Below are 230,686 nucleotides of genomic sequence, written 5' to 3'. Positions count from 1 at the left end.
GTAGGGGCCGAGCGCGATGTGCCAGGTGCCCTCGCGCACCGGGCCGGGGAGGTAGCCGGGGGTCGCGTCGTCGGCGCGCACGAAGAACTCCGTGCGGGCGCCGCCCGACCAGCCCCTGAAGCCCCGGCCGCCCAGCTCGGTGCCGTGCTGGTCGAAGAGGCCGATGTCGAGCGCGTTGCCCGGGGTGCCGGCCGGGACCGAGGGTCTGTCGTAGGTGTAGGAGACCTTGAACTCGCGTACTCCGGCGGGGACTTCCACCGGCACGTACACGTAGTCGGGGGAGCCGGGCGGCAGGGTGCCGCGTACCGTCCGGGTCTCCTGGCGCCCGCCGTCCGCCGCTGCGAAGCTCACGGGTCCCAACGTAAGGGCAGCGGCGGCACCCGTCACGAACAACGCGCGCCTGCCGAGCCCCCGGGCCTGATCGTGCGTGTCGTCACACATGGCGCCCATTCTCCGGTCCACTGGTGAACTGCGTTGGAAAACAAGGGGGTTGGCAGCAGTCCCGGCTCGGTACGGATGGGACATGCGCCTCTCCGTCACGATCTTCCTCACCGACGAGACCGTCACCCCGGTCCGACTCGCCCGCGAACTCGAACAGCGCGGGTTCGCCGGCCTCTACCTCCCCGAGCACACCCACATCCCCGTGGAGCGCACCACCCCCAACCCCTCCGGCGGCGAGCTGCCGCGCGCCTACGGCCGTACCCTCGACCCCTTCGTCGCGCTCGCCCAGGCCGCCGCCGTCACCGAGCGGCTCGGCCTCGGCACCGGGGTCACGCTTCTCGCCCAGCACGATCCGATCGCGCTGGCCAAGCGGATCGCCACCCTGGACCACCTCTGCGGCGGCCGCTTCACCCTCGGCCTCGGCTACGGCTGGAACGTGGAGGAGGCGGCGGACCACGGCGTCGAGTGGCGCACCCGCAGGGAGCTGGTCCGCGACCGGCTGGCGCTGATGCGGGCGCTGTGGGAGCGGGAGCCGACGGCGTACCGGGGGACGTACGGGAGCGTGCGCGCCAGCTTCGCCCACCCCAAGCCGGCCCAGCCGCCGCGCGGACCGGTCACCGGCCCGCGCACCCTGCTCGGCGGGGTGCCCTCGGCCACGGTGTTCGCGCAGCTCGCCGAGTACGCCGACGGCTGGCTGCCCATCGGCGGCCGGGGCCTGGCCGAGGCCCTGCCGCGGCTGCGCGCCGTCTGGGCCGACGCGGGCCGCGACCCGGCCGCCCTCCAGGTCGTGCCGTACGCCGTCCTGCCGACCGCGGGCAAACTGGAGCGGTTCGCCTCACTGGGCGTCCGCGAGGTGGTGGCGCAACTGCCGTCGGCGGGGGAGCGGGAGGTGCTGCGGACGCTGGACGAGCACGCGAGCTTCCTGTAGCCCCGGCCACCGGTGATCACCGCGAACGTATCGTGGAGATATGACGACTTCCGCGACCTCCGGAACCGGCCCCACCGAGAACTCCATGCGTCGCGCCCTCAAACGCGCCCGGGACGGCGTCGCCCTCGACGTCGCCGAGGCGGCGGTGCTGCTCCAGGCGCGCGGCGAGGCGCTGACCGACCTCGCCGCGTCCGCCGCCCGGGTGCGCGACGCGGGGCTCGAACAAGCGGGCCGGCCCGGTGTCATCACGTACTCGAAGAGCGTCTTCATCCCCCTCACCCGGCTGTGCCGGGACAAGTGCCACTACTGCACCTTCGTCACCGTCCCCGGCAAGCTGCGCCGCGCCGGGCACGGCATGTTCATGTCCCCGGACGAGGTGCTGGACATCGCCCGCAAGGGCGCGGCCCTCGGCTGCAAGGAAGCCCTGATCACCCTCGGCGACAAGCCGGAGGACCGCTGGCCGGAGGCGCGCGAGTGGCTGGACGCGCACGGCTACGACGACACCATCGCCTACGTCCGCGCCATCTCCATCCGCATCCTGGAGGAGACCGGACTGCTGCCCCACCTCAATCCGGGCGTCATGAGCTGGACCGACTTCCAGCGGCTGAAGCCGGTCGCGCCGAGCATGGGCATGATGCTGGAGACCACCGCGACCCGCCTGTGGTCCGAGCCCGGCGGCCCGCACCACGGCTCCCCCGACAAGGAACCGGCCGTACGGCTGCGGGTCCTGGAGGACGCGGGCCGCTCGTCGGTGCCCTTCACCTCCGGGCTGCTGATCGGCATCGGGGAGACGTACGAGGAGCGCGCGGAGTCGCTCTTCGCGCTGCGCAAGGTCTCCCGCGCCTACCACGGCATCCAGGAACTGATCATCCAGAACTTCCGCGCCAAGCCGGACACGGCGATGCGCGGCATGCCGGACGCCGAACTGGACGAGCTGGTCGCCACGGTGGCCGTCGCCCGGCACATCATGGGCCCCGCTGCCTGTCTCCAGGCCCCGCCGAACCTGGTCGACTCCGAGTACGAGCGGCTGATCGGCGCCGGCATCGACGACTGGGGCGGGGTCTCCCCGCTGACCATCGACCACGTCAACCCCGAGCGCCCCTGGCCGCAGATCGAGGAGCTGGCCGAGCGCTCCCGGGCGGCCGGCTTCGAACTGCGCGAACGCCTCTGCGTCTACCCGGAGTTCGTCCGGCGCGGCGAGCCCTGGCTGGACCCGCGGCTGCGCCCGCACGTCGCCGCGCTGGCCGACCCGGAGACCGGGCTCGCCCTCCCCGACGCGCTGCCCGCGGGGCTGCCGTGGCAGGAGCCGGAGGACACCTTCACGCCCACGGGCCGTACCGATCTGCACCGCACCATCGACACCGAGGGCCGGACGGCCGACCGCCGCGAGGACTACGACGAGGTGTACGGCGACTGGGAGGCGCTGCGCGAGGCGGCGGCCCCCGGCATGGCGCCGGAGCGCATCGACACCGACGTGCGGCAGGCGCTGCGCACGGCCGCCGACGACCCGACCCGGCTGACCGACGCCGAGGCGCTGGCGCTGCTGCACGCGGACGGGCGGGCGCTGGACGCGCTGTGCCGGATCGCCGACGACGTGCGCAGGTCGGCGGTCGGCGACGACGTGACGTACATCGTCACCCGCAACATCAACTTCACCAACGTCTGCTACACCGGCTGCCGCTTCTGCGCCTTCGCGCAGCGCCGCACCGACGCCGACGCCTACACCCTCTCCCTGGAGCAGGTGGCCGACCGCGCCCAGCAGGCGTGGGACGTCGGCGCGGTCGAGGTGTGCATGCAGGGCGGCATCCACCCCGACCTGCCCGGTACGGCGTACTTCGACATCGCGAAGGCGGTCAAGGAGCGCGTCCCCGGCATGCATGTGCACGCCTTCTCCCCGATGGAGGTCGTGAACGGCGCCACCCGCACCGGCATGTCCGTCCGGGAGTGGCTGACGGCGGCCAAGGAGGCGGGTCTGGACACCATCCCCGGCACCGCCGCCGAGATCCTGGACGACGAGGTCCGCTGGGTCCTCACCAAGGGCAAGCTGCCGACGGCCACCTGGATCGAGGTCGTGAAGACCGCCCACGAACTGGGCATCCGTTCCTCCTCCACGATGATGTACGGCCATGTCGACCAGCCCCGGCACTGGCTCGGCCACCTGCGCACCCTGGCCGGCATCCAGCGGGAGACCGGCGGCTTCACCGAGTTCGTCACCCTGCCCTTCATCCACACCAACGCGCCCGTCTACCTGGCCGGCATCGCCCGCCCCGGCCCGACCACCCGCGACAACCGGGCGGTCACGGCCATGGCTCGCCTGCTGCTGCACCCCTGGATCCCCAACATCCAGACAAGCTGGGTGAAACTGGGCACCGAGGGGGCGGCGGAGATGCTCCGCTCCGGCGCCAACGACCTGGGCGGCACCCTGATGGAGGAGACGATCTCGCGGATGGCGGGCTCGTCGTACGGCTCGTACAAGTCGGTCCGTGACCTGGTGGCCGTGGCCGAGGCGGCCGGCCGCCCGGCGAAGCCCCGCGACACGCTCTACGGCGAGGTGCCCGAGGAGCGCCGACGCGCGGCGGCGGCCTCCGACGGCCACCTCCCGGAGCTGCTGCCGGTGCTCGACTGAGCTGCCGGTACTCGGCCGGGGGCGGACTGAGTACGATGATCCGACCCCCGGTCCGAGTGGGGGACCCATAGCGGAGGAGATGCGTACCCGTGGCTGCCCGACTGCCCTCCTGGGCCTGGGTCACCGGTCTGACGGTGGGGGCGACCGTGGCCGTCGTCGCGCTCGCCGTACAGGCGGACCACGGGCCGCACCCCACGGCCGCGACCGTCAAGCCGAGCACCACGGCGTCGGCGAGCACCCACGGCTCGGCCAAGCCGAAGCCTCCGGCGGGCCCGCCCGCGCTGCCGGACGAGTCGGGGCAGGGCCGCCGGATCGTGTACTCGCTCACGGAGAAGCGGGTGTGGCTGGTCGACGCGACCGGCAGGGCGGGCCGCAGCTTCGCGGTGTGGCCGGGCACGGTGAACCCCGAGCCCGGCCGCTACTCGATCACACTGCGCACCCAGTCCATCAAGGGCTCGGACGGCGTCCAGATCGAGCACGTCATGTACTTCACCAAGGTGGAGGGCGTGAACATAGCCTTCTCCAACGCCCTGGACGGCGCCTCGCCGCCCCCGGCCAACGGCCAGAAGCTGGGCGGCATCCGCATGCACAAGGAGGACGGCGCCGCCCTGTGGGCCTTCGGGGATCAGGGCACGAGCGTGACGGTCGTCAAGTAGCCGGTCAGGCGGCGGACTCCTTCCCGCCCGGCAGATGGTTGACGATCAACGCCACCCCGCTGAGCAGGAAGACGCGGGTGGCGGAATCCTCCCCGTTCCACGCCTTCGCCTGCCACATCGCGAACCACTCGCCGCCGATCGCGATGAACCCGGCGCCGAAGAGCAGCAGCAGCATCAGCAGCCCGTACGTCGAGATGCGCCGCGCGAACGCGTCGTCGCGCCGCGCCGCCCACAGGTACGTCCCCCAGATCAGGACCAGCGCGGCCACCGTCTCCCACGCGATGATCAGGACGTACGCGGTGTCCTGGAGCGCGCTGCTGGTGATCGCGCGCCACATCAGATCGTGGTCCTTGAACGTCGAATCCATCGCCAGCACATGCCGCACGAACTGCTGGTTCGTCCCGAAGTCCGTGATGTTGCCGAACGCGACGAGGGTGATGTAGAGCGCGAGTATCCCGGTGAGTACACCGGCCGCCAGTCTGAGGCCGGAGTGCCGGGTGTTGTCAGTGGTGATCATGGCTGGATTCTCCCCGACGAACTCGACGCTCTCCTATACGCATTGAGCCAGAATGGAGCCGGGTGACCCGCCGCCGCCCGACGGTTGACCCCTGACCACGCCCTCGGCAAACTACCCGGCATGTCCAGCCCCCACCGTCTCGTCGAGGACGGTGTCCGCCGCTGGGGCCGCCTGCCAAAGCGGCCCGTCGTCGCCGACCCGCTCGCCGCGTACACGGGTCTCACCCGCCGCCTGAAGCGCCTGCGGCTCAAGGAATGGGTCGGCTTCACGCTGCTGCATCCCGACTGGTACTCCTCCCTGATCGTCCAGGACGCGCACTACCTCGCCGGCTCCGAGATCTACGCCTACGACCGGGCGGGCGGAGTGCTCCACCAGCACGCGGCCAACGCGCCGGGCGGCAGCCCGACGCTGCCCGCCGAACTCCTGGACGGCGTCTGCCGTTTCGAACGGGACGGCTACCGGATCGTCTACGCCTTCCACGCGCCGTCCGCGCGGCACCGGATCGAGGTGGACATCGCAGCGACACCGAAGGCCCCTGCCATCCGCGGCGAACTGGAACTCGACGCCGGGGCGGCCACGGCACCGCTCTCGGTGAGCTCCCGGCTGCCGGGCGGCAGCATGTACACGTACAAGGCCGCGTTCCCCGCCCGCGGCGTCCTGCGCGTCGGGGACGCGCAGATCGTCTTCGACCCGGCCCGCGACCTGGCGGTACTCGACGAGCACCGCTCACTGCTGCCGTACCGGACCCGATGGCTCTGGGGCACCTTCGCGACCCCCACCGACGCCGGCCCGGTCGGGGCCAACTTCGCGGCCCGGCCGGAACTGCCCGGTGAGCCCGAGGAGTCCGCCCTGTGGACACCGGGCCGGTGCGAACCCCTCGGCGACGTGTCCTTCCGGCCCGACTCCACCGACTCGTCGGCCGCCTGGCACATCACCTCCCGGGACGGCCGCCTCGACGTCGTCTTCCAGCCGGAGGGCCGCAAGTCGGTGAAACACGACCTCGGCCTCTTCGCCATCGACTACTACCAGCTCTTCGGCCGTTACCGCGGCGTACTGCGCGGCACGGACGGCGACTTCGAGATCAAGGACGTGCACGGGGTCTGCGAGAGCATGAGGGCGCGTCTGTAGTGGCCGTCGCCGTACCGCTCACCTTCGCCCGTGGCCGACGGCCCCCACGCTTCCGGCTTCCCCCGTCACCACCGGCCGCACCCTCGTCAGCAGCAGGTCGAGGAAGTGGTCCGGGTGGCGGAAGGAGGCGAAGTGGGAGGCATCGGGGATGAGGGCGAAGTCCTTGACCGGGGCGGTGAGGGCGTCGTGGAAGCGGCGGGCCGGGGCCGGTGGGGTGAGGACGTCGTCGGCGCCCTGGAAGAGGAAGACGGGGAGGTCGAACGCGGTGCCCTCGGCGTATTCGTCCAACGGCATGGCCTGCGGGCCGAGTTGTTCGGAGAAGGTCATGCCCTTCAGGTAGGCGCGCAGGTCGCGCAGGGTGTGGAGGGGGGAGAACCAGAGGGAGCGGACGACGACCGTCTTCATGGTGTCGTAGGTCAGCGGGTCGGTCGTGACCACGGTCTTCGCGTAGCGGGACCACTCCTCGGGGGACCAGGTGGTGCGGTCCGGGCCGAGCGCGGTGAGCCGGGACAGCGGCTTGCGCCTGCCCGACCGGCGCAGGCGGGTGAGCAGGGCGTCGTAGGCGGAACTGTCCCGGCCGCCCGCGATGATGTTCTGGTCCGTGCCGACGTACGCCGAGTAGCGCTCGGGGTGGTCCCGGGCCAGGCGGAGGCCGGTGACGGTGCCGAAGCTGTTGGCGAGCAGCAGCACCTTCGGCACGCCGAGGCGGGCGCGGATGTGGTCGGTGAGTTCGAGGGCGTCCGCGTAGAGGCGGGACAGGGTCAACTCGCCCTGGCCTGACGGGCCGTGGGCCGAGAAGGTCTTGCCGGCGCCGCGCATGTCCCAGCGGACGATCGTGAAGTGGCGTTCCCAGGCGCGGGTGCGCGGGATGTGGATCAGGTTGGAGGCGCCGGGGCCGCCGTGGATCTCCAGGATCACCGGGTTGGACCGGTCCTCGCCGCGGACCGAGACCCACTGGTCGATGCCGCCGATGGGGACGAACGAGGATTCGTCGATGCCGTGCGGGGTGGTGATGCGCAGGGTCTTGGCGAGGGCGCGGCGCCTGAGGGCGCGATAGGTCAGCAGCACAGTGTTCCCCCTAAACTGTTTATGCCATCAGCTGTTGCGGTGGGTTTACGGTATATACAGTTGGCGGGCGGGGTCAACCGCCTTGGCGGGCAAGGGATGCGGAGGGTTTCGTGGTCGTACGGAGCAAGGAGCAGCCGGACGGGGAGCGCGACCCCCGGGTGACGCTCGCGCTGCTGTGGGGCGAGCAGGAGCAGCCCACCCGCGGGCCGAAGCCGAAGCTGAACCCGCGGCGCATCGCCGCCGCCGCGGCCGAACTGGCCGATCGCGAGGGGCTGGACGCCGTCTCCATGAACAGGGTCGCCGCCGGGTTCGGCGTCTCCGCCATGGCCCTGTACCGGTACGTCCCCGGCAAGACCGAACTGGTCGAGCTGATGGTGGAGTCGGTGCTGGGGGAGGGGCCCGATCTGTCGGGGGTCCGGGAGGGGGACTGGCGGGCCGGCGTCCGGGAGTGGACCCGCCAGTGCGCGCGCGTCTACGACGCCCATCCCTGGCTGCTCGCCGCCACCGCGATGCGCCGCCGGCTCCTCGGCCCCGGCCAGCTGGGCTGGCTGGACGCGGCACTCGCCGTACTGGAGCCGACCGGGCTTGACGGCATCCGGCGGCACCACACCTTCCTGCTGCTGATCGGGCTCGTCCGCAATGTCGCGCAGCAGCGCGGCGACTACGAGGCGGAGCAGGACGCCGAGTGGGACCGCCTCTCCGTCGGCCTCCTCGCCCGCCACGCCGACCGGTTCCCGGCCCTCACCAAGGTGATCGCCGAGGGTGCGTTCCAGCCGGACGGCATCGATCCGCTCGAATTCGGGCTCGATCGGATTCTGGACGGGGTGGAAGCGGTCATCGACGGGCGTGAATGACCCGTGAGGGTCGCTTTGAGTCGCTGAGCGGGCCGTACCCGGTCGATTAGAGTGCCACCGTCGTACGGGCGGGCGGTGCCGGAGGAGGGTCTGGGTGGCGACGACGACCGGTGCCGTCTGGGGCCGCGCCGAGCAGCAGGACTTCCGCAGCCGGGTGCGCGGCACCCTGCTGGGCGCCGCGGTGGGCGACGCGCTGGGCGGTCCCGTCGACACGCTCACGCTGGAGGAGATCCGCGCCGCGCACGGCCCTGAGGGCCTGCTCGACCTCACCGTGGGGCACGGCCGGCGCGGTACGGTCACCCACCACACCCAGCTGACCCTGTTCACCGTGGACGGCCTGATCCGGGCCCAGGTGCGCCGCGACACCGGCGCCTGGCACCCGCCGACCGATCTGCACCGCGCGTATCTGCGCTGGGCCGCCACCCAGCGGGACTGGGGCCCCGACGAGCGTCGCGAGGAGGACGGCTGGCTGGCGCGCGAGGAGTGGCTGTACGCCCGCCGCGGGCCGACCCGGCCGCTGCTCATCGGCTTCGGCGACGACCGGATGGGCACGCTGGAGCGGCCCAAGAACCCCGGTGCGCAGGGGCCGGAGGCCGTGGCCCGCTCGGCGCCCTTCGGGCTGCTGGTCGGCTGGGAGCCCCAACTCGTCGTCCAGCTCGCCGTGGAGTGCGCGGCGCAGACCCACGGCCACCCCGTCGCCTGTCTGTCCGCGGGCGCGTACGCCGTGATCGTGCACGGCCTCGCCCGCGGCGAGAGCCTGGACGGCGCCGTCCAGCAGGCCCTCGCCCTGCTCGCCGTCCGCCCCGGCCACCAGCCGGTCTCCGACGCCCTCCAGCACGCGCTCGGCACGGTGCGGCAGGGGATGCCGAACCCGGCGCGGGTGGAGGAGCTGACGGGCGAGGGCACCGCGGACGGGCTGCTCGCGGCCGCCGTCTACTGCGCCCTGGTCGGCGAGGACGTACGGCACGGCCTGTGCCTCGCGGTCAACCAGAGCGGCCCCTCCGCCGCGGCCGGCGCCCTCACCGGCGGCCTCCTCGGCGCCCTGCACGGCGAGACCGCCCTCCCCCCGGCCTGGCTCGCCGAGCTGGAGGGCCGCCCCACGCTCCTCGAACTCGCCGACGACTTCGCCATGGAGATGACCCAGGGACCCGCCCTGCACGGGCCCGCCGGGTCGTCGCCGGGGTGGCTCGCGCGGTACCCGCGATAGCCCCGGCGGCCCGCGTCACTTCAGGGCATCGGGGCACGGCGTGCCGCGTGGCAGCTGGTACGGGGCCGCCAGGTGGTACGTGCCCGGGTGCGGGGCGATCAGCATGGTCCACTTGTCGCCGTTGGCGTCCTCGGGGGTCTCCATCAGACAGCCGTTGACGTTGCGGTACTTCTTCTCCGCGCCCGGCGCCGAGGGGACCGCCTGCGGGGCCTTCAGGCTCTTGCCGTGGGCGTCGACCACGCTGAGCCAGGGCGAGTAGGGGATCCGGATCAGGATCCGCCCGGCCTCGCGCACCTCCAGCGTCATCTCGCCCTGCTCGGCCCGGTCCACCACCGCGTTCGGCTCGGCCAGCGGCGTCGGGTCGGTCACCCGGAACAGCTGCCAGTTGGCGTCGCCCCAGATCTGCGTCAGATACGGCATCCCGCGCCGCAGCAGCTCCCGCTCGCGCTCGCCGCCGTCGCCGTCCGGGTTGTCCCGGGGCAGCACCACGAAGTGCACGGCCCACCGCTGGAGCCACTCGTGGTAGTTCGCCGAGTTGAGGGTGTCGTCGTAGAAGAGCGGGTTGCGCTCCATGTCGGCCTGCCGGTTCCAGCCGCGCGCCAGGTTGACGTACGGCGCGAGCGCGGAGGCCTCGCGGTGCGAGCGCGCCGGGACCACCTCGACGCGGCCCCGCTCGGCGCCGACCTTCTGGAGTTGGTTGACCAGCGGGGCCAGCTCGTGGGCCCAGGACGCGGCCGGGGTCGTGTGGATCATGTCGTCCACCGACTTGTAGCCGATCCAGCCGACGAAGCCGAGGAAGGCCACCACGGTCGCGTACCACTTGCGCGACCTCGGCACCGTGAACGGCAGCGCCGCGATCAGCGTCGCACCCGCGAACAGCATCGGCAGCCGCGAGATGTTCGAGCCGATCTGCGAGCTGACCACCCACACCGCCACGACCGAGACGCTGTAGACGGCCGCCGTCAGCCGGACGGTGATCCACTTCCGCGGCACCAGGAACAGGCACAGCAGGCCGTACAGCAGCGGCAGGCTCACCGAGCCGATGGTCATCGGCTGGGTGCCGGAGAAGGGGAAGAGGAAGTACGACGCGGCCACCACCGCCGCGGGAGCGAGCCCCAGCGCCCACGCGCCAGGCCGCCGCTTCTGGAGGAACAGCGCGACCGCGACCAGGCCGACGAACAGGCCGGAGACCGGCGAGGCCATGGTGGACAGGCCGGCCAGCGGGGCGGCCACCGCGGCCTTCGCCCAGCGTTTGTGCCGCCACCGGTACGGCCAGCAGAACACGGCCGCCACCGCGCCGAGCGCGAACATCGTGCCGAGCCCGAACGTCACCCGGCCCGACATCGCGTTGCACAGCAGCGCGAAGACCCCGGCGAGCGAGGCCCACAGCGGGTTCCGCACCGCCCGGCTGCGGATCAGGATCAGCGTCAGCAGGCCCGCCGACACCGTCCCGGAGATCATCATCGTCGTACGGACGCCGAGGACGGCCATCAGGTACGGCGAGACCACGCTGTACGACACCGGGTGCATGCCCCCGTACCAGGCGAGGTTGTACGCCGAGTCCGGGTGCCGGCCGACGAACTCCGCCCAGGCGTCCTGCGCCGCGAGATCGCCGCCGCTGTTCGCGAACGTGAAGAACCAGACGATGTGCAGGACGCCCGCGAGCGCGGTGACCCACAGGACCGGGTGGCGCAGCATACGGGCGCGCAGGGGGTCCAGGGGTGCGAGGAGGCGCGCGAGGGCGCTCCCCGGCCGGGTGGCGCCGTTCGAGGGCGCTCCGGCGCCGCCGTCCGCGCCCGTACCGCCGTCCTTGCCCGTGCCGGGGCCCGTGCCGCCGTCCGCTCCGGCACGGGCGTCCGCTCCGGTGCGGTCCCGCGCCCGGTCACGTCTGTGCGCGCCGGTGTCCGCGTCAGGCGTGGACAGGCGTATTCGTGGGCCGGATCCCGGGCCCGGTTCGGCGTCGTCGGCGCGTGTCGGCTCCGCAGTGGCCACCTGAAGGCACTCCCCGTGTCCCGTCTTCTGTTCTCGGCCGTTTCCTTCGGTGTCCCCGGCCGCTTCTCGTCCAGTTCGCGGCCCTGTCCCGGGAACCGGCGACCTGCCCCGATTCGTGACGCTAGCACGCACCCCGCCACGGGGCTCCCGGGTGGGGCGCCGTGACGGGGTGCGTGGGCGGGTTGTGGGGTGGTGCGGTGGCGTGCTCAGCTCAGACGGGTGAGCTTCGCGCCGAAGCCCGGCTCGGTCAGGTCCCGGGCGAGGGCCACCGGGACCTTCACCCCGGCCGTCGTGCCGTCGCCCACGGTGAGCGTGCCGACCTCGGTGCCGGCCTTCGCCGTGTGCGGGACGGTGCCGGAGCTGAAGGACAGGTTGACCTTCAGGCCGGACCAGCCGACCGCGGTGACGTCCCGGGTGACCACGATCGGGGTGTGGCCGCCGAGCCGGTCGTCCACGTAGCCGACCACGTCGCCCTTCTTCAGGATCTGCGCCGAGGTCAGCGCGTGCTCGGCGCCCAGCAGCGCCGTCTTGCTGACCTCGTTGACCGTGTCCAGGATCGAGGGCTTGTGCTGGCCGAGGATCGCGCCGACGACGGTGACCGTCTGCCCGCCGACCTTCTTGCGGGCGGCGAACAGCAGGTTGCCGCCGGCCGCGGTGGTGGTGCCGGTCTTGATGCCGATCGCGCCGACCCAGTAGGGCAGCGAGTTGTAGTTCGGCCAGTTGTGACCGGTCGGGTCGGTCCAGCTGGCGGCGCTGGTGATGGCGACCAGGGCCGGCTGCTTGACCACCGCGCGGCCGAGCCGCACCTGGTCGTGGGCGGTGGAGACGGTGGTCTCCTTCAGGCCCGAGGGGTCGGTGTACGTCGTACCGGTCATCCCCAGCTCCTTGGCGGTGGCGTTCATCTTCTTCACGAACGCCGCCTCCGAGCCCGCGTCCCAGCGGGCCAGCAGCCGGGCGATGTTGTTGGCGGAGGGGATCATGACGGCCGACAGGGCCTGCTTCTCGGTGAGGGAGTCACCGGCCTTGACGGTGTTGAGGGTGGACTCGCCGCTCTTGTTGTAGCCGCCCTCCTTCTCCGCCGTCGGGTCCACCTTGATCTTCGGGCCCTCCTGGCCCGGCTTGAGCGGGTGGTCGCGCAGGATGATGTACGCGGTCATGGTCTTGGCGACCGAGCCGATGGCGACGGGCGTCTGCTTGCCGAAGTCGCCCATGGTGCCGAGGCCGTCCACGTCCATCCAGCCCTGGCCCTCGTTCGGCCACGGCAGGTTCACCCGGCCGCCGTCGAAGGTGTAGCTGTCCTTCCCGGTGAGCGCGAGGGTCGGGGACGGGAGCGGGCGCAGGGTCTGTACGACCGCGAAGATGATCACCAGCAGCAGCACCAGCGGGGTCCAGATCTTGACCCTCCGCAGGAGGGTGCGGACCGGGGTCTCCGGAGGCGGCGGCGTGTTGGTCAGCTCGGCGAGGAGGTCCAGCGGCGGCTTCGGGGGCAGCGGCTGCTGGGTGGTGCGCTCGGGGCCGACCTGGGGGACGGCGGTGGTCTTCTCGTCGGCGGGCTTCGCCTTCGCCTTGACGTCGTCCCTCAGCGCGACGAACTTGCTGGTGCGCTCGGCGTCGGTCTCGGCGGGCCGGTCCTTGCCGCCGACCTTGAGCATGGTGGTGGGCTGGTCGACCTGGCCCGGCTTCGGCTTGACGGCCTTGAAGGCGGTGGTCGGCTGGTCGACGCCCGCGGCGGGGGCGGGCGCGGCCTTGGCGGCGGCCTCGGCCTGCTTCGCGCCCGCACCGCCCGCGGCCGGCTTCTGCGGCTCCTTGCCGCCGTCGTCGTCGCCGTCACCGTCGGAGTCGGCGTCGTCCTCGGCCTCGGCGGGGCTCGCCTCGGCGCCCGCGTCCGCGTCGTCGTCCTGGGCGCCGCTCTTGGCGCCGCTCTTGGTGTCGGCGGCGGTGTCCGCGTCCGCGCCGGCCTTCGCGGCGTCGTTCTTCGCGTCGGCGTCGGCGTCGGCGTCGGTGCTCGCCTTCACGTCCGCGTCGTCGTCCTCGGCAGTGCCCGCCGCGTCCGCCTCTGCCGCCTTCCCGTCGCCGTGCTCGGCCTCCTGGCCACCGACGGGCTTCGCGTCCTTCGCGTCCTTCGCGTCCTTCGGGTCCTTCGCGTCCTTCGAGTCCGTCGCGTCCTTGGACTCCGCCTCGGCCCCGGCCTCGGCCTCCGCGCCGGACTCGTCGCCCGCGTCCTCCTCCGACGCGGCGTCAGCGTCCTTCGCGGCCCCGGCACTCGGAGCCGTCGCGCCCTTCTGGCCGGCGTCCGCCTCCGCGTCGTCGTCCTCGGCCCCGGCGCCCGCCTGCGCCGCACCCTCGGCTTCCTGGGGCCCGTCGGTGTCCTTCCCGGACCCCTTCCCGTCCTCCGCGGCCTCGTCCGCGTCCTTGGCGGCAGCCTCGTCCGCGTCCTTCCCGGACGCTTCCGCCTCGTCCGCGCCCTGCGCGCCCGCGCCCGCGTCCTCCCCGGCCCCGTCCGCGTCCCGGACCCACGAGGAGACCGCGCGGTTCAGCGCGGTGTCCTCTTCGAGCGGCTCGGCGGCGCGGACCGAGAGGATCTTCGTCGCGGTGTCCGCGCTGCCGTTCGAGGAATCCTTTTCTCGGGCTTCTCCGGCTTCCCGGGCGACCGCGAGGCGCGGATCACGCGCCTCGGGAACCGAACCCGCGCTCCCCGACGTCGCTCCTGCCGACGACTGACGCTGCTTCGACCTGTCGGGGGACTCGCCCGCCACCGATGCCTCCTCCATGCGCCGCACGCCTACGCGCGCGCCCTGTCCGAACCATGTACCAGTGTCCTGTGTGAGGGCTTGGCCCCTGTGGTAGACGAGAACGACATACCTACCGGTTCCCTCACGAACCGGTCACGCACCCTCGACAGACCAATGTGAGAGGGGTCACCCTGTCATTCATCCACGCGGGGAGGCATGGATGGGCAGGAGCCGCAGAACACTTCCGGAGGAGCTTCTGCTGCTGGCACTGGACCCGGCCACGGGTACCACTGCGCAGCCGCAGTCGCTCGACCTCGGTCTGGCCGGTGCACAGCTAGTGGAGCTGGCGCTGGCCGGACGGATAGCCCCAGACGGGGATCGTATCGCCGTGGTGGTGCCACGGCCGACAGGAGATCCAACTCTGGACTGCGCGTTGGAGTTGCTGCGAAGGCGCGGCGCTCCGGTACGCGCCGTCCACTGGATCGGCGGGCCCCGGCTGGGGCTGCGCCAGACGTACCTCTCGCACCTGGAGCGGTGCGGCATGGTCGCCGCCGTGCCCGGCCAGATGTGCGGGGTGCTGCCGACGACGCGGTACCAGGCGACCGACACCGCCATCAGCCGGGAGATCCGTGCCCGGCTGGACTCCGCGATCCGCACCGGCGTACCGCCGGACCCGCGGACCGCGGCGCTCGCCGCCCTGGCGCACGCCGTCGGGCTGGGCAAGCACCTGTACCCGGGGAACGAGGGCCGATCGTCCCGCTCCCGGCTGCGGGACCTGATCCGGCACGACCCGATGGGCGGGCTCGTCGCGCACGCCGTGATGGACGTGCAGAACGGCGCGGCCGCGCCGCCGCGCCGCGGCCCGGTCGCACCGGGCCGGCCGGCCGCGCCCGGTGCCCGCTCCGCGCCCGAACCCGCGCACGGGGTGCCGATGCAGCCGCGCCACGGTTCCATGGCGCGCGCCGTGGCGCACTGAGGCCGTAACGCCCGCGCCCACGAACCCGGTTCGGGAGCCGCCCGGCCGGGCGGGGTGGCGGGACCCCTGTGGTCCCGTCCCCCGCCCGGCCGCGATCCCGTCCCCGGCGCACCTCGCGAACTGACGCCCGAACCGACGCGTACACGTGCCGCATATCCAGCATTTCCCAGCGATGGCAAGCGCGTTGGTGGCAATCTGCTCAGCAGCAGATACGGAAAGTGTCAGTACAGGCAGCAGCCGGAGGTGCACGTCCTGTGGCGTCCAATGTCAATCCCACCGTCAGGCGGCGCCGGCTGGGCCAGGAGCTGCGCAGACTGCGCGAGCAGAAGGGCATGACGGCCGAGGAGGTCGCCGAGCGCCTGCTCGTGTCGCAGTCGAAGATCAGCCGCCTGGAGAACGGCCGCCGCAGCATCAGCCAGCGCGACGTGCGCGATCTGTGCGGGGTCTACGAGGTCGAGGACCAGCGGATCGTCGACTCGCTGATGGAGATGGCCCGGGACTCCCGGCAGCAGGGCTGGTGGCACACCTTCGGGGACATCCCGTACAGCGTCTACATCGGCCTGGAGACCGACGCCGAGTCGCTGCGGGTCTACGAACCCCAGATCGTGACCGGCCTGTTGCAGACCCCGGCCTACGCCGAGGCGCTGGTGCGCGGCGCGCTGCCGGAGACGTCGAGCGCGGAGATCGAGAAGCGCGTCCGGGTGCGCATGCGCCGCCAGGACCGGATCAAGGACCCCGCCAACCCGCTGCGCCTGTGGGTGGTGCTGGACGAGGCGGCGCTGCACCGGGTCGTCGGCAGCAGGCTGGTGATGCGCGAACAGCTGGAGCGGCTGCTGGAACTGGCGGACCTGCCCCATGTCACCGTGCAGGTGCTGCCGTTCGAGGTGGGCGCCCACCCGGGACTCAACGGCCAGTACGCGATCTTGGAGTTCACCGACACGGCCGACTCCAGCGGGGTCTACCTGGAGGGCGTCACCAGCGACCTCTATCTGGAGAAGGCGCAGGACGTGCAGAAGTACGCGGTGATGTACGAGCACCTGCGGGCGCAGTCCCTCAACGTGGAGGCGTCCCGGCAGCTCATCGACAGGATGGCGAAGGAGTACGCGCAGTAGCCCCCGCCACGGAGGGCGCGTGATCCTACACGGTGAGTGCGCCTGTGTGGAAGGAAGCACTGGAATATGCCATCCGGTCGAGTGAACGGCCCCTCCCGTCCCGGGAGTTGCCCGGTAGCGTCGATCACGCCAATCGGTCATCGCGGTTGGCGCGAACCGCACTACGCAACTCGCACACAGGAGTGGACATGGCATTGATTCAGGGCGCTTCCGAGACGTGGATGAAGTCCTCCTACTCCGCGGGCAACGGCGCCTGCGTGGAGGTCAAGTCGCCCGCCACGGCCGAGCTCGCCGTCCGCGACTCCAAGGTCACCGAGGGCCCGGTCCTGGCCTTCCCCGCCGACGCGTGGAACGCCTTCGTGGCCTCGGTGAAGGCGTAAGGGGCTCGCCCCTGACCCTCGCTGCCGAGCACGACAACCGCACATGCACCACCCAAGAGCCCTCTCGACCAGTCGCCGTCCTTGCCGAGAGGGCTCGCTCGTGCTCCGGCTCAGCGGGCCCGCACCGGGAACGCCACGTCACACACCGGGTCCTCGGGTCCCGCCGCCGCCCAGTCCGCGAAGTAGACCTCGCGGCAGGAGCCGGCCGTCTCCAGGCCCTCCCGGGCCAGCCACTCCTCGACCGCCTCGAACGCGGCGAGGATCTGCGGATGCGCCACCTGCGCCTTGGTGATCCGGGTGTACGCCAGCCGGGCCGCCGGCTCCACCCGCACCCGGGTCTCCCGGGCCCGGCCCCGCCGCTCCACCCAGGCCCGCGCCGCCGCCTCGTCGGCCACCGGCACACAGGTCTCGGCGGGCCCGTCGCTCTCCATCGACACCTCGGCGTGGTAGACGACGAACGGCGCCCCGGCGACACCCCCGCACTCCCGGGCGGCCGCCTCCAGCCGGCCCAGCGAGGCGCCGATCCAGGCCGGCAGCTCGTCCGCCAGCGTGTGCCGCGTCTCGGTGATCACCACCTGCGCCGGCACGTCCACCGTCTCGATCACGAACTTCCCGTACATCTCGGAGCTCCTCCCCGACAGTCGTCCACGGAGGTACTCGACGAGGGTCCGCTGCCCGGCCACCCGGGACTCCACGTCCGCCCAGTAGGCGGCCAGCAGCCCGGCCGCCTCGGCGCCCTCGGCCCCGACCACCTCGGCGATCCGGGCCAGCGGCATGTCCAGCTGCCGCAACAGGGCTACCAGCCGCGCGCGTTCGACCTGGTCGGCGCGGTAGTAGCGGTAGCCGCTCGCCTCGTCGACGTACGCCGGGGCGAGCAGACCGAGCCGGTCGTACAGCCGCAGGGCCTTCGCGGACAGCCGGGCCCGCGCGGCGAACGCACCGATGGTGAGCGGTTCCTCGTGCACCGTGTCATCCTCCGTCGCCGGGCGGGTTCCTTCCCGCCCGGCGACAGGGACGCTCCGCCCTGCCCCAGGGGCAAGGTCAAGGGGCGGTCAGCCGAGCTGCGCCTCGATCGCGGCGACGACCTCCGCCGACTCCGGCTCGGTCTGCGGCGAGAACCGGGCGACGACCTCGCCGTCCCGGCCGATCAGGAACTTCTCGAAGTTCCAGCGGATGTCGCCGCTGTGGCCCTCGGCGTCCGCGAAGCCGACGAGGCGCTGGTACAGCGGGTGCCGGCCCTCGCCGTTCACCTCCACCTTCTCGGTGAGCGGGAAGGTCACGCCGTACGTCGCCGAACAGAACTCGGCGATCTCCTCGGCCGTGCCGGGCTCCTGCCCGAGGAACTGGTTGCACGGCACGCCGAGCACGGTGAAGCCGCGTTCGGCGTACCGCTCCTGGAGCTTCTCCAGGCCGGTGTACTGCGGGGTCAGGCCGCACTTGGAGGCCACGTTCACGATCAGCACGGCCTTGCCCGCGTACTGCGGCAGGTTCGCGGCGCCGCCGGTGAGGGCGCCGATCTCGACATCGAGCACGGTGTGGTCAGCAGTCGTCATGGGCGTGATGGTATGCGCCCCGCGCCCGAAGCGGCGGCGTCCACCAGCACGTCCCCCGCCGCCGTACGGCCGTACAGCACCGCCCGCCCGGCCCGCCGCCGCGTCACCAGCCCCGCCTCGCGCAGCACCTTCAGATGGCGGCCCACCGAGCCCAGCCCCTGCCCGGTCAACGCCGTCAGCTGGGTGGTGGTCAGCGGGGAGTCGAGGAGCACCAGGACGCCCGCGCGGGCCGGCCCGAGGAGCGCGCCGAGGCCCGCCGGGACGGCCCGGTCGCCGGTGCCGGCGAGCACCCCGGCGCAGGGGTAGATCACCGCGTACCGCTCGCCGTCGTCCCAGGACACCCAGCCGTGCCGCTGCGGGGTCACCGGGACGAAGACCATCTCGGCGCCGGATATCTCGCGGGGCGGGTATTCGTGCGGATTGATCTGGAACCGGTTCTGCCCGAGCCACCGGGTGCGGCCCGGCCGCAGCGAGTCCAGCACGCTCGCCCAGCCGGCCCGGCCGGCCTGCGCCGTCCGCGCCAGCACGTCCGCCTCCAGCACCCGCCGCTGCCGCGCCCAGCACGGCCGTACGGTCTCCTCCCACACCCACTCCAGCAGGGCGGCCGCCCGCTCGGGCAGGTCGTCGCGGTCCAGCGCGGCGGGCAGCGGCCCGGCGAGGGCGGTCCGCAGATGCGCCCGGGCCAGCTCCGGCGCGACCGAACGCACCCGGGCCACCTCGCGCGCGAACTCCTCGCCCGCGCGCGGCGTCGGCGTCAGGAAGTCCGCGATCCACTCCCGGCCCAGCCCCGCCCGCACCAGCCGGCCCGTCACCGGCTCGGCCGCCAGCAGGGCGCGGTAGCCGGGCAGGTGCTCGCGCAGCCACTCCCGCTCCCCGGGATGAGCCGCGTCGCCCGCGTGCAGCAGCTTCAGCCGCGCGAACGTCTCCGCGAGCGGCGAGATGACGAACCTGCTGCGCGCGAGCGTGTCCGCGTTGAGTTGCCACCAGCCCACGGTCCCCCCCGGTGCCTGTCGTCGGCCTTTCGCGCTGCCGCGAAACACTAACCGGCCCGCGCCCGCCCGCCCGAGACTCCCGGTATGCCCAGCTACAGATCCCTGTTCCGCACCCCGGAGTTCACCCCGCTCTTCCTCGGTACGGCCGCGCAGACTGCCGCCCAGACCGTCGGCGGGCTCGCCCTCGGCACCCTCGTCTACCGGGCCACCGGCTCCCCGCTGCTGTCGGCGGTGAGCATGTTCGGCCCCTCGCTCGCCCAAGTCCTCGGCGCCACCGTCCTGTTGTCCGGCGCCGACCGGCTGCCGCCGCGTACGGCCCTGTCGGCGATCGCGCTCGTCTTCGCGGCCGGCACGGCGCTCCAGGCGCTGCCGGGACTGCCGGTCGGCGCGGTCTTCGCGCTGCTGCTGGTGCTGGGCCTGGTGGCCTCGCTGGGCGGCGGGGTCCGCTGGGGACTGCTCAACGAGATCCTCACCAAGGACGGCTATCTGCCCGGGCGTTCGCTGTTCAACATGATGGGCGGCCTGACGCAGATCGCCGGGTTCGCCACCGGCGGCGCGCTGCTGGCCGCGCTTTCGCCCCGCGTGTGCCTCCTCCTGTCGGCGGCCCTGTACCTGGCGGCGGCGGCCGTCCAGCGCCTCGGCCTCTCCGCCCGCCCGCCCCGCACCGCGGGCCGCCCGTCCGCCGCGGCCACCTGGCGCGCCAACACCGAGCTGTGGTCGTCCCGTTCGCGCCGCCTCACCTATCTGGGCCTGTGGATTCCCAACGGCCTGGTGGTCGGCTGCGAGTCCCTGTACGTGTCGTACGCCCCGCACGCCGCCGGGACCCTGTTCGCCTGCGGGGCGTTCGGGATGTTCGCCGGGGACGTGACGGTGGGCCGGCTGCTGCCGCCCCGGGTGCGGCGCGGGCTCGCCACGCCGCTGCTGCTCGTCCTCGCGGTGCCGTACCTGGCGTTCGGCGCGCACCCCTCGCCGCCGGTCGCGGCGGTGTGCGTGACCATCGCCTCCGTCGGCTTCGGCGCGAGCCTCGTGCAGCAGGAGCTGCTGATGGAGCTGACCCCGGGCGAACTCGCCGGGCAGGCACTCGGGCTGCACTCCTCCGGGATGCTGACCATGCAGGGCGTGAGCGCGGCCCTGGCCGGCGCGGTGGCGCAGCTGACCTCGCCCGCCACCGGGATGGCGGTGATGGCGGCGGGCTCGGTGTGCGTGACACTGGCGCTGGCCGCGGCGGGCCGCCGTACCCGCCTGGACGCGCCTATGCGGGCGGCGGCAGCGACTGCTCGGCCCAGATGACCTTGCCGGTGGGCGTGTAGCGGGTGCCCCAGCGGTGGGTCATCTGGGCGATGATGTACAGCCCCCGGCCCCCCTCGTCGTCGCTCGCCGCGTGCCGCAGGTTCGGGGTGGTGTGCCCGGTGTCGGAGACCTCGCAGGTCAGGGTGCGGTCGCGGATCAGGCGCACCTGGATGGGGCCGCCGACGTAACGGATGGCGTTGGTGACGAGTTCGCTGACGATGAGCTCGGTGGTGAACGCCAGCTCGGCCAGGCCCCAGTCGTCCAGCTGCTTGCTCACACTGCCGCGCAGCGCGGCCACCGCGGCGGGATCGGCGGCCGGCTCCCACTGGGCGAGCCGGGTGCGGTCGAGCAGCCGGGTACGGGCCAGGAGCAGCGTCGCGTCCTCGTCCACCGCCCCCGGCAGCAGGGCGCCCACCGCCCGCTCGCACAACTGGTCCAGCGGCACCCGCCGGTCGGCGAGGACGTCGGCGAGCCGCCGTACCCCCGCGTCCTGCCGGTCGGCCGCCTGGAGCAGGCCGCCGGTGTACAGGGCCAGCAGGGTGCCCGGGGCGAGCCGCAGCTCGGTGGTCCGGTACGGCAGGCCGCCGACGCCGAGCGGCGGCCCCGGCGGCACGTCGAGGCCCCGGGCCACCCCCGTGTCCCCGTCCACGGCCACCGGCGGCGGACCGCCCGCCCGCGCCATGCTGCACCAGCCGGAGACGGGGTCGTACACCGCGTACAGGCAGGTCACCATGGACTCGTCGGCGGGCGGCGGGGTGCGGCCCGGGACGTGCCCCGGCGCGGGGGCGCGTTCGCGTGCGCTCTGCTCGGCGAGGTCGTCCAGCCGGGTGAGGACCTCGTCCGGGGACAGGTCGAGCCGGGCGAGGACCCGCAGGCCGGTGCGCAGCCGGCCCATGGTGGCGGCGGCGGGCAGCCCGTGCCCGAGCACGTCCCCGACGACCAGCCCCACCCGGGCGCCGGACAGCGGGATCACGTCGTACCAGTCGCCGCCCACCCCCGAGCCGTTGTCGGCGGGCAGATAGCGGCTCGCCGTGTCGCAGCCCGTCTGCGGCAGCAGCCTGCCCGGCAGCAGGCTGCGCTGGAGCTTGAGGGCTGCGCTGTGGCCCCGGGTGACCACCGGCAGCAGCAGGAAGCCGACCAGCAGCGCGCCGAGCCCGAGGACGGTCACCCCGCCGGTCGGCCCGATCAGCGGCAGGTCGACGGTGCCGGCGCCGTATCCCGGCCGGGCGTACACGCCGAAGGCGGCGTACAGGAACAGCGCGGCCATGATCAGCCCGCCGAGCCCCGGCATCAGGCCCTTGCAGATCAGGTCCCGGGGGCTGCGGGTGAGGACCTTGCGGTGGTGCCAGAGGCAGGCGAACCCGGTCAGCCCGTACTGGAACGCGATCGCGAGGCCCACCGAGTCGACCGTGTCGGCGAGCACGTGGTGACTGAACGACGTCAGCAGCACCAGCAGCGCGACGGAGGCGGCGCCCATGCCGAGCGTGGCCCAGGTGGGGGTGAGGAACCGGCGGTGCACCCGCGCGAACCGGGCCGGCACCGCCTTGTGCACCGCCATCGAGAAAACGGTCCTGGCCATCGGCAGGATGGTGGTCTGTGCGGAGGCCAGCGCCGAGGTCAGCACCATCAAAATCAGCAGCCGGGCCAGCAGCAGCCCCGCGTCGTGACTGCCGAAGACGGCCTCGCCGAGCCCCGAGAGCACATCGTCCGAACGGTCCGCGTTGCCGAGCCCGATGCCGGTGGAACCGACGCCCGCGAACGCCTGCGCCGAGGTGGCGACCAGCCCGTACAGGACCAGCAGCAGCATGGGGGACAGGACCGCGGCGCGCCCGGGGACGCGGGTGCTGTCCACGGTCTCCTCGTTGACCGACACGGCGGTGTCCCAGCCCCAGTAGATGAAGACGCCCGCGAGCAGCCCCGAGGTCAGGGCGCGGGCGGAGGACACCTCGAAGGGGTTGAACCAGGAGGCGGAGACATGGATCGCGGTCGGCGGCGGATCACCGTACACCCGCACCAGTGCGGCGACGGCGAACAGCAGCAGCACGGCGACCTCCAGGCACAGCAGCCAGCGCTGTACGACGGCGGAGACGTGGATGCCGACGTAGCAGATCCCGGTGAGCACACCGATCCACACGATCCCGGCGACGGTGACCCACAGCCGGCTCGCGCCGAGTTCCCGCAGGCCCACCAGCCGGTATCCGTAGGCACCGGCGACCGTGGCCAGGTTCGCCATGACGATGATGTTGGCGACGATCAGCCCCCACCCGCCCATCCACCCGGTGCGCGGCCCGAAGGCCCTGGTCGCCCAGGTGAAGGTGGTGCCGCAGTCCGCGTTGCCGGCGTTCAGCTCCCGGAAGGCGTACGCGATCAGCAGCATCGGCACGAACGCCAGCATGGTCACGACCGGCGCCTGCGGCCCGACCCTCGCCACGATGATCCCCAGCGTGGCCGCGAGGCTGTACGCCGGTCCGGCCGACGCCAGCGCCATGGCGACCGAGGAGAACATCCCCAGGGAGTTTCCGCGCAGCCCCTTCCGTCCGGCCTCGGACCCCGGAGCGGGCCGGCTCCCGGACACGGCACCGCTCCCGAAAAGCCTCACATTCGATTCCAACGCGGGGCCGACGGCGGTGCAAATACACAGGGGCGGCGCCGTCCCCGTCCGGTCCCCCGCCCTCCCCGCCCCGGTCGCGGGAGCGGACCACGTGGGGCAGCATGAACCTGCCGATAGTGAGGCGATCACGGATCAACCGGACATCGACGGGTTGGCGGAAGGGAACGGATGCCATGGGTAGCGGCGTGCCGAGGGGCGGACGACGGCTGCGGTACCGGGGCGCGAGCGCTGCCGCGGCGGTACTGGCCACCGCGGGCACCCTGACGCTGGCGGCCTGTGGCGGCGGCAACAACCAGGGCGGCGGCGCGACCTTCACCCCCCGCCCCACGGCCCCCGCCACCGAGTCCTTCACGGGCACCCCGCCCTCCCCGCTGTCCTCGGCCGCCTCCTCCGCCATCGCCTCGGCCCGCGCGTCGGCCTCGGCCGCGGCCGCCTCCGCGTCGGCACGGGCCGACGAGTTCGAGGCCTCGGTCGCCGCCCGCACCGAACAGGCGAACCAGAAGGCACACCAGCGGCTCGCGAAGGTACAGGGCCGGGGCAACGCCGCCTCCGACGTCTCCCTCAGCGGCATCCCCCGCTCCCAGGTCGGCGACCTCCAGGCCGCCCACGTCAACATCCACAACTCCTCGGACCACACCGCGAACTTCGCCGTCCAGATCGACTTCCGCGACGCGCAGGGCAAGGTCGTGGAGACCCGCTACGTCGGCGCGGAGAACGTCCGCGCCGGCCAGACGGTCCACCCCTACGCCATCAGCCACCAGCCCCCGGAGCCACGGCTGACGGCGGTGGTGGCGAAGGCGGAGCGGTACTGAGGGTCACTGGTCGCGGTCGTAGACCGCGTCCCCGGCCAAGGGGAGCCCGAGTTCGCGGAAGCGGTGGGCGACCTCGGGCAGGGGGCGTTCGTTGAGGACGGCGGTCTGGAAGACGCGGTACAGGTCGACCGACGTCTCGTCGTCCAGCCACCGGTACCCCTCTTCGTTGTCCCTGAGGATCCGCAGGTCCTCGTACTCGATCTGGGCGAGCGGGTCCGTGCCGTCCGCCACCCGCAGGCCGAGTGCCTCGAACCGGGACGTCACCTGCGCGGGGCGACGACGCAACTGGTCGGCCGCTTCGAGCACATGGCTCAGCGGCACCGGTTCGGCGTCGTCCAGCCAGGGCGCCACCCGGTCGACGTCGCGACTGAGGATGGCCGAATCGTCCACTCCGACGGCCTCGGGCACCACCGTGCCCGCGGCGAGTTGCAGACCGAACCGGGCGAGCCGGGCCACCACTTCCCGGGGGCGTCGCTTGACCCGCTCGGCCGCCGCCAGCACGTGCCCCAGCGCCACCGGCCCGGTGCCGTCGAGCCACGGCGGGTCCCGGTCGAACCTGACGCTGAGGATCAAGAGATCGTCGGACTCGATGTCGTCGGGCAGCGTGATGCCCTCCGGAAGGCGCAGCCCGAGTTCTCCGAGCCTGGCCAGGACCTCCGCCGGAGGACGCCTCGTCCGCTCGGACACCGCCAGCACATGCCCCGGTGGAACCGGCTCGGCGAGGTTCACCCATTCCCTCGCCCGGGTGGAACCGTCGATGTCGAGCAGGTCGAGATCTCCGGGGTCCACGATCTCGGGCACCACGGCACCCTCGTGCAGACGCAGGCCGAGCCGCACCAGCCTGGCCGCCACCTCCCGCGTGGTCCACCCCAGGGCGTGGGTGTGGGCGGCCAGGAGCACGTGCGCCAGGGGTACCGACGTGCTGCCGTCCCACCACCTGGGGGCGTTCGGGTGGCCGCCGCGACGCAGGACGACCAGGTCTTCCGGCTCCACGGACTCGGGCGGCACGACCCCGTCCTGAAGGCGCAGCCCGAGTTCCGCGAGCCTGGCCACCACGTCCGCGGGCCGGCGCCCCCATGTCTGTGCCACGGACAGCACGCGTCCCAGGGGCACCTGGTCGCCCGGACCCAGCCACGGCGGCTTTCCCGGGGTATGCGCGTCGTCGAGGAGCTGGGAGTCACCGGCTTCGGCGGTCTCGGGCAGCACGCCTCCGTCGGCGAGCCGCAGCCCGAGTTCCGTGAGCCTGGCCGCGACCTGGGCGGGGCGGCGCTTGGTCCGCTCGGCCACCGCCACCACATGCCCGAGGGGAACCGGGTCGGCCCCCAGCCACGGCGGCTCCCCATCGACATCGCGGCTGAGGATGAGCAGATCGGATGTCAGGACTTCGTCGGGCAGCACGACACCGGAGGGCAGCCGGAGGCCAAGTTCCACGAGCCTGTCCGCCGCCTCGCGCGGACGGCATCCCACGACGCGCGCGAACTCCAGCACATGCCCGAGGGGCACGGGTGTTCCGGAATCGAGCCACTCCGCCGAGTAGCGCACACTTGCGAAGCGTGCCCCGCCGTCCGAGGCGTCCGAGAGCCTCAGCAGACCGGTGTCCGTGGGCCTCGCGCGCACCACCGGCTCCGGGGCCGTGGGCGTCACCCCGGGAAACGCCCCCGCCGCGGCCCAGGCCCCGACCCGCCACTCGACGACGGAACGCGGCACATTCGCGACGGCGCGTTCCGTCCAGATGGCGCCGGACATGATCTTCGGGTCCGGCGGGAAGCACCCCACCGCGGTGATGTCCAGCTCCTGCCCGCCTATCTCCCACGGGGCGTACCGGCACGCCACCGCGGCCTGTGCGATCGCGTCCGCAAGCGCGGGATGGTGGCCGACCAGCTCCGACAACCAGTCGTGACCGAAGACCGTGCCCCCCGGCCGCAGCAGCGCCGGGATCTCCTCCGTCAGGCGTCGCATGACATACGCCGTGTCGTCGCTCAGCGCGCGTCTGCGGTCGACGGTCAGCTTCGGCGTCTGCTTCCCGGTGAGGTTGACCACGGCTCCGAACAGCGGAACACCGATCCACACCCCGTCCGCGAGGACACCGCCATGTGTGTTCGTCCACCACACGTCCGGACGGCTCGCGGCGTCCACCACGGCGTCCCGGGAGCGCGACGCGTCGCCGTCGTGCGGATCGTCGCCGCCCAGCGGCGCCACCGGCGACAGCACGTCCGGCTCCCACTCGTACCGGGTCTCCGCGTCCTCGGCGACCACCGAGTACTCGGAGATCCACAGCAGCCGCCGCAGCAGATCGGTGCACGACGGCGCCGTGGCGGAGGGGCGGAGGTACAGACGTACGGTCGTCTGCGCCTCGTGCCCCCGTCCCAGGTCCCGGATGCGGAAGAGGGACCCCGGTCCGGCGATGTCCACCTGGAGGCGCCGGCCGGGGTGACCCTCGCAGTCCATGCGGCAGGTGGTCACCGAGATGTCGTCGGCGATCATGAAGTAGCTGAGCACGCCGATGCCGAACCGGCTGTTGGGGTGGATCTCGATGCCCGCCTTGCGCCACTCGGCCTGTTCGTCGAGGTACTCGGGGAGGTCGGCGAAGCTCATGCCGGCATGCGAGAAGACCTCCCGCAGCTCGCGTTCCCCCATCCCGATGCCGTTGTCCGTGCACTCGATGTACGCGCGCCCGCTGCCGTCGACACCCTGTCTGAACGTGATGCGCCCCGACCAGTCGGGCAGCTCGGGGTGGCGCCGCCGCAGATACGCGGTGCGGGCCTGCCGGTAGCGGCAGGCGTCCAGGGCGTTCTGGTACAGCTCCCGGACCGCCAGCGCCGGATCGCCGTACAACTGCTCGCCCATGAGCAGTTCCTGGATGCGGTCGTCGGCGAGCCGGAAGCGCAGATCGGTCGACTCGTACGCGGGCTTTCCCGCGGCGTCGACGGCCGGCCGCACCTGGTCGGCGGTGGCGTGCGCGGGCAGGTCCTGGAGCGGCTCCAGCTGGGGTTCGCCGCCGGCCTGGATGTCGACCGCGCCGAGCAGCGCGTCCAGGGCGGCGGCCTGCTGGCGCAGGGCCAGGCCGATCGCCGGATGGTGGCAGTCCGCGTTGAGCACCCGGGTGCGGCCGTGCTGGTGCCAGCGCGCCGACCTGAGGGTCCGGTGGAGTTCCTCCATGTCCACCGAGTAGCTGATGCCCAGGTGTTCCACGACGACGTCCGGCAGCAGGATCGGGTCGATCGCCAGATGGTGCGCCACCGTCAGCAGGACGACCAGCAACTGCTCCCGGACCTGCTGTTCCACCTCGGCGCCGCCGGCCAGCTGACGCCTGGGCCGGATGGTGGTGGAGTCGAAGGAGGTGCGCAGCGAGCGCAGCAGCATCGGCAGGGTGCCCAGCTCGAACAGCTCGGCGATCAGCGCGCGGTCGTCGTCGGCCGGGACGTCCTCCAGCAGGTTCTCGACCGGGCCGATCAGGCTGTTCAGCAGCTCGTCCTCGAATCCGCCGGGCTTGCGGGTCAGCCAGCGGCGGAACAGCCACCAGGCGATGCCGGCCGCATGGTCGTCCCCGCCGGGCGGCCGGGCCGCGAGGACGGCGCGACGCGTCAGCCGCTGCCGGTTGTGGAGGAACTGCTCGTAGCTCGCGCGGGCCGCGCTCGGATGGGTGACATGGCCGAGGTTCGTCGGTCCGACCTCCAGCGCCCGCACCGCGGCGCGGTTCGCGCAGGCCACGTAGAGATAGGGCACGGTGACCAGCAGAACGGCCTCGGCCGGGGACAGGGCCAGTTTCTCCGGATTGATGACCTTCGTCAGCAGCCAGCCCACCCCACCGGCCATCCGCTCGGCGAAGCCGGCCGGCCGCCAGGGGTCCTCGGCCAGCAGGGCCTCGTCCCGGTCCGACTGCCGGGCGATCCTGGCGACGAGTGCCATGGCGGCCGCGTGCATGGCCTCGGCCCCGTCGGCGTCGCCGACCTGGTGCCACGCGGGATGCTTGCGGGCCGCCTTCACCCAGCCGTGCTCGCCCGCGGCCCCGTGGGCGGTGCGGTCGGGGCGGACGAAGACCACGAAGTCGTCGGTCTCCGTCTCGGTGCGCACCCTGATCTGCTGGCGGAACAGCCCGTGCTCGGCCGTCAGTGTGTCCGTCGCGCTCTGCAACCGGTCCCTGAGCTCGCGCAGCGTGCTCGGGCCCGCCTCCTCCGCCACCACGGTGCTGAGGGCCCGGGAGAAGACGCTGAAGGTGCTGTTGCCCGCACGGGTGTAGTGGGCGCGCTCCCCCGGCGAGCAGGCGTACACATGGCAGTAGTGGCGCTCGCCGACCCGTCTGACCCGCATGTTGGACCAGCCGACGGTGTTGCCGACCGACATCGCGCCCTGGTCGACCCCCTCGCGGCAGGCGTCGACGAACACGATCACGTCACCCGCGTGGCTGCGTTCGACGTAGTGGCTGAAGTCGAGCGAGAGGCACTTGCCGCGGAAGTCGTGGGACGCCAGCCGCGCTCCCTTGGGGACGAGGTAGTCCTTGCCGCCGTGGTGGATTCCGTGACCGCTGAGGTAGAGCAGAAGCGTCTGGCCCTCGGCGGCGCTCTGGAAGAACGCCTCGACGGCGTCGTCGATGCTCTCCCGGTCGGTCTCGTCGACGTCGTGTACGTGTACCTGGTACCCGACGGGGCCCAGCGCCTCCGCCAGTTCCGCCATGTCGTCCTTGACGAAGGGCAGATCGGTGATGCCGGGGTCGCGGTAGGCCGGCACCCCGATCAGCAAGGCACGGTACGAGCCGTTCATCGCGCTCTCCGGAGGGTCAGGAGCCGAAGGTCAGCGTGATCGCGCCCTTGGCGCCGACCTGCGCCGAGGTTCCCACGACGGCGATGCCCCCGGTCGCGGTGATCTCGAAGGAGACCTGTGCCTGCTGGAGCCGCATGCCGTTCTCGGGCACGGTGAGGTTGGCGAGCACCTCTTGCAGGGCGTCCACCGTGCGCTGGAGGTTCTCGCGCAGGACCGTGGTGGGGATCCGCCGGACCGAGGTGTCCTCGCCCCGGTTGCCGAAGATGCCCATGTCACCCGAGCCGGGGGCGGGTTGGGTGCCGTCGAGCGACACCAGTACGTCGAGCCCCTCCATACCGGCGTTCCGCTCGGCACCGACGACCTCGGCCGACTCGAACATGGCTCCCCCTGTGTCTCGAGCATGGAAATCGCAACATCATAGAGCAGCGGCCCGCCACGCAGCGCCGGTACTGACGGGTACTCAACTCCGGGAGCTTGGGGCTGACTTCATATGGCTTCCGATGGGCCGCGAGGGGTGGGTGCCTTCCGTGACGCTCGGACGGTGACCACCTTCACCGGGGCTCGACCGTCCCCTCCGCTCACTCGGCCGCCGCATATTATGCGGTGTTGTGCCAAGCCTTGCCCATTTTGATCCGCCTTTAGTGCATTCTGTGCGCCGTGAGAGGAGCACATATGACAAGGCAAACCGGGCGGATCCCCCGGCGCGGGCGCGGTGCCCTGGCCCTGAGCGTGGCGGCCCCGGTCCTGCTCGCCGCCCTCACCACCCTCGCGACGGCCGAGACCGCCTCCGCCGCCGCACCGGCCGCCTCCGCCGCCACACCGGCCGCACCGGCCGCCGCGGCCGGCAAGCCCGGCGGCGGCCACGGAACCGGCGGCTACAGGCCCGGGGGTCACGGAGGCAGCGGCAACGGCGGCTACGGCAACGGCTACGGCCACGGTGGCGGAACGGGGGGCGGAACCGGGGGCGGTGGCACGCCCGGTCCCCCCGGCCCGCCCGGCCCCGCAGGGCCGGCAGGCCCGGCGGGACCGGCAGGCCCGGCCGGACCCACGGGCCCCCAGGGCGAGCAGGGCCTTCCCGGCCCCGCCGGCCCGCAGGGCGAGCAGGGCCTGCCGGGCCCCGCCGGCCCGCAGGGCGAGCAGGGTTTTCCCGGTCCTCAAGGTGAGCGGGGCGAGCAGGGTGTCCCCGGCCCTCAGGGCGAGCGGGGCGAGCAGGGCGACCCGGGCCCGCAGGGTGAACCCGGTCCTCCCGGACCACAGGGCGAGCCCGGCCCTCCCGGACCGGGCTCACTGCCCTACTACGAGGTCTTCGAGAACTTCGCCACCGTCCCCGCGGGGGCGGACAACTACGCGGTCCAGGTGCCGACGTGCCCCTGGCCGGAAGGCATGGCCGCCATCGGCGGAGCCGCCCGCGACCCGAACTCGGGCGTCCACGAGACCGGCACCAACCTCTTCCCCTGGTACCAGCGGCCGTCCGAGGTGCTGTTCAGCAACCCCGGCACCACCGACGCCGAGGTGCGCGTCTGGGTCAGCTGCCAGTTCCCCCGCTTCTGACGGACTCCGGCGCGCCCGCCCCCACAGGGCGGGCGCGCCGTCCGTACGCCCGGCCTCTCAGATCCGCCCGCCGGTCAGACGGGTGATCGGGCCGTGCGTGCGGCGCCCCGCACGGTGACCCGCCAGGTACGACGTGGCACCCAGCGCGGACAGGCCCGCACCCACCCCGGCGGCGAGCAGCTTGCGCTGGGCGATCACCGTCCATGCCGTCCGGGCGAGGGTCACGGCCTGCCCCGAGGCGGCGACGACGGCCTGGCGGCCGGCCTGGACCCGCTCGGCCGTGCCCCGTACCACCGCGCTGCCCGCCTCGGCCGTGCGCTCGCCCGCGCCACGAGCCGCCGACGCCACGTCACCGGACTTCTCGGCCGCCTTGTCCGCCGCCTGCGACGCGGGGGCGGTCACCTTGGCCGTGGCCTGCCGGGCCTTGGCGGACGTACTCCCGTTGTTTGCGGAATCTCGATTCGTGCCGCTCTTCGCTTGGCTCATGGACTTCGCGTTGCCGCTCGCGCGGGCGGCAAACACGCTCCGCGAGGAAGGTGCGCGTGTCCGTGTTCGGCACTGCCCCCGGTCCGCTGCGCCGCGCGGCCCGGTGCCGGACGATGGACTGGTGCCATGCGGTCGGGCCGACATGGTGAGGAGGCGCGGTATGGCGAAACCGGTCGTCGTGGGGGTCGATGGTTCACCGTCCAGCCTGGAGGCGGTCGAGACGGCGGCGCACGAGGCGGCGCTGAGCGGGGTCGGGCTGCGGCTGGTGCATGCCTTCGGGTGGTCGTCGATCCATCCCCCGCACGGTGGGCCGACCTGGAACCGGGCCGAGGCGGGGGTGCGCGAGCTGGTGGACGGCACGCTGGTCGAGGCCGAACTACGGGCGCACCGGATCGCGCCGGACACCGACATCCACCGAGAGGTCACCGTCGGCGAACCGGTGGTGGTGCTGGAGATCGAGTCCCGTACCGCCTCGCTCGTCGTGGTGGGCAGCCGCGGGCTGGGCGGGTTCGGCGGCCTGCTCCTCGGCTCCACCGCCGTACATCTGGCCGCCTACGGCCGTTGCCCGGTGCTGGTGGTGCGGGGCAGACCGGACCCGGCCGGTCCGGTGTTGCTGGCGGTGGACGGCTCGCCGGCGGGCGAACGCGCCGTCGAGTTCGCCTTCGCCGAGGCGTCGGTGCGCGGCGCGGACCTGCTGGCCCTGCACGTGTGGAACGCCTGGAGCGAGCGGGTGCCCGAGGGGCCGGACGACCAGCTGCGGATCGTGGTCGACGTCGACCGGCTCCGCGAGGAGGAGCAGCGGCTGCTGGACGAGACCCTGTCCCCGTGGCGCACGCGCTACCCCCGGGTCGCGGTGGAACAGCGCCTGGTGCGGTCCCGGATCCGCCCGGCGCTGATCGAGGCGAGCCGCGACGCGCAGCTGGTCGTGGCCGGCGCGCGCGGCCGCGGCGGCTTCGGCGGCCTGCTGCTCGGCTCGGTCAGCCAGGCCCTGCTCCAGCACGCGCACTGCCCGGTCGCCGTGGTCCGCGGCCGCGAGTGACGACCGCCGCCTGCCCGCCGGGCGACACTCCGCGAAGTTGTCCACACCCCTGTGGACAACGGGCCCGAGCGGCACCGTCTGCTGCCCGCTGCCCGCCGTTTGTACTTTCGGCCGGTTGTGGCCGCTCATCGATCGGCACCCCGCGCGTGAGCCGCCGTAGAGCGAGCCCGGGGCTGCGCAAGGGCCGCGGCACCCGGCAGGATCGATGACATGGACTACCGACGTGCCGTTGCGGCCGATGCCCCGGCCATGGCCGAACTCTTCGCGGCCCATCACCATGACGCCCTCACGGAGCGAGAGCGGGAGACGCAGGGCTTTGTACAGGGGGGCCTCGATGCCGACGCGCTGCGCTCGATGGCCGAGGACGGCAGCCTGCTCGTCGCGGACGACGGCGGACGCCTGGCCGGCCTGCTCGGGCTGGCCTCCCCGGAGAACCTGCCCAGCCCGCCCCCGCCGATCCGGGCACTGCTGGCCGCGCAGGACTCGCTGGAATGGCAGGGGCGCCCGCTCCGCTCCACCCCCTTCCTGCTCTACGGCCCCGTGGTGGTCGCCACCGACTACCGCGGGCAGGGAGTGGCCCGGGGACTGTTCGACACGGCACTCCAGGCAGCCTCGGGGCGAGCCGATGTGATGGTCGCCTTCATCGAACTGGCCAACCGGACATCGTGGAAGGTCCACGTGGACGGCTTCGGAATGACCCCGCTGGGAGAGTTCACCATCGCCGACCGCGCCTACGGCGTCGTCGGCGCATCCACCCGCCCGACGACACCGGATGCGCGGCGTTAGGCGGTCGGCTACCGGTCGCCCTCGCGCTCCTCGTCCTGCGGGAATGCTGCCAACCACGCCGGCCGGGCCCTCTTGTGATGCGGGTATGCGTCGCCCCCACTTCGACGGCACCTATCGCCTCTGCGCCCTGTAGCGCTTCATGAGGGCAGTGATCCGGGCTTGGTCCGCATGGCCGTTGAGTTCAGTCACGAGGTCGTCAGGACACAACTCGTAGAGATCACCCCACCATCGACGTCCTCGGTTGTCCCAGATCCGATATCCACCTGGCACACCCCGGGCCACGTAGCGTCTCCTGCTCACAGTCCCCCTGATCCCGGCCCGCTCGTGCCGTGCTTCAGTGACTCGTTCCGACTGCGTGACCATACGGGGACTGCGGCCAACCGGCGAGGGAGTATGCAGCTGTCGCCCTGCACACTTGTCAACTGTGTTGGTGCAGCGTTGGGATGATGCCGGGGCCCCTATGCTTTCGGGCAGGGGAACGGCGGTGCGCTGGGTCGAGGTGCCAGGCAGCATGGCGGGGGTGGCCGATCTGCTGTGGGATGAGGTGCGCTGCTGAGACCTCAGTCCGGCAGACAGGAACGGAATAGGTGGAGCAGTTCCACTGCGGCAGGGCTCTCTGCGTCGAAGGTCTGACCTCGTTGTTCGACAGGAAGACCCGGCCCCCAGATACGGGCACCGTGACAGCGGAAGCAGAAGGCGATCTCGAAGAGCTGATCGGTGGAGCTGTGCGCCCGGATCCCCCAGCCCGGGAGGAAGCAGCGGTACAGCTCACTTCCAGGTAGGTCGGCGATCAGGGACAGGACTTGCTGGGCTTGGTCTCCCTCCCAGATCGCGGCAGTGTCGCCGGCCAGGTCCTCCGAACCGAGATGTCTGACGGGGTCGGTGATGCGTACGACCTCGATGAGCTCGGTCTTTCCATGGGCGAGCGGCAACAGCATGCCCCCACACTCTCCGATCGTGTCTTCGCTGACCAGGGATGGCAGTAGCGAGTACGGCGATGGCGGCCCGTTGTCAGTGCCTGCGCCTATGGTCTCAAGTGCGCGGTCGGCTTCCGGGGGTTCCAGCTCTGAAGGGAATGGCAGCATCCCCGATCTGTCCGGGGGCGGCCCGGAGATTCGTCCGGGACCTATCCGACGGTCGGGCTTTGTCGATGGCCAGGAGGCAACCTGCCAGCGCCGGCCGCGCACAACCTCTTTCGCATGGGCATGGGCAGGCGCGCGCTTCCCAAGTCTGTTGGTGCCCCACTGGGCCACGTGCAGGGCGTCACCTGTGTTCTGGCTGGCTGGTCACTGACGCGGGGATGGCTTGAGGGTCTCGGCTGAAGGGCCGGGGACGCGGCGAACAAGACGGAAGTCGAGACGGCGGCGCTTCCTCGGCTTCACGGCCTGAGCCGGTTCTGTTGAGGGTCGAAGCAGACAAGCCCCATGGAGTCCGCAAGGGTCGCCGCATAGGCGGATGCCTCCTCGGCTCTGCTCCACTGCATCGGGAAGTAGACGAACGGGCCGCTGGCCTCTCCGATCAAGGGTCCAGTCGACCAAGGGGAGGTCTCGTCCACGTCCTCAGTCAAGTCGCACCACCGCTCCAGGAGCGCAGCGACGTAGGCCGCTATGCGTTCAGTTGGCGGGTGCTCTACCTCCGTGTTGACGTAGCGGTCACAGAGGACCCTGAAAGTCCGCCTGGCGTCCTTGTCGTCAACCGGGTGGTCGCCCTCCCACACGGCCAAGTCATAGCTCATAGCCGGAGGTTCTCACGCGGCAGTGAGAGGCAACGCGTGCCGGTCAGCTTCGGTCTGGTGCGCCTGTGGTGCGGCGGACTTCAGCGCTGGACCTCAGGTGCGGCTCGATGACGTCAGCCCAGACGCGGTCACCCCATGGGTTGCCCTCCACACCCAGGCGAGCCGCGACGACATCGTCGAGGAAGTGCGCTTGCGCGATGCTGACCGTCTCGTGGAGCGCAGAGCAGCGATGGCCCATGGGCGGCCCTGGCCGCAGCCGATGCTTCTCTACGCGACCACTTCATGGCGCTTGGATGGCGTGATGACAACGACGTGCCGTTCGCCCTGGCGGTCCCTGATCGTGAGTCTTGCTGATGTGCGGACATCGACGACCCATGCAGCTTAGGCCGTCTGTGACCGACCCCATTGTTGTCGGAGGTAGATGCCAAAGGCTCCGGACCAAGGTCGGTCCGGGGCCTTTGCGCTGGTGCCCCCGGCAGGATTCGAACCTGCGACACCCGCTTTAGGAGAGCGGTGCTCTATCCCCTGAGCTACGAAGGCGGGGCTTGATTGAAACCTTGCTCGGAATGTGGTGAGACCACACCTGACCAGGTCTGTCTGTCAAGCCCTGGGCGTCCTGGGGGCGACCGCTGCGGCGTGGCAGGCTGGGCCTGGTGTCATGCCGCAGCGCCCGCCGGGGCGCTCGATCCACAGGGTACCGGATCGAGGCTCGGGCGGGTGCTGGTGTGGGCGGGTTGGTGGTCGGGTGGTCAGGCGGTGGGGCTCAGCAAGGGTGACACTTCGTCGTGGAGGGCGCGGCTGGTTGAGTTCTGGGCGAGGACGAAGCCGAGGGTGAGTAGCTTCTGCGCCTCGACGCCGTAGGAGATCAGGCGCCCGTTCCACAGTGAGGCGTCGAGTTGCGAGTGACCCGACTCGGCGTCGCTGCGGTAGGGGTAGACGAGTTGGTGAGTGCGGGTGAACTCGGGGATCAGGTGCTCGGCGCGGTGGAATCCGCGTTCCTCGTCGCTTTCGCCGGGCGGGCGTTCACCGGCACGGCTGGTGGTGCCGACGGCGAGGCGGCGGATATGGGACCCACGGCGGCAGGGGATTTCCAGGACGTGGTACCAGCGGTAGGTGCGGGTGCCTCGTCTTTCCAGTCTTCTGATTGGCACCGGGACCAGTTCCGTCGTACCGTCGGCGAAGGACACCTTTTCCGCGATACGGCCGTTAGCGGCCCACAATTCATGAATGCAGCGTCCCGGCCGGAGCGTCTCGTAGAATTGCGGTTCGTTTCCTTTGTGCTGTTTGTTGATTACGAGGCCGCCGCGCCGGGCGATGGCGTCTCGGTGGGTGCCCTGGAAGGCGCCGTCGTAGAGGACGCCCATACATCCGGGGGCTCTGCCCATAATGTCGAGGATGCCGTCGACGGCGATGGCGGCTTCCCCACCTGGGTGCTGATGGGGCACGTAGCGGGAGTCAAGGAAGACTTGGGAGAGATAGTTTTCGTCTTTCCGTGCGGAGAAGAATACGTATTTGGGGCCGTATGCTTCGTTTCCACCTCCCTCTCGCTGTGGGGTGGATGCGGGGTCGATGCGGTGGTAGCGGATTTCTCCGGTTCTCATGTCAATGCTGCGGTGGGCCCGGGCGAGGGTTGGGGATTTGAGGACCGTTCCGTCGGCGGCTATGAGCTGGTGGCGCCCTGGGTTGCTCCAAGAGCGAGTTTCGTCTTTTGGGAAAATTCCCTGCTCAAGTGCCTGGTCCAGTGCGAGTATGCGGTACAGGTCCCACAGGTCGTCCGCGTGGTCCCGCAGGCGGCGCTGAGCGTGCAGCCACTGGGAGCGGGTCGGTCCGGTCTCGGGGAGGAGCAGGGCGGCTTCGGCGCCGAGTTCACTGCGTACTCCTTCCCGGAAGATCTTCCATATCTCAGGGTCTTCTAGGTGTGCGGCGGTGCGGCGCGCGGAGGCGAGGACGCTGCGAGCGGCGAGGAAGAACAGGAACGCAACATCGGGGTAGGCGCGGCGCCGGCCGACCCTGCCGGGTGGCGGGAGAGCTTCGGCAAGGTCATACAGGTCGGGGTTGTGGGCGCAGTCGGTGAGGCGCTCGTGGACCGTGCGGCGGTCTCGTTCGGTGAAAGCACGCTTGCGCGGTGTGCGCTGGGCCGGCGGGAGGGCGTCCTGGAAGATGTCATCAGGCATGCTCGGGTCCCGCTTCCGGCCCACGGGTCGTCCAGTCGAGGCCGATCAGATCGGCGGCGCGGTCGAGGGAGCGGAGCCCGAGCCGCCGGGCAACGTCCTCGATGTTCCGGGTCTCGGCGTAGAGGCGCATCGCCGCGTACACGGTCAGTGAGGCCGGCTTGACGTGCGGGTCGGCATTCAGGCCGATTCGGCGGAGGAGATCGGCCAGGGCGACGCAGGCCCTTGCCTGCAACTGTTCGTCCGGTGCCGGAGCCGAGGAGACGGCGAGCCGGGCGTCTGGTGCTGCTTCGGCGCGCAACTGCTGCCGGGTGACGAAGGCGGACCTGGCCTTCAGGACGCGCAGGGCCCAGGGATCGAGAGGGCACCAGCGGGGGTCAGTTCGCGTGGAGCCGTGCATCCAGACAACGGCAGCCTGTTCGTCGAGGTCGCGGACGCGGATGTGACCAATCTCCCCTGTGTGTCCGCCGGACAGCGCCAAGGCGGCTGCGGCTGCGTGCCGGCTGGGCCTAGTAACGTACTCCGCGGCCTGGCGCAGAGCGATGGCCTCGTCCTCCTCCAGGGGGCGGACTCGGGTGCGGGTGCGTTCGGGGAGGCAGATGCCGCGGGTGGGGTCAGCCTTGCTGAGGCCGAGGTCGTACAGGGTGCGGTAGAAGGAGCGCAGCACGGCGCGGCGTTGGTGGAGGGTGGCGTTGGCGCAATCGCCGATCCGGCCGTGACGGGTGCGGCCCTGGGCGTAGACGAAGTCCTCTGCGATGTCGGCTGTCGCCTCGGCGAGGAGGGTTACGCCGCGGTTTTGGCTGTAGCGCACGTATCGCTCCAGCAGTTGCTGGAAGGCTCGATGGGTCTGGGGAGACATCTGTCCCTGGGAAGTCATCTCGTTCCAATGGGTGACGGCCTGCGCGACGGCATGCTCCAACGTCGTGTCCGCAGCGGGGCATGCGGGCGTGCGGGTGTCGTCGGGCAGGGCTCGGTCAGGTAGTGGCGCGCGCGGCACTGGCATGGCGAACCTCCCCAAGATGGTGCAAGTTCACACCACTGTGGAAAGGTGAAGACGTCCGTGCAAGCGCTGGCGCGCAAAGAGGTGACGCCGGCGGCCAGCCGCCGGCGCGAAAACTCCGTGGTCAGGCCCGCTGGCGGGACAGGACGTCGTAGATCGTGGCGAGTGATCGCATGACGGCGCCGTAGTCCTCCGCGTTCAACTGTTCCAACTGTTTCATGCTCAACGGCAGCACCAGGCCGAGCTGTGGACCGGGTTCGGTGGCGGCGCTGGGCTCTGGCGGTTCGGGGTCGCTCGGACGTGAGTGGCGGGTGTCCCTGTCCACAGTGTTGGACAGGCGCAGAGTTCCATCGTCGGCCCGCTCCATGTAGCGGGCGAGTTCCAGCCAGTCCACCAAGTGGACCCATGGGGTCAGCCGGGACGTGGGGTAGGGCCGCATCGCCTTGGCGACATCCTCGGTGCTGAGCGAGGTCTCCGCGGGGACGGAGGCGACCAGCAACTGATACACCCAGGAGTCGCGCCAGACTTCCCCGAACAGGGTGCGTGTCGCTTCCCTGTCGGTGGGCCATGTCCGGCCGACGCGGGCCCCGGCAACGGTCGGGGTCCAACCGGCCGGGCCGGAGGTCAGCAGTCCGGTGTCAGTCAGGAAACGCAGGGACGCAGTGACATCGCGGTTGAGGCCAGTCTCGCGGACGAGGTCGCGGATCTTGGCGGCGGACCGCCCTGTCGCGCAGGTGGTGACGGCGGCGGCGAGGAGATCCATCTGCCGGTCGGCGGAGATGGTGACGGGTGGCATGCGGTAGGAGACCGTCTTGCCACCCGTGCTGGACGCCGTGTCGGCCGTGGCGTAGTGGGAGGTGCCCCGGTGGCGGGAGCGTCCGGCCGTGCCGGACGAGGAGGCTTTCATTTCGTGGGTCCTTGGTCCGTTCGTCGCCGAAGAGATCGGCGGTTTCCGGAAGGGCTCACGCTGAACGGACCGCATGGCCTAAGCTGGCCACCGGTGCGTGAGTCCTTATTTGCAGGGATGCGCCAACGGCCGCCGTGGGCTCGACACTTGCGGCGGCCGATCTGCTTGCGTGAGTCCTTATCCGTCCCTGGTGGCCTCCGTTCCCGCAGCAGCGAGCCAGTACCGGGACTGGCTGTCGCGAACCACGGTGCCTTCCTTGTGCAGCTTGGTCAGCCGGGCGCGGATGCTGGAGGCGGAACTCGTCACGCCCATCGCCTCCGCCTTGCGCGTGATCTCCAGCGGGAGCAGACCTCCCCGTCCGCACAGAACGTGGAGGATGCACTCCTCGATCGTCAGGCTGCTCTGGTCCGATGCGGACGCAGCCGTACGGGCTTTCTCCTCGTCGTTGCGTGTCCCGTCGGCCTCACTGGCGTAAGCCTGCATGGCGCGCAGAGTCGCGGTGTTCTCCGCCAGACGCATCTCGAGCGTCGCGATCCGCGCGGCAATCTCCTCGCGTTCACGACGAGCGGCTTCGATCTCGCGCTTCAGCTCTTCCGTGCTGCTGCTCAGGTCGGAGAGGAAGCTACGGGTAGACGCGCTGATGTCGTGCACTGCGCGTCTCCCCCATGTCGCATACCGGTTGGCGCGGTTCTCATGATCCGCGGCGACAGCATAGACAACAACAACTCACGTTGTCTCCAACATGGTTGAAGCGCCTGAGGTCATGAGGTGCGCAGTTACCCACTGTGGTGCCCGTAGGTAGCGACTCACCTGGGGGAATGGGGAAGGCAGCCCGCCCAGAGGAGCGCCTGCCGTGGACTGGGGAGCGCAGCGCTCAACGCCCCAAGCGGGCTTCCCACCGACCGTGCGCTCTGCTGAGTGAGTTCATTGCCGCCGGCATCTCCATGCTCCAGCCGGTTGCACTGGGCCCGTCCGGAGCTCAGCGCAACCCGCGACGGAGCGCGATGGCTAAAGTCGCCCATGACTACAGGCACTGGTCATCTCACCCGGGAGGACCAGGCTTCGTGGAAGCCCCTTGCATGCTGGGCTGGGCTGCTGCCACGCCACCCTGCTCAGGACCGAATGATCAGTGACTTCTGCAAGTTGCCGTGGGCCGACGCTGTCACAGAGGAGGAACTGTAGGAGGAAGCGGCCCGGCGGTTCCTCCTTGAGATGGCCTCCGGGGCTGCGTCACAGGGGAGCTTCGGGATCTGCTTCGTCCGGTCCCCTCGGCCGGAGGCGCGCTCGGGCAGCTTCTATACCGTCGTGGAGCCTGTGGCTCGCCGGGCGGAGGCGGGGCAAGCTGTGGAGTGCGGCCAACGCCTCTGGGAGGTTGCCGGTTCGCCCGCCGTGCTCTCGTCCTTGGCTCCCTCCGTCTCCTCCGCAGGGAGCGACTCCAGGGCTTGGATCGGATCCGTCTCTATAAGATCTCCCACTCGACCCGGGCACCGGCCCGAGGGCCCGGGACCGGCCGGACGGCGTCCAGCACCGCGCGGCTCAGCGGTCGCCCAGCGAACCATCGTGAAACTGCGAATTTCCCTCACGGAGACGTTCCGCACCACACTCACGGAGGAAGCAGCCGGTCGACCCGGTGCCTGCCTTGCTCTTCCATCAGTCATCATGCTCGCATGGGTACCATCCAGTCAGCAGCAGAGATCGAGTCTCTGCTGGAACCCCTCACGGGGCAGAAGATCGCCGCACTCCAGGTGCTCGGCATCAACTCGCTGAAGACGCTTTCGCCACCTCCAGAGGCGCTAGCGGGGGAGGTGGTGACCGCGGCAGATGTCGTCGATCGCATCCTTCGCGTCGACACGACGAGCCATGTCATCTCGTTCGATCTGCAGCGCACCGGTCGGGTGATCCTTCTTGAGTCCGCCGAGCCCTATCGGTTCGCCGCCGGGGCCAATCGCCCTACCGTCCGTCTTCTGATGGTGGATGGGACGGGCCTGGACTTGATCGAACCAGCCAAGACCAAGCGGATCACGGTGACGATCACGACCAGGCCCGCCTGACCCCTGCCGCACCAAAAATGATCTACTTCCCAGGGCCGCGTCGATGCAGCTACTCTCGACGCAGAGATACGGGCAAGTCATGGGAGTGGCGATGGGCCAGCAGACGCACCGGAAGGATGACCTCCTGGTCTCCTCCAACTTCATCCGAGCGATCCGGGAGTCGGGCTACGTCAGCCTCTCGACCGCTCTCGCAGAACTCATCGACAACTCCCTCCAGGCGGCAGCAACCGAGGTCGCGATCACGGTCGTGCGGACCAAAGCAGACGATGATCCGGAGATCTCTGTCGAGGACAACGGTCACGGGATGTCGCGTTCCGAGATTGAGGCGTGCCTCCGCTTCGGTGGTTCGTCACGCTTCGACGAGCGGAAATCGTTCGGTCGCTTCGGCATGGGACTGCCTGCCGCATCGCTTAGCCAGGCTCGACGGATCGAGGTGATCTCTTGGCAGAACGGCCGGAGCGCGCACCAGGTCTCTTTGGACGTTGATGCTGTCGCTGCCGGGGCCCCAGTTGACCTTCGTGCGCGCCGCCAACCTGGCAGTACTGCAGGCTCGGGGTGCCGGGTGGTCTGGCGAAACTGCGACCGCATCGAGTATCGCCGCCTCGCCTGGCTGGAGCGGGCCCTGCGTCGTGACCTCGGACGCCTGTACCGACGCTTTCTGAGCAGCGGCGAACTTGTCTTGACCATCAACGGGAAGCAAGTCGACTCAGTCGATCCCATGCTCCTTACAACCAGGATCGAGGGCCGTAGTGCACGGCTGGCTTTCGAGTCAATCCGCTATGAACTTGCCACCTCATCGGGCAAGACCGCCTTCGTCACGGTCCGGTTCGCGATGCTTCCGGTTCAGCAATGGCATCACCTGGACAATGTGACCAAACGGCGCATGGGCATCGTCGGCGGAGCCGGCGTATCCATCCTGCGTGCCGGCCGTGAGATCGCGAGTGGCTGGCATCTCATGGGGGCGAAGCGCAAGGAAAATTACGATGACTGGTGGCGATGTGAGATCGACTTCGATCCCATCCTTGATGAGCACTTCGGGATCACGGTGAACAAACAGGGCATTCGGCCGTCTCGGGAACTTCAAGAGGCTCTTGGGCCCGAGCTGGAGTCGATCGCTCGGCTGCTGAACTCGCGCGTACGCCAAGCCTTTGAGGAGGTCAAGTTCCTAGCGGCAACAGAAACATCGTGCCGTATAGCGGAGGCCGTGGACGCCGACCTGCCCGTTATCCGGTCGACCGGAAGGAGCTCGGGCGCTCTGAGCTATCGAATCGGGTCCGAGCAACTGCCGATCGAGACGATGTTCACGTCGGTCCTGAAGCGGCGCACGCTCGACGTCACACTGAACGTTGATCATCCAGCCTTCGCAGCGTTGTACCGACCCCTGCAGGCACTGAGCGACGAGGCGGGTAGAGATCTACGCACTGCACTTGAACTGTTCCTCCTATCCTTTGCCCGCACCACGACCCTCCTAGTCCGCGATGGTCACGACTGCGACGACCTCCTGCGAGTATGGAGCAAAACCTACGGACGGATGCTTCAGAAGTCATGAAAGAAGAGGCCAAGCCGGTTACCCTCAGCCTCCCCGCCGACGCTTCCCGCCAGGAGAAGCAGGCATTCGCTCGTCTCTGCACCCTGCTAGCGAGCACTCCCCCCGGTTGCACGGATGTGAACACTCACGCTCACTGGATTCAGGCAGCCAAGATCAGGAACCTGTATGAGCAGCCGCTGCTTGCGGCAGCTGCTCATACCGCCATCGATCTGGTAGATCAGGGCTGGACGATCCAGACTGGTAAGTCCGGGCATGTCTTCACGCCCCCGTTGGCGAGTGGTGACCGACAGGCGGAGAAAGCCCGGGTCCGCCGCCAAGAGCATCTGCGTCGGGACGAGCAACTCAGGCAGAGCAGCGTTCGGCGCTTCGTCGAGAGTATGGAGCGCACTCATCAGTACGGCGGTCGACTGGTCTCTATCTTCGACCTAATGCGCGACGGCCGGGAGCTGGCGGACGCACTAGAGACTGCCGGTGCATCCACAGACGTCATCAGACCGTACGTTCAGATTGTCGACAGCTCGACCTGCGAGCTGACGGGGTTCAAACTGCATGACATATGGCGTTACTTCCGTCACACCTGGTCTAACGCCTACGCAACCGTGCCCGGCCGCTCGATGCCAATCTTGATCCGGGACGCGGCCACTGCATTCCACACCGTCATTGGGCTGGCGGCGATCTCCAGTCCGGTTGTCCAGATCGCCGAGCGCGACCGCTGGATGGGCTGGGAAACTGATCAGTTTCTTGAACAAGTGCGAGCTGAGCCCACTGCTGACATCGCCCATTGGCTGGCCCGACGGATCAAGATTCAGCAGGAGGAGATCTACGTTGATGATCTGCTCCGCGACGGGATCCTTCAACCGACCGACCTGACGGCGCCTACCTCGGAAGTGATCGCCCGACTGCGGGCTGACGCTGAACGGCACCGCCAGCGCCACCACCAGGCGAGCACAATCCGCGAGGTCCGCAACATTGAACGTGATGCGTGGGTAGATCGGGCCACGACAGATCTGTTTCGCAGTAAGCGTTCAGCGGCGCTCGCCGAGACTCTGGAGATAGTCACCCTCTTGGGAGCCTATCTCTCTCCACCCACGGCCGAAGGACTTACCAAAGCTTTCTCGGACTCCAAGGCGCGGGCACAGATGCGTCGCGTGGTACGCCGCGCACGCGGAGAGCGGGTCGGTACCGTCATCGCCGACCTCACCGTCTGCGGCGCCGTGGCACCTTATAACGCGCTGGTGGCAGGCAAGCTCGTGGGGGCTCTGGCCGTCTCACCGAGGGTGCTGACTGCTTACCGCGAGAAGTACGCACGCCCCAGTGAGATCGCCTCTGCGATGGCCGGCCGGCCAATCCTGCGCGAGCCTCGCCTTTCTTTCATCGGAACGACGTCGCTCTATGGAACTGGTTCAAGCCAGTACAACCGGTTGTTCTGGCCGGCTGAAGTGATGGGAGGAAAGAGCAGCGCCCGGATGGGATTCCACGAACTTGGACGGTCACGCTCCTTTGGAACCTCTCACTTCTCCGGTGAGACCGTCGAAGCCCTTGTTCGACTCTCGGCCCTACGCGGATCGCTCGTACGAGTCAACAATCTGTTCGGTGAAGGAGTCAGCCCCCGTCTACGGAAGGTGAGGCTAGGTATCGCCGCACTTGGGTGGCCCGCCAACGAACTGCTCAGGCATGGCCGCGAACGCATCCTCTACGGCGTTCCGTTGGTCGAAAACCTGCGGGACTACTCACTCGGCATCGTTGAGGAGCCGGAGTACCTACTCAATCCCGATCTGCCTGAAGCAGACGACAGGGTCGCCAACTGGTGGCTTGAACGCTGGTGTCGGCAGAGGGCCGCACGCCAGGATGTCCTTGAGTCCATGCGTTCCCATCGGCTGGTCCGCCCAGTCCGGCATGGTGCACGGGTACCGTTGTCTACTGGAGACGGGATGCCGCCGATCGACCAAGGAATGCTGCCCATGTTCACGTAGCCGGGAGATGTCCCTTCGTCGAGTGCGGGGCATGAGGGGCGGCACAGGCGTCATAAATGTCAGCTTAGGGCGGCTGCGATCGCGTCCAAAGCCCGACAACTGCTCGCCTCGATGTCGTCCCAGCGCATACCCGGCAGGCGAATGGGCGCCACTGCTTCATCCGCTGTAGGGTGCCGACGAAGTGCCGCTCCTTAGAGCTAGTAACACGATCATGGTCGGGCTTGAGGCGTCTCCAGCAGATGAGGCCGCAGGCCAGGGAGACGAGGGCGTCGTGCAGTTCGAGGCGTCGTTCCCAGCAGACGGCCAGGCGCTTGAAGTGGTGCAGGAGCGAGAAGGTCTGCTCGACGACGTAGCGGAGCTTTCCCAGGCCGTGGATGTTCGGGGCGCCCTTGCGGGAGATCACCGGCAGGATCCGGCGCCTGCGAGTTCACGGCGGTTGGAGTTGCTGTCGTAGCCCTTGTCGCCGAGCACGGCGTCCGGCCGGCGCCGCGGGCGGCCGGGCTTGCCGGCCACCGGCGGGATGCCGTCGACCAGGGCCAGCGTCTGTGTGACGTCGTTGACGTTGGCCGCGGTGGTGATGACCTTGAACGGGGTGCCTCTGCCGTCGCAGATCAGACGGTGCTTACTGCCCCTCTTCCCGCGGTCGACCGGTGACGGGCCGGTTGCTTCGCCCCCTTTTTCGCGCGGATGTGGGAGGCATCCACGCAGGCCCGGGACCAGTCCAGCTCGTCGGCTGCGTGCAGCTCGGCGAGCAGGAGACGGTGCAACTGGTCGAAGACGCCGGCCTCATGCCACCGGCCCAGTCGGCGCCAGCAGGTCTGGCCGGAGCCGAACCCCAGCTCCAATGGCAGCAGTTGCCAGCTGACGTCGTTGTAGAGCACGTACAGGATGCCCTGCAGGCACAGCCGGTCGTCCACCGGCTTCGGGCCGGGCGCCTTCTGCGGCCAGGGCGGCAGCAGCGGCTCGATCAGCGCCCACAAGTCGTTTTCCACGATCCACGGCCGGTTCCCCACACCTCACGAACAGCAGAATCGTCGTGCTGGTCACGGTCGGCCAGCACACATCCACAAGATCGTGTTACGAGCTCTTAGGAACTGCCCGAGTCGGAATTTTCTGAACCTGTAAAGTGGCGTAGGAAGCTCGAGTCGACCTCGATACGGCCGCTTAGGCGCCAAGTGCGGCGCTCGTAGGACAGGTCGCCCGTCACCGTAAAGGGAAGTTGGCGTTCATAGGCCATGATCGCCCAGCTGTGATCCGCTCCTGTCAGTGGAACATGAACTCGCAAAGTCCTTCGTTTTACCTCCGCCACGATAATGGCTGTTCCTGCCTCTTCGCCATTGGGCGTCGAGCCTTCCCGTATAAGCGACTTAACGAGACCGACTAGCCTTTCTCGCCGGACGGGATCTTCCCTTCGTATGAGTTGCTCCCGAACACGTGGAAGCTCAACAATCGTTTGTCGGTCTAGCGTAATCGTTGCTAGGCCAACGTCTGGCCTGCGCTCAGCCGCTGCCCACTCGAAAGACAAGTCCAGTGAGCGAAGGCGCTGTGACTGGGACATCTCTTCGAGCGACTCCACTAGCCCCGCACTAAGCCCTAGGCTGCTTGGAGATGAGAAAACCTCTTCGTCCCAGGACTGTGTCAGACGTTTTGTGGTCTCAAGGCCTCTGGCCAATGTCTCCATGACTTGACGTGGAAAAGGCATAGCAGGTTGTTCGTGGCCATGGGCTGGCTGCGGATTAGCCTCGCCTAGACGGGATACTACAGTGAAGACAAAACTTCCACGCTTCGTGTGCCCCAGTCTTGCATCCTCTTCCAGGAACTCGTTGACCGCTGTCGGCCTCCGTCCCTTGTTTGGATGATTGGGATCGGCTGCAGTAGTCGCTGCTGACTTCATCAACTTGAGGACCGCTTGTAGCGTCTTTTCGGCCTGCTGGAAAGGGATTGTCCCGTCGATCATTTCTTGATCGAGACGGACAAAGAACAAGTCCGCTCGTGTGGCGATGATGTGTTCCAGTAGTTGCCCGGCATCCCAGTCGTGAATATGCCCGAGTGACTCCAACGCGTCCGCGAAGCGTGGTGTGAAATCTGCGTAATCTGTGGCTAGCGGGACCATGACACGGGGCGCGGTGGCCAATGAGCCTGACCGGTAGCGCCAAACCTCGCGAACCTGCGGCTGCTTCTGTTCCAGCTCCCAGTCGTGATAAGCCAGGAACTGAGAGACCGCAGGAGGAGTCAGCGCGGATGCAATTTCACGGTAGCTGTCAAACACCGCTCGGCTCACCTCAGGCCCCTCTCTGCATCGCCGATTGACTTCATGATGCCCAGAAGCTGCTCACCCGTGAAAAGGTTCCGGCGTGGTAGATGTACCGTGTGGTAATCATTGATCGGGCCGTCGTATCTAAGGTTATCCGCAGACTCCCAGAACATGCGGCTACGCGTATACAAGCCGTATTCATTTATGTGAAGCCAGGGTTCCGGCTCGCGTGGAATAAGGAGGACACCAAGGTAGGCGGGGATATACCGCTTCGCGCGAGTTAGTTTTCGAAACGGTTTTGCCTTCATTTTCCATGTCATGCTGTCATCTTTAAGCAAGCTCTCTTGGTAGGTGCACTTCAATTGAAGCTCGAACTGCGGCCCATAGAAACCGCGGTACTCCGTCGAAGAAACAATAGTGATGTCAACGCCCTCAAAATCGGTCTCGTGAGTTTTTATAGAGCATCCAGCCGCATAAGCAATCATCCGCGTGAACGACACGCTGAAGTGCTCCTGTAGTGCCGTGATGGGTATCTGACCCTCCGCAAGGTCTTGTTCGCCCATCTCCTCACCAGTGCCACCTTCGGCCATTCTGCCCCTTTGGTATCTTTCATCGATTGCCCTAGCGATTCACAAAGGAAGGGGTAACGCTCAGGGTAGAAGGTTCTTACTTGTGGTGCTTCCGTCTATCTTTGTGTAGAGTGACGCTAGGCTTCTTCGTTATTTCAGCACGGGCGGCGGCCCGCATAGCAATATGCGGGCCGCCGCCCGGTGGGCTATATACCCTTGCCGTGCGAGCAGGAGAGGCAATGGAGGCTAATCCGGTCAACCCCAAGCCTCAATGTCGTCACTTGCGTCCTGTTCTGGCTCATGTCAGAGTCTTCAGAACGGTTTGGGTCGCGAATGGCAAGTTCTGGGAAATCACCAAATCGTCAACCAGATGGACCGAAACTTTGCTCTTCCCGGAACTTGCCTGGACATGCTGCAACCGGTCGTTCGGTGCTACACCCGGAGTCAGAGGGCTGTGAACACCGATGATCCATTGACGGTCACTCTCCCTAGCCAAGATGGGCGCAGTGACCGGCCCGACACCTTCGACGTCGGTTTTGACGTTTCGCTTGAACGTGATACCGAGCTCTCGGCTATCGAGATCCTCGAAGAGCTTGTCGGTCGACCGCGCGAGTCGTGCTTCGTCAAGGGCAGGTGGCGTGTCGTCGATCAGATAGCGCAGGAGACTGGCCCCGACGTGGCGGTCAAGGAGGTTGTGTTCGAACCGATTGCGGAAGCTGCGCAGACAGCGGTAGCAGGACTCATGGCAGTTCGCTGGGCAGTCTTCGAGAAGCTTCAGCGTTTGCCTAAAGATCTCCATACCGTGGTCGTTGACCCGGCGGGTGAAGCCGGCACCGCCAGCGAGGGTGTCGTACATGTAGATGTCGGCTTCCCGACCTTCGCCGCCAAGAGGTGTTAGCGCAGGACGGTATTCCGCTTGCAACTCCGTGGCCTCGATTCCTAGCTTCCTTGTCGCAGCAATCGTCAGGGCCTCAGCAATTGTGCGCAGCGCGATGTGTGTCGATAGGTAGTCCGGCTTGAGGGTGATGGGCGAGTCCACCTTGAAACGGACTAGGAGTACGTCGGAGATGAAGTCGGTACCGAGCACCAGTCCACGGGTCGAGCGATGGCCGGGACAGTTCGGTTCTTTTTCATCGGGGTAAGGCTTCTTGTGCGTCCCGCTCACCACGCCTGTGGCCGAGGCTGTCGGCTCAATGAGCCCGCAGAGCGTGCAGTAGGTGTACCCCTCGCTGCGGGGACCGGTGTTCGTCACCAGCAGTGTCTCGCGACGATACGTCTGCTCAAGCCGGTTCGTGACGCGCTGCCAGGCGCTCTCCTCGGTCGGCCCGGATGCCATGAGCTTGGCTCGCGTGGCGTAACTGCGAGCCGGCGCCTTGTCGGCACTGGTGCCGGGATCTTTCCTGGCCGGGTGCGCGAACCCCGGCGGGCGCATCCAGTTCTTAGCCTTGCCGAACTTGCCTTCGGCACGACAGGCCGGACAGTTGCGCTCATCCCCAGGCGCGGCCTCGCTGTACGAATAGTAGTTGGCGTAATGGCACACCTGGCACTCGAAGTAGAGCAGCTTGTCCCGCCAAGCTTGGTGACGCGTTTCTTGGACTGGCGCATAGATGGCCTCGGAGGTCCATTCTTTGTTATCGATCCACACCACCTTGCCGGGTGCGTACTGGCTGAGCGCTACCGCAAGACCCTGACTGGGCGCATAATGGAACTCAGGCTTGAAACGCGTCGACCGATCGATGTCAAAGACGTAGAACGATACGACGTCCGTCGGGAACGCGTAACGCGGCAGCACTCCTTTGTATAGAAGTCGATCGAGCAGGTTCTTCTGGGTCCGCCTGGCATTTGGCTCCTCCGGATCCTCGGCTGGGTCCTCCATATCGTCCTCAGCAGATTCCGATGACGCGTCACTATCGGAGGCCGTCACAGGGTGCCCGCTGGCATCGAGATCAAGGGCCTTGTCGATCTCGTCGAGAGTCCTTGTGACGAAGTCTTCCAGGACGGAGTGGTGACCGTTCTGGCCGAGCTGGTCGGGGAGCCATGCCGCAATGTCTTGCCGAAGAGAGTCTTCATGAGACTTCAACCACTCTTCTAGGTCGGACCTGTTCAGCGGTGAATTTGTTCCGGTGAAGTCCGTGATCTGTCCCAGTACCTCGAAAAGCTGTGGCTGCTCGTCGGGGTCGATGTCAGGAAGACGGTCCTGGTGGTAGCGCTGCAGCAGGTACGCGATAACGTGACGTCGTGTGATCTCCTCGTTGTCCATCGTCAGTACTGGGTCATCGACCGCACCGCGGATCATCAGTTCCGGCTGACGGAAGTAATGATCGTCGTGGGTGTCAGCGCTTCCAAAGGCCAGCACAGTGGCGACTGCATTGCCCCGCCGACCGGCCCGACCTGCGCGTTGCTGATAGTTCGCGCGCGAAGGTGGCATGTTACGTAGAGCGACACCGGACAGATTTCCGATGTCGATGCCCACTTCCATAGTGGTCGTGCAAGACAGAACATCGATGGCAGCGGGTTTCTTGCGATCTCCGGATCCGGGCAGACCGAGGTCGACGTCTTGGAACAGCAGCTCATGTTCTTCTGCTTTGGAGAACACGGCGTCTGACTGTGCCGCGGCATTGAGCTGCGCCGTATGCTCAGCGGCGATGATGCTCATCGGAGACTCGGGACTGTCCCGTAGAGCTCGTGTGGCGCTGGCGCGGTAGTACCCTTTACGGGCTTGAAACACCGGGTCCGTGTCGGGGTCTAGCGTACGTACTTGGTCGTCTCGGCAGTTGACGCACCGGGAAGAACCGGGGAACGGTCGCTGGGTGAAACGACAGCGTTCACAATATCCCCAAACCCTTCCGAGATCCAAGTAGACCTTCGAGGCTGACAGTCGATATTTCCCAGCCACTGCCTCGCAGAACTCCTGAAGCAGTGTAGGCAGCCATGTGTCATTGAACTGCTTCTTCGCTGCCTTGGAGTGGAGCCATTGGTCAATCGATTGGAATTTACCCGTGTGCGGATGGACGCCACCTTCCGTCTTCCACCAGTCTCCATCGGTCATCGACGGGAACCAGATGCCGGGGGCCGTCCATTGCATGAGCCACATGCGCATCAGCGCTAGCTTGGATTCCTCGCTGGTCGCCACGCTGTTGATGCCGGGGAGCGTTGCGAGCAAATCAGCAGTCCTGGCTCGGGGCTCCCGTAGGGATGCGAGGCCGAGGGATGCGAGGCCGAGGTATTTGTCCGTGAGCGTCGCGTACATCGTCCGCATCAGCGCATGCGGTGGCGGATCGGTAATGCTGAACAACTGCATGAGCTCGCCGGGGTTGCCCTTGAGTGCGCCCTTCTCGATGGCTGCTTCGACCCTGTCCAGGACGTGAAGTGACTCAGAAGGGCGCAGTTCGGGGCGAAGCCGGACCGACAATTGGCGGGCGCCAACCATGACTGCCAGATATAGATGGTTCAAGGACAGCATGGGCTCGAGCATCGTCTTTTCCAGCTCTTGCCACCCGTGCAGGATTAGGGGCCGCATGGCGTCGCGCATCGAGTAACTCTGCAGGTTCGGAGCGAGCCGGGCGGCGACCTGTCGGGAGTCAGAAAAAGCGAGTACCTTACGCCCACGCAATGGCGCGAACTCGGTGTTCGGCTGCGCGCCTGGTGGTTGCACTTCGAGTTGACGGGTCACCAAGGCTTGAAAGGGTTGGTCACCCTTCGTTTGATGATCTTGTACTGACGAGCGCCCGTAGCCTGCGCGCCGACCGCAGACACCGCAAGGCTTGAACTGCCCGTCCGCCTCGGCCTCGTCGCCGTCATCTTCGCCGGCGATTGGTTCCCCGCTCCGGAGTCCGGGCAGAAACACGCTACGCACGCGACGATCGAGTACCTTCTCTGGGTTGAGTCTGCCGGTGACCAGGTCGAGGTCGGCGAGTTCGACGCTCTTCTCGTAGGGCTCTTCGAGTAGCAGGTCAAGGGGCTGCAGTTCCGGGATGAGGCCGGAAGCAGACTGGAAGGCTCCTCCCGGCTCGTTCCACAAGTGCGAGGGGTTGACGAGGTCGTCGGTATAGGCCCGCGCGTAGGAGGAGCCACAATGTCGGCACGTGTACAGCTCAAAAACCCTGGCTCCGCAGTCACAGGTTGCTCTGGGCTGAGCGTAGAGTCGGCCCACCGGACCTGGCTCTGGGTACACCTCTCGGTCGACCTCCGGGCAGTCAGGGTCGAGACATGCCCACAGCCCGGGGAGACCGCGGAAAAACGCATGCACGCGGCACGGCAGCAGCCCTGCACCGTCCACCGACCGTCGTGCAGCGCTACCGAGTGCAACGAGAGCAGAAACGGCTCTGTCAGCGAGAACTTGGTCCACGTTTGGGAAGATGAGTGTGCCCAGGTCGCTGACGGGCTGTGCCTGCTTCATTGTCTCGTTGACGAGAAGATTCATTGGACCGAAGGCGTCGAGCGCCTCGTATAGCAACTCGCCAACCGTGGCGCCCGGCCTCAGGTCGACCGCACGGTAGTCCAGCAGGTCTTGTACAGCAGCGATGCGGGCCTCGTTCCCTTCACCCTCATAGAATTCGTGCATTGGTACGGCAGCTAGGACCTGTGAATCCTGCAGGCTTCCTGTGCTGGCGCCTGCCCGAAGGGCAAGCTTGCCTTCGATGCTCTTGAAGTCGGCCTCGGACTTGCCGCTCAACTGTGCTGCGAACTGACGCGCATACCGGGGGCTCGTGAAGCTGGCACTTGTGCAGATCACCTGCAGCTGCTCTGCGGGGATACCGAGCCTCGCGCGTAGACGACGGAGCAGGAGTGCCACCTCGGCGCCGGCGGCGCCCCGGTACATGTGAGCTTCATCGATGATCAGAAGAAACTTCTCGTCGGGGTTGTTCGCCAACCAGTCCCGTGTCGCATCGAATACGGGCCGCTCAAGCGGACGCATGAGCATGTACTCGAGCATCGAGTAGTTGGTGATCAGGACGTCTGGAGGCTCTTCCAGCACTTCATGGCGTGTCAGAAGCTCCGGGTCTTCGGGACGGGTAACGGCACGGATAAACTCGCCAGCACTGTTCTTCCACCGGGAACCGCTCTTGCCGTACCACGCCTTCAGATTCGGCTTAGCTGGCCACTTGCCTCGTGCCTCCAGCTCCTTGATGAGAGCATCTGCCTCCCCACGCTGTGGCGATGAGGAGTCGTTCGCCAGGTCGATCAGGTTGACGTAGAAGTCCTCGATGGACCGAAGGCGCGTCTGGTCCTTCTTGGCCTTGCGCACGCCTGGGTACAACGTTCGGCTGGTGTAGCGGGCGAAGCGTGCCGGGCGGCCGGCCCACTCGCTAAACCTGGCAGTGACGCGTGGGTCGCTCAGTAGGAGGCGAAGACGGCCCAACTGGTCGTTCACTAGCGCGTTCATTGGGTAGAGGATTAGTGCCCTCACAGCCGGAACCTTGAAGGACTCAGGCTTGTGTGCGGCCTCTGCCGCGAGTTTGGCCAGCATCGGCAGGAGGAACGACTCAGTCTTGCCCGAACCTGTACCGGTCGTGACGGCCAGACTCAGGCCATCGCGAGCGGTCGACTCTAGTGCCTCAGCCTGGTGGGTATAGGGCGGGTCGTACAGCAGGCTCTTCGAGCCGGCCGCATGTGCCGACAGGCTGCTGAGCATCTCTCGCACGGCTTCGTCGAGGTCCAGATCACCGAAGCCGCGGTCCGTCTGGTAGCGAGGGGTGCTCTCGATGAAGGGGGCTTGGAACAGCACGCCTTCCTGCTCGAGCAGTTCGCGACGCTGGTCGAGCACGGTGGGATGCCCGATGTGATAGGTCGCCTCGATGTAGTCCCGAAGGGCTGTCTGGATCTTGCTGATCGTCTCCGCGATCGTTGGCGCTTCCACTGTTACGCCACCCCTCCCTCTTCTCTGACGTGCATCCATAGCATGTCAGTGAAGAACGCCCGCACTGGGCCGATCGCCGACATCGGTACGCGGTAAGAGACGAGTGCTCCTCTTGCCTGCGGGACAGGGATACCCACAAGCTCGAGGTAGCGCTGCGCCCACCCGGGCACGGGGCTGAACAGGTCCAGACATCGGTCGCCGGACGTCCCCGGAGCCGGTCTTATGTACATGACTTGCGGTGTGCCCGCCAAGGCATCGATGGCTGCCTGTGTGCGCCACGCCTCGTCGCAGCCTGCCGCATCGAGGTCATCAACTGGAAGATCCACCAGTGCGCGAGGGACTCCATGCTCCACGCGCACAAAACACCACAAGTCAGCACCGTAAGCCTGAGATCGGCGGGCAACGAAATCTCCCGAGTCACTGCTCGCGAGCTGTCGCCAGCGACCTCGGTAGTAGAGGACGGAAGCCGCCGTATCGATGATCTTGAGACCGTCGATCTCTCCAGACTCACCGGCACCGTCCAAGCGATGACGCATCACAGTAACGACCGCGGCTGCCTGATCCATTCTAGGTCGCTTGAGCCAGTGATCAAGAGGTATCTCATGCAGGCCGGCGGCGCGCAAACGCCCCGGGGCGAGCTGAGCGTCGAGCTTGAGAGACCTGGTGTGGCCCTCATACTGGATTCCTGCGCCCAGCGACTCGTTTACGAGTGGTGCGCCGTTGGGCCGCACACCGAGCAAGAGGTACCGCCCGAGCGCCTTCTCCACGAATGAAGGCGGAGCCAGGTAAATCTGACGCCCCTTACGATCACCTCGGTGAGGAAGTTCGATCAGGTCACCAATCGATACCAAAAGGTCCAGCTGTGCTGCCACTTGGGGACGCGTGACCAAACTTGATTCGTCCAGTGGACTGAGAGCCTCAATTACTGAATCTACAAGGCGGCGCGGAGTCGACGGACACAGGAAAGAGGCTGCACGGCGGAGCAAAGCGGAGAGCGCCTCGGCAGAGAACGCATCAGTTGTCGTCTCATCCAACCAGAGTGCACGGATTGTTCGATGTGCTGCCTCCTGCTTACTGAGCGCCGTTACTTTCATCGGATTCCTCCGGCAATCGAACGCTCTGATACCTCTCGAAGATCCTCAGTACCCATTACCGCGAATCGAGCCGCACGAATAAGGACGGGTGATATCAGCACACATCTCAGCATTTTATCTCGCTCGTTCTCGTCCCAACTCTCCAGAGACCCCGGTGTGCTCGCAAGAAGCAGTAGGAATTCCGCTGCAACACGCGGGTCGCCGATACCAGTGTCTGACGCGATGGGACTGATCGCCTCGCTCAGACCCTCCCGCAATGCAGGCAGCGAATCCGCCCACTGCCAGAGATGGTCAGCGATGTAGCGGGCTACAGCACGTTGTGCCTGAGCCTCGCCGACGAGCTTCTGCATTTCATCCAACATGTCTGGCCTTCTATGCGCACTAAGGCGACCATGTCTGCGCTCCAAATGAGACCATCTGTTCCCGGCCGTGAGGGACACGAGGGCCGCTGTAATCGCATCGAGCACCAGCTGCCGCTGGCGGTAGGAGAAGGGATCGGCTGACAGATCAGCATCCTGCCATTGGTGGTGCCCACGGATTAGTTCGAGCACGTCGGACATGGGAGTGCCTGTGCAGCAGATTTTTGGCCGGTCGTTCGGCCTCTGACGCAGCCAATTTGGGTCAGGAGGCAGGATGATGGCTGCGGTCGCGTGGCCGGAAGTGGCTCGAAGCATGCCACCACTCGCTGGGACGGTAATCGGCCGTCGGGCATCTTGCTGCTCACCGAGCAGAGGATTCTCCACAGAGAAGAGGAGCACCTGAGTGCAGTCGCCGTCTGTACGGTCTATTAGGCGTGCGGTGTACCCACCGTTGCGCTGCTTAGTGAGAATCCAACGGAGCGGATGAAATCCACGTTCACATCTGAGAGACGCGAAGCCGACTCCGTTGCGGGAAACCGATATCTCGCATGACTCGGCTACATTGTAAACACTCTGTAGCTTTCCCTTGCGGAACTCCTGGGCTGCCAACCTCGTCCATGCGTTGTCGAGAAAGGGAAGAGAGATTGGATGACGCTGGCGAACCAGCTCCTTGTCGGATTCGTCGCGCAGCACAATACTCAGATCAGCCCTCGTCCCCACAGGACCGTCTACCGACAGGCTTGCCCGGCCCTCCCAAATCTCGGTTAGCTTCGGGCGGGCTGGAGTGGCGAACAGCCGGATGCCTGCCCCCTCAGTGTTTTCCTCCAAGCTTGGGTGAGGATCGCGAATAGTGACGATAAGTGAACCGCTCACAAAGGGTCTGCCTGCATTCCTGGTTAGGAGTGCAACATGTACTTCGTGCGTGCCCACAGGAAGGTTCTCTAGAGCGAATACTAGTTCTTGGCTACCTGCAGGCCATTCGAGCAGTGAAGGCAGTCCGCCGTCTATCCTTACTGAACATTTCTCTGTCGCTTGAGTAGACTTCACCATGAGGAGTGCTGGTTCCCCGGCCATCCACTCGGCAACTCCTTCCCCATCCCAGGAAGCCGGAGTAAGACCCACAGGGTGGATGGACACGTTCGACACCACTGACAGGCCCACTGCTGTGAGCTGAGTGACCTCCGCTTCGCTAAGGGTGTGGGGCACCTTTAAATCGAAAGCATTCACTCCATCAGCAAGAATGAATGTTTCAGATACCCAAGGTAGATCCAGGGGGGGAAGGCCGGCGCGGCCGACCAGGCAATAGTCATGACCTGGCCGGACAACTCCACCTTTGATTTCGATAGCCAGACCTCCGGGTTGCTTCCGGAAGAGCCACCAGGGTCCCCTGGTGATGATGCAGCGCTCGGCTATCAGCTCATTGACTTGTGTGGATCCCTGCTCCAATTGAATGATGGGCGTGCCCGGCCGAGGCCACGCGGTTAGCTGTACTCTGCCCGGGTACAGCAGTTTCCCGCGGGGAAGTGGTTGGTGACGTCCCTCGATTTTTGGGCGCCGTGTCCGAAGTTCCTCGCCGACCTGTATATTTTCTGCTTGAAGAATCGTGAGGTCGGGTAGGCTCAAATAGGGGCACCATCCGTTGGCTTCTTGACGCAAGAGGAGTTTCGGATTGGAGACAGTCGGTAGAGGCTGTCCTCGCTGCGCAGGCCCCGAGCTCGTACTCGTCGGAAGAAATCCGCTAGAGCGGACTGTGTGCGCCGAGCGCCTAGCCTGGTACAGCCAGTTTCGTGAATCATGCTCTTCTGTTAGGTCGTCAAGTAGACGAATGAGTGCCGATTGCGCCAGGTACGGAGATTCCTCGCCGTCGCCTGATAGTAGAGCTGCGGAAATATGGCCGAGCAGAATTTGATTCGAGCAGAATTTTTGAAAGCGATCACTGTACCCGCCCGTGCGTGATGCCAGGCTGGCCCCCAGAACGCGTGGGTCATCAAGCATGGCCGGTGTAAGTATTGCGCGCGCCTCGTATAGAAGCTGTGCCATCTGGCGTTGTAGGTCAGCTGGCATGATAGCATGTGTGATTGGCCATGCGATGATGCTGAAGTTCTTAGCAAAAGCCCCCTTGGGTTCAATCCCACCGTACTCGGCCGCAAACCGTTTATACCACTGCTTAATATATTTACGGTTATTGTCTATTTTCCACTGCGGGCCACGTTCCCAGCCCGGTGTCTTCTGGGAGAACAGGGGCCAGTACTCGTCTCCGGTATAGAGATACCCGATCTCAGCAGCGTGCACTACGAACGGCAACCACCAAGTACGGTGTCGAATGTCGAATCCTTCTACGACAGCCCCGCACACCGCACTCGAAAGCAACTCAAGGTCATCCTGGTTGAGTTCGTGTTCCAGGGCGAAGACGGGCGCTGCTGGCTGTAGTGCCTGGCGATGTGTGTGCAGTGTCCGAAAGTGCTCATCGAGATACTCATGTAGGTACTTGAGAACCTCCGTCGGTCCGGCAGGCGCCGTTCTTGCCACGCTCGGTCTCCCTCCCCTGGGCCCCGCCTTGCACTAGACACAGTTTGGGACAAGTCGATGGCAGCGCGGACATGGTTGGGCGAGAACGACCATGCCCGCCGGCTCTCGGCAGCGGGCGCCCGGAAGTCGTCGAGCTCTGTCGCTTCCATCGAAAGGCCACGCGGAGTTTGGGATCGGCGTGGCCGATCACCGCGGTACGCACCCGTCGCTTGACGACGGCCACGCAACCTCCAGCCGTACTGGATCGGTGTCCGCCGTTGATCGGCGCCCTGTCACACTGTCGGGTACCTCGGGCCCTAACCAGTTCTGAGCGGCTGCTCAGAACCTGTGATCTCTTTCCGTCCAAGCGGCTGGCCCGGGCCACAAGCTCTTGCCCAGCGCCACTTCCAGGCGCGCCAGGGTCCCCAGGTCTGGCAGGACCATCCCCCGGAGCAGTCGGCTGATCGTGGCGTGGGAGACGCCTGCCTTGTCGCCGAGCGTCCGCAGGCCGATCTCGGAGGCCGCCATGGCCGTCGCCAGGTTACGTGCGAAGGCCTGGCCATAGTGCGCGCTGACGGGGGCGCTCTCGACGAGCCGGGCGTACGGCCACTCGCCGGAGGCGATGTACGTCGCCGGCAGTTGGTCGTTGTTGCTCCGGGGCATGCCGAAATGATCCCACGTCGCCATGGGGCCCGTCCCTCCGTGCCGGTTGAGTCGACACACGCCTCGTGTTGGTGCAAGTACACACCAGTTTAGATCATGGGGGGGGCTGTGACGTCGGCATTCTTGTTGCCGCTTTATGGAGACGGTTGCTGGCCGTTGGCGAGAGGCTCTGTGCGTTTGGCCAGGGTTCGTTGGAGGTCCGCAGCGAGGCCGACAGCGGTGGTCGCCTGGCCAGTCCGGATGATCAGCATCCCCGTGCGCCCTGACGGGTCTGGCTCGACGAGGTAGCCGAGCTCTGTGAGGATGCCGAGGGTGGCCGCATGCGGATCATGTCGAGCTGCTCGTGAGTTCCGGCTGCCCTACCCATGGGCAGGACTGTGAGTCGTTCATTCCGTGAGGGTGATGACGCCATCGGGGATCCACCCCTCCAGATAGCCCCGCAGAAATGGGCCGAGCTCGTGCGGGTGCACATGCAGGTCACCCTCGATCTCGGTCAGGGGGTGCCAGGCATACACGGCATCTGGTGACGTGCTCGCGCAAGGACGAAGGGTGAGGTTTCTCATTTGGCCCCGACGAACGGCGAAAATGTGCCTGGTGGCGACCTGCGTCGGTGCGGTCACAGGGGGTGTGTACTTGCCGACCACGGGAACCGTAGCCAAGTACCAGTGACTGAACAGGGGGTCCTGGATTCGAATGAGGGAGAAACCGGTCGGTTGGAGGCGGACCACTGTCGCCCTCAATGGCTTCCACGCCCTCTCACCGGGCGAGCGTCTGAGCAAGACACGCTCCCGCTCGTCAACGACGGCAACTTCTTGTGAGCAGTGGCTGTGTCGGCGGGTTGCGATACGTCTCATGCCTTGAGAGTCCGGCAATGGCCACCTCGACGCCCCTGATGAGCGCCGGAGTGGATGAAAGCGAGAGGCGTGAAACGGAAGACTCAACCGTCGCGCCGATTCGCGCCCAAGAGGTGTGAGGGTGAGGAGAGCTGACAGGCCGTGACCTGCGGCGATACTGACAGCGTTCCCAGTTCACTCGAAGCGCGTTTTGAGGGCGGAGGGGCCGCCCTCTCTGACCTGCGCTCTGAGAGTTTCGATCAAGCCCCACGAAGGCGGGGATGTGTGGGCGAAGGCTTTGAAATCCACCAATATCGGACGGATCTCTATCCTTCGGGGTCCCCGGCATCCTCAGGTGCCCCACTCAAGTGGTGCACCGCGGACAGTCTAGCGGGTGCGGCAGCAGATCGAGACGTCATGCCCTGCTGTTGTGTGGCCCCGTCCACGCGGCCCGAGCCCCTGAACCGGCCGACGGAGCGTGTCGTGCGGTGACGTGCACCGAACGGCCTGGACGCTACCGTGTCAGGTAGATGACGCGGAGGGTTGCGGCGATCTTGGACCGGGAGTATTCGATCTAGATGTGCAGGGCGTCGTCGGTTGCGTACTCGATCTTCCGGACGGGTATCTGCGTGTATAGATTTTCCCTTTCGCTGTGATTAGGCGCTCGTAAGATCGCGTGGATGTCATGGGTGCATCCGATGGCTTCATAGCGATACTTCCAGGGACCCGCTCTGGTCAGCTGAGATCGGCGCATGCCGCGCCAGCTCGTCGACGGTGCGACGCTGACCGTGGCCGCGCCGCTCGTGCGCGGGCGTTGCAGCCGCCTGATTGGCGAGCGCTCCGTCCGCTGACAATGACTCGCCGTCCGGGTGAGCAAAGCCCATGAGCCGGCTCAGCGCGGATATGGACAGAGGGCCACCTTCCAAAGGTGAAGGCAGGCTGACGTCGATTCACCCAGGGCGAGGCGCTGTCAACCTCGGCCAGGGGTGAGTGCAGGCGTCTTCGAGCAACGACGAGGTCAACCGCCCCCCCCGCGTCGGGACTACACGCTCGACACCTGAAGCGGACTACACCTGGAGGACCACGAGGGCAATTCCCGTTCGATGTGCTCACGAGTCATGCCCGAGTAGTCAGGTGGAATGTCACTGATCCCGTCCACTTCGAGAACATAGAATTCTGCCTGCGTACCCGCAAGATTGAGTTGTGCGTCGGGGAAGAGATCGAACCTCTCGCGAAATGAATCGGCAGCCCGATCGGGCAGGCTGGATACTACTGTCAGGGCCATGAGGGGTACCTGTGCAGTCGAAGACCTCCATTCGAAAGATCTCAGTCCTCGCACGACAAGTAGTGCCGCGTTTCCGACGTCGAATTGCAACGAGGTGCGTAGTTCGAAGAGAAGTGCAGCCGTCGAGGTCAGCTGACACACTCGGGAGTCGAGCAGTTGGGCTTCTTGCAGGGTGTCGATCTCCCTCAAGGGGTCAGGATCGGCCACCTCGATGGAATTCGGGAGTTCGTGCCTCGCTGTAACGAGACTGTTCACTGAAATCATGGAATCGGGATATGGTTGTAGGGGTCGGCTTTGCTGACTGTCTGACCGGTTAGGGGGTTAACTGACTGCCCTGCCTTGTTCATGTAGACCACGTATCCGTTGGGGTACTGATACTTTCCTGTTGTTACCGGATCCATTACCCGAACTTGCGTAACCCGGGGATCGATCCCCTTGGTGCCAGCGGGAATATCGTAAGCCCAGCCCTTCCCTGTCGCGACTGGCGTACCAGCCGCCCCCTTAGGGAGAGGCAGTGTTTCCCCAGCAGGGCCCGTCACTGATGCTATGCCGCAGGGTGTCAGCCCGAGCGGGTCTGATATCGACAGAGGCGATGTCACATACGCGTGATGGTTGGGAGCGGGTTCTAGGCCCAGGGGGTCGGGACTGATGTATCGGGCGGTCTCGGGGTCGTAATAACGGAAGTGGTTGTAGTTCAGGCCGGTTTCTGCATCGGCGTACTGTCCAGGGAAGCGGAGCGGGCACTCCACGGCTGTCCAGTCCTCTGGCCCTACGGGGAACTCGGTTCCCCATAGCGTAGTGCGGCGCTGCCATGTCACTTCGCCATCAGTGGTGACCAGTTCGGTAGGAGTACCTACGAAATCGGTGAGGACCGCGTGGAAGCTTGTGGTGCGATCCGCGTTCGTCTCCTCGGCGAGCTGAACCAGGAAGGACATCTCCGGAGTGCGCGTGCGATACCAGTGATCGGTCTGGGCGAGAGGTCGGTGAGTACCTGGCGCATAGGCCCAGGTGGTGGCCCGCCCATCCGCCCCGGTCTGCTCTGCGAGACGGGTGTCGTCCCAGCTGAAATAAGTTACTGAAGTTGCGCGACCGTCGGTGGCCTCGCGGCGCTTGGAGATACGGCGCCCGAGTGGGTCGTAGGTGTAGTGCCAGCGCTCCTCGTCTGGAGTGACTACTGCGGTGAGGCGGTCTTCAGCGTTCCAGGTATAAGACCAGGTGCGAGTCTGGCCGTTGAGTAGTTTGCGTGTCTTGCGGACCAGGCGCCCCTGGGGATCGTATTCGTATGTGGTGCGACCCGCAGTGCGCAGGAGCGTGCCTGTGAAGGAGCGCTCGCCAGCTTCTGGGCGGCCTGGACCCGTGGCGTACGTGAGGTTGCCCGTGTTGTCGTATGCGTAAGCCTCTGACCAGCCGAGTGCACGGACTGCGGTGGTCCGGCCGACGGCATCAAGGTCGAAGCGACGGGTCCCAGAGGTGAGTTCGCGGATCTCGGTGATGTAGCCGTCAGGGCGATAGGCGTAGCTGCGGTGCTGGAGAAGAACTTCCGCGTGCCGGGCCGAGGGCGGGGAGCTCAGGGCCTGGGTGGTGAGGCGGTCGTTGACATCCCATGTCTGGTTGAGGACCACGCCGTCACCGATGCGGCGCTGGGTCTCGCGTCCTGTAGCGTCATAAGTGAAGGACAGCGAACCATGTTCCGACTCGAATCCGGTGAGGTGGCCCGCTGGGTCGTACGTCCAGTCGGAGGCGAGGCCGGTGGGCGTGACGCGGTGGGTGCGTTGTCCTAGGTGTGCTGTCCCGGGACGTTGGTGACACGCGTGCTGGGTGCTTGAACAGGTGAGGGCCTTCTGGGTTCGGTGTGGATTGCGACATCTACCGCCGACCGCCAGGAGGCCCTCGTGTCCCACCGTAACGCCCCGCTGACGCCGACTGGGAGGCTGCGTCTGGCCCGGTGTGTCGTGGACGACGGCTGGCCGCTGCGCCGGGCCGCGGAACGCTTCCAGGTCAGCCACACCACAGCCGCACGCTGGGCCAGCCGCTACCGGCAGCTGGGCGAGGCGGGCATGCACGACCGCTCCAGCCGCCCGCACCATCAACCCCGCCGCACCCCGGCTGCCGTCGAGGCACAGGTTCTGCGGCTGCGGCGCGAGCACCGGATCGGCCCGCTGCGACTCGCCGCCCGCACCGGCATCGCCGCATCCACCGTCCACCGCATCCTCGTCCGCCACGGCCTGCCTGCCCTGGCCGCCTGCGACCGGGCCACCGGCGAACCCGTCCGCCGCTACGAACGCGCCCGGCCCGGCGAACTCATCCACATCGACGTCAAGAAGCTCGGCCGCATCCCAGAAGGCGGCGGGCACCGCACCCAGGGCCGTGCCGAAGGCCGACGCAACCGCACCGGAGTCGGCTACGCCTACCTGCACACCGCCCTGGACGACCACACCCGCCTCGCCTACACCGAAGACCTGCCCGACGAGACCGCCACCACCTGCGCCGGCTTCCTACGACGAGCAACTGCCTGGTTCGCCCGGCAAGGCGTCATCGTCGAGCGGGTCCTGACCGACAACGCCTGGGCCTACACCAAGAACACCTGGCGCCAGACTTGCCGCGACCTGGGCATCAGCCCCCGCTGGACCAGGCCCTGGCGGCCCCAGACCAATGGCAAGGTCGAACGCTTCCACCGCACCCTGCTCGACGAATGGGCCTACATCCGGCCCTACACCTCAGACACCGAACGACAAGCGGCGTTCCCCGACTGGCTGGACTGGTACAACTACCACCGACCCCACACCGGCATCGGCGGCCACCCACCAGCCAGCCGCGTCACCAACCTGTCCGAACAGCACACCTAGGGCGTCGTAGGCGTAGACCATGGTGCGGCCATTGACTCTGTCGGACAGCAAGCGGCCCAATGCGTCGTAAACCAGTACGACTTCGGCGTCCGCGTTGACGGCACGGCTCAGATGGCCTCTGGGGTTGTAGGCGTACGTGGTGATGTCACCGGTCTCGGTGCGCTGTTCAATGACTCGCCCCAGGGCGTCCCGGGTGTAGAAGAGGGCCTCGTTCGCGCCGTTGGTACGGGTGGTGAGGCGGCCTGCTGCATCGTGAGCGTAGGTGATGCTGCGGCCGTTGAAATCGGTCTCTGCGGTCAGGCGGCCCGCTGCATCGTAGGTGTAGATCCAGCTTTGTCCCAGGGGATTGGTGACGGTTGTGAGCCGTAGTTCGGTGTCGTAGACGAATTCGTAGTGGGCGCCGTCGGGATCGGTGCGGCTAGCGGGGACGTCGAACGGGCCTGGAGTGTGTTGAGTGGTGTTTCCCGCAGGGTCGGTGTGGGTGAGGAGGTTGCCCTCGCCATCCCAGGTCCACTCCTCCCGAGCGCCGTCGGGGAGTCCACGCCAGGCGGGTTTGCCCTCGATGGTCCAGCCCATCCGCGTCACATGGCCGAGCGGGTCGGTGACTGTGGTGATGCGCCCGAAGTTGTCCCGATGAAATGTGGTGGTGTGTCCGAGTTCGTCGGTAACCGCTATAGGGAGCCCGGCGGAGTTGCAGGCGGTGGTCCGGGTATTGCCCAACGCGTTCGTGATCGCCGTAGGACGGCCCGCATCGTCGTACGCGTACCGTGTCTCGGCACCGAGCGGGTCGACGGTCGCCAACCGGTTGCCCCGCTCGTCGTAGGTGTGCCGCCAGACTGCCCCGCCCGGCTCGACCACCTTGGTCGGGAGGCCGAGCGCGTTGTACTCCGCCTGGGCCGCTGTGCCGTCGGGGAGAACGAGGCCGGTGAGGTTGCCGGCGTCGTCGTAGGTGTACCGCGTGGTGTGGCCCAGCGGATCGGTCACCGCGACCGGGTGGGCGCCGTACTCGTCCCACTCCGTGCGGGTGACGTGCCCGAGCGGGTCCGTCTCTTCCACCACCAGGCCCTCGGTGTTGTACCGGTGGACTGAGACGTGCCCCTGAGAGTCCGTGTACGTCGTCGTGCGTGCGGTGTCGTCGTAGGTCAGGGCGCCGGACAGGATGCCGTCGATGCCCTCGGTGCGGGTGACCCGGCCGCGGTCGTCGTAGACGTAACCGAACCAGGTTCCGTTGCGGTCGGTCCAGCGGGTGACGCGTCCCTCGGTGTCGTAGGTGAAGCGCAGGGGTTCGCCGCTGGAGTTGATGACCTCGGTGAGGTTGCCGGTGGTGTCGTAGCCGTAGCGCATGACGACCGTGCCCTCGTCGGTCGTGGTGCCCGGGCGGTAGCGGGAAGGGGGCTCGTCCAGGAGGCGCAGGGCGGTGATGCGGGGGCCCTGGGTGTCGACGGCGACGTAGTAGCCGCCGGAGTGGCGGATGCCGAACGGGATGCCCTCGTCGTCGCGTTCGACGTCGATGCGGTTGCCGTTGCGGTCGCTCCAGGAGTCCAGTGCCAGGTGGAAGACGCCGAAGGATGGTGAGGGGACGGGGGCTGCGAAGGTGCGGGTCACTCCCGTCGACGGGTCGGTGACGGTCATCGCGCCGTCCGGTTTGCCGTCCCACTCCAGCGGCCAGCGCGGGCCCTTCACCGGCATGGTCGGCACGCCCGGCTCCGGTACCGGGTAGACCAGGCGCATGCCGTCGGCCGCGGCGAAGACGACGCCCTCGCCGTCGATCTGGAGGCACTCGTCCAGGGTGGAGATCCAGGTCGGGCCGAAGCAGACGCCGCCCCGGTAGGAGGACAGGTGGGTGCGGGTGAACTCCAGCGGCAGGGTGCCCGGCAGGGCGAGGTCCGTCTGGGTCATCAGCATGGCGCCGGTCGCCACGTCGATCGGCTCGCCCACGCAAGGGGTGCGTTCGGCGTTGCGGGCCGCAGGGCCCAGGTCGACCAGGTCCGGGCGCAGCGACGGCGGGCGCAGCAGCAGGGGGGTGGTGTCGGTGAGGCCGCCCTCCATGCTCGCCTTGAGCAGGCCGCCGCCCGCTCCGAGCGCGCCGCCGAAGATCATGCCGTCCTTGGCGGCCTGGTTGACCTCGTCCAGGCTGAAGCCGTGCTGCAGCCCCGTGGCCATCTGCAGCGGCTGAGCGACAGCGAGGTCCACCGTGACCGATTCGACCCCGCCGAACGCGACGCCGACGAAGGCGCCTGCGACGATGTCGGCCACCACGGCGGAGACCCCGACACCCACCGTGGCGCCGAACTCGATGACCGCGTCCGCCGCCGCTGCCGCCGTGCCCGAGGCGATGCCCGCGGTCATGATGGCCAAAGCCACACCACCCGCGATCACGGCCGCGTCGATGGCGATCCGCGTCCAGAGCTTGTTGATCGCGTCGTCGATGGCGTCGGCGAACTTGTCCAGCGCACCCGCCATATCCCGCGAGGACTTGGCGAGATCGCTCAGCCAGCCGCCGCTCTCGCCGGTGGCGTAGCGGCCCCAGAACTTACGGAACGCCTCGATCGACTCACCCGTGTTGTTGTGGATGATGCCGGACGCGCTGCGGTGCACCGGGGAACGGACGTCGTCCACGGAGTCGGCGAACGCACGCCAGGCTTTCGCGGCGTCCCGAAGCTTGCCCGAGTCGGCCTCCGGCCACCACAAGCCCAGGTCGAGAAGGATGTGGCGGGCCTTGTCCTCAATGCTCACCGGCACCGTCACTCGGCTTGTCGGTCTTCACTTCCGTGAACATGCCGGCGATGAGTTCGTCGTTGTCCACGTGGCCGTCCGCCATGTCGGTCATGGCCTCGTGAATGCTCGTCAGGCCGAGCACCAGGATGCCCGCCGCGCCCTCGATCTTCTTCTGGTGCGGCTTGTAGACGCCACCGAACTGGTTTCCCTGCTTGTCGTGGCCCCAGGGCTCGCCCAGGCCGTCCAGGGTCTGAATGAGCGTGGTCAGGGCCTTGCTCAGGTCAATGGCGCCCTGCTGGAAGGCAGGTGCCGCCGCCTTGATGTCGGCGGTCTTGATGTCCAGTACCTTGCCGGGGACCTTGCCATCGCCCATGGATACCCCTGCCTCGTTCGCAGCTGCGGCTTCCGACACTAGGGCGGCAAGTTCAAGTGAGACCCATGTCGGGGTAATGCAGAAGTAACACCCTTCTGTCAGGCGTGACTTCAGGCCAAGGCACTGTTCGCGGCAGGCGACTGCTTGTCGAGCGTGTCGGCGCCGGCCGCCCTGTCGCGCATGTTGCGGCCGAGATGGGCATCTCCCGCGCAACCGCCCACAAGTGGCTTTGTCGCTGGCGGACGGAGGGCGAGGCCGGCCTGCACGACCGTTCCAGCCGCCCCCTGACGACACCGCACCGCACTGCGCCGACGGTGGAGGCGCAGGTGTGCCAGCAGCGGCGGATACGCAAACTCGGACCGGCCCGCCTCGGCCCGATCCTGGGCCTGCCCGCCTCGACCACCCACCGCATCCTGGTCCGTCACGGCCTGAACCGGCCGGCCCACCTGGACCGGCCCACCGGCCAGGTCATCCGCCGCTACGAACGCGACCGGCCCGGCGAGCTGGTCCACGTGGAGGTCAAAAAGCTCGGCCGCATCCCCGATGGCGGCGGCCACAAGGTCCTGGGCCGCCAGGCCGGCCGGGCCCGACGCAGCAACGTGGGCTTCGACTATGTCCACTCCGCTGTCGACGACCATTCCCGCCTGGCCTACAGCGAGATCCACCCGGACGTGCTGGCGCTCGCCAGGTGAGGAGATGAGCGGGGCGACTACGACCCAAAACCCCGGCAGCAGCGGCAACGTTGACTCGGGCTAGACCGCGACGCGGGCCGATGCGCGGTTGGCCAGTACGAGGCGCACGGCCTGTTCGTGGATGACCAGAGCGCGGCGGCAGAACGTATCTAACAACTGGTGGACAACAGTACGTTGGGCTTGACGTCCGAAACGAGGGGCTGGGGCCGCGCCGAGCGGGACGCGGCTGCAGCGTTTGGAGGCGTCACATGGCATCAGGCCTGAGCTGCGACGACCGAAGTTTCCAGAGATCCCGTGAGGGCGGGGAACGCCACCGGGGTGGCGGTCCATGACAGGGTAGCGGATCGGCGTGGGGTGCGGGTCGGCTGTCAGGCCGCGGTGGGCAGGGCGGGGGACGCCAGCAGGGTTCGGTAGCGGGCGGCCTCGGCCGCCACGTCGGCGTCGGTGAGGGTGCGGGTGCCGTGGACCACGAAGGGCGGGGGGAAGTCCATGCCGCACAGGTTGGCCGTCGCCTCCAGTGGGCGCAGCAGTTCCCGGATGGTGAAGCGGTTGTAGCCCTCGGGGCCGTACGAGGAGGCGGGGCCGCCCGTCGTCGTCACCACCTGAAGGGTGCGGCCCCGCAGCGCGGTGCCCTCGCTGCCGTAGGCGAAGCCGTGTTCCAGGACGTCGTCCAGCCAGCGCTTGAGCAGCGGCGGGACCGAGTACCAGTAGAACGGGAACTGGAGGACGATCCGCCGGTGCGCGGTGAGCAGCCGCTGTTCGGCCGGTACGTCGATGACGCCGTCGGGATGGGCGCGGTACAGGTCGTGCACCCGGACGCCGGGTACGTCCCGCGCCGCCCGTGCCAGGGCCGCGCCGACGCGTGAGGGCTGCTCGCCCTCGCCGGCGCCGTCCCGGTCCGGGTGTGCCCACACCACCAGCGTGCCGAACCCGTTCATGACTGTCTCCTCCGTACGGCCGGGGCGGCGTGCGACCGTGGTCCGCGCGGACCCGGCCACGACGGCCGCCGTCGTGTCCTCGGCGGCCGCCGGCGGCACCCGGCGCGCCGGCGGCCGCCACCAGTGTCGGTACGGCGGGTCCCGTACCAGGAGTCGTTCGGGCCGGTTGCGGCCTACCTGGCCAACTGGGGCAAGTCGTGACGGCCGGGGCGGCGTGTGGTTCGGATGGGTCTCCGCGGTGCTGTGCGGGGGCCTCTCGCGTGGGTGAGCGGATGACTTTGCGGTAGGGATCGTCGGGGCGGAGGGGGAGTGCGGTCGTGGGGACGGACCGGGAGGATTCGGGGCGGTGCTTCGTGCGGGGTCCCTGCCGGCGCCCCCGGGGAGGACGATCCGCGCCGTCTCCCCTTCCCGCGCCACCGCCCTGCGTCGATCCCGGCCGCCGCGAGCGGCGCGGCCGGGATCGGTGACGGGGCCGGGGTCCCCGGAGCCCGGGGAGCGTGCCGCCGTGGCCCCGGCCCGCCGGTCTAGCCCGCCGCCTCGTCCAGCGCCTTCGTCAGCAGGGCCGGTTCCGGGACGCCGTGGAAGCCGTCCAGGCGTTCGCCCGCGACGGAGATCACCGGGACGCTGGTGATGGCCTCCCGGTCGCGGGCGTGGTCCAGGGCGTCGAGGTGGCGGCGGGTGTAGCGCGGGGAGAGGACGGCGTCGCGGAAGCGGCCGGGGTCCAGGCCGGCGTCGGCGGCCAGGCGGGTCAGTTCGACCGGGTCGGAGATGTCCCGCCACTGGTAGTAGTACGCGGTGAACAGCCGGTCGTTGTAGGCCTGTCCCGCCCCGCAGTCCAGCGCGTACTGGTAGCCGACGAAGGCCAGGCGCGCCCGGCGCAGCGGGTTCTGCGGCGCTCCGGCGAGCGGCACCTCGTAGCGGGCGGCGAGCGGTGTGACCAGCCGGTTCCAGGCGCCCGGCGGGTACTCCCCGGCCTCCTCGACGCAGTGCGGGTTGGTCTCGAACGGATGCCAGACGCAGGTGACGTCGCGCCCGGCCACGGCCTCGGCCAGCAGTTTCCGCGCGATCAGGCTGAACGGGCAGATGTAGTCGAACCACACGTGCACGGTGACGCTCACGGCACACCTCCCTGGGGGCCGGGCAGTCCGTCTGCCGGGCCGCGACGGTACGCGCCCCGTCGTGGGACCGGTGTTCCGCGCGCGGGGCCGCGCACCCGCACGTGAGCATGCGGTCTGTCCTCCTCGCCGTCCCAGTCGAACGGGCATTCCCGTGCCCAGAGTCGGGAGATAGCAGAGTCTCGCGGAGCCGCGGTGCGCACTTTTAATTCGTTCTTGAGGGTATTATTTTTTGGATGTCTTCGCTCCTGCGATGACGCACCACAGAGCAACCGGCGTCCAGCAAGCTGACCTGGAGGGGACGTGCTTGACGAGCACCTGCACCACACCGTGTCAGTGCCACCGTCGTCCGTGTGGACGGCTCGGCTCCCGGGTGCGCCGCACGGGCCGGGCCGCCCGCTCACGGTCGCGGACTTCACCGAGGAGGTCTTCGCTCATCTGCCACGGGCCGACCAGCGCCGCTGGGCCGAGGTCTACCTCGCCGGCCTGCTCACCACCCGGGGCAAGAAATCCATCCGCAACCTCGCCCTGACCGTGCCCCGGTCGGCGACGGCGGCCCAGTCGCTCCAGCAGTTCATCAACTCCAGCCCCTGGCCGTGGGATCCGGCGCGGCGCGCGATCGCCGCCCAGGTGGTGGCCCGGATGCCGGTGGCGGCCTGGGCGACCGGTATCGCGGTGATCCCCAAGCGCGGCGAGCACTCGGTGGGCGTCCACCGCCGGTTCGTGCCGGAGGCCGGCCGGACCGTCAACTGCCAGCTGGGGATCGGGCTGTTCCTGTCCTCGGGCGACATGAGCGTGCCGGTCGACTGGCGGCTGCTGCTGGACGACCGCTGGTGCGGCGACGAGCGGTTGCGTTCCCGGGCCCGGCTGCCGCTGTCCGCGGCGGCCGAGCCGGTGAGCCGGCATGTGCTCGGCATGGTCGACGCGCTCGCCGGGACCGGTCTCACACCGCCCGCGCCGGTCGTCGCCGACCTGCGCTGCACCCCGGAGGCGGGCCCCCTGGTGGCCGGACTCGCCGCGCGCGGCCTGGACTTCGTGGTCGAGCTGCACCCGAGCCAGGCCGTGCTCCCCGCCGCGCCCGCCGCGGCGCGCGGCACCGAACAGCCCCGGCCACTGCCCGTCGGCGAGTACGCCGGGCGGGGCGAGCGCGCCCGGCCGCCGCGGGTGATCTCGGCGGGCCGGACGGACGGCCCGGTGCGCCACCTCGTGGTCCATTCCGGGCTGGTGCGGCTGCCCGTGCCGCCCGAGCCGGGGCGCACCGCGCCGCAGCCGGTGTACCGCCTGCTGACCCAGTGGTCGGCCGCCGAGCGCCGGCCGATCCGCTTCTGGCTGACCGCGCCGACGGACAGACGCGCCGACGAGATCCTCTCCCTGGTACGGCACTCGGTGCGCACGCAGGCCTCGTTGAAGTCCCTGGAGCGGGACTTCGGGCTGCTGGACTTCGAGGGCCGGTCCTTCCCGGGCTGGCACCACCACATGACGATGGTCACCGCGGCGTACGCCCTGCACCGCCTCGGCGGGGTGCCCGCGGACATCGTCGAGCCCGCGGACATCGTGGAGCCCGCGGCGGCCGACGGCCGCAGGCTGGCGTGACGGTTCGTGGGGCCGATGGACCGGTGGGTGCGGCGGGCCGGCGGGGGGTCAGTCGCGTGCGGCCGGAGCCAGGACGGGCAGTGCCTGGATGATCTCCTCCGTCCGCTCCACGATGTCCGACCAGCCGTGCTGTACGCCGGAGATGTGCTGCGCACCGAAGAGCGCGGAGCGCAGCACACGGGCCAGCGCCTCGGGGTCGGCCTCCGGCGGCAGCGCGCCGTTGGTGCGGCACTCCGTCAGCAGTTCGGCCAGCACCTGGGTGAAACCGACGTAGGGCGTGGGCAGTTCGGACTCGATCGCCCACTGCTGGATCTGCAGTCGGCTGCCGGCCTGGGTGAGCGGGTCCTCGTGGAAGGAGCGGGCGGTGTGCCGCAGCAGTTCCACGACCTTGCGCGCCGGGGTCGCGTCGGTGTCGAGCACCGGGCGCACGGACGCGAGGAGCGCGGTGTAGAACTGCTCGGCCACGGAGACCGCGACGGCCTCCTTGTTGGCGAAGTGGAAGTAGACGGCGCCCTTGGTCACGCCGGCCTGTTCGGCGATGTCCAGGATCGTCACGGACGGGTAGTCCCGCTGCGCGAAGACCTCGGCCGCCGCCTTCAGGATCGTGTTCCGGGTGCGAACGGCCCGGTCCTGCTTGAGGCGGGGCTCCTGGCGGCGGGTGCCGGTCCTGCGGGTGGCGGGAAGCGGGGGTGCCTGGTCCTTCGTCATGTGCGTCCTTCGTCCTCGGGGCGCTCTCCGAGAGTCCTCTCACCCCCTCCTGCCTGGGGAGACGGCGACTCCGGGAAACGACTGCTTGCTAAATACCTTCTCAACGGTATATTTTCTTCAGCGAAGTTGATCTGTGCCTTCGGGCTTCTCGGAGTCAACCTTCTTCTTCCAGGGGGACCATGATGCGCCAGCGTACGTCCGCGACAGCAAGTCCCTTGACGGCCACCTCGGCCTTTTCCGCAGGGGCCGTCGCGTCCACGCAGGCACTCCACTACGCACAGGCTATCCCACGCACCCTCGTCCACCGCGCCTCCGTCGCCGAAGTCTTCCTCACCGACGCGGCCGCGGACGGGCCCGACCGTCTCCTGGTCGCCGCCCAGTGGCCCCGGGACCACGCGCTGTACCACCCCGACGCGGACGGCACCAGCGATCCGCTGCTGTTCGCCGAGTCCATCCGCCAGACCCTGCTGTACGTGGGGCACGGCCGGCTCGGCATACCGCTCGGCCACCGTTTCGTCGGCCAGAACACCGGCTTCGAGATCTGGGACCGGGAGCCGCTGCGGGTCAAGGGCGCGCCCGTCCCGGTGGTCCTGGAGACCACCTGGGACTACGACGGCAGCCGGGCACCCAAGCGGTACGACGTACGGCTGGAGATGGCGCTGTCGGTGGACGGCGTGCGGTGCGGGCGCGGCCACATCGAGGCCTGTGTGGTGGACGAACGGCGGTACCAGCTGCTGCGCCGCCGGGTGGAGCGGCCCGCGGCCGGGCCGTCCGGGCAGCCGGAGGCGGCGCGGCTGATGCCGCACCGCGTGGGCCGGCTGCGCGCCAAGGACTGCGTGCTCGCGCCCGGGGGCGGCCCCGGTGAATGGTGGCTGAGACTCGATCTGAACCACGCGATCCTGTTCGACCACCCCACCGATCACATCCCGCAGGCCGTGATGCTGGAGGGCTTCCGCCAGCTCGGGCACCTCTACGTCCACGAGCGCGGGCGGGGCGCCCCGGACGACACGCTCTACGGCCTCGTCGGCGCGCGGGTGGACTGCCTGGCCTTCGGTGAGCTGGACATGCCGACCCGGCTGTCCGTGACGCGGGCCGAGTCCGCGAACGACGGCACCCGCGAACTCGTCGTCAGCGCCGTCCAGGGTGAACGGCGCATCGCCGAGGCGGTGTTGAACTGGGCCCCGGCGCGGGTGGCCGCGCGCGCCGCCGAGCCGGTGCTGCAACTCGTCTGAACCGCTCCCGGCCCGGTGCCGCCCGGCGCGGCACCGGGCCGGGCGGGCGCGCCCTGACAGGCGTTCGGAGGCGGCTCCTTGAGGGAGTTCGGCCGGGGTCGCGGAGGGGTTCGGCCGGCGCGCCCCGAGGGGCTCGGCTGCCGCCGGCCAGACCGGTCGCGACGGGCCGCGCGGGGTCGCGCGGGGTCGCGCCGGCCGCGGTGTGCGGTCCTCTCCGGAGCCGGGCCTCGCCGACCTTCCCGGCCCGCGCCCTCCTGGCCGGTCGGGCGCCGGCCCGCTTCCGGGTGCCGTCTCGTCTCCGGATACCGGCCCGCCCCGGGGTGCCACGCCAACCCCCGTGCCCTACGCCGCCGTTCGCGTGGGCGGCAGGGCGCGGACGAGGATGTCCCACAGGACGCCGAGCCGGGTCGGCAGGTCCCCGCCGTCGCGGGCGTAGTCCGTGCAGTGGGCGCCGAACAGCACCACCACGACGAGATCGGCCACCGGCTCCGGCGGCAGGGCGGGGTCCACCTGACCGGCCTGCTGGGCGCTGAGCACCAGTTCCAGGGCGCGCTCGTGCACACCGTCCATCAGCCGGGGCGGCTTGGCGGCGCCCTGGGCGGTCTCGGTCACCAGGCGCAGGGCCGCCCTCATGCGCACGTCACGGCGGATGCGCACGGCCAGCGCCAGCAGCAGGGACCGCAGCCGGTCCAGCGGCGGGCCGCACTCCGCGCAGGCGCCGCCGAGCAAGTGGTCGGTGGCCGCCTCCAGATGGTCCACGAGCGCCGTCGCGAGCGCCCGCTTCGAGGGGAAGTGGCCGTAGAGGGCTCCCTTGGTCATTCCGGTGCGCTCGGCGATGCGCTGGAGATTGGCTTCCGCGTACCCGTGTTGTGCGAACTCCTGCGCGGCGGCGTTCAGGACCTGTTCATAGGTACGCAGGGCACGTGGCTGCTTCGCCATGCGTGACTCCGTAAGTCGTCAGGCGGCCCGGGGGCCGGAGTCGAAGGGTGCGGGAGCCCCAAAAAACATACCGTCTTGTTGGAATTAAACAAGGGAGGTGCCCGCTCCCGCCGCGACTTGGGCAGTTCCCCGCGGCCGACCGGGCCCTACGCCCCCTCGGGAGCCCGCTCGGCCTTCTCCAGCAGCGCCACGATGTCGTCGTAGCCGTACCGGCGGGCCATGCCGAGCGGAGTCAGCCCGTCCCAGCCGGCCAGGTCGGTGCGCACGCCCGCCTCCAGGAGCACGCGGACCGTCTCGGTGTGGCCGTGCCACACGGCGTCGTGCAGCGCGGTGTAGCCGTTGTAGGGGCCCTGGGCGTCCAGCTCCACCCGGCCGTCCTCGACCAGTTCCCGCATCACCTCGGGGCGGCCCATGTACGCCGCCTTGTGCGCGGGCGTCGCCTTCATCAGGTGGTCGACCACCGTCGGGTCGGCGCCGTGCGCGAGCAGCGCCGCCACCACCGCGAGGTGCCCCTCGCGGGAGGCGTCGAGCAGCGCGGTGTGGCCGTCGGGCGCCTTCACGTCGGCGTCGGCGCCCGCGGCGAGCGCCGCGCGGACCCCGGCCGCGTCCCCGGACAGCGCCGCCAGCCGCAGCGCGGCCCCGGCCGCCCGCGCGCGGCGGGCCCGGGCCGCCTCGATCAGGCGGACGTACACCGACTGGTCCTCCTCGCACACCAGCGGGCCCAGCTCGTCCGCCCGGTACCCGGCGTGCGCCCGCACATCGGGGTTCGCGCCCCGGGCCAGCAGCAGCTCCACGACCGGCGGATGCTTGTACCAGACCGCGTCGATCAACGGCGTGTGCCCGGTGGTCGGCGCCTGCGCGTCCACGAACGCCCCGTGGTCCAGCAGCAGCCGCACGACGTCGACGCAGCCGCCCTGCGCCGCCTTGTGCAGCGGGGAGGTTCCCATTCGGACGTCCGGCAGCAGCGGGTCCGCGCCCGCGGTCAGCAGCAGCTCGGTCAGCTGGGTCCGGCCCAGCGCCGCCGCCCGGCTCAGGGCGGGGTAGCCCAGCGGGTCCCGGGCGTTCGGATCCGCGCCGGCGTACAGCGCGTCCGCGGCGCCGGGCAGGTCGCCCTCCCGCACCGCCCGGTGCAGCGCCTGCTCGGCGGCACCGGGGTGTTCGGACTCCGGGTGCAGCGTCCGCTTGTTCGACATGAGCCCTCCGCGTCGGTGTCGTGTTCGGTCGGGGCGTACGCCCGATCACCTCACCACGGGGCGCCCGAACCGGCCCCCGCACGCCCCAACCCCGGGGTCACTGACGGGACTTGGACCAGTCGCATCGGATTGCCCGGGCCGGCTTGGTGAACCGTGCCCCGCGGGCGTTTTCTCGGTTGCGGACGTCACGTGGCCGGGCACGGACGCCGCCCCCCCAGCACCGCGACAGACCCACCCCTCAGCACCACCCCTCCACCTCGACCGCCGGACACCAGTCCGCCTCACCCGAAGGGGTTCCCATGCTCGAGAAGGCCGGCACCGAGCGACCACCCGCGGCAGCGGGTCAGTCCCGGCTGCCCTCGCTCACCGGCGCCCGCTTTCTGGCGGCCCTCGGCGTCTTCGCCTACCACCTCTCACGTGAGGGTGTCTTCGCCGATCCCGGCGTCGACAAGGCCCTGCGGTACTGGGCGTCGGCCGCCGGAGCCGTCGGCGTCTCCTTCTTCTTCGTGCTCAGCGGCTTCGTGCTGACCTGGTCGGCCCGGCCCGGCCAGCGCGCGCGCACCTTCTGGCGCCGCCGCGTCGCCAAGATCTACCCCAACCACCTGGCCACCTTCGTCCTGGTCGCCGTCGTCACCTGGAGCACCGGCGTCGTCGTCAGCGCCTACCAGGCGCCCCCCGCGCTCACCGACCCCTCCTCCTGGCTGCCCAACCTGCTCCTGCTGCAGAGCTGGTCGCCGGACGCGCGCATCTTCATGACCGGCAACCCGGTCAGCTGGTCGCTCTCCTGCGAGCTGCTGTTCTACCTGTCCTTCCCGCTGCTGCACCGCGCCCTGCTGCGCCTGGACAGCCGCCGGCTGTGGGCGGTCGTGGGCGTCTGCACCGCCGTCGTCCTGCTGCTGCCGGCGCTGGCCGGGCTGCTGCCCGAGCGGCCGCAGCTGCCGTTCGCGCCCATCGGCGAGGCGCGGTACTGGTTCGTCTACGCCTTCCCCCTCACGCGCTCAGTGGAGTTCCTGCTCGGCATGGCCGCGGCCCGGCTCGTCATGGCCGGCCGCTGGGTGCGCGTCCCGGCGAGCGCCGCGCTGCCGCTGCTCGCCGCCGGGTACGTGCTCGCGCTGCACCTGCCCGTGCTGTACGCGCAGGCCGCCGCCACCGTCATCCCGCTGACGCTGCTGATCGGCGCGCTCGCCCGCCGCGACGCCGACGGGCGCGGCAGCGCGCTGTCCGGGCGGACCTTCGTCTGGCTGGGCGAGGTCTCCTTCGCGTTCTACATGGTGCACCGCCTGGTGCTCATCTACGGACACCACCTGCTCGGGTACGGGCGCGGCTGGGCGCTGCCGCAGGCGCTCGCCCTCACCGCCGCCGCGTTCGCACTCGCCCTGCTGGGCTCCTGGCTGCTGTACCGGGCCGTGGAGATCCCGGCGATGCGCAAGTTCGGCCGGTCCCCGGCCACCGCACCGGCCGTGCCGCGGCCCCGGGCCGAGGTGCGGCCCCGTGTTCCAGAGAGGAATCCATGAGTACGACCGACTCCACCCAACGGTCCGTGCCCGCCGCCGGTGAGTCCGGCGGCGGGCAACTGCCCGATCCCAAGCGGTGGCTGGCCCTCGGGATGCTGCTGCTCGCCACGTTCATGGGCATGCTCGACGTGTTCATCGTGAACGTGGCGGCGCCGTCCATCCAGTCCTCGCTCGGCGCCTCCTTCAGCCAGATCCAGTTCGTCGTCGCCGGGTACGTCCTGGCGTACGCGGTGGGTCTGGTCACCGGCGGGCGCATCGGCGACGCCCTGGGACGCCGCCGGGTGTTCCTCATCGGGCTCATCGCCTTCGGCGCCACCTCGCTCCTGTGCGCGGTGGCGCCCAGTGCTGCCGCGCTCATCGCGTTCCGCGTCGTCCAGGGCCTGGCCGCGGCGCTGATGCTGCCGCAGGTGCTCGCCATCCTCCAGGTGGTCTTCCCGGCCGAGGAACGCGCCAAGGCGCTCGGCCTGTACGGCGCCACGATCGGCCTCGGCTCCATCGCGGGCCAGATCGTCGGCGGTGCGCTGATCAAGCTGGACCTGGCCGGCTGGGACTGGCGCTCCGTGTTCCTGGTGAACGTGCCGGTCACCGTGATCGCCGCGCTCGGCGCCGCCGCCTCGGTGCGCGAGGTGCGCGGCAGCAGCCGGGCCCGCATCGACTACCTCGGCGTCCTGCTGCTCGCCGCCGCCCTGCTGCTGTTGCTGTGGCCGCTGGTCGTCGGCGCCGACAACGGCTGGCCGGCCTGGGGCTGGGGCGCGCTGGCCGGGGCCGTGGTGTGCTTCGCGCTGTTCATGCTGTGGGAGCGGCGCATCGCCCGGGTCTCGGACGCCGGGCACGCGCTGCTGCCGCCGCGGCTGTTCGGGCACCCCGGCTTCGCCAAGGGCCTGCCGACGGCGCTGGTGTTCTACAGCGGCAACGCCGGCCTGTTCCTGATCCTGTCCTACTTCCTCCAGGACGGTCTGAAGCTGTCCCCGCTGGCCTCCGGTGTGGTGTTCCTGCCGCTGGGCGCGGCCTTCGCGCTGGCCTCGTTGCAGGGCAAGAAGCTGGTGGCGCGCTGGGGCAGCGCGGTGCTCGTGCTGGCCGCCGTGGTGATGGCCGCGGGCCTGGTGCTGGTCCGGCTGCCCGTGGGCTCCGGCTCGGCCGCCCACCAGGCGGCACTGGTCACTCCGGGGCTGCTGCTGTGCGGTCTGGGGCAGGGCCTGATCGCGCCCTCGCTGATCGGCCTCGTGCTCGGCGGGGTGGCCCAGGAGGACGCCGGCGCGGCCTCCGGCGGACTGCTCACCGCCACGCAGATCGCCAACGCCCTCGGCTACACCGTCGTCGGCGGCATCTTCAACGCCCTGCGCAGCGACGGCACCTACGGCTCCGCGTTCCAGGACACCCTGTGGCTGCTGTGCGCCCTCGCACTGGTCTCCGGGGCGCTGCTGTGGTGGCTGCGGCCCCGGCAGCAGGCCGCGGCGAACTGAGCGGGCGGGGCGGTCGGCGAGAATTCCCGGAGCTTTTCCGGGAATTCTTTGCCGACTGCCCCAAGTCTCCTCGGGGAAACGGAGAATGATGGCGCGGCCCGCGCGTCCGGAGTTTTATGGAGTTCGTCAGCCCGCCTTTATGGAAAGGGGATCCGGATGCACGTCGCCGCCGTTCCGGAGAACATTCTGGAAACCATCAAGGAGTTCGGCCCGCCGGACATCGCCATCGCCGAGGAGGACCAGACCTGGGTCCCCTTCGACGAGCGGGCGTCCTGGAAGCCGCTCCGGTTCGACCTGAGCACCGGCATGTGGGTGGTCATCACCCGGGTCAAGGGCGCCGGCGTCATCAGCCGCCACCAGCACACCGGCCCGGTGTCCGCGTACACCTTGCAGGGCTCCTGGTACTACCCGGAGCACGACTGGGTGGCGCGGCCCGGCACCTTCGTCTTCGAGCCGCCGGGCGACGTCCACACGCTCACCACGGACGACCCGGAGGGAATGACGACGCTCTTCATCATGAACGGCGTCATGCGCTTCCTCGACGACAAGGACCAGCTGATCGACCAGCACGACTGCTACTACTACCTCGACCAGTACGTGCGCTACTGCCGGTCGCAGGGCTTCGAACCGGATTCCCGGCTCTTCCACTGAAATCCCGGAAAGAAACTCACCGGACACATCCCGAGGAGAATTCAGATGACCGTGGCACAGGAGAAGACCGAACTCACCGCGCAGGACGTGATCGACGTCGCCACCGAGTGGTTCCGCGCCCTCGACCGGCACGACACGCTGGAGGAGGTCACGCCCTTCCTGGCCTCGCAGGGGCTGCGCATGGTCTTCCCGGAGATCACCGTGCGCAACCTGGACGACTTCCGCACCTGGTACGACAACGTCCTCAACCTGTTCTTCGACGAGACCCACGAGCTGACCCGCACGGAGGTGCGGCGGATCTCGGCGACCGAGGCCGAGATCTCGCTGACCGTCAACTGGCAGACGAAGACCTGGAACCCGCCGGCCGCGCACAGCGTGTGGAAGGGCTTCGACGCCGACCAGACCTGGACCGTGGTGCTGGAGAACGGCCGGCCCAAGATCCGGGAGTACAGCGTCGACAAGATCACCCCCATGCCGGGGTCGCCCGGCCTGTGATCCACCACAGCGGCCGGACCACCCGCCGGTGCGGAGCCCACCAGGGCCCCGCACCGGCTCTTGGCATGCGCCGGCGCCCCGCGTGCCGGCACCCAACGGAAAGGAGCACCACCGCGTGCGCATCGGACTGACCGTCTCCCGCTTCACCTGGCCCGGCGGGCCGGAGAAGCTCGCGGAGACCTTCTCGGACATCGCCCGGGACGCCGACGAGGGCGGCATCGCCGGGCTGTGGGTCATGGACCACTTCTTCCAGATCGGCCTCAACGGCCCGCCCGAGCTGGAGATGCCGGAGGCCTACTCGCTGCTGGCCTACGCCGCCGCGGTCACCCGGCGGATCACCCTCGGCACCCTCGTCACGGGCGTCACGCACCGCCGTCCGGCCGTGCTGGTGAAGACGGTCACCACCCTCGACGTGCTCTCCGGGGGCCGCGCCTGGCTCGGCGTGGGCGCCGGCTGGTTCGAGGAGGAGGCCCGCGGCCTCGGCCTGCCCTTCCCGGCGCTGAGGGAGCGGTTCGCCGAGCTGGAGGACACACTGCGGATCGCCCACCACATGTGGTCCGGCGACACCGGCCCCTACCGCAGCGAGCGCCACCACCTGGAGCGGCCCCTCAACTCGCCCGCCCCGCTGAGCCGTCCGCATCCGCGGATCCTGGTCGGCGGGGGAGGGGAGCGGCGCACGCTGCCGCTGGTGGCCCGGTACGCCGACGCCTGCAACCTGCCCGACGGGCCGGACCTGCCGGACAAGCTGCGGCTGCTGCGCGAGCTGTGCGAGAAGGAGGGCCGGGACTTCGGCTCGCTCACCAAGTCGGTGCTCAGCCGGCTGCCGGTGTCGGGCGAGGACGGTTCGGTGGAGCGCGCGGTCCGCCGCTGCGCCGACCTGGCCGCGCAGGGCGCCGAGTACGTCGTCACCTCGCTGCCGGACGTGCAGGACCCGGCGGCGCGCGCACGCCTCGCCGAGGTGGCCGCGCGGGTCGCGGACCTGTAGCGGCGGCGCGGACGCACGACGAAGGGGAGACCGGGACGGTTCCGGTCTCCCCTGTCGTCCGCGGCGGACGGGGATCAGGCGGCCACGGGCTCGGCGTCGCCGACGTCCACCAGGCCGCGGGCCACGTCCTGCTGCGCCCGGGCGTACGCCGCGTGCGTGCCGACGTCCTCCCAGTAGCCCTCCGCGACATGGCCGTACACCGGGAGGCCCTCGGCGAGCAGCCGCGGGAAGACGTCCCGGGCCCAGTCGGCCGGCCCGGTCCCGCTCACGTACCGCAGGACCTCCGGCTGCATCACGTAGATGCCGGTGCTCGCGGTGCGGGAGAACGCCTCGCCCGGCCCCGGCTTCTCCAGGAACCGCTCGACGCGCCCGTCCGGGCCGAGCGTGGCGATGCCGAACTGGCTCGGGTCGGCCACCTCGGTCAGGCACACCGTGACCAGCGCCCGCCGCTCGTGGTGCCGCCGCACCAGCTCGGTCAGGTCGACGTCGGTCAGGGCGTCCCCGGAGATCACCAGGAACGGCTCCCCGCCCAGCAGCCCCTCGGCGGCCTTGACGCTGCCCGCGGTGCCCAGTGGCCGGTCCTCGTGGACGTAGGACAGCGACATCCCGAGCCGGGTGCCGTCGCCGTACTCCCGCTCGATCAGCTCGGCCAGGTAGTGGACGGTGACCACGGTCTCCTCGATGCCGTGCCGGCGCAGCAGGCGCAGCACGTGCTCCATGATCGGGCGCCCGCCCACCGGCAGCAGCGGCTTCGGCAGGTGCTCGGTCAGCGGGCGCAGCCGGGAGCCCTGGCCGCCCGCCATCAGCACGGCCCTCATGCGGCGGCCCGCTCGTCGAAGTCGGGCAGTTCCTCCGTGACCGTGACGGCCCGGTCGAAGCCGCCCGCCCGCAGCACGCGCAGCACGTCCTCGCTCGCCCCGTCCAGCACGATCTCCGCGCCGCGCGCCATCCGCTGCTGCGCGAACGCCAGGCAGCGCACCCCGCCCGGGGACAGCGAGGTCAGCTCCCGCATCCGCAGCACCAGCACGCTCACCGGCCGCTGGAGCGCCTGGTCGATCAGCCGGCGCAGGGACGGCACGTGCCGGTCGGCGAGGTCACCGCTCAGGTGCACGGTGACGGTGGAGCCGCTGTAGCCGAGATAGGCGTCGAACGCCATGTCAGTACCTTTCCGTGAGATCGGTCGATGAGGAGAGGGGCCGGGCCGCGAGTACGGCGACCGCGTGCGCGGCCAGCGGCAGCCGGTCCCCGACGGGGCCGGGAGCGGGGGCGAGCTCCCGCCCCGGAGGCAGCCCGGTGTCGGCGAACAGGTGCCACCGGGTGCCCTCGGGGGCGTCCGGCAGCTCCGCCTTGCCGTCCTGGGCACGGCAGTTGACGGCGACCAGGACGTGGTCGCCGGGCGCGTGGGCGAGGTGGACGACCACTCCGTCGCGGGTGGTGCCGAAGCGGCGGCGCGGATGGTCCGGCCGGGTCAGCGCCGGGTGCGCGCGGCGGAAGGCCAGCGCCGCCCGGACGAGGCCGGTCAGGCCGGTGTGCCGCGCGGCGGCCGCCCAGTCGAGCCAGCTGACCTCGTTGTCCTGGCAGTAGGCGTTGTTGTTGCCGCGCTGGGTGCGTCCGCACTCGTCGCCCGCGAGCAGCATGGGCACCCCCTGCGCGGTGAGGAGCAGCAGCAGCGCCCCGCGCACCAGTCGGTCCCGCAGCGCGCGCACGGCCGGGTCGTCGGTGGGGCCCTCGTGCCCGGCGTTGAACGCGGAGTCGTCGGGCGGGCCGTCGGTGTTGCCCTGCCCGTTGGCCTCGTTGTGCCGCCGCTCGTAGGCCGTCCAGTCGGCCAGCGGCAGGCCGTCGTGGCAGGCGACGAGGTTGACGCTCGCGGCCGTGCCGTACCCGGCGTACAGGTCGGGCGAGCCGGCCAGCCGTTCCGCCAGGTCGCCGACGGCCTCGGGGCGTCCGGCCAGGGCGCGCCGCACCGTGTGCTGGAAGCGGGTGTTCCACTCCATCCAGCGGCCCCAGCGCGGGAAGCGGCCCAGCAGGTCCAGCCCGGCCGCGTCGAACGGCTCGGCGATCAGCTTCCGGTCGGCCAGCACCGGGTCGGCGGCGATCGCCTCCAGCAGCGGCGGCACGTCCAGCGGGGCGCCGCCCGGGCCGCGCGCCAGGATCGGGGCCATGTCGAAGCGGAAGCCGTCCACGCGGTACTCGCTCGCCCAGTGCCGCAGGCTGTCCAGGATCATCCGGCGGGTGCGCGGATGGTTGGCGTTGACCGTGTTGCCGGTCCCGGTCAGGTTGGCGTAGGCGCCGTCGGCGGCGCGCACGTACGCGGCGTCCTCGTCCAGGCCGCGCCAGCCCAGCACGGGCCCCTGCCGGCCGCCCTCGCCGGTGTGGTTGTAGACCACGTCGAGGATCACCTCGATGCCCGCCCGGTGCAGCTCCCGCACCAGCGTCTTCAGCTCCCGCGCCGGGCCGTCCCCGTACCGGTCGGCGGCGTAGGCGGCCTTCGGCGCGAAGAACGACACCGGGTGGTAGCCCCAGTAGTTCGGCAGCGGCCGGCCCGTGGCGGGGTCGCTGAACGGGTTGTCGGTGTCGTCGAACTCGAACACCGGCATCAGCTCGACGCAGTTGACGCCCAGCTCCCGCAGGTAGGGGATCTTCTCGGCCAGGCCGGCGTACGTGCCCGGGTGCGCGACCCCCGACGAGGGGTGCCGGGTGAAGCCGCGCACGTGCAGCTCGTAGACGACCAGTTCCTCGCGCGGGATGCGCGGCCGGGTCACGCCCTGCCAGTCGAAGCCGTCGTCCGCGGCGATCCGGCACCGGTACGCCGGGCGCCGCCCCCATGTCTCGCCGCCGGCCAGGGAGACCGCGTACGGGTCGAGCAGCAGCGGCCCCTTCGCCCAGCCCTCGGGCAGCCCGCCGGCCGCGGACTCCGAGCGGTAGGCGTAGTGCACGGCGGCCGGGTCGAGACCGGCGACGGTCATGGTGAACACGTGCCCGCACCGGAACGCCTCCGGGAAGGGCACCTCGGCCAGCGGCGTGCCCGTGCCCGCGTCCAGCAGCACCAGCCACATGCGGTCGGCGTCCGCGCCGTACACGGTGAAGGTGACCCCGCGGCCGGTGACCCGTGCGCCGAAGCGCAGCGGATCACCGGGCAGCACCGACAGGCGCAGCGCGGCCGGGTGCACGCCCGCCGCCGTCACGCCCGCCGCCGTCACGTCCGCGCCGGTCCGGCCCGTGTCCGGCACGTCCGTCCCGGTCACGTGCGCTCCACGGGCGTCAGCCGGGCCTTCACCCGGAGCCGGTGCTCGCTCCTCGGCAGCCGGACGGTCATCGCCTCCGCGTCGAAGTCGGCGTGGGGCGCGCCGTCCACGGTGACGTGGTCCAGGACGACCCGGCCGGGCGGCAGGATGTCCGGAGCCACCCGCAGCAGTCCGCCGTCGAAGTCGGCGTCCGGGCGCGGCGCGAACCACAGGTCCAGCGGCTCGCGGTGGATCAGCAGCCGCAGGTAGACCTCGGCGAGGTAGCACAGCTCGGCCTTGTGGTACATGGCCATCGCGTGGCTGCCCTTGAGCCGCTCGTTGCCGACCGCGAAGGGCAGTCCCTGCGCCAGCACCGTGAAGTGCACCCCGCCCTCGTCGTGGTCGAGGAAGAAGGCGTTGTAGAAGGCGGAGGCCTCCCGGGCGTGCCGCAGGAACTCCTCGTCGCCGGTGTGCCCCGCCAGGATCAGGTAGGCGAGGATCGCCTGCTCCTGCTGCCACCAGGTCTTGCGGTCGTGCCAGACGAAGGCGTGCCGGCCGTTCTCCGCCTCCCGCTGGAGCACGTCGTACCAGCCGCCGCGCTGTCCGTCGCGGCCCACCGCGGGCATGCTCCGGGCGAGCTGGTCGGCCAGCTGCCGGTACTCCCGCTTGGGCAGGGTGCCCGCCATCCGGGTCAGGTTCCAGGCGATCTTCAGGTTGTGCCCGACGACCGCCCGGTTCTGCTGCCAGCCCCAGGTGTGGTCGGGTGTCCAGTCCGCGTGGAAGCGCTCGTTGACGAAGGGGCTGCCGCCGGGCGTGCGGTCCGGCATGTACGTGACGATCATGTCGAAGGTGTGCTCCAGCATCCGCCGGAAGCGCTCGTCGCCGGTCGCCAGGTAGAGGTTGATCAGATAGGCGGGGGCGTGGTCGCCGACCGAGTTCCAGTTCTTGCGCGAGTGGTTGGGGCCGAGGGCGTCGTCGTGCGGGCTCAGCGACACCGGGTCGATGTGCGAGTAGTAGCCGCCCAGCCGCCGGTCCCGGAAGAACCGTTCGAACAGGGCGACGGTGTCCTCCATGTCCCGGCGGATCACCGGGTTGCCGGTGAGCCGGTACGTCTGGGCGAGCCCGACCAGCGCGTAGATCTGCTCGTAGGCGGGGATGGCCCGGTAGTCGTCGCCGAACTCCGAGGCGAACAGCTTGCGTTCGCGGGTCCCGGAGACGTCGACGCCGTGGTACCAGTACACGAGGTTCTCCGCCTCGTCGCGGAAGAGCATGTGGTCGTGCAGGTACTGCGAACCGCGCTCGGCGACCTCCAGGAAGTCCTCGTCGCCGGTGAGCGCGTAGGCGCTCGCCATGCCGTAGACGAGGCGGGAGATGGTGTCGGTCTCCTGGGTGTGCTGCTCGGTCTTGTGGCCGCTGGCGCGGATCTCGGTGCGGTAGTCGGCGAAGTCGACGGGCCCGTCACCGAACTGGGACCGGCGGTAGAACCGGGCGAGCCGGCGCAGCTGCTCGGTCCACCAGCCGGCCTCCTCGTAGGGGTGTCCGGCGGGGGTCTCGGCGGTGAAGACGAGCTTGTCCGCCTGGAAGTACAGGCCGTCCGGGTCGGGGTAGACGGGACCGTAGGAGAAGACGAACGCGCCGGGCACCAGCAGCTCGTCGATGCGGCCGGTGACGTCGTGGTACGGCTCCTGCAGATTGCGCAGCAGCTGCGCGGACGTGGTGTCGGTGAGGTGGACGGCGACCTCGCGGTCGTCGAGGGTCTTGACGGTGAACCGACGTCCGCCCTGGCGCCCGGTGACATAGCCGGCGGTGGTGTCGGAGAAGGAGAAGGGCACTTCGGCGGGCATGGCGGCCTCCTGGGTCTGCTGCGGGGTCCGGTGCCGGCCTCAGGCGGCGATGACGTCGCTGGGCAGGGACAGCCGTTCGATCACGGTCCGGGCCAGCAGGTGGCAGTGGTCGACCGTGCGGGTGCTGATCAGGTCGCGGTCGACGGCGACGTCCTGGTTGACGTAGATCCCGCCCATGTTGCGGACGTCCGCGACGATGTTGTTGTGGCAGGTGACCGGACGGCCCCGGATCAACTCCGGTGCAGCCGACAGCAGTTGCAGCCCGTGGCAGGAGAACGCCTTCACCAGTGACGGCAGCCGGAAGGCGCGGCGCATCAGCTCCAGCGCGGGCGGTACGGCGTCGACGTCCTCGCTGTAGCGCAGCCGGTCGGCGACCCCGCCCGAGGGCACGATCAGCGCGGCGAAGTGCAGCAGTTCGTGGTAGTCAAGCTCCTCCAGGTCGCCGTCGACGGTCAGCGGCGCCTGGTACTCGTGGCCGGCGAAGGTGAGCGAGGGCTGCCCCCACAGCCGGGTGAGCAGGCTCACCTCGGCGCCCTCCTCCGCGAAGCGCCGCTGGTAGTAGGCGAGTTCGTCCTCGACGTAGTCGGCCTCCAGCAGGATGCCGATGCGCTTGCCGGAGAGCCTTCCGGTCTTGAGGGGTATGACGGTTCCCATGCGATGTCCCGGTTCTTCTCGAAAGGGCTGGAGAGCTACTCGGTGATCAGGTCCACCAGGAACGGCCCGTCGTGGGTGAGCAGGCGGCGCACCGCGCACTCGACCTGCTCGGGCCGCTCCACCCGCATGCCCTCGACACCGAGGGAGCGGGCCAGGTCGGCGAAGCGGATGTCGGGGTGGGACAGGTCGAACGCCGCCGGATGGGCGTGCGGTTCGAGGCCCTGCTCGCGCCAGTACTGCTCGATGTTCAGGTCGAGGAGCCGGTAGCGGCGGTTGTTGCAGATCACGAAGCCCGCGCCGATGCGGTGGCGGGCCGCCGTCCACAGCGCCTGGATGGTGTACATGCTGCCGCCGTCGCCGGTGAAGCCGATCACCTTCAGGTCCGGGCGGGCCAGCTTCATGCCCAGCGCGCCGGGGATGCCGACGCCGAGCGAGCCGCCGCGGGTCTGGAGGAACCGGCCGGGCACCCGGGGCGGCAGGTGCCGCGCCAGCGGACCCGAGGCGGTCAGCGCCTCGTCGAAGTAGGCGAGGTGCTCCGGCGCCTGCCGCGCCAGTTCGCGGGCGAAGTGCTCCATCGGCGTGTCCGGCGCCGCGGCCGGGGCCGGCCGGGGCGGGACCGCCGCCGGCACCGCGCCGCGGGCGCGCAGCTCGGCGGCGAGCGCCGCCAGCGTGGGCTTCGGGTCGGCCGCCAGGCCCAGGTCGACGGGATGGTTCTTGGCGATCTCGTAGGAGTCCAGGTCGACGTGCACGATCCGGGCGTCCTTGCGGAAGGGGTTGTCCAGCCGAGGGAACACCTCGGGGAACACGTACGTGCCCACGATCAGCACGCTGTCGGCGTCCCGCACGACGGCCGCGCTGTCCTCGCCGAACATGTGGCCCAGCTGGCCCGCGTACAGCGGGTGCGTGGTGTCCATGTTCACCTCGGAGTGGTTCACCCCCCACACCGGGGCGCCCAGCAGCTCGGCCACGTCGGTCAGTTCGCGCTGCGCTCCGGACGCGGCGACGCCGTCGCCCATCAGGATCAGCGGGTGCTCGCCCTCCCGCAGCAGCTGTGCGGCCCGCGCGACCTCGGACGGTTCGGCCGCGGTGCGGGTGGAGGGCACCACCGTGGGCACCGCGTCCTCGGTGGTGATCTGGTCCAGCACATCGGCCGGCAGCACCACCAGGACCGGTCCGCGCGGCGGGGTCATGGCGATCTTCACGGCCCGGCGCAGCACCCGGAGCACCGAGCCGGGGTCCACCACGCGGGTGGCGTACTTGGTGACCGGCTCCGCCATCGCGACGAGGTCGGCGGCCATCTGCGCGTCCATCGCGTCGTAGCGCACGCCGGCCTCGCCCACCAGCGTGACCAGCGGGGAGCCGCCCCTCTTGGCCTGGTAGAGCAGGCCGATGCCGTTGCCGAGGCCCACCCCGCTGTGCAGCTGGACCACGGCCGGGCGCTGCGCGGCGCGGGCGTAGCCGTCGGCCATGGCGACCGCGACGCCCTCGTGCAGGGTGAGTACGTACTCGGTGGCACTGGAGTCCGTGAGGTCGAGGAAACCCTGTTCGACCGTGCCGGGGTTGCCGAACATGTGGGTGATGCCGTCGGCCGCGAGCTGCTCGAACAGGGCGGCCTTGCCTGGCCTTGCGGGCATGAGGAGGCTCCTCTGCAAGGGGAGGGAGAGGGATCTTCGTGCAGGGGGGTGGGACTTCGCGTCCGGGGACGGGAGCACCGCGGGACCCGTCCCCGGACGCGGATGTGGCCGGGCGCGGACGCCGGGGCGCTACCAGCCGTAGCGGCGCAGGTCCTCCTCCAGGACCTTGACCAGGAGTTCGCCGGAGAGCGAGGAGTCCGGGGTGGACCGGGCGGTGATGAACGGGAAGTCCACGATCACCGAGGTCTCCTTGCCCACGTTGCCGTGGAAGGCGCCGTCCGGGCCGGTGGCGTCGCGCAGGATGTACTCCAGCGGGTACGGCGGCGGGCCCATGTTGAACTCGACGCCGAGGAAGCCGGTGCCGTCCTTGTAGTCGTACTCCTTGGGGTGGCCGGTGACGTGCTTGCCCCACAGCAGGCTGCGGCGGGACTCCCAGTCGCGGGCGAAGGCCAGGGTCGCCACGCCGTAGCACTCGGCCAGCACCGGCTTGTCGGCGGCGACGAAGGCGAGCACCACCTCGTGCAGCCGCTCGTTGTTGGCCAGGTCCACGATGGGACCACTGCCGCCGACGATGACCAGGGCGTCGAAGTCCGAGACCAGCTCGTCGGTGGCGGAGGCCAGCCGGCGGTGGTACTCCTCCAGCTCCCGCAGGTGGTTGAGGGCGCTGTCGTAGGGCCGCTCCGGGATCAGGTCGGCCAGGCTCAGCGGGTTGTCGAGCCGGTCGGAGTCGTCCACGGCACGCGCCTTGCGGGCCATGTCCCGGGTGGTGACCGAGCGGCCGAGCGGCGGGTCGACGTACTCGGAGTCCAGGCTCGGCGGCAGCGCGTGTGCCCGCTTTCCGGTGGGCGTCATGAACGTGGTGCGGTAACCGCGGGCGTCGAAGGCCTCCAGCGGGCCGACGAGTTCCTCGCCCCAGTACCCGTATTCGGAGAGCACCACGAGGATGCGTTTGGACACGGAATTCTCCTTCGGAAAAGGTTGCCGTGCGTCTGACGTGGTGTGACATCGATCAGTGAAGCCGTACGCCGAGTGGCCCGGCAACGCTCCCGGACCGGTGCCGGGCAACTGTGCGGACTTGCCTCAGTAGACGAGCCGCCCGCCCTGGTGGGGGCCGGTCCGCGACTCGTCCAACTTTCCTCTGCGGCGGGCGGTGCCGAGGAAATCCTTGTCGGCCGAATTACCGCCGGGCAACGCTTCATTCCGCAGTTGCCGACGCACATCTGGAGGAAGCGTTGGACGGTCGAATAGCAATCGAGGACGTACGGCCGGCGGTCGGCCGCGGGGCGTTCCCCGCCAAGGCCGTGACGGGCGAACCGGTGTCGGTGCGGGCCACGGTGTGGCACGAGGGGCACGGGGCCCTCGGGGCGGAGGTGGTGCTGCGCGGCCCTTCGGGACCGCCGCGCACGGTGCCGCTGCGTCTCGCGGACCCGGGACTGGACCTGTGGACGGCGACGGTGGCGGCCGATGCGCCGGGCCCCTGGACCTTCCAGGTCGTGGCGTGGCGCGATCCGTGGGCCACCTGGACCGCGGGGCTGCGCGCCAAGCTGGACGCGGGCCTGACCGACCTGGACAACGAACTGGAGGAGGGCGCCCGGCTGCTGGACCGCGCCGCGGGCCCGGCGGGCGACGGCGCCGAGCGGCCCGGGGAGCCGGCCGGCCCGGCCCGGCTGCTGCGCTCGGCCGCCGCCGCGCTGCGTTCCGCCGGACGCCCGCCCGCCGCGCGCGCCGAGGCCGCGCTGTCCGGCTCCGTGCAGGCGGCGATGGCCGGGGCCGCGCCGCGCGAACTGGTCACGCACGGGCCCGTGCAGCGGCTGCGGGTGGACCGGCCACGTGCGCGCTACGGCAGTTGGTACGAGTTCTTCCCGCGCTCCACCGGCGGCCGGCGCGCCGACGGCACCCCCGTGCACGGCACCCTGCGCACCGCCGTCCGGGAACTGCCCAGGATCGCCGCCATGGGGTTCGACGTGGTCTATCTGCCGCCCGTGCACCCCATCGGCACCGTCCACCGCAAGGGCCGCGACAACGCGCTGACCGCCGCGCCCGGGGACGTCGGCTCACCGTGGGCGGTCGGCTCCGCCGACGGCGGCCACGACGCGGTCCACCCGGACCTCGGCACGGTCGAGGACTTCGTCCACTTCGTCGCCCGGGCCCGCGCGCACGGCCTGGAGGTCGCGCTCGACCTGGCGCTCCAGTGCGCGCCCGACCACCCCTGGGTGACCGAGCACCCGGAGTGGTTCAGCCACCGCCCGGACGGTTCGATCGCCTATGCCGAGAACCCGCCGAAGAAGTACCAAGACATCTATCCCCTCGACTTCGACAACGCCCCGGAATCCCTCTACGCCGAAATCCTGCGCATCGTAAGGCTGTGGATCGACCGCGGTGTGCGCATCTTCCGCGTCGACAATCCGCACACGAAACCGGTGGCGTTCTGGAGCCGTCTCATCGACGAGATCGGCCGGGAATTCCCCGATGTCTTCTTCCTCGCCGAGGCATTCACCCGGCCGGCCGTTCTCAAGGGTCTGGCCCGCCGCGGATTCGCCCAGTCGTACACCTACTTCACCTGGCGCGAGACAAAGCAGGAACTCACCGAATACCTTGAGGAACTGGTCGCCGACAGCGACTTCCTGCGCCCCAACTTCTTCGTGAACACCCCGGACATCCTGCCCGTGCACCTGCAGACCGGGGAGCCCGGCGCGTTCGCCGTGCGGGCCGCGCTCGCCGCGACGCTGTCACCGTCCTGGGGCGTGTACGCGGGGTACGAGCTGTACGAGGGCGAGCCGCTGCGCGCCACCGGGGACTGCGAGGAGTACGCCCGCTCGGAGAAGTACGAGCTGCGTCCCCGCGACTGGGCCGCAGCCCGGGCCGCCGGCCGCTCCCTGGAGCCGTGGCTCACCCTCCTCAACTCCGTGCGCCGCGCCCATCCCGCGCTCCAGCAGTTGCGCACCCTGCGCTTCCACGCCACGGACAACGACGCCCTCATCGCCTACTCCAAGACCGACCCGGCCACCGGCGACACCGTGCTGTGCGTGGTCGGCCTGACACCGGACGCCCCCGAGAAGGGGACGGTGACCCTCGGCGCCGAGGGCCCGCGGCTCCCCGACGGACCGGTCACCGACGCCGTCACGGGCGAACGCCTCATCCTCACCCCGCGGTTCTCCGTCACCACCGATCCCCTCTCGACCCCCGCCCGCATCCTCACCTGGAGCCAGAAGTGACCATCGACCACACCCCCGACTGGTTCAAGCGGGCCGTCTTCTACGAGGTGCTCGTCCGCTCCTTCCACGACAGCGACGGCGACGGCGTCGGCGACATCCGGGGCCTGCGGGCCAAGCTGGACTACCTCCAGTGGCTCGGCGTGGACTGCCTGTGGCTGCCGCCCTTCTTCAAGTCGCCGCTGAAGGACGGCGGTTACGACGTCTCCGGCTACCGCGAGGTGCTGCCGGAGTTCGGCACCGTCGAGGACTTCCGGGAACTCCTCCAGGAGGCGCACGCCCGCGGCATCCGCGTCATCATCGACATGGTCATGAACCACACCAGCGACCAGCACCCGTGGTTCCAGGAGTCGCGCAGGGACCCCGAAGGGCCCTACGGGGACTACTACATGTGGGCCGACGACGACAAGGGCTACCCGGACGCCCGGATCATCTTCGTCGACACCGAGACGTCCAACTGGGCGTACGACCCGGTGCGCGGCCAGTACTACTTCCACCGCTTCTTCTCCCACCAGCCGGACCTCAACTACGAGAACCCGCGGGTGCAGGAGGAGATGCTCGGCCACCTGCGCCACTGGCTCGACCTCGGCGTCGACGGGTTCCGGCTGGACGCGGTGCCGTACCTGTACGCGCAGGAGGGCACCAACTGCGAGAACCTGCCCGCCACCCACGCCTTCCTCAAGCGGGCCCGGCACCTCGTGGACACCGAGTACCCCGGCCGGGTGCTGCTGGCGGAGGCCAACCAGTGGCCGGAGGACGTCGTCGACTACTTCGGCGACTACGAGCGCGGCGGCGACGAGTGCCACATGGCCTTCCACTTCCCGCTGATGCCGCGCCTGTTCATGGCGGTGCGGCAGGGCTCGCGCTACCCGGTCTCGGAGATCCTCGCTTCCACGCCCAAGATCCCCTCCGGCTGCCAGTGGGGCATCTTCCTGCGCAACCACGACGAGCTGACCCTGGAGATGGTCACCGACGAGGAACGCGACTACATGTACGCGGAGTACGCCAAGGACCCGCGGATGCGCGCCAACATCGGCATCCGGCGCCGGCTCGCCCCGCTGCTCGACAACGACCGCAAGCAGATGGAGCTGTTCACCGCGCTGCTGCTGTCCCTGCCGGGCTCGCCGATCCTCTACTACGGCGACGAGATCGGCATGGGCGACAACATCTGGCTCGGCGACCGCGACAGCGTGCGCACCCCGATGCAGTGGACCCCGGACCGCAACGCCGGGTTCTCCACGGCCGACCCGGGCCGGCTGACCCTGCCCGCGGTCATGGACCCGGTGTACGGCTACCAGACCATCAACGTCGAGAGCCAGCTGGAGGCCCCCTCCTCGCTGCTGCACTGGACCCGGGAGATGCTCGCCGGCCGCCGTCGGCACGCCGCCTTCGGGCTCGGCGAGTTCGCCGAGATCGAGGCCGACAACCCGGCCGTCTTCGCGTTCGTCCGCCACTACACGGCCCCCGACGGCACCCGCTCCCAGGTGCTGTGCGTGAACAACCTCTCCCGCCACCCGCAGCCCGTCGAACTCGACCTGCGCGGCTACGCGGGCATCACCCCCGTCGAGGTGCGCGGCGGCGCCCGCTACCCCGTCATCGGGTCCGCGCCCTACCGGCTGAGCATCGGCGGGCACGGCTTCTACTGGTTCTGCATCTGCCCCGACGAGGACCGGAGGCCGGTGTGAGCGACGCCGCCCTCGCGGACGCACCCCCGATCGACACCGCGCGCCTGGAACGGGCGCTCACCGCCTGGCTGCCCGGCCAGCGCTGGTACGCCGGCAAGGACCGGCCGCTGCGCACGGCCCGCGTCGCGGAGGTCGGCGCGGTCACCTCGCACGGGATGATCCTGCTGGTGGAGGCGGAGTACGCCGACGGCGGACCCGGACAGCTCTACCAGGTGCCCATCGCCGTCCACCCGGCGCCGCGGCCGCCGGACGGCGGGCACGTCATCGCCGTACAGGACGACGAGAGCGTCATCGAGGGCATGAGCGACAAAACGCTCGTACGGGAGCTGCTGCACCTGGTGGCCGGGGAGCGCGAGCATCCCCGGCTCGCCTTCCGCAGCGAGCCGCACTGCGCCGCGTGGCCGCCGCCCGGCCGGGTGGCCGGCTGCCGGCCGCTCGGCGTGGAGCAGAGCAACACCTCGGTGGTCGCCGACGAGCGCTACGTGCTGAAGGTCTTCCGCCAGCTGCACACCGGCACCAACCCCGAGCTGGAGCTGACCCGCGCCCTGCGGGCCGCCGGCAACCCGCACACCGCACCGCTGTACGGCGCGGTCGAGACCGAACTGTCCGACGGCCCGGTCACGCTCGCCGTGGTCCAGGGCTTCCTGCCCGGCGCCGCCGACGGCTGGACGCGCGCCCTGGCCGCCGTGCGCGAGGGCCGGGACTTCGCGGAGCAGGCGTACGCCATGGGCGGCGCGGTGGCCGCGGTGCACCGGGACCTGGCCGCGCGGCTCGGCTCCCGCCCGATGGACGAGGAGCACCGCACGGAGCTGGGCGAGGCCTTCCGCACCCGGCTGGAGCAGGCCCTTGCGCACGTGCCCGAACTGGCGCCGTACGCCGAGGACCTGCGCGCGGCCTACGCGGACCTCGCGGACCTGCCGCCCGGGCCCACCGTCCAGCGGGTCCACGGCGATCTGCACCTCGGGCAGCTGCTGTGCACCGGCACCCGCTGGACGGTGATCGACTTCGAGGGCGAGCCGTCCTGTGCGATGTCCCTGCGGGCCGAACGCCACTCGCCGCTGCGCGACGTGGCCGGCATGCTGCGCTCCTTCGACTACGCGGCCGCCCACGGCGCCGCCCCCGGCTGGGCGCGGGCGAGCCGCGGCGCCTTCTGCCGGGGCTACGCCGACACCTCGGGCACCGACCCGCACGCCCAGGAGGCGCTGCTGCGCGCCTACACCCTGGACAAGGCGGTCTACGAGACGGCCTACGAACGCCGCAACCGCCCCGACTGGATGCACATCCCGCTCGCGGCGATCGCCCGGCTGACGGGACGGGACCCGGCCGCGCGGCCCGGGGGTCCCGCCTCCTAGGCGGCGGTCAGGCGGGCGCGCAGCGCCGGGTCGTCGCCCACCTGCACCGGGTGGCCCACCTCCGTCAGCATCGGCAGGTCCGAGACGTGGTCGCCGTAGGCGTAGCAGTGGGCCGGGCGGACCTCCGGGTACTCGGCCAGCAGCGCGCGGACGGCCCCGCGCTTGGCCTCGCCGATCATGGGCCCGCCGAGGAGCGCGCCGGTGTAGACGCCCCGGTGCACCCGGGGCGTACTGCACAGCACCCGGCGGGCGCCCACCCGCTCGGCCAGCGGGGCGAGCACGGCCGGGAAGGAGCCGGAGACCAGCACCACGTCCGCGCCGCGCCGCACGTGGTCGCGCAGGGCGGCCAGCGTCGGCTCGACGTAGAAGCCGGGGCCGGCCGCCCGGGCGGCGAACCACCGCGCCGCCCGGGCGTGCACCGCCGCGGCCGGTTCGCCCCGCCAGGCCCGGTAGAAGCGGTGGTTGGCCTCGGCCCGGGAGGCGCCCCGGGCCAGGAGGCGGGCCAGGTCGGCACGGACCCGCGCGGCCTTCAGGGCGCCCCGGCGGCCGTAGCGGTCCGGGAAGTAGTCGTCCAGGAAGTCGAGCATGCTCTTGGCGTTGATGAGCGTCTCGTCCACGTCGCTGAAGACCAGATAGGCCGGTCGCGCGTCGCTCATCCCACCGTCACCGCCGCATAGGCCTGCGCGGCGGCACCAGTGCGCAGGGCGCCGTGCGCGGCGACCGTGTGCACGTCCCGCCAGCAGCGCTGGAGGGGGTCGGTGCCGCCCCGGGTCGCGCCGCCCCCGGCCCGCAGCAGCCGGTCGACGGCGGTGACCAGCGTCTCCACCCCGTAGGCGGCGTCCCGGCGGTTGCGGGCGACGGCCGCCGCGTCGGTGGGACCCGCGTCCGCCCGGCCGATGGCCCGGCGCCACAGCAACGCGACGGAGTCGATCTCCGTGGCGGAGCGGGCGAGCGCGTCGGCCGCTCCGCCGTCGGCCGGGGAGGCCGCGGGCATCCGCTCGGTGAAGGCGGCGAGGGCGTGCCGGGCGGCGCCGAGGGCCGGCGCCGCGAACAGCAGCGGGCCCGGCAGGTGGGCCGGGACGGTGTGGCAGCGGGGGCCCGGATCCGGCGAGCCGGCGAGCAGCGCGGCGAACGGCGCCGTGCGGTGCTCGGGTACCAGGACCTCCCGCACGCTGACGGCGTGGCTGCCGGTGGCCCTGAGCCCGGTGCCGTCCCAGGTGTCGTGCACGGTGACGGCCGTACGGGGCACGGCGAAGGCCCGTACGGCGCCGGGCTGTTCACCGGCCGGGGCGGCCAGCAGCAGCCAGTCGGACCACTCGGCGCCGCTCGCCATCGACCAGCGGCCGGTCAGCCGCCAGCCGCCCGGAGCGCGCTCGGCGCGGCCCGCCGGGGGCAGGATCGCCGCCGCGATCCTGGTGCCGGGGGAGCGGGCCCAGATCTCGGCCCGGCCCTCTTCGGGCAGGCGGGCCGCGTAGCGGGCGTGGACCGCCCACAGGGTGCCGCACCAGGCAGCGGAGGGGCAGCCCTCGGCGACGGCGACGGCCGCGTCGAACAGTTCGGTGAAGGTGCCGTGGGCGCCGTCCGGGCGGCCGGGGGAGAAGTGCCGGGCGAAGCCGGCCACGTCCAGCGCGGCGAGCGTCGCGTCGCTCAACCCGCCTTGTTCGTCGGCCTGTCGGGCGTACCGGGCGGACACCGCGGCGGCGTGGGCGACCTCGGCGGGGCGGAGCGTGGCGTGCTGCCGGGTCGTGGTCGGGGTTCGGTCAGCCAGGGCGAGAGCGTGCACGTACCGACTCCTTGGACCGTGGGAGAGACGTGGAGCGGCGCGGACGGGCACCGCCCGCCGAAATATACCTACGCACATGAATTTTTTGAGATGCGTTTTCGGTCATGGTTTCGGCGCCGGTCCACGGATAAAATACCGTCAAGAAGGTCTTCTTATCTCTCGCGGGTTGCGCCCGCACAGGAAGCGAGGCAGCGATGGGCACGGACGACACGGTGGCCGGTTCCCGGCGGACCGCGGCTGCCGCCGTGCGGGGCCGCCCCCGCCAGGAGCGGGCGCTGCGCACCCGGGAGCTGGTGCTCCAGGCCGCCGCGCGGGCCTTCGCCGACGGCGGGTTCCCCGATGTGACCGTGCTGGACATCGCCGAGTACGCCGGGATGACCAAGGGCGCGGTCTACTTCCACTACTCCGGCAAGGAGGAGCTGGCCGCGGCCGTCTCGCAGGGCTTCTACGCCAAGCTGCGGGAGCTGGCCGAGGCGACCGAGTCCCTCGGTCTGCCGCCGCGCGAACGGGTCGTGGAGTTCCTGATGCGCACCGCGGTCGCCTTCCGGGACGACGTGGTCATCCAGGCGGGCGCCCGGCTCCAGATCGAGCACTCGCAGATCGGCTCCGCGCTGCCGGTGCCCTATCACGAGTACACCGACATCCTGGCCCGCTGGCTGCTGGAGGACGCCCGGGACGGCCGCCCGCCGCAGGCGCTCGCCCGCGTGCTCGTCTCCGCGGTCTTCGGCGCCCAGCACATCTCGTGGATCCTCGACGGACGGGCCGACATCGTGGAGCGGATCGAGGAGATCGTGGCCGCCACGCTCGCCGTCTGACCTCCCGCCGGGCGGCGGACGGGGTCAGGTGCGGGTGACCCGGACCCGGTAGTCGCCGTCGTCGTCCACGCCCGTCACCCGCACCTCGATCCCGTGGCGCGGGTCCTTGAAGGTCTCGCCGGGGGTGAAGGGGGCGTCGGAGAGTTCGGCCTGGACGTTGGGGCTGCGGGTGCAGCCGCCGGTCTCGCGGTGCGAGTCGTAGACGGTGACCGGGCCGCGGCCGGTGTCGACCGTGGCGTCCACCTTGTAGACGAGGACGCCGGGACAGCAGACCACCTCGTCGTTGCCGCCCTGGGCGCGCACCTCCAGGGCGTAGGCGGTGTGGCCGTCGACCGGGATGATCACCAGCTTGCCGCCGCCCGCCCGGTGGAGCGGGGTCAGGGAGTACTCGACGCTGCCCGGCCGGGCGGCGCAGCCCACCTGGGTGCCGTCCAGCCAGCCCAGCTTCCACTTGTCCCAGCCGAGCATGTCGTTGTTGGCGCCCCAGTCCTCGCTCATGATGCTCCAGTGCCCCACCGAGCCCCCGCCGTCCTGGGTGTACAGGTCGGGCAGGCCGAAGGTGTGGCCGTTCTCGTGCGGCAGCACCCGGAAGCCGGTGCGCGGGAAGGAGCCGGAGCCGTCGTCCTGGCGGGAGTAGATGAAGGAGGCGTTGGAGACCGGCACCCCGTCGGCCACCGGAGCGTCCCCGTTCCCCGCGAAGGTCACCGACAGCACCGTGTCCAGCGCGGGCGGGCCGGCGTTCGGGGTGATCAGCACGTTGAGCAGGTCGTACGAGCGGAAGTCGACCTTGGGATCGGCCGCGGCGACGATGTCCTGCACCAGCTGCCGGTAGCCCGGCTCGAAGGGCGCGCCGCGCTCTATGCCGTACGAGGCGAACGGCTTCGGCATCCGCAGCCAGCCGGTGACCGGCGTCTCGGCCCGGTAGTCCAGGCGGCCGTAGGAGGAGGTGCGGAACCAGTCCTCGGTGCGCGGGAAGAACTCGTGGAAGCGGTCCATCGCGCTGCCCGGCCCGGGGGCGTCGGAGAAGTCGACCATCAGGGTCAGGGCGTGCACGGTGCCCGTGGAGCGGGCGTAGCCGTGCCGGGTGGGCACGCCCTCGGACATCTGCACGTCCGGGCCGCCGTGGATCATGCAGGGCGAGAAGGCGGAGGAGCGGGCCAGGCCGATCGGCCCGGCGGCGGAGGGCGCCGTGAGGCGGGCGGTCCCGGCCGAGGTGCTGATCGCGAGGGTCAGCGCGGTCACCGCGGCGAGGGCGGCCGTCCGGCGCGAGCGTATGCGGCGCGTGCCTATGCCGGCCGGGTCCGGGTCGGGTATGCGGCGGGACGACTGCGGCTGCATGCATGGACCCCTTCGCTCCACGGCAGCCCCCGGACTCCGGCTGCGCCCTTGCGATCACCCTGTGTCGGTGACCCGGCGGGCGCGCGCTGGGCGAGACCGATCGTGCGAAGGGCGGGACCGATCGTGGGAAGCGGGGTACACGACGGGGTGAATCACGGGGCCACAAGAGCGTGTTCCAGGTCACACGCTTTCTTTCCGGGGCCGGAAATAAGTGGGGACCCTCTCCCCGTTTGGAAGTGTGTCCGCCCGAAACGGGGAGCGCGTCCCCGGATCGGCCGGCCCGAAGAACTTCGACATCCGAGGAGTACGCCGTGACGACCGCGACCCGTTCCGCGCCGCGCAAGGTGACCCGGCCCCGCGCCGACGCCCTGCGCAACCGCGAGCGGATCGTCACCGCCGCCCGGGAGATGTTCGTCGAGCACGGCCCCGATGTGCCGCTGGACGAGATCGCCCGCCGGGCCGGCGTCGGCAACGCCACGCTGTACCGCAACTTCCCCGACCGCGACGCCCTCGTCCGCGAGGTCGTCTGCTCCGTGATGGACCGCACGGCCGAGGCGGCCGAGTGCGCCCTGGCGGAGACCGGGGACGCCTTCACCGCGCTGGAGCACTTCGTGCACACCGCCGCCGACGAGCGGATCAGTGCCCTGTGTCCGATGGTCTCCAGCACCTTCGACCGTCACCACCCCGACCTGGAGGCCTCCCGCGAGCGTGTCGAAAGCCTCGTGGAGGAGGTCATGGGCCGAGCGGTGGCGGCCGGCCAACTCCGGTCCGACGTGGGCGCCTTCGATCTGCTGGTCGCCGTCGCCCAGCTGAGCCGGCCCCCGGCCGGCACGGACTGCCTGCGCGGCGACCGGTTCGTCCACCGGCACCTCCAGATCTTCCTCGACGGCCTGCGGGCCCCCGCTCGCTCGGCCCTGCCGGGCCATGCCGTCACCGTCGAGGAGCTGCGTCAGTCCTGCCCGACCGCGTAGCTCCGCGCGATCCGACGTTCGTTCACTGTCCCGACACCTTCCGTTCTCTGTCGATTTCTCGTCATTTTTCCGTCACGACGTCCTGAAGTCCGTCGTCTCGAAGTCCCGAAGTGGGTACCCCCATGTCCGAAGCCGTCAAGGCTCCCGGCCTCATCGCGCGCAGCGGTGACGCCAACCGCTGGAAGGCGCTCGTCTTCATCGCGCTCGCCCAGCTGATGGTCGTCCTCGACTCCACCATCGTGAACATCGCCCTGCCGTCGGCCCAGAAGGACCTCGGCATATCCGACGGCAACCGGCAGTGGGTCGTCACGGCCTACGCGCTCGCCTTCGGCGGTCTGCTGCTCTTCGGCGGCCGGATCGCCGACAAGTGGGGCCGCCGGCGAGCCTTCCTCACCGGTCTGGTCGGTTTCGCCCTCGCCTCCGCGCTCGGCGGTCTGGCCACCTCCGGCCCGATGATGTTCGGCGCCCGTGCCCTCCAGGGCGTCTTCGGCGCGCTGCTGGCCCCGGCCGCGCTGTCCCTGCTGGCCGTGATGTTCACGGACGCCCGGGAGCGTGCCAAGGCGTTCGGCATCTACGGCGCCATCGCGGGCGGCGGCGGTGCCGTCGGCCTGATCCTCGGCGGTTTCCTCACCGAGTACCTGGACTGGCGCTGGACGTTCTTCGTCAACGTGCCGTTCGCCATCGTCGCCGCGCTCGGCGCCACCCTCGTCATCCGGGAGCCGGAGGGCGGCCGCAACCGCTCCCCGCTCGACATCCCCGGCGTGGTCCTGTCCACCCTCGGCCTGGTCGCGCTGGTCTACGGCTTCACGCGCGCCGAGTCCGACGGCTGGGGCGACGCCGTGACCGTGTCCATGTTCGTCGCGTCCGTGGTGCTGCTGCTGGCGTTCGTGCTGGTCGAGTCGCGGGTCAAGGCCCCGCTGCTGCCGCTGCGCGTGGTCCGCGACCGCAACCGCGGCGGCATCTACCTCTCCCTCGGCCTCGCCATCATCGGCATGTTCGGCCTGTTCCTCTTCCTGACCTACTACCTGCAGATCGTGAAGGGCTACACGCCGGTCAAGACGGGCTTCGCGTTCCTGCCGATGGTGGCCGGCATGATCACCGGCTCCACCCAGATCGGCACCCGGCTGATGACCCGGGTCCGGGCCCGGCTGCTGATGGGCCCCGGCTTCCTGGTGGCCGGCCTCGGCATGCTGCTGCTGACCCAGCTGGAGATCGGCTCCTCGTACGTCACCCTGCTGCTGCCCGCGATGGTGCTGCTCGGCCTCGGCATGGGCACGGCCTTCATGCCGGCCATGTCCCTGGCCACCCAGGGCGTCGAGCCCCGGGACGCCGGTGTCGCCTCCGCGATGGTCAACACCTCGCAGCAGGTGGGCGGCGCGATCGGCACCGCCCTGCTGAACACGATCGCCGCGTCCGCGAAGACGTCGTACTTCAAGGACCACATCGGCGGCGCCGTCACCAAGCCGCAGCAGCAGCTGGTCGGGCTGCAGAGCATGGTGCACGGCTACACCTCGGCGATCGCCTTCGCCGTCGGCATCCTCGGGATCGCCGCGCTGATCGCCTTCACCTTCGTCAACGCCGGCCGTCCGGGCTCCACCACGGTGGCCTCCGGCACGGGCGCCGAGGACGAGGTGCCGGTGCCGGTGGTGGCCCACTGAACACGGCGGTGAGCCAGCGCTCCTCGCAGAGCTAGCGCAGCCAGGGCAGGTCCGCGCCCGCCTCGTCCGGCTGCAGGCCCTCGGCGACGATCTCCATGATCTCGCCGAGGGCCTTCTGCTGTTCCGGGCTGAGCCGGTCGAACAGGGCCTGGCGCACGGCGGTGACATGGCCCGGCGCGGTACGGCCGAGCACCGCGGCGCCCTCCTCGGTGAGCACCGCCAGCTGGCCGCGCTTGTCGGAGGGGCAGTTCTCCCGCCGTACCCAGCCGCTCTTCTCCAGCCGGGCGACGGCGTGCGACAGCCGGGAGCGGGTGATCTTCGCCTTCATCGCCAGCTCCGTCATCCGCAGCCGGCGCCGCGGCGCCTCGGCGAGGGTGACGAGGAGGCCGTAGTAGACGTGCGGCATGCCCGCGTCACGCTGCAACTGCCGGTCGAGGTGGTCCTCCAGCAGGGTGGTGGCGTGCAGATACGCGCGCCAGACGCGCTGTTCCTCGGCGGTGAGCCAGCGGTGTGCCGTGTCGGCGGAGTCCGGTGCCGTATTCATGCACCCACTTTACGAAGGGTCTTTTTTGAAACTTGAATCAGTGGGGCGTACGGTGGTAACTAGAACTTGAGAGTTAAAGTATTCAGGAAGTGTCCGGCCCATCGCAGCGATGGTCCGCCGGAACGACCGGGAGCCGCCGTCATGTCCGTCGCCACCCCCGCCGCAGGCCGGGAGCGCATGCCCGCCCTGTACCTCAGCCACGGCGCGCCGCCGCTCGCCGACGACCCGGTGTGGCCCGGCCAGCTCGCCGACTGGGCCGCGGCGCTGCCCCGCCCGAAGGCGATCCTCGTCGTCTCCGCCCACTGGGAGGAGGCGCCGCTCGCCCTCGGCGCCGTCGAGACCGTCCCGCTCGTGTACGACTTCTGGGGCTTCCCCGAGCACTACTACCAGGTCCGGTACGCCGCCCCCGGCGCACCCGCGCTCGCCGAGTCCGTGCGCAAGCTGCTGCGCGCCCCCGGCACCCCCGTCCAGGACGTCCCGGACCGGGGCCTGGACCACGGCGCCTACGTCCCCCTGGTCGAGATGTACCCGGACGCCGACATCCCCGTGCTCCAGGTGTCCATGCCCACCCTCGACCCGGTGCGGCTGATGGAGACCGGCCGCAGGCTCGCCCCGCTGCGCGACGAGGGCGTGCTGATCGTCGGCTCCGGCTTCTTCACCCACAACCTCGCCGCCCTGCGCCACACCGGCCCGGGCGTTCCCGCCTGGTCCGCCGAGTTCGACGACTGGGGCCGGCGCGCCCTCGCGGACCGCGACTGGGACGCCCTCCTCGACTTCTCCGTCAAGGCCCCGGCCGGCCGCTACGCGCACCCCCGCACCGAACACTTCGCCCCGCTCTTCGTCACCATGGGCGCGGCGGACGCCGGCGGCGGGCTGGACGCCCACAGGTCGGTGATCGACGGCTTCTGGATGGGCCTGGCCAAGCGGTCGGTGCAGTTCGGATAGGCCCGGACCGGCCCCGGCGGCCGCTCTGGCGGGCCCGGCTACAGCTCCTTCTCGAACCAGGCCACGTCCCAGTAGCGGCCGAACTTGCGGCCCACCTCGCGGAAGGTGCCGACGGGCCGGAAGCCGAAGCGCGCGTGCAGCCGCACGGAGGCTTCGTTCGGCTGGGTGATCCCGGCGTAGGCGCGGTGCAGGTCCTGGCCGGACAGGGCCGTGAAGAGGGCGTCGTAGAGCAGGGTGCCGATGCCGCGCCGGCCCGCGTCCGGGGCGACGTACACCGAGGTCTCCACGGAGGTCGCGTAGGCGGGCCGCGCGCGGTGCGGGCCGGAGGTGGCGTACCCGAGGACCCGCGGGGCACTGGTGTCCGGTGCGGCCTCCGTGGCAACCATCAGGCGGTGCGGGCCGTCTTCCGGGTGGGAGAGCAGCCAGGGGCGGCGCTCCCCCGGAGTGAGGGCCACGGTGTCGAACGTGACGGGGGTCGTGCGGACGTAGTGGTTGTAGATCTCCGTGAGGGCGCCGAGGTCCCCCTCGCCCCCCGGCCTGACCTGCACCTCTGTGGACACGGACGTCCCCTCCCCTCGCGCGCGGCGGAACAGGGTACTGCATGATCAGAAAAATCGGTGGGCGGGTTGGGAATTCTGTCCGGATTCCAGTCGTTGTTTCCATCGGATGCAGGGCACTCAGGGGAGAGTCCAGGACAGGTCCCCGAGTGCCGAGCGTTCAGCAGGACCACCCGCCAGCCCACCATCGCAAGGGAGCACGCATGGCAACCCGTGCCGTCGCCCGTCGTCAGTCCGCCTCCGGCGAGACGGCCGACTCGGCAAGCAGGCTTCGCGCTCATGGCGGCGAGATCGCGGACCGCGACCTGGTCGGCATGTACCTCGACGAGATCGCGCGTACGCCGCTGCTCGACGCCGCAAAGGAGGTCGAGCTGTCCCAGACCATCGAGGCGGGTGTGTTCGCGCGGCAGGTCCTCGACGGGTTCGAGGAGACGGCCGCGGACGCCACCCGCGAGGAGCTCCAGGCCCTGGTCGACGCGGGTGAGCGGGCCAAGGACGTCTTCATCCGCTCCAACCTCCGCCTGGTCGTGGCCGTCGCCCGGCGCTACCCGCGCAGCGGTCTGCCCCTGCTCGACCTGATCCAGGAGGGCAACGCCGGCCTGGTGCGCGCCGTGGAGAAGTTCGACTACCGCAAGGGCTTCAAGTTCTCCACGTACGCCACCTGGTGGATCCGCCAGGCGATCACCCGCTCCATAGCCGACCAGTCGCGCACCATCCGGCTCCCCGTCCACCTGGTGGAGGAGCTGGGCCGCATCCGCCGGGTGCAGCGCGAGTTCAACCGGGAGCACGGCCGCGACCCGGAGCCCGCGGAGATCGCCGCGGAGCTGGGCTCGACGCCCGAGCGCGTCACCGACGTCCTCGACTGGGCCCGCGACCCGGTCTCCCTGAACATGTCGGTGGACGACGAGGGCGAGACCCAGTTCGGCGACCTGCTGGAGGACACCTCGGCGGTCAGCCCCGAGCAGTCCGTCCTCACCCTGCTGCGCAGCGAGGAACTGGACGACCTGATCGGCCGGCTGGACCAGCGCACCGCGTCCATCATCAAGATGCGGTACGGCATCGAGGACGGCCGCGAGCGCACCCTGACCGAGGTCGGCAAGGAGCACGGCCTGACCCGCGAGCGCATCCGCCAGATCGAGAAGCACGCCCTGCTCGAACTGAAGAAGCTGGCCCGCGACACCGGCTTCGACGCGGCGGCGTGACCCGTCCGGGCGCCTGAGCCCACGGCAGCACCGCGCGCCGGTCCGCGCCGTGGGGCGGGGCAGCGTACGCCCGGTGGCGAAAGACGGCGCAAACACGGCGCCCGGCCGCCGCTTCAACTCCCGGGCCCGAGGGAACAACCCTTCCGGGCCCGGAAGCGGGCCTCTCGAACGGCCGCACTCCCCACAGAGCACCTTTCGCACGGACGCACCGCCCGAACCGCACCCCACGCACCACCCGGCCGGCCCCCACGCGAGCCACGTCCCGACGCACATCCCCCCCCCGGCGTTGGGACTTCCCAGAGCCGGGCTCCGGCGCCCACACCCCCCCCGGGCGCCGGAGCCCGGCTCCTTTTGCGCGCGGTGCGCGTTCGCGCCGCTGCCGTGCGGGGTGACGGTGCCCCCGGGAACCGGGCGACCGGCTCGTAACGGCGTTTCCGCGCCATGGGGCGGGAGACGGCTGCCGTGTCCGCCCCCCCGCCCGGGGGCTTCCGCTGCGGGAGCGGGCCGGTCCGTGTGACGCTGGGGGAGCGGCCCGGCGCGAGGGACGCGAGAGTGCGCGAGGCGGCGCAGTGGGGAGCGCCGGAACGGCCGGGGGCACGGCAGGCGGCGGCCCACCCCGTACCTGAACCCCGGGGTGAACCGCCGGATGGCAGATTCTGCCACACCGACATAGCCTGCCGAGATGAGCACCACCCCCCGTCCCACCCCCGGCTCCACCCCGCCGTACCCCTCCCTCACCGAGCGCCGCAAGGCCGAGACCCGGATGGAGATCGCGCGGGCGGCGGCCGCCCTCTTCGTCCGCCAGGGCCTGCGGGCCACCCGCGCCGAGGACATCGCCCGCCAGGCGGGCATCGCACCGCGCACGTTCTACCGCTACTTCGCCACCAAGGAGGAGGCGGTCGCGCCCCTGTACGCCGCCGGTGCCCAGCGCTGGGCGGAGGCGGTGCGCACCGCCCCGGCCCGCCTCTCCGTCCCGCAGGCCCTGGAGCACGCGGTCGAGCACACCCTCCTGCCCGGCGTGGGCGTCTCCGCGGCCTCCTGGGAGTGGGTGCGCACCCTGATCCGGCTGACCGACACCAGCCCCGCCCTGCGCAGGGTCTGGGCCGAGGTGGGCCAGACCTCGGAGGACGCGCTGGCGGAGATCCTGGCACGACGGCTGTCCTCTCCCACGTGGGCCGAGCCGATGCGGGAGGCGGCTGCCGACGGGGAAGCGGGAACCGGCGGGGAAGCGGCGACCGGTGAGGAGGCGGCGACCGGTGAGGAGGCGGCTGCGGGTGAGGGGGAGGCCGTCGGCGAGGAGTCCGTGCCGGCCGAAGCGCCCGTCCCGGTGATCACCCCCGATCTGCGCTTCGCCGCCGCGGTGGCCGGCAGCGCCGTCCGCGTGGCCGTGAAGTCCTGGGCCGCCACCGCGTCCCCGCCCGCCGGCCCGGACGGCCCCGCCGCCCTGGCACTGCGCAACCTCAGGGCCCTGGACGCCTTCGCCTGGAACGGGGAACGCTAGGGCCTGCCTTCCGGCCCGTGCCGGGGCGGTCGGGGGCTTCCCTCCCGGACGTCCGCGCCGGGGCCGTGCGGCCCGGCCGGGCCGTCCTGTGGGGCCCCGCCGCCCGCCCGGCTCAGTCGGCCCCCCAACTCCCTCACCGCCGCCGTCAGTTCCTCCGGGGCCCGCACCGTGAACTCGTACCCGGTCAGCGCCAGCCGGACCGCCAGCCACTCGGCCGGGCCACTGGCGTCGCCCCGCAGGACACAGCCGCCCCCGCCGTCGTCCACGGGTGTCCCCAGCCACGCCCGGACCCGCTCGGCGACCTCCTCGGCCGGTGCGGCGAACCGCACCTCGAACGCATAGGTCTCCGGGCCCCCTTGGATGGACCGCCGCAGGTACTCGGCGGCGCCACCGGCCGGGAACTCCCGTGCCGCGAAGCGGACTCCGGTGGCGAACGGCTCGCTCAGCCGGTCCACCCGGAACGTGCGCCAGCCGGCGCGGTCGAGGTCGTAGGCGACCAGGTACCAGCGGCGCCCCGCCGACATCAGCCGGTACGGCTCGGTCAGCCGGCGGGATTCGCCGCCGTCCTTGTCGCGGTAGGCGAACCGCAGCCGCTCCCGGCCCGCCACCGCCCCGGCCAGCGCGGTCAGCGTCTGTGGCGCGATGCTCGTGCCGTCCTCGCCGGGCAGCGGGGTGATCGCCGCCTGGAGCGTGGCGACCCGCCGGCGCAGCCGGGCCGGCAGCACCTGCTCCAGCTTGGCGAGGGCCCGTACCGACGCCTCTTCCACCCCGGACACGGCGTGCGCCGCGCCGGCCCGCAGCCCCACCGCGATGGCGACGGCCTCCTCGTCGTCCAGCAGCAGCGGCGGCATCGCCTTTCCCGCGACCAGCCGGTACCCGCCGTCCGCGCCCTTGGACGCCTCCACCGGGTAGCCCAGCTCCCGCAGTCGGTCGATGTCGCGCCGCACGGTACGACGGGACACCCCGAGCCGCTCCGCCAGCTCACCGCCGGGCCACTCGCGGGGCGTCTGGAGGAGGGAGAGCAGCTGCAACAGCCGTGCCGGGGTGGCGGTCGTCATGCGTACGAGGATGCCGCACCGCCGGGCCGCCGTCCGGCCCGCGTGCGCTTCGTCCCGCTCGTCCCCTTTGGTGCGGTGCTGTGTTGTTCACGGCACCTGCGAGATACATCACGGTCCGGGGCCGTAGGGCCGTGTGTGGTGTGTACTGGAAGGCATGCCCGAGCATCTCTCGACGATCCAGCTGGCAGCCGCGGCCATCCTCACCGTCGCCGGTGTGGTCTGGGCGATCGGCGTCCTGCGTCTGCTGCGCCGGTATCGGTCACAGGCGATGCGCGAACTCGCGGCCCCCCGCCTGCCGTTCCTCCCGGCCCAGCCGGGGACCGGCCCCCTGCGGGAGTCGGTGGAGCTGACCCCGGCCGAACAGGACGCCTTCGCCGGACTGATACGGCAGCTCGGCCACCGCTGACCCGCCCGGCCTTCCGGACCGGCCCGCAGCACCCGCCTGCCGCCCGGCCCGGCCGCCGCGCTAGCCCTGTCGGGCCGCGCGCCGTTCCATCGCGGAGCGGGCCGCCTCCTCCGACGTGTACACCTCGCACATGTGGCGCCCGTCCGGCGTCGCCGTGTGCTCGACCTCCCACAGGGAGGCCTCGCTGCCGTCCGGCAGCAGGAACGCGTGCTCGTAGAGCACGTAGCTCACCCCCGCCCGGCCCACCCGGCCCGGGCGGCCGAACGCCTGGGTGATCTCATGGGCCGTCGCCGTGGCCAGCAGGGCCGCCGTGCGGGCGTCGGGGCGGTCCGGGTTCTCCGCGCGGCGCAGCAGCCGGCGGACGTGGTCGGCGCAGTCGCCGGAGACGAACACGTGCCGGGGCGTGGGGACCGCCCACAGCCGGATCGGCGCGGGCAGCTCCAGCTCGGGGGCGTCCGGCGCCAGCCCGAGGCGCGCGGTGGCCGCCCCCAGCTCCTCCTCGTCCGCGTACACCTCGTGCTCCGGGGCGCCGCCCGGGGTGGTGTTGTGCGCCAGCTCCCACAGCGTGACGGCCGAACCGTCGGCGAGCAGCCAGGTGTGCCGGTACGTCTCCCGGTGCAGCCCGGCGCTGTGGTGCGCCGAGTGCAGCGAACTGTCGTGGGCCAGCGCGCAGTCGAGCCGCCGGATCACCTCGTCGGGCAGCTCGAAGGAGTTCAGGGCACGGCCGAGGAGCCGCGCGAGGTGCTCCTCGGGAGACTCGGGCGACTCGGCTGGTTCGTACGCTGCCGTCTCGTACGGAACGCTCAAGGCATCTCCCGGCGTTGCTGCATGTCACCTTGTGGGTGCATACCGTAGCCCCTCGGTCGGACATCGTGTCCCGGGATTGAGGAAAACGAACACCGGGAAAACGCGCGGGCCGCGCGAGAAGTTCCCGCGCGGCCCCACGTGAGGTCAAAAGCCGCCGCTCAGGCGGCACTTCCGGCGGTCCAGGCGCTCCAGGACATGTTCCAGCCGTTGAGGCCGTTGTCCGGGGAGACCGTGGAGTCGGGGGAGTTCTTCACGATGACGACGTCGCCGACGAGCGAGTTGTCGAAGAACCACTTCGCGGGGGTGTCGCCCTGCGCGCCCTGCACGTCCGCGAGGCCGACGCAGCCGTGGCTGGTGCCCTGGCGGCCGAAGGGCGGGTTGCCGCGGTTGTACCAGTAGTTGCCGTGGATGAAGGTGCCCGAGGTGGTCAGCCGCATCGCGTGCGGCACGTCCGGGATGTCGTACTCCCCGCCGAAGCCGACCGTCGAGCCGTTCATCCGGGTCTGGGTGAACTTCTCGGAGATCACCATCTGCCCGTTGTACGTGGTGTGCTGCGGGCTGCCCGCGGAGATCGGCACCGTCTTGAGCGTCTGGCCGTCCCGCACCACGGTCATCGTCTCGGTGTTGACGTCGACCGTGGAGACCTGGGAGCGCCCGACGGTGAAGGAGACGGTCTTCTTCTGCACGCCGTAGACGCCCTGGGCGCCCTGCACGCCGTCCAGGTCGATGTTCATCGTGACCTTGGAGCCGGCCTTCCAGTACTCCTGCGGCCGGAAGTCCAGACGGCGGTCGCCGAACCAGTGCCCGACCACCTGCTGGCCGCTGCTGGAGTTGACCGTGATGTGCGACTGCACGGCCTTCTTGTCGGTGATCGACTTGTCGAAGGTGAACGACACCGGCATGCCCACGCCGACCGTGGAGCCGTTGTCCGGCGTGTAGGTGCCGATGAAGCTGTTGGCGGAACTCACCGTGGTGAAGATGGCGTTGGCCGCCGCCGGGCGCCCGTCGGCGTCCTTGGCGGCCGCGGCTATCTGGTACTTCGTGCCGCGCTCCAGCTGCTGCTTCGGCTTCCAGCTGTGGCCGTCGGTGGATATCGCCCCCGGCACGGTCTGCCCGGACCCGGCCACGGTCATCTTCACGTCCGTCAGCCTGCCGTCGCTGACCTTCACGCCGGTCGCGTTGATGGACGCGTCCGTGGCGCCGTCCTTCGCCGAGATCGCTATCTTCGCCGTCGAGGTCTTGGGGGAGTCCTTGCCGCCGCTGTTGGAGGCGTTGGCGTTGCCGCCGCAGGCGGTCAGGGTGAGGGCGCCGACCATCAGGGCGGCACAGGCCCCCACTGCGCGCCGCGCTGTAATGTCCGGCGTTGTCACGGGCTGCTCCAGGTTCGTGTGATGTGAGTGATCCGTTCCAGCGTCAATAAAGAGCGCGCAAACCCTCGCTGAGGTTCCCGGCAACGCCCCGGAACAGCATGACGTGACGAAACCGCGACAATCCCCGTCCTCACCAGGTCTCTACGGGTGCCCGTACAACTCCCCGTACGACGGCCACGTCCCGCCGGGTCCGTCCACCGACTCGGCCGCGCGCACGGCCCGTACGATCGCCCGGGTCACCAGGTCCGCGCCCGCGGCGAGCAGTTCGTTGAGGGCCCGCGGGTGCGTGTCCAGCGGACGGGCGCCGGTGGCCAGGGCGAAGACGGTGTCGCCGTCGTGCAGCAGATGGACCGGGCGCACGGCGCGGGCGATGCCGTCGTGGGCGGTGCCCGCCAGCTTCTGGGCCTGGGCCTTGGACAGGTCCGCGTCGGTCGCGACCACCGCGAGCGTCGTGTTCAGCGGCGGCGGCGCGCTGCCGGCCCCCGCCTCCGCCAGCCGCCGCCGCGCCGCCTCGTGCACGCGCTGCTCCGGGTAGGCGACCCGGCCCTCGTACAACTCCCCGTACAGCACCCCCGTCCTCGGATCCAGCACCGAGCCCGCGGCGTTGGCGACCACCAGCGCGGCCACCGTGATCCCCGAGCCGAGCACCGTGCTCGCGGTGCCCACCCCGCCCTTGAGCGGGCCGGCCGCCGCGCCGGTGCCGGCCCCCACGCAGCCCTGCGGCACCGGGGCGCCCGGCGCGGTCGCGGCCGCCGCCTCCACCGCGGCCCGTCCCGTCGCGGCGTCCGGCCGGGCGCGGAAGTCGCCGCCGCGCCCCAGGTCGAAGACGCACGCGGCGGGCACCACCGGCACGACGTGCGCCGGGTCCGTCCCCACCGGCACGCCCCGCCCGCGCTCCTCCAGCCAGGCCATCACCCCGGACGCCGCGTCGAGCCCGTAGGCGCTGCCCCCGGTGAGCACGATCGCGTCGATCCGCTGGACCATGTTGCGCGGATCGAGGGCGTCGGTCTCCTTGGTGCCGGGCCCGCCCCCGCGTACGTCCACGGCGGCGACGGCGCCGCCCTCCGGGGCCAGTACGACCGTGGTCCCGGTGAGCCGGCCGTTCCCGGTGCGGGTGGCGTGCCCCACCCGCACCCCGGCGACGTCGGTCAGTGCGTCGACTGTCATGCCGGCCAGTCTGGCCCACTCCCGGCCGCCGCCGAAGGGGTCAGCCGGCCGGTGTCGTGGCGGTCGCCGCGCGTTGCCCGCGCACCGTGCGCGCCGTCAGCGTCACCCCGGCCGCCACCGCCGCCGCGCAGACCAGGCCCGCCGCGAGCACCGCCCGGTCGCCGAGGAAGGTGCAGCAGAGCACCAGCAGGGCCGCGACCGGCAGCACCAGTTGCTGGGCGATGCCCACCTTGAAGTGCCGGGCGTGCAGCGCCCAGACGGCCAGCAGGTACAGCGCCGTGGGCAGGGTCACCGCCGCCGAGGCGGCCGTCGCGGAGAGGTGCGAGGAGCCGACGGCCTGCTCCACGGACACCTCCAGGCCCGCGCCGATCGCCGCCGCCGACGCGAAGATCAGGTAGTGGCCGTAGCCCCACAGGAACGCCCGCTTGCTGGAGCGCAGATGGCCGTGGATGGGCACCACGAAGTAGATCCACCAGGCGGAGAAGACGATCAGGAGCCCGCCGCCCGCGATCGGCACCAGCTCGCCCAGCGCGGAGTGCCTGTCCACGGCCGACTTCACCGCGACCGTGGCCGCGGAGATCGTCTCGCCGAGCACGATGATCGTGAACAGGCCGTACCGCTCGGCGATGTGGTGCGGATGCCAGGACGTCTCGTGGTGGCGCTCGGCGAACAGCGGCACGCACATCTCCAGGATCGCCATCACCAGGAACACCCAGGGGCGGGCCGGCTGCGGCAGCACGACCAGACCGAGCCAGCCGACCTGGCACAGCAGCACGCCGCCCGCGTACCGCAGCGTGGCCTGGCGCTCGGTGCCCCCGGCCGTGCGCGCCGCTCTCAGCCACTGGGTGGCCATCGCCACCCGCATGATCGCGTAGCCGAGCCATACCGCCAGGAACTCGTGCCGCTGGAAGCCCTGGGAGACACCGGCGGCCAGCACCAGGACGCCGGCGATCTGCACCAGCGTGACGACCCGGTAGGGCACGTCGTCGTTGTCGTACGCCGAGGCGAACCAGGAGAAGTTCATCCAGGCCCACCAGATGGCGAAGAACAGCATGGCGTAGTCGAGGACCCCGGTGCCCGGGTGCCCGTTGCCGATGGCGTGCACCAACTGCACGCCCGCTTGTGCGATCGCCACGACGAAGCACAGGTCGAAGAAGAGCTCCAGCGGGGAGGAGACCCGGTGGGCCTCCTCACGCCCGCGCGCGGTGAGCCGTTTCACGGGGGCGGAGGGGTGCGGGGCGCCGGGGGAGGCGGGGGCCGGGGTGGAACTGGACGTCATGGCTCCCAGCAGATCAGAAAACCGGGCCACCGGCTGGTGAAGGGCCGCACAAGCGGCCGGAGGGCCTTTGGGACGCAGGTCGTACCCTGGACGCATGAGCGACGCCCCCGCATCCGAGCCGCGCGACCCGAAGCCCGCGCTGGTCTTCGACGACCCGCTGGACCAGCAGTCCTCGGACGACACCGACCGCGGCTGGGGCGAGCGGCCGGACGGCGACAGCGCGTCCGACCTCAAGCGCTTCCTCGACGAGAAGCCGCCGCACCACATCTGAGCCGGCGGCGGACACCGGTCTAACGTTTGTCGTCGTGCCCCGCCGCGCGCTGGGCCAGCAGCGCGTCGCGGATCTCCTTGAGGACCTCCAGCTCGGTCACCTCGACGATCTCCTTCGTGCCCTCCCGCGCCGCCTTGCGGTCCGCCTGGCGGGCCAGGTACTTCGACATCGGCAGGACCATCAGGAAGTACACGACGGTCGCGGTGATCAGGAAGGACAGCGCCGCGCCGAGGACGGAGCCCCACATCAGCTGGATGCCGTGCGTCCCGTGGCACGAGCTGCTCAGGCACGTGCTGTAGTTGTCCAGGTTCTGCGTGCCGATCGCACCGACCAGCGGGTTGATGATCCCCTTCACCAGCGCGTTCACGATGTTCGTGAAGGCGGCGCCGATGACCACCGCCACGGCCAGGTCGATGACGTTGCCGCGCATCAAGAAGGCCTTGAAGCCCTGCAAGACGCTCGGTTCCTTCTTCGCGCTCACCTCTGGGACGCTCCTCGTGTACACAAGTTGTGGAACAAAACGCTCCGCAACCTACGGCACGGTGCCGCCATCGTGTCCAATCCTGTCCCTCGAACGAGCGACTTGACGGCGAGTCGTCAAGCAGCGGACCGCCCGGGTTCAGCACAGCGTCACCGCCAGTCGCGCCGTGGCGCCCGCACCGACGAGCGCCGTCGCCGTGGCGCGCGGCACCGCCAGCACGATCAGCGCGCCGCCCTCGGCCACGCCGTCCGGCGGCCGCGGCACCCTCGTCACCCGCGCTCCGCGCGCGAGCACCCGGGCACCGCTCCCGGCCGCCGCGTCCTGCGCGGCCACGACGTCCACCCGGTCACCGGGGCGCAGCAGCCGGACCGTGTCCGCGTCCGCGATCCGCACGGGTGCCGCCACCAGTTCCGCCGGGTGCTGCCGGTGCGGCGCGGCCGCCGGGTGTCCGCGCGCGTATCCGGTGTGCGGCGCCGCGGCGGGGCGGCCCGCCGGAGCGCGCGGCCCCGCCGCCACCAGGGCCGCCGCGGTCACCGCGAGGCCGGCCGCCACCGCCCGCCCCCGGTGCCGTACCAGCCGCTGCACCCGGTACCTCCCGCCGCGCACCCGCACCGGGGCGAACGGCGGCACCTCGCAGGTCGCGGGCGCGTCCGTGCCCAGGGGCCGCGGCAGCCGCGGAAAAGGCGACGGCCCGGCGGACGGGGGCGGAGGAGGTGGGGGCGGTGGCGGCGAAGGCAGAGGGGACGAGGACGGGGAAGGCCAGGACGGGGAAGGCCAGGGCGGCAGGGGCGTGGGCAGGGAGGAGGACGGCTGGGCGGACAGGGGCGTGGGCATCGGGATCACCGCCTGCGACGAGGAATTCGGCTTGCGCTGCCACGATGACGCCTCGCGCCGAATCCCGCCGGAGCCTGTGGACCGCGGGCCGCCTGTGGACAACTCGCCCACCCGAACGAGCCGTTCCGCTCCCGCGGCGGGGAGCCCCCGCCCGCGCACCGGTCACGGCACGCCACCGACGTCCCCGGTCCGCTCTGGCCCTGCGCGCACGCCCCCAGCCCGCTACGGCACCCCGCTCCCGCTACGGCACCCCGCTCCCGCTACGGCAGCTCGAAGCCCGGGTCCATCCCCCCGAGCGCGTGCGTGCACAGGCAGTCCCGCGCCCCGTTCTCCGGCAGCGCGGCCACCGCGTCGAAGAGCACCCCGCGCAGCCGCTCCACATTGGCCGCGAACACCCGCAGCACCTCCTCGTGGGAGACGCCCTCGCCGGTCTCGGCGCCCGCGTCGAGGTCGGTGACCAGGGTCAGGGAGGTGTAGCACAGCTCCAGTTCGCGGGCGAGGGCCGCCTCGGGGTGGCCGGTCATGCCCACGACCGACCAGCCCTGCGCCTGGTGCCACAGCGACTCGGCGCGCGTGGAGAAGCGCGGTCCCTCGACCACGACCAGCGTGCCGCCGTCCACCGGCTCCCAGTCCCGGCCCCGGGCGGCCTTGAGCGCGACGGCCCGCCCGGTGGGGCAGTAGGGGTCGGCCAGGGAGACGTGCACGACGTTCGGCACCGTGCCGTCGGGCAGCGGCAGTCCGTCGAAGTAGGACTGCGCCCGGGACTTGGTGCGGTCGACGAACTGGTCCGGCACCAGCAGCGTGCCCGGCCCGTACTCGGGGCGCAGGCCGCCCACCGCGGAGGGGCCGAGCACCTGGCGCACGCCGAGGGAGCGCAACGCCCACAGGTTGGCGCGGTAGTTGATGCGGTGCGGCGGCAGGTGGTGGCCGCGGCCGTGCCGGGGCAGGAAGGCGACCCGCCGGCCGGCGATCTCGCCGATGAAGAGGGAGTCGCTGGGCGGCCCGTAGGGGGTGTCCACCCGGACCTCGGTCACGTCCTCGAGGAACGAGTAGAAGCCCGAGCCGCCGATTACGCCGATCTCTGCGTTCGCCATGGCCAAGACATTAGCTGGCCGCGCGCCCGCGCAGCAGGGGGTTCCGCGACGGCTTCCGCGCCCCGGCCGGGGGACGCCGAGGACCCCGCCGTCGTGCGACAGCGGGGCCGGCGTCGAGCGGAAGGCCTCAGGCGGCGGAGGTGCCGGTCGAGCTGGACGCCGACGACGCCGAGGGCGACTTCGAGTCGGACGACGAGGAGCCGGACGTCGACGACGAGCCGGACGACTTCGCCGCCGGGCTGCTGCTCGACGTGGAGCCGCGGGAATCGTTGCGGTAGAAGCCGGAGCCCTTGAAGACGATGCCGACCGCGGAGAACACCTTCTTCAGGCGGCCACCACAGTTGGGGCACTCGGTCAGGGCGTCGTCGGTGAACTTCTGCACCGCCTCGAGGCCCTCGCCGCACTCGGTGCACTGGTACTGGTAGGTCGGCACTGTCTTCCTCCTGGCACTCTCACTCAATGAGTGCTAACGACGCTCCATAGTGACGCATTCCCGGGGATCAGTCCACCGTCACCGGCGTGCGGTGACCGACGCCACGCGCCACCTCCTGGCTCTCCCGGCGTCCGGCGAGCCGTGAGCGCAGCGTGAGCAGGGTCACCAGGGCGAGCACCGTGCCGCCCATCGGCACCAGGAATCCCGAGCCGTCCCACAGCCGGTCCTCCAGCTGTCCGGCCACCGTGACCGCGGCCGCCTGGCCCAGCGCCACCGCGCCGGTCAGCCAGGTGAAGGCCTCCGTGCGCGCGCCCGCCGGCACCAGCTTGTCGACCAGCGTGTAGCCGGTGATCAGCGACGGCGCGATGCACATGCCGACCAGCAGGCCGAGCGCGCCGAGCAGCGGCACGGAGTGCGCCGTCCACAGCGCGGAGGCGGCCACCGCGAGCGCCGTGTAGCCGACGACCAGGCGGCGCTGGGGGGCCGCCTTCCAGGCGATGGCGCCGCAGACGATGCCGGACAGCATGTTGCCGGCGGCGAACACGCCGTACAGGACGCCGTTCAGACCGGGTTCGCCGATCGACTGGGTGAAGGCGGCCAGCGACACCTGCATGCCGCCGAAGACCGAGCCGATGCCGAGGAAGGTCACGACCAGCACGCGCACCCCGGGCACGCGCAGCGCGGAGCCGTGGTCCTCGCGGGTGTGCCCGTCCCGCGCGGTCCCCCGCGGCTGGGTGCTCTTCTGCGCGGCGAACAGCAGACCGCCGACGAGGGTCAGGCCGGCCTCGGTGAGCAGGCCGGCCGCCGGGTCGACGGCGGTGCACAGCGCGGTCGCCAGCAGGGGCCCGAAGACGAAGGTCAGCTCGTCGGTGACGGACTCGAACGCGGCGGCGGTGGCCATCAGGGGCGTGCCCTGGAGCTTCACGCCCCAGCGCGCCCGGACCATGGGGCCGACCTGCGGCACCGAGGCGCCGGTCGGCACGGCCGCCAGGAAGAGCGCCCACAGAGGGGCGTGCGCCAGCGCGAGCGCGGTCAGGGACAGGCCGGACAGCGCGTGCACCAGGACGCCGGGGAGCAGCACGGCGCGCTGGCCGTAACGGTCGGCCAGGCGCCCGCTGTAGGGCGCGAACAGCGCCATGGAGACGCCGGTGACGGCCGCGGCGGCGCCCGCGGCGCCGTACGAGCCGGTGGTGTGCTGCACCAGCAGCACGATGGAGAGGGTGAGCATCGCGAACGGCTGCCGCGCCGCGAAACCGGGGAGCAGGAAGGTCCACGCGCCGCGGGTGCGCAGCAGTGGTCCGTATCCCGGGCGGGAGGACGCCGTCGAGGTCTTCGCCGATTCGTCGGTGACCGTGGATACCACGGCCCGTGCCTTTCCGCCGCCTGGTAGCGCGCGGGCCCCGTGCGGGTCCGGTCGCCGAGAGCTGTCCTCTTGCGCGGACTGCGGTAGATACCGGCGCCCACGCACAGGTGGGGGGCGTCCCGGCCGCCATACGGTCGCGCCAGCTCTGCGTCAGGCAGAGTTGGTTCGATCAGGGTGCGCCCCTCATCGTACAGGCGTCACCGTTTTCCGGTCCCCGAGCCGCCGGCCTCCGCCCCGTCCGTGCCCAGCCAGCTCGCCAGCTTGCCGCCGTGGGCGACCGCGCGCAGCCGTCGCTCCGCCGCGTCGCGCACCGGGTCGGTGGCGACCACCAGGAGTTCGTCGCCGCGCCGCAGCACCGTGCTGGGCAGCGGAACGAACGATTTTCCCTCCCGGACGACGAGGGTGACCGCGGAACCCGACGGCAGCCGCAGCTCGGCGATCTCCACGCCGTGCATCCGCGACTCCTCCGGGATGGTCACGGACAGCAGGTGCCCGCGCAGCCGCTCCAGGGGCGCCGACTCGATGCCGAGGTCGGCGGCCTCGCCCTTCTCGCCGAGCCGCAGCTTGCGTGCCAGCCAGGGCAGGGTCGGTCCCTGCACCAGGGTGTAGACGACGACCAGGACGAAGACGATGTTGAAGATGCTCCGGCTGCCCTCGACGCCGTTCACCATGGGGATCGTCGCCAGGATGATGGGCACGGCGCCGCGCAGCCCGGCCCAGGACATCAGGGTCTGCTCCTGCCAGGGCACCCGGAACGGCGTCAGGCTGAGCACCACGCTGAGCGGGCGGGCCACCATGGTCAGCACCAGCCCGATCACCAGGGCGGGCACGACGTCGTCGCCCAGTTCGTGCGGGGTGACCAGCAGGCCGAGCAGGACGAACATGCCGATCTGGGCGATCCAGCCGAGTCCCTCGGCGAAGCCGCGGGTGGCCGGCCAGTGCGGGAGCTTGGCGTTGCCCAGCACCATCGAGGCCAGGTAGACCGCGAGGAAGCCGCTGCCGTGCCCCAGGGCGCCGGCCGCGTACGCCGAGATGGCGATGGCCATGACGGCGATCGGGTAGAGACCGGAGGCGGGCAGCGCCACGTGCCTGAGCCCCCAGGAGCCGGCGAAGCCCACCGCGAGCCCGACGGCCGCGCCTATGGCCAGCTCCAGGGCTATCTCGCCCAGCAGCAGGTACCAGTGCTCGACCGGTCCGGCCGTGGAGAAGGCGACGACCAGGATGACCACCGGGGCGTCGTTGAAGCCGGACTCCGCCTCCAGGGTGCCGGTCACCCGGGACGGCAGCGGAATCCTGCGCAGCACGGAGAAGACGGCCGCCGCGTCCGTCGAGGACACCACCGCGCCGACGATGAGGGCCTGCCGCCAGTCCAGCCCGACCAGATAGTGCGCGCCCGCCGCGGTGACCCCGACACTGACCGCGACGCCCCCGGTGGCGAGGACGGAGGCGGACGACAGGACCGGCCGGATCTCCTTCCATTTCGTGCCGAGACCGCCCTCGGCGAGGATCACGACCAGGGCCGCGTAACCCATGACCTGCGTCACGGCGGCGCTGTCGAAGCGGATGTGGCCCAGGCCGTCCTGGCCCATGACGACGCCGATCCCCAGGTAGACGAGCAGGCTGGGGAGCCCGCTGCGCGAGGAGATCCGCACCGCCGCGACGGCGACGAGCAGGACGAGGGAGCAGACGAGCAGGAGCTGGTTGAGGTGGTGAACAGTCAGCGGCGCTTCCCTTCCTTGGCCCGGGCGCGGGGACGCGCGGACGGCGCGAACACAAGATCCGAGGCTGCGGCGGACCGCATCCAAGTACTTCGTTACCTTACCTAATTCTTGACGCTTTCTTGACGTTCTCCAGGGATGACCGAACGCTCGTGCGCGTTCGTTCCCGACTCCGCGTCAAGGCGGACGGGGTCCTGCGCCTATGGTTGCTCCAGCGCTCATTCAAAGTCACAGCCCGACCTGCCGCTCGCGTTAGGACAGCAAGGACAGCGATGCCCCCGAACACCACCGCCACAACGGGTGACACCGCCACCACCGGTGCCGCGCCCGCCAAGTCCGGCAGGAAGAAGGGGCGAAGAGCCCGACTGCTCGTACTGCTGCTGGTCATGGCCGTCATCGCAGGCATCGCCTACGGCGGGTACTGGTCGGTCAGCACGGTGCGCGCCTCCCTGCCGCAGACCACCGGAACGATCAAGCTCGACGGTCTGTCGGGCCCGGTCGACGTCAAGCGGGACGCCAACGGCATCCCGCAGATCTACGCGTCCTCGGACGCGGACCTGTTCATGGCGCAGGGCTACGTCCAGGCGCAGGACCGGTTCTACGAGATGGACGTGCGCCGGCACATGACCGCCGGGCGCCTGTCGGAGATGTTCGGCAAGAGCCAGGTCAAGAACGACGAGTTCCTGCGCACCATGGGCTGGGACCGGGTGGCGAAGCAGGAGTACGACACCAAGCTGTCGGCCGCCACCAAGCGGTACCTGGACGCCTACTCCAAGGGCGTCAACGCCTACCTGAAGGGCAAGGACGGCAAGGACATCTCCCTGGAGTACGCCGCCCTCAACCTGACCAACGACTACAAGCCCGAGCAGTGGACCCCGGTCGACTCGGTCTCCTGGCTGAAGGCGATGGCGTGGGACCTGCGCGGCAACATGCAGGACGAGATCGACCGCGCCCTGATGACGAGCCGGCTCGGCCCGCAGCAGATCCGGGACCTCTACCCGGACTACCCCTACAGCCGCAACAAGCCGATCGTGCAGGAAGGCCAGTACAGCGCGCTGACCAAGAGCTTCGAGCAGAGCGCCGGAGCGGGCACGCCCGTCGGCACGGGCACGGCGGGCACGGGGACCACGGGCACGACCGGTACGACGGGCACGGGGACCACGGGCACGACCGGCAGCGGCACGACCGGCGCCACGGGCTCGTCCACGGGCACCACGGGCACGACCGGCACCGGAACCTCCACCGGCACCGGTTCGGGCCTCACGAGCCAGCTGGGGGGCCTCTACAACGCCCTGGACAACCTCCCGACCGCCGTCGGCGTGAACGGCCAGGGCATCGGCTCCAACTCCTGGGTCGTCGCCGGGAAGTACACCATCACCGGCAAGCCGCTGCTGGCCAACGACCCGCACCTGGAGGCGTCCCTGCCGGGCGTCTGGTACCAGATGGGCCTGCACTGCCGGACCGTGTCGGCCAAGTGCCAGTACGACGTCACCGGTTACACGTTCGCCGGCATGCCCGGTGTGATCATCGGCCACAACGGCGACATCGCCTGGGGCATGACCAACTCCGGGGTGGACGTCTCCGACCTCTACCTGGAGAAGGTCACCGCGGGCGGCTACCAGTACGGCGGCAAGGTGCGGCCCTTCAAGACCCGCGAGGAGACCATCAAGGTCGCCGGCGGCGCCCCGAAGAAGATCGTGGTGCGGCAGACCCAGGACGGGATGCCGCTGCTGTCCGACCGCGACGACGAACTGGTCCAGGTCGGCAAGAAGGCCACGGTCAACACCGCGGCCCCGGACCGCGGCGACGGCTACGGCATCGCCCTGCGGTGGACCGCGCTCGACCCCGGCACCTCCATGGACGCCGTGTTCGCACTCGACAAGGCGGCCGGCTGGACCGACTTCCGCGCCGCGGCCGCCAAGTTCGACGTCCCCTCGCAGAACCTGGTCTACGCCGACACCCGCGGCCACATCGGCTACACGCTGCCCGGCAAGATCCCCACGCGCTCCGCCGCCGACGACGGCTCCGTGCCCGCGCCGGGCTGGGACCCGCAGTACCGCTGGACCGGCTTCATCCAGCAGGACGAGCTGCCGTACGAGCTCGATCCCAAGCGCGGCTACATCGTCACCGCCAACCAGGCCGTGGTCGACAAGGACAAGTACCCGTACACCCTGACCACCGACTGGGGCTACGGCACCCGCAGCCAGCGGATCACCGACCTGATCGAGTCCAAGATCAAGGGCGGCGGCAAGATCTCCACCGACGACATGCGGCAGATGCAGCTGGACGACAGCAGCGAGATCGCCAAGCTGCTGGTGCCGAAGCTGCTGAAGATCAACCTGGACGACAAGAACGTGCGCGACGCGCAGAAGCTGCTGGAGGGCTGGGACTACACCCAGGACTCCGACTCGGCGGCCGCCGCGTACTTCAACGCCGTCTGGCGCAACATCCTCAAGCTCGCCTTCGGCAACAAGCTCCCCAAGGAGCTGCGCGTCAAGGGCCAGTGCCTGTGGGTCGACAAGATCGACAGCACCGGTCCCGTCGACGACGACACCAAGGTGCGCGAGTGCGGCCAGCGCGCCGACGACCAGGCGCAGCCGGACGGCGGCGACCGCTGGTTCGAGGTCGTGCGCAACCTGATGAACAAGCCGGACAGCGACTGGTGGAAGACCCCCAAGGCGGGCACCCGCCCGCCGGCCGCCAACATGGACCAGCTCTTCGCCCGCGCCATGATCGACGCCCGCTGGGAGCTGACCGCCAAGCTCGGCAAGGACATCGACACCTGGAGCTGGGGCCGGCTGCACCGCCTGTTCCTGAAGAACCAGACGCTCGGCACCGACGGCCCGAAGGCGCTCCAGTACCTGCTCAACCGCGGCCCCTGGAAGCTCAACGGCGGCGAGGCCGCGGTGGACGCGACCGGCTGGAACGCGGCCGGCGGCTACAACGTCGTCTGGGTGCCGTCGATGCGGATGGTGGTCAACCTCGCCGACCTCGACAAGTCCAAGTGGATCAACCTGACCGGCGCCTCCGGGCACGCCTTCAGCGCCCACTACACGGACCAGACGGACAAGTGGTCCAAGGGTGAGCTGCTGCCCTGGTCGTACTCCGCCAAGGCGGTCGACAAGAGCACGAGCGACACGCTGGTCCTCCAGCCGTAGCCGCCGCGATCACCCCGGAACGGCCCTCCGCGCACGCGTGGAGGGCCGTTCCCCTGTCCACCGGCCGCCTACCGGCCGAAGCGGCGCACCCCGGACGGCGTCACCACCGCGTGCACCGGCCGGTCGTGCGCCTCGGCCGGGACCCGGTCGACGACCTCCGTGTCGTACAGCAGCACCACCAGCCGGGGACGGGCCCCGGCGCGCTCCAGCCGGGCCAGCACCCGGTCGTAGGAGCCGCCGCCGCGCCCCAGCCGCATCCCGCGCGCGTCCACCGCGAGCCCGGGGAGCAGGACCACGTCCGCGCCCGTCACGGCCCCGGGGCCGAGCCGCGCGCCCGACGGCTCGAACAGGGCCATCTTCCCGCCGTGTTGCACCCGCGCCAGGGACTCCCGGCCGGTGTACTCGCCCCAGTCGAGATCGTTGTCGGGCAGCAGCACGGGCAGCAGGACCCGCGTCCCCCGCGCGCGCAGCGCGTCCAGCAGCGCGCCCGTGCCGGGCTCGGAGCCCACCGAGACGTACGCGGCGACCGTGCGCGCCCGCGCCAGCTCGGGCAGTTCCAGGGCGCGCGCGGCCAGCGCCCGGCCCGATTCCCGCACGTCATCCTCGGGCAACCCGCTCCTCACCGAGAGGAGGTCTCGCCGCAACTTCCGCTTGTCAGAGTCGTCCGCGCGTCCGTCGTGTTCCACGGGTCCTTCTCGTGCCCTTCCTGGTTTCCGTCGTCGAAGGGGCGTCCGAGTTGATCTCCGGATTGCCCCTAAAGTCACCGGTTAAGGTGGCGGGCATGACTCAGTCGCACCCCAGGATCAGCAAGGCTGTCATTCCGGCGGCAGGCCTTGGTACCCGGTTCCTTCCGGCCACCAAGGCCACTCCCAAGGAGATGCTGCCGGTCGTCGACAAGCCGGCGATCCAGTACGTGGTCGAGGAGGCCGTGTCGGCGGGGCTCGACGATGTCCTCATGATCACCGGTCGCAACAAGCGTCCCCTGGAGGACCACTTCGACCGCAACTACGAGCTGGAATCGGCCCTGGAGAAGAAGGGCGACGCGGAACGGCTCGCCAAGGTGCGGCAGTCCAGCGACCTGGCGACCATGCACTACGTCCGCCAGGGCGACCCCAAGGGCCTCGGCCACGCCGTGCTGTGCGCCGCCCCGCACGTCGGCCGCGAGCCCTTCGCCGTCCTCCTCGGCGACGACCTGATCGACCCGCGCGACCCCCTGCTGCGCCGCATGATCGACACCCAGGAGCGGCACGGCGGCAGCGTGGTCGCGCTCATGGAGGTCGCGCCCGAGCAGATCCACCTGTACGGCTGCGCGGCCGTGGAGGCCACCGGTGAGGACGGCGTGGTCCGGGTGACCGGGCTGGTGGAGAAGCCGGACGCGGCGGACGCCCCGTCCAGCTACGCGATCATCGGCCGCTACGTCCTCGACCCGCACGTCTTCGACATACTGCGCACGACCGAGCCGGGCCGCGGCGGCGAGATCCAGCTGACCGACGCCCTCCAGCAACTGGCCGACGACGAGAAGGTCGGCGGTCCGGTGCACGGCGTCGTCTTCCAGGGCCGCCGTTACGACACCGGCGACCGTGGCGACTATCTGCGTGCCATTGTCAGACTCGCATGCGAACGTGAAGACCTGGGCCCCGACTTCCGGGCCTGGCTCCGCAGTTACGTAGCCGAGGAGATGCAGCAGAGTTGACCAGCGCCGCGCCCCGCCCCACCGGCGAAGACGACCTGTGGTCGGTGGACGAGCACCTGGAGGACATCCTCTCCAGCGTCCACCCCCTGGAGCCCATCGAACTCCAACTGCTGGACGCCCAGGGCTGTGTCCTGGTCGAGGACGTCACCGTGCCGGTGTCGCTGCCGCCGTTCGACAACAGCTCCATGGACGGCTACGCGGTGCGGGTCGCGGACGTGGAAGGGGCCGGCGAGGAGTTCCCGGCCGTCCTGGAGGTCGTCGGGGACGTCGCGGCGGGCGCGGACGACCCGGTGCGGGTCGGCCCCGGCCAGGCCGCCCGGATCATGACCGGCGCCCCGTTGCCGCCCGGCGCCGAGGCCGTCGTCCCCGTCGAGTGGACCGACGGCGGGCTCGGCGAGGGCCCGGCCACCGGCATGCGGGCGCGCAGCCTCGCCCCCGAGGGCGCCGAGGGCCAGGTGCGCGTGCACCGGCCCGTGGCGGCGCGCGCGCACGTACGGGCCGAGGGCAGCGACGTGAAGGCCGGGGACCGCGCCCTGGAGGCCGGTACGATCCTCGGCCCGCCGCAGATCGCGCTGCTCGCAGCGATCGGCCGCGGCACGGTGAAGGTGCGCCCCCGCCCCCGCGTGGTCGTCGTCTCCACCGGCAGCGAACTGGTCCAGCCCGGCGAGTCGCTGGGCGGCGGGCGGATCTACGACTCCAACAGCTTCGCCCTCACCGCCGCCGCGCGGGACGCGGGCGCCATCGCCTACCGGGTGGGCGCCGTCGCCGACGACGCCGAGACCCTGCGCTCCACCATCGAGGACCAGCTGATCCGCGCCGACCTGCTGGTCACCACGGGCGGGGTGAGCGTCGGGGCGTACGACGTGGTCAAGGAGGCGCTGGCGGACATCGGCGACGAGGACGTGGCGGGCAGCGGCATCGAGTTCCGCAAGCTGGCCATGCAGCCCGGCAAGCCCCAGGGCTTCGGCGCCATCGGCCCCGACCACACCCCCCTGCTGGCGCTGCCCGGCAACCCCGTGTCGTCCTACGTCTCCTTCGAGCTGTTCGTGCGCCCCGCGATCCGCGCCCTGATGGGCCTCACCGACCTGCACCGGCCGCGGGTACGGGCCACGCTGAAGGCGGACGAGGCGCTGCGCTCCCCGAAGGGCCGCCGGCAGTTCCTGCGCGGCCGGTACGCCGACGGGGAGGTGACCCCGGTGGGTGGCGCGGGCTCCCATCTGGTCGCGGCGCTGGCCCAGGCGGACGCGCTGATCGTCGTACCCGAGGACACGGAGTCGGTCGAGCCCGGCACCGAGGTGGAGGTCGTGGTGCTCGGCTGAGGCGCCTCCTGGTCAGCTGTGCGGGGCTACTTGGCGGTACCGTGTCGCGCACAACAGGCCCGCGCACCGCACGGCGACGGGCCCGGACCGGGAGCGCCGTACAGCATGACCGAACCGTCCCGGGGGCAGACCCCCCGACCCCCCGCACAGGACCGTCTGACGCACCTCGACGCGGCCGGCGCGGCCCGCATGGTCGACGTCTCCCAGAAGGACGTGACCGCGCGCACCGCACGCGCCTGCGGCCGCGTCCTGGTCTCGCCCCGCGTGGTCGAGCTGCTGCGCGGCGAGGGGGTGCCCAAGGGGGACGCGCTGGCCACCGCGCGGATCGCGGGCATCATGGGGGCCAAGCGCACCCCGGACCTGATCCCGCTGTGCCACCCGCTGGCGCTGTCGGGTGTGAAACTGGACCTGTCGGTCACGGACGACGCCGTCGAGATCACGGCCACCGTGAAGACCACGGACCGCACGGGCGTCGAGATGGAGGCCCTCACCGCGGTGACGGTCGCCGCGCTCACGGTGATCGACATGGTCAAGGCGGTCGACAAGGGAGCGGTCATCACGGACGTACGGGTCGAGGAGAAGACGGGCGGCAAGTCGGGCGACTGGAGCCGGTCATGAGCTACCGCGCGCTGGTGGTCACCGCCTCCAACCGGGCCGCCGCGGGGGTCTACGAGGACAAGGGCGGCCCGCTGATCGCCGACGGCCTCGCGCGCCTCGGCTTCACGGTGGACGGCCCCCGGGTCGTCCCGGACGGGGAACCGGTCGAGGCGGCCCTGCGCGAGGGGGTGGCCGCCGGGTACGACGCGATCGTCACCACCGGCGGCACCGGACTCACCCCGACCGACCGCACCCCCGAGGCGACCCGCGCGGTGCTCGACCACGAGGTGCCGGGCATCGCCGAGGCCATCCGGGCCTTCGGCCTCGCCAAGGTGCCGACGGCGGCGCTCTCCCGGGGCGTGGCCGGGGTGGCCGGGCGCACCCTGATCGTCAATCTGCCGGGTTCCACGGGCGGCGTGAAGGACGGCCTGGCCGTCCTGGAGCCCCTGCTGACCCACGCCGTCGACCAGATCCGCGGCGGCGACCATCCCAGACCCAGCAGTGGGGGTGCGAGCTGAACGGCTCCATCTGGCCGGTCGTGCTGGCGGACGGCGACGTCGTCCTCCGCCCGATAAAGCTGCGCGACCAGGGGGCCTGGCGCGAGGTGAACCGGCGCAACCGGGACTGGCTGCGTCCCTGGGAGGCCACGATCCCGCCGCCCACCCCGAGCGGTCCGGTCGCGCACCGGCCGACCTACCGGCAGATGGTCCGGCATCTGCGCCGCGAGGCCAACGCCGGCCGGATGCTGCCCTTCGTCATCGAGTACCAGGGGCGGCTCGTCGGGCAGTTGACGGTGGCCGGGATCACCTGGGGATCGATGTGCTCGGGGCACATCGGCTACTGGGTGGACGAGGCGGTGGCCGGGCGCGGGGTGATGCCGACGGCCGTGGCGCTGGCGGTGGACCACTGCTTCCGCAGCGTGGGGCTGCACCGCATCGAGGTGTGCATTCGCCCGGAGAACCGGCCGAGCCGGCGGGTGGTGGAGAAACTCGGATTCCGCGAGGAGGGGCTGCGCCCGCGTTATCTGCACATCGACGGCGCCTGGCGCGACCACCTGGTCTTCGCGCTCACCGCCGAGGAGGTGCCGGACGGGCTGCTCGGACGCTGGCGGCGGGCGCGCTCGGCGGCGCGGGGACAACGGAATCCGCAGAACAGTAATTGAATATATGTTCGAAATTGATCGGCGCTTGACCGTCTCTGCGGCTTTGAATTACCTCGTGCGAGCGGTCCGCTGATCGCATCGGTCGCAAAAATGCTGGAAATATCAGCCAGATCGTGCGACACACCGGCCCAATTGGCCGATCCCTTCGGCCAAACCCCTCTACGGTGTGAGGCGTGAGCAGCAGCGGCCTCATCTACGCAGTCATTGTCGGGGCCTGGGCCGCCTACTTGGTGCCGATGTGGCTCCGTAGGCAGGACGAGCTGAACGAGGCCCGTCCGACGGAACGCTTCAGCACCGCCATCCGGCTGCTGTCCGGACGGGCGGGTATGGAGCGCCGGTACGCCAAGGACCTGCGGGCGCGCTCCACCCAGGAGGGGGAGCCGGACGCCGTCGACCCGGACGCCGTCACCGACTCGGTGGACGTCCGGGCCTTCGCCATGCCTCCGACCCGCCGTCAGATCCCCCTGGACACCGGCCCCGAGGCGTCCCGGAGCGCGGAACCGGACCGGGACCAGGATCCCGCCCGGCAGCACGCACCGGCGCCCCGACGCACACCCTCGGCGCAGGCCGCCGCGGCGCGCGCCCGGCGCTCCAAAGTGCTCGCGCGCCGTCGGCGCACCACCGTGCTGCTCTTCCTCGCCTTCACCCTCGGCGCGATCGTCGCCGCCGTCGGCGGCCTCGCCTTCCTCTGGGCACCCGGCGTACCCGCCGTGCTCCTGAGCGCGTACATCGCCTACCTGCGCACCCAGGAACGCCGCCGCTTCGCCTACCAGATGGACCGCCGCCGCGCCGAGGTCGCCGCCCAGCGGCTGCGCGAGCGCCAGCCGCGCCGACGGGTCCCCTCGCCCGAGGCCGCCCACGCCGCCGACGAACCGGAGGAAGCCACAGGGACCGACACGGACCCCGGCCTCCTCGCGCTCGCCGCGGACCGGCGCGCCCTCGTGGAACAGACCGACCACGCCGAATGGGTCGACCAGCAGCGCGAGCGGCAGCAGCGCCCGGGACGCGGGGACAGCTGGGAGCCGGTACCGGTGCCGCTGCCCACCTACGTGACCGCCCCCGTCGCACCCCGGGCCACCTCCGGCGTCGACCTCGGCGGGCCCGACACCTGGAGCTCGGCCCGCTCCAGCGCCGTCGCCCCGGAGGCCGAGGCGGGCCACGCGCCCGCCGAGGAGGACGAGCCGGCGTCCGCCGCCGGGGACCGGCCGGCCGACGGCCGCAGCGACGCGCGCCGCGCCGCCTCCGCGCGCCGGGCACGCGAGCGCGGCCGCACCCCGCTCTTCGACCAGTACGAGGACGGCGACCGCCCGCGCGCCGCCAACGAGTGACGGCCGCCACACTCCGAAAGCCGCCCCTGACCAGTCGGGGAACGGATTTCCAAGCACCCCGATCGGGATGCTAGAGTTTCACTCGTTGCAAGGGCCTGTGGCGCAGTCCGGTAGCGCACCTCGTTCGCATCGAGGGGGCCAGGGGTTCAAATCCCCTCAGGTCCACGCAGCATGAAGCCCCGGTCGGTTCTCACCGACCGGGGCTTCAGCGCGTCTACAGGAGCTTGGCGTAGCAGAGGCTCTCCGCGTGGAAGCGGTAGTAGCCGAACTTGGCGCACGGCTCGTAACCGCTGGAGGTGTACAGGGCGACGGCCTCCGGCTGCTTGGTGCCGGTCTCCAGGACCATCCGGACGCGGCCGGCCGCGCGGGCGTCCTCCTCCAGGGCGGCCAGTATTCGTCTGGCCAGGCCCCGGCCGCGCATCTGCTCGATCACGAACATCCGCTTCAGCTCGGCGTCACCGTCCGCGTAGCCCTCGTCGTTGCGGTCCTGGCCGCGCCAGCCGCCGGTGGCAACCGGGCGGTCGGCCTCGTCGTACGCGATCAGATACAGACCCCGGGGCGGGAGGAAGTCCTCCGGGGTGAGGACCGTTGCGTCGCCGTCGTCGCCGTAGCGCTCGGCGTACTCGGCCTGGACCACGTCGTTGAGCTTGATGGCGTCGGGATGGTCGAAACGGACGCGGCGGAGGTTCATGCTGGGCATCGCGCTTTCCTGCGAGAGGGACCCCTCGGTGGTGAGGGCTCCGTCCAGTGTGCCGGTATCGTGCCCGGGTGCTGACTGTGACCTCGGTGAACGTGAACGGGCTGCGGGCCGCCGCCAGGAAGGGCTTCGTCCAGTGGCTGGCCGCGACGGAGGCGGACGTCGTCTGCCTCCAGGAGGTGCGCGCCGAGCCGCACCAGCTGCCCGAGGAGGCCGGACGGCCTGCGGGCTGGCACGTGGTGCACGCCCCGGCCGCGGCCAAGGGCCGTGCGGGCGTCTCGCTCTACACCCGGCGCGAGCCCGACCGGACCAGGGTCGGCTTCGGCTCCGCCGAGTTCGACGGCAGCGGCCGCTACGTCGAGGCCGACCTGCCCGGCGTCACCGTGGTCTCCCTCTACCTGCCCTCCGGTGAGGTCGGCACCGAGCGCCAGGACGAGAAGGTCCGCTTCATGGGAGAGTTCCTCGCCCACCTCAAGCGGCTGCGCGAGCGGGCCGCCGCCGAGGGCCGCGAGGTGCTCGTCTGCGGCGACTGGAACATCGCCCACCGCGAGGCCGACCTCAAGAACTGGCGCGGCAACACCAAGAACTCCGGCTTCCTCCCCGAGGAGCGCGCCTGGCTCGACCAGGTCCTCGACCCGGCGGACGGCGGCTACGTCGACGTCGTCCGCACCCTGTACCCGGACACCGAGGGCCCCTACACATGGTGGTCGTACCGGGGCCGGGCGTTCGACAACGACGCGGGATGGCGGATCGACTACCACTGCGCCACGCCCGGCCTCGCCGCCCGCGCCCTCAAGGCCCGGGTGGAGCGCGCCGCCTCGCACGCCGAGCGCTGGTCCGACCATGCTCCGGTGACCGTGGTCTACGGCCCCTGAGCCGGGTTCAGTCCCGCTTGCTCAGCCTCCGGTCCAGGGCCAGGGACAGTTCGGCGTCGACCACGCTGCGGGCCAGGGGGCGCAGGCGGTGCAGGTCTTCTTCGGGGGCGTGGCGCAGGACCATGGTGGTGAACAGGTCGGCCAGGGCCTCGGCGTGTTCGCGGACGCGTTCGCCGGCGGCCAGGACCTCGGCGAGCGGGATGCCCTCGCGGACCAGGGCGGAGGAGACGTCCAGCAGCCGGCGGCTGATGTGCACGATCTCCTCGCCGTCGGTGCCCAGGTAGCCCGCCTTCAGCGCGGCGGCCAGGTTCTCCGGGGTGACCTGGCCCTCGAAGCGGGCGGCCAGTTCCTCCGGGGTGAGGCGGATCGGCTCCTCCTCGGTCGGGGTGCCCACGCCGAGCAGGTCGGCGACGTTCCGGCCCTGGTCGAGGGCCTCGGCGAGTTCCGCGATGCCGGTCAGGGTGTGGCCGCGTTCCAGCAGTGCGCCGATGGTGCGCAGCCGGGCCAGGTGGTGGTCGTCGTACCAGGCGAGGCGGCCCTCGCGGCGGGGCGGGGGCAGCAGCTTGCGCTCGCGGTAGAAGCGCAGCGTGCGCACGGTGATGCCGGCCAGCCGCGCCAGCTCCTCCGTGCGGTACTCGCGCGGGCCCTGACGGGGTGCCTCCGGGTGTTCTGCGTCTCCTGCCACGTCCGAAGCCTATGGTGTACCGCCGGTAACTTTCCTTCCCGCGCCCCCTACCGCTCGGTACGGAGCTGTTCTACAGTCCCATCGTGCCAGTGTTCACTGGCAGCATTTCTAGGTGAGGCGTGGAGGCTTCGGGATGGCCGAGCACGAGCATGTGAGGGTGGCGGTGATCGGGTCCGGCTTCGGCGGGCTGGGCGCCGCGGTGCGGCTGCGCCGCGAGGGGATCACCGACTTCGTCGTCCTGGAACGGGCCGGCAGCGTCGGAGGCACCTGGCGGGACAACAGTTACCCCGGGTGCGCCTGTGACGTGCCCTCCCACCTGTACTCCTTCTCCTTCGCACCCAACCCCGAGTGGCCCCGCACCTTCTCCGGGCAGCGGCACATCCGCGCCTACCTGGAGCACGTCACCGACGTGTTCGGACTGCGCCGGCACCTCCGCTTCGACTCCGAGGTGAAGCTGCTGAGCTGGGACCGCGAGGAGCTGCGCTGGCACATCGAGACCACGCGCGGGTCGCTGACCGCCGACGTCGTGGTCTCCGCCACCGGCCCGCTGTCCGACCCGAAGACCCCGGACGTCCCGGGCCTGGACTCCTTCCCCGGCAAGGTGTTCCACTCCGCGCGCTGGGACCACGACTACGACCTGCGCGGCAAGCGCGTGGCCATGGTCGGCACCGGCGCCTCCGCCATCCAGATCGTGCCCGCCATCCAGTCCCAGGTGGGCAGGCTCACCCTCTTCCAGCGCACCCCGCCGTGGGTGATGCCCCGCGTGGACCGCGCCATCAGCCCGGCCGAGCGCTGGCTGCACCGCTCGCTGCCGCTGACCACCCAGCTGCGGCGCGGGCTGCTGTGGGGCATCCGCGAACTCCAGGTGCAGGCCTTCACCAAGCACCCCGACGAACTCGGCTTGGTCGAGCAGCTCGCCAAGCGGCATCTGGCCCGCGCCGTCAAGGACCCGGCGCTGCGTGCCAAGCTCACCCCGGACTACCGCATCGGCTGCAAGCGCATCCTGCTGTCCAACACCTACTACCCGGCGCTGACCAGGCCCAATGTGGACGTGGTCGACAGCGGGCTCAGCGAGATCCGCGGCTCCACGGTGATCGCCGCCGACGGCACCGAGACCGAGGTCGACGCGATCATCTTCGGCACGGGCTTCCACGTCACGGACATGCCGATCGCCGAGCGGGTGGTCGGCGCGGAGGGCATCACGCTCGCCGAGTCCTGGAAGGACGGCATGAAGGCGCTGCGCGGCGCCACGGCCGCCGGCTTCCCGAACTTCATGACGGTCATCGGGCCCAACACCGGCCTCGGGAACTCCTCCATGATCCTGATGATCGAGTCCCAGCTGAACTACATGGCCGACTATCTGCGCCAGCTGGACGTGCTCGGCGGCCGCACCGCCCTGGACGCCCGGCCGGAGGCGGTCGCGGCCTGGAACCACAAGGTGCAGGAGCGCATGCGGCGCACCGTGTGGAACACCGGCGGCTGCACCAGCTGGTACCTCGACGCGAGCGGCCGCAACACCACCGTCTGGCCCGGTACGACCGGCGAGTTCCGGCGGATGACCCGGCACGTGGACCTCGGCGAGTACGAGGTGGTCCGCCCCGCGGCGGCCCGGCAGACCCCCGAGGGCGCGAAGTCCGGTGAGCCGGCGGGGTCTTCGAAGAGCGGGCGGAACAGCGAGGTCGCCGCGTGAGCCGGATCACGGCCGTCACCTCCGGCCCGTACGCCCCGCCTGCCCCCGCCCGTGAACTCGCCGTCCCCTCCACCGACGGCGCCCGGCTGCACGTCGAGGTGCACGGTCCGCAGGACGCCCCCCCGGTCGTCCTGCTGCACGGCTGGACCTGCTCGACCGCCTTCTGGGCGGCGCAGCTGAGGGACCTGGCGGCCGACCACCGGGTGATCGTGTACGACCAGCGGGGCCACGGGCGCAGTCCGCTGAGCCCGGTGTGCACCACCCGGGCGCTCGCCGACGACCTGGAGGCCGTGCTCGCCGCGACGCTCGCGGACGGCGAACGGGCCCTGGTCGTCGGTCACTCCATGGGCGGCATGACGATCATGGCCGCCGCCGAGCGTCCCCGGCTGCGCGCCCACGCCGCCGCCGTCCTGCTGTGCAGCACCGGCAGCTCGCGGCTGGTCGCCGAGGCCCGGGTGCTGCCGCTGCGCGAGGGACCGGTGCGTGCCTGGCTCAGCGGGCGCGTGCTCGGCTCGCGCGTCCCGTTCGGGCCGGTCACCCCGGTCGCCAAGCGCATCCTGAAGTACGGCACCATGGGCACGCGTTCGACGCCGCAGATGGTGGAGGCCTGCGCCCGGATCGTGCACGCCTGTCCGACGCCCGCGCGGCACGCCTGGTCCCAGGTGCTGGCCACGCTCGATCTCGACCACGGCATACGGGCGTTGAGCATGCCCACCGCGATCGTGCACGGCGCGGCCGACCGCCTCGTGCCCCCGGTGCACGCCCACGCCATGGCCGCCGGGCTGCCGAACTGCGTCGGCCTGACCGAACTGCCCGGCATCGGGCACATGACCCCGGTCGAGGAGCCCGAACTGGTCACGGGCCGTATCCGGGAACTCGTCACCACGTATGTCACGGGGGCCGGCGAGCCCGCTCCCGCGCGGATCAAGGAGGGCGCATGAGCAGGGTCGGTCTGGAGGGGCAGGTCGCGGTCGTCACCGGAGCGGCGCGCGGTGTCGGCGAGTTGCTGGCGCGCAAGCTCTCGGCGCGCGGCGCGAAGGTGGCCCTGGTCGGGCTGGAGGAGGAGGTCCTCAAGGAGGTCTCCGGCCGGCTGCACAGCGAGAGTGCCCACTGGTACGCCGACGTCACCGATCACGAGGCGATGAGCCGGGTGGCGCGGGAGGTGAAGGAGCGGTTTGGCAAGGTCGACATCGTGGTCGCCAACGCCGGTGTGGCGACGGGCGGTCCGTTCGTCGACTCCGATCCGGAGGCGTGGCGGCGGGTGATCGAGGTGAATCTGATCGGCTCGGCGGTGACGGCCCGTGCGTTCCTGCCGGTGCTGGTCGAAAGCCGCGGCTACCTCCTCCAGATCGCCTCGCTCGCCGCGATCACGCCGGCGCCGATGATGACGGCGTACTGCGCCTCCAAGTCCGGTGTGGAGGCGTACGCGCACAGTCTGCGGGCCGAGGTCGGCTACCAGGGCGTGCGGGTCGGTGTCGGCTATCTGTCGTGGACCGACACCGACATGGTGCGCGGCGCCGACCAGGATGACGTGATGCGGGAGTTGCGGCAGCGGCTGCCGTGGCCGTCCAACAAGACGTATCCGCTGGGCCCCGCGGTGGACCGGATCGTCGCGGGCATCGAGCGGCGCTCCTCGCACGTGTACGCGCAGTGGTGGCTGCGCGGGATGCAGAGCGTGCGCGGGTATCTCCCGGCACTCATCGGGTCGGTGGGGCAGCGGGAGATGAAGCGGTTCGCGCCCCGGCTGGAGGGGATGCGGTCCGGGCTGGTGGGTGCGGGCGGTGCGGCGGACGAGGCCGCGCGCGTCACGCACCGTCACTGATCCACATGCGGAGCGTGGTCGGCCGTGTGAATCTGGTCGTGGCCCCGCAAGGGGCCGACTCCCCACTCTCATCACCACAGGAGTGAACCCCCATGGGTATGAAGGACCAGCAGGGCCAGGCCGGCCAGCACAAGGGCAAGGGCAAGACGGACCAGGCGCGCGAGCGGGCCGGCCAGCGGGGCCAGCAGCAGCCGCAGCCCAACCGTGGCCGCCAGGACATGGACGACACGGAGATGCAGGACCGGCTCGACCAGGACTACGACGCGTAGTCGTGGCGCTCGGCTTCGGCCGGGTGCGCGGGGTGCCCTTCCTCCGGGGGGCACCCCGCGTGCGTCGGTGGTCCCTTCGGACCGCTCACGTCCTCCTGGGCGGGAGCTTCGGGCGGGTGCGGTCGGGCACCTCGCTGTAGTCCGGGGGGATCGCGGCCGGGTTGGACTCCAGGAGTTCGAGGGCGAGTTGGACGGCGTCGTCGAGCTGGGCGTGCCGGCCCTCCGCCCAGTCCAGGGGGGTGCGCAGGATCTCCAGGTCGGGGGTGACGCCGTGGTTCTCCACGGACCAGCCGTAGGCGTCGAACCAGGCGGCGTTCATGGGGACGGTGATGACGGTGCCGTCGCCGAGGCGGTGGCGGCCGGTCATGCCGACCACGCCGCCCCAGGTGCGCTGGCCCACCACCGGGCCCAGCTTGAGGAGTTTGAACGCGGCCGTGATCATGTCGCCGTCGGAGGAGGTCGCCTCGTCGGCCAGTGCCACCACCGGGCCCCGGGGCGCGTTGGAGGTGTACGACACCGGCTGGGCGTTGCGGGTCAGGTCCCAGCCGAGGATGGTCCGGGTCAGCTTCTCGATGACGAGTTCGCTGATGTGGCCGCCCGCGTTGCCGCGCACGTCCACGATCAGCGCGGGGCGGGACACCTCCATGCGCAGATCGCGGTTGAACTGGGCCCAGCCCGAGCCGCCCATGTCGGGGATGTGCAGGTAGCCGCACTTGCCGCCGCTCAACTCGCGCACCACGGCCCGGCGTTTGGCCACCCAGTCCTGGTAGCGCAGCGGCCGGTCGTCGATGAGCGGGACGATGGCGACGCGGCGGGGCGGACCGGTGCCCTCGGCGGGGGCGAACGTCAGCTCCACCGTCGTACCGCCCGCGCCGGCCAGCAGCGGGAAGGGGCCGGTGACCGGGTCGACCGGGCGGCCGTCGACATGGGTGAGCACCGCGCCCTCGCGGATGCCGGTGCCGGCCAGCGGTGAGCGGGCCTTGGAGTCGGAGGAGTCGCCGGGCAGGATCCGGCGGATGGTCCAGCCGGCCTCGCGGGGCACCAGGTTGGCGCCGAGCAGGCCCTGCCAGCGCTGGTAGTGGGGCGGGCCCTCGTTGCGCCGGGAGGCGGTGACGTAGGCGTGGGAGGTGCCGAGTTCGCCCAGGACCTCGCGGAGCAGGTCGGCGAACTCGTCGGGGGAGGCGACCCGTTCGACCAGCGGGCGGTACTGGTCGAGCACCGCGTCCCAGTCGATGCCGCTCATGCCGGGGTCCCAGAAGTAGGCGCGGATGAGCCGGCCGGCCTCGTCGTACGACTGCCGCCACTCGGCGGGCGGATCCACCTCGTGCAGGATGCGGCGCAGGTCGATCCAGACGGTGGTGTCGCCGTCGCCGATCTCGGTGGAGGGCACCGCGCGCAGCTCGCCCTCGTCCACCACGACCAGCCGGGTGCCGTCGCCGCTGACCGCGAACCAGTCGAGGTGGGCGACGAGTTCGGACTTCTTCGCCTTGGTGATGTTGAAGTACTCCAGCGTCGGGCGGCCGCTGATGTCGGCCGGGTTGACGAAGGTCTCGCCGAGCGCGCCGGAGATCGGCCAGCGCAGCCAGACCAGGCCGCCGCCCGCGACCGGGTACAGCGAGGAGTACTTGGAGGCGATCACCGGGAACGGGGTGACCCGGCTGGCCAGTCCCTCGACCTCCACCATGACCGTGCCCGCCTCGCCGGTCTCCTCGTCCTCCAGCGGGTCGAGGCCGCCCGCCGCCGGCCGGCCCTCGGGGTTGAGGGCGAAGGGGGAGGGGGTCGCCGAGGACAGCGGCACCAGGTAGGGGCGGCTGCCGAGCGGGAAGGACAGGTCGCCGGTGTGCACGTCGTACACGGGGTCGAAGCCGCGCCAGGACAGGAAGGCCAGATAGCGGCCGTCGCGGGTGAAGACGGGGGTCTCGTCCTCGAAGCGGCCGTCGGTGACGTCCACGATCAGCCGGTCCTTGATCCGGGCCAGCTTGATCTGGCGCAGCGAGCGGCCGATGCCGGGGTGCGACCAGGTGAGCCAGGAGCCGTCGGGGGAGAAGGCGAGGTCGCGCACCGGTCCGTTGACGGAGCGGATCAGCTCGGTGACCGCGCCCTCCTCGGTCTCCGCCCCGACGCCGGTGCCGGGTGCCTCCGGGACGCCGGCGCCCGGCTCCTCGGGCACGTCGATCAGCAGCAGGCGGCCGTCGTGGGAGGCGACGGCGAGGCGTTCGCCGGCCGGGTCGGACACCATCTCCAGGACCCGGCCGAGGGCGCCGGAGGCGAGCCGGCGCGGCGGGCGGTCGCCGGTGGCCCGGGGCAACTGGGCGATCTCCACCGCGTCCGCGCCCCCGGCGTCGGTCACATAGGCCACCTGCCCCATGGAGCCGAGCATCTCCGGCAGCCGGACCCGGACCCCGGGGGTGTCGGCGATGGTGCGGGCCGGGCCGTCGCGGTGGGTGAGCCAGTACAGGCTGCCGCGCACCACGACCGCGCTGGCCCGGCCGGTCTCGTCCACCGAGATGCCGTCCACGTTCTGCGCGGCCGGCACCTGGTAGCGGCGGCGGCCCGCGGCGGGGCCGGCGAGGCGGATGTCGAGCCTGCGCGGGGTTCCGTTCAGGGAGAAGTCGTCCACCAGCCACAGGTCGCCCGCGCACTGGTAGACCACCCGGGTGCCGTCGCTCGCGGCGTGCCGGGCGTAGAAGGCGTCGTGGTCGGTGTGGCGGCGCAGGTCGGTGCCGTCGTAGGCGCAGGAGTAGAGGTTGCCGACGCCCTCGTGGTCGGAGAGGAAGGCGATCCGGCCGGCGACGTACATGGGGCTGGCCAGGTGGCCCTCGATGTCGGGCAGCAGCCGCCTGCCGTGCAGCCACAGCCGGCCCATGGCGCCGCCCCGGTAGCGCTTCCAGGAGGCCGGTTCGTGCGGCGGGGTGCCGGTGAGCAGCAGGGTCTTGCGCTCGCCCGCGAGATCGGCGACCTGGATGTCGGTGACCGGGCCCCAGGGCAGCCGGCCGCCCGGGTCGCCTTCGGTGGTCACCTTGTAGGCCCAGGTGAAGTAGGAGAAGGGCTGCCCGTGGGAGGCCACCGCGAGGATGTCGCCGTCCGGGGTCCAGCCGCACACCTCGGTGTCGGTGCTGCCCCAGTACGTCAGCTGCCGCGTGGGGCCGCCGGTGACGTCGACGAGATGGATCTCGGGGACCAGGCTGCGCCAGTTCGTGTAGGCGATCCGGCTCCCGTCGGGGGAGAAGCGGGGGTGGCCGGTCTTCGTGCGGTCGGCGGTGAGCCGCCAGGCACGGCCCGGGGTGTCGAGGGGGGCCAGCCAGAGGTCGTCCTCGGCCACGAAGCAGAGCAGGTCGCCGCTGAGGTGGGGAAAGCGCAGATAGCTCACCTCCCCATGCTTTTCCGCCCGCTGGAGGCGGGCAACTTGTGTGGCCTTCTTATGTGTTCCTCACGTTCGTGACGGACCCCACGTACGAAACCGTTTCGTTTCGCAGAACGGGGAGGGTATCTTCATCACGTACGACGATGTACACCCGAAGATGTACGTACGAGAAGGAAGTTCCGGAGCGGGAGGGTGAGCGGCATGACCGAGACCGTCGCGGCGGCACGGCGCAGCCGGATCACCCCCGAGCGCGAGGCCGAGCTGTACGAGGCCGTGCTCGACCTGCTCCGGGAGGTCGGCTACGACGCCCTCACCATGGACGCCGTCGCCGCCCGCACCCGGTCCAGCAAGGCCACGCTCTACCGCCAGTGGGGCGGCAAGGCCCAGCTGGTGGTCAAGGCGCTGCGGCACTCCAAGCGCGGCCACCCGGAGGACATCGACACCGGCTCCCTCCGCGGCGACCTGCACGCCCTCGTGGCGGTGGAGGACGACTGCACCATGGCGCAGAACTCCGCCCTGATGCGGGGCATCGCCATGGCGATCCACCACAACGAGGACCTGCGCGACGCCTTCAAGGAGCAGATCGTCGACGTGGAGATCGTCAGCGGCCGGCGGATGCTCCAGCGGGCCATCGACCGGGGCGAGGTCCGTCCGGACTGTCCGGCGATCGACTTCATGGTGCACATGATGGTCGGGGGCTTCGCCACCCGGACCCTGCTGGAGGACCAGCCGCCCACCCGGGACTTCCTCATCTCGTACATCGACGCCGTGGTCCTCCCCGCCCTCGGCGCCTGACCCTCCTAGACGCTCCTTCCCCGGCAAGCCCACCACCTGACGTCACCGCTCACGTCGTCGGGCTGATCGCCCCTGCCCTGATGAACCCCACGACCTGACCGGGAGTACGCCCCCGTGGCCACATTCCTGTACCGACTCGGCCGACTCGCCTTCAGGCGACGGCACTTCGTCGCCCTGATCTGGGTGGCGCTGCTCACCCTCGCCGGGGTGGGCGCCGCCTCCGCGCCGGCCGCCGGCAACAGTTCCTTCTCCATCCCCGGCACCGAGGCCCAGAAGGCCTTCGACCTGCTGGAACAGCGCTTCCCCGGGATGAGCGCCGACGGCGCCACCGCACGGGTCGTCTTCAAGGCGCCGGCCGGCGAGAAGATGACCGACAAGCCCAACAAGGCCGCCGTCGAGCAGACGGTGCGCGAGCTGGGACACGGCTCGGAGGTCGCCTCCGTCGCCGACCCGTACACCGGGCACACCATCAGCCGGGACGGCTCCATCGCCTACACCTCGGTGAAGTACAAGGTCTCCGGCATGGAGCTGAAGGACTCCTCCCGGGACGCCCTGACGAAGGCCGCGCAGGACGCGCGGGACGCGGGGCTGACCGTCGAGATCGGCGGTGACGCGCTCAACTCCATGCCCGAGACCGGCTCCGGCGAGGTGATCGGCATCGCCATCGCCGCCGTCGTCCTCGTCATCACCTTCGGCTCCCTGCTCGCCGCCGGGCTGCCGCTGCTGACCGCGATCATCGGCGTCGGCATCGGCGTCTCCGCGATCACCGCGCTCGCCAACGTCCTCGACCTGGGCAGCACCACCTCCACCCTGGCGACGATGATCGGCCTCGCCGTCGGCATCGACTACGCCCTGTTCATCGTCTCCCGCTACCGCGCGGAACTCGCCGAGGGCCGCGAGCGCGAGGAGGCGGCGGGCCGCGCCGTCGGCACCGCCGGCTCCGCGGTGGTCTTCGCGGGCCTGACCGTCGTCATCGCCCTGGTCGGACTGTCCGTCGTCAACATCCCGATGCTGACGAAGATGGGCATCGCGGCGGCGGGCACGGTCGCCATCGCCGTACTGATCGCCCTCACCATGATCCCGGCGCTGCTCGGCTACGCGGGCCGCAAGGTCAAGCCGGCCGGCGAGAAGAGCAGGCTGCTCGGCGGCGGCCGGAAGCCGAAGAACCCGGACCGCCCCAACATGGGCACCCGCTGGGCCCGCTTCGTGGTCCGCCGCCCGGTCGCGGTCCTCCTGCTCGGTGTGATCGGCCTCGGCGCGGCGGCGGTCCCGGCCGCCTCCCTGGAACTGGGCCTGCCCGACGACGGCTCCCAGCCCACCTCCACCACCCAGCGCCGCGCCTACGACCTGCTGTCCGAGGGCTTCGGCGCCGGCTTCAACGGCCCCCTGATGGTCGTGGTCGACGCCAAGCACAGCGCGCACCCGCAGACGGCCTTCACCGAGGTCGCCAAGGAGATCAAGGGCATCAAGGACGTCGTCGCGGTCACCCCGGCCACGCCCAACAAGGCCGGCGACACCGCGATCATCACCGTGGTCCCCAAGTCCAAGCCGTCCTCGAAGTCCACCGAGGACCTGGTGCACGCGATCCGCGACAAGGGCGCGGACACGGCGGCGAAGGCGGACGCCGAGGTCCTGGTCACCGGCTCGACGGCGATGAACATCGACGTCTCCCAGCGCCTGAACGACGCGCTGCTGCCGTACCTCGCCCTGGTGGTCGGCCTCGCCTTCCTCCTGCTGATCGTGGTCTTCCGCTCGGTCCTCGTCCCGCTGAAGGCGGCCCTCGGCTTCCTGCTCAGCGTGCTCGCGGCGCTCGGCGCGGTCGTCGCGGTCTTCCAGTGGGGCTGGCTGTCCGGCCTGCTGAACGTCCAGCAGACCGGCCCGGTCATGTCGATGATGCCGATCTTCATGGTGGGCGTGGTCTTCGGCCTCGCGATGGACTACGAGGTCTTCCTCGTGACCCGGATGCGGGAGGCGTACGTCCACGGCGAGAAGCCCGGCCAGGCGGTGGTGACCGGCTTCCGGCACGGCGCCCGCGTGGTCACGGCCGCGGCCGTCATCATGATCGCCGTCTTCTCCGGCTTCATCGGCGCCAGCGAGTCCATGATCAAGATGATCGGCTTCGGCCTCGCCATCGCCGTCTTCTTCGACGCCTTCGTCGTCCGCATGGCGATCGTTCCGGCGGTGCTCGCCCTGCTCGGCAGGCACGCCTGGTGGCTGCCGAAGTGGCTCGACCGGATGCTGCCCAACGTGGACGTGGAGGGCGAGGGCCTGCGCACGCAGGCCGCCGCCAACGGCACGGAGGACGAGCGGGAGCTGGTACGCGCGTGACGTACCGCTTCTGAGCGAAGCGGCCGGTGAGGGTGCCCGTGGGGACGGGGTCTGCACCCTCACCGGCTTTTCGCCGTCCGGACGTCCTCGCACCGGCCGGCCGTCCTCGCTACCGTTCCCCCATGACGACAGCCGCCACCGGCACCGACGGATCGGGAGCGCACCCGCGTTTCGCGCAGGCGCTGAGGGAACTGGGCCTCGACGAGGTGCTCGGGCGGGCCCGGAGATTCCCGGAGGGGACCCGGACCGCCGTGGAGGCCGCCGCGGCGGTCGGCTGCGAGCTGAGCCAGATCTGCAAGTCGCTGGTGTTCGCGGCCGACGGTGTGCCGGTCCTGGTGCTGATGGACGGGGCCTCCCGCGTCGACGTCGAGCGGGTGCGCGCGGAGCTGGGCGTGCGCAAGGTCGGCCGGGCCGACGCGCAGGCGGTGCGGGAGGTCACCGGGTACGCCATCGGCGGCGTGCCGCCCTTCGGGCACCGCACCCGCACCCGGGTGCTCGCCGACCGTTCGCTGCTCGCCCACGACGTGGTGTGGGCCGCCGCCGGGACGCCGTACGCCGTCTTCCCCATCGAGCCGGAGGAGCTCGTCGCCCACGCCGGGGCCACACTGGTGGACGTGCGCGAGCAGCAGGCGTGACGCCGCGTACGACGGCGGCCGTCCCGTTCGCCGCCGTCGTACGCGCCGGGTGAGAGCCCGTCGCCGCGCCGGCCGCCGCGGTGGGACAGGCTGGAGACACACAGCGACTTCAGGGAGCGTCAATGAGCGACAAGCCGACCGTCGGCGTCCTGGGCACCGGCATCATGGGAGCGGCGATGGCCCGCAATCTGTGCCGCGCCGGGCTGGAGGTGCGGGCCTGGAACCGCACCCGGGAGAAGGCCGAACCCCTCGCCGCCGACGGCGCCCGGGTCACGGACACCCCCGCCGAGGCCGTCGAGGGCGCCGATGTCGTCCTGACGATGCTGTACGACGGCAACACCGTGCTGGACGTGATGCGCGAGGCCGCCCCGGCGCTGCGGCAGGGCACCGCCTGGGCGCAGTCCACCACCGCCGGTACCGAACTGATCGCCGACCTGGCCGCCTTCGCCCGCGAGCACGGGCTGCTCTTCTACGACGCCCCCGTCCTCGGCACCAAGGAGCCCGCCGAGGCCGGGAAGCTGACCGTGCTGGCCGCCGGGCCCGAGGAGGGGCGCGCGGCGGTCGGGCCGGTGTTCGACGCGGTGGGCGCCAAGACCCTGTGGACCGGCGAGGACGGCGGCGCGGGCAGCGCCAGCCGGCTGAAGCTGGTCGCCAACAGCTGGGTGCTCGCGGTCACCGCGGCCACCGGCGAGACGCTGGCCCTCGCCAAGGGCCTCGGCGTCGACCCGGCGCACTTCTTCGAGCTGATCGACGGCGGCCCGCTCGACATGGGATACCTGCGGGCCAAGTCCCGGGTGCTGCTCGACGGCGAGCTGACCCCGCCGTCGTTCGCGGTGACGACCGCCGAGAAGGACGCCCGGCTGATCGTGGCGGCGGGCCGGGGCAGCGGGGTGCGGCTGGACGTGGCAGAGGCCACCGCCGAACGGCTCGCCCGCGCCGCCGCCCAGGGGCACGCCGACGAGGACATGGCCGCCGCGTACTTCGCCAGCTTCGACGGCGAGGACTGAGCCGGGCCGCCGAGATGACGCGACCCGTGGCCGGGAGGCACCCTGGAGACAGCCGGAACGAGTGTTTCCCGGAGGTGGCCGCCATGACACAGACCATGCAGCAGACGCAGACCATGAGCCACACCGCTGTCGGGTGGCATGTCGAGCTGGAGTTCGAGGAGGACGGTCAGCACACGCGCGCGGCGGCCCTGGTGCGGTTGCCCGACGGCTCCGAGATCCGGGGACACGGGCACGCCAGCCGCCACCACGTGGACAACGACCAGCCCAGGGTCGGCGAGGAGATCGCCGGGGCCCGGGCCCTCAACCAGATCGCCATGGAGCTGCTGGACAAGGCCCACGGCGAGATCGACGCGGATTCCGGGCGCACCTCGCACCCGATCCACGTGTGAGCCCGGTCAGCTTCCGAGCGCCGTGCGCAGCGCCCGCACCAGCGACTGCGCCCGCGGGTCCGCCGTCACGCTCGCGCGGAAGCCGCCCGTGACATAGCCGAAGGCGATGCCCGACTCCGGGTCGGCGAAGCCGAGGCTGCCGCCGCGGCCCGGGTGGCCGAAGGAGCCGGGGGACAGCAGCGGCGAGGCGCTGCCGTGCAGCATGTAGCCGAGGCCGAACCGGGTGTTCACCACGAGCACCCGGTCCGGCCCCGCGGAGTGTTCGGCGCGGGCCAGCTCCGTCGTCGCGGGGCTGAACAGACGGGTGCCGCCGTCCACGTCGCCGATGAGCGAGGCGTAGACGCGGGCCAGGCCGTCGGCGGTGGCGATGCCGTTGGAGGCGGGCAGGGACGCGGCGCGGTAGGCGGGGTCGTTCTCGTCCGGCATCGGGGTGATCGCGGCGAAGGCGCGGCGGGTCAGCGAGTCCGGGTCGGCCCAGGCCTCGGTCACGGCCCGCTTGGGCCGCAGCCGCAGCGCGCCCGACTCCTGCGGGGCCTCGATGTCCCCGACACGGCCCGCCCGGCCCTGCTCCGCCTCGGGCAGCCCGAGCCAGACGTCCGCGCCGACGGGCCGGGCGATCTCGTCCGCGATCCACTCGCCGACCGGGCGCCCGGTGACGCGCCGCACCAGTTCCCCGGTGAGCCAGCTGTAGGTCTGGGCGTGGTAGCCGTGGTCGGTGCCCGGCTCCCACACCGGCGCCTGCGCGGCGACGGCCGCCGCGCCGAGGTCCGGGTCGGCGGCCTCGGCCGGGGTCAGCGGGCGGTCCAGCACCGGCACGCCCGCGCGGTGCGCGAGCAGGTCCCGTACCCGGGTGCGCTCCTTGCCCGCCGCCTTGAACTCGGGCCAGTACGCGCCGACCGGTGCGTCCAGGTCCAGTTCACCGCGCTGGTGCAGCAGCAGGAGCGCGGCGGCGGCGACGCCCTTGGTCGCCGAGCGCACGATCTGGGCGGTGCCGTGCTGCCAGGGCGCGGTCCCGTCGACGTCCTTGGTGCCCGCCCACAGGTCGACCACCTTGTGCCCGTCGCGGTACACGGCGACGGCGGCGCCGCGCTCCCCGAGCCGGGCGAAGTTCGCCGCGAAGGCATCCCCGACCGGCTCGAAGCCCTCGGCCACCGTGCCGTGCACGTCCGTCCCGTCCGCCCCCATGTTCCGGGTTCCCTTCCACGCTCGCCTGCGACAGTGGGTGCAACAGCGGGCGCGGGCCTGCGATTCCTTGGCGGGAGCCGGTGTCCGTAATCGTTGTCTTTGTCACCCGCGGGTGGTCCGCGCCACCGAGCGCGGGTCGAAGCCGAACGGCAGCTCCAGCCGGTGCGCCCGCATCAGCTCCTCGTCGGACAGCAGGTCCCCCGTCGGCCCGTCGGCCGCGATCACACCGTCGCTGAGGATCAGCGAGCGCGGGCACAGCTCCAGGGCGTACGGCAGATCGTGCGTGACCATGAGGACGGTCACGTCCAGCGAGCGCAGGATGTCGGCCAGCTCGCGCCGGGAGGCGGGGTCGAGGTTGGAGGACGGCTCGTCCAGGACCAGGATCTCCGGCTCCATGGCGAGCACGGTGGCCACGGCGACGCGCCGCCGCTGCCCGAAGGAGAGGTGGTGCGGCGGCCGGTCGGCGAACTCCGCCATGCCGACCCGCTCCAGGGCGTGCCGTACGCGCTCCTCCAGCGCGGCGCCCCTGATCCCGGCGGCGGCCGGCCCGAACGCCACGTCCTCGCGCACCGTCGGCATGAACAGCTGGTCGTCCGGGTCCTGGAAGACGATGCCGACCTTCTGCCGGACGGCGGCCATGTGCTGTTTGCCGACGGGCAGCCCGGCGACGGTCACCGAGCCGGTGCCGCCGCCGAGGATGCCGTTGAGGTGCAGCACCAGGGTGGTCTTGCCGGCGCCGTTGGGGCCGAGCAGCGCGACCCGTTCGCCGCGAGAGAGGGTGAAGTCCACGCCGAACAGGGCCTGGTGGCCGTCGGGGTAGGCAAAGGCGAGGCCGGAGACCTCCAGCGAAGCGGTGGGCGTACTCACAGGATCCATCCCAACAGGCAGACGACGAGGGCCGAGCAGGGCAGCGCGAGGGCGAGGCGCCACTGCGCCGGGGACGCGACCGCCTCCTCGACGACCGGCATCGAGCCGGTGTACCCGCGGCTCACCATGGCCAGGTGGACGCGCTCCCCGCGCTCGTAGGAGCGGATGAACAGCGCGCCGGCGGACTTGGCGAGCACGCCCCAGTGCCGCACGCCGCGCGCCTCGAAGCCGCGTGAGGCGCGGGCGATCCGCATCCGGCGCATCTCGTCGGTGATGACGTCGCCGTAGCGGATCATGAAGCCGGCGATCTGCACCAGCAGCGGCGGCAGCTTCAACCGCTCCAGGCCGAGCAGGAGTTGGCGCAGCTCGGTGGTGGCCGCGAGGAGGACGGAGGCGGCGACGCCGAGGGTGCCCTTGGCGAGCACGTTCCAGGCGCCCCACAGTCCGTTGACGCTCAGCGAGAGGCCGAGCACGTGCACCCGCTCGCCCTGCGCGACGAACGGCATCAGCACCGCGAACGCGACGAAGGGCACCTCGATCAGCAGCCGCTTGAGCAGGAAGGCGGCGGGCACCCGGGCGAGCCGGGCCACCGCCGCGAGCAGCACGGCGTACACCGCGAACGCCCACATCGCCTCGCGCGGGGTGGAGACCACGACCAGCACGAAGAGGAAGGCGGCGGCCAGCTTGGTGTGCGGCGGCAGGGCGTGCACGGGCGAGGTGCCGTGCCGGTAGAGCCGGTGCGCGTGTCCAGCGCCCATGTCACAGACCGGTGTTGGCGGGCGAGACGTCCGCGCCGCGGCGCCGGCGCAGCGCCCAGAACACCGCGCTGCCCGCCACCACGGTGACCCCGACGCCGATCACGCCCGCGAGCCCGCCGGACAGGCGCGCGTCGGAGACGTCCTTGACGCCGTAGTCGGCGAGCGGCGAGTCGGCCGAGGCGTGCTCCTTCTCCTTGGTGTCGATGCCCTTGTCGTGCGCGACCTTCTCCAGGCCGTCCGGGTCGGCGGAGGCGTAGAAGCTGACGAAACCGGCGAGCACCAGGGAGGCGACCAGGCCGGTCAGCCACACCGTGCGCCGCGAGGTGCGCGCCGCCGCGGGCACGGCGACGGGCTCGGGCGCGTCCACCAGCTCGCCGTTCACCCGCAGCCGGAGCGGCCGGCGCAGCCCGCGCGCCCCGTGCACCAGGTCCGGGCGTACGGCGATCACGGCGCCGACGGTGAGCGCGGTGATCACCGCCTCGCCGATGCCGATCAGCACGTGGACGCCGATCATCGCGGTGGCGACCTTGCCGAGGGAGACGTCGGTGGTGCCGCCGATCGCGTAGATCAGAGTGAAGGCGACGGCGGCGGCCGGCACCGACAGCAGCGCGGCGGCGAAGGAGGCGACGGTCACCGAGCGCCGCCTGCGGGGCAGCACGGCGAGCAGGCCGCGGAAGACGGCGTACGACACCACGGTGGTGACCAGCGCCATGTCCGTGATGTTCACGCCGAGCGCGGTCAGCCCGCCGTCCGCGAACAGCACGCCCTGCATCAGCAGCACCACCGACACGCACAGCACGCCGGTGTACGGGCCGACCAGGATGGCGGCGAGCGCCCCGCCCAGCAGATGGCCGCTGGTGCCGGCCGCGACGGGGAAGTTGAGCATCTGGACGGCGAAGATGAACGCCGCCACCAGTCCGGCCAGCGGGGCCGTTCTCTCCTCCCCGAGTTCGCGGCGGGCACCGCGCAGGCTCACCGCGAGGGCGCCGGCGGCGACCACCCCGGTGACGGCGGAGGTGGGGGCGTCGATGAATCCGTCAGGTACATGCACCGTTTGATTTTAGAGGCTTGTTGCGAACCTTTTGCAAGTACCAGGGCGTCGCCTGCCCATCCGATGAGGCGACGCCGTCTCCGGAAGCGGCCCGGGGAAAATGTGCGACATTGGAGAGCAAGCGGATGAACAGCTTTCGCATAGGTCACTCAGTGTGAAAGGGCGTTCCGATGTCTGTGATCGAACAGTACGCACGCGCCCATGTCGTGACGGACGACGAGGACCCGGGGGCCGTCCCGGTACTGCTGCGGTACGACCCCGACCGCGACCCGCGCTCCGTGCGGATCGGCCTTCCGGGCACCCACGAGTGGACCTTCTCCCGCGCCCTGCTGGAGCGCGGGCTGCGGGCGCCGGCCGAGAGCGGCGCCGTCCGGGTGTGGCCCTGCGGCCGGGTCCAGGCGGTCGTGGAGTTCCACTCCGACAGCGGTGTCGACGTGCTCCAGTTCGACGCCAAGGCGCTGGTCAGGTTTCTGCGCCGGACCTACACCGCCGAGCCCGTGCACAACTAGGGCCCCCTGGCCGTCCGGTCAGCCGCCCATCCGCAGCAGGTCCGCCACGATCGGACCGGCCGTGTCGCCGCCGTGGCCGCCGGCCTGCACCACGCCCGCGGCCGCCAGGTCGCCCCGGTACGCGGTGAACCAGCCGTTCGGCTTCTTCTGCCCGTCGACCTCGGCCGAGCCCGTCTTCGCGCCGTAGTCCGGGCCGAGACCCGCCATCGCCTTGGCGGCCGTGCCGTAGTCCGCCGTGAACTTCATGACCTCCTTGAGCTGGGACCGGGTCTTCGCGGACATGGTGCGCGAGGCCGTCGCCAGGGTGCGGTGGTCGACCTCGGGGGAGACCAGGTACGGCTGGTGGAAGCGGCCCGACTGCACGGTGGCCGCCACCGAGGCCATGTTCAGGGGGTTCATGCGCACCCCGCCCTGGCCGATCAGCGCGGCGCCCATCTGCGCGCCGCTCTGCACCGGGACCGACCCGTCGAAGGAGGGCACCCCGATGGCCCAGTTGTCCATGCCGAGGCCGTAGACCTGCTGGGCCTCCTCGGTCAGGTCGCTGTCGGACAGCTTGGGCGCGAAATCGATGAAGGCGTTGTTGCAGGAGGCGCCGAAGGAGTCCTTGAACGTGCCCTTCTTGATCTCGGAGTCGGCGTCGTTGTGGAACGTCCAGCCCGCGAGCTTGTACGTCTTGGGGCAGGGGTGCGAGGCGTCGGCGGTGACCAGCTTCTTCTCGAACAGCATGGTCGACGTCACGATCTTCATCGTGGAGCCGGGCGCGAGGGAGCCCTGGAAGCCGACGTTGAAGCCGTGCTCGCTGTTGGCGACCGCGAGGATCTCGCCGGTGGACGGGCGCAGGACGACCACGGAGGCGCGCGCCCGCTTGCCGACCTGGCGCTCGGCCTCCGCCTGGAGCGCCGGGCTCAGCGTGGTCCGCACGGTGCCCGGGGTGCCCTCGCTCAGCGTCACCAGCGTCTTGTCGGACAGCTTGGCCTTCTGCGACGCCTTGCCGCGCACCACGCGCAGTTCCACGCCCGCCGTGCCGCCGGCCGTCTTGCCGTACTTCTCCCGCAGCCCGTCCAGAACGGTGCCCAGCGACGGGTACGCGGCGGCCGTCAGCTCGCCGCCGTTGCGGTCCAGGGCCTTGACGGGCGGGGTGCCCGCGTGACCGGTGACCAGCGTGTCGCCGTCCTTCAGGTCCGGATGGACGACGGAGGCGTGCCAGCCGACCAGCGGCTTGCCGTCGCTCGTCCGCCGTACGACGGTGAGCGAACTGGCGTACGCGAGCGGCTTGTCCACGCCCTTGTACGAGACCGTCGCCTTGACGGAGAACGGCACCTTGGCGCCCTCGGCCGGGCCCGGGGTGAGGGTGACGTCCTTGAGGTGGGCGTCCTTGGAGTAGCCGGTGAGCAGGGCGCCGGCCGCCGCCGGGTCGTCGGTGGCGGCCGCCGCGTCGGCGACCTCGCCCTGCTGCCAGGAGTCCAGGAAACGGGTGGCGACGGTGTGCACCTCGGCCGCGCTCGGCGGGCCGGTCCTGATGTGCCGCTCGCCGGCCGTGGAGGTGGACGCGCCGGCCGCGGAACCGCCGTCGTACACCGCGTAGACGGTCAGCGCGGCGCCGCAGACGGCCAGGGCGACCACCCCGCCGACGACACCGGGACCGGCCGTGCGCCGCTCGGCGACCCGTCTTCTCTTCCCCACAGCCTCTGCATCCTCCGTGCTCGCCCAGGGCCCCCCGCGGCCCCTCGCCTCCCCAACGACGGCACTCACCCTAAAGTCCCGATCGCGGCGGGTGACGTCCCCGGTCGTTTCGTAGCACGGTTGCGACAATGGGACCGGCCGGCCAGGAACAACGACGGTGACGGCTCGGAGCCGGTCAGGCGCCTCTCCGGCACCTCTCAGGCAGCTGCCCGGCTAGACCCAGGTATCGAGCCACATCCGCGCCCGCCACTGGTCGACCGGGATCGCCGTGCCGGTGTACAGGGGCCAGAAGTAGATGAAGTTCCAGGCGATCAGCAGGACCAGGACGCCGGCCGAGGTGGCGCCGACCACGCGGCGGGTGTCGCCGGAGCCCGGTGGGCCGATGATCGCGCCGATCAGCATCGCCACCGCCAGGCACAGGAACGGCACGAAGACGATCGCGTAGAAGAAGAAGATCGTCCGCTCCTGGTAGAGGAACCAGGGCAGATAACCGGCCGCGATGCCGCAGGCGATGGCGCCGGCTCGCCAGTCGCGTCGGAACGCCCAGCGCCACAGGATGTACACGATCGCGGCGCAGGCGGCCCACCACAGCAGCGGGGTGCCCAGGGCCAGCACCTCACGGGCGCACTTCTGGCCCGCGTCGGCCGGGCAGCCGTCGGCGCCGGGGGAGGGGGACTCGTAGAAGTAGGACACCGGACGGCCCAGCACCAGCCAGCTCCACGGGTTGGACTGGTAGGTGTGCGGGGAGTCCAGGTGCAGGTGGAACTCGTACACCTCGTGCTCGTAGTGCCACAGGCTGCGCACCCAGTCCGGCAGGAAGGTCCAGCTGCCGCCCCGGCCGTCGGTGATCGCCCAGTTGCGGAAGTAGCCGCCGCTGCCGTCCGTGGGGGAGAGGATCCAGCCCAGCCAGGACAGCACGTAGACCCCGATCGCCACCGGGACCGTCGCCAGGAAGGTGATGCCGGTGTCGTACTTCAGGACCGCCCGGTACGGGTGGCGCGCCCCGGCCACCTTGCGGGCGCCGACGTCCCACAGCACCGCCAGCACACAGAACGCGACCATGACGTACAGGCCGTTCCACTTGGTGCCCGCGGCCAGGCCCAGCATCAGCCCGGCCGCCCAGCGCCAGGGCCGCCGGCCCAGCCGGAGGGTGTCGCCGATCCGCTCGTCCGGGCGGACCCGGCCGTCCGGGTCGGCGGGCAGCGCGGCGGCCAGTCTGCCCCGTGTCCGGTCCCGGTCCAGCAGCAGACAGCCGAACGCGGCCAGCACGAAGAACATCAGCACGCCGTCGAGCAGCGAGGTGCGGCTCATCACGAAGTGCAGCCCGTCCACCGCCATCAGCGCGCCCGCCAGGCAGCCGAGGAACGTCGATCGGAACATCCGGCGCCCGATCCGGCACAGCATCAGCACGCTCAGCGTGCCGAGCAGCGCGGTCATGAACCGCCAGCCGAACGGGTCGAAGCCGAACATCAGCTCGCCCAGCCCGATCACGTACTTGCCGACCGGCGGGTGCACCACGTAGGCCGCGTCCGACGGGATCGCGAGATGGCCGTGCGTCTGGAGGACCAGGTCGTTGGCGTTCTTGTCCCAGTTGACCTCGAAACCGCGGTGGACCAGCGCCCACGCGTCCTTGGCGTAGTACGTCTCGTCGAATATCACCGCCCGCGGACTGCCCAGGTTCCAGAACCGCATCAGGCCCGCCACCAGCGTCACCAGCAGCGGCCCGCCCCAGCCCGACCAGCGGGTGATCCGCTCGGCCAGCAGGGGCGGCAGGCCGAGCGACCGCCACAGCCGGGGACTCGGCTGCGTGTACGGCGGCACCAGCCGGTCGCGTACGTCGCCCGCGGGCGCGCCCTTCGCCGGGGCGTACCCGAATCGGCGCAGCCGCTGCTGCCACGGCGGCCGGGTGTCGTGCGGCGCCTGGCCCTGCCGGAGGTCCATGGAGGACGCGGTACTGGTCACCGCGCCATCGTAGGGAACCGGGCTGTGGGAGTCCCGTGCATGCGCGGCGCGGGCCGCGAAGCGGTCGTTTTCCTCCGGCTTCCGGACCCCTGCGAGGATGGGGGCGTGACTGGAACCCTTGTCCTCGCAGGAACCCCCATCGGCGACGTCGCGGACGCGCCGCCCCGGCTGGCCGAGGAGCTGTCCGGCGCGGACGTGGTCGCCGCCGAGGACACCCGGCGGCTGCGCCGGCTCACCCAGGCCCTCGGCGTCACGCCCCGGGGCCGGGTGGTGTCGTACTTCGAGGGCAACGAGTCCGCGCGCACCCCCGAGCTGGTCGAGGAGCTGCTCGGCGGGGCACGGGTGCTGCTGGTCACGGACGCCGGCATGCCGTCGGTCTCCGACCCCGGGTACCGGCTGGTCGCCGCCGCGGTGGAGAAGGACATCCGGGTGACCGCGGTGCCCGGGCCCTCCGCCGTGCTCACCGCGCTCGCCCTGTCCGGTCTGCCGGTGGACCGGTTCTGCTTCGAGGGCTTCCTGCCGCGCAAGGCGGGCGAGCGGCTGTCCCGGCTGCGGGAGGTGGCGGCCGAGCGGCGCACGCTGGTCTACTTCGAGGCCCCGCACCGGCTGGACGACACCCTCGCCGCGATGGCGGAGGTCTTCGGTGCCGAGCGGCGGGCCGCGGTGTGCCGGGAGCTGACCAAGACGTACGAGGAGGTCCGCCGCGGCCCGCTGGCCGAGCTGGCGGACTGGGCGGCGCAGGGAGTGCGCGGCGAGATCACGGTGGTGGTCGAGGGCGCTCCAGAGGCCGGCCCGCAGGAGCTGGACGCGGAGGAACTGGTGCGCCGGGTGCGGGTGCGCGAGGAGGCCGGCGAACGCCGCAAAGAGGCGATCGCGGCGGTGGCGGTGGAGGCGGGACTACCCAAGAGGGTCGTCTTCGACGCGGTCGTCGCAGCGAAGCGTTCGGCCGGTTGAGGGACGCTTGATCCGGAAGCGGCGCCAGGTAAAAAGTGCCCGCTGAGCAGGGGACTTCTCTGGTGAGCGAGCAGGCCACGAGGCGGTAAAGGGCTGTCGCCGAAAGCAAAGCGGAAAGGCCCGGACGGGGCCTTTTCGGCAAGGACGGATCAAATCGCCTCCAACACTCGACAGCCCTGCTGCATTCGCGTCGGCGAAGGCGTCCACTGGTCGAAGAGACCCCGCACAGGGGGGCTTGTCCAGCGGACAAGAGGAGCTGGCATGAGTGAGATCGCAGGGCAGACCGGCCTCCGCGGTACGGCCACGGCCGTCGTCCACGAGTCGTATTCCTTCGCCTGCATGAGGTGCGGGCACGGCTGGGAGCAGTCGTACGCGATAGAGCACCACACGGACGCCGACGGGCAGGAGTTCGTGGTGTACGTGGCCGACGGCCGGATCGTGCCGTCGCCGCTGCGCCGGCCCAGCTGCCAGAACTGCGACGGCCACGTGGTGCGCATCATGCGCGCCGGGCAGGTCTCGTCGGTGCGCGGCGCGCAGGCGCACCACCCGCACATCGCGCCGCAGGCGGGCCCCGTCGAGGTGCCGCCGGTACCCGCCGCGGGCGAGGTGGCCGCCGGGGCCGCGGACCACCACTGGCACCTGTCCGACCTGCTGCACCCCTTCCAGCGCAAGGCCGGCTGAGCCCGGGGCGGGGGTCCGGGGGCGTGCGCCTTCCGTAGGATCGGGGCATGCCTTCGAACGCCGGCCGCAGCTCATCGGGCGACAAGAACGCGGCACCGCCGCTGCCCGCACCCCTGGGGGTCCCCGTCGCCGACTCCCACACCCACCTCGACATGCAGTCCGGCACGGTGGCGGAGGCGCTGGCGAAGGCCGCCTCGGTCGGGGTGACCACGGTCGTCCAGGTCGGCTGTGACGTCGACGGCTCCCGGTGGGCCGCCGAGACCGCGCGGGCGCACGAGAGCGTGCACGCCGCCGTCGCCCTGCACCCCAACGAGGCCCCGCGCATCGTGCACGGCGACCCCGACGGATGGTCCCGGCAGGGGGCCCGCGAGCCGGGCGGCTTCGGCGCGCTGGACGAGGCGCTCGCCGAGATCGACCGGCTCGCCGCGCTGCCCCACGTCAGGGGCGTCGGCGAGACCGGCCTCGACCACTTCCGCACCGGCCCCGAGGGCAAGGAGGCGCAGGAGCGGTCCTTCCGCGCCCACATCGAGATCGCCAAGCGGCACGGCAAGGCCCTCGTCATCCACGACCGCGAGGCCCACGCCGACGTGCTGCGGGTGCTGAAGGAGGAGGGCGCCCCCGAGCGCACCGTCTTCCACTGCTACTCCGGCGACGCCGAGATGGCCGGGATCTGCGCCCGCGAGGGCTACTACATGTCGTTCGCCGGCAACGTCACCTTCAAGAACGCCCAGAACCTGCGCGACGCCCTCGCCGTCGCCCCGCTGGAACTGGTCCTCGTGGAGACCGACGCGCCCTTTCTGACCCCGGCTCCGTACCGCGGACGGCCCAACGCGCCCTACCTCGTTCCGGTCACCGTGCGCGCGATGGCCGCGGTGCGCGGCATCGACGAAGACACGCTGGCGACGGCCCTGAACGCGAACACCGCCCGCGCCTTCGACTACCCGCTGTAGTCCGCCTTTCGCGACACAGGGTAACCGGTCCGCTTGGGAGAGTGACCGGGGCTCCGCTAGGTTCTGCCCCCGATCCGGACCTTTCGGCCCCTCTGGAGCGTGTCGGCGTGAGCAGCAACCACCGGTCCACGACCCGTGCGGCATACGGGCCGCCGCCCGCGCAGGGCGGCGGGCGCGGCGCGCGCCGGCGCCGGGCGCGGGCCGCCGAGCGCCCGGACTCCGTCGTACGACGGCTGCTGCCGCAGGCGCTGGTGGTGGCGTTCCTGGCCGGCGGCACCACCGCGTTCGTCGCCGAGGACCGGGCGATCCGGCTCAGTGTCGACGGCCGGCCGCGCGTCCTGCACACCTTCGCCGACGACGTGCACGCGCTGCTCGCCGAGGAGGGCGTGCGGGTGGGCGAGCACGATCTGGTGGCGCCCTCCCCCGACACCCCGCTCGCCGGCGGCGACGCGATCGCGGTGCGCTACGGCCGCCCCGTGCGGCTCACCCTGGACGGCCGGCGGCACGAGGTGTGGACGACGGCGCACACGGTGGACGGAGCACTGCGCGAGCTGGGGGTGCGCGCCGAGGGCGCGTATCTGTCGGCCTCGCGCTCCCAGCCCATCGGCCGCGCCGGCCTCGCGCTCGACGTACGCACGGAACGGCAGTTCACGGTCATGGCGGACGGCCGCGCCCGCACCATCCGCACCAACGCGGCGACCGTGGCCGAGGCGGTCCGGGAGGCCGGGGTCACCCTGCGCGGCCAGGACGTCCTCTCCGTTCCCGCCGACGGTTTCCCGCGGGACGGGCAGACGGTGACCGTGCTGCGGGTGAGCGGCAGCCGCGAGGTGCGCGAGGAGCAGATCCCGTTCCGCATCGAGCGCACCTACGACCCCACGCTGGCGCGGGGCACCGAGGTCGTCGCGCGTCCCGGGCACCCCGGGCTGCGCCGGATCACCTATCTCCTGCGCACGGTCAACGGGGTGCGCCAGCGGCCCCGCCGGGAGGCGGCCGAGGTGGTGCGCCGGCCGCGCGCACAGGTGGTGCGCGTCGGCACGAAGGCGCTGCCGCGCTCCGCGGCGGGGGCCGACGGGCTGAACTGGCACGGGCTCGCGGTGTGCGAGTCGGGCGGCGACCCGCACGCGGTGGACGCCTCAGGCACGTACGGCGGGCTCTACCAGTTCGACACGCACACCTGGCACGCCCTCGGCGGCTCCGGCAGACCGCAGGACGCGCCGGAGTCCGAGCAGACCTACCGGGCGAAGAAGCTGTACGTGCGGCGGGGGGAGAGTCCCTGGCCGCACTGCGGGGAGCGGCTGCACGGCTGAGCGGGGGCGGGACGGGCGGGGGAGCGAGGCAGCCGTGACGCGGCGGCCGGACGAGCGGGGAGCCGCGCGCGGTCGTACGGCCGAGAGGGCCGCGGGGCGCCCGAGTCGTGCGGGGACGCCCTGGCGAGGCGGCCTCCCACGGCCCCGTACCCTTGTCCCGTGAGCAGCCCCGCCCCCGACTCCCTCCTCGGCCCCGCCGACATCCGCGAACTCGCCGCAGCGCTCGGTGTCCGTCCCACCAAGCAGCGCGGCCAGAACTTCGTGATCGACGCCAACACGGTCCGCCGCATCGTGCGCACCGCCGGGGTCCGCCCCGACGACACCGTCGTGGAGGTCGGCCCGGGGCTCGGCTCGCTCACCCTCGCGCTGCTGGAAGCCGCCGACCGGGTCACCGCCGTCGAGATCGACGACGTGCTCGCCGCCGCCCTCCCCGCGACCGTCGCCGCCCGCATGCCCGCCCGCGCCGACCGCTTCGCGCTCGTCCACTCCGACGCGATGCACGTCACCGAGCTGCCGGGCCCCGCCCCGACCGCCCTGGTCGCGAACCTGCCCTACAACGTCGCCGTCCCCGTGCTGCTGCACATGCTCGACACCTTCCCGAGCATCGAGCGCACCCTGGTGATGGTGCAGTCCGAGGTCGCCGACCGCCTCGCCGCCGCCCCCGGCTCGAAGGTGTACGGCGTGCCGTCCGTGAAGGCCAACTGGTACGCCGAGGTCAAGCGGGCCGGCGCCATCGGCCGCAACGTCTTCTGGCCCGCGCCGAACGTCGACAGCGGGCTGGTCTCCCTCGTACGGCGCACCGAGCCGATCCGGACGACGGCCACCAAACGGCAGGTCTTCGCGGTGGTCGACGCCGCCTTCGCGCAGCGCCGCAAGACCCTGCGGGCCGCGCTCGCCGGCTGGGCGGGTTCCGCGGCCGCCGCCGAGGCCGCCCTGGTCGCCGCCGGGGTCTCCCCGCAGGCCCGCGGCGAGTCGCTGACGGTCGAGGAGTTCGCCCGCATCGCCGAGCACGCCCAGCAGGGCGCGTAGCGCCGACACCCCGTACCGAGCCCAAGGAGCGCAGTGAGCGTCACGGTCCGTGTCCCCGCCAAGGTCAACGTCCAGCTCGCGGTGGGCGCGGCCCGCCCCGACGGGTTCCACGACCTCGCCAACGTCTTCCTCGCCGTCGGCCTGTACGACGAGGTCACCGTCACCCCGGCCGACGAGCTGCGCGTCAGCTGCGCGGGCCCGGACGCCGCGCAGGTGCCGCTGGACCGCACCAACCTCGCCGCCCGCGCGGCCCTCGCGCTCGCCGCGCGCCGGGGCATCGAGCCGAACGTGCACGTGCACATCGCCAAGGACATCCCGGTCGCCGGCGGCATGGCGGGCGGCAGCGCGGACGGCGCGGGCGCGCTGCTCGCCTGCGACGCGCTGTGGGGCACCGGGGCCTCCCGTGCCGAACTGCTCGACATCTGCGCCGAGTTGGGCAGCGATGTGCCGTTCAGCCTGGTCGGCGGGGCCGCGCTCGGCATCGGGCGCGGGGAGCGGCTGACCGCTCTGGAGGTGGGCGGCACCTTCCACTGGGTGTTCGCGATGGCCGAGCGGGGACTGTCCACGCCGGCCGTCTTCCGGGAGTTCGACCGGCTGGCCGAGGGCCGGGCGGTCCCCGAGCCGGTGGCCTCGCAGGACCTGCTGGACGCGCTGGCGAAGGGCGACGCCGACGCGCTGGCGGCGGCCGTCTCCAACGACCTCCAGCCCGCCGCTCTCTCCCTCTTCCCGGAACTCGCCGACACCCTGGCCGCGGGCCGCGCCGCGGGCTGTCTCGCCGCCCTGGTCTCCGGCTCCGGTCCCACGACGGCGTTCCTCACCCGGGACGCCGAGGCCGCGGAGCGGGTCGCGAGGGCCCTGCGGGACTCCGGCACCTGCCGCACGGTCCGGACCGCGGCGGGACCGGTGCCGGGGGCGACGGTCCTGTAGCCCCCGCGGCCGGCGTCCTCCGCGACGGGCGCCCGCTCCCGATCGGATCATCACAAAGCGTGACGATCCCCTCGCGCGTCACCATCCACCCCGGAGGGCCTACGCTAGAAGGCTGACCCACGCGGCGGAGCCGCGAGTGGATACAGCCCCGTGCGCAGGAGTGAAATGGCCGTCAACCTGGTCAATGTCGAGAACGTCAGCAAGGTCTACGGCACCCGTGCCCTGCTGGACGGCGTCTCGCTCGGTGTGTCGGAGGGGGACCGGATCGGGGTCGTCGGACGCAACGGCGACGGCAAGACCACCCTGATCCGGATGCTCGCCAAGCTGGAGGAGGCCGACACCGGGCGGGTCACCCACTCCGGCGGGCTGCGGCTCGGCGTGCTCACCCAGCACGACTCCCTCGACCCCGCCGCCACCGTCCGCCACGAGGTCATCGGCGACATGGCCGACCACGAGTGGGCCGGCAACGCCAAGGTCCGGGACGTGCTGACCGGCCTGTTCGGCGGCCTCGACCTGCCGGGCTTCCCCAAGGGCCTGGACACCGTCATCGGCCCGCTGTCCGGCGGCGAGCGGCGCCGGATCGCGCTGGCCAAGCTGCTCATCGAGGAACAGGACCTGATCGTCCTGGACGAGCCCACCAACCACCTCGACGTCGAGGGCATCGCCTGGCTCGCCCGGCACCTCCCAAACCGCCGCTCGGCCCTGGTCTGCGTGACCCACGACCGGTGGTTCCTGGACCAGGTCTGCACCCGCATGTGGGACGTGCAGCGCGGCGACGTGTACGAGTACGAGGGCGGCTACTCCGACTACGTCTTCGCCCGCGCCGAGCGCGAGCGGATCGCCGCCACCGAAGAGGTCAAGCGGCAGAACCTGATCCGCAAGGAGCTGGCCTGGCTGCGCCGAGGCGCCCCCGCCCGCACCTCCAAGCCCCGCTTCCGGGTGGAGGCCGCCAACGAGCTGATCGCCGACGTGCCGCCGCCCCGCGACAGCAGCGAGCTGATGAAGTTCGCCTCCTCCCGCCTCGGCAAGACGGTCTTCGACCTGGAGGACATCACCGTCCAGGCCGGGCCGAAGGTGCTGCTCAAGCACGTGACCTGGCAGCTCGGCCCCGGCGACCGGATCGGCCTGGTCGGCGTCAACGGCGCCGGCAAGACCTCGCTGCTGCGCGCCATGGCCGCCGCCGCCCGCAGCGAGGGCGAGGAGCAGCCGGCCGGCGGCCGGATCAACGTCGGCCGGACGGTCAAGCTCGCCTACCTCTCCCAGGAGGTCGCCGAACTCGACCCCACCTGGCGGGTGCTGGAGGCCGTGCAGCGGGTCCGCGAGCGCGTCGACCTCGGCAAGGGGCGCGAGATGACCGCCGGGCAGCTGTGCGAGACCTTCGGGTTCAACAAGGAGAAGCAGTGGACGCCGGTCGGCGACCTCTCCGGCGGTGAGCGGCGCCGGCTCCAGCTGCTGCGGCTGCTGATGGACGAGCCCAACGTGCTCTTCCTGGACGAGCCCACCAACGACCTCGACATCGAGACCCTGACCCAGCTGGAGGACGTCCTCGACGGCTGGCCCGGCTCGATGATCGTCATCTCCCACGACCGGTTCTTCGTGGAGCGCACCACGGACCGGGTGTTCGCCCTGCTCGGCGACGGCACCCTGCGGATGCTGCCGCGCGGCATCGACGAGTACCTGGAGCGGCGCCGGCAGATGGAGGAGGCGGTCGCCCAGCAGAGCGCCGCCTCGGCGCCCAAGCCGGCCACCACCGAGAAGAGCGCCGCCGACCAGCGCGCCGCCAAGAAGGAACTCCAGAAGATCGAGCGGCAGTTGGACAAGGTCTCCGAGAAGGAGACCAAGCTGCACGCCCAGATCGCCGAGCACGCCACCGACTTCGCGAAGGTGGCCGAACTCGACGCCCGGTTGCGGGAACTCGCCGGTGAGCGCGAGGAACTGGAGCTGCGCTGGCTGGAACTGGCGGAGGACGCGTAGCGCGCCCGCCGTGAATCGGCCAGCGCCCCGGACGGCGTGCGGGGGGTGGCGCGTGCGCCCCGTGAAGGGGGCGTGAAGGCGCGTAACGGCGGCATCACGGGCCGGTTCTCCCTTGGGAACAGGGAGCGATCCGGCCCGTTCCGCTGTCCGCACCGGGTGATAGAAAGATGCGTCTGAGAACCGTCTGCACAACGACCTTGGGTCCGTCGAGAACCTCAGGGCGTGGCTAAAAATCAGTGAACGAGGGGGAAGAGCGCTGATGACTCAGCCGCCCGACCAGTCGCCCGACGGCGGCTTCGGAGCACCGCGGGACCCGAGAGATCCGAGAGATCCGCGAGAACCCGGAGACCCGGGGGCTTCCGGACAGCCTCCGCAGGGCGGCACACCGGCCCCGCCGCAACCGGCCGCTCCGCCGCCGACGATGCTCGACAAGCCGTCCGCGCCCCCGCCGGCCGCCCCCGCGGCCCCGCCCGCGCCGCCCCAGGCCCCGCCGCAGCCCGGCTACGGCCACCCGCAGCAACCCGGCCCGTACAACACCCCCGGCGCCCCGGGCCCCTACGGCACCCCGACGGCCGGCCCCTACGGTGCCCCCGCGGCTCCCGGCCCCTACGGCGCCCCGACGGCTCCCGGCCCCTACGGCCACCCGCAGCAGCCCCAGCAGCCGGGCCCCTACGCGCAGCAGCCGCAGCCCGGTTACGGGTATCCGCAGCAGCCGCCGTACCCGGGCGCCCCCGGCACCGCTCCCGGTGCCCCCTTCCCGGGGCAGGGCGGCGGCGCGGGCAGGAAGAAGACGGCGCTGATCGTCGGCGCGGCGGTGGCCGCGCTGGCCCTCATAGGCGGCACCGTCTACGCCGTCACCAGCGGCGGCGACGGTGACAAGAAGCCCGTGGCCGGACACGGCAGCACCGGACCGGCCGCGTCCGGTGATCCCTCGCCGTCCTCCTCCACCTCCGGCGGGGAAGACCCGGAGAACCTCAACGAGGGCCGCGCGCCCGGCGAGGCCAAGGTGCTCTGGTACAAGCCGGCGCCGGACGCCCCGGGCGGGGGTGCCGACGCACCCGGCATGTGGATCGCCGGCAACACCGTGGTGAAGGCGGCGTACAAGCAGGTCTTCGCGTACGACGCGGACAACGGCGGCTCCCCGTGGGGCCCCGTCGACCTCCCGCAGAAGATCTGCTCGGTCACCCCGCAGAAGTCGGCGGACGACAAGGTCGTCGTGGCGTACATGAGCGGCCCCGGCGACAACGCCAAGTGCAACCGGCTCCAGCAGCTCGACCTGCGCACCGGCAAGAAGGGCTGGAGCGGCCAGGTCGCCGACGGCGGGCTCTTCGACAGCGCGCTCAACATCGAACTCAGCGTCAGCGGCGGCACGTTGATGGTCGGCCGCTCGGAGTCGGGCACGGCGTACGCCATCGACAGCGGCAAGAAGCTGTACGACAAGAAGCGCTACGGCGACTCCTGCTTCCCGACCGCCTTCGCGGGCGGCTCCGGCCGGCTGGTCCAGGTGGCGTCCTGCGGCGCCGGCACCGGCACCGAGCACGACGAGATCCAGGAACTCGACCCGGCCACCGGCAAGGTGAAGTGGACCCAGCCGGTCAAGAAGGGCTGGCAGGCCAGCCGGGTGTACTCGATGGACCCGCTGGTCGTCTATCTGACCAACGAGAGCAAGAAGACGTGGAACATCTCCACCTTCACCAAGGACGGCAGGTTCCGCTCCGAGGTCAAGGTGGACGAGAAGTTCGCCCCCACCTGCGGCTGGGCGATCCTCGCCCGTGATCTTCAGGGCTGCCGGGGTGTCGCGGCCGACGCCGACACGCTCTACCTGCCCACGAGCACGACCGCGAGCGCCAACGAGATCGTGGCGATCAGCCTCGCCGACGGCAAGGCGAAGTGGCGGGCCAAGTCCCCCGCGGACGAGCCGATGTCCCCGATGCGGACCGAGGGCGGCAAGCTCATCGCGTACGTGCAGCCGTCGTACGACGCGGGCGGGCAGGTCGTGTCGATCCCGACCACCGGCGCCTCGCACACCACCACGAAGCTGCTGCAGAACCCGCGGGGCACCGCGCAGATCGAGGACACCTTCTACGACGGCGTCGTGGACTGGTCCGACGGGCGGTTCGTCATCTCGGCCGGCCGGCTGAACGGCAGCGACCAGGCGAAGGAGAAGCTGATCATGGCCTTCGGCAACTGAGCCCGGCCCGCCTCCCGTTCCGTCCGCCGTCCGGCCTTCCGAGTGTCCCCGAGGTACCCGAGTCATGACCCAGCCGCCTCCGCCCCCGCCGAACCAGCCGCCGAACCAGCCCCCGAACCAGCCCCCGAACCAGCCCCCGCAGCCGGGCGGCTTCGGCCCGCCGACCCCGCCGGCACCCCCGGCCCCGCCGGTCCCGCAGCCCCCGCAGGGCGCCCCGGCCCCGCCGCCCGCGGGGCCCCAGCCGCCCCTGCCCCCGCAGCAGCCGCAGCCCGGGTACGGCTACCCGGGGCCCGCCCAGCCGCCGCAGCCCCAGCCGGGCTACGGCTACCCCGCCGCGCCCCCGAACCCGTACGGGCAGCAGCCCGCCGCCCCGTACGGGGCGCAGCCGCAGAACCCGTACGCCATGCCCACCCAGCCCACGCAGGGGCCGCCGCAGCCGGGCTACGGCTATCCGGGCCAGCCCCCGACCATGCCGATGCACCCGCAGGGCGGCCCGGGCGGCAAGCGGAACAACACCGTGCTGTACATCGTCATCGCGGCGGTCGTCGTCATCGCGCTGATCGTCGTCGGCGGCATCGTGTACGCCGTCTCCGGTGACGACGGCAAGAAGCAGGACACCGCCTCCTCCGGCGGCACCTCCGGCGGCCGGGACAAGGGATCCGGCGGCACCACCGGCGGCAGTGAGAAGGCACCGGCGAACACCGCGGCCAAGGTCCTCTTCCAGGTGCCGACGCCCACCGTCCAGGACACCGTCAGCACCTCGGGTTCCTGGCTGACCGACAAGGTGTACGCCAAGACCGGCGTGAACGAGATCGTCGGCTACGACCCGGTCAAGGGCGGCAAGCTGTGGACGGTCAAGCTGCCCGGCCCGGTCTGCGCGGCCAGCCGGCACATGACCGACGACGACAAGACCGCGATCACGTACCAGCCGACGAACAAGAAGTACGACGGCTGCACCGACATCGCCGCGATCGACCTCGACACGGGCAAGCAGCTGTGGACGCGCACCGTCAAGTCCGGTGACTACCCGGTCAACTACCAGAACGTGACGGTCGCCCAGCACACCGTCGCGCTCGGCGACAGCAACGGCGGCGCCGCCTTCGACATCGACTCCGGCAAGCCGCTGTGGCAGCCGAAGCCGGCCGAGGACTGCTACGACGCGGGCTACGGCGGCGGCGCGAAACTGGTCGCGGTGCGCAGCTGCGGCGACTCCGACAACACCCGGCTGTCGATCCAGACCATCGACCCGGAGTCCGGGAAGGTGATCTCCGAGTACCGGATGGACCCGGGCATCGAGTACGCCTCGGTGGTCTCCACCGACCCGCTGGTGGTGGCCGCCGACGTCGGCGACAGCGCGGGCGACGGCAGCGGCATCTCGGACTACTTCTCCATCGACAACAAGACCGGCAAGCTACTCGCCCGGATCTCCGCGCCCGGCAAGACCTACGGCGGCCGCTGCGACGGCATCACCCGGATCGAGGACTGCAAGGAGATCGCCGTCGGCAACGGCAAGCTGTACGTGCCGACCGAGGAGCACGACGGCAGCGGCGCCTACAGCACCACCAACGAGATCGCCGCCTTCGACCTGGCCACCGGCAAGCCCACCGGCCAGCGCGCCGAGGCCGGGGACGGCTACCTGCTGTCCCCGCTGCGCATGGACGGCGGCGCTCTGCTCGCCTACAAGAAGCCGCCGTACGACAAGGGCGGACAGGTCGTCAGCATCGACGGCGCCACCTTCAAGGAGACCAAGCTCCTGGAGAACCCGGCGCAGGAGAGCGTGCGGCGCGCGGAGAGCAGCATGCTGCCGGACTACGCGGAGATCCTCTTCGGGCACGGCCGGCTGTACATGTCCGACGTCTTCGTGGACAAGGCGGACCCGGGGGACGACCGGCAGTACCTGGCGCTGGCCTTCGGCACGGACGGCTGACCCCCGCCGACAACCACCCGAACGGGTGTGGCGGTGAGCGGTGCCCCGGATGTAATCGATCCGGGGCACTTCTGCTCTCCAGGGGCAGCGCCGCGCCGAACGAGCGTGTAGCTTCCGGGAGATGAAGGGGCGGGGTGCCGGGGGGCCCTCTGTCCAACGGGCCGGTGGGCGTCCATAGTGGGGCATCCATGGGCGGGACTGGGGGGTTGCTCTATGGCGGTGCGGCTCATGGTCGTGGACGACCATCGCCTGCTCGCGGAGGCGCTGGCATCGGCGCTGAAACTGCGCGGGCACCGGGTGCTCGCGTCGGCCGCGCCCGCCGCGGGCGCCGCGGACCTGGTGATCGCGCGGGCGCCGGAGGTGTGCCTGCTGGGTACGGCGGCGCCGGCCGAGCCGGGCGCGTTCGACCCGGTGGTGAAGATCAAGCGGGAGCGGCCGCAGGTGGCGGTGGTGGTGCTCGGCCCGGTGCCGTCGCCGCGCGGGATCGCCGCGGCGTTCGCGGCCGGGGCGTCGGGGTACGTACGGCACGACGAGCGGATCGAGGGCGTCGAGCGCGCGCTCCTGAAGGCGCGGGCGGGGGAGGCGGCGGTGGCGCCCCAGCTCCTCCAGGAGGCGTTCGCGGAACTGCTGAACCCCGCCGCCCAGCCGGACGACGAGGCCCAGCGGCTGCTGAGCGTGCTGACACCGCGCGAGGTGGAGGTCCTCGTCCGCGTCGCCGACGGCGAGGACACCCGGGTCATCGCCTCCGGCATGCGCATAGCGCCGAGCACGGCCCGCACCCATGTCCAGCGGGTGCTGATGAAGCTGGGGGTGGGCTCGCGGCTGGAGGCGGCGGCGCTGGCCGCCCGCACCGGGCTCCTGGACCGGGCGGGCGGCCGGCGCACCCCGTGAGGGGCGCGGGGCGGCGCCGGTGCGGTGTTACTCCTCCTGCTCCTGCGGCGCTGCCGTCGGCCTGAGCTTCAGCCACGCCAGGAAGAAGACGCCCAGCACCAGCATCCCGATCCCGGTCCACAGGTTGATGTTGACGCCCTGGGCCTTGTCGATCGCGGCCTGCGAGTCCGTCAGGCCGGTGACGGTGACGATGACGCCGTAGACCACGAAGAGCCCGCCGATGATGCGGCGCAGGTCGAAGATGCGGGCCGCGGTCGCCGACTTGGTCTCCAGTTCGGAGACCTCCCGCGCGACATCGCCCTCGGTGTAGTGGTGTTCGGGGTTCTCGGACATGTTCCCTCGATCCTCCCGCGTCAGAACGAGAACGGGATGTAGCAGACGGCGGCCAGCACGACCGCGCCCCAGCCCAGCAGCGCCGGCCTGCGGTACCAGGCGTCGTCACCGGGCGCCGGCGGCTCGGACATGCCGGGGGAGCGCGTGCCGTAGACCAGTCCCTGGAGTTCCTGGGCCGGCTTGGGCTTGGTGAACAGCGACACCAGGACCATCACGACCGCGCCGGCGACGAACCCCGCGATCGCCGAGACGAAGTTGGCGCCCTGGTCGGTGGGGATGGAGATGATCCCCTTCTTGTAGAGGACGAAGTAGTTGACCATCGCGGTGACGGTGCCCGCGAGCAGGCCCCAGAAGCCGGACTTGACCGACGCCCGCTTCCAGAACATGCCGATGATGAAGACGACGAACATCGGCACGTTGAAGAACGAGAACAGCGTCTGGAGGTAGGACATGATGTTCGAGAACGACGACGCGAGGAACGCCGTGCCCACGGACGCGCAGACACCGATCACGGTGATCCACCGGCCGAACCGGACGTAGTACGCGTCCTCCCGACCGCGCACCACGTACTTGGCCCAGATGTCGGTGGTGAACACGGTGTTGAAGGACGACACGTTGGCCGCCATGCCGGCCATGAACGCGGCGAGCAGACCGGTGACCGCGATGCCGAGCACGCCGTTGGGCAGCAGCTCCTGCATCAGGTAGGGGATGGCGTCGTTGTACTGCAGGCCCGAGCCGCTGGTGCCGATCTTGGGCACGAGCGCGGCGGCGACCAGGCCCGGGATCATCACCAGGAAGACGATGAAGATCTTCGGGTAGGCGGCGATCAGCGGGGTGCGCCGTCCGGCGGAGAGGTTCTTCGCGGACAGGGCGCGCTGCACCTCGGCGAAGTTGGTGGTCCAGTAGCCGAAGGACAGCACGAAGCCGAGGCCGAGGACGATGGTCAGCCAGTTGGCGCCGAGCGGGTTGCCGCTGCCGATCCCGGTGCCGCCCCACGCGGTGGTGAAGTTGTGGCCGTGGGTCGCGCTGAGCTTGTCGGTGAGCCCGCCCCAGCCGCCGACCTTGCGCAGGCCGAGGATCGTGATGGGGATGAGCGCGGCGAGGATCACGAAGAACTGGAGCACTTCGTTGTAGATCGCCGAGGAGAGACCGCCCAGGGTGATGTACGCCAGCACGAAGGCGCCGGCGACCACGATGGCCACCCACTGCGGCCAGCCCAGCAGCGCCTCGACCACGATCGCGAGGGCGTAGAGGTTGACTCCGGCGATCAGGATGGCGGCGAACGCGAACAGGATCGAACTGAGCAGGTGGGCTGCCTTGTCGAAGCGCAGCAGCAGGAACTCGGGGACCGAGCGGACCTTGCTGCCGTAGTAGAAGGGCATCATCACCAGGCCCAGGAAGACCATGGCGGGGATGGCGCCGATCCAGTACCAGTGCACGGTGTAGGCGCCGTACTGGGCGCTGTTGGCGGCCATGCCGAGGATCTCGGTGGCCGCCAGGTTCGCCGAGATGAAGGCGAGGCCGGTGATCCAGGCGGGCAGCGAGCGTCCGGAGAGGAAGAAGTCCAGGCTGGTCTTCACCGACCGGCGGGCGGCGAAGCCGATCCCGAGCACGACGACGAAGTAGATGCCCAGGATCGTGTAGTCAAGCCAGTTGGTGGGGAGCCGTAGCCCGGCCGCCGCCAGATACGTATGCGCGTATGTGGGGGTTTCCATGTGAACTCGCTTCGTTGCGCGAACTGATCAGAGCGGAACCTACGCCCCTGTGTTTAGAAAATGAACACTTCTGGTGATGATCTTTGTTTGATTGTGATGAACTGATTCTGTGTCGGGTTGTGGTCTGTTATGTTTGATTGTGTTGAGGGATGAGTGGGCTGACCAAGGAGTCCAGCGTGAAGAAGACCCCGACCCGGCTGGCCGACGGTCGCGAACTGATCTACTACGACCTGCGGGACGACGGCGTGCGCGACGCGGTCGACCGACGCCCCCTGGACCGCACGGCCACCACCTCGGAGATCCGCCGCGACCCGCTGCTCGGCGACCGGGTCGCCGTCGCCTCCCACCGTCAGGGCCGCACCTACCACCCGCCGGCCGACCAGTGCCCGCTGTGCCCGACCCGGGGCGAGCGGCTCAGCGAGGTCCCGGACTCCTCCTACGACGTGGTCGTCTTCGAGAACCGCTTCCCCTCCCTCGCCGGTGACTCCGGGCGCTGCGAGGTCGTCTGCTTCACCTCCGACCACGACGCGTCCTTCGCCGATCTGACCCCCGAGCAGGCGCGCCTGGTGCTGGACGCGTGGACCGACCGCACCGCGGAACTGTCCCGGCTGCCCTCCGTGGAGCAGGTGTTCTGCTTCGAGAACCGGGGCGCCGAGATCGGCGTGACGCTCGGCCACCCGCACGGACAGATCTACGCCTACCCCTTCACCACCCCCCGCACCGCGCTGATGCTCCGCTCGCTCGCCGCCCACCGGGAGGCGAACGACGGGGAGAACCTGTTCGACGCCGTACTGCGGCGGGAACTCGCCGGCGAGCGGGTCGTCCTCGACGGCGAGCACTGGGCCGCCTTCGTGCCGTACGCGGCGCACTGGCCCTACGAGGTCCACCTGTACCCCAAGCGCCGGGTCCCCGACCTCACCGCGCTGGGCGAGGCGGCCCGCGCGGAGTTCCCGCACGTCTACCTGGAGCTGCTGCGGCGCTTCGACCGCATCTTCGGCGAGGGGGAGCCGCCGACGCCGTACATCTCCGCCTGGCACCAGGCCCCGTTCGGGGAGCTGCCCGGCTTCGACGGGGTGACGCGGGACGATTTCGCGCTCCACCTCGAGCTTTTCACCATCCGCCGCACTTCCGGCAAGCTGAAGTTCCTCGCGGGTTCCGAGTCCGGCATGAGCGTGTTCATCAACGATGTGCCGCCGGAACGCGCGGCCGAGCGACTGCGAGAGGTAGCGACTTCATGAAGTACCTGGTGACGGGTGGCGCGGGTTACGTCGGCGGCGTGGTGGCCCGGCATCTGCTGGAGGCCGGGCACGAGGTCACCGTCCTCGACAACCTCTCCACCGGCTTCCGCGCCGGAGTCCCGGCCGGCGCCGCCTTCGTCGAGGGCGACATCCGCGACGCCGCCAAGTGGCTCGACCCCTCCTACGACGGCGTGCTGCACTTCGCCGCGTCCTCCCAGGTCGGCGAGTCCGTGGTGAAGCCGGAGAAGTACTGGGACAACAACGTCGCCGGCAGCATGGCCCTGCTCGGCGCGATGCGCGAGGCGGGCGTGCGCACCCTGGTCTTCTCCTCCACGGCCGCCACCTACGGCGAGCCCGACCAGGTCCCGATCACCGAGACCGCCCCGACCCGGCCCACCAACCCCTACGGGGCCTCCAAGCTCGCCGTCGACCACATGATCACCAGCGAGGCGAACGCCCACGGCCTGGCGGCGGTCTCCCTGCGCTACTTCAACGTGGCCGGGGCCTACGGCGTCCACGGCGAGCGGCACGACCCCGAGTCGCACCTGATCCCGCTGGTCCTCCAGGTCGCCCAGGGCCGCCGCGACGCCATCTCGGTGTACGGCGACGACTACCCCACCCCCGACGGCACCTGCGTCCGCGACTACATCCACGTCGCGGACCTGGCCGAGGCCCATCTGCTGGCGCTGACGGCGGCCCGGCCGGGCGAGCACCTGATCTGCAACCTGGGCAACGGCAACGGCTTCTCGGTCCGCCAGGTCATCGAGACCGTCCGCGAGGTCACCGGGCACCCGATCCCCGAGGTGATCGCCCCGCGCCGCGGCGGCGACCCGGCGGTCCTGGTCGCCGCCGCGGACACCGCCCGCGAGAAACTGGGCTGGAACCCGACCCGCGCGGATCTCGCGGGCATCGTCGCGGACGCCTGGGAGTTCGCGCAGCACCTCTCGAAGGAGGACTAGTGGGGGCAGAGCAGGTCGCCGAGCGCTTCACCGAGCTGTACGGGGCGCGCCCGGAGGGGGTGTGGGCGGCGCCGGGCAGGGTCAACCTGATCGGCGAGCACACCGACTACAACGACGGCTTCGTCATGCCGTTCGCACTGCCGCACCAGGCGGTCGCGGCGGTCTCCCGCCGGGACGACGGCCTGCTGCGCCTGCACTCGGCGGACATGGAAGGCGGCGTCGCCGAACTGCGCCTGGACGCGCTCGCCCCCGGCACCGACGGCGAGTGGACGGCGTACCCGGCCGGTGTCGTCTGGGCGCTGCGCGAGGCCGGCCACGAGCTGACCGGCGCGGACGTCCACCTGTCCTCGACCGTCCCCGCGGGCGCGGGCCTGTCCTCCTCCGCCGCCCTGGAGGTGGTGACCGCCCTCGCGCTGAACGATCTGCACGGGCTCGGCCTGCCGCGCTGGCGGCTGGCCCGCCTGTGCCAGCGCGCGGAGAACGTCTACGTCGGCGCGCCGACCGGCATCATGGACCAGACCGCGTCCGCGTGCTGCGAGCAGGGCAACGCCCTCTTCCTCGACACCCGGGACCTGTCCCAGCGGCAGATCCCCTTCGACCTCGCGGCCGAGGGCCTGCGCCTGCTGGTGGTCGACACCCAGGTCAAGCACGCCCACAGCGGCGGCGAGTACGGCAGGCGCCGGGCCGGCTGCGAGAAGGGCGCGGCCCTCTTGGGCGTGGACGCCCTGCGCGACATCCCCTACGACGGCCTGGACGCGGCGCTCGCGCGGCTGGGCGACGAGGAGGAGGTCCGCCGCCTGGTCCGGCACGTGGTGACGGAGAACCACCGGGTGGAACGCACGATCGCCCTGCTCCGGTCCGGTGACACCCGCGCCATCGGGCCGGTCCTCACCGAGGGCCACGTCTCCCTGCGCGACGACTTCCGCGTCTCCTGCCCGGAGCTGGACCTGGTCGTGGACACCGCCCTCGCGCACGGCGCGCTGGGCGCCCGGATGACCGGCGGCGGCTTCGGCGGCTCGGCCGTCGTCCTCACCGGTTCCGCGGAGGTCCCCTCCCTGACCAAGGCCCTGGAAGAGGCGTTCACCGCGGCGGAGTTCACCTCCCCGCGGGTGTTCGAGGCGGTGCCGTCGGCGGGAGCGCGCCGGCTGCTGTGAGGGCCGCCGCGGGGCGCGGGCCCGGGGCGGGCCGCCGTCAGACCAGGCGCTTCACCAGCGTGTACTCGGTGACGCCCGGCGGGTAGTCGGGGATCGCGCAGACCACCTCGTAGCCGTTCCTGCCGTAGAACCCCGGGGCCTGGAAGTCCCAGGTCTCCAGGCGGGAGGCCGTGCAGCCGCGGTCGGCGGCGAGGTGCTCGGCCTGGGTGAGGAGGTGGGTGCCCAGGCCCGTGCCGCGGTGGCGGGCGTCGACCCAGAGGAGGGCGACGTGCAGCCAGGTGGTCCAGGTGTGGCCCACCAGCCCGCCCGCCAGCGCGCCTGAGGGGTCCAGCGCCCAGACGTGGAGCGGGTACTCGCGTTCGGCGGGGGTGTTGCGCAGGGCCGCGAGGACCGGGGACGCCGCCGTGTTGGTGTCCCGCAGTCGGGCATGGAGCAGATCGCGTCGTGCCTTGTCGACTTCCGCCTCAATACGAAACATGCGGCACACCATAAACGCGCCCGACGGCCAGTTCTGTAAATCTCCTTCCGCTGCGTGCCGGTATCCGTACGCTGAGATACAGCGCCGGTGGGGGCCGGCGCCGTTCAGGGGGTTCAGTGGTTCGTATCCGAGTCCTGGTCGTGGACGACCACCGCATCTTCGCCGAGTCGCTCGCCGCCGCCCTGGCCGCCGAGCCCGACGTCGAGGTCTTCGCCGCCGGCAGCGGCCCGGCCGCGCTGCGCTGCCTGGAGCGGGCGGCCGCCGAGGGCCGCCGCTACGACGTCCTGCTCGTCGACGCCGACCTGGGCGGCCGGCCCGCCGTCGGGCGTCCCACGGTGTCCGTGCGGGCGGCGGACGAGGACGGCTTGGTCGACGGCATCTCCCTGGTCGCCGGGGTGCGCACCGCCCACCCCGCCGTGCGCACCGTCGTCCTCGCGGAGAAGGACGACCCCCGCCGCGCCGCCCTCGCCCTGGGGGCCGGCGCCTCCGGCTGGGTCGCCAAGGACTGCTCGCTGTCGCGGCTGCTCGCGGTGATCCGGGGCGTGCTGCGCGGTGAGACGCATCTGCCGCCCGCCCTGCTGACCGGCGTCCTCAAGGAGCTGACCGCCGCACGCAAGCACCGCAGCGAGAGCGAACGCCTGGTGGAGTCCCTCACCCCCAGGGAGCGGGAGGTGCTGCGGTGCATGGTCGCCGGTCTGGGCCGCAAGGCCGTCGCCGAGCGGCTGTACCTGTCCCCGCACACCGTGCGCACCCATATGCAGAACGTCCTGGGCAAGCTGGGCGTCCACTCCACGCTGGCCGCCGTCGCCCTGGCCCGCCGGGCCGGGGTGGGACCGGTGGACCTAACCGGGGATGTTGTCGAACGGGGCGGTCAGCTGGCGTAGCAGACCGGCCAGTTCCGCCCGCTGCGCCCGCGACAGCTCGCCGAGGATGGCCCGCTCCTGCTCCAGCAGTCCCGCGAGCGACTCGTCCGCGCGGTCGCGGCCGGTGTCGGTCAGCCGCACCAGCACGCCCCGCCGGTCGCTCGGATCGGGCAGCCGCTCGACCAGGCCCTTCTTCGCCAGCCGGTCGATCCGGTTGGTCATGGTGCCGGAGGTGACGAGGGTCTGGGTCAGCAGCTGGCCGGGGGAGAGCTGGTACGGCGTGCCCGCGCGCCGCAGCGCGGTCAGCACGTCGAACTCCCAGGGCTCCAGCTGGTGCTCGGCGAACGCGAGCCGGCGGGCGCGGTCCAGGTGCCGGGCGAGCCGGCTCACCCGGCTGAGCACTTCCAGCGGCTCCACGTCGAGGTCCGGGCGCTCCCGGCGCCACGCTGCGACCAGCCGATCGACCTCGTCCTCCATGAGATCAGTGTAGTGGTTGTGTCGATGTGAAGTCTCTTGGCATCGAGTCTCTTTCTCTCAAGTATCTTGACATCAAGATGAATTGCACGGGAAGGTGGATCACATGACGACACCGATCTGGGACCCCGCGCAGTACCTCCGCCACGCCGGGCACCGCGCCCGCCCCTTCGCCGACCTCCTCGCCCGCGTCCCCGCCCTGCCCGGCGACCGGCCCCGCATCGCCGACCTCGGCTGCGGCCCCGGCAACGTCACCGCGACGCTCGCCGACCGCTGGCCCACCGCGCACATCACCGGCTACGACAACTCGCCCGAGATGCTGGACCGCGCCCACACCGAGCACGAGGGCCCCACGGCCGGCGGCGGCCGCCTGGACTTCGCCCACGCCGACGCGCGGGCGTGGACGCCCGAGGAGCCGTACGACCTGATCGTCAGCAACGCCACCTTGCAGTGGGTGCCGGGCCACCTCGACCGCTTCGCCGACTGGACCGCCGCGCTGCGGCCCGGCGCGGTCTTCGCCTTCCAGGTGCCGGACAACGTCGACGCCCCGCTGCACGCCCTCATGCGCGAACTGGCCGGCACCCCGCGCTGGCGGGACCGCCTCGCCGGCCTGCTGCGCCGCACCGACTCCGTGCACACCCCGGAGGCCTACCTGGACCGGCTCGCCCGCCTCGGCCTCGCCCCCGACGTCTGGCAGACCACCTACCTGCACGTCCTGGAGGGCGAGGACCCCGTCCTCGACTGGGTGAAGGGCACCGGCCTGCGGCCCGCGCTGACCGCCCTCGGCGACGACCCCGAGGCGCGGGAGGCGTTCCTGGCCGAGTACCGGGACCTGCTGCGCGCGGCCTACCCGAGCGCCCCCTACGGCACGGTGCTGCCCTTCCGCCGCCTGTTCGCCGTCGCGGTCAAGGGAGAGTGACGGTGCTCGTCGCGCTCGACCACGTGCAACTGGCGGCACCGCCCGGCTCCGAGGACGCCCTGCGGGCCTACTACACCGGCGTCCTCGGCCTGACCGAGGTGCCCAAGCCGCCCGCCCTCGCGGCCCGCGGCGGCTGCTGGTTCGAGTCCGGCACGGTCCGGCTCCACCTCGGCATCGACCCCGGCTTCCGCCCCGCGGACAAGGCCCACCCGGGCCTGCGGGTCCACGGCATCGACGCCTGGGCGGCCCGGCTCGCCGCCCATGGCGCGCCCGTGACCTGGGACGACGGCCTCCCCGGCCACCGGCGCTTCTCCTCGCGAGACCCCGTCGGCAACCGCCTGGAATTCCTCCAGCCGCGGTGACCGGCCACCGCCCGCCGGACGCGGACGGACGGCGGTCACCCACGCGGCAGACGGGGCCGGCGTCGCACCGCCTCGCGGCCTACGCCTTGCGGTGACCTATCAGCCGCGGCCGCTGCTCCAGGCCGTCCAGGCCGTGCCACGCCAGGTTCACCAGGTGCGCGGCGACCTCCGCCTTCTTCGGGCGGCGCACGTCCAGCCACCACTGCCCGGTCAGGGCGACCATGCCCACCAGCGCCTGCGCGTACAGCGGGGCCAGCTTGGGATCAAAGCCGCGGGACTTGAACTCGCGGCCCAGGATGTCCTCCACCTGCGTGGCGATGTCGGAGATCAGCGACGCGAACGACCCGGTCGACTGCGGGATCGGCGAGTCCCGCACCAGGATGCGGAAACCGTCCGTGTACTCCTCGATGTAGTCGAGCAGCGCGAACGCCGCCTGCTCGCACAGCTCCCGCGGATGGCCCGCCGTGAGCGAACCGGTCACCATCTCCAGCAGCCGCCGCATCTCGCGGTCGACCACCACCGCGTACAGCCCCTCCTTGCCGCCGAAGTGTTCGTACACCACCGGCTTGGACACCCCGGCCTTCGCCGCGATCTCCTCCACCGACGTGCCCTCGAAACCCTTCGCCGCGAAGAGCGTGCGACCGATCTCCAGCAACTGCTGGCGGCGCTCGGCACCGGTCATACGGGTCCGGCGGGTCCGCCGCTGCTTGTCATTTCCTGGATTGCTGCTGGAATCGGTCGCCACGGCGTCAATCATGCCGCCTCGGCGGCCTGCCTCCGGCGCCGGGAGCCGCCATCCGCGTCGTCGCGACGCGAATCGATACGCGAGCGTGACGGCCAGCGCACGTCGTACGCCCAGCCCAGTTGCTCGAAGATCCGGATGAACCGGGCCGAGGAGTCGATCTGCCCGCGCATCACCCCGTGCCGCGCCGACGTCGGGTCGGCATGGTGCAGGTTGTGCCAGGACTCACCGCACGACAGCACCGCCAGCCACCACACGTTGCCCGAACGGTCGCGCGACTTGAACGGCCGCCGGCCCACCGCGTGACAGATCGAGTTGATCGACCAGGTCACATGGTGCAGCAGCGCAACCCGGACGAGTGAACCCCAGAAGAACGCGGTCACGGCGCCCTGCCAGGACATGGTCACCAGCCCGCCGATCAGCGCGGGCGCCAGCAGCGACACCGCCGTCCACAGCACGAACTGGCGGGAGATCGCCCGCAGCGCCGGGTCCTTGATCAGATCCGGCGCGTACTTCTCCTGCGGGGTCTGCTCCTCGTCGAACATCCAGCCGATGTGCGCCCACCACAGGCCCTTCATCAGCGCCGGAACCGTCTCGCCGTACTTCCACGGCGAGTGCGGGTCACCCTCCGCGTCGGAGAACTTGTGGTGCTTGCGGTGATCGGCCACCCAGCGCACCAGCGGGCCCTCGACCGCCAGCGACCCCATGATCGCCAGCGCGATCCGCAGCGGCCGCTTCGCCTTGAACGAACCGTGGGTGAAATACCGGTGGAAACCGATCGTGATGCCGTGGCACCCCAGGAAGTAGAAGAACACCAGCAGGCCCAGATCGAGCCAGCTCACCCCCCAGCCCCAGGCCAGCGGCACGGCGGCCACCAGCGCCAGGAACGGCAGGGTGATGAAGAGCAGCAGCGTGATCTGCTCGATCGAACGCTTCTTCTCACCGCCCAGCGTGGCGGAGGAAATCAGGGTCTCGGGGGCCTTCCGGGCCTCGTCGATCACATCGGAGTGTGAGGTCATGCGCGTCCCCTGTGGGGTCGAGGGTCGGGGGTGGATGCCGGGCCGCCGGAACCGGGCGTGCTCCCTACGGTTCCGTAACCTACGGCGACGTAAGTATGGCAGCGTGTCGAGCGGCGGCAAGAGCCCGAGCGTCTGCGCGTCCCCATCGACACCTATCCTTGGAATCGGTCGGACAGCGCGGTCCGCTGAAGTTTCCTTCCCGGACGCTCCGGCCCGTATGCGGCACCAGGCCGCGCGGCAGACGGCCGGGTACCTCCCCGAGACGCTTCAACACTGCAAGGAGCCGCACCTGTGAGCAGTGCCGACGACCAGACCACCACGACCGGCAGCGAACTGCGCGCCGACATCCGCCGCCTGGGTGATCTCCTCGGAGAGACCCTCGTACGGCAGGAAGGCCCCGAACTCCTCGAACTGGTCGAGAAGGTCCGCCGCCTCACCCGTGAGGACGGCGAGGCCGCCGCCGAGCTGCTGCGCGGCACCGAACTGGAGACCGCGGCCAAGCTCGTACGCGCCTTCTCCACCTACTTCCACCTCGCCAACGTCACCGAACAGGTGCACCGCGGCCGCGAGCTGCGCGCCCGGCGCGCCGCCGAAGGCGGCCTCATCGCCCGAACGGCCGACCGCCTCAAGGACGCCGACCCCGAACACCTGCGGACCACCGTCCAGAACCTCAACGTGCGGCCCGTCTTCACCGCACACCCCACCGAGGCCGCACGCCGTTCCGTCCTCAACAAGCTGCGGCGCATCGCCGCACTCCTGGACACCCCCGTCCTGGAGTCCGACCGCCGCCGCACCGACGTCCGCCTCGCCGAGAACATCGACCTGGTCTGGCAGACGGACGAGCTGCGCGTCGTCCGGCCCGAACCCGCCGACGAGGCCCGCAACGCCATCTACTACCTGGACGAGCTGCACGCCGGCGCCGTCGGCGACGTCCTGGAGGACCTCACCGCGGAACTCGAACGCGTCGGCGTCCGCCTCCCCGACGACACCCGCCCCCTCAGCTTCGGCACCTGGATCGGCGGCGACCGCGACGGCAACCCCAACGTCACCCCCCAGGTCACCTGGGACGTCCTCATCCTCCAGCACGAACACGGCATCAACGACGCCCTGGAGATGATCGACGAACTGCGCGGACTGCTCTCCAACTCCATCCGCTACACCGGAGCCACCGAGGAACTCCTCGACTCCCTGCGCGCCGACCTCGACCGGCTGCCCGAGATCAGCCCCCGCTACAAGCGCCTCAACGCCGAAGAGCCCTACCGCCTCAAGGCCACCTGCATCCGGCAGAAGCTGGAGAACACCAAGCAGCGCCTCGCCAAGGGCACCCCCCACGAGGACGGCCGCGACTACCTCGGCACCGGCGAACTCCTCGCCGACCTGCGGATCATCCAGGCCTCCCTGCGGCAGCACCGCGGCGGCCTCTTCGCCGACGGCCGCCTCGGCCGCACCATCCGCACCCTTGCCGCCTTCGGCCTCCAGCTCGCCACCATGGACGTCCGCGAACACGCCGACGCCCACCACCACGCCCTCGGCCAGCTCTTCGACCGGCTCGGCGAGGAATCCTGGCGCTACGCCGACATGCCGCGCGAGTACCGCACCAAGCTCCTCGCCAAGGAACTGCGCAGCCGCCGGCCCCTCGCCCCCACCCCGGCCCCCGTCGACGCCGCCGGCGCCAAGACCCTCGGCGTCTTCGAAACCGTCAAGAAGGCCCTCGACGTCTTCGGCCCCGAGGTCGTCGAGTCCTACATCATCTCCATGTGCCAGGGCGCCGACGACGTCTTCGCCGCCGCCGTCCTCGCCCGCGAGGCCGGCCTCGTCGACCTGCACGCCGGCTGGGCCAAGATCGGCATCGTCCCCCTCCTGGAGACCACCGACGAACTGCGCGCCGCCGACACCATCCTGGAGGACATGCTCTCCGACCCGTCCTACCGGCGCCTGGTCGCGCTGCGCGGCGACGTCCAGGAGGTCATGCTCGGCTACTCCGACTCCTCCAAGTTCGGCGGCATCACCACCAGCCAGTGGGAGATCCACCGCGCCCAGCGCCGGCTGCGCGACGTCGCCCACCGCTACGGCGTACGCCTGCGCCTCTTCCACGGCCGCGGCGGCACCGTCGGCCGCGGCGGCGGCCCCTCCCACGACGCCATCCTCGCCCAGCCCTGGGGCACCCTGGAAGGCGAGATCAAGGTCACCGAACAGGGCGAGGTCATCTCCGACAAGTACCTGATCCCCTCCCTCGCCCGGGAGAACCTGGAACTCACCGTCGCCGCCACCCTCCAGGCCTCCGCCCTGCACACCGCCCCCCGCCAGTCCGACGAGGCCCGCGCCCGCTGGGACGCCGCCATGGACGTCGTCTCCGACGCCGCCCACGCCGCCTACCGCAGGCTCGTCGAGGACCCCGACCTGCCGACGTACTTCCTCGCCTCCACGCCGGTCGACCAGCTCGCCGACCTGCACCTCGGCTCACGGCCCTCCCGCCGCCCCGGCTCCGGCGTCTCCCTCGACGGCCTGCGCGCCATCCCGTGGGTGTTCGGCTGGACCCAGTCCCGGCAGATCGTCCCCGGCTGGTTCGGCGTCGGCTCCGGCCTCAAGGCCCTGCGCGAAGCCGGCCTGGACACCGTCCTCGCCGAGATGCACGAACAGTGGCACTTCTTCCGCAACTTCATCTCCAACGTGGAGATGACCCTCGCCAAGACCGACCTCAGAATCGCCCGGCACTACGTCGACACCCTCGTGCCCGACGAGCTCAAGCACGTGTTCGACACCATCCGCGCCGAACACGAACTCACCGTCAGCGAAGTCCTGCGCGTCACCGGCGAGGACGAACTCCTCGACGCCCAGCCCGTCCTGAAGCAGACCTTCGCCATCCGCGACGCCTACCTCGACCCCATCTCCTACCTCCAGGTCGCCCTCCTCAAGCGCCAGCGCGACGAGGCCGCGGCCGGCGGCGAACCCGACCCGCTGCTCGCCCGCGCCCTGCTCCTCACCGTCAACGGCGTGGCCGCCGGCCTGCGCAACACCGGCTGAACCGACCCACGGAAAAAGAGGGTGCCCCCGAGGTCCTGCGACCCGGGGGCACCCTCTTTCCGCTTTCCTCACCGCACCGCGACGAACGCCGCCGTCAGCAGCCCGAGCCCCGACAGACCCAGCACCCACGCCACCCGCGTCAGCCGCATCCCGCCCGCGACCACCACCGACGCCAGCAGCAGCGCCCCGCCGAGCGGCACCCACGCGTACAGGATCCCCGCCCACCCCGAACGCAGCGCCTGCGCCGTACCCGGCTTCAGCACCACCGCGTACGTCCGCCCCTTGCGCACCGCCACCGACTCCGGGATCTCCACCCGCGCCCGGGCCCGCGCCCCCGCCGACGTCGGTGTGAACGGCCCGCCGCAGACACCGCCCGCACAGGCCACCACCCTCACCGTGCCCTGCTCCCGCCCCTTGGTCAGCAGCACGTGCTGCGCGCTCCCCCAGGAGCCCCACAGCCCCGCGAACACGATCAGCGCGGCGAGCGCGCCCATCGCCGCGACCCGCCCGAACCGCAACGCGGACACGGACGCCTGGACAGCGGAACGGGTGGCGATGGCAGGCATGGCCGGGATCATTGGCCATACCCGCACGACCGGTCAACTCGCCCGACCGCCAAGGACGGACAAGTCCTGAGTTGTGCTCAGGAGTTGTACGCGCTCTGCGCCCGCTCCAGCCCCTCCGTCACCAGACACTCCACCGCGTCCGCCGCCCGGTCCACGAAGTAGTCCAGCTCCTTGCGCTCGGTCGAGGAGAAGTCCTTCAGCACGAAGTCCGCCACCTGCATACGACCCGGCGGCCGGCCGATCCCGAACCGCACCCGGTGGTAGTCCGCGCCCATCGCCTTCGTCATCGACTTCAGACCGTTGTGCCCGTTGTCCCCGCCGCCCAGCTTCAGCCGCAGCGTCCCGTAGTCGATGTCCAGCTCGTCGTGCACCGCGACGATGTTCGCCACCGGCACCTTGTAGAAGTCCTTCAGCGCGTTCACCGGGCCACCGGACAGGTTCATGAAGGACATCGGCTTCGCCAGGATCACCCGGCGGTTCGCCGGCCCCGCCGGACCGATCCGCCCCTCCAGCACCTGCGCCTGCGCCTTGCCCGCCCGCTTGAACTTCCCCCCGATCCGCTCCGCGAGCAGATCCGCCACCATGAAGCCGACATTGTGCCGGTTCATGGCGTACTCCGGCCCGGGATTGCCGAGCCCGACGATCAACCAGGGGCCACTGGTCGGAGTGGTCACGTCCATGTCTCCTCGAAATGCGCGACAGCCGCTGCCTCCCGAGGAAGCAGCGGCTGTGTACCGCTGTGGACAGCAGTGCTGTTACGGCCGACGGCACCGGGCACCTACCGACGAGGGCCCGGCTCCGGCACGGCGCAACCGCCGGTCAGGCTCAGGCCTCCGCGGCCTCTTCGCCCTCGGCGGCCTCTTCACCCGCGGGCTCCTCGGCCTGCGCCTGCAGGACCTGGAGCACGACCGCGTCCTCCTCGACGGCCAGGGAGATGCCGCTCGGCAGCGTGATGTCCTTGGCGTGGACGGAGGCACCGGCCTCCAGACCCTCGATGGAGACGGTGACCGACTCCGGGATGTGGGTGGCCTCGGCCTCGACCGGCAGCGCGGCCAGGACGTGCTCCAGCAGGTTGCCACCCGGGGCCAGCTCGCCCTCGGTGTGCACCGGAATCTCGACCGTGACCTTCTCGCCACGCTTGACCAGCAGCAGGTCGACGTGCTCCAGGAAGCCCTTCAGCGGGTCACGCTGCACGGCCTTCGGGATGGCCAGCTCGTTGGTCTTGCCGTCGATGTCCAGCGAGATCAGGACGTTCGGCGTACGCAGCGCCAGCAGCAGCTCGTGGCCCGGCAGGGTCAGGTGCAGCGGCTCGGTGCCGTGGCCGTACAGAACACCCGGAACCTTGTTCTCACGGCGGATGCGGCGGGCCGCACCCTTGCCGAACTCGGCGCGGGACTCGGCGGCGATCTTCACCTCGGACATGTGGATCACTCCTCGTAGTAACTCGGAACGGACGTGGTCACCCGGCCACGAACGGCCTGCTACGAAGAGCGCGTCGATAACGGACCGCCGTACACAGAAGTACGGCCTCCCTCGCCGAGCAACTCGTGCAGTTTACTCGGACCGGGAGGCCGTACCCAAAAGGATCTTCGGCTAGCCGGGACGGCCGGCCTGAAGAAACCTCACTGCTCGTCGAAGAGGCTGGTCACCGAACCGTCCTCGAACACCTCACGCACCGCGCTCGCGATCGTCGGAGCGATCGACAGCACCGTGATCTTGTCCAGATCCCGGCCCAGCTCCGCCGGCGTCGGCAGCGTGTTCGTGAACACGAACTCGCTCACCCGCGAGTTCTTCAGCCGGTCCGCCGCCGGACCCGACAGCACACCGTGCGTCGCCGTCACGATGACGTCCTCCGCACCGTGCGCGAACAACGCGTCGGCCGCCGCACAGATCGTGCCACCCGTGTCGATCATGTCGTCCACCAGGACACACACCCGGCCCTTGACCTCACCCACGACCTCGTGGACGGTCACCTGGTTCGCCACGTCCTTGTCACGCCGCTTGTGCACGATCGCCAGCGGCGCACCCAGCCGGTCACACCACCGGTCCGCCACCCGCACCCGGCCCGCGTCCGGCGAGACCACCGTCAGCTTGTTCCGGTCCACCTGCTCGCCCACGTAGTCCGCCAGCAGCGGCAGCGCGAAGAGGTGATCCACCGGACCGTCGAAGAAGCCCTGGATCTGGTCCGTGTGCAGATCCACGGTCAGAATCCGGTCGGCACCCGCCGTCTTCATCAGATCCGCGATCAGACGCGCCGAAATCGGTTCACGACCCCGGTGCTTCTTGTCCTGCCGCGCGTAACCGTAGAACGGCACGATCACCGTGATCGAACGAGCCGACGCACGCTTCAGCGCGTCGATCATGATCAGCTGCTCCATGATCCACTTGTTGATCGGAGCCGTGTGGCTCTGGATCAGGAAGCAGTCCGCACCACGGGCCGACTCCTGGTAACGAACGTAGATCTCACCGTTGGCGAAATCGAAGGCCTTCGTCGGGACGACCCCGACACCCAGCTGCTGGGCGACCTCCTCGGCAAGCTCGGGGTGGGCGCGGCCGGAGAAGAACATCATCTTCTTCTCGCCGGTCGTCTTGATCCCGGTCACAGCACTGTCTCCTCAGAGGTTGTCTCAGCCAGGCGGCTGCTCGAACGACCTCCCGTCCGAGCGTGAGAGGCCGAATCAGCTGGTAGGGGTGTGGATGCACCTGCGCGGATGTGCACTTATCACGGTACGCCGAGTTTGACGCACTCGTTTCCGGTCAGTCCTCGTTCCCGCGCGGCCGGGACGCCTCCTCGGCCGCCTTCGCCGCCGCGCTCCCCGGCCGCTTCCGAGCCACCCAACCCTCGATATTCCGCTGCTGACCACGGGCCACGGCCAGCGAACCGGGCGGCACGTCCTTCGTGATCACGGAACCCGCGGCCGTGTAGGCACCGTCCCCGACCGTGACAGGCGCCACAAACATGTTGTCCGAACCCGTCCGGCAATGCGACCCGATCGTCGTGTGATGCTTGTCCTGACCGTCGTAGTTCACGAACACGCTCGCCGCACCGATGTTGGTGTACTCACCGATCGTCGCGTCACCCACGTACGACAGGTGCGGCACCTTCGTGCCCTCACCGATCCGCGCGTTCTTCGTCTCGACGTACGTCCCGATCTTGCCCTTGGCACCCAGCCGCGTCCCAGGCCGCAGATACGCGTACGGCCCCACACTCGCCCCGGCACCCACCACGGCCCCGTCCGACACGGTGTTGTCCACCCGCGCCCCGGCACCCACCTTGGTGTCCTTCAACCGGGTGTTGGGCCCGACCTCCGCACCCTCCGCCAGATGCGTGGCACCCGTCAGCTGCGTACCCGGATGCACCACCGCGTCCCGCTCGAAGGTCACGGTCACGTCCACCCACGTGGTGGCCGGGTCCACGACGGTGACCCCGTCCAGCATCGCCCGCGTCAGCAACCGGTCGTTGAGGATCCGGCGCGCCTCGGCCAGCTGCACCCGGTTGTTGATCCCCGCGATCTCCCGGTGATCACCGGCCACCGAGGCACCGACCCGGTGCCCGGCCTCGCGCAGGATGCCCAGCACGTCCGTGAGGTACTCCTCACCTTGGCTGTTGTTCTTGCGCACCTTCGTCAGCGCGTCCGCCAGCAGCCGGCCGTCGAACGCGAACACCCCGCTGTTGATCTCCCGGATCGCCCGCTGGGCCTCGCTCGCGTCCTTGTGCTCCACGATCGCCGTCACCGCGCCCGACGCCTCGTCCCGCACGATCCGGCCGTACCCGGTCGCGTCCGGGACCTCGGCGGTCAGCACGGTCACGGCGTTGCCGTCGGCGTGGTGCGTCTCGGCGAGCCGCCGCAGCGTCTCGGCGGTCAGCAGCGGGGTGTCCCCGCAGACGACGACCACGGTGCCGGCGACGGCGCCCCCGAGTTCCTCGAGACCCATCCGCACGGCGTGTCCGGTGCCGTTCTGCTGCTCCTGCACGGCGGTGCGGACGGCGGGGTCGATCTCCGTCAGGTGCGCGGTGACCTGCTCACGGGCGTGGCCGACGACGACGACCAGGTTCTCGGGCTGCAACTCGCGGGCGGCGGCGAGCACATGGCCCACGAGGGAGCGGCCGCAGATCTGGTGCAGCACCTTGGGTGTGGCCGACTTCATACGGGTGCCCTCACCCGCTGCGAGAACGACGACGGCTGCCGGGCGGATGGCACTCACAGGGTTGCCCTTCGGCTCTGAATGGGTGGGGAACAGCCGCAGGATACCGGGGCGGGTTTCGGGGGGTATGAGTGCGGGCCCTGACGGGGCGTTCGCCGGTCAGGACCCGAACCGAGGATGTGCTCCCGGGGGAGGACTCGAACCCCCATGATCAGAACCAAAATCTGACGTCTTGCCCTTAGACGACCCGGGATTACCGCTATGTCCGATTTGGAAGATCGGTCGCAGTGACAGCCCCTACTATGCCGTACCACCAGCCTTCGATGCGACGGTACAGCTCCGCTCCTTGCAGAACGTTGATCACGAGGCATCCCCGGTAGTCCTCGCCGACGTTCTTGCGGACAGTTTTCGGGTTGTGCTTCTTGATGGTCGTCCGCTGGAACTCGGCGGGGTCGGCCTGGACGAGGTCGGCCCAGTGGCGCCGGGCCCCCTCGACGTCGCCCGTCGCATGGATCATCACGCGGTACCGGAGGCGCTCGCGTTCGATCCCGAGCAGGTCCAGCCAGGCCAGGTAGACCCGGACCACACCGGGGTCGCTGTTGACGAACTGCACGTTCTCGCGTCGGGCGTACGGCTTGTCCTTGGAGCCCTCGGCCCAGTAGAGGGCGACGCCCGCCAGGAACAGATCGCGGTCGGTCATCGTGCCGATCTCGTCCGCGGCGGCCGCCTTGGTCTTCCGGCGCTGTTCGTCCCGTACCGCCAGCTCGTGCTCCCAGCGCTTGCGCGCCGCCATCCGTGCCTGTTCGGACGGAGACCGCCGTTCCGGCCGCGGCAGGTCCCGCACCCATAGTGAGATCGAGCTCTTCGAGCAGCCCAGCTCGACCTGGATCCGGTCGTAGGTCCACCCCTGGAGTCGTAGTTCGCGGGCGCGTTGCCGCAGGTCGTCCTTGGCGTTGGGGCGTTTGGTCCAGGCGGGTGGGGGTTCGCCCTTGACCAGGCGGTTGAGGACGTCGTTGTTGAAGATCTTCAGCTGGTCGCGGATCTGCCGGAGGCTGTGGCCCGCGCGGCGCAGGGCGATCGCCCGGTTCCGGAGGTCCTCGAAGTCGGCGTGTCTGCCGTGGGGGTGTGTCATAGGCACACCGTCCGGGTGGAATGTGGGATTCCGGGATCGAACGGATGGAGTTCACCAGTTCGAGGGATAGGGGGAGGTTTCGAGCGAGGTGGGACGTGGGGTGTGCTGTGTGCAGGTAGGTGAAAGTCACCGGAAAAGCCCCGCTCCGCGCCCTTAGGCTGGACGCATGACCATGACGGGGGAAGACCACTCCAGGGCGCTGACCGGCCCTTGGTGGTGGCCGCGGCGGCGCAGCGCGGTGTTCGACGGGGCGCTCGCCGTGGCGTCGGCCGCGGAGTGCGGTGCGGAGGGGCTGGGTTTCGCCCGGGACGCGGGGATCCCGGTCTGGGCGGGGGTCCTGTTCGGTGTGGCGGCCGGTGCCGTGCTGCTGGTGCGGCGCAGGTGGCCGGTCGTGGTGGTGCTGGTGGCGATCGCGGTGACCCCGGCGCAGATGGGTTTCCTGCTGGGCATCGTGGGTCTGTACACGCTGGCGGCGGCCGAGGTGCCGCGGCGGATCATCGGGGTGCTGGCGGGCATGTCGCTGGCGGGTACGGCGGCGGTGACGTTCGTCCGGGTCCGGCAGGACCTGGCGCGCGGTGATCTGACCCTGGGTGACTGGTTCGTGCCGTTCGCGGCGGTGGCGACGGCGCTGGGGCTGACGGCTCCGCCGGTGTTGCTGGGGTTGTACGTGGGGGCGCGGCGCCGGTTGATGGAGAGTCTGCGGGAGCGGGCGGACAGTCTGGAGCGGGAGCTTCAGCTGCTCGCGGAGCGGGCGGAGGAGCGGGCCGAGTGGGCGCGCAACGAGGAGCGGACGCGGATCGCGCGGGAGATGCACGACGTGGTGGCGCACCGGGTGAGTCTGATGGTGGTGCACGCGGCGGCGTTGCAGGCGGTGGCGCGGAAGGATCCGGAGAAGGCGGTGCGCAACGCGGCGCTGGTGGGGGACATGGGCCGGCAGGCGTTGACGGAGTTGCGGGAGATGCTCGGGGTGCTGCGGGCGGGGGAGGACGTGGTCCGGCGGCCGGCGGGGGTGCCGTTGGCGGCGGTGGGGGAGGCGGCCGCGGCGGCGGCTTCGCGGGTGGCCGAGGAGGTGGCCGAGGGGCCGTGTCTGTCGGAGCTGGAGGAGTTGCTGGGGCAGTCGGCGGCGGCGGGGATGGTCGTGGATCTGTCGGTGGAGGGTGAGGTGCGGTCGTATGCGGCGGAGGTGGAGCAGACGGCGTACCGGGTGGTGCAGGAGGCGTTGACGAACGTGCACAAGCATGCGGCGGGGGCGAAGACGCATGTGCGGTTGGCGCATCGGGCGTCGGAGATCGCGATGCAGGTGGAGAACGAGCCGCCGCCGGAGCCGGGGTCGGCGTCGGCGGCGGGGCTGCCGTCGGGTGGCAATGGTCTGGTGGGGATGCGGGAGCGGGTGCTGGCGCTGGGCGGGGTGTTCGTGTCGGGGCCGACGGATGCGGGTGGTTTCCGGGTGTCGGCGGTGATTCCGGCGGTGTAGCGGCTCGGTGGCGGGGGTCAGCCGGCGGTGAGGCGTACGGGTGTTATGCCGGTGATGAGGGTGGTCAGGGCGTGGTCGATGTCGGGGCCGATGTACCAGTCGCCGGTGTGGTCGAGGGCGTAGACGCGGCCTTGGGTGTCGATGGCGAGGACGGCGGCGGTGTCGGTCTCGGTGCCGAGGGGGCACAGTTCGGTACCGAGGGCGCGGCCGAGGTCGCCGAGGGTGCGGGCGTGGTGGAGGCCCTGGAGGGGGTCGAGGTGGAGGGTGGCGGGGGCGATCTGGCGGCCGGGGCCGCCGGGGGTGATGTGCAGGTCGCCGAATTCGGCCCAGGCCTCGACGGCGGCGGGGAAGACGGTGTGCCGGTGTCCTGCGGGTGAGGTGTGGTCGCGCAGGGTGTCGGCCCAGATCTCGGCCTGTTTTATGTCCCAGCGTCCGGGTTCCCAGCCGGCGTTGCGCAGGCTGGCGTCGACGGGGACGGGGAAGCGTGTGGTGGAGGTGCGGTCCGGGTGCATCTGCCGTTCGTTCGTCGTGCGGATGGGGTGGTGCGTGGGCGTCAGTCGGCGGTGGGGTCGACGATGCGGACGCCGAAGTGTGCGGTGAGGGCGGTGCAGGCGCGGCAGGGGGTGGCGAAGCTGCCGTGGAGCGGGTCGCCGTCCTCGCGTATGCGGCGGGCGGTGAGTTTGGCGTGCTTGAGGGCTTTGCGGGCTTCGCCGTTGGTCATGGGTCTGCGGGAGGCGCGTTTGCTGCGGGTGGCGTCGGCGGCGGTGAGGTGCCGGGAGATGAGGATGGTTTCGGCGCAGCGGCCGGTGAAGCGGTCGCGTTGGGCGCTGGGGAGGGTGTCGAGGAAGTCCTGGACGAGGGGGTGCAGGGTGGGGGGTTCCTCGCCGCGGGCGGCGGTGCAGGTGAGGGTGGTGCCGTGGACGGAGAGGGCGGCGGCGACGGTGGGCAGGATGCCGTCGCGGCGGTGCCGGAGGGTGGGGGCGGGTGGTGCCTCGGTGCCGCTCCAGTCGATGCGCGGGTCGCCGGCGCGCACGTCGGTACCTCCGGTCTGCAAGGTATTCATGTTGGCGTTTCCCTCCCCGGGTGTCCCCCGAAGGACACAGGGTGCCAAATGCCGTGGGTCGCGTGGAAGCTGGGGCGGCGCGACACGCCCGTGGGGGGTGGGGTTCGTCACGGTGGGGTGACGGCTGGTCACGGAGGTGGTCGGGGTGCGGGGGTGTGGGGTTGTGGCGGGCCGGTGACCGTGGTTCGGGTACCGCTTAGGCTGTCGGCATCCGTGATGGACACCGCCGTTCAGGCCTAAGAGAACGCCTCAGGGGGCAACCGCCATGACGACAGGTCGGCTCGGGCTGGGGGCACCTCCCGGCCGCCAGGCGCCGGGAGGGGCCGTGCCGCCGAACGCGGCGTATGCCGGGCAGGTGGTGCACTTCCCGGATCCGGTGCGGGCGGCGCGCCATCCGGGGGGTGTGCGGGTGGACGAGCGGGGTTTCCCGGATTTCTCGCCGTATGCGCGGGTGGCGGTGGAGATCGCGGAGCCGCCGGAGGGTTTCGGTGTCGACGAGTTGCGGTTGACGGACTATGTGTCGGCGAACGCGGCGTTGGCGGCGGCGGGGCACGAGTTGTGGGACACGGTGCCGGATGTGGCGACGCCGCACGGCTGGACGTGGCATCACGTGGCGGGTTCGCGGCGGCTGGAGTTGGTTCCGGTCGAGGTGAAGGCGTTGCTGCGGCATCACGGTGGGGTGGCGACGGCTCCGGTGGATCACGGGAAGCGGGGTACGCGGCCGTTGCAGGAGACGCGGCCGGCGCATTTCGGTCTGCCGAAGTCGGGTGTGGCGGTGTCCGAGGCGCAGGTGCAGGGGGTCGAGGAGGATCTGGGGTACCGGTTGCCGGGTGCCTACCGTGACTTCCTGAAGGCTGCGGGTGGTTGTGCTCCGGTGGGTACGGCGTTGGACGCCGAGTTGGGGTTGTTGCTGGACCAGCCGTTCTTCACGGTGCGGGACGAGGCCGCGGTCAATGATCTGGTCTATGTGAACAAGTGTCTGCGTGACCATCTGACGAAGGACTACCTCGGGGTGGCGTTCGTGCAGGGCGGGTTGCTCGCGGTGAAGGTGCGGGGCGAGCGGCTGGGTTCGGTGTGGTTCTGCGCGTACGACGATGTGCGGGACGTCGATCCGTCGTGGCCGCCGGCCGAGCGGGTGGAGCGTCTGCTGCTGCCGTGCGGTGAGGACTTCGATGTCTTTCTGTCCCGTCTGGCGGGCAGTCCGCCGGAGTTGGAGACGGTGGCGAACCTGATGGTGGACGGCGGTTTCGCGCGTGTCGTCCCGGTGTCTTCCGGCGCGGTGGGGGAGTGAGCTTTCGGCGATGGTGACGTACGCGCAGGCGCAGGAGCGCGCCGAGGAGTGGATCAACGGGGATGTGCCCGTGTACCAGCACCGCGAGGTGCGGGTGCGGGAGTTCGAGCTGGGTTTCGTGGTGTGGGGTGAGGACCGGGCGGAGGGGCCGCGTTCGGACGCGGGGTCGCAGCGGTTGGTGATCGCGCGGGACAGCGGGGAGGCGACGTTGTGGCCCGCGTTGCCGGTGGGTGAGGTGATCCGCCGGTACGAGGAGGAGTACGGGGGGCCCGATGGTCCGCGGGACGCGGTGCCGGCGCCGGCGCTGGCGCGGGTGGATCTGAATCAGACGTCGTTCCTGTTGACGCCTCCGGAGTGGTTGCAGGAGGCGGCGGACAAGCTGGGGATCGGGGAGCGGCGGCCGCAGGGGGCGGCTTCGGATTCCGGTGACTTTGCCGATTCCGGTGACTCCGGTGAGTCTGCCGAGTCCGTTGGTTCTTTGGGGGGTTCGGCCCCGGCCGGGGTGCCCGAGGGGGCGACGCCTTGGGCGGGTACGGACACGAACGGGGGCGCGGGTGAGGACGACGACCGTTCGGTGCCGTTGCCCGCGACGGTGTTCGCGCCGCCGCTGAGCGATGCCGACGACGGTGCGCCGAGGCCGCCGGCCGTGGCGCCGGACGCGAAGACGGCGTTGATGGCGGGTGGCAGCCAGTTGCCGCGTACGGCGCTTGCCCCGGCGCTCGACACCTCGAACGGGCCGGACGCGCGGGGAGGTTCGGCGGTGCCGGACGCACCGCAGGGGAGCACGCCGCCTCCGGTGCCGGGTGCTTCGCCGGGTGGTGCTCCGATGCCGCCTCCGGTGTCGGGTGGTCCGCAGAGTGTGGCTCCGATGCCGCCTCCGGTGTCGGGTGGTCCGCAGAGTGTGGCTCCGATGCCGCCTCCGGTGTCGGGTGGTCCGCAGAGTGTCGCTCCGATGCCGCCGCCCGTGCCCGGTGGCCCGCAGGGCAGTGTGCCGCCTCCGCCTCCGCCGCCGGGTGCTCCGGTGTACGGCTATCCGGCGCCGGCGGGGCCCGGTGTCCCCGCGCCGGGTGGTGCGCCCGCGCCGGGTGCTCCGGTGTACGGCTATCCGCAGGGTCCCGGCACCCCGCCCGCGCCCGTTCCCGGGGGCCCGGGGGTGCCGCCGGGCAGTGCTCCGCCGCCGTACGGTCATCCGCAGGCGCCGGGCGCCCCGGACGCGTCCCGGCCGCCGGCCGGTGCGGGTGCCGCCGAGCGCCCGCTCGCGCCGAACGCCGGGGACATCGCGGACGCCGCGACGAGCAAGGCCGCGCCGCCGCCGAAGAAGGGGCGCGGTGGGGTGGGTGCGCCGCCCCCGCCGCCGGGTGCCCCGGGCACGCCGGGCGCGCGCCCGGGGAGTGTGCCGACGCCGCCCGCGCCGGGCGCGTCGTCGGGCGGGTATGTGCCGACGCGTCTGGTGTCCGCGCTCGGGCCCGAGGGGCAGGACGGCGTGGACGGGGAGCGGGAGCCGGGCGTGCCGGACGCGCCGGGCGCCCCCCGGCAGCCGGCGACGCCTCCCGGCGACGTACACCACGCGGCCACGATGCTGGCCGACCCCGCCGCGATGGGTCCCGGTGCCCCGAAGCCGCCGGCGGCGCCGGGGATGCCGGGCGCGCCCGGTGCTCCGGGTGCGCAGGGCGGTTCGGGTGCTCCGGGTGCCCCCGGCGTGCCCGCGGCTCCGGGGACGCCTCCGGTGCCGGGGGCGCCGCGGCCCCCGTCGGCTCCTGGCACGCCCCCCGCTCCCGGGGCGCCGCAGCCTCCCGGTGCCGTGCACCACGCGGAGACCATGCTGGCCGCGCCTGCCCCGGGCGGTCCCGGCATGCCTCCGCCGCCCCCCGGGTCCGGTGCGCCGGGCATGCCGCCGGGGCCGTCCGGCGCACCCGGTGTCCCCGGTCCGCCGCCGCCGATGCCCCCGGGCGCCGTGCCGCCTCCGGGTGGCCGTCTGCCGGGGCAGCCGCCGGCGTACGGGTATCCGCAGCCGCCCGCCGGGCAGCCGACGGTGGGTCCGGGCTACCAGGCCGTCCTGCGCTACCGGGCGCAGGACGGTTCGGAGCAGCAGCTGATCCGGCGGTCCGCGCCGGGTACGCCGCATCCGGAGTGGCAGATCTTCCACGAGCTGCGCTCGATGAACGTGCCGCCGGACCAGGTGCTGGAGCTGCACACGGAGCTGGAGTCCTGCGAGCTGCCGGGTGCCTACTGCGCGCGGATGATCCGGGAGCAGTGGCCGCAGGCGCGGATCACGAGCATCGCGCCGTACGGCACGGACCATGCGAGCCGTCAGGAGGGCATGCAGCAACTGCTGGCCCACCAGGGCGAGTTGCACCAGGTGGCGGACGGCCCCGCGCGCCCCGCGCCGGTGCGTGCGCCGTTGCCGCCGGTGCAGGTGGCGCCCCCGGTGCCGCCGGAGGGCGTGGCGCAGGAGCTGGCGGCGGCGTTCGGGCCGGGGGTCTTCCGGTTCGAGCAGCAGGCGGTGTCCCGGCAGGGGGTGCCGCCGGTCGTGGCGCACACCCTGGTGGTGGCCGGACTGCCGTTGGACATGGGCCCGTTCTTCTGGGCGCAGGCGCAGCCGGGCCGGCCGGTGCCGACGCTGGCGGAGCTGGCGGCCGAGCGCGGGGTGCGGCCGGCGCCGGACGCGGGGTCGTACCTGGTGATGGGCACGGACTTCGGCAAGGCGCTCTGTGTGCAGTACGGGACGGCGCACATCGTGGCGGTGCCGGTGGAGGCCGGGCCGGGCGGTGCGCCGGTGCCGCCGCAGTTCGTGAACACCGGGCTGCCGGAGTTCGTGCGCTGTCTGGCGCTGCTGGGCCGCATGTGGCGGCTGCGGTACGGGCTGAACCAGGAGCAGGCGGGCCGCTGGACCGTCGACTTCCAGGCGCAGCTGGCCGCGCTCGACCCGGCGGCGCTCGGTTCGCCGGAGAGCTGGTGGTCGGTGCTGCTGGAGCAGATGTGGGACGGCCTGCTGTAGTGCGGGACCGTACGAGGACGCCGGTGTGCGGCGCGGAGGGGGGTGCGCGGGAGAACCGGTAGCCGCCGGTCGGGAGCCCCTGGGCCGGGACGGGCGATGTCGCGCCCGTGACGTGGCTGCGGAGTGTCGCGTTATGAACACTTCCGCCGGATCCGTCACGATGTGCGCGAAGTCGTCCTGTCGGTCGGTCCGCCGGAGAGGGGTTCCCAGGGTGAGCAGCGCATGGATGCCGCCGGGCGGCTTCACGACCGTCCGGGGGCGTGGCTACCGCCCCGACCAGGTCGACGCGTACCTGGAGGCGCTGTCCGAGGGCCGGGACGCCGCGTGGGAACGCGCCGCGCGGCTGACCGTGCTGGCCAAGGACATGGCGGCGGACCTCGCGCGGCTGCGGGAGGTCGTCGCGCGCCTGGCGCCGCAGGAGTACGAGACGCTCGCGGAGGGCGCGCGGAATCTGTACCGGCTCGCGCTGGAGGAGGCGGAGCAGCTGCGCGAGCGCGCGCGGTGCGAGGCGCGGGAGTGGGTCGCGCGGGCCGAGGCGGACGCCGAGGAAGTGCGCCGGGTGGCGGGGGAGTCGGCGCACGCGCTGCGCGCGGAGGCCGACGAGCACGCCCGCGGCCTCCTCGACGCCGCGCGTGCCGAGGCCGACGCCATCCGCGTCGATGCCCGCCGGGCGGTGAAGGACGGGCGCGGCGCGTCCCTGGCGGCGCTGCGCGAGGCGCGGCGGCACACCGCCGCGCTGCTGGCCGAGCAGACCCGGCAGCAGGCCGAGCGCCTGGCCGGGATCGAGCGCGAGGAGGCCGAACGGGTGGCCGCCCTGGACGCCCGGCACGCCGGACTGGAGGCCCGCGCCGAGGCCGAAGTGGCCGCCGCCGAACGGGCGCTGGCCGAGGCCGGGGAGTACGCCCGCCGCTGCGAGGAGGAGGCCCGTACGCGCGCGGCCGGCATCGTCGCCGACGCCGGCGCCCGGGCCGGCCGCATCGCCCAGGAGACGGAACGGGTGCTGCGTGCGCACAGCGAGGCCTGGGACGACGTGCAGGCCCACATGGACCACGTCCGCAGCAAGCTGATGATGCTGACGGGCCGGGCGGCCCTGGACTAGCCGCCAGCGGCCAGGAGCACCCCGGCCAGTGGTACTCCGGGGGTGGAGACGGCCCCGGTCCCGGCTCCACGCGGCGGTGGAGTTCCCCTAGGGGGTCCTCCGGAGAACGGCTCGGGGCGGGTTCGTCCCGGCGGAGGACGAGACGGCGCCGGGGTGGTCCTTAACCTGGCTTTACGCCGCTGGGGGGCGGCTGGCACGACCGGGAGGGTGGGGTTTTCCCCCTCGTGAAGACGGGGCTTCGCACCAGCGCGTGCGACCCGCCGAACCGCGAGACTCGTCGACGTACCCAGAACACACACGCCTCGGAACCGGGGCGGCACGCGAACTTGCCGACCGACATAGGAGAAATACCGTGACATCGGCTGTGACAATTCCCAGGCACGGGGGCACTGGAGAGCGTACGGCCGTTGCCGCGCGGGCGCGGCAGGTCGTGAAGGCGTACGGGTCCGGCGAGACCCGTGTCGTCGCCCTGGACCACGTCGACGTGGACATCGCCAGAGGCCGCTTCACCGCGATCATGGGGCCCTCGGGCTCCGGCAAGTCCACACTGATGCACTGCCTCGCGGGCCTGGACACGGTGACGGGCGGTCAGATCTTCCTGGACGACACCGAGATCACCGGCCTGAAGGACAAGAAGCTCACCCAGCTGCGCCGGGACCGGATCGGCTTCATCTTCCAGGCGTTCAACCTGCTGCCGACGCTCAACGCCCTCGAGAACATCACGCTGCCCATGGACATAGCCGGCCGCAAGCCCGACCGGGCGTGGCTGGACCGGGTCGTGGAGACCGTCGGCCTCGCCGGCCGGCTCAAGCACCGGCCGACCCAGCTCTCCGGCGGCCAGCAGCAGCGCGTCGCCGTGGCCCGCGCGCTCGCCGCCCGTCCGGAGATCATCTTCGGTGACGAGCCGACCGGCAACCTCGACTCCCGCGCCGGCGCCGAGGTGCTGGGCTTCCTGCGCCGCTCGGTGGACGAGCTGGGCCAGACCATCGTGATGGTCACCCACGACCCCGTCGCCGCCTCCTACGCGGACCGTGTGCTGTACCTGGCCGACGGCCGCATCGTGGACGAGATGCACCAGCCGACGGCCGAGCAGGTCCTGGACCGCATGAAGGACTTCGACTCCCGGGGCCGTACGTCATGACCGTCCTGAAGACCTCCCTGCGCAACTTCTTCGCGCACAAGGGCCGCATGGCGCTCTCGGCGGTCGCGGTCCTGCTGTCGGTCGCCTTCGTGTGCGGCACCCTGGTGTTCACCGACACCATGAACACCACCTTCGACAAGCTGTTCCAGGCGACCTCCTCGGACGTCACGGTCAGCGCCGGCGGTGCCTCCGACACCGGGCAGACGACCTCCCGCACCGGCAAGCCGCCGGTCATGCCGGCCTCCGTCCTCGGCACCGTCCGGGGCGTCGAGGGCGTGCGTTCGGCCGAGGGCACGGTGTTCTCCACCTCGGTGACCGTGATCGACGGCAAGAAGGACAAGCTGTCGCCGAGCAGCGGCGGGCCCACCATCGTCGGCAGCTGGAACGGCAACGACGCCCGCACCATGAAGATCACCACCGGTGCGGCGCCCAAGGGCCCGGACCAGGTGATGGTGGACAAGGACACCGCCGACAAGCACCACCTGAAGCTCGGCGACGACATCGGCATGATCTCGGTCCTCGGCACGCACCACGCCCGCGTGAGCGGCATCGCCGCCTTCCAGGTGACCAACCCCGGGGCGGCCGTCTTCTACCTGGACACCAAGACCGCCCAGCAGACCCTGATCGGCCGCACCGGCGTCTACACCGACGTCAATGTCACCGCCGCCAAGGGCGTGCCGGACGACCGGCTGAAGAAGGACGTCGCGGCCGCGCTCGGCCACGGCTACAAGGTGCGCACCGCCAAGGAGGTCGCCGACGCCAACCAGAAGAGCGTCGAGAGCTTCCTGAACGTCATGAAGTACGCGATGCTCGGCTTCGCCGGGATCGCCTTCCTGGTCGGCATCTTCCTGATCATCAACACCTTCTCCATGCTGGTCGCCCAGCGCACCCGGGAGATCGGCCTGATGCGCGCCATCGGCTCCTCGCGCAAGCAGGTCAACCGCTCCGTGCTGATCGAGGCGCTGCTGCTCGGCCTGATCGGCTCGGTGCTCGGCGTCGGCGCGGGCGTCGGCATCGCGGTCGGCCTGATGAAGCTGATGAGCGGCATGGGCATGGAGCTGTCCACGGACGACCTGACCGTCGCCTGGACCACGCCCGCGCTCGGTCTGCTGCTGGGCGTCGTGGTCACCGTGCTGGCGGCCTACCTGCCCGCCCGGCGGGCCGGCAAGGTCTCCCCGATGGCCGCGCTGCGCGACGCCGGTTCCCCGGCCGACGCCAAGGCCGGTGCCGTGCGCGCCGTCCTCGGCCTGCTGCTCACCGGCGCGGGTGTGGCCTGCCTGTACGTCGCCGCCACCGCCGACCAGGCCAAGACCGGCTCGGGCTGGCTGGGCCTGGGCGTGCTGTGCACCCTGGTCGGGTTCGTGGTTGTCGGCCCGCTGCTCGCGGCCGGCCTGGTCCGGGTCCTCGGCGTGGTGCTGCTGCGGGTCTTCGGGCCGGTCGGGCGGATGGCCGAGCGCAACGCGCTGCGCAATCCGCGCCGCACCGGTGCCACCGGCGCCGCCCTGATGATCGGCCTCGCCCTGGTGGCCTGCCTCTCGGTGGTCGGCTCCTCCATGGTGGCCTCCGCCACCGACCAGCTGGACAAGACCGTCGGCACGGACTTCATCGTCCAGGGCGACCAGGAGTTCGCCTTCGTCAAGCCGCAGATGGTGCGGGAGATCAAGGCCACGCCCGGCCTGGAGCGGGTCACCGAGTACAAGATCCTCGACGCGACCCTGACCACTCCGGACGGCAAGGTCGTCAAGAACGGGACGATCAACGCGGCCGACGCCACCTATGCCGAGGACGTGCGCACCAAGACGGTCGCCGGCGACCTCGCCGACGCCTACCGGCCGGACTCCATGTCCGTCTTCGAGGGCTTCGCCAAGGAACACGGCATCAAGGTCGGTTCCACGGTCACGGTCGCCTTCAAGGGCGGCAGCGCCGCCCGGCTCACGGTCCGCGCCATCACCAGCGACGAGGTCGTGATCGACAAGGGCGCGATGTACGCGGCCATCCCCACCGTCGCGAAGTACGTACCGGCCGACCGGATGCCGCTGGACCAGCTCGTGTTCGCCACCGCCAAGGACGGGCAGCAGGCCGCCGCCTACGCGTCGCTGAAGCGGACCGTGCACGCCGACCCGGCGCTGAACGTGCGCGACCAGACCGACTTCAAGAAGGCGCTGAAGGACCAGATCGGCCAACTGCTCAACATGATCTACGGCCTGCTGGCCCTCGCGATCATCGTCGCGGTCCTCGGTGTGGTGAACACCCTGGCCCTGTCGGTGGTGGAGCGGACCCGGGAGATCGGCCTGATGCGGGCCATCGGTCTCTCCCGCCGCCAGCTGCGCCGCATGATCCGCCTGGAGTCCGTGGTGATCGCCGTCTTCGGCGCCCTGCTCGGCCTCGGCCTCGGCATGGGCTGGGGCGCGACCGCCCAGAAGCTCCTCGCCCTCCAGGGCCTGAAGGTCCTGGACATCCCCTGGCCGACGATCACCGCGGTCTTCGTCGGCTCCGCCTTCGTGGGCCTGTTCGCCGCCCTGATCCCCGCCTTCCGGGCGGGCCGGATGAACGTGCTGAACGCCATCGCCACGGATTAGCCGCGCACCGGCCGCCGGCCGGTCGCCAGGTCCGCCGCACACGGGGGTTGCGGGGGTGCACCCGGTGCCGGGAAGTCCCGAGGGGCTTTCCGGCACCGGGTTTCCGCCGTCCCGGGGCCCGTCGGCGGCCGGGGGGGCGAAGGCCCCGGTTGTCCACAGGCTCCGACGGCCGCCACGGCGGCGTCGTACGCTGGACACTCGTTGCCCACCCCTGGACGGAAAGCCCCATGAGCCTGCACGGTCTGCTCGACGCCGTCGTCAAGGACCCCGCCCTCGCGGAAGCGATCACGGCGGCCGCGGACGGCAACCGCATGCACGTCGACCTCGTCGGTCCCCCGGCGGCCCGCCCCCTCTCGGTCGCCGCCCTGGCCCGCGAGACCGGCCGCACCGTGCTCGCGGTCACGGCGACCGGCCGCGAGGCGGAGGACCTGGCGGCGGCGCTGCGCTCGCTGCTGCCGCCGGAGGGCATCGTGGAGTACCCCTCCTGGGAGACGCTGCCGCACGAGCGCCTGAGCCCCCGCAGCGACACCGTCGGCCGGCGCCTCGCCGTGCTGCGCCGCCTCGCCCACCCCCGGGCCGACGATCCCGAGACCGGCCCGGTCTCCGTCGTCGTGGCACCCGTGCGATCCGTGCTCCAGCCGCAGGTCAAGGGCCTGGGCGACCTGGAGCCCGTGTCCCTGCGCACCGGTCAGAACGCCGATCTGAACGACGTGGTGGAGGCCCTCGCGGCCGCCGCCTACGCGCGGGTCGAGCTGGTCGAGAAGCGCGGCGAGTTCGCCGTGCGCGGCGGCATCCTGGACGTGTTCCCGCCCACCGAGGAACACCCCCTGCGCATCGAGTTCTGGGGCGACGACGTCGAGGAGATCCGCTACTTCAAGGTCGCCGACCAGCGCTCCCTGGAGATCGCCGAACACGGCCTGTGGGCGGCGCCCTGCCGCGAGCTGCTGCTCACCGACGAGGTGCGCGAACGCGCGCGGACCCTCGCCGAGGAACACCCCGAGCTGGGCGAACTCCTGAACAAGATCGCCGAGGGCATCGCGGTCGAGGGCATGGAGTCCCTCGCCCCGGTCCTGGTGGACGACATGGAGCTGCTGCTCGACGTGCTGCCCCAGGGCTCGATGGCCGTGGTCTGCGACCCCGAGCGGGTCCGCACCCGCGCCGCCGACCTGGTGGCCACCAGCCAGGAGTTCCTCCAGGCGTCGTGGGCGGCCACCGCCGGTGGCGGCGAGGCCCCGATCGACGTCGACGCGGCCTCCCTGTGGTCCATCGCCGACGTCCGCGACCGGGCGCGCGAGCTGGACATGATGTGGTGGTCGGTGTCCCCCTTCGCGGCCGGTGAAGAGCTCGACGCGGACACCCTGAAGCTGGGCATGCACGCGCCCGACACCTACCGCGGCGACACCGCCAGAGCCCTCGCCGACACCAAGGGCTGGCTCGCCGACGGCTGGCGCGCGGTGTTCGTCACCGAGGGCCACGGCCCGGCCGCCCGCACCGTCGAAGTGCTCGGCAACGAGGGCATCGCGGCCCGCATGGACGCCGACCTCGGCGAGCTGAGCCCGTCCGTCGTGCACGTCTCCTGCGGCTCCATCGAGTACGGCTTCGTCGACCCGGGGCTCAAGCTCGTCGTGCTCACCGAGACCGACCTGTCCGGGCAGCGCACCGCGAGCCGTGACGGCGCCCGGATGCCGGCCCGCCGCCGCAAGACCATCGACCCGCTCACCCTGGAGGCGGGCGACTACATCGTCCACGAACAGCACGGCGTGGGCCGCTACATCGAGATGGTGCAGCGCACCGTGCAGGGCGCCACCCGCGAGTACCTGGTGGTGGAGTACGCCCCCGCCAAGCGCGGCCAGCCCGGCGACCGCCTCTACATCCCCACCGACCAGCTGGAGCAGATCACCAAGTACGTCGGCGGCGAGGCGCCCACCCTGCACCGCCTGGGCGGCGCGGACTGGACGAAGACCAAGGCGCGCGCCAAGAAGGCGGTCAAGGAGATCGCCGCCGACCTGATCAAGCTCTACAGCGCCCGCATGGCCGCCCCCGGCCACGCCTTCGGCGCCGACACGCCCTGGCAGCGCGAGCTGGAGGACGCCTTCCCCTACGCGGAGACCCCGGACCAGCTCACCACCATCGCCGAGGTCAAGGACGACATGGAGAAGTCGGTCCCGATGGACCGCCTGATCTGCGGCGACGTCGGCTACGGCAAGACCGAGATCGCGGTGCGCGCCGCCTTCAAGGCCGTACAGGACGGCAAGCAGGTCGCGGTCCTCGTGCCGACGACGCTGCTGGTGCAGCAGCACTTCGGGACGTTCTCCGAGCGGTACGCGCAGTTCCCGGTGAACGTGCGGGCGCTGTCCCGGTTCCAGACCGACACCGAGGCCAAGGCCGTCCTGGAGGGCCTGCGCGAGGGCTCGGTGGACGTCGTGATCGGCACCCACCGGCTGTTCTCCTCGGAGACCAAGTTCAAGGACCTCGGCCTGGTCATCGTCGACGAGGAGCAGCGCTTCGGCGTCGAGCACAAGGAGCAGCTGAAGAAGCTGCGCGCCAACGTCGACGTGCTCACCATGTCGGCCACGCCCATCCCGCGCACCCTGGAGATGGCGGTGACCGGCATCCGCGAGATGTCCACCATCACCACGCCGCCGGAGGAGCGCCACCCGGTGCTCACCTTCGTCGGGCCGTACGAGGAGAAGCAGATCGGCGCGGCCGTCCGCCGCGAGCTGCTGCGCGAGGGACAGGTCTTCTACATCCACAACCGGGTCGAGTCCATCGACCGTGCGGCGGCCCGGCTGCGCGACATCGTCCCCGAGGCACGCATCGCCACCGCGCACGGCCAGATGTCGGAGGCGGCGCTGGAACAGGTCGTGGTCGACTTCTGGGAGAAGAAGTTCGACGTGCTGGTCTCCACCACCATCGTGGAGTCCGGCATCGACATCTCCAACGCCAACACCCTGATCGTGGAGCGCGGCGACACCTTCGGCCTCTCCCAGCTGCACCAGCTGCGCGGGCGCGTGGGCCGCGGCCGGGAGCGCGGTTACGCCTACTTCCTCTACCCGCCGGAGAAGCCGCTCACCGAGACCGCCCACGAGCGCCTGGCGACCATCGCCCAGCACACCGAGATGGGCGCGGGCATGTACGTGGCCATGAAGGACCTGGAGATCCGCGGCGCGGGCAACCTGCTCGGCGGCGAGCAGTCCGGGCACATCGCGGGCGTCGGCTTCGACCTGTACGTCCGCATGGTCGGCGAGGCGGTGGCGGACTACCGGCGGCAGCTGGAAGCCGGCGAGGCAGGGGTGGAAGAGGCCCCGCTGGAGGTCAAGATCGAGCTGCCGGTCGACGCGCACGTCCCGCACGACTACGCGCCCGGCGAGCGGCTGCGCCTCCAGGCCTACCGCGCCATCGCCTCCGCCAACTCCGAGGAGGACATCAAGGCCGTCCGCGAGGAACTCGCCGACCGCTACGGCAAGTTGCCCGAACCGGTGGAGAACCTGCTGCTGGTGGCCGGGCTGCGGATGCTCGCGCGGGCCTGCGGCGTCGGCGAGATCGTCCTCCAGGGCACCAACATCCGCTTCGCGCCGGTGGAGTTGCGCGAGTCGCAGGAGCTGCGCCTCAAGCGGCTCTACCCCGGCACGGTCATCAAGCCGGCCGTGCACCAGGTGCTGGTGCCCCGCCCGAAGACCGCGAAGGTGGGCGGCAAGCCGCTGGTCGGCCGCGAACTGCTGGCCTGGGTGGGGGAGTTCCTCGCCTCGATCCTGGGCGCGTGATCCGCGCCGCTTTCGGCGGCCGGAGGATGTGATCCGGCGCACGGCCTCCGCGGCCGTGCGCCGCCCCCTGAGCGCCAAATGCCCCGCTCCACGCCGCACTTGCCCCTGAATCCTCCCTTTGCGGCCCATCTGGTGCCCGGAAACGGGCAGTTAACGTGGTGGCGGAACGATCCGCCCCGCATCCGGGGACGGATCAGGGCGAGCGAGGGGGGCGCAGGGTGACGCGTCTGAAGAGCGGTGCGGTCGGTGCGGTGGTCGTACTGGCCGCGGTGGCCGGCTGCAAGTCCGGGCAGAGCACGGGGGCCGCGGGGCCCGAGGAGAAGGGCGGCGGGGGCGCGGTGCTGACCGCGGCCGACGCGCTGCCCGTCAAGGGCCGTGCCCCGAAGACCGGTTACTCCCGCGACCGGTTCGGCAGCGCCTGGGCGGACACGGACTCCAACGCCTGCGACACGCGGGACGACATCCTCAAGCGGGACCTGAAGGACGTGAAGTTCACCGGCGGCACCTGCAAGGTCACCTACGGCCTGCTGGACCCCGACCCCTACTCCGGCAAGGAGATCACCTACCGGCGCGGGCGCAGCCAGGTCGACATCGACCATGTCGTCGCCCTGTCGGACGCCTGGCAGAAGGGCGCCAAGTACTGGGACGCGAGCAAGCGCATCGCGCTGGCCAACGACCCGCTCAACCTCATCGCGGTCGACGCGAGCGCCAACCGCGGCAAGGGCGACGGTGACGCGGCCACCTGGCTCCCGCCGGACACCGCCTACCGCTGCACCTATGTGGCCACGCAGGTGGCGGTGAAGAAGAAGTACGGCCTGTGGGTGACCTCCGCCGAGAAGGCCGCGATGAAGAAGGTGCTGGCCGGCTGCCCGGACCAGAAGCTCCCCTCCGGCGGCAACCCGACCGAGGCCCCTTCGCGCTTCACGGCCCGCTGACCCCGCTGGGCCGTCGACCCCGCTGGACCGTCGGGCCCGGCGAGGCCGCCGGACCCCGCGGCCGGTGCCGGTCAGTGGCCGGCGTGGTGCCCGCGGGGCGCGGGCGCGGGGCGGCCCGCCTTCTCCCAGGAGAGGAAGGTGTTGGTGCGCGCGTGGACGAACGCCTTCACCGGGTCGCCGGAGTACGTCCACGGCACGGCGCCGACGTAGCCGCCGATCGCCCGGAACTGCTCCACCGCCTCCGCGTACCGCTTCTTCTGGAACAGCAGCTTCGCCAGCAGGTGCCGGACCACCGGCAGCCGGTGGTGCCCGGCGGGCACCCGGTCCACGGCGTCCAGGGTGGCGTCGATGGCCGAGTCGATGAACGGCTGGGCGTAGACCGGCTCCGCGGGTTCGCGCACCGCGTGCTCGTACACCGCGTACAGGCGCAGCACGGGCAGCAGGCTGTCCGGCGGGGCGGCGGCCGCGGCCTGCTCGGCGAACGCGTACATCAGCTCGTGCGAGCCGCGCCACTTGGCGCACCAGTACTGCAGGGCGGCGGTGTGGGCGCCGAAGTGGTGCGGGTCGCGTGCGGTGATCTCGGCCCACAACGCCCGGAAGTCCTCGTGGGACCAGCCGAGTCCGAGCGCGATGGTGATCTGCGCGATCCAGGGGCAGGGGTCCTCGGGCGCCATCAGCGCGGCCTCCCGGCAGGCGGGCAGCGCCTCGGCCAGCAGCCGGTGGAAGCCCTCGAACTGCTCGGCCGTGGTGTGCTTTGCCAGCTTGCCGCCGCGGACCTTGCCCGCCAGCGTGACGAGCGCGTCGGCATGCACGAGCGCGGCGGACGGATCGTCGGGGCGCTCGGTTCTCCATGCCTTGACCCAGGTGTCGTCCTCGGCGGCGGCGTGCACGAGGATGCCGGTCCGGTACCAGCGCAGGTCCCAGTCGCGGCCCGCGTCCGCGAGGTAGGCGGCGGCCCGCCGCCAGTCACCGGCGAGCGCGGCCGCCGCCACCGCGTCGGCCTCGGGGTCGGGGCCCGCGTACCGGGCGTCGAGCCGGTCGCCGGGCACCAGCCCGTACGCGGCGGCGTCGATGGTGACCGGCTTCCTGGCCCGGCGGGCGCGTGCCTTGCGGGCGTTGCGCGGAATGGTGACGGCCGCATAGCCGAGGGCGGCGGTGCCGGCGATGCCGATCAGGGGATTCATACCGGGTCCTTCTGGATGGGTCCGGCCGGGGAGGCGGCCGGAGAAGCTGTCCGCGGGCCGTCGGGCCCGGCGCGGAGCAGCAGGGTACGCAGTGCTGTCATGGCCGGGACATCGGCGTCCACCCGGGCCGGCGCCGCGCCGAACCGCTGCGCGCACCGGAGGGACACCACCTGCCGCGCCGACGGTCCCGACCGGCTCCCGCCGGCGGCCCCGGTGTCCGGCGCGGCGGGCGGGGCCGGTCGGCGCGAGGCCGCGCGGAAGGCGGCGGTCTCGCGCCGCGCGGCGGCCCCGGGTCCTACTTCAGCCGGGAAAGGACCGTCGTCGTCAGCTTCTTGGCGCTGGCAGCGCCGTTGTCGCTGCCGGCGGTGGACATCACGGTGACCACGGCGCCGCCGGAGCGGGCCGCGATGAGCGTGGTGCCGTTCTGCCAGGTGCCGCTCGTCAGGGTCAGCGTGTAGGCCTCGTCGCCGAGCCCGGCGGTGGACTTGCCGGTGACCTTCACCGTGGCGTGCGTGTCGCTGTCCGTGAAGGCGGCGCACGTGGTGGCGACGGACGCGAACTCCTTCATCACGTCCGCCGCGGTGGTGCCCTGGAACTCGTCGATCTCCTGGGCCAGGTCCTGCGTCTGGTCCTTGACGGCGTAGTCGTTCTGCGCGAACGACACCCCGCCCTTGTAGCCGGTCGCCTGGATCCAGGAGGTGCCCAGCAGCCGGGTGCAGTCGGTCTTCGCGGTGCTCTTGGCCTCCGGGGCGAGGAACTGGGAGCCGCTGTCCGCCGAGTTGTCGGCCTGGAGGGCGAAGCCGGCCGGGAAGGCCGACGCGGGCGCCAGCGCCTTCTTCAGCTGCGTCCCGGTGGCGAGGCCGGCGTTGGGGTCCTTCGCCTTGGCCGGCTTGGTGCTCGCGGCGGAACCGGTGTCCGAGGAGCCGGAGGAGCAGGCGGTGAGGGCCAGGGGCAGGGCCGCCGCGACGGCGAGCAGGGAGGCGGCGCGGGACGAGAGACGCATGACAGTCCTTCAGGGCTGGTGGAACGGAGACGTGCGTACGGCGGGGAGCCGTACCGCGCCCGGCGGGGAGCCGGAACGCGTGGGTGGGCGGAGCGGGTTCGGGAGGCTCAGGGCTTCTCGGGGGCCGTCGTGCGGCCGGCCGGCTGCTCCGTGTCGTGCGGCGTGAGCCCGGTGGCCGGTGACGGACCCGTGGCGCCGCCGTGGCCGCCGTCAGGGGCGACGCGGTCGGCGTGCGCCGACATGGTGCCGATGACCGCCACCCCCACGACGGCGCTCAGCGTGAGCCTGGCCTTCATGCCCATGGCGCTATCCCTCCCCGGAGCGGCGGCCTCCCCCTCCGGTGGCCGCTCGTTCGCTGGGTCAATAAGAGCAGAGCTTGTGAACCGAGTCAACATGGTTCAGTGTGGCGGGAGATGGCCACGGCGTGAATAGGTGGATCTTGTGTACGCCGGTATGCTCGGCGCCGGACCAGACGAGGGGAGCGGCCGGTGCAGGACCGAGCGACAGAGGTGACCGCCGCCGGTATCGCGCGGCTCGCCGGGGTGGGCCGGGCCGCCGTCAGCAACTGGCGCCGCAGACACGCCGATTTCCCCAAGCCGGTCGGCGGCACCGAGTCCAGCCCCTCCTTCGCGCTCGCCGAGGTCGAGACATGGCTGCGCAAGCAGGGGAAACTCGCCGAAGTCCCGTTGCGGGAAAGGGTCTGGCAGCAACTCGCCGGCCACCCGGAGGGCCCGCTCACGGCCCTGGTGCACGCCGGCTGCGCACTGCTGCTGATCCACGAACGCCCCACCGTCTGGCTCGCGGCGAGCGCCGGTTCGGACGAGCACCTGGCCCGGCTGCTGCCGGGCGCGCTGGAGCAGGTGCTGCCCCCGCGCCTCGTCGGCCCCCTCGCCCTGGCCCTGCCCGGCGGCGCGGCGGCGGGCTCGCCGTCCGCTGTGAACACCCCGGACGGCACCCGGGGAGCGGGCGGTGCGCCGGTGCCCGCGGCTGTGAACAGCGCGGCGGCCACACCGGGGGTGAACGACGCGGCGGCGGCACCCGGCGCGCACGCCCCGCTCGCGTTCCTGCCCTCGGTGCCCCTCCTGCGCGGCGTGGCCGAGCTGGCCGCCGAGGCCGGAGCGCGGCAGACCTTCGAGTTCCTGCTGGGCCGGCACCTGGACGCCAACCCCCGCCAGTACACGCTCACCCCCGCCGAACTCGCCGCCCTCATGGCCGACCTGGCCGGCCCGGCCCGCCGTGTCCTGGACCCCGCCTGCGGCACCGGCGCCCTGCTGCGCGCCGTCGACACCCGCCCCGACCAGGAGCTGTACGCCCAGGACAGCGCCCCCGACCTCGCCGCGCTCACCGCGCTGCGCCTCGCGCTGCACTCGCGCGCCGGCGTGCACACCACCGCCGGGGACACCCTGCGCGCCGACGCCTTCCCGGAACTGCGCGCCGACGCCGTGCTGTGCCACCCGCCGTTCAACGAGCGCAACTGGGGCCACGACGAACTCGCCTACGACCCCCGCTGGGAGTACGGCTTCCCGGCGCGCACCGAGTCCGAGCTGGCCTGGGTGCAGCACGCCCTGGCCCGGCTCGCCGACGGCGGCACGGCGGTGCTGCTGATGCCCCCGGCCGCCGCCTCCCGCCGCTCCGGGCGCCGCATCCGCGCCGACCTGCTGCGCCGGGGCGCGCTGCGGGCGGTGCTGGCGCTGCCGGTCGGGGCGGCGCCGCCGTACAACATCCCGCTGCACGTGTGGGTGCTGCGCCGGCCCGAGCGGACCCCGGTCTCGCCCGAGGTGCTGCTCATGGACACCGGCAGGTTCGCCGGGGAGGGCCGCGGCGGGCCGGACTGGACGGCGGTGCGCGAGGCCGTGCTGGACGCCTGGCGGGCCTTCGGGCGCGCGGACGGGCCGGTGGAGCGGCCGGGGCTCGCCCGTTCGGTGCCGGTCATCGAACTCCTCGACGACGACGTCGACCTGGCGCCCGCCCGCCATCTGCCGCCGCCCGCCGCGGCCGACGGCGCGGAACAGCTCGCGGTGGTGCGCGAACGCCTCGGCGAGACCCTGCGCCGGACCGTCGAGCTCACCCCGCCGCCCGCCGCGACGGCCCCGCCGGTGCGCAGGCCGCTCACCACCGTCGGCGAACTGGCGCGCGGCGGCGCGCTGGTGCTGCGCACCGGCGGGAACGGCGGCCATGCGCGGCTGCCGGTGCTCACCGACGCGGACGTGCTCGCCGGAACGGCGCCCTCGGGGGCGCTGCCCGAGAGCGACGAGGAGGCCGTGCTGACCGAGCCGGGCGACGTCGTCGTACCGGTGCTCGGCGGCGGCTCGGTGGCCCGCGTGATCGAGGAGGAGGCGGCCGGTGCCGTCCTGGGGCGCAACCTCGTGCTGCTGCGCCCCGACCGCACGGCGCTCGACCCCTGGTTCCTGGCCGGCTTCCTGCGCGGCACCGCCAACAACCGGCAGGCCAGCAGCTACGCCTCCACCGCGACCCGGCTGGACGTGCGCCGGCTCCAGCTGCCCCGGCTGCCGCTGGACGAACAGCGGCGCTACGGCGCCCGGTTCCGCGCCCTGGACGAGTTCGAACGGGCGCTGCGGCACACGAGCCGGCTCGGGGAGCAGCTGATGCGCGGGATGTACGACGGCCTCACCGACGGCACCGTCGCCCCGGACTGACCCCTGACAACGGTTCGGTAGACCCCGGACACGTTGTCGGCGCCGGGCCATATGCTCGACCCGCACGCCCACTTCAGGCAATCAGGAGCAGTCATGCAAGGCCACGGCTACGGACCGCCGGCGCAGCGGCCGCCGCACCCCGCGGTGCTGGTCCTGCTGCGCGTGCTGTTCGTCGCGGTCGGCATCCTCAGCCTGGGCTTCCTGGCCTGGGTGATGCCGCTGCGGCTGGCCGCCGTCACCCGCAGGTCCCTGGACTGGGCCCTGTTCGTGGGGGCGCTGCTGCTCGACGGCCTCAGCCTGGTGCTGGTGGGCAGCGAGCCCGGCGACGACATCACCACCGCGCGCGGCTACACGGGCCTGTACCTGCTGCTGGGCACCCTGGTGGCGGCGACCGTGTACTACCTGGTCGCGGAGATACGCCACTACGCCCGGCGGAACCAGGCGTTCCGCGCCCAGCGGGGCATACCGGCGCAGCAGTCGCCCGCGCGGGGCGCCCCGGCCTACGGCTACCCGGGCCCCGCGGCCCCCTACGCCGCGCCCGTGGTGCCCGGCGCCCCCGCCGCCCCGCCGGTGTCGCCGCACACCCCGGTACCCGGGCCCCCGCTCCCGCACCGCCCGGCGCCCGCCCGCATCGACCAGGTGCGCGCCGAGCTGGACGACCTGAGCGACTACCTGCGCAAGCAGGACGGGCAGCACGAGGGCGGAAGGTGACCGTGGCGACCGGACGCCTCGTCGCCGGCCGGTACGAACTGTCCACCCTCATCGGCCAGGGCGGCATGGGCCAGGTGTGGACGGCCTACGACCGGCGGCTCGACCGGCGCGTGGCCGTGAAGCTGCTGCGCCCCGACAAGGTGGCGGGCCAGGAGGCCGACGAACTGCGCCGCCGGTTCGAGCGCGAGTGCCGGGTGACCGCACAGGTCGACCACCCCGGCCTGGTCACCGTGCACGACGCGGGCAGCGAGGGCGAGGAGCTGTTCCTCGTCATGCAGTACGTCGACGGCGCCGACCTCGCCGACCACCTCGCCGAGCACGACCCGTACCCCTGGCCGTGGGCGGTCGCGGTGGCCGCGCAATTGTGCGCCGTGCTCAGCGCCGTGCACGCCGTGCCGATCGTCCACCGCGACCTCAAGCCGCGCAATGTGATGGTGAAGCAGGACGGCCTGGTCACCGTGCTGGACCTGGGCGTGGCCTCCGTCATGGACACCGACACCACCCGCCTCACGCACACCGGGTCCCCGATCGGCTCGCCCGCCTACATGGCGCCCGAGCAGGCGATGGGCGGCGCGGTCGGTCCGTACACCGACCTGTACGCGCTCGGGGTGCTGCTGCACGAACTGCTCAGCGGCGACGTGCCGTTCCGCGGGTCCACCGCGCTCGGCGTGCTGCACCGGCACCTGTACGAGCCCCCGCTGCCCGTGCGTCGGATCCGCCCCGAGGTCCCGGAGGCGCTGGAGACCCTGGTGCTGCGGCTGCTCGCCAAGGACCCGCAGCACCGGCCGGCCTCCGCGCAGGAGGTCTACGAGCACCTGGCGCCCCTGCTGCCCACGCGCGGCACCCCCACCGGTGCGCCCCTGGACCCCACGCGCCCCTTCGTGCGTCCGCACGCCCCCTGGCCGGACCGCGCCCGCACGCCCGCGCCCCAGCCCGCCCCCGCCGCCCCGGCCTCCGCGGCGACCGGGAAACCGGATGTCGCCGCCGCCGTCGACGAGGTCAAACGGCTGCTCGGAGAGGGCCGCATCACCCAGGCCGTCGACATCCTGGGCGCGATCCTGCCCGCTGCGGCCGAACAGCACGGCGAGCACTCCCCGGTCGTCCGCACCCTGCGCAAGCAGTACGCGGCGACCCTCATGGACGACGGCCAGTACCGGCGCGCGCTGCCCGAACTGCGCCGGCTCGCCGACGAACGCGCCGCCGAGGCGGGCCAGGCCGACCCCGCCTCGCTGCGCTTCCGGTACGACGCCGCCCAGTGCCTCGAACAGCTGGGGGAACCCGCCGCGGCGCTCGCCGAGTACCGCGCCCTGCTGCCGTACTACGAGAACCAGTACGCCTTCGGCGATCCGCAGCAGGCCCACGAGGTCCGCCGGCACATCGGCCACCTGCTGCTCGCGCTCGGCGACCGGGCCGCCGCCCACGACACCCTCGCCCGCCTGGTGCTGGACGTGGAACGCCTCGGCGGCCCCGGCCACCCGATGGCCGTCGAGATCCGCCGCACCCTGCACTGGCTGGGACAGGTGCGCGGCTAGATTCATCCAGCCGTACAGACATCGAACGACACACCGAAAACCATCAGGGGTGGGAACCATGGCCGGACACCGGCAGTCGAAGAAGCGCAGATACATCGCCTGGTCGGCGGCGGGTGTCGTCGTGGTCGCGGGCGCCGGCCTCGCCGCGCAGACCTCCATGGCGGCCACCACCTGGCCCGCGCAGAAGACGTTCACCGGGCGGGCGTTCGACACCTGCACCGCGCCCTCGCTGTCCGCCATGAAGGCCTGGCACACCGGCTTCTACGGCGCCGCCGCCGTCTACGTGGGCGGCAAGAACCGCGGCTGCGCCCAGCCCAACCTCACCGCCTCCTGGGTCAAGTCGGTCAGCTCCCTCGGCTGGAAGCTCATCCCCCTCTACGTCGGCGCCCAGCCGCCCTGCCAGTCCGGCGCCAACCCGGAGAAGATGACCAGCTCCAACGCCGCCGCCCTCGGCACCCAGGACGCCACCGACGCCGTCGCGAAGGCCGCCGCCCTCGGCATGAAGGCGGGCAGCGCGATCTACCTCGACATGGAGGCGTACGACGTCACGAACAAGGCGTGCAACACCGCCGTGCTGACCTATGTGCGCGCCTTCGACAAGCAGCTCCGCGCCAAGACGTACCGGGCCGGCTACTACGGCTTCACCAGCTCCAGCGCCAAGGCGATCGCCACCGCGACCGACAAGACGGACCTGCCGGGCAACCTCTGGTACGCGCTGTGGGACAAGCAGAACACCACCACCGCGGACTGGCCGTGGGGCGCCACGCAGTTCACCGGGCACAGCCGCGCCCACCAGTACATGGTGAACAGCAAGGAGACGCACGGCGGCGTCACGCTCACCGTGGACCGCGACGCGTGGGACGCGCCGGTGGCCATCACGGGCTGAGGCCGCGGCGGCGCGACGGTACCCGAAGTCGCGGTGAATCGTTGGTCGAATGGGTTGGCCGCGGCAGTGCCGCTGCCTACCATCGATCACCGCAAGACTTTGTGCGCCCGCCCGTCGCCCGGCCACCACCCCTGGCGGAGGCGCTGGCGCGCCGCACCTGTCGTGCAATCTCCCTTGGAGGTTTCCTTGCACCGCCGCCGTCGCACCGCGCTCGTCCTCACCGCCGCGATCGCCGCCGCGGCCCCCCTGCTGACCGCCTGCGGAAGCGACGCCCACCCGGGCGCGGCGGCCGTGGTGGGAGGGCAGCGGATCACCGTCGCGCAGTTGCAGAACCGGGTCGACGAGGTCCGCGCGGCCCAGCGGGCCGCGGTGTCCGACCCGGCCCAGTACCAGCAGGTGCTCGCCGAGACCAGCAGCCTCACCCGCGACACCCTGCACAACATGGTCCTCGACCGGGTGATCCACCGGGCGGCCCAGGACCAGGGCGTCACGGTCACCCGCAAGGACACCCAGCAGCTGCGCGCCAGCCTGGAGCAGCAGGCGGGCGGAGCCAAGGGCCTGCGGACCGCCTGGCTCCAGAAGTACGGCATCGCCCCCGCGTACCTGGACGACAACCTGCGCCTCCAGCTGGAGGCGCAGAAGGTCGCCGCCCGGCTCGGCACCGACACCTCCCAGCCCGCCTTCTGGAAGGCCCTCTCGCGGGCCTCCGAGGAGCTGCACATCGACATCAACCCGCGCTACGGCACCTGGGACGTGCAGAAGAGCGGCCGGGCGGACGCGAAGACGCCCTGGGTGCGGGAGGTGACGGCGCCCTCGGGAGGCGCGCCGGTGACCGCGTAGGACGGGTCGGTCCCCAGGCTGCGGGCATACGATCACACGACCCCCGCGGCCCTGTGGACAACCGAATCCGCTCGTCGCCGCCGTGGGTTACGTTCGGAGCGTGAACGCATCGAGTCCCGCCCCCGGCCGCATCGTCCTGCTCACCACCAGCCACCGTGTCGCCCCCGGCCTGCTGTCCTGGCCCGCCTGGCAGGCCCTGCGCGCCGCCGACGCCGTGCTGTGCGCGGACGGTGCCCACCCGCAGCTGCCGTACCTGCGGGAGGCCGGCATAGCGGTGGCCGAGGCGGCGCCCACGGCGCAGGAGCTGGTCGACGCCTGCGCCGGCGGGCGGACCGTGGTGGTCGTGGCGACGGGGGAGGGCGAGCCCGCGCTCACCGACGGACTGGCCCGGCTGGCCGGCACCGGCCGGATCCGCATGCCGGAGCTGGAGCTGCTGCCCGCCTCCTACGACCTGCCCGGCGCCCGGCTGCTGGACCTCGTCCAGGTCATGGACCGCATCCGGGCCGAGTGCCCCTGGTCCTCCCGGCAGACCCACGAGGGCCTGGCCAAGTACGGCATCGAGGAGGCGTACGAACTGGTCGAGGCGATCGAGGCGGGCGACCGCGAGGAGCTGCGCGAGGAGCTGGGCGACGTCCTCCTCCAGGTCGTCTTCCACGCCCGGATCGCCGAGGAGCACCCCGAGGCGCCGTTCTCGATCGACGACGTGGCGGGCGGCATCGTCGCCAAGCTGATCCACCGCCATCCGCACGTCTTCGGCGAGGAGACGGCCGAGACCCCGGAGGAGGTAAAGGCGCACTGGCTGCGCACCAAGGCGGAGGAGAAGCGGCGCACCTCGGTCACCGAGGGCATCCCCCTCGGCCAGCCCGGCCTGGCCCTCGCCGCCAAGCTGGCCTCCCGCGCCCGTACCGCCGGGCTGGACGTCCCCCTGCCCCAGGGCGAGGGCGTCGGCTACGAGCTGCTGGCCCTCGCCGCCCGCGCCGAGTCCGCCGGCACCGACCCGGAGACGGCCCTGCGCGCGGCGGCCCGCACCTACCGGGACGCGATACGGAGGGCCGAGGGAGTGGACCCGCGGGAGGGCGAGGACCTGTCCTGAGCGCTCCGGCCGGGCCGGCCGCTCCCGCCAAGCGCGGACACCGGCGGAGGCGGGGCCCCGGGCCGGCGGTGGCACGCCGCCCGGGCGGGCCGGATACCGTCGAGGAGTGACCGACCAGCTTCGCCCCGACGACACCGTTCCCGCCGCCCCCGAGCTCTTCACCTGGGAGTTCGCCGCCGACCCCTACCCCGCGTACGCCTGGCTGCGCGAGCACGCGCCGGTGCGCCGGACGCGGCTGCCCAGCGGGGTCGAGGCCTGGCTGGTCACCCGGTACGCGGACGCCCGGCAGGCGCTGGCGGACCAGCGGCTGAGCAAGAACCCGGCCCATCACGACGAGCCCGAGCACGCCAAGGGCAAGACCGGCATCCCGGGCGAGCGCAAGGCCGAGCTGATGACGCACCTGCTGAACATCGACCCGCCGGACCACACCCGGCTGCGCCGGCTGGTCAGCAAGGCGTTCACGCCCCGCCGCGTCGCCGAGTTCGCCCCCCGGGTGCAGGAGCTGACCGACCGGCTCATCGACCGGTTCGCGCAAGCCGGCAGCGCCGACCTCATCCACGAGTTCGCCTTCCCGCTCCCCATCTACGCCATCTGCGACCTGCTCGGCGTCCCGCGCGAGGACCAGGACGACTTCCGGGACTGGGCGGGCATGATGATCCGGCACGGCGGCGGGCCGCGGGGCGGGGTGGCGCGGTCGGTGAAGAAGATGCGCGGCTACCTCGCCGAGCTGATCCACAAGAAGCGCGAGGCGCTGCCCGCCGAGCCCGCGCCCGGCGAGGACCTGATCTCCGCCCTCATCCGCGCCTCCGACCACGGTGAGCACCTCACCGAGAACGAGGTCGCGGCGATGGCCTTCATCCTTCTCTTCGCCGGTTTCGAGACCACCGTCAATCTCATCGGCAACGGCACCTACGCCCTGCTCACCCACCCCGATCAGCGCGACCGCCTCCAGGACGCCCTCGCCCGCGGCGATGACGAGCTGCTGGCCACCGGGGTGGAGGAACTGCTGCGCTACGACGGCCCGGTGGAGCTGGCCACCTGGCGGTTCGCCACCGAACCGCTCACCATCGGCGGGCAGCGGATCGAGCCCGGCGACCCGGTGCTCGTCGTCCTGGCCGCCGCCGACCGGGACCCGGAGCGGTTCGCCGACCCGGACGTACTGGACCTCGGCCGCCGGGACAACCAGCACCTCGGCTACGGCCACGGCATCCACTACTGCCTCGGCGCCCCGCTCGCCCGCCTGGAGGGCCAGAGCGCGCTGGCCACCCTCTTCACCCGGCTGCCCGACCTGCGGCTGGCCGCCGACCCGGCCGAGCTGCGCTGGCGCGGCGGGCTCATCATGCGCGGTCTGCGCACCCTGCCCGTGGAGTTCACCCCGCCGGGCGACCGGTAGTTCGGACCAGGAAACGGAGTGACCCGTTCCGCGCTGGTGGAAGGATGTGTGACGGAGCGGAGGGCAAACCTTCCACGCTGTGATCTTCGCGTGATCCGCGCGGCATGAACTTGTGACAAGTGATCGAGTGCGGCTACGTTCACCCCTCAGCGTGGCGGACCGGCACCACCCGCCGCGCCGGCCCCCGCAGTCGCACGAAAGGCTTCCGCATGATCTCCGGGAACGGTCGTCACCGCCGCCCCCGTCAGGCTCCGGCCCTCCTCGTCGCGGCCGGCGTGACCGGCTCCGCCATCGCCATCCCGCTGCTCGGCGCCGCGAGCGCCCACGCGGCCGACGGCACCACCTGGGACAAGGTGGCCGGTTGCGAGAGCGGCGGCTCCTGGAGCGCCGACACCGGCAACGGCTACTACGGCGGCCTCCAGATATCCCAGGACGACTGGATCCACTACGGCGGCACCCAGTACGCCTCCAGCGCCGACCAGGCCAGCCGCTCGCAGCAGATCGCCGTGGCCGAGAAGATCCTCGCCGACAAGGGCACGCTGCCCTGGGCCACCTGCGCCCTGCTGTCCGGGCTGACCCCCAACTCCGGCTCGGTGGACGTCGATCCGGGCGTCGGCGGCAAGGGCCAGGACGACGGCACGACCGACCCCTCCGGCCTGCCCGACGCGTCGACCCCCTCCGGCACCCAGAGCGGCGGCCAGGACACCACCCCGAGCGGAACCGGGAAGGGTTCCGGCGGCGGCACCCACGACGGCACCGGCAGCGCCTCCTCCACCGACCCGTCCACCGCCCCGTCCTCCGGCTCGGGCACCGGCAAGCACACCGGCAAGCACGCGGCCCCGCACCCGGGCGCCTCCCACGGCTCCGGCGGCGCCGACGAGACCGGCGGCGGCCCCGCCCAGGACCCCACCGCCCCCTCGGCGCCCGCAGGCACGGTCACGCCCGCCCCGACCGCCGGCGACCCGGACAATTCCCGCCAGGACGTCGGCTCTTGGAACCTGGTCGACACCGGAGCCCTCGGCGGCGGACGGCACCGCGGCGGCACCGCGGACGAAGGCACGGCGACCGGACAGGACGGCTCCGACTCCGGGCGGCACGCGTCCCGCGAACCGGGCACGTACACCGTCCGCGAGGGCGACTCGCTGAGCGCCATCGCCGACTCCCTTGACGTGCACGGCGGATGGCACGCGCTCTACGCCGTGAACAAGAAGGTCGTGGGCGCCGACCCGAATCACATCACCGCCGGTCAGACCCTGAAAGTCGGTGACGAAACGGACGCCGGCTAGGGCGAGTTGACACCCCACTTGATCGTCAAATGTCCGGTTTGGCGAAAGTGTGGGATGAGTCTCAGAAGCCCTGATCGTCTTTGAAATTCCGCGGATCACGTGGCTACGGTCGGGACCGCTCGTCACCACGAGCCCCGGCGGCCGCAACGCCTAATCCTGCCAGCGGTTGCCCGGGAACAGTCGTCGCGTCAAGCGCCGCAGGCAGGAGCGGGGGACCCAAGGTAAGTGCCGGGCCCGGCAGTTGATGCCGGACCGGCTTGGGGTGAAGCCACGCCTCCCACGGGAGGGGTGGCCGGGCAACTCAACCGGCCCGAACCCGACAGCTCACCTCGCAGGCGTCGGTGAGGGGATCGTTCCATGCTGTTTTCCGGCAAGGGCAAGCACCGTCGTCCGTCCAAGGCCGTCCGCGCCGTCACGCTCGCCGGTGTCACCGGTGCCGCCGTCGCCGCCCCGCTGATGGCGGCCGGCAACGCCTCCGCCGCCACCGCCTCCCAGTGGGACGCGGTCGCCCAGTGCGAGTCCGGCGGCAACTGGTCCATCAACACCGGCAACGGCTACTACGGCGGTCTGCAGTTCTCCGCCTCCACCTGGGCCGCGTACGGCGGCACCGCCTACGCCCCCACCGCCGACAAGGCCGGCAAGGCGCAGCAGATAGCCGTCGCCGAGAAGGTCCTGGCCGCGCAGGGCAAGGGCGCCTGGCCGGTCTGCGGCACGGGCCTGTCGAGCACCCCGTACAACGGCTCCGCCTCCGGCTCCTCCTCGTCGCACACGGGCACCTCCACCCGCTCCGGCGACGAGCAGGCCGCCACCCGCTCCACCCAGCGCACGGCCCCGTCCACCACGAGCAAGTCCACGGGCGGCTCCACCGGCTCCACCGGCTCCTCGGCGAGCGGCGCGGGCAAGACCGTCACCACCCCGACCGGCAAGAAGGTCAAGAAGGGCGACGGCGAGTACAAGGTCGTCACCGGCGACACCCTCAGCTCCATCGCGGCCGGGCACCACGTGGCCGGCGGCTGGCACAAGCTGTTCGAGCTGAACAAGGACATCGTCGACAACGCCGACCTCATCTACCCGGGCCAGCAGCTGCACCTGAAGTGACCCCCGGCGGCTGACGGCCCCGCCCGGCGGACCCGCCCCCAAGGCCCGCCCCCGTCCCCACGGGCTCCCCGCCCCGGCGCGTTCTCCCCCGTACGCGCCGGGGCGGGGTCATTCGTTTCCCCACTCTTCAGCCGGGTCTCATCCGGGAGCCCCTTTGTTCCGCGGGTGAACAATGGGTACCGTCTGCATGTCCCTCCCGTCCACGGGACGGTCGGTCGGTGGCCGACGACCCCTGGACGGTTAGGCTCTAGTCGCAAGGCACAGCCGTAAGGCAGACCGCCCCGCACTTCCAGCGTCACATCCAAGAAGGAGATGCTCGTGCCGTCCATCGACGTCGTCGTAGCCCGGGAAATCCTGGACTCCCGAGGCAACCCCACGGTCGAGGTCGAGGTCGGCCTCGACGACGGCAGCACCGGCCGTGCCGCCGTCCCGTCCGGCGCCTCCACCGGCGCCTTCGAGGCCATCGAGCTGCGCGACGGTGACCCCAACCGTTACCAGGGCAAGGGCGTCGAGAAGGCCGTCCTCGCCGTCATCGAGCAGATCGGCCCGGAGCTGGTCGGCTACGACGCCACCGAGCAGCGACTGATCGACCAGGCCATGTTCGACCTGGACGCCACCGACAACAAGGGCTCGCTCGGCGCCAACGCCATCCTCGGCGTCTCCCTGGCCGTCGCGCACGCCGCCTCCGAGGCGTCCGACCTGCCGCTCTTCCGCTACCTGGGCGGCCCCAACGCGCACCTGCTGCCGGTGCCGATGATGAACATCCTGAACGGCGGCTCGCACGCCGACTCCAACGTGGACATCCAGGAGTTCATGATCGCCCCGATCGGCGCGGAGTCCTTCTCCGAGGCGCTGCGCTGGGGTGCCGAGGTCTACCACACCCTGAAGAAGGTCCTGAAGAACAAGGGCCTGGCCACCGGCCTCGGCGACGAGGGCGGCTTCGCGCCGAACCTGGGCTCCAACCGCGAGGCCCTGGACCTCATCCTGGAGGCCATCAAGGAGGCCGGCTACGCCCCCGGCGAGCAGATCGCCCTCGCGCTCGACGTCGCCGCCTCCGAGTTCTACAAGGACGGCAAGTACCTCTTCGAGGGCAAGGAGCGCTCCGCCGCCGAGATGACGGAGTACTACGAGGAGCTGGTGGCGGCCTACCCGCTGGTCTCCATCGAGGACCCGCTGTTCGAGGACGACTGGGCCGGCTGGAAGGTCATCACCGACAAGCTCGGCGACAAGGTCCAGCTGGTCGGCGACGACCTGTTCGTCACCAACCCCGAGCGCCTCGCCCGCGGCATCGAGGAGGGCACCGCCAACGCCCTGCTGGTCAAGGTCAACCAGATCGGCTCGCTGACCGAGACCCTGGACGCCGTCGAGCTGGCCCAGCGCAACGGCTTCAAGTGCATGATGTCGCACCGCTCCGGCGAGACCGAGGACGTCACCATCGCCGACCTGGCCGTCGCCACCAACTGCGGCCAGATCAAGACCGGCGCCCCGGCCCGCTCCGAGCGCGTCGCCAAGTACAACCAGCTGCTGCGCATCGAGGAGATCCTGGACGACGCCGCGGTGTACGCCGGCCGCAGCGCCTTCCCGCGCTTCAAGGGCTGAGCCACCCGGCCGGTCCCGACCCGCTCCGGGCCGGGACTTGGCCAGTCGTACGTACGTCCCCGTACCCGGTCCCGTACCGTGTCCGGGGACGTACGCACGTGTGAAAGGGGAGGCGGAGAGCCGACATGGCCGTCAAGGACCGGGACCGTTTCTCCACCACGACCAGACTGCGGCTGCTGGGCGAGCAGACGGCGGCCCGGGTCTACCGCTCGCAGACCAAACGGCAGGCCCGCCGCTCGCGGCTGACCGGCCGGGCGGCGCTGCTCGCGCTGGTGCTGTGCTCGCTGGTCGTCGCCCTGGCCTACCCGATGCGGCAGTACGTCTCCCAGCGCGCCCAGATCTCCGATCTCCAGCGGCAGGAGACCGAGGCCCGCCAACGCGTCGAACAGCTGCGCGACCTCAAGGCCCGCTGGCAGGACGACGCCTACGCCGAGCAGCAGATCCGCAAGCGGCTGCACTATGTGAAGCCCGGCGAGACCGGGTACGTGGTCATCGATCCGGGCGCGGCCCGGCAGTCCCGCGCCGACCTGAGGGCCGCCCACCGGCCCTGGTACACCAACATCTGGGACGGGGTCGACAAGTCCGACGCCTCCGACCAGTGACCGGCCCCGTGCCGGTGACCCACAGAAAGCCAGTCTGAAAGCAGTCATGGATACCCCTCCGCCGCCCACTCCGCGCACCGAGCCCACCGACGCGGACGTCGAGGCGTTCAAGCAGCAGCTGGGCCGACCCCCGCGGGGCCTGCGGGCCATCGCACACCGCTGCCCGTGCGGCCAGCCGGACGTCGTGGAGACGGCGCCCCGCCTGCCCGACGGCACGCCCTTCCCGACGCTGTACTACCTGACGTGCCCCAAGGCCGCCTCGGCCATCGGCACGCTGGAGGCGAACGGCGTGATGAAGGAGATGACCGAGCGCCTCCAGAGCGACCCGGAGCTGGCCGCCGCCTACCGGGCCGCGCACGAGGACTACATCCGGCGCCGGGACGAGATCGAGGTCCTGCGGGACTTCCCGAGCGCCGGCGGCATGCCGGACCGGGTGAAGTGCCTGCACGTCCTGGTCGCCCACTCGCTGGCCGCGGGACCGGGCGTCAACCCGCTCGGCGACGAGGCGCTCGCGATGCTGCCCGAGTGGTGGCAAAAGGGCGCGTGCGTGACGTTCGAGCAGGAACCGAAGGGGGAAGCGCAGTGACCCGTGTCGCCGCCGTCGACTGCGGTACGAACTCCATCCGGCTGCTGGTCGCGGACGCGGACCCGGCGACCGGCCAACTGGTCGACCTGGACCGCCGGATGACGATCGTACGGCTCGGCCAGGGCGTCGACCGCACGGGCCGGCTCGCCCCCGAGGCGCTGGAGCGCACCTTCGCCGCCTGCCGCGACTACGCGGAGATCATCAAGGGGCACGGCGCCGAGCGGCTGCGCTTCGTCGCCACCTCCGCCTCCCGCGACGCAGAGAACCGCGACGAGTTCGTGCGCGGGGTGCTGGACATCCTCGGCGTGGAGCCGGAGGTCATCACCGGCGACCAGGAGGCCGAGTTCTCCTTCACCGGCGCGACCAAGGAGCTGACCGGCCGCGAGGACCTCGCCCGGCCCTATCTGGTGGTGGACATCGGCGGCGGCTCCACCGAGTTCGTCGTCGGCGAGGACCGTGTGCGGGCCGCGCGCTCGGTGGACGTGGGCTGTGTGCGGATGACGGAACGGCACCTGGTGCACGGCGGCGAGGTCTCCGACCCGCCCACCGAGGAGCAGATCGCCGCGATAAGGGCCGACATCGAGGCCGCCCTGGACCTCGCGGAGCGGACGGTGCCGCTGCGCGAGGCGCGCACCCTGGTGGGCCTGGCCGGCTCGGTCACCACCGTCTCGGCGATCGCGCAGGACCTGCCCGAGTACGACTCAGCGCGCATCCACCACTCCCGCGTCTCCCTCGCCCGGGTCCGCGAGATCACCGACCGCCTCCTGCACTCCACCCACGCCGAACGCGCCACCATCCCGTCCATGCACCCGGGCCGCGTCGACGTCATCGGCGCGGGCTCCCTCGTCCTCCTGGCGATCATGGAGCGCATCGGTGCCCAGGAGGTCGTCGTGTCGGAGCACGACATCCTCGACGGCATCGCGTGGTCGGTGGCGTAGACCACTTTGCTACTGGCGAGTAGCATCCGGCTGAGCAGGTCGGATAACGTTTGAGCGGCTTCGAGGGGTCCTTGCGGGCCCCTCGTCGGCATCCCGGCGGAAACCTTCGTGAAGTTCTTCACAAGGAAATGGGTCCTGACCGGTGTCCGAAGGGGGCCTGTTGGCCCTTCCGGGGGGTCAAAACCCGTTTGAACATGTTCAGATGACGCGCGCGAAGATGGCCGGAAGGGGGTGTTCCAGAGGCCGCTGCGGAGTCTCCGCGATCACCTCGCGGACCCGGACGGGCAGCTCACACGGCCTTGACAACGGTACGAACCGCCGCGCGGTTCCCCCGGGTCGGCATGACCTGCGTCACGCGGGTCGCGGAGTTTAACACAGCCCCTCCAGAAGCTTGTGAAGGGGCGCACGAGCCACCCCCCTGGGGCGGGTGGATACTCGATGCCATGAGCACCACGGAGCGTCCCAGGATCCTCGTAGTAGGCGGTGGGTACGTAGGCCTGTACGCAGCTCGGCGCATCCTCAAGAAGATGCGCTACGGCGAGGCGACCGTCACGGTCGTCGACCCCCGGTCGTACATGACCTACCAGCCCTTCCTCCCCGAAGCCGCCGCCGGCAGCATCTCCCCTCGCCACGTCGTCGTCCCGCTGCGACGCGTGCTCCCGAAGGCGGAGATCCTCACCGGCCGGGTCACCACCATCGACCAGGACCGCAAGGTCGCCACGATCGCCCCGCTGGTGGGCGAGGCGTACGAGCTGCCGTTCGACTACCTGGTCATCGCCATGGGCGCGGTCTCCCGCACCTTCCCGATCCCCGGCCTCGCCGAGCAGGGCATCGGCATGAAGGGCATCGAGGAGTCCATCGGCCTGCGCAACCACGTCCTGGAGCAGCTGGACAAGGCCGACTCCACGACCGACGAGGAGATCCGCCGCAAGGCGCTCACCTTCGTCTTCATCGGCGGTGGCTTCGCGGGTGCGGAGACCATCGGCGAGGTCGAGGACATGGCCCGGGACGCCGCCAAGTACTACCGCAACGTCTCCCGCGAGGACATGCGGTTCATCCTCGTCGACGCCGCCGACAAGATCCTTCCCGAGGTCGGCCCCAAGCTCGGCCAGTACGGCAAGGAGCACCTGGAGAGCCGTGGCGTGGAGATCTACCTCTCCACCTCCATGGACTCCTGCGTCGACGGCCACGTGGTGCTGAAGAACGGCCTGGAGGTCGACTCCAACACCATCGTGTGGACGGCCGGCGTCAAGCCGAACCCGGCCCTCGCCCGCTTCGGTCTCCCGCTCGGTCCGCGCGGCCACGTGGACACCGCCGCCACCCTCCAGGTGCAGGGCACGGACTACATCTGGGCCGCCGGCGACAACGCCCAGGTCCCGGACCTCGTCGGCCGCAAGGCGGGCAACGAGAACGCCTGGTGCCCGCCGAACGCCCAGCACGCGCTGCGCCAGGCCAAGGTCCTCGGCGACAACGTGGTCTCCGGCATGCGGGGCTTCCCGCAGAAGGAGTACGAGCACGCCAACAAGGGTGCGGTCGCCGGTCTCGGCCTGCACAAGGGCGTGGCGATGATCGTCATGGGCAAGATGAAGATCAAGCTCAAGGGCCGCCTCGCCTGGTACATGCACCGCGGCTACCACGGTCTGGCCATGCCGACCTGGAACCGCAAGATCCGCATCTTCGCCGACTGGACGCTCGGCATGTTCCTCAAGCGCGAGGTCGTGTCCCTGGGCGCCATGGAGAACCCCCGCGAGGAGTTCTACGAGGCCGCCAAGCCCGCGCCGGTCGCCGCCGCGAAGACCGAGGCCAAGGCTTCCTGACCCGAGGCACTCGCCGTACCGTTCGAAAGACCTCCCGCCATCCGTGGTGCGGGAGGTCTTTCGGCGTTCCCGGGGGCCCATCTGGGTGGCCACTGCAACTTTTTGCCCACTCGTAACTCCATTGCGGGACTGTGCAAGACGACCGACGGTGTTTACGTGGTAACCGGCATCCGGGATCGTCGTCTTGGAGGTGTGCGTCATGGCCGACGCCGCGTCGCGGCTGAACAGTCTTGCCGAGCAGATGCTGGGGGCCCCGCTCCCGGTACGGCTGCGGGCCTGGGACGGATCACAGGCCGGGCCGCCCGGTGCTCCCACGCTCGTCGTGCGCAACCGGCGCGCCCTGCGCCGCATCCTGTTCAAGCCGGGCGAGTTGGGCCTGGCCCGCGCCTGGGTCGCCGGGGACCTGGACATCGAGGGCGACCTGTACACGGCGCTGGACGGCATGGCCGCGCTGATCTGGGAGCGCGGGGAGGACGGCCGCACCCTCCTCCAGGCCGTGCGCGACCCCGCCGCCCGCGCCGCCGCCCGCGAGCTGGTCAAGCTCGCCGGACCGCCGATCCCGCCCGCGCCGCCGCGCGAGGAGGTCCGCAGACGCCGCCATCTGCACACCCGCGGCAGCGACAAGCGGGCCATCAGCCACCACTACGACGTTGGCAACGACTTCTACGAGCTGGTCCTCGGCCCCTCGATGGTGTACTCCTGCGCCTACTGGGAGTCCTTCGGGAAGGACGCCACCCTGGAGGACGCCCAGCGCGACAAGCTCGAACTGGTCTGCCGCAAGCTCGGCCTGAAGGAGGGCCAGCGGCTGCTGGACGTCGGCTGCGGCTGGGGCTCCATGGCCCTGCACGCGGCCCGGGAGCACGGGGTGAGCGTCGTCGGGGTCACCCTCTCTCAGGAGCAGGCCGCGTACGCCCGCAAGCGCGTCGCCGACGAGGGACTGACCGACCGGGTGGAGATCAGGGTCCAGGACTACCGGGACGTCACCGACGGCCCCTTCGACGCGATCTCCTCCATCGGCATGGCCGAGCACGTCGGCGCCGAACGCTACCTGGAGTACGCCCGCCGGCTGTACGACCTGCTCACGCCCGGCGGCCGGCTGCTCAACCACCAGATCGCCCGCCGCCCGCAGCGCGACGAATCCGCCTACAACGTGGACGAGTTCATCGACGCCTACGTCTTCCCGGACGGCGAACTCGCCCCCATCGGCACCACGGTCACCCAGCTGGAGCGCGCCGGGTTCGAGGTGCGCGACGTACACGCCCTGCGCGAGCACTACGCCCGCACGCTGCGCCAGTGGGTGGCCAACCTGGAGGCCGACTGGGACCGCGCCGTGCGCCTGACCAGCCCCGGCCGGGCCCGGGTCTGGCGGCTCTACATGGCCGCCTCCGCGCTCGCCTTCGAACACAACCGCATCGGCGTCAACCAGGTCCTCGCGGTCCGCACCCCCGAGTCGGGCGCCTCCGGGCTCCCGCCGCGCACCCGCACCTGGCAGGGCTGAACCGCCCGGCACGGCGAAGGGGCCCCGCGAACGCGAACGCGGGGCCCCTTTCCGGTGTCGTACGACCGCCCGGTTACTCGGCCTTGATGGCCGCCAGCACGTTCAGCCGGGCCGCGCGGCGGGCCGGCCACAGCGCGGCCAGCACGCCGACCACGCCCGCGAGCACCAGGAAGACCACCAGCCGGCCCCAGGGCAGGACCAGTTCGTACGTCGGCATCTTGGTGCCCACCAGCTGACCGGCCGCCCAGCCGAAGAACACGCCCAGACCGATACCGAGCACGCCGCCGAAGAGGGAGATCACCAGGGACTCCAGGCGGACCATCCGCTTGATGCCCCTGCGGTCCAGGCCGATCGCGCGGAGCATGCCGATCTCCTGGGAGCGCTCGAACACCGACATCGCCAGGGTGTTGACGACGCCGAGCACCGCGACGATCACCGCCATGCCGAGCAGGCCGTAGACCATGTTCAGCATCATGGTGAAGACCTGCGCGATGTCGTCGGACAGGTCCTTCTTGTCCTGGATCTTGATCGCCGGGTTGGTGCCCAGGGCCTTCGCCAGCCGGTCCTTGGTCGCGGTGGACGCGCCGTCGGCCGTCTTGACCATGACCTGCATGTCGGCGGGGTGGCTCAGGTGCGGGGTGAGCACCGCGTCGTCGAGCATGATGCCGCGGATCATGTCGTTGCCGTCGTAGATCCCGGCGACGGTCAGGGACTGGGCCTTGCCGTCCTCGAAGTGGGCGGTCAGCCGCGAACCGGGCGTCCAGCCGTACTCCTTGGCCCGCTCCTTGTCCACGACGATCCGCGTGCCGCTCACCGTGAAGCTGCCCTGGTCCACCTTCAGGTCCGTCAGCTTCGCGATGGACGCGCCGTCGACACCGGTCAGGAACTCGGTCTTGCCGTCGATGCGGGACTCGGCGTTGCGCAGCGGGCTGCTGGCGGTCACCCCGTCGGTGGCGGCGAGCTTCTTCGCCACGCCGGGGGAGAGCGGGGAGCCGTTGGCCATCGAGACGACGTAGTCGGCGCGGATCGCCGAGGCGGCCATCTTGTCGATCGCGTGCTGGAGGCTGCCCGCCATCACCGTCATGCCGGTGATCAGGGTCAGGCCGATCATCAGCGCCGAGGCGGTGGCCGCCGTACGGCGCGGGTTGCGCACCGAGTTCTGGCGGGCCAGCTTGCCCGCGATGCCGAACGCGCGCATCAGCGGGGCGGCGGCCGCGATCAGCGGACGGGACAGCAGCGGCGTCAGCACGAACACACCGATGATCAGCAGTACGGCGCCGAGCCCCATCGGGGCCTGGCCGGAGTCGCCGTCCATCGTGGTGGCGGCGAGGATCACCGTCACACCGGCCGCCGTGAACAGCGCGCCGATCGTGTTGCGCAGCACCAGCGACTTGGTGGTCGCCTTGGCGTGCACGCTGTTCATCGCCGCCACCGGCGGGATCTTCGCGGCCCGGCGGGCGGGCAGCCAGGCGGCCAGCATGGTGATGACGACGCCGACCACGAGGGCGGCGGCCACCGTACCGGGGCTGATCACCAGCGGTCCGTCGGGCATGCTCCCGCCGAAGGAGCCGACCAGGGCGCGCAGGCCCGCGCCGATCCCGATGCCGGCGAGCAGACCGGCCGTGCCGGCGACCGCGCCGACCACGAACGCCTCGATCAGCACCGAGCGGGTGACCTGGCGGCGGGAGGCGCCGACCGCGCGCAGCAGGGCCAGTTCCTTGGTGCGCTGGGCGACCAGCATGGTGAAGGTGTTGGCGATGATGAAGGTGCCGACGAACAGGGCGATGCCCGCGAACACCAGCAGGCCCGTCTTCATGCTGCTCATGCCGTCGGCGATCGCCTTCGCCTGGTCGTCGGCGAGCTTCTTGCCGGTGGTGGTCTTCACCTGGTGGGCGGGCAGCGCCCGGTCCAGCTGCGCCTTGAGCGCCGCCTGGCCGGTGCCGGGCTTCGCCTTGACGTCGATCTCGTCGTAGGTGCCGTTCTTGCCGAACAGCGCCTGCGCGGTGGGCGTGTCGAACAGCGCGAGGCTGCCGCCCGCGGTCACGTTGCCGTCGTCGGTGGTGAAGATGCCGGCGATGGTCGGGGTGAGCACGGGCCCGTCGACCGAGAGCCGCACGGTGTCGCCGACCTTGTAGCCGGCCCGCTCGGCGGACTTGGAGTCGAGCAGCACCTCGTTCCTGCCGTGCGGGGCGTGCCCGGCGATCAGCGGGTAGCGGGCGTCCTCGGCCCCCCAGTAGTTCCCGCCGCGGGACTGCCAGTCGCCGCCGACGAGCTTGCCGTGCTTGTCGGCGACGGCGGTGAAGCCGCCGACGACGCCGGTGGCGGAGGCGGCGCCGGGGACCTTGCCGGCCGTGTCGAGCATGGCCTGGGTGAGGTCCGGCATTGTGCCGACCTTGTCGCCCTTGGAGTCCTGGTACTTGGGCTGTACGGCGACGTCGACCTGGTCGAAGCCCTTGGCGGAGCTGTTCTGGAAGGCGTCGGAGACGGTGTTGGTGAAGACGAGGGTCCCGGAGACGAAGGCCACGCCGAGCATGACGGCGAGCACCGTCATCAGCAGCCGGGCCTTGTGCGCGAGGACGTTGCGCAGGGCGGTGCGGAACATCAGCTGGTACGGCCCTTCGCGTCGAACTGCTTCATGGTGTCGAGCACGGACTCGGCGGTCGGGCCGTACATCTCGTCCACGATCCGTCCGTCGGCGAGGAAGATCACGCGGTCCGCGTAGGCCGCGGCCACCGGGTCGTGGGTCACCATGACCACCGTCTGGCCCAGCTCGCGCACGGAGTTGCGCAGGAAGCCGAGGACCTCGGCGCCGGAGCGCGAGTCCAGGTTGCCGGTCGGTTCGTCACCGAAGATGATCTCCGGCTTGGAGGCGAGGGCGCGGGCCACGGCGACGCGCTGCTGCTGGCCGCCGGACAGCTGGGAGGGCCGGTGGCCGAGCCGCCCGGACAGTCCCACCATCTCGATGACCTGGTCCAGCCACGCCTTGTCGGGCTTGCGGCCCGCGATGTCCATCGGCAGCGTGATGTTCTCCAGCGCGGTCAGCGTCGGCAGCAGGTTGAAGGCCTGGAAGATGAAGCCGATCTTGTCCCGGCGCAACTTGGTGAGCTGCTTGTCCTTGAGCGAGCCCAGCTCGGTCTCGCCGATCCGCACGGAACCGGAGGAGAAGGTGTCCAGGCCGGCCACACAGTGCATCAGCGTGGACTTGCCGGAGCCGGACGGGCCCATGATCGCGGTGAACTCGGCCTGCCCGAAGTCGACGGAGACCTTGTCCAGGGCGACCACCCGGGTCTCACCCTGCCCGTAGATCTTCGACAGCTCCGTGGCGCGTGCGGCCACGGCGGTGGCCGTGCGTGCGGTGGGTGTGGTGGTCACGGGACGGTGCTCCTCGGGACGACGTGTTCATGGGGACTGCTCCATCGTCCCGTCCCGCAGGGCCCGGGGAGTCAGCCGCTGTTCCGGTTCCCGGGGGCGACTGGGGTCGGACCACGTGGGCGCCGTGTCATACCTGGGGAGGACCCCGGCCCTGAGCCGCCGGGGCCGCCGCCGTCCGGTCCGCCGTGTCCGGGCGGTCTCCAGAACAGGTGGGGCGCCCTTCTTCGGGCGGTGAAATTCCGTCATTTCACGTACAGGTGCACGTGCGTCACGTCACGCTACTGGCAAGTGCGGACGACCGGTTCCGTGGTCTGATGCACCCTCAGACGTCAATAAAATAAGACAACATCGGCCCGCCACTCCGCTGTCCGGGGGATGCGTCCCGATAGGCTCGGACCTCGAAGCGGAGCCCATGGCCTGCCCGGATGGTGGAATGCAGACACGGCGAGCTTAAACCTCGCTGCCCCTTCGCGGGCGTGCCGGTTCAAGTCCGGCTCCGGGCACCACTCACTTCTTCGCGCTCGGTCGGTGGCGAGTTCGTCAGGGAAGGCGATCACCCATGGCCGGGGCGCTCTCCTCCGCGTAGCGTGTGGACCGACACGGCAGGGGAAAGATCCTCCTCAGGTAGCATGATCGATCTTTTGCCAATCCATTACGCTTGAGCCAAGGCTGCGCACGGCAGCCATGGAGGAGTGAGATGAGGAGCAGCAACCCGGTCTTCTCGCGACGGGGGTTCAGCCGCGACAACGGCTACGCCGGCTTCAACACCGCAGCGCAGGCCGGGTACGCAGGGGCCAACCCGTACGCGCAGAACCCGTACGCGCAGAACCCGTACGCGCAGGACCCGTACATGCCGGCCGGCCACGCGCCGTCCGACGCCGAGTACGGCGCCCCGCCGCAGGCCCCGGCCGGTACCGGCCGGATGACGATGGACGACGTCGTCGTCCGCTCGGCCATGACGCTCGGCACCGTCGTGGTGGGTGCCGTCCTCGCCTGGGCGCTGCTGCCGATCTCGCCCACGAGCTACGGCCTGGCCGTCGGCTCCGCGCTGATCGCGTTCGTCCTGGCGATGGTCCAGAACTTCAAGCGCACCCCGGCCCCCGCGCTGATCCTCGGCTACGCGGCCTTCGAGGGCATCTTCCTCGGCGTCATCAGCGAGATGTACAACAGCCGCTGGCAGGGCGCCCCCTTCCAGGCGGTGCTCGGCACCATGGCGGTCTCCGGCGCCACCCTGCTTGTCTACAAGGCGGGCTGGATCCGGGTCACGGCCCGTTACGCCCGCATCGGCCTCGCCATCGCGATGGCCTTCCTGGTCGTCATGGCGGTCAACCTGCTGCTGGTCGTGTTCGGCGTCGCCGAGGACGGCGGCCTGCGCAGCTTCGGCCCGCTCGGCGCGGTCGTCGGCATCATCGCGATCCTGCTCGGCGCGTTCTTCCTGACGCTCGACTTCAAGCAGATCCAGGACGGCATCGCCTACGGCGCCCCGCGCAACGAGTCCTGGCTCGCGGCGTTCGGTCTCACCGTCACCCTGGTCTGGATCTACCTGGAGATGCTGCGGCTGGTGGCGATCTTCACCAACAACGACTAGCGCGCACCGCGCTGGTGAGAGGGGCCCCGGGCGCACGCCCGGGGCCCTTTGCCGTCGGTGGGTGCCTCAGCGCAGCTTGCGGGCCGCCCGGCGCAGGTCGTACTCGTGCACGATGGCCTTCGCGTGGCCGTAGGCCAGGTCGTACTCCTGGCGGAGCCAGCCGACCTTCTCCTCGAAGCGGACCAGGGCGGGGCCTTCCTCGACGGTGCGCAGCCAGTCGGAGACCTCGCGGCCGGTGCAGTGCGGGATGCGGGCGAGCAGATTGCGGTGGGTCTCGTCGGAGAACGGTTGGGACATCGGCACCTCCGAAAGCAAAGGGGCTGTGAGCCGGTCCTTCACTGCACCGTGCCCGAGCGTTCGCCTCTTGGCAACAGTGCGGAGCGTTACGCTCGGCGCGTGGTTGATACGACGCCCCTGAACCAAGCAGTGGATCACTTCGCCGACCGGTTGCGCGCGGCACCCCAGAGCAGGCTCCAGCGCGGCGCCGCCGCGGAGGCGCTGGCGCTGGCCAGGGAACTGGCCCGGCGGGCGCAGGCCGTCGAGGAACCGGGGAGCGAGCCCCGGGAGATGCCGGACGCGGGGATGTTCGCGGCGGCCGATCAGATCCTGGTCGCGGCCCACGACTTGGCGCTGGTGCTGAAGAGTGACGACGAGGTCGGCGAGGCGGTCCGGCTGGTGGAGGAGGCCCGGGGCCGGGCGGGGGTCTGAGCCGGGGCCCGGGGCCCCGCCCCGCGGACCCGCCGCGGCCTACAGGGACGCGATGACGCGGTCCGCCAGGATGTAGATCGTCTCCGCGCCGCAGGCGAAGGTGAGGGTGTAGGCGCCGGAGATGCCCGAACCGCCGAGCAGACAGGGGGCGTCGCCCGCCTCCACGGCCCGCGCCAGCCGTTCGGCCGTCTCGCGGTGACCCGGGGTCATGCACAGCGTGGTGCCGTCGGCGAAGACGTAGACGTCGAGGGTGCCCAGCGGGCCGGGGCGGACGTCGGACAGCTCGATCCGCTCGGCGGCCAGCTGCTCCAGCGTGGCGGCCGTGCGCTCGTGGTCGGCCGCGGCCGACCGCTCCGGGACGAAGTCCGGGTGCGAGGGGTGCCGGCGGCGGGCCGCGGCCAGCTCGGGGGACTCCCCGGCGAACTCGTCGGTGTCCGCGGTCGGCTCCGCCACCGGCTCCAGGCCGGCGAAGTCGGACTCCCGGGGCAGGAACGGCTCGTGGTCGGGCAGGCCGAGCACCGAGGGCGCGTCGGAGGCGTCGCGTGCCTCCTGCGCGGCCCAGAAGGCACGCGCCTCGGCCAGCTCCCGCTCCCGCTCCTCGGCGAGCGCCTCGGCCACGGCCGCGCGTATCCGGTCGGTGTCGGCGTGGCTGCGGGCATGCGGCAGCAGCGCGTGCATGGCGGCTGACTGGTTCTCCGCGAGCTGGGCCTGCAACTGCGTGAGCTGCCTGCGCAGCTTCAGCACGGTGCGCAGGACGGCGACGCCCACGGCGCCCGTGGCGGCCGTGGTGAGCAGCAGGGCGATGGGCATGGCGCTCACTGACGTACTCCCAGGTTCAAAGTCGACCCCCGACTTCCTACATCAGCTTGAAGGGCGGACTATCCAGCTGTCAGTGCGTAACGTCACGAAACGGACAGTTCTTTGGGTTCGCGGGCGCGTCGGACGGTGTGCCGGTCCGTGCTGACCTGCGCCGATGCCCGGGGCGGGGGAGATAGGTCACATCCTGGGGGAGATTGGATCACAGAAAGGCCCAGAACCCGGCGGTTTCCGGGGTTCTGGGCCGATCCCTGACGTGAAGTGCCCGATTCGCTACGGACGGTTGGCCGCGCGGGCGGCTCCGGTCAGCTGAGGCGCTCGATGACCATGGCCATGCCCTGGCCGCCGCCGACGCACATCGTCTCCAGGCCGAACTGCTTGTCGTGCCACTGGAGGGAGTTGATCAGCGTGCCGGTGATCCGGGCGCCGGTCATGCCGAAGGGGTGGCCGACGGCGATGGCGCCGCCGTTGACGTTCAGCTTGTCCAGGTCGATGCCGAGCTCCCGGTAGGAGGGGATCACCTGGGCGGCGAACGCCTCGTTGATCTCGACCAGGTCGATGTCGTCCACGGTCAGTCCGGCCCGGCGCAGCGCCTGCTTGCTGGCCTCGACCGGGCCGAGGCCCATGATCTCGGGGGAGAGGGCGGAGACGCCGGTGGAGACGATGCGGGCGAGCGGGGTCAGGCCCAGCTCGCGGGCCTTGGTGTCGCTCATGATCACGAGGGCGGCGGCGCCGTCGTTGAGCGGGCAGCAGTTGCCGGCGGTGACCAGGCCGTCGGGGCGGAAGACCGGCTTCAGCCCGGCGACGCCCTCCATGGTGACGCCGGCGCGCGGGCCGTCGTCCTTGCTGACGACGGTGCCGTCGGGGAGCGTCACCGGGGTGATCTCGCGCTCCCAGAAGCCGTCCTTGATGGCCTGCTCGGCGAGGTTCTGCGAGCGGACGCCGAACTCGTCCATCTCCTGGCGGGTGATGCCCTTCCAGCGCGCCAGGTTCTCGGCGGTCTGGCCCATCGCGATGTAGGCGTCGGGGATCAGCCCGTCCTCGCGCGGGTCGTGCCAGGTGGTGCCCTCCTGCTGGGCGACCGCGGCGGTGCGGGCCTCGGCCTCGGCGAACAGCGGGTTGTGCGTGTCGGGCAGGCCGTCGGAGCTGCCCTTGGCGAAGCGGGAGACCGTCTCGACACCGGCCGAGATGAAGACGTCGCCCTCGCCGGCCTTGATGGCGTGCAGGGCCATCCGGGAGGTCTGGAGGGAGGAGGAGCAGTAACGGGTGATGGTGCAGCCGGGCAGGTGGTCCATGCCCATCTGCACGGCGACGATGCGGCCGAGGTTGTGGCCCTGCTCGCCGCCGGGCAGACCGCAGCCGAGCATCAGGTCGTCGATGTCCCTCGGGTCCAGCTCGGGGATCTTCGCGAGGGCGGCCTGGATGATCGTGGCGGTGAGGTCGTCGGGGCGCAGGTCCTTGAGGGACCCCTTGCCGGCGCGGCCGATGGGGGAGCGGGCGGTCGAGACGATGACGGCTTCGGGCATCACGGCTCCAGTGAACGGGGTTTCGGGCAGGACCGGTTTGGAAGTTACCCGCACGTATGAACCAGGTCACCGGGGTTGCGGTGTGACACTGGCCGCAGTTTTCTAAGCGCTTGCTTGGTCGGGCCGGTCGCTCGGGTGTCCCCGGCCCTTCCAGTGCAGCACGGCCGCGCGGACTCCGGTACGCCGGTCAGGTCGACGGGGTCACCGGTTCGGCCTCCGGGACGCGGCGGCGGCGCCGGCGCTTGAGGAGCGCCCAGGGTCCGCGCGGGCCCGTCGGCATCGCCGCCGTGACCTCCGTGCCGGCCTCGGACGCCGCCTCCGCCGCGGCCCGGGCCACCGGCAGGAACCCCTCGCGGCGCATCACGTCCGGCCGCTCCTCCTCGGTCGGCCACAGGCCCAGCGCCGCGCACACCGTGGGCAGGACCGCCATCGCCGCCGTGGCGTAGCCCTCGGCCGAGGGGTGGAAGTTGTCCGGCCCGAACAGCTCCCGCGGGTTCGCCGCGAACTCGGGCCCCAGCAGATCGCCCAGGGACACGGTGCAGCCCCCCTGCTCCACCACCCCGATCGTCTGCGCCGCCGCCAGCTGCCGGGACGCCCGCCGGGCCAGCCAGCGCAGCGGCTGCTGCACCGGCTCGATCGTGCCGAGGTCGGGACAGGTGCCGACCACCACCTCCGCACCGGCCGTGCGCAGCCGCCGCACCGCCGCCGACAGGTACCGCACCGAACGCGTGAACGGCATCCGGTGCGTCACGTCGTTGGCGCCGATCATGATCACGCAGACGTCCGGCGCGGGCCGCTGCGAGGACAGCACCAGGGCCACCTGCCGGTCCAGATCGTCGGACTGGGCGCCCGGCAGCGCGACGTTCCACAGCTCCACCGGGTGTTCGGCCACCGCCGCGAGCCCCGAGGCCAGCAGCGCGCCCGGCGTCTGGCCCGCCCGGTGCACGCCCTGCCCGGCGGCCGTGGAGTCGCCGAGCATCACCAGCCGCAGCGGCGGATCACCGCCCGCGTCGTAGGAGTGGCCGTACACCCCGTCCGCCACCGGCACCCGTCCGCCGCTGCCGTTGCCCACATGGCGCCGGGCCAGCCGTACCTCCGCGAGGACCAGTCCGACGGCCGCCGCCCCGACCAGTCCGGCCCCGCCCCCGCCGTACGCCGCCCCGGCCGCGATCCGCCGGGCCACCCGCGCCCTCGACATGCTCGTCATGCGCCGCCGCCACCTCCTCCTCGCCCTCCACCCACTCCTTGCCCCGTACAGGGCGTGCGCCAATCTCGACGGTGAGTGAACGACCGCGCGAGCCGGGCGCCTGGCCTTAGGCTGGCGGCACCACTAGGACCACACTTTTTTGCAGCGACCGGAGACAACGGTGCGATTCCACGACTCGATGATCAGCCTCGTCGGCGACACCCCGCTGGTGAAGCTCAACAACGTGACCAAGGGCATCCAGGCGACCGTCCTGGCCAAGGTGGAGTACTTCAACCCGGGCGGTTCCGTGAAGGACCGCATCGCCCTGCGCATGATCGAGGCCGCCGAGGAGAGCGGGGAGCTCAAGCCGGGCGGCACCATCGTGGAGCCGACCAGCGGCAACACCGGGGTGGGCCTGGCGATCGTGGCCCAGCAGAAGGGCTACAAGTGCATCTTCGTGTGCCCCGACAAGGTGAGCACCGACAAGATCAACGTGCTGCGTGCCTACGGCGCCGAGGTCGTCGTCTGCCCGACCGCGGTCGACCCCGAGCACCCGGACTCGTACTACAACGTCTCCGACCGGCTGGTGCGCGAGACCCCGGGCGCCTGGAAGCCCGACCAGTACTCCAACCCGAACAACCCGCTGTCGCACTACCACTCCACGGGTCCGGAGCTGTGGGACCAGACCGAGGGCAAGATCACCCACTTCGTGGCGGGCGTCGGCACCGGCGGCACCATCTCCGGCACCGGCCGCTATCTGAAGGACGCCAGCCAGGGCAAGGTGAAGGTGATCGGCGCCGACCCCGAGGGCTCGGTGTACTCGGGCGGCTCGGGGCGCCCGTACCTGATCGAGGGCGTCGGTGAGGACTTCTGGCCGACCGCCTACGACCGCACCGTCGCCGACGAGATCGTGGCCGTCTCCGACAAGGACGCCTTCCAGATGACCCGCCGCCTCGCCAAGGAGGAGGGCCTGCTGGTGGGCGGCTCCTGCGGCATGGCCGTGGTCGCCGCGCTGCGGGTCGCCGAGCGGCTCGGCCCGGACGACGTGGTCGTGGTGCTGCTGCCGGACAGCGGCCGCGGCTACCTCTCGAAGATCTTCAACGACGAGTGGATGGCCGACTACGGCTTCCTGGAGGACGAGGGCCCGAGCGCCCGCGTCGCCGACGTGCTGAACGACAAGGCGGGCGCCACGATCCCGTCCCTCGTGCACATGCACCCGGAGGAGACCGTCGGCCAGGCCATCGAGGTGCTGCGCGAGTACGGCGTCTCCCAGATGCCCGTCGTCAAGCCGGGCGCCGGTCACCCGGACGTGATGGCCGCCGAGGTCGTCGGCTCGGTCGTGGAGCGCGAGCTGCTCGACGCCCTGTTCTCCCAGCGCGCCTCCCTGGAGGACCCGCTGGAGAAGCACATGTCGGCCCCGCTGCCGCAGGTCGGCTCCGGTGAGCCGGTCGGCGACCTGATGCAGGTGCTGGGCGCGGCGGACGCGGCGATCGTCCTCGTCGAGGGCAAGCCGAAGGGCGTGGTCAGCCGCCAGGACCTGCTGGCCTTCCTGGCCAAGGGCGGCGCCAAGTAGTCCGACCAAGACGGGCCCCTTCCCGGACGGGAGGGGGCCCGCTTTTTCGTGCCTGGTGCGTTCAGACGCTCTGGTGAGAGGCGAACCGGACGAACGCGGACCAGGAGCCGGCGCGGAAGGTGAGGGTGCCGGCGTCGCGGTCCTTGGTGTCGCGGACGGGGACGGTGCCGGGGACGTTGGTGGCGACCTCCACGCAGTTGCCGCCGTTGTTGCTGTAGGAGGACGTGAACCAGCGGGGGGAGTCGGTCGTCACGGGGTTGCCTTTCGCGCGGCGAACTGGACGAAGGCGGACCAGGAGTCGGGGCGGAAGGTCAGCGTGCCGGCGTCGCGGTCCTTGGTGTCGCGGACGGGGATGGTGTCGGGCACGTTGGTGGCGACCTCGACGCAGTTGCCGCCGTTGTCGCTGTGAGAAGACGTGAGCCAGCGGGGGGAGTCGGTCGTCACGGGGTTGCCTTTCGCGCGGCGAACTGTACGAAGGCGGACCAGGAGTCGGGGCGGAAGGTCAGCGTGCCGGCGTCGCGGTCCTTGGTGTCGCGGACGGGGATGGTGTCGGGCACGTTGGTGGCGACCTCGACGCAGTTGCCGCCGTTGCTGCTGTAGGAGGAGGTGAACCAGCGGGGGGAGACGGTCGTCACGGGGTGCCCTTTCGTACCTCGTTGATCATGGCCACCGATGCCGCCTGGGGCAGAGCTTCGGCCTGCAACTGATGGTAGGCCGTCAACAGGGGCAGCACGGCTGCCGTTTCGCGCTCCACGTGCCCCCGCAACTGGGATTCCGCGTACGCGACCACGGACATGTCCGGCAGCGTCAGTAGATTCATCGGCAGGTTGAACGATCGCCGCGCTCCTATCCCAAAAGGAGACACATGGATGACCCAGTTCGGGTGGGAGGCGACTTCGACGAGTTGCTGGAGCTGCCGATCCATCACCTCCATCCCGCCGACTGTATGGCGGAGACAGCTTTCGTCCATCACCACCAGCACCATGGGTGGCCGGGGGCGCACCAGCGCTGCTTGTCGATGCGCTAAGAACGCAATCCGTTCATCGGCTTGTTCGGGTGTGATGGCCCCACGCCGCACATCGCCTTCCGCCACCGCGCGGGCGTACTCCGGGGTTTGTAGCAGTCCAGGGATGATGCCGATCTCAAACAGCCGGATCTCTGCTGCCTGACCCTCGTACTTGACGTACTCGGGGAATCCCTCCAGTAGCGCGCTGTGTCGCATCTCGCGCCACTCCCGCTCCAACGTCTCGGTCGAGCTGGCGAGACCGAACACCTGGTCAAGCCTCCTCGAAAACCGAAGAGTTGGCGGTTCACGTGCAGTTTCAACAGCCGAGACATGCTGGCTGGAATATCCCAGCTTCTCTGCCAGCTCCTCTTGGGTCCACCTCTGCCCCTCACGCAACCTGCGCATACGCGCGCCGAACGCTGCTGCGGGACTGGCCTCCGGGTCCAGCTCTCTGCGGTTGACCATCTCGCCCCAACTCGCCCTTCCTATCTGGCCCATTGAAGGATCCCCGAGTCTAGGCAACTCTGAAGCCGCTCGGTAGTGATTCCGCTACACAGAGGAGTGGCGAGGTAGGGACATGACGCGTGCGCGGGACCCGGACGACATGCTGGTCAGGCTGAAGCTCGCCTTCCAGGAGGCCGGATGGCTGGTTGACGTGGACGTCATCCAGACGCCCTGGGGGCCGCGCCTCGCCTTCCGGCACGGCCTGGGGCTGGACCACGTGGACGAGCTGATCCTGACGATCGAGGCCGGGATCAAGGCGAGGGTGATCCGGCCTTGACGATGACGCTCGCGGTGTACCGGTTGGACCGCCGGGGGAACCGGCACCTCGTGCGGGCACGGCACGAGGTGACGCCCCTCAAGCGGCCGGAATTCTCCAGCGCTTGGCCGCCGTGCGAGTGCCCGAGGCATCGCAAGCGCAGGCGCCCATGAGGTCCCGGCCGTTGGTGCGGGGCTTCTGCCTCCTCTGCCGCCACCCCAAGTACGTCTTCTGGATCGGTCCGGTCGAGCACGACAAGCAGCGGGCGCCGGCCTACGCCTGCGAGGACTGCTGCGCGTTCGTGCGGGCCTACGTCGACCAGTTCAACCGGCAGTGGGACCAGCGTCCCGCCGTGCCATGAGATACCCACCGTTGCATCTCGCCTGGGAGTCCGCGATGTTCCGATGCAAGGCCACGACCGGCTTGGACGACGGTGTCCGCGCCCTCGCGGAGCAGATTCCGTCCCCGCGTGCGGACGTCGACTGGGCGTCGTCCCCGTCGTTCCGGTGCATGCTCGAAGACGTACCCCACGAACGCCACGTGGCGTTCCTCCGTACCGGCGCGAGCATGGCCCCGGACTCCGACGTCTTCGTGTGCTGGCGCGCCGGGGCGCCCGGGCAGTGGCTCGAAGACATCGAGTGCTGCATGAACAGGCCGAACCCCCTGGCCACGGGCTGCACCCTCTTCAAGGGACACCCCGGACGGTGCGAATGGCAGTACGTCGACCCCGAGGACATGGCCGTCCAGGCGGCGGCCGACCGGCTGACCCTGTGACCCGGCGGCAGGGCGAGTCAGCCGTGACCACGGCGAACTCCGGGTGACCACGGCCGCTCCAACCGCCGCGGAACTGGTACGAGGGCGTCATGTGTACGCAGCACCCGCTTAACACGCGTACGGCACATTGGTGGGTGTCGGCAGGACGGAAGGACACCTCCCGGGCATCGCACCCCGGTGAGTCCCCCGTACCGGCCGGCGCGCGAACGGCGTCAGGACCTCCGGAGCGGCTCCCGGACCTCCATGGACGCCCTTGGACGCAGCCGGGCCTGACCCGGCCCGCGTCCCTCGCGGGGACCGCCGTCGTCCCGCCCCCCGGTAACGGGGGTGCGGCGGTCCCCGCGCCACTTCTTCCGCGGCGCGTGGACCGGTCGGCTCAGTCGGCCGTTCCCGAGCGCCCGCGTCCCCGGAGCAGCTCAGGGTTGAGCCGTACCGCCTGCGCCACGTTGACGCCGACGATGCCTATCCAGGTGACGACCATCCCGGCGAGTCCCGCCAGGGCGGCGCCGATCGCGGACAGCGGGATGGCGAGGACCAGGGTGAGCAGGGCGAAGCCGTAGCGT

At 71.1% G+C, this 230,686-nt stretch carries 192 protein-coding genes, 4 tRNA genes, 4 pseudogenes and 1 riboswitch (2 of these 201 cut by a window edge); of the genes and pseudogenes, 103 read left to right on the top strand and 97 right to left on the bottom strand.

Annotated features, from left to right (window positions below):
* Positions 1-441: the 5' portion of a CehA/McbA family metallohydrolase gene (locus BLW85_RS17875; RefSeq protein WP_074992581.1), read on the bottom strand. It extends 1,101 nt beyond the left edge of the window; the window shows 441 of its 1,542 coding nt (coding positions 1-441); the start codon lies at positions 439-441; the stop codon falls past the left edge of the window.
* 82 nt (positions 442-523) lie between these two features.
* Here BLW85_RS17875 and BLW85_RS17870 point away from each other — a divergent pair, with 82 nt between their 5' ends.
* The 3 genes from BLW85_RS17870 (at position 524) to BLW85_RS17860 (ending at position 4,651) form a co-directional block, all read left to right on the top strand.
* Entirely contained in the window at positions 524-1,369 is an 846-nt protein-coding gene (locus tag BLW85_RS17870) for a TIGR03619 family F420-dependent LLM class oxidoreductase (protein ID WP_074992580.1), read from the top strand.
* Positions 1,370-1,409: 40 nt separating this feature from the next.
* Positions 1,410-3,995, top strand: a complete 2,586-nt coding sequence (locus tag BLW85_RS17865; RefSeq protein WP_074992579.1) for a bifunctional FO biosynthesis protein CofGH — start codon at positions 1,410-1,412, stop codon at positions 3,993-3,995.
* A gap of 89 nt (positions 3,996-4,084) precedes the next feature.
* Positions 4,085-4,651: a hypothetical protein gene (locus BLW85_RS17860; protein ID WP_070023842.1), complete on the top strand. Its 567-nt coding sequence runs from the start codon at positions 4,085-4,087 to the stop codon at positions 4,649-4,651.
* Positions 4,652-4,655: 4 nt separating this feature from the next.
* Here the strand turns inward: BLW85_RS17860 and BLW85_RS17855 are convergent, their stop codons facing one another.
* Positions 4,656-5,168, bottom strand: a complete 513-nt coding sequence (locus BLW85_RS17855) for a DUF2165 domain-containing protein (RefSeq protein ID WP_177329894.1) — start codon at positions 5,166-5,168, stop codon at positions 4,656-4,658.
* A 120-nt stretch (positions 5,169-5,288) separates the two neighbouring features.
* Between BLW85_RS17855 and BLW85_RS17850 the strand changes: the two genes are divergently transcribed.
* Complete coding sequence (locus tag BLW85_RS17850) at positions 5,289-6,296, top strand: DUF2804 domain-containing protein (RefSeq protein ID WP_074992578.1); 1,008 nt, start codon at positions 5,289-5,291, stop codon at positions 6,294-6,296.
* 18 nt (positions 6,297-6,314) lie between these two features.
* Here BLW85_RS17850 and BLW85_RS17845 read toward each other — a convergent pair whose 3' ends face one another.
* Positions 6,315-7,364 (bottom strand): alpha/beta fold hydrolase, encoded by a 1,050-nt coding sequence (locus BLW85_RS17845; RefSeq protein ID WP_074992577.1) that lies wholly within the window; start codon positions 7,362-7,364, stop codon positions 6,315-6,317.
* Positions 7,365-7,474: 110 nt separating this feature from the next.
* Here BLW85_RS17845 and BLW85_RS17840 point away from each other — a divergent pair, with 110 nt between their 5' ends.
* Together BLW85_RS17840 and BLW85_RS17835 are read left to right on the top strand one after the other, a co-directional pair.
* Positions 7,475-8,218 (top strand): TetR/AcrR family transcriptional regulator, encoded by a 744-nt coding sequence (locus tag BLW85_RS17840; protein WP_074992576.1) that lies wholly within the window; start codon positions 7,475-7,477, stop codon positions 8,216-8,218.
* A 94-nt stretch (positions 8,219-8,312) separates the two neighbouring features.
* On the top strand, positions 8,313-9,425 hold the full coding sequence (locus BLW85_RS17835) for an ADP-ribosylglycohydrolase family protein (RefSeq protein ID WP_070023830.1): 1,113 nt from the start codon (positions 8,313-8,315) through the stop codon (positions 9,423-9,425).
* Positions 9,426-9,440: 15 nt separating this feature from the next.
* On the opposite strand, the gene BLW85_RS17830 is transcribed toward BLW85_RS17835, so the two are convergent.
* Together BLW85_RS17830 and BLW85_RS17825 are read right to left on the bottom strand one after the other, a co-directional pair.
* Positions 9,441-11,417, bottom strand: a complete 1,977-nt coding sequence (locus BLW85_RS17830; protein WP_208624856.1) for an MFS transporter — start codon at positions 11,415-11,417, stop codon at positions 9,441-9,443.
* Between the two features lie 206 nt (positions 11,418-11,623).
* Positions 11,624-14,188, bottom strand: coding sequence for a D-alanyl-D-alanine carboxypeptidase family protein (locus tag BLW85_RS17825; protein WP_074992575.1), 2,565 nt, complete (start codon positions 14,186-14,188; stop codon positions 11,624-11,626).
* Between the two features lie 181 nt (positions 14,189-14,369).
* On the opposite strand from BLW85_RS17825, the gene BLW85_RS17820 reads away from it, so the two are divergent.
* The 3 genes from BLW85_RS17820 to BLW85_RS17810 all read left to right on the top strand — a co-directional run bounded on the left by BLW85_RS17820 (position 14,370) and on the right by BLW85_RS17810 (position 16,617).
* Positions 14,370-15,125 (top strand): GOLPH3/VPS74 family protein, encoded by a 756-nt coding sequence (locus tag BLW85_RS17820; RefSeq protein WP_070023826.1) that lies wholly within the window; start codon positions 14,370-14,372, stop codon positions 15,123-15,125.
* 254 nt (positions 15,126-15,379) lie between these two features.
* Positions 15,380-16,237, top strand: coding sequence for a helix-turn-helix domain-containing protein (locus tag BLW85_RS17815; protein WP_074992574.1), 858 nt, complete (start codon positions 15,380-15,382; stop codon positions 16,235-16,237).
* Between the two features lie 188 nt (positions 16,238-16,425).
* The gene (locus BLW85_RS17810; protein ID WP_070023822.1) at positions 16,426-16,617 is read left to right on the top strand and encodes a DUF397 domain-containing protein; all 192 of its coding nucleotides are present in this window, start codon (positions 16,426-16,428) and stop codon (positions 16,615-16,617) included.
* Between the two features lie 110 nt (positions 16,618-16,727).
* Here BLW85_RS17810 and BLW85_RS17805 read toward each other — a convergent pair whose 3' ends face one another.
* The 3 genes from BLW85_RS17805 to BLW85_RS17795 form a co-directional block, all read right to left on the bottom strand.
* Positions 16,728-17,582 (bottom strand): MerR family transcriptional regulator, encoded by an 855-nt coding sequence (locus BLW85_RS17805; RefSeq protein WP_074992573.1) that lies wholly within the window; start codon positions 17,580-17,582, stop codon positions 16,728-16,730.
* 87 nt (positions 17,583-17,669) lie between these two features.
* Positions 17,670-18,170, bottom strand: a complete 501-nt coding sequence (locus BLW85_RS17800) for a glutathione peroxidase (protein WP_070023818.1) — start codon at positions 18,168-18,170, stop codon at positions 17,670-17,672.
* Positions 18,167-19,162: a winged helix-turn-helix domain-containing protein gene (locus BLW85_RS17795; protein WP_074992572.1), complete on the bottom strand. Its 996-nt coding sequence runs from the start codon at positions 19,160-19,162 to the stop codon at positions 18,167-18,169. The genes BLW85_RS17800 and BLW85_RS17795 overlap by 4 nt, the downstream gene beginning before the upstream one ends.
* Positions 19,163-19,246: 84 nt before the next feature.
* Here BLW85_RS17795 and BLW85_RS17790 point away from each other — a divergent pair, with 84 nt between their 5' ends.
* Positions 19,247-20,452 (top strand): MFS transporter, encoded by a 1,206-nt coding sequence (locus BLW85_RS17790; RefSeq protein WP_074992571.1) that lies wholly within the window; start codon positions 19,247-19,249, stop codon positions 20,450-20,452.
* Here the strand turns inward: BLW85_RS17790 and BLW85_RS40160 are convergent.
* Positions 20,415-22,958 carry an amino acid permease gene (locus tag BLW85_RS40160; protein WP_079172359.1) on the bottom strand — a complete coding sequence of 848 codons (2,544 nt, stop codon included), beginning with the start codon at positions 22,956-22,958 and terminating at the stop codon, positions 20,415-20,417. The genes BLW85_RS17790 and BLW85_RS40160 overlap by 38 nt on opposite strands.
* Positions 22,959-23,236: 278 nt before the next feature.
* Here BLW85_RS40160 and BLW85_RS39800 point away from each other — a divergent pair, with 278 nt between their 5' ends.
* Complete coding sequence (locus BLW85_RS39800) at positions 23,237-23,875, top strand: putative periplasmic lipoprotein (protein WP_074992569.1); 639 nt, start codon at positions 23,237-23,239, stop codon at positions 23,873-23,875.
* Positions 23,876-23,878: 3 nt separating this feature from the next.
* Here BLW85_RS39800 and BLW85_RS17775 read toward each other — a convergent pair whose 3' ends face one another.
* Together BLW85_RS17775 and BLW85_RS17770 are read right to left on the bottom strand one after the other, a co-directional pair.
* On the bottom strand, positions 23,879-28,636 hold the full coding sequence (locus tag BLW85_RS17775; protein WP_074992568.1) for a wHTH domain-containing protein: 4,758 nt from the start codon (positions 28,634-28,636) through the stop codon (positions 23,879-23,881).
* 16 nt (positions 28,637-28,652) lie between these two features.
* A complete protein-coding gene (locus BLW85_RS17770; protein WP_070023809.1) occupies positions 28,653-29,015 on the bottom strand; it encodes a Pepco domain-containing protein in 363 nt (120 codons plus the stop codon).
* Between the two features lie 293 nt (positions 29,016-29,308).
* Here BLW85_RS17770 and BLW85_RS17765 point away from each other — a divergent pair, with 293 nt between their 5' ends.
* Complete coding sequence (locus BLW85_RS17765; RefSeq protein ID WP_208624855.1) at positions 29,309-30,187, top strand: collagen-like protein; 879 nt, start codon at positions 29,309-29,311, stop codon at positions 30,185-30,187.
* Between the two features lie 57 nt (positions 30,188-30,244).
* On the opposite strand, the gene BLW85_RS17760 is transcribed toward BLW85_RS17765, so the two are convergent.
* Positions 30,245-30,673, bottom strand: a complete 429-nt coding sequence (locus BLW85_RS17760; protein ID WP_070023807.1) for a hypothetical protein — start codon at positions 30,671-30,673, stop codon at positions 30,245-30,247.
* 160 nt (positions 30,674-30,833) lie between these two features.
* On the opposite strand from BLW85_RS17760, the gene BLW85_RS17755 reads away from it, so the two are divergent.
* Together BLW85_RS17755 and BLW85_RS17750 are read left to right on the top strand one after the other, a co-directional pair.
* Positions 30,834-31,712 (top strand): universal stress protein, encoded by an 879-nt coding sequence (locus tag BLW85_RS17755; protein ID WP_074992566.1) that lies wholly within the window; start codon positions 30,834-30,836, stop codon positions 31,710-31,712.
* Positions 31,713-31,922: 210 nt separating this feature from the next.
* Positions 31,923-32,498: a GNAT family N-acetyltransferase gene (locus BLW85_RS17750; RefSeq protein WP_074992565.1), complete on the top strand. Its 576-nt coding sequence runs from the start codon at positions 31,923-31,925 to the stop codon at positions 32,496-32,498.
* Positions 32,499-32,609: 111 nt separating this feature from the next.
* Here BLW85_RS17750 and BLW85_RS40155 read toward each other — a convergent pair whose 3' ends face one another.
* From BLW85_RS40155 to BLW85_RS17710, 8 genes are all read right to left on the bottom strand, one after another.
* Positions 32,610-32,798 carry a hypothetical protein gene (locus tag BLW85_RS40155; RefSeq protein ID WP_074996111.1) on the bottom strand — a complete coding sequence of 63 codons (189 nt, stop codon included), beginning with the start codon at positions 32,796-32,798 and terminating at the stop codon, positions 32,610-32,612.
* A 260-nt stretch (positions 32,799-33,058) separates the two neighbouring features.
* Positions 33,059-33,436, bottom strand: a complete 378-nt coding sequence (locus tag BLW85_RS17740) for a hypothetical protein (RefSeq protein ID WP_074992564.1) — start codon at positions 33,434-33,436, stop codon at positions 33,059-33,061.
* Between the two features lie 440 nt (positions 33,437-33,876).
* Positions 33,877-34,233 carry a hypothetical protein gene (locus BLW85_RS17735; RefSeq protein WP_074992563.1) on the bottom strand — a complete coding sequence of 119 codons (357 nt, stop codon included), beginning with the start codon at positions 34,231-34,233 and terminating at the stop codon, positions 33,877-33,879.
* Positions 34,234-34,697: 464 nt separating this feature from the next.
* Positions 34,698-34,773, bottom strand: a tRNA-Arg gene (locus tag BLW85_RS17730).
* Between the two features lie 209 nt (positions 34,774-34,982).
* On the bottom strand, positions 34,983-36,407 hold the full coding sequence (locus BLW85_RS17725; RefSeq protein WP_143060450.1) for a hypothetical protein: 1,425 nt from the start codon (positions 36,405-36,407) through the stop codon (positions 34,983-34,985).
* Positions 36,400-37,323: a tyrosine-type recombinase/integrase gene (locus BLW85_RS17720; RefSeq protein WP_167381413.1), complete on the bottom strand. Its 924-nt coding sequence runs from the start codon at positions 37,321-37,323 to the stop codon at positions 36,400-36,402. Before BLW85_RS17720 ends, BLW85_RS17725 begins: the two co-directional genes overlap by 8 nt.
* A gap of 205 nt (positions 37,324-37,528) precedes the next feature.
* Positions 37,529-38,311, bottom strand: coding sequence for a hypothetical protein (locus tag BLW85_RS17715; protein WP_074992560.1), 783 nt, complete (start codon positions 38,309-38,311; stop codon positions 37,529-37,531).
* Between the two features lie 177 nt (positions 38,312-38,488).
* Positions 38,489-38,962: a hypothetical protein gene (locus BLW85_RS17710; RefSeq protein WP_074992559.1), complete on the bottom strand. Its 474-nt coding sequence runs from the start codon at positions 38,960-38,962 to the stop codon at positions 38,489-38,491.
* Positions 38,963-39,978: 1,016 nt separating this feature from the next.
* On the opposite strand from BLW85_RS17710, the gene BLW85_RS17705 reads away from it, so the two are divergent.
* From BLW85_RS17705 to BLW85_RS17695, 3 genes are all read left to right on the top strand, one after another.
* On the top strand, positions 39,979-40,362 hold the full coding sequence (locus BLW85_RS17705) for a hypothetical protein (protein ID WP_074992558.1): 384 nt from the start codon (positions 39,979-39,981) through the stop codon (positions 40,360-40,362).
* Positions 40,363-40,453: 91 nt separating this feature from the next.
* Positions 40,454-41,911: an ATP-binding protein gene (locus BLW85_RS17700; protein WP_074996110.1), complete on the top strand. Its 1,458-nt coding sequence runs from the start codon at positions 40,454-40,456 to the stop codon at positions 41,909-41,911.
* Positions 41,908-43,884: a Druantia anti-phage system protein DruA gene (locus BLW85_RS17695; RefSeq protein WP_074992557.1), complete on the top strand. Its 1,977-nt coding sequence runs from the start codon at positions 41,908-41,910 to the stop codon at positions 43,882-43,884. Before BLW85_RS17700 ends, BLW85_RS17695 begins: the two co-directional genes overlap by 4 nt.
* A gap of 232 nt (positions 43,885-44,116) precedes the next feature.
* Here the strand turns inward: BLW85_RS17695 and BLW85_RS17690 are convergent.
* The 8 genes and pseudogenes from BLW85_RS17690 to BLW85_RS17655 form a co-directional block, all read right to left on the bottom strand.
* Positions 44,117-44,879: pseudogene (locus tag BLW85_RS17690) on the bottom strand (IS5 family transposase); the annotation flags it as partial.
* A gap of 92 nt (positions 44,880-44,971) precedes the next feature.
* Complete coding sequence (locus BLW85_RS17685) at positions 44,972-46,153, bottom strand: hypothetical protein (RefSeq protein WP_244174876.1); 1,182 nt, start codon at positions 46,151-46,153, stop codon at positions 44,972-44,974.
* An 8-nt stretch (positions 46,154-46,161) separates the two neighbouring features.
* On the bottom strand, positions 46,162-46,728 hold the full coding sequence (locus BLW85_RS17680) for a DUF4365 domain-containing protein (RefSeq protein WP_074992555.1): 567 nt from the start codon (positions 46,726-46,728) through the stop codon (positions 46,162-46,164).
* Between the two features lie 277 nt (positions 46,729-47,005).
* Positions 47,006-52,567: a DEAD/DEAH box helicase gene (locus tag BLW85_RS17675; protein ID WP_244174875.1), complete on the bottom strand. Its 5,562-nt coding sequence runs from the start codon at positions 52,565-52,567 to the stop codon at positions 47,006-47,008.
* A gap of 2 nt (positions 52,568-52,569) precedes the next feature.
* Positions 52,570-53,439, bottom strand: a complete 870-nt coding sequence (locus BLW85_RS39425; RefSeq protein ID WP_158101668.1) for a hypothetical protein — start codon at positions 53,437-53,439, stop codon at positions 52,570-52,572.
* Positions 53,440-53,657: 218 nt separating this feature from the next.
* Complete coding sequence (locus tag BLW85_RS38850) at positions 53,658-56,549, bottom strand: hypothetical protein (RefSeq protein WP_143060448.1); 2,892 nt, start codon at positions 56,547-56,549, stop codon at positions 53,658-53,660.
* 318 nt (positions 56,550-56,867) lie between these two features.
* On the bottom strand, positions 56,868-57,191 hold the full coding sequence (locus BLW85_RS17665) for a helix-turn-helix domain-containing protein (RefSeq protein ID WP_244174874.1): 324 nt from the start codon (positions 57,189-57,191) through the stop codon (positions 56,868-56,870).
* A gap of 2,378 nt (positions 57,192-59,569) precedes the next feature.
* Complete coding sequence (locus BLW85_RS17655; protein WP_341867963.1) at positions 59,570-60,931, bottom strand: RHS repeat-associated core domain-containing protein; 1,362 nt, start codon at positions 60,929-60,931, stop codon at positions 59,570-59,572.
* A gap of 270 nt (positions 60,932-61,201) precedes the next feature.
* On the opposite strand from BLW85_RS17655, the gene BLW85_RS17650 reads away from it, so the two are divergent.
* Entirely contained in the window at positions 61,202-62,155 is a 954-nt protein-coding gene (locus tag BLW85_RS17650; protein ID WP_107409137.1) for an IS481 family transposase, read from the top strand.
* On the opposite strand, the pseudogene BLW85_RS17645 reads toward BLW85_RS17650, so the two are convergent.
* Positions 62,150-64,897 (bottom strand): annotated as a pseudogene (locus BLW85_RS17645) (DUF6531 domain-containing protein); the annotation flags it as partial. The gene BLW85_RS17650 and the pseudogene BLW85_RS17645 sit on opposite strands and share 6 nt — an antisense overlap.
* Positions 64,881-65,246 (bottom strand): hypothetical protein, encoded by a 366-nt coding sequence (locus BLW85_RS17640; RefSeq protein ID WP_074992550.1) that lies wholly within the window; start codon positions 65,244-65,246, stop codon positions 64,881-64,883. The gene BLW85_RS17640 and the pseudogene BLW85_RS17645, both read right to left, overlap by 17 nt.
* A gap of 104 nt (positions 65,247-65,350) precedes the next feature.
* Between BLW85_RS17640 and BLW85_RS17635 the strand changes: the two are divergent.
* Positions 65,351-65,917, top strand: a pseudogene (locus BLW85_RS17635) (leucine zipper domain-containing protein); the annotation flags it as partial.
* A 389-nt stretch (positions 65,918-66,306) separates the two neighbouring features.
* Here the strand turns inward: BLW85_RS17635 and BLW85_RS17630 are convergent.
* Positions 66,307-66,876: an NAD(P)H-dependent oxidoreductase gene (locus BLW85_RS17630; RefSeq protein WP_070024456.1), complete on the bottom strand. Its 570-nt coding sequence runs from the start codon at positions 66,874-66,876 to the stop codon at positions 66,307-66,309.
* 524 nt (positions 66,877-67,400) lie between these two features.
* The gene (locus BLW85_RS17625; RefSeq protein ID WP_074992549.1) at positions 67,401-67,994 is read right to left on the bottom strand and encodes a DsbA family oxidoreductase; all 594 of its coding nucleotides are present in this window, start codon (positions 67,992-67,994) and stop codon (positions 67,401-67,403) included.
* Positions 67,995-68,294: 300 nt separating this feature from the next.
* Between BLW85_RS17625 and BLW85_RS17620 the strand changes: the two genes are divergently transcribed.
* Positions 68,295-69,584, top strand: coding sequence for an IS701 family transposase (locus BLW85_RS17620; protein WP_244174873.1), 1,290 nt, complete (start codon positions 68,295-68,297; stop codon positions 69,582-69,584).
* 48 nt (positions 69,585-69,632) lie between these two features.
* Here the strand turns inward: BLW85_RS17620 and BLW85_RS17615 are convergent, their stop codons facing one another.
* Positions 69,633-70,292 (bottom strand): ScbR family autoregulator-binding transcription factor, encoded by a 660-nt coding sequence (locus tag BLW85_RS17615; RefSeq protein WP_070023791.1) that lies wholly within the window; start codon positions 70,290-70,292, stop codon positions 69,633-69,635.
* Between the two features lie 215 nt (positions 70,293-70,507).
* Here BLW85_RS17615 and BLW85_RS17610 point away from each other — a divergent pair, with 215 nt between their 5' ends.
* The gene (locus BLW85_RS17610) at positions 70,508-71,524 is read left to right on the top strand and encodes a ScbA/BarX family gamma-butyrolactone biosynthesis protein (RefSeq protein ID WP_244174872.1); all 1,017 of its coding nucleotides are present in this window, start codon (positions 70,508-70,510) and stop codon (positions 71,522-71,524) included.
* Positions 71,525-71,866: 342 nt separating this feature from the next.
* Here the strand turns inward: BLW85_RS17610 and BLW85_RS17605 are convergent, their stop codons facing one another.
* Positions 71,867-72,463, bottom strand: a complete 597-nt coding sequence (locus tag BLW85_RS17605) for a TetR/AcrR family transcriptional regulator (RefSeq protein WP_070023790.1) — start codon at positions 72,461-72,463, stop codon at positions 71,867-71,869.
* A gap of 146 nt (positions 72,464-72,609) precedes the next feature.
* Positions 72,610-73,656 carry an ankyrin repeat domain-containing protein gene (locus tag BLW85_RS17600; RefSeq protein ID WP_079172357.1) on the bottom strand — a complete coding sequence of 349 codons (1,047 nt, stop codon included), beginning with the start codon at positions 73,654-73,656 and terminating at the stop codon, positions 72,610-72,612.
* Positions 73,657-73,955: 299 nt separating this feature from the next.
* Between BLW85_RS17600 and BLW85_RS17595 the strand changes: the two genes are divergently transcribed.
* From BLW85_RS17595 to BLW85_RS17575, 5 genes are all read left to right on the top strand, one after another.
* The gene (locus BLW85_RS17595; protein WP_074992548.1) at positions 73,956-75,170 is read left to right on the top strand and encodes an acyltransferase family protein; all 1,215 of its coding nucleotides are present in this window, start codon (positions 73,956-73,958) and stop codon (positions 75,168-75,170) included.
* On the top strand, positions 75,167-76,633 hold the full coding sequence (locus BLW85_RS17590; protein ID WP_079172356.1) for an MFS transporter: 1,467 nt from the start codon (positions 75,167-75,169) through the stop codon (positions 76,631-76,633). Before BLW85_RS17595 ends, BLW85_RS17590 begins: the two co-directional genes overlap by 4 nt.
* Before the next feature lie 156 nt (positions 76,634-76,789).
* Positions 76,790-77,284, top strand: coding sequence for a 2,4'-dihydroxyacetophenone dioxygenase family protein (locus BLW85_RS17585; RefSeq protein ID WP_070023788.1), 495 nt, complete (start codon positions 76,790-76,792; stop codon positions 77,282-77,284).
* A gap of 45 nt (positions 77,285-77,329) precedes the next feature.
* On the top strand, positions 77,330-77,779 hold the full coding sequence (locus BLW85_RS17580) for a hypothetical protein (RefSeq protein ID WP_070023787.1): 450 nt from the start codon (positions 77,330-77,332) through the stop codon (positions 77,777-77,779).
* A gap of 115 nt (positions 77,780-77,894) precedes the next feature.
* Positions 77,895-78,764, top strand: coding sequence for a TIGR03560 family F420-dependent LLM class oxidoreductase (locus BLW85_RS17575; protein ID WP_074992547.1), 870 nt, complete (start codon positions 77,895-77,897; stop codon positions 78,762-78,764).
* A gap of 101 nt (positions 78,765-78,865) precedes the next feature.
* On the opposite strand, the pseudogene BLW85_RS17570 reads toward BLW85_RS17575, so the two are convergent.
* From BLW85_RS17570 to BLW85_RS17540, 7 genes and pseudogenes are all read right to left on the bottom strand, one after another.
* Positions 78,866-79,582 (bottom strand): annotated as a pseudogene (locus BLW85_RS17570) (nucleotidyltransferase family protein); the annotation flags it as partial.
* Entirely contained in the window at positions 79,579-79,920 is a 342-nt protein-coding gene (locus BLW85_RS17565) for an STAS domain-containing protein (protein ID WP_070023784.1), read from the bottom strand. The gene BLW85_RS17565 and the pseudogene BLW85_RS17570, both read right to left, overlap by 4 nt.
* Before the next feature lies 1 nt (position 79,921).
* Positions 79,922-82,009: a glycogen debranching protein gene (locus BLW85_RS17560; RefSeq protein ID WP_244174871.1), complete on the bottom strand. Its 2,088-nt coding sequence runs from the start codon at positions 82,007-82,009 to the stop codon at positions 79,922-79,924.
* Positions 82,006-83,832 (bottom strand): AGE family epimerase/isomerase, encoded by a 1,827-nt coding sequence (locus BLW85_RS17555; RefSeq protein ID WP_074992546.1) that lies wholly within the window; start codon positions 83,830-83,832, stop codon positions 82,006-82,008. The genes BLW85_RS17560 and BLW85_RS17555 overlap by 4 nt, the downstream gene beginning before the upstream one ends.
* Positions 83,833-83,871: 39 nt before the next feature.
* The gene (locus BLW85_RS17550; protein WP_070023782.1) at positions 83,872-84,486 is read right to left on the bottom strand and encodes a DJ-1/PfpI family protein; all 615 of its coding nucleotides are present in this window, start codon (positions 84,484-84,486) and stop codon (positions 83,872-83,874) included.
* Positions 84,487-84,521: 35 nt separating this feature from the next.
* On the bottom strand, positions 84,522-86,120 hold the full coding sequence (locus tag BLW85_RS17545) for a thiamine pyrophosphate-binding protein (RefSeq protein ID WP_070023781.1): 1,599 nt from the start codon (positions 86,118-86,120) through the stop codon (positions 84,522-84,524).
* 129 nt (positions 86,121-86,249) lie between these two features.
* The gene (locus tag BLW85_RS17540; RefSeq protein ID WP_070023780.1) at positions 86,250-87,077 is read right to left on the bottom strand and encodes a type 1 glutamine amidotransferase domain-containing protein; all 828 of its coding nucleotides are present in this window, start codon (positions 87,075-87,077) and stop codon (positions 86,250-86,252) included.
* Between the two features lie 275 nt (positions 87,078-87,352).
* Between BLW85_RS17540 and BLW85_RS17535 the strand changes: the two genes are divergently transcribed.
* From BLW85_RS17535 to BLW85_RS17525, 3 genes are read left to right on the top strand one after another with little or no spacing between them, the layout of a single operon-like run.
* The gene (locus BLW85_RS17535; protein ID WP_074992545.1) at positions 87,353-89,335 is read left to right on the top strand and encodes a maltotransferase domain-containing protein; all 1,983 of its coding nucleotides are present in this window, start codon (positions 87,353-87,355) and stop codon (positions 89,333-89,335) included.
* Entirely contained in the window at positions 89,332-91,017 is a 1,686-nt protein-coding gene (gene treS / locus BLW85_RS17530) for a maltose alpha-D-glucosyltransferase (RefSeq protein ID WP_403422049.1), read from the top strand. The genes BLW85_RS17535 and treS overlap by 4 nt, the downstream gene beginning before the upstream one ends.
* On the top strand, positions 91,014-92,369 hold the full coding sequence (locus BLW85_RS17525) for a maltokinase N-terminal cap-like domain-containing protein (RefSeq protein WP_074992544.1): 1,356 nt from the start codon (positions 91,014-91,016) through the stop codon (positions 92,367-92,369). The genes treS and BLW85_RS17525 overlap by 4 nt, the downstream gene beginning before the upstream one ends.
* On the opposite strand, the gene BLW85_RS17520 is transcribed toward BLW85_RS17525, so the two are convergent.
* Entirely contained in the window at positions 92,366-93,025 is a 660-nt protein-coding gene (locus BLW85_RS17520; protein ID WP_074992543.1) for an HAD-IB family hydrolase, read from the bottom strand. The two genes, BLW85_RS17525 and BLW85_RS17520, sit on opposite strands and share 4 nt — an antisense overlap.
* Positions 93,022-94,152, bottom strand: coding sequence for an acyl-CoA dehydrogenase family protein (locus tag BLW85_RS17515; RefSeq protein WP_244174870.1), 1,131 nt, complete (start codon positions 94,150-94,152; stop codon positions 93,022-93,024). The genes BLW85_RS17520 and BLW85_RS17515 overlap by 4 nt, the downstream gene beginning before the upstream one ends.
* Positions 94,153-94,346: 194 nt before the next feature.
* Between BLW85_RS17515 and BLW85_RS17510 the strand changes: the two genes are divergently transcribed.
* Positions 94,347-94,967: a ScbR family autoregulator-binding transcription factor gene (locus tag BLW85_RS17510; protein WP_079172355.1), complete on the top strand. Its 621-nt coding sequence runs from the start codon at positions 94,347-94,349 to the stop codon at positions 94,965-94,967.
* Positions 94,968-94,991: 24 nt separating this feature from the next.
* On the opposite strand, the gene BLW85_RS17505 is transcribed toward BLW85_RS17510, so the two are convergent.
* Positions 94,992-96,305, bottom strand: a complete 1,314-nt coding sequence (locus BLW85_RS17505; protein ID WP_074992542.1) for a M6 family metalloprotease domain-containing protein — start codon at positions 96,303-96,305, stop codon at positions 94,992-94,994.
* Between the two features lie 311 nt (positions 96,306-96,616).
* On the opposite strand from BLW85_RS17505, the gene BLW85_RS17500 reads away from it, so the two are divergent.
* Positions 96,617-97,276: a TetR/AcrR family transcriptional regulator gene (locus BLW85_RS17500; RefSeq protein ID WP_074992541.1), complete on the top strand. Its 660-nt coding sequence runs from the start codon at positions 96,617-96,619 to the stop codon at positions 97,274-97,276.
* A gap of 122 nt (positions 97,277-97,398) precedes the next feature.
* Positions 97,399-98,934, top strand: coding sequence for an MFS transporter (locus BLW85_RS17495; protein WP_074992540.1), 1,536 nt, complete (start codon positions 97,399-97,401; stop codon positions 98,932-98,934).
* Positions 98,935-98,965: 31 nt separating this feature from the next.
* Here BLW85_RS17495 and BLW85_RS17490 read toward each other — a convergent pair whose 3' ends face one another.
* A complete protein-coding gene (locus BLW85_RS17490) occupies positions 98,966-99,478 on the bottom strand; it encodes a MarR family winged helix-turn-helix transcriptional regulator (protein WP_070023773.1) in 513 nt (170 codons plus the stop codon).
* Positions 99,479-99,619: 141 nt separating this feature from the next.
* Between BLW85_RS17490 and BLW85_RS17485 the strand changes: the two genes are divergently transcribed.
* Positions 99,620-100,423, top strand: coding sequence for a dioxygenase family protein (locus BLW85_RS17485; protein WP_425275336.1), 804 nt, complete (start codon positions 99,620-99,622; stop codon positions 100,421-100,423).
* Between the two features lie 38 nt (positions 100,424-100,461).
* Here BLW85_RS17485 and BLW85_RS17480 read toward each other — a convergent pair whose 3' ends face one another.
* The gene (locus BLW85_RS17480) at positions 100,462-100,983 is read right to left on the bottom strand and encodes a GNAT family N-acetyltransferase (protein ID WP_244174869.1); all 522 of its coding nucleotides are present in this window, start codon (positions 100,981-100,983) and stop codon (positions 100,462-100,464) included.
* A 200-nt stretch (positions 100,984-101,183) separates the two neighbouring features.
* Between BLW85_RS17480 and BLW85_RS17475 the strand changes: the two genes are divergently transcribed.
* Together BLW85_RS17475 and BLW85_RS17470 are read left to right on the top strand one after the other, a co-directional pair.
* Complete coding sequence (locus BLW85_RS17475) at positions 101,184-102,182, top strand: sigma-70 family RNA polymerase sigma factor (RefSeq protein WP_070023771.1); 999 nt, start codon at positions 101,184-101,186, stop codon at positions 102,180-102,182.
* A gap of 682 nt (positions 102,183-102,864) precedes the next feature.
* Entirely contained in the window at positions 102,865-103,683 is an 819-nt protein-coding gene (locus BLW85_RS17470) for a TetR/AcrR family transcriptional regulator (protein WP_074992538.1), read from the top strand.
* Here the strand turns inward: BLW85_RS17470 and BLW85_RS17465 are convergent.
* Positions 103,680-104,741, bottom strand: a complete 1,062-nt coding sequence (locus tag BLW85_RS17465) for a helix-turn-helix transcriptional regulator (RefSeq protein ID WP_074992537.1) — start codon at positions 104,739-104,741, stop codon at positions 103,680-103,682. The genes BLW85_RS17470 and BLW85_RS17465 overlap by 4 nt on opposite strands.
* A 154-nt stretch (positions 104,742-104,895) precedes the next feature.
* Here BLW85_RS17465 and BLW85_RS17460 point away from each other — a divergent pair, with 154 nt between their 5' ends.
* Complete coding sequence (locus tag BLW85_RS17460; RefSeq protein WP_074992536.1) at positions 104,896-105,147, top strand: hypothetical protein; 252 nt, start codon at positions 104,896-104,898, stop codon at positions 105,145-105,147.
* A gap of 60 nt (positions 105,148-105,207) precedes the next feature.
* Here the strand turns inward: BLW85_RS17460 and BLW85_RS17455 are convergent, their stop codons facing one another.
* From BLW85_RS17455 to BLW85_RS17440, 4 genes are all read right to left on the bottom strand, one after another.
* Positions 105,208-105,954: a DUF6227 family protein gene (locus BLW85_RS17455; RefSeq protein ID WP_074992535.1), complete on the bottom strand. Its 747-nt coding sequence runs from the start codon at positions 105,952-105,954 to the stop codon at positions 105,208-105,210.
* Positions 105,955-106,112: 158 nt separating this feature from the next.
* A complete protein-coding gene (locus BLW85_RS17450; RefSeq protein WP_208624852.1) occupies positions 106,113-107,324 on the bottom strand; it encodes a L,D-transpeptidase in 1,212 nt (403 codons plus the stop codon).
* A 141-nt stretch (positions 107,325-107,465) separates the two neighbouring features.
* On the bottom strand, positions 107,466-108,491 hold the full coding sequence (locus BLW85_RS17445) for a P1 family peptidase (protein ID WP_074992534.1): 1,026 nt from the start codon (positions 108,489-108,491) through the stop codon (positions 107,466-107,468).
* A gap of 40 nt (positions 108,492-108,531) precedes the next feature.
* Positions 108,532-109,770, bottom strand: coding sequence for a low temperature requirement protein A (locus BLW85_RS17440; protein ID WP_070023766.1), 1,239 nt, complete (start codon positions 109,768-109,770; stop codon positions 108,532-108,534).
* A gap of 94 nt (positions 109,771-109,864) precedes the next feature.
* Here BLW85_RS17440 and BLW85_RS39420 point away from each other — a divergent pair, with 94 nt between their 5' ends.
* Positions 109,865-110,041, top strand: coding sequence for a hypothetical protein (locus BLW85_RS39420; protein WP_167381412.1), 177 nt, complete (start codon positions 109,865-109,867; stop codon positions 110,039-110,041).
* Positions 110,042-110,060: 19 nt separating this feature from the next.
* On the opposite strand, the gene mscL is transcribed toward BLW85_RS39420, so the two are convergent.
* The 6 genes from mscL to BLW85_RS17410 all read right to left on the bottom strand — a co-directional run bounded on the left by mscL (position 110,061) and on the right by BLW85_RS17410 (position 116,051).
* Positions 110,061-110,522: a large conductance mechanosensitive channel protein MscL gene (mscL, locus tag BLW85_RS17435; protein WP_070023765.1), complete on the bottom strand. Its 462-nt coding sequence runs from the start codon at positions 110,520-110,522 to the stop codon at positions 110,061-110,063.
* A gap of 138 nt (positions 110,523-110,660) precedes the next feature.
* Complete coding sequence (locus BLW85_RS17430) at positions 110,661-111,194, bottom strand: hypothetical protein (RefSeq protein WP_107409136.1); 534 nt, start codon at positions 111,192-111,194, stop codon at positions 110,661-110,663.
* Positions 111,195-111,616: 422 nt separating this feature from the next.
* Complete coding sequence (locus BLW85_RS17425) at positions 111,617-112,450, bottom strand: S-methyl-5'-thioadenosine phosphorylase (RefSeq protein WP_070023762.1); 834 nt, start codon at positions 112,448-112,450, stop codon at positions 111,617-111,619.
* 127 nt (positions 112,451-112,577) lie between these two features.
* A complete protein-coding gene (locus BLW85_RS17420; protein ID WP_074992533.1) occupies positions 112,578-112,883 on the bottom strand; it encodes an FmdB family zinc ribbon protein in 306 nt (101 codons plus the stop codon).
* A gap of 67 nt (positions 112,884-112,950) precedes the next feature.
* Positions 112,951-114,246 (bottom strand): MFS transporter, encoded by a 1,296-nt coding sequence (locus BLW85_RS17415; RefSeq protein ID WP_070023760.1) that lies wholly within the window; start codon positions 114,244-114,246, stop codon positions 112,951-112,953.
* A 197-nt stretch (positions 114,247-114,443) separates the two neighbouring features.
* The gene (locus BLW85_RS17410) at positions 114,444-116,051 is read right to left on the bottom strand and encodes a potassium/proton antiporter (RefSeq protein WP_079172353.1); all 1,608 of its coding nucleotides are present in this window, start codon (positions 116,049-116,051) and stop codon (positions 114,444-114,446) included.
* A 185-nt stretch (positions 116,052-116,236) separates the two neighbouring features.
* On the opposite strand from BLW85_RS17410, the gene BLW85_RS17405 reads away from it, so the two are divergent.
* Entirely contained in the window at positions 116,237-119,122 is a 2,886-nt protein-coding gene (locus BLW85_RS17405; protein WP_074992532.1) for a penicillin acylase family protein, read from the top strand.
* A gap of 68 nt (positions 119,123-119,190) precedes the next feature.
* Here the strand turns inward: BLW85_RS17405 and BLW85_RS17400 are convergent, their stop codons facing one another.
* The gene (locus BLW85_RS17400) at positions 119,191-119,808 is read right to left on the bottom strand and encodes a 5-formyltetrahydrofolate cyclo-ligase (RefSeq protein ID WP_071828480.1); all 618 of its coding nucleotides are present in this window, start codon (positions 119,806-119,808) and stop codon (positions 119,191-119,193) included.
* Positions 119,809-119,903: 95 nt separating this feature from the next.
* Between BLW85_RS17400 and galU the strand changes: the two genes are divergently transcribed.
* The 7 genes from galU to BLW85_RS17365 all read left to right on the top strand — a co-directional run bounded on the left by galU (position 119,904) and on the right by BLW85_RS17365 (position 125,386).
* Positions 119,904-120,815 (top strand): UTP--glucose-1-phosphate uridylyltransferase GalU, encoded by a 912-nt coding sequence (gene galU, locus BLW85_RS17395; protein WP_070023756.1) that lies wholly within the window; start codon positions 119,904-119,906, stop codon positions 120,813-120,815.
* Positions 120,812-122,134, top strand: coding sequence for a molybdotransferase-like divisome protein Glp (glp, locus tag BLW85_RS17390; protein ID WP_070023755.1), 1,323 nt, complete (start codon positions 120,812-120,814; stop codon positions 122,132-122,134). The genes galU and glp overlap by 4 nt, the downstream gene beginning before the upstream one ends.
* Before the next feature lie 105 nt (positions 122,135-122,239).
* Entirely contained in the window at positions 122,240-122,752 is a 513-nt protein-coding gene (gene moaC / locus BLW85_RS17385; RefSeq protein WP_070023754.1) for a cyclic pyranopterin monophosphate synthase MoaC, read from the top strand.
* The gene (locus BLW85_RS17380) at positions 122,749-123,249 is read left to right on the top strand and encodes a MogA/MoaB family molybdenum cofactor biosynthesis protein (RefSeq protein WP_074992531.1); all 501 of its coding nucleotides are present in this window, start codon (positions 122,749-122,751) and stop codon (positions 123,247-123,249) included. Before moaC ends, BLW85_RS17380 begins: the two co-directional genes overlap by 4 nt.
* A 20-nt stretch (positions 123,250-123,269) precedes the next feature.
* Positions 123,270-123,893 (top strand): GNAT family N-acetyltransferase, encoded by a 624-nt coding sequence (locus tag BLW85_RS17375; RefSeq protein WP_070023752.1) that lies wholly within the window; start codon positions 123,270-123,272, stop codon positions 123,891-123,893.
* Positions 123,894-124,066: 173 nt separating this feature from the next.
* Positions 124,067-125,221 carry a divisome protein SepX/GlpR gene (gene sepX / locus BLW85_RS17370; protein WP_208624851.1) on the top strand — a complete coding sequence of 385 codons (1,155 nt, stop codon included), beginning with the start codon at positions 124,067-124,069 and terminating at the stop codon, positions 125,219-125,221.
* Positions 125,222-125,312: 91 nt separating this feature from the next.
* Positions 125,313-125,386, top strand: a tRNA-Ala gene (locus BLW85_RS17365).
* Between the two features lie 49 nt (positions 125,387-125,435).
* On the opposite strand, the gene BLW85_RS17360 is transcribed toward BLW85_RS17365, so the two are convergent.
* Positions 125,436-125,912 (bottom strand): GNAT family N-acetyltransferase, encoded by a 477-nt coding sequence (locus BLW85_RS17360; protein WP_070024426.1) that lies wholly within the window; start codon positions 125,910-125,912, stop codon positions 125,436-125,438.
* 77 nt (positions 125,913-125,989) lie between these two features.
* On the opposite strand from BLW85_RS17360, the gene BLW85_RS17355 reads away from it, so the two are divergent.
* Positions 125,990-126,793: an exodeoxyribonuclease III gene (locus BLW85_RS17355; protein ID WP_074992530.1), complete on the top strand. Its 804-nt coding sequence runs from the start codon at positions 125,990-125,992 to the stop codon at positions 126,791-126,793.
* Between the two features lie 7 nt (positions 126,794-126,800).
* Here the strand turns inward: BLW85_RS17355 and BLW85_RS17350 are convergent, their stop codons facing one another.
* The gene (locus BLW85_RS17350) at positions 126,801-127,478 is read right to left on the bottom strand and encodes a MerR family transcriptional regulator (protein WP_074992529.1); all 678 of its coding nucleotides are present in this window, start codon (positions 127,476-127,478) and stop codon (positions 126,801-126,803) included.
* 133 nt (positions 127,479-127,611) lie between these two features.
* Between BLW85_RS17350 and BLW85_RS17345 the strand changes: the two genes are divergently transcribed.
* From BLW85_RS17345 to BLW85_RS39415, 4 genes are all read left to right on the top strand, one after another.
* Entirely contained in the window at positions 127,612-129,168 is a 1,557-nt protein-coding gene (locus BLW85_RS17345) for a flavin-containing monooxygenase (protein WP_074992528.1), read from the top strand.
* Positions 129,165-130,109: an alpha/beta fold hydrolase gene (locus BLW85_RS17340; protein WP_074992527.1), complete on the top strand. Its 945-nt coding sequence runs from the start codon at positions 129,165-129,167 to the stop codon at positions 130,107-130,109. The genes BLW85_RS17345 and BLW85_RS17340 overlap by 4 nt, the downstream gene beginning before the upstream one ends.
* Positions 130,106-130,990, top strand: a complete 885-nt coding sequence (locus tag BLW85_RS17335; protein WP_074992526.1) for an SDR family oxidoreductase — start codon at positions 130,106-130,108, stop codon at positions 130,988-130,990. Before BLW85_RS17340 ends, BLW85_RS17335 begins: the two co-directional genes overlap by 4 nt.
* Before the next feature lie 92 nt (positions 130,991-131,082).
* Positions 131,083-131,259: a hypothetical protein gene (locus tag BLW85_RS39415; RefSeq protein WP_167381411.1), complete on the top strand. Its 177-nt coding sequence runs from the start codon at positions 131,083-131,085 to the stop codon at positions 131,257-131,259.
* A gap of 85 nt (positions 131,260-131,344) precedes the next feature.
* Here the strand turns inward: BLW85_RS39415 and BLW85_RS17330 are convergent, their stop codons facing one another.
* Positions 131,345-134,629, bottom strand: a complete 3,285-nt coding sequence (locus tag BLW85_RS17330) for a S41 family peptidase (protein WP_074992525.1) — start codon at positions 134,627-134,629, stop codon at positions 131,345-131,347.
* 195 nt (positions 134,630-134,824) lie between these two features.
* On the opposite strand from BLW85_RS17330, the gene BLW85_RS17325 reads away from it, so the two are divergent.
* From BLW85_RS17325 to BLW85_RS17305, 5 genes are all read left to right on the top strand, one after another.
* Entirely contained in the window at positions 134,825-135,418 is a 594-nt protein-coding gene (locus BLW85_RS17325; protein ID WP_070023745.1) for a TetR/AcrR family transcriptional regulator, read from the top strand.
* A 114-nt stretch (positions 135,419-135,532) separates the two neighbouring features.
* A complete protein-coding gene (locus BLW85_RS17320; RefSeq protein WP_074992524.1) occupies positions 135,533-137,746 on the top strand; it encodes an MMPL family transporter in 2,214 nt (737 codons plus the stop codon).
* A gap of 122 nt (positions 137,747-137,868) precedes the next feature.
* Positions 137,869-138,381, top strand: coding sequence for a YbaK/EbsC family protein (locus BLW85_RS17315; RefSeq protein WP_074992523.1), 513 nt, complete (start codon positions 137,869-137,871; stop codon positions 138,379-138,381).
* 80 nt (positions 138,382-138,461) lie between these two features.
* A complete protein-coding gene (locus BLW85_RS17310; RefSeq protein ID WP_275657228.1) occupies positions 138,462-139,388 on the top strand; it encodes an NAD(P)-dependent oxidoreductase in 927 nt (308 codons plus the stop codon).
* A 113-nt stretch (positions 139,389-139,501) separates the two neighbouring features.
* Positions 139,502-139,777, top strand: a complete 276-nt coding sequence (locus BLW85_RS17305; protein WP_070024424.1) for a DUF1876 domain-containing protein — start codon at positions 139,502-139,504, stop codon at positions 139,775-139,777.
* A 6-nt stretch (positions 139,778-139,783) separates the two neighbouring features.
* On the opposite strand, the gene BLW85_RS17300 is transcribed toward BLW85_RS17305, so the two are convergent.
* From BLW85_RS17300 to BLW85_RS17285, 4 genes are all read right to left on the bottom strand, one after another.
* A complete protein-coding gene (locus BLW85_RS17300) occupies positions 139,784-140,962 on the bottom strand; it encodes a serine hydrolase domain-containing protein (RefSeq protein WP_074992522.1) in 1,179 nt (392 codons plus the stop codon).
* A 102-nt stretch (positions 140,963-141,064) separates the two neighbouring features.
* Positions 141,065-141,838 carry an energy-coupling factor ABC transporter ATP-binding protein gene (locus BLW85_RS17295; protein WP_074992521.1) on the bottom strand — a complete coding sequence of 258 codons (774 nt, stop codon included), beginning with the start codon at positions 141,836-141,838 and terminating at the stop codon, positions 141,065-141,067.
* Positions 141,826-142,587, bottom strand: a complete 762-nt coding sequence (gene cbiQ / locus BLW85_RS17290) for a cobalt ECF transporter T component CbiQ (protein ID WP_074992520.1) — start codon at positions 142,585-142,587, stop codon at positions 141,826-141,828. Before cbiQ ends, BLW85_RS17295 begins: the two co-directional genes overlap by 13 nt.
* Position 142,588: 1 nt before the next feature.
* Positions 142,589-143,638 carry an energy-coupling factor ABC transporter permease gene (locus BLW85_RS17285; protein ID WP_074992519.1) on the bottom strand — a complete coding sequence of 350 codons (1,050 nt, stop codon included), beginning with the start codon at positions 143,636-143,638 and terminating at the stop codon, positions 142,589-142,591.
* Positions 143,639-143,808: 170 nt separating this feature from the next.
* On the opposite strand from BLW85_RS17285, the gene BLW85_RS17280 reads away from it, so the two are divergent.
* Positions 143,809-144,147, top strand: coding sequence for an SsgA family sporulation/cell division regulator (locus tag BLW85_RS17280; RefSeq protein WP_070023737.1), 339 nt, complete (start codon positions 143,809-143,811; stop codon positions 144,145-144,147).
* 18 nt (positions 144,148-144,165) lie between these two features.
* Here the strand turns inward: BLW85_RS17280 and BLW85_RS17275 are convergent, their stop codons facing one another.
* Together BLW85_RS17275 and BLW85_RS17270 are read right to left on the bottom strand one after the other, a co-directional pair.
* A complete protein-coding gene (locus BLW85_RS17275) occupies positions 144,166-145,830 on the bottom strand; it encodes a penicillin-binding transpeptidase domain-containing protein (RefSeq protein WP_074992518.1) in 1,665 nt (554 codons plus the stop codon).
* A gap of 213 nt (positions 145,831-146,043) precedes the next feature.
* Entirely contained in the window at positions 146,044-147,792 is a 1,749-nt protein-coding gene (locus tag BLW85_RS17270; protein WP_074992517.1) for a dolichyl-phosphate-mannose--protein mannosyltransferase, read from the bottom strand.
* 105 nt (positions 147,793-147,897) lie between these two features.
* Between BLW85_RS17270 and rsmI the strand changes: the two genes are divergently transcribed.
* The 10 genes from rsmI (at position 147,898) to BLW85_RS17220 (ending at position 160,623) form a co-directional block, all read left to right on the top strand.
* On the top strand, positions 147,898-148,746 hold the full coding sequence (gene rsmI, locus BLW85_RS17265) for a 16S rRNA (cytidine(1402)-2'-O)-methyltransferase (RefSeq protein ID WP_070023734.1): 849 nt from the start codon (positions 147,898-147,900) through the stop codon (positions 148,744-148,746).
* A 261-nt stretch (positions 148,747-149,007) separates the two neighbouring features.
* Positions 149,008-149,427 carry a hypothetical protein gene (locus tag BLW85_RS17260; protein WP_070023733.1) on the top strand — a complete coding sequence of 140 codons (420 nt, stop codon included), beginning with the start codon at positions 149,008-149,010 and terminating at the stop codon, positions 149,425-149,427.
* 47 nt (positions 149,428-149,474) lie between these two features.
* Entirely contained in the window at positions 149,475-150,377 is a 903-nt protein-coding gene (locus BLW85_RS17255) for a TatD family hydrolase (RefSeq protein ID WP_074992516.1), read from the top strand.
* 41 nt (positions 150,378-150,418) lie between these two features.
* On the top strand, positions 150,419-151,684 hold the full coding sequence (locus BLW85_RS17250; protein ID WP_079172352.1) for a resuscitation-promoting factor: 1,266 nt from the start codon (positions 150,419-150,421) through the stop codon (positions 151,682-151,684).
* A gap of 159 nt (positions 151,685-151,843) precedes the next feature.
* Positions 151,844-152,713, top strand: coding sequence for a 16S rRNA (adenine(1518)-N(6)/adenine(1519)-N(6))-dimethyltransferase RsmA (rsmA, locus tag BLW85_RS17245; protein WP_074992515.1), 870 nt, complete (start codon positions 151,844-151,846; stop codon positions 152,711-152,713).
* 33 nt (positions 152,714-152,746) lie between these two features.
* Positions 152,747-153,640 (top strand): 4-(cytidine 5'-diphospho)-2-C-methyl-D-erythritol kinase, encoded by an 894-nt coding sequence (locus tag BLW85_RS17240; protein WP_070023730.1) that lies wholly within the window; start codon positions 152,747-152,749, stop codon positions 153,638-153,640.
* 165 nt (positions 153,641-153,805) lie between these two features.
* Positions 153,806-155,614, top strand: a complete 1,809-nt coding sequence (locus tag BLW85_RS17235) for an ABC-F family ATP-binding cassette domain-containing protein (protein ID WP_074992514.1) — start codon at positions 153,806-153,808, stop codon at positions 155,612-155,614.
* A 259-nt stretch (positions 155,615-155,873) separates the two neighbouring features.
* Positions 155,874-157,805, top strand: a complete 1,932-nt coding sequence (locus BLW85_RS17230; RefSeq protein ID WP_074992513.1) for an outer membrane protein assembly factor BamB family protein — start codon at positions 155,874-155,876, stop codon at positions 157,803-157,805.
* A 64-nt stretch (positions 157,806-157,869) separates the two neighbouring features.
* Positions 157,870-159,732 (top strand): outer membrane protein assembly factor BamB family protein, encoded by a 1,863-nt coding sequence (locus BLW85_RS17225; RefSeq protein ID WP_074992512.1) that lies wholly within the window; start codon positions 157,870-157,872, stop codon positions 159,730-159,732.
* A gap of 213 nt (positions 159,733-159,945) precedes the next feature.
* Entirely contained in the window at positions 159,946-160,623 is a 678-nt protein-coding gene (locus BLW85_RS17220; RefSeq protein ID WP_070023726.1) for a helix-turn-helix transcriptional regulator, read from the top strand.
* A 27-nt stretch (positions 160,624-160,650) separates the two neighbouring features.
* On the opposite strand, the gene BLW85_RS17215 is transcribed toward BLW85_RS17220, so the two are convergent.
* Positions 160,651-160,956, bottom strand: a complete 306-nt coding sequence (locus BLW85_RS17215; protein WP_070023725.1) for a hypothetical protein — start codon at positions 160,954-160,956, stop codon at positions 160,651-160,653.
* A gap of 20 nt (positions 160,957-160,976) precedes the next feature.
* The gene (locus tag BLW85_RS17210; protein WP_070023724.1) at positions 160,977-162,671 is read right to left on the bottom strand and encodes a sodium:solute symporter family protein; all 1,695 of its coding nucleotides are present in this window, start codon (positions 162,669-162,671) and stop codon (positions 160,977-160,979) included.
* Between the two features lie 176 nt (positions 162,672-162,847).
* Here BLW85_RS17210 and galT point away from each other — a divergent pair, with 176 nt between their 5' ends.
* The 3 genes from galT to galK are packed head-to-tail and all read left to right on the top strand — an operon-like array spanning position 162,848 to position 166,022.
* Complete coding sequence (galT, locus tag BLW85_RS17205) at positions 162,848-163,909, top strand: galactose-1-phosphate uridylyltransferase (protein WP_074992511.1); 1,062 nt, start codon at positions 162,848-162,850, stop codon at positions 163,907-163,909.
* Positions 163,906-164,868: a UDP-glucose 4-epimerase GalE gene (galE, locus tag BLW85_RS17200; protein WP_074992510.1), complete on the top strand. Its 963-nt coding sequence runs from the start codon at positions 163,906-163,908 to the stop codon at positions 164,866-164,868. Before galT ends, galE begins: the two co-directional genes overlap by 4 nt.
* Complete coding sequence (gene galK / locus BLW85_RS17195) at positions 164,868-166,022, top strand: galactokinase (RefSeq protein WP_070023721.1); 1,155 nt, start codon at positions 164,868-164,870, stop codon at positions 166,020-166,022. Before galE ends, galK begins: the two co-directional genes overlap by 1 nt.
* Positions 166,023-166,059: 37 nt before the next feature.
* Here galK and BLW85_RS17190 read toward each other — a convergent pair whose 3' ends face one another.
* Entirely contained in the window at positions 166,060-166,500 is a 441-nt protein-coding gene (locus BLW85_RS17190) for a GNAT family N-acetyltransferase (RefSeq protein ID WP_070024422.1), read from the bottom strand.
* Positions 166,501-166,616: 116 nt separating this feature from the next.
* Between BLW85_RS17190 and BLW85_RS17185 the strand changes: the two genes are divergently transcribed.
* Positions 166,617-167,384 carry a LuxR C-terminal-related transcriptional regulator gene (locus tag BLW85_RS17185; RefSeq protein ID WP_070023720.1) on the top strand — a complete coding sequence of 256 codons (768 nt, stop codon included), beginning with the start codon at positions 166,617-166,619 and terminating at the stop codon, positions 167,382-167,384.
* Here BLW85_RS17185 and tamR read toward each other — a convergent pair.
* Entirely contained in the window at positions 167,343-167,840 is a 498-nt protein-coding gene (gene tamR / locus BLW85_RS17180; RefSeq protein WP_070023719.1) for a MarR family transcriptional regulator TamR, read from the bottom strand. The genes BLW85_RS17185 and tamR overlap by 42 nt on opposite strands.
* 103 nt (positions 167,841-167,943) lie before the next feature.
* Here tamR and BLW85_RS17175 point away from each other — a divergent pair, with 103 nt between their 5' ends.
* Positions 167,944-168,756 (top strand): trans-aconitate 2-methyltransferase, encoded by an 813-nt coding sequence (locus BLW85_RS17175; RefSeq protein WP_074992509.1) that lies wholly within the window; start codon positions 167,944-167,946, stop codon positions 168,754-168,756.
* 2 nt (positions 168,757-168,758) lie between these two features.
* Entirely contained in the window at positions 168,759-169,118 is a 360-nt protein-coding gene (locus BLW85_RS17170; RefSeq protein WP_074992508.1) for a VOC family protein, read from the top strand.
* Positions 169,119-169,197: 79 nt separating this feature from the next.
* Here BLW85_RS17170 and BLW85_RS17165 read toward each other — a convergent pair whose 3' ends face one another.
* Complete coding sequence (locus BLW85_RS17165; RefSeq protein ID WP_070023716.1) at positions 169,198-169,875, bottom strand: TetR/AcrR family transcriptional regulator; 678 nt, start codon at positions 169,873-169,875, stop codon at positions 169,198-169,200.
* Positions 169,872-170,879, bottom strand: coding sequence for an acyl-CoA desaturase (locus BLW85_RS17160; RefSeq protein ID WP_074992507.1), 1,008 nt, complete (start codon positions 170,877-170,879; stop codon positions 169,872-169,874). Before BLW85_RS17160 ends, BLW85_RS17165 begins: the two co-directional genes overlap by 4 nt.
* Positions 170,880-171,170: 291 nt before the next feature.
* Between BLW85_RS17160 and ppc the strand changes: the two genes are divergently transcribed.
* Positions 171,171-173,903: a phosphoenolpyruvate carboxylase gene (gene ppc, locus BLW85_RS17155; RefSeq protein ID WP_074992506.1), complete on the top strand. Its 2,733-nt coding sequence runs from the start codon at positions 171,171-171,173 to the stop codon at positions 173,901-173,903.
* A 68-nt stretch (positions 173,904-173,971) separates the two neighbouring features.
* Here the strand turns inward: ppc and BLW85_RS17150 are convergent, their stop codons facing one another.
* The 7 genes from BLW85_RS17150 to BLW85_RS17120 all read right to left on the bottom strand — a co-directional run bounded on the left by BLW85_RS17150 (position 173,972) and on the right by BLW85_RS17120 (position 179,747).
* Entirely contained in the window at positions 173,972-174,481 is a 510-nt protein-coding gene (locus BLW85_RS17150; protein ID WP_177329901.1) for a hypothetical protein, read from the bottom strand.
* A 65-nt stretch (positions 174,482-174,546) separates the two neighbouring features.
* Positions 174,547-175,149, bottom strand: coding sequence for an aminoacyl-tRNA hydrolase (gene pth / locus BLW85_RS17145; RefSeq protein ID WP_070023713.1), 603 nt, complete (start codon positions 175,147-175,149; stop codon positions 174,547-174,549).
* Between the two features lie 145 nt (positions 175,150-175,294).
* Positions 175,295-175,891 (bottom strand): 50S ribosomal protein L25/general stress protein Ctc, encoded by a 597-nt coding sequence (locus BLW85_RS17140; protein ID WP_070023712.1) that lies wholly within the window; start codon positions 175,889-175,891, stop codon positions 175,295-175,297.
* Between the two features lie 200 nt (positions 175,892-176,091).
* Entirely contained in the window at positions 176,092-177,072 is a 981-nt protein-coding gene (locus BLW85_RS17135) for a ribose-phosphate diphosphokinase (RefSeq protein WP_070023711.1), read from the bottom strand.
* Positions 177,073-177,226: 154 nt separating this feature from the next.
* Positions 177,227-178,675: a bifunctional UDP-N-acetylglucosamine diphosphorylase/glucosamine-1-phosphate N-acetyltransferase GlmU gene (gene glmU, locus BLW85_RS17130; protein ID WP_071828482.1), complete on the bottom strand. Its 1,449-nt coding sequence runs from the start codon at positions 178,673-178,675 to the stop codon at positions 177,227-177,229.
* 122 nt (positions 178,676-178,797) lie between these two features.
* A tRNA-Gln gene (locus BLW85_RS17125) sits at positions 178,798-178,868 on the bottom strand.
* A gap of 6 nt (positions 178,869-178,874) precedes the next feature.
* A complete protein-coding gene (locus BLW85_RS17120) occupies positions 178,875-179,747 on the bottom strand; it encodes a hypothetical protein (protein WP_074992505.1) in 873 nt (290 codons plus the stop codon).
* A gap of 166 nt (positions 179,748-179,913) precedes the next feature.
* Between BLW85_RS17120 and BLW85_RS17115 the strand changes: the two genes are divergently transcribed.
* Positions 179,914-181,221, top strand: coding sequence for a sensor histidine kinase (locus tag BLW85_RS17115; protein WP_074992504.1), 1,308 nt, complete (start codon positions 179,914-179,916; stop codon positions 181,219-181,221).
* Positions 181,222-181,238: 17 nt separating this feature from the next.
* Here BLW85_RS17115 and BLW85_RS17110 read toward each other — a convergent pair whose 3' ends face one another.
* A complete protein-coding gene (locus BLW85_RS17110; RefSeq protein WP_070023707.1) occupies positions 181,239-181,733 on the bottom strand; it encodes an SUKH-3 domain-containing protein in 495 nt (164 codons plus the stop codon).
* A gap of 41 nt (positions 181,734-181,774) precedes the next feature.
* The gene (locus BLW85_RS17105) at positions 181,775-182,284 is read right to left on the bottom strand and encodes a YwqJ-related putative deaminase (RefSeq protein ID WP_074992503.1); all 510 of its coding nucleotides are present in this window, start codon (positions 182,282-182,284) and stop codon (positions 181,775-181,777) included.
* Positions 182,285-182,549: 265 nt separating this feature from the next.
* Here BLW85_RS17105 and BLW85_RS17100 point away from each other — a divergent pair, with 265 nt between their 5' ends.
* The 7 genes from BLW85_RS17100 to BLW85_RS17070 all read left to right on the top strand — a co-directional run bounded on the left by BLW85_RS17100 (position 182,550) and on the right by BLW85_RS17070 (position 196,091).
* Positions 182,550-183,575, top strand: a complete 1,026-nt coding sequence (locus BLW85_RS17100; protein ID WP_070023705.1) for an SMI1/KNR4 family protein — start codon at positions 182,550-182,552, stop codon at positions 183,573-183,575.
* A gap of 10 nt (positions 183,576-183,585) precedes the next feature.
* On the top strand, positions 183,586-186,573 hold the full coding sequence (locus tag BLW85_RS17095) for an SUKH-4 family immunity protein (protein WP_074992502.1): 2,988 nt from the start codon (positions 183,586-183,588) through the stop codon (positions 186,571-186,573).
* Positions 186,574-186,799: 226 nt separating this feature from the next.
* Entirely contained in the window at positions 186,800-187,672 is an 873-nt protein-coding gene (locus tag BLW85_RS17090; RefSeq protein WP_107409134.1) for a DivIVA domain-containing protein, read from the top strand.
* A 352-nt stretch (positions 187,673-188,024) separates the two neighbouring features.
* The gene (locus BLW85_RS17085) at positions 188,025-188,813 is read left to right on the top strand and encodes an ABC transporter ATP-binding protein (RefSeq protein WP_070023702.1); all 789 of its coding nucleotides are present in this window, start codon (positions 188,025-188,027) and stop codon (positions 188,811-188,813) included.
* Complete coding sequence (locus tag BLW85_RS17080) at positions 188,810-191,392, top strand: ABC transporter permease (RefSeq protein ID WP_074992500.1); 2,583 nt, start codon at positions 188,810-188,812, stop codon at positions 191,390-191,392. The genes BLW85_RS17085 and BLW85_RS17080 overlap by 4 nt, the downstream gene beginning before the upstream one ends.
* Before the next feature lie 227 nt (positions 191,393-191,619).
* Positions 191,620-195,156, top strand: coding sequence for a transcription-repair coupling factor (gene mfd, locus BLW85_RS17075; protein WP_070023700.1), 3,537 nt, complete (start codon positions 191,620-191,622; stop codon positions 195,154-195,156).
* A gap of 218 nt (positions 195,157-195,374) precedes the next feature.
* Positions 195,375-196,091 carry an HNH endonuclease family protein gene (locus tag BLW85_RS17070; RefSeq protein WP_074992499.1) on the top strand — a complete coding sequence of 239 codons (717 nt, stop codon included), beginning with the start codon at positions 195,375-195,377 and terminating at the stop codon, positions 196,089-196,091.
* Between the two features lie 71 nt (positions 196,092-196,162).
* On the opposite strand, the gene BLW85_RS17065 is transcribed toward BLW85_RS17070, so the two are convergent.
* The 3 genes from BLW85_RS17065 to BLW85_RS17055 form a co-directional block, all read right to left on the bottom strand.
* The gene (locus BLW85_RS17065; RefSeq protein ID WP_070023698.1) at positions 196,163-197,275 is read right to left on the bottom strand and encodes a hypothetical protein; all 1,113 of its coding nucleotides are present in this window, start codon (positions 197,273-197,275) and stop codon (positions 196,163-196,165) included.
* Positions 197,276-197,570: 295 nt separating this feature from the next.
* Positions 197,571-198,278, bottom strand: coding sequence for a hypothetical protein (locus tag BLW85_RS17060; RefSeq protein WP_074992498.1), 708 nt, complete (start codon positions 198,276-198,278; stop codon positions 197,571-197,573).
* Positions 198,279-198,385: 107 nt separating this feature from the next.
* Entirely contained in the window at positions 198,386-198,580 is a 195-nt protein-coding gene (locus BLW85_RS17055) for a hypothetical protein (RefSeq protein WP_074992497.1), read from the bottom strand.
* 186 nt (positions 198,581-198,766) lie between these two features.
* On the opposite strand from BLW85_RS17055, the gene BLW85_RS17050 reads away from it, so the two are divergent.
* The 15 genes from BLW85_RS17050 (at position 198,767) to BLW85_RS16980 (ending at position 216,814) form a co-directional block, all read left to right on the top strand.
* Complete coding sequence (locus BLW85_RS17050) at positions 198,767-200,935, top strand: N-6 DNA methylase (RefSeq protein ID WP_074992496.1); 2,169 nt, start codon at positions 198,767-198,769, stop codon at positions 200,933-200,935.
* Between the two features lie 93 nt (positions 200,936-201,028).
* Positions 201,029-201,646 carry a hypothetical protein gene (locus tag BLW85_RS17045; protein WP_074992495.1) on the top strand — a complete coding sequence of 206 codons (618 nt, stop codon included), beginning with the start codon at positions 201,029-201,031 and terminating at the stop codon, positions 201,644-201,646.
* A 38-nt stretch (positions 201,647-201,684) separates the two neighbouring features.
* Positions 201,685-203,178: a serine/threonine-protein kinase gene (locus tag BLW85_RS17040; RefSeq protein WP_275657231.1), complete on the top strand. Its 1,494-nt coding sequence runs from the start codon at positions 201,685-201,687 to the stop codon at positions 203,176-203,178.
* A gap of 58 nt (positions 203,179-203,236) precedes the next feature.
* Positions 203,237-204,064 carry a glycoside hydrolase domain-containing protein gene (locus tag BLW85_RS17035; protein ID WP_074992494.1) on the top strand — a complete coding sequence of 276 codons (828 nt, stop codon included), beginning with the start codon at positions 203,237-203,239 and terminating at the stop codon, positions 204,062-204,064.
* Positions 204,065-204,250: 186 nt separating this feature from the next.
* On the top strand, positions 204,251-204,904 hold the full coding sequence (locus BLW85_RS17030) for a SurA N-terminal domain-containing protein (protein ID WP_070023691.1): 654 nt from the start codon (positions 204,251-204,253) through the stop codon (positions 204,902-204,904).
* Between the two features lie 100 nt (positions 204,905-205,004).
* Positions 205,005-205,997, top strand: a complete 993-nt coding sequence (locus tag BLW85_RS17025) for a nucleoside triphosphate pyrophosphohydrolase (protein WP_070023690.1) — start codon at positions 205,005-205,007, stop codon at positions 205,995-205,997.
* 106 nt (positions 205,998-206,103) lie between these two features.
* Positions 206,104-207,390 (top strand): cytochrome P450 family protein, encoded by a 1,287-nt coding sequence (locus tag BLW85_RS17020; RefSeq protein WP_070023689.1) that lies wholly within the window; start codon positions 206,104-206,106, stop codon positions 207,388-207,390.
* 209 nt (positions 207,391-207,599) lie between these two features.
* Positions 207,600-208,676, top strand: coding sequence for a LysM peptidoglycan-binding domain-containing protein (locus tag BLW85_RS17015; RefSeq protein ID WP_074992493.1), 1,077 nt, complete (start codon positions 207,600-207,602; stop codon positions 208,674-208,676).
* A 183-nt stretch (positions 208,677-208,859) separates the two neighbouring features.
* Positions 208,860-209,029, top strand: a riboswitch (cyclic di-AMP (ydaO/yuaA leader).
* 4 nt (positions 209,030-209,033) lie between these two features.
* Positions 209,034-209,774: a LysM peptidoglycan-binding domain-containing protein gene (locus BLW85_RS17010; RefSeq protein WP_074992492.1), complete on the top strand. Its 741-nt coding sequence runs from the start codon at positions 209,034-209,036 to the stop codon at positions 209,772-209,774.
* 318 nt (positions 209,775-210,092) lie between these two features.
* Entirely contained in the window at positions 210,093-211,373 is a 1,281-nt protein-coding gene (gene eno / locus BLW85_RS17005; protein WP_177329902.1) for a phosphopyruvate hydratase, read from the top strand.
* A 125-nt stretch (positions 211,374-211,498) separates the two neighbouring features.
* The gene (locus tag BLW85_RS17000; protein ID WP_070023674.1) at positions 211,499-211,975 is read left to right on the top strand and encodes an FtsB family cell division protein; all 477 of its coding nucleotides are present in this window, start codon (positions 211,499-211,501) and stop codon (positions 211,973-211,975) included.
* A gap of 46 nt (positions 211,976-212,021) precedes the next feature.
* Complete coding sequence (locus tag BLW85_RS16995) at positions 212,022-212,561, top strand: DUF501 domain-containing protein (RefSeq protein ID WP_074992491.1); 540 nt, start codon at positions 212,022-212,024, stop codon at positions 212,559-212,561.
* Positions 212,558-213,499 (top strand): Ppx/GppA phosphatase family protein, encoded by a 942-nt coding sequence (locus tag BLW85_RS16990; protein WP_070023670.1) that lies wholly within the window; start codon positions 212,558-212,560, stop codon positions 213,497-213,499. The genes BLW85_RS16995 and BLW85_RS16990 overlap by 4 nt, the downstream gene beginning before the upstream one ends.
* A gap of 443 nt (positions 213,500-213,942) precedes the next feature.
* Positions 213,943-215,316 (top strand): NAD(P)/FAD-dependent oxidoreductase, encoded by a 1,374-nt coding sequence (locus BLW85_RS16985; RefSeq protein WP_071828484.1) that lies wholly within the window; start codon positions 213,943-213,945, stop codon positions 215,314-215,316.
* Between the two features lie 199 nt (positions 215,317-215,515).
* On the top strand, positions 215,516-216,814 hold the full coding sequence (locus BLW85_RS16980) for an SAM-dependent methyltransferase (protein ID WP_070023667.1): 1,299 nt from the start codon (positions 215,516-215,518) through the stop codon (positions 216,812-216,814).
* 73 nt (positions 216,815-216,887) lie between these two features.
* Here the strand turns inward: BLW85_RS16980 and BLW85_RS16975 are convergent, their stop codons facing one another.
* Both BLW85_RS16975 and BLW85_RS16970 read right to left on the bottom strand, forming a co-directional pair.
* On the bottom strand, positions 216,888-219,416 hold the full coding sequence (locus BLW85_RS16975; RefSeq protein WP_074992490.1) for an ABC transporter permease: 2,529 nt from the start codon (positions 219,414-219,416) through the stop codon (positions 216,888-216,890).
* Positions 219,416-220,186, bottom strand: coding sequence for an ABC transporter ATP-binding protein (locus tag BLW85_RS16970; RefSeq protein WP_070023663.1), 771 nt, complete (start codon positions 220,184-220,186; stop codon positions 219,416-219,418). Before BLW85_RS16970 ends, BLW85_RS16975 begins: the two co-directional genes overlap by 1 nt.
* 419 nt (positions 220,187-220,605) lie before the next feature.
* On the opposite strand from BLW85_RS16970, the gene BLW85_RS16965 reads away from it, so the two are divergent.
* Together BLW85_RS16965 and BLW85_RS16960 are read left to right on the top strand one after the other, a co-directional pair.
* Positions 220,606-220,692: transfer RNA gene (locus BLW85_RS16965), tRNA-Leu, on the top strand.
* Between the two features lie 191 nt (positions 220,693-220,883).
* Entirely contained in the window at positions 220,884-221,774 is an 891-nt protein-coding gene (locus BLW85_RS16960) for a Bax inhibitor-1/YccA family protein (protein WP_074992489.1), read from the top strand.
* A gap of 66 nt (positions 221,775-221,840) precedes the next feature.
* On the opposite strand, the gene BLW85_RS16955 is transcribed toward BLW85_RS16960, so the two are convergent.
* Positions 221,841-222,071 carry a DUF4287 domain-containing protein gene (locus BLW85_RS16955; RefSeq protein ID WP_070023660.1) on the bottom strand — a complete coding sequence of 77 codons (231 nt, stop codon included), beginning with the start codon at positions 222,069-222,071 and terminating at the stop codon, positions 221,841-221,843.
* A 99-nt stretch (positions 222,072-222,170) separates the two neighbouring features.
* Between BLW85_RS16955 and BLW85_RS16950 the strand changes: the two genes are divergently transcribed.
* Positions 222,171-222,482, top strand: coding sequence for a hypothetical protein (locus BLW85_RS16950; RefSeq protein WP_244174868.1), 312 nt, complete (start codon positions 222,171-222,173; stop codon positions 222,480-222,482).
* A gap of 39 nt (positions 222,483-222,521) precedes the next feature.
* Here BLW85_RS16950 and BLW85_RS16945 read toward each other — a convergent pair whose 3' ends face one another.
* The 3 genes from BLW85_RS16945 to BLW85_RS16935 all read right to left on the bottom strand — a co-directional run bounded on the left by BLW85_RS16945 (position 222,522) and on the right by BLW85_RS16935 (position 226,031).
* Positions 222,522-223,301 carry a hypothetical protein gene (locus BLW85_RS16945; RefSeq protein ID WP_070023656.1) on the bottom strand — a complete coding sequence of 260 codons (780 nt, stop codon included), beginning with the start codon at positions 223,299-223,301 and terminating at the stop codon, positions 222,522-222,524.
* A gap of 302 nt (positions 223,302-223,603) precedes the next feature.
* Entirely contained in the window at positions 223,604-224,824 is a 1,221-nt protein-coding gene (locus BLW85_RS16940; protein ID WP_070023654.1) for an acetyl-CoA C-acetyltransferase, read from the bottom strand.
* Between the two features lie 187 nt (positions 224,825-225,011).
* On the bottom strand, positions 225,012-226,031 hold the full coding sequence (locus tag BLW85_RS16935; RefSeq protein ID WP_208624850.1) for an SGNH/GDSL hydrolase family protein: 1,020 nt from the start codon (positions 226,029-226,031) through the stop codon (positions 225,012-225,014).
* A 160-nt stretch (positions 226,032-226,191) separates the two neighbouring features.
* Between BLW85_RS16935 and BLW85_RS16930 the strand changes: the two genes are divergently transcribed.
* Entirely contained in the window at positions 226,192-227,583 is a 1,392-nt protein-coding gene (locus BLW85_RS16930; RefSeq protein ID WP_070023653.1) for a cystathionine beta-synthase, read from the top strand.
* Positions 227,584-227,644: 61 nt separating this feature from the next.
* Here the strand turns inward: BLW85_RS16930 and BLW85_RS16925 are convergent, their stop codons facing one another.
* The 4 genes from BLW85_RS16925 to BLW85_RS16910 are packed head-to-tail and all read right to left on the bottom strand — an operon-like array spanning position 227,645 to position 229,054.
* Complete coding sequence (locus BLW85_RS16925; RefSeq protein ID WP_074992487.1) at positions 227,645-227,836, bottom strand: DUF397 domain-containing protein; 192 nt, start codon at positions 227,834-227,836, stop codon at positions 227,645-227,647.
* A complete protein-coding gene (locus tag BLW85_RS16920; protein WP_074992486.1) occupies positions 227,833-228,027 on the bottom strand; it encodes a DUF397 domain-containing protein in 195 nt (64 codons plus the stop codon). The genes BLW85_RS16925 and BLW85_RS16920 overlap by 4 nt, the downstream gene beginning before the upstream one ends.
* A complete protein-coding gene (locus BLW85_RS16915) occupies positions 228,024-228,218 on the bottom strand; it encodes a DUF397 domain-containing protein (RefSeq protein ID WP_074992485.1) in 195 nt (64 codons plus the stop codon). Before BLW85_RS16915 ends, BLW85_RS16920 begins: the two co-directional genes overlap by 4 nt.
* Positions 228,215-229,054, bottom strand: a complete 840-nt coding sequence (locus tag BLW85_RS16910) for a helix-turn-helix domain-containing protein (protein ID WP_074992484.1) — start codon at positions 229,052-229,054, stop codon at positions 228,215-228,217. The genes BLW85_RS16915 and BLW85_RS16910 overlap by 4 nt, the downstream gene beginning before the upstream one ends.
* Positions 229,055-229,166: 112 nt before the next feature.
* Between BLW85_RS16910 and BLW85_RS16905 the strand changes: the two genes are divergently transcribed.
* The 3 genes from BLW85_RS16905 (at position 229,167) to BLW85_RS16900 (ending at position 230,123) form a co-directional block, all read left to right on the top strand.
* Positions 229,167-229,370 carry a hypothetical protein gene (locus tag BLW85_RS16905; protein WP_074992483.1) on the top strand — a complete coding sequence of 68 codons (204 nt, stop codon included), beginning with the start codon at positions 229,167-229,169 and terminating at the stop codon, positions 229,368-229,370.
* A gap of 148 nt (positions 229,371-229,518) precedes the next feature.
* The gene (locus BLW85_RS38845; protein ID WP_143060447.1) at positions 229,519-229,710 is read left to right on the top strand and encodes a hypothetical protein; all 192 of its coding nucleotides are present in this window, start codon (positions 229,519-229,521) and stop codon (positions 229,708-229,710) included.
* A gap of 35 nt (positions 229,711-229,745) precedes the next feature.
* Positions 229,746-230,123 carry a hypothetical protein gene (locus BLW85_RS16900; RefSeq protein WP_070023648.1) on the top strand — a complete coding sequence of 126 codons (378 nt, stop codon included), beginning with the start codon at positions 229,746-229,748 and terminating at the stop codon, positions 230,121-230,123.
* Positions 230,124-230,499: 376 nt separating this feature from the next.
* On the opposite strand, the gene BLW85_RS16895 is transcribed toward BLW85_RS16900, so the two are convergent.
* Positions 230,500-230,686, bottom strand: partial view of a hypothetical protein gene (locus BLW85_RS16895; RefSeq protein ID WP_070023646.1) — the 3' end only. 257 nt of this gene lie beyond the right edge of the window; only the last 187 of its 444 coding nucleotides appear in the window; its start codon lies off the right edge, out of view; its stop codon occupies positions 230,500-230,502.

It is taken from the genome of Streptomyces misionensis (genome assembly GCF_900104815.1).
Lineage (GTDB): Bacteria > Actinomycetota > Actinomycetes > Streptomycetales > Streptomycetaceae > Streptomyces > Streptomyces misionensis.
Note: the sequence above shows the minus strand (reverse complement) of the source record. Positions and strands in the feature narration are given on the sequence as shown.

Coding starts and splice junctions, on each gene's coding strand:
- BLW85_RS17870 (WP_074992580.1), top strand. CDS start 524: ATGCGCCTCTCCGTCACGATCTTCCTCACCGACGAGACCGTCACCCCG.
- BLW85_RS17865 (WP_074992579.1), top strand. CDS start 1,410: ATGACGACTTCCGCGACCTCCGGAACCGGCCCCACCGAGAACTCCATG.
- BLW85_RS17855 (WP_177329894.1), bottom strand. CDS start 5,168: ATGATCACCACTGACAACACCCGGCACTCCGGCCTCAGACTGGCGGCC.
- BLW85_RS17850 (WP_074992578.1), top strand. CDS start 5,289: ATGTCCAGCCCCCACCGTCTCGTCGAGGACGGTGTCCGCCGCTGGGGC.
- BLW85_RS17825 (WP_074992575.1), bottom strand. CDS start 14,188: ATGGAGGAGGCATCGGTGGCGGGCGAGTCCCCCGACAGGTCGAAGCAG.
- BLW85_RS17820 (WP_070023826.1), top strand. CDS start 14,370: ATGGGCAGGAGCCGCAGAACACTTCCGGAGGAGCTTCTGCTGCTGGCA.
- BLW85_RS17810 (WP_070023822.1), top strand. CDS start 16,426: ATGGCATTGATTCAGGGCGCTTCCGAGACGTGGATGAAGTCCTCCTAC.
- BLW85_RS17800 (WP_070023818.1), bottom strand. CDS start 18,170: ATGACGACTGCTGACCACACCGTGCTCGATGTCGAGATCGGCGCCCTC.
- BLW85_RS17790 (WP_074992571.1), top strand. CDS start 19,247: ATGCCCAGCTACAGATCCCTGTTCCGCACCCCGGAGTTCACCCCGCTC.
- BLW85_RS40160 (WP_079172359.1), bottom strand. CDS start 22,958: ATGTTCTCCTCGGTCGCCATGGCGCTGGCGTCGGCCGGACCGGCGTAC.
- BLW85_RS39800 (WP_074992569.1), top strand. CDS start 23,237: ATGGGTAGCGGCGTGCCGAGGGGCGGACGACGGCTGCGGTACCGGGGC.
- BLW85_RS17775 (WP_074992568.1), bottom strand. CDS start 28,636: ATGAACGGCTCGTACCGTGCCTTGCTGATCGGGGTGCCGGCCTACCGC.
- BLW85_RS17770 (WP_070023809.1), bottom strand. CDS start 29,015: ATGTTCGAGTCGGCCGAGGTCGTCGGTGCCGAGCGGAACGCCGGTATG.
- BLW85_RS17765 (WP_208624855.1), top strand. CDS start 29,309: ATGACAAGGCAAACCGGGCGGATCCCCCGGCGCGGGCGCGGTGCCCTG.
- BLW85_RS17760 (WP_070023807.1), bottom strand. CDS start 30,673: ATGAGCCAAGCGAAGAGCGGCACGAATCGAGATTCCGCAAACAACGGG.
- BLW85_RS17755 (WP_074992566.1), top strand. CDS start 30,834: ATGGCGAAACCGGTCGTCGTGGGGGTCGATGGTTCACCGTCCAGCCTG.
- BLW85_RS17750 (WP_074992565.1), top strand. CDS start 31,923: ATGGACTACCGACGTGCCGTTGCGGCCGATGCCCCGGCCATGGCCGAA.
- BLW85_RS17740 (WP_074992564.1), bottom strand. CDS start 33,436: ATGCTGTTGCCGCTCGCCCATGGAAAGACCGAGCTCATCGAGGTCGTA.
- BLW85_RS17735 (WP_074992563.1), bottom strand. CDS start 34,233: ATGAGCTATGACTTGGCCGTGTGGGAGGGCGACCACCCGGTTGACGAC.
- BLW85_RS17725 (WP_143060450.1), bottom strand. CDS start 36,407: ATGCCTGATGACATCTTCCAGGACGCCCTCCCGCCGGCCCAGCGCACA.
- BLW85_RS17715 (WP_074992560.1), bottom strand. CDS start 38,311: ATGAAAGCCTCCTCGTCCGGCACGGCCGGACGCTCCCGCCACCGGGGC.
- BLW85_RS17705 (WP_074992558.1), top strand. CDS start 39,979: ATGGGTACCATCCAGTCAGCAGCAGAGATCGAGTCTCTGCTGGAACCC.
- BLW85_RS17700 (WP_074996110.1), top strand. CDS start 40,454: ATGGGCCAGCAGACGCACCGGAAGGATGACCTCCTGGTCTCCTCCAAC.
- BLW85_RS17695 (WP_074992557.1), top strand. CDS start 41,908: ATGAAAGAAGAGGCCAAGCCGGTTACCCTCAGCCTCCCCGCCGACGCT.
- BLW85_RS17680 (WP_074992555.1), bottom strand. CDS start 46,728: ATGGCCGAAGGTGGCACTGGTGAGGAGATGGGCGAACAAGACCTTGCG.
- BLW85_RS17665 (WP_244174874.1), bottom strand. CDS start 57,191: ATGCCCCGGAGCAACAACGACCAACTGCCGGCGACGTACATCGCCTCC.
- BLW85_RS17640 (WP_074992550.1), bottom strand. CDS start 65,246: ATGGGCGATGGCAAGGTCCCCGGCAAGGTACTGGACATCAAGACCGCC.
- BLW85_RS17630 (WP_070024456.1), bottom strand. CDS start 66,876: ATGAACGGGTTCGGCACGCTGGTGGTGTGGGCACACCCGGACCGGGAC.
- BLW85_RS17615 (WP_070023791.1), bottom strand. CDS start 70,292: ATGACGAAGGACCAGGCACCCCCGCTTCCCGCCACCCGCAGGACCGGC.
- BLW85_RS17605 (WP_070023790.1), bottom strand. CDS start 72,463: ATGGCGAAGCAGCCACGTGCCCTGCGTACCTATGAACAGGTCCTGAAC.
- BLW85_RS17600 (WP_079172357.1), bottom strand. CDS start 73,656: ATGTCGAACAAGCGGACGCTGCACCCGGAGTCCGAACACCCCGGTGCC.
- BLW85_RS17595 (WP_074992548.1), top strand. CDS start 73,956: ATGCTCGAGAAGGCCGGCACCGAGCGACCACCCGCGGCAGCGGGTCAG.
- BLW85_RS17590 (WP_079172356.1), top strand. CDS start 75,167: ATGAGTACGACCGACTCCACCCAACGGTCCGTGCCCGCCGCCGGTGAG.
- BLW85_RS17585 (WP_070023788.1), top strand. CDS start 76,790: ATGCACGTCGCCGCCGTTCCGGAGAACATTCTGGAAACCATCAAGGAG.
- BLW85_RS17580 (WP_070023787.1), top strand. CDS start 77,330: ATGACCGTGGCACAGGAGAAGACCGAACTCACCGCGCAGGACGTGATC.
- BLW85_RS17565 (WP_070023784.1), bottom strand. CDS start 79,920: ATGGCGTTCGACGCCTATCTCGGCTACAGCGGCTCCACCGTCACCGTG.
- BLW85_RS17555 (WP_074992546.1), bottom strand. CDS start 83,832: ATGCCCGCCGAAGTGCCCTTCTCCTTCTCCGACACCACCGCCGGCTAT.
- BLW85_RS17550 (WP_070023782.1), bottom strand. CDS start 84,486: ATGGGAACCGTCATACCCCTCAAGACCGGAAGGCTCTCCGGCAAGCGC.
- BLW85_RS17545 (WP_070023781.1), bottom strand. CDS start 86,120: ATGCCCGCAAGGCCAGGCAAGGCCGCCCTGTTCGAGCAGCTCGCGGCC.
- BLW85_RS17520 (WP_074992543.1), bottom strand. CDS start 93,025: ATGAGCGACGCGCGACCGGCCTATCTGGTCTTCAGCGACGTGGACGAG.
- BLW85_RS17510 (WP_079172355.1), top strand. CDS start 94,347: ATGGGCACGGACGACACGGTGGCCGGTTCCCGGCGGACCGCGGCTGCC.
- BLW85_RS17505 (WP_074992542.1), bottom strand. CDS start 96,305: ATGCAGCCGCAGTCGTCCCGCCGCATACCCGACCCGGACCCGGCCGGC.
- BLW85_RS17495 (WP_074992540.1), top strand. CDS start 97,399: ATGTCCGAAGCCGTCAAGGCTCCCGGCCTCATCGCGCGCAGCGGTGAC.
- BLW85_RS17490 (WP_070023773.1), bottom strand. CDS start 99,478: ATGAATACGGCACCGGACTCCGCCGACACGGCACACCGCTGGCTCACC.
- BLW85_RS17485 (WP_425275336.1), top strand. CDS start 99,620: ATGTCCGTCGCCACCCCCGCCGCAGGCCGGGAGCGCATGCCCGCCCTG.
- BLW85_RS17475 (WP_070023771.1), top strand. CDS start 101,184: ATGGCAACCCGTGCCGTCGCCCGTCGTCAGTCCGCCTCCGGCGAGACG.
- BLW85_RS17470 (WP_074992538.1), top strand. CDS start 102,865: ATGAGCACCACCCCCCGTCCCACCCCCGGCTCCACCCCGCCGTACCCC.
- BLW85_RS17465 (WP_074992537.1), bottom strand. CDS start 104,741: ATGACGACCGCCACCCCGGCACGGCTGTTGCAGCTGCTCTCCCTCCTC.
- BLW85_RS17460 (WP_074992536.1), top strand. CDS start 104,896: ATGCCCGAGCATCTCTCGACGATCCAGCTGGCAGCCGCGGCCATCCTC.
- BLW85_RS17445 (WP_074992534.1), bottom strand. CDS start 108,491: ATGACAGTCGACGCACTGACCGACGTCGCCGGGGTGCGGGTGGGGCAC.
- BLW85_RS17440 (WP_070023766.1), bottom strand. CDS start 109,770: ATGACGTCCAGTTCCACCCCGGCCCCCGCCTCCCCCGGCGCCCCGCAC.
- BLW85_RS39420 (WP_167381412.1), top strand. CDS start 109,865: ATGAGCGACGCCCCCGCATCCGAGCCGCGCGACCCGAAGCCCGCGCTG.
- BLW85_RS17425 (WP_070023762.1), bottom strand. CDS start 112,450: ATGGCGAACGCAGAGATCGGCGTAATCGGCGGCTCGGGCTTCTACTCG.
- BLW85_RS17405 (WP_074992532.1), top strand. CDS start 116,237: ATGCCCCCGAACACCACCGCCACAACGGGTGACACCGCCACCACCGGT.
- galU (WP_070023756.1), top strand. CDS start 119,904: ATGACTCAGTCGCACCCCAGGATCAGCAAGGCTGTCATTCCGGCGGCA.
- moaC (WP_070023754.1), top strand. CDS start 122,240: ATGACCGAACCGTCCCGGGGGCAGACCCCCCGACCCCCCGCACAGGAC.
- BLW85_RS17380 (WP_074992531.1), top strand. CDS start 122,749: ATGAGCTACCGCGCGCTGGTGGTCACCGCCTCCAACCGGGCCGCCGCG.
- BLW85_RS17360 (WP_070024426.1), bottom strand. CDS start 125,912: ATGAACCTCCGCCGCGTCCGTTTCGACCATCCCGACGCCATCAAGCTC.
- BLW85_RS17345 (WP_074992528.1), top strand. CDS start 127,612: ATGGCCGAGCACGAGCATGTGAGGGTGGCGGTGATCGGGTCCGGCTTC.
- BLW85_RS17335 (WP_074992526.1), top strand. CDS start 130,106: ATGAGCAGGGTCGGTCTGGAGGGGCAGGTCGCGGTCGTCACCGGAGCG.
- BLW85_RS39415 (WP_167381411.1), top strand. CDS start 131,083: ATGGGTATGAAGGACCAGCAGGGCCAGGCCGGCCAGCACAAGGGCAAG.
- BLW85_RS17325 (WP_070023745.1), top strand. CDS start 134,825: ATGACCGAGACCGTCGCGGCGGCACGGCGCAGCCGGATCACCCCCGAG.
- BLW85_RS17315 (WP_074992523.1), top strand. CDS start 137,869: ATGACGACAGCCGCCACCGGCACCGACGGATCGGGAGCGCACCCGCGT.
- BLW85_RS17305 (WP_070024424.1), top strand. CDS start 139,502: ATGAGCCACACCGCTGTCGGGTGGCATGTCGAGCTGGAGTTCGAGGAG.
- BLW85_RS17300 (WP_074992522.1), bottom strand. CDS start 140,962: ATGGGGGCGGACGGGACGGACGTGCACGGCACGGTGGCCGAGGGCTTC.
- BLW85_RS17295 (WP_074992521.1), bottom strand. CDS start 141,838: ATGGATCCTGTGAGTACGCCCACCGCTTCGCTGGAGGTCTCCGGCCTC.
- cbiQ (WP_074992520.1), bottom strand. CDS start 142,587: ATGGGCGCTGGACACGCGCACCGGCTCTACCGGCACGGCACCTCGCCC.
- BLW85_RS17280 (WP_070023737.1), top strand. CDS start 143,809: ATGTCTGTGATCGAACAGTACGCACGCGCCCATGTCGTGACGGACGAC.
- BLW85_RS17260 (WP_070023733.1), top strand. CDS start 149,008: ATGAGTGAGATCGCAGGGCAGACCGGCCTCCGCGGTACGGCCACGGCC.
- BLW85_RS17255 (WP_074992516.1), top strand. CDS start 149,475: ATGCCTTCGAACGCCGGCCGCAGCTCATCGGGCGACAAGAACGCGGCA.
- BLW85_RS17235 (WP_074992514.1), top strand. CDS start 153,806: ATGGCCGTCAACCTGGTCAATGTCGAGAACGTCAGCAAGGTCTACGGC.
- BLW85_RS17230 (WP_074992513.1), top strand. CDS start 155,874: ATGACTCAGCCGCCCGACCAGTCGCCCGACGGCGGCTTCGGAGCACCG.
- BLW85_RS17225 (WP_074992512.1), top strand. CDS start 157,870: ATGACCCAGCCGCCTCCGCCCCCGCCGAACCAGCCGCCGAACCAGCCC.
- BLW85_RS17220 (WP_070023726.1), top strand. CDS start 159,946: ATGGCGGTGCGGCTCATGGTCGTGGACGACCATCGCCTGCTCGCGGAG.
- BLW85_RS17215 (WP_070023725.1), bottom strand. CDS start 160,956: ATGTCCGAGAACCCCGAACACCACTACACCGAGGGCGATGTCGCGCGG.
- BLW85_RS17210 (WP_070023724.1), bottom strand. CDS start 162,671: ATGGAAACCCCCACATACGCGCATACGTATCTGGCGGCGGCCGGGCTA.
- galE (WP_074992510.1), top strand. CDS start 163,906: ATGAAGTACCTGGTGACGGGTGGCGCGGGTTACGTCGGCGGCGTGGTG.
- BLW85_RS17190 (WP_070024422.1), bottom strand. CDS start 166,500: ATGTTTCGTATTGAGGCGGAAGTCGACAAGGCACGACGCGATCTGCTC.
- tamR (WP_070023719.1), bottom strand. CDS start 167,840: ATGGAGGACGAGGTCGATCGGCTGGTCGCAGCGTGGCGCCGGGAGCGC.
- BLW85_RS17175 (WP_074992509.1), top strand. CDS start 167,944: ATGACGACACCGATCTGGGACCCCGCGCAGTACCTCCGCCACGCCGGG.
- BLW85_RS17165 (WP_070023716.1), bottom strand. CDS start 169,875: ATGATTGACGCCGTGGCGACCGATTCCAGCAGCAATCCAGGAAATGAC.
- BLW85_RS17160 (WP_074992507.1), bottom strand. CDS start 170,879: ATGACCTCACACTCCGATGTGATCGACGAGGCCCGGAAGGCCCCCGAG.
- BLW85_RS17150 (WP_177329901.1), bottom strand. CDS start 174,481: ATGATCCCGGCCATGCCTGCCATCGCCACCCGTTCCGCTGTCCAGGCG.
- pth (WP_070023713.1), bottom strand. CDS start 175,149: ATGGACGTGACCACTCCGACCAGTGGCCCCTGGTTGATCGTCGGGCTC.
- BLW85_RS17140 (WP_070023712.1), bottom strand. CDS start 175,891: ATGTCCGAGGTGAAGATCGCCGCCGAGTCCCGCGCCGAGTTCGGCAAG.
- BLW85_RS17120 (WP_074992505.1), bottom strand. CDS start 179,747: ATGACACACCCCCACGGCAGACACGCCGACTTCGAGGACCTCCGGAAC.
- BLW85_RS17115 (WP_074992504.1), top strand. CDS start 179,914: ATGACCATGACGGGGGAAGACCACTCCAGGGCGCTGACCGGCCCTTGG.
- BLW85_RS17110 (WP_070023707.1), bottom strand. CDS start 181,733: ATGCACCCGGACCGCACCTCCACCACACGCTTCCCCGTCCCCGTCGAC.
- BLW85_RS17105 (WP_074992503.1), bottom strand. CDS start 182,284: ATGAATACCTTGCAGACCGGAGGTACCGACGTGCGCGCCGGCGACCCG.
- BLW85_RS17100 (WP_070023705.1), top strand. CDS start 182,550: ATGACGACAGGTCGGCTCGGGCTGGGGGCACCTCCCGGCCGCCAGGCG.
- BLW85_RS17095 (WP_074992502.1), top strand. CDS start 183,586: ATGGTGACGTACGCGCAGGCGCAGGAGCGCGCCGAGGAGTGGATCAAC.
- BLW85_RS17090 (WP_107409134.1), top strand. CDS start 186,800: ATGCCGCCGGGCGGCTTCACGACCGTCCGGGGGCGTGGCTACCGCCCC.
- BLW85_RS17080 (WP_074992500.1), top strand. CDS start 188,810: ATGACCGTCCTGAAGACCTCCCTGCGCAACTTCTTCGCGCACAAGGGC.
- mfd (WP_070023700.1), top strand. CDS start 191,620: ATGAGCCTGCACGGTCTGCTCGACGCCGTCGTCAAGGACCCCGCCCTC.
- BLW85_RS17065 (WP_070023698.1), bottom strand. CDS start 197,275: ATGAATCCCCTGATCGGCATCGCCGGCACCGCCGCCCTCGGCTATGCG.
- BLW85_RS17060 (WP_074992498.1), bottom strand. CDS start 198,278: ATGCGTCTCTCGTCCCGCGCCGCCTCCCTGCTCGCCGTCGCGGCGGCC.
- BLW85_RS17055 (WP_074992497.1), bottom strand. CDS start 198,580: ATGGGCATGAAGGCCAGGCTCACGCTGAGCGCCGTCGTGGGGGTGGCG.
- BLW85_RS17045 (WP_074992495.1), top strand. CDS start 201,029: ATGCAAGGCCACGGCTACGGACCGCCGGCGCAGCGGCCGCCGCACCCC.
- BLW85_RS17035 (WP_074992494.1), top strand. CDS start 203,237: ATGGCCGGACACCGGCAGTCGAAGAAGCGCAGATACATCGCCTGGTCG.
- BLW85_RS17015 (WP_074992493.1), top strand. CDS start 207,600: ATGATCTCCGGGAACGGTCGTCACCGCCGCCCCCGTCAGGCTCCGGCC.
- BLW85_RS17010 (WP_074992492.1), top strand. CDS start 209,034: ATGCTGTTTTCCGGCAAGGGCAAGCACCGTCGTCCGTCCAAGGCCGTC.
- BLW85_RS17000 (WP_070023674.1), top strand. CDS start 211,499: ATGGCCGTCAAGGACCGGGACCGTTTCTCCACCACGACCAGACTGCGG.
- BLW85_RS16995 (WP_074992491.1), top strand. CDS start 212,022: ATGGATACCCCTCCGCCGCCCACTCCGCGCACCGAGCCCACCGACGCG.
- BLW85_RS16985 (WP_071828484.1), top strand. CDS start 213,943: ATGAGCACCACGGAGCGTCCCAGGATCCTCGTAGTAGGCGGTGGGTAC.
- BLW85_RS16980 (WP_070023667.1), top strand. CDS start 215,516: ATGGCCGACGCCGCGTCGCGGCTGAACAGTCTTGCCGAGCAGATGCTG.
- BLW85_RS16975 (WP_074992490.1), bottom strand. CDS start 219,416: ATGTTCCGCACCGCCCTGCGCAACGTCCTCGCGCACAAGGCCCGGCTG.
- BLW85_RS16960 (WP_074992489.1), top strand. CDS start 220,884: ATGAGGAGCAGCAACCCGGTCTTCTCGCGACGGGGGTTCAGCCGCGAC.
- BLW85_RS16955 (WP_070023660.1), bottom strand. CDS start 222,071: ATGTCCCAACCGTTCTCCGACGAGACCCACCGCAATCTGCTCGCCCGC.
- BLW85_RS16940 (WP_070023654.1), bottom strand. CDS start 224,824: ATGCCCGAAGCCGTCATCGTCTCGACCGCCCGCTCCCCCATCGGCCGC.
- BLW85_RS16935 (WP_208624850.1), bottom strand. CDS start 226,031: ATGACGAGCATGTCGAGGGCGCGGGTGGCCCGGCGGATCGCGGCCGGG.
- BLW85_RS16910 (WP_074992484.1), bottom strand. CDS start 229,054: ATGGTCAACCGCAGAGAGCTGGACCCGGAGGCCAGTCCCGCAGCAGCG.
- BLW85_RS16905 (WP_074992483.1), top strand. CDS start 229,167: ATGACGCGTGCGCGGGACCCGGACGACATGCTGGTCAGGCTGAAGCTC.
- BLW85_RS38845 (WP_143060447.1), top strand. CDS start 229,519: ATGAGGTCCCGGCCGTTGGTGCGGGGCTTCTGCCTCCTCTGCCGCCAC.
- BLW85_RS16900 (WP_070023648.1), top strand. CDS start 229,746: ATGTTCCGATGCAAGGCCACGACCGGCTTGGACGACGGTGTCCGCGCC.